233 protein-coding genes, 1 tRNA gene, 4 pseudogenes and 1 riboswitch (2 of these 239 cut by a window edge) are annotated in these 220,619 nt (G+C 67.5%); of the genes and pseudogenes, 97 read left to right on the forward strand and 141 right to left on the reverse strand.

Features of this window, described 5'->3' with window-relative positions:
• The 4 genes in view from HNP51_RS09440 to HNP51_RS09455 are tightly spaced (at most 2 nt apart) and all read right to left on the reverse strand, a layout consistent with a single transcriptional unit that may run on beyond the window.
• Positions 1-174, reverse strand: partial view of a glycoside hydrolase/phage tail family protein gene (locus HNP51_RS09440; protein WP_184270075.1) — the start only. The gene continues 3,546 nt to the left of window position 1, outside the view; 174 of the gene's 3,720 nt are visible here — the first part of the coding sequence; it begins with the start codon at positions 172-174; the stop codon falls past the left edge of the window.
• Positions 175-636: an NlpC/P60 family protein gene (locus tag HNP51_RS09445; protein ID WP_184270073.1), complete on the reverse strand. Its 462-nt coding sequence runs from the start codon at positions 634-636 to the stop codon at positions 175-177.
• The gene (locus HNP51_RS09450) at positions 633-1,286 is read right to left on the reverse strand and encodes a DUF2163 domain-containing protein (protein ID WP_184270070.1); all 654 of its coding nucleotides are present in this window, start codon (positions 1,284-1,286) and stop codon (positions 633-635) included. Before HNP51_RS09450 ends, HNP51_RS09445 begins: the two co-directional genes overlap by 4 nt.
• A 2-nt stretch (positions 1,287-1,288) precedes the next feature.
• The gene (locus tag HNP51_RS09455; RefSeq protein WP_184270067.1) at positions 1,289-1,900 is read right to left on the reverse strand and encodes a DUF2460 domain-containing protein; all 612 of its coding nucleotides are present in this window, start codon (positions 1,898-1,900) and stop codon (positions 1,289-1,291) included.
• 83 nt (positions 1,901-1,983) lie between these two features.
• On the opposite strand from HNP51_RS09455, the gene HNP51_RS09460 reads away from it, so the two are divergent.
• Positions 1,984-2,616: a DUF805 domain-containing protein gene (locus HNP51_RS09460; protein WP_184270064.1), complete on the forward strand. Its 633-nt coding sequence runs from the start codon at positions 1,984-1,986 to the stop codon at positions 2,614-2,616.
• Between the two features lie 122 nt (positions 2,617-2,738).
• Positions 2,739-3,440, forward strand: coding sequence for a DUF805 domain-containing protein (locus HNP51_RS09465; protein ID WP_184270061.1), 702 nt, complete (start codon positions 2,739-2,741; stop codon positions 3,438-3,440).
• A 105-nt stretch (positions 3,441-3,545) separates the two neighbouring features.
• On the opposite strand, the gene HNP51_RS09470 is transcribed toward HNP51_RS09465, so the two are convergent.
• The 8 genes from HNP51_RS09470 to HNP51_RS09505 form a co-directional block, all read right to left on the reverse strand.
• Entirely contained in the window at positions 3,546-4,076 is a 531-nt protein-coding gene (locus HNP51_RS09470; protein WP_184270058.1) for a phage tail tape measure protein, read from the reverse strand.
• A 149-nt stretch (positions 4,077-4,225) separates the two neighbouring features.
• Positions 4,226-4,408, reverse strand: a complete 183-nt coding sequence (locus HNP51_RS09475) for a phage tail assembly chaperone (RefSeq protein WP_184270055.1) — start codon at positions 4,406-4,408, stop codon at positions 4,226-4,228.
• Complete coding sequence (locus tag HNP51_RS09480) at positions 4,405-4,695, reverse strand: GTA-gp10 family protein (protein WP_184270052.1); 291 nt, start codon at positions 4,693-4,695, stop codon at positions 4,405-4,407. The genes HNP51_RS09475 and HNP51_RS09480 overlap by 4 nt, the downstream gene beginning before the upstream one ends.
• Positions 4,695-5,105, reverse strand: coding sequence for a phage major tail protein, TP901-1 family (locus tag HNP51_RS09485; protein WP_184270048.1), 411 nt, complete (start codon positions 5,103-5,105; stop codon positions 4,695-4,697). Before HNP51_RS09485 ends, HNP51_RS09480 begins: the two co-directional genes overlap by 1 nt.
• Before the next feature lie 162 nt (positions 5,106-5,267).
• On the reverse strand, positions 5,268-5,675 hold the full coding sequence (locus HNP51_RS09490) for a DUF3168 domain-containing protein (protein WP_184270046.1): 408 nt from the start codon (positions 5,673-5,675) through the stop codon (positions 5,268-5,270).
• Entirely contained in the window at positions 5,672-5,968 is a 297-nt protein-coding gene (locus tag HNP51_RS09495; protein WP_311769942.1) for a head-tail adaptor protein, read from the reverse strand. The genes HNP51_RS09490 and HNP51_RS09495 overlap by 4 nt, the downstream gene beginning before the upstream one ends.
• Positions 5,969-5,970: 2 nt before the next feature.
• On the reverse strand, positions 5,971-6,237 hold the full coding sequence (locus tag HNP51_RS09500; protein ID WP_184270042.1) for a head-tail connector protein: 267 nt from the start codon (positions 6,235-6,237) through the stop codon (positions 5,971-5,973).
• Positions 6,238-6,428: 191 nt separating this feature from the next.
• Complete coding sequence (locus HNP51_RS09505; RefSeq protein ID WP_184270040.1) at positions 6,429-7,676, reverse strand: phage major capsid protein; 1,248 nt, start codon at positions 7,674-7,676, stop codon at positions 6,429-6,431.
• Between the two features lie 108 nt (positions 7,677-7,784).
• On the opposite strand from HNP51_RS09505, the gene HNP51_RS09510 reads away from it, so the two are divergent.
• Positions 7,785-8,597: a hypothetical protein gene (locus HNP51_RS09510; RefSeq protein WP_184270038.1), complete on the forward strand. Its 813-nt coding sequence runs from the start codon at positions 7,785-7,787 to the stop codon at positions 8,595-8,597.
• On the opposite strand, the gene HNP51_RS09515 is transcribed toward HNP51_RS09510, so the two are convergent.
• From HNP51_RS09515 to HNP51_RS09560, 10 genes are all read right to left on the reverse strand, one after another.
• On the reverse strand, positions 8,594-9,016 hold the full coding sequence (locus tag HNP51_RS09515; RefSeq protein WP_184270620.1) for an HK97 family phage prohead protease: 423 nt from the start codon (positions 9,014-9,016) through the stop codon (positions 8,594-8,596). The genes HNP51_RS09510 and HNP51_RS09515 overlap by 4 nt on opposite strands.
• 149 nt (positions 9,017-9,165) lie before the next feature.
• Positions 9,166-9,396: a hypothetical protein gene (locus HNP51_RS09520; protein ID WP_260398470.1), complete on the reverse strand. Its 231-nt coding sequence runs from the start codon at positions 9,394-9,396 to the stop codon at positions 9,166-9,168.
• Between the two features lie 168 nt (positions 9,397-9,564).
• Positions 9,565-10,731, reverse strand: a complete 1,167-nt coding sequence (locus tag HNP51_RS09525) for a phage portal protein (protein ID WP_184270036.1) — start codon at positions 10,729-10,731, stop codon at positions 9,565-9,567.
• 79 nt (positions 10,732-10,810) lie between these two features.
• A complete protein-coding gene (locus HNP51_RS09530; RefSeq protein ID WP_184270034.1) occupies positions 10,811-11,461 on the reverse strand; it encodes an IPTL-CTERM sorting domain-containing protein in 651 nt (216 codons plus the stop codon).
• A gap of 144 nt (positions 11,462-11,605) precedes the next feature.
• Positions 11,606-12,859: a DNA-packaging protein gene (locus HNP51_RS09535; protein ID WP_260398436.1), complete on the reverse strand. Its 1,254-nt coding sequence runs from the start codon at positions 12,857-12,859 to the stop codon at positions 11,606-11,608.
• Positions 12,750-13,247: a hypothetical protein gene (locus tag HNP51_RS09540; RefSeq protein WP_184270032.1), complete on the reverse strand. Its 498-nt coding sequence runs from the start codon at positions 13,245-13,247 to the stop codon at positions 12,750-12,752. The genes HNP51_RS09535 and HNP51_RS09540 overlap by 110 nt, the downstream gene beginning before the upstream one ends.
• A gap of 121 nt (positions 13,248-13,368) precedes the next feature.
• Complete coding sequence (locus tag HNP51_RS09545; RefSeq protein ID WP_184270030.1) at positions 13,369-15,786, reverse strand: ATP-binding protein; 2,418 nt, start codon at positions 15,784-15,786, stop codon at positions 13,369-13,371.
• Between the two features lie 28 nt (positions 15,787-15,814).
• A complete protein-coding gene (locus tag HNP51_RS09550; RefSeq protein WP_184270028.1) occupies positions 15,815-16,282 on the reverse strand; it encodes a YcgN family cysteine cluster protein in 468 nt (155 codons plus the stop codon).
• Between the two features lie 190 nt (positions 16,283-16,472).
• A complete protein-coding gene (locus tag HNP51_RS09555) occupies positions 16,473-16,811 on the reverse strand; it encodes a multidrug efflux SMR transporter (protein WP_184270026.1) in 339 nt (112 codons plus the stop codon).
• Positions 16,808-17,386, reverse strand: coding sequence for a TetR/AcrR family transcriptional regulator (locus HNP51_RS09560; RefSeq protein ID WP_184270025.1), 579 nt, complete (start codon positions 17,384-17,386; stop codon positions 16,808-16,810). Before HNP51_RS09560 ends, HNP51_RS09555 begins: the two co-directional genes overlap by 4 nt.
• Positions 17,387-17,492: 106 nt before the next feature.
• On the opposite strand from HNP51_RS09560, the gene HNP51_RS09565 reads away from it, so the two are divergent.
• Positions 17,493-19,313, forward strand: a complete 1,821-nt coding sequence (locus HNP51_RS09565; RefSeq protein WP_184270023.1) for an ABC-F family ATP-binding cassette domain-containing protein — start codon at positions 17,493-17,495, stop codon at positions 19,311-19,313.
• Positions 19,314-19,408: 95 nt separating this feature from the next.
• Here HNP51_RS09565 and HNP51_RS09570 read toward each other — a convergent pair whose 3' ends face one another.
• From HNP51_RS09570 to HNP51_RS09600, 7 genes are all read right to left on the reverse strand, one after another.
• On the reverse strand, positions 19,409-19,918 hold the full coding sequence (locus HNP51_RS09570; protein ID WP_184270021.1) for an Ig-like domain-containing protein: 510 nt from the start codon (positions 19,916-19,918) through the stop codon (positions 19,409-19,411).
• 150 nt (positions 19,919-20,068) lie between these two features.
• The gene (locus HNP51_RS09575; protein ID WP_184270019.1) at positions 20,069-20,500 is read right to left on the reverse strand and encodes a hypothetical protein; all 432 of its coding nucleotides are present in this window, start codon (positions 20,498-20,500) and stop codon (positions 20,069-20,071) included.
• Between the two features lie 144 nt (positions 20,501-20,644).
• Positions 20,645-21,115 (reverse strand): IPTL-CTERM sorting domain-containing protein, encoded by a 471-nt coding sequence (locus HNP51_RS18350; RefSeq protein WP_221415854.1) that lies wholly within the window; start codon positions 21,113-21,115, stop codon positions 20,645-20,647.
• 159 nt (positions 21,116-21,274) lie between these two features.
• Positions 21,275-22,372: a DUF5694 domain-containing protein gene (locus tag HNP51_RS09585; protein WP_311769941.1), complete on the reverse strand. Its 1,098-nt coding sequence runs from the start codon at positions 22,370-22,372 to the stop codon at positions 21,275-21,277.
• 173 nt (positions 22,373-22,545) lie between these two features.
• Positions 22,546-23,037, reverse strand: coding sequence for an acetyltransferase (locus HNP51_RS09590; protein ID WP_184270015.1), 492 nt, complete (start codon positions 23,035-23,037; stop codon positions 22,546-22,548).
• On the reverse strand, positions 23,034-24,188 hold the full coding sequence (locus tag HNP51_RS09595; RefSeq protein ID WP_260398467.1) for a serine hydrolase: 1,155 nt from the start codon (positions 24,186-24,188) through the stop codon (positions 23,034-23,036). The genes HNP51_RS09590 and HNP51_RS09595 overlap by 4 nt, the downstream gene beginning before the upstream one ends.
• A gap of 74 nt (positions 24,189-24,262) precedes the next feature.
• A complete protein-coding gene (locus HNP51_RS09600) occupies positions 24,263-24,769 on the reverse strand; it encodes a MarR family winged helix-turn-helix transcriptional regulator (protein ID WP_221415853.1) in 507 nt (168 codons plus the stop codon).
• Positions 24,770-24,796: 27 nt separating this feature from the next.
• On the opposite strand from HNP51_RS09600, the gene HNP51_RS09605 reads away from it, so the two are divergent.
• A complete protein-coding gene (locus tag HNP51_RS09605; RefSeq protein WP_221434175.1) occupies positions 24,797-24,973 on the forward strand; it encodes a hypothetical protein in 177 nt (58 codons plus the stop codon).
• A gap of 92 nt (positions 24,974-25,065) precedes the next feature.
• Here HNP51_RS09605 and HNP51_RS09610 read toward each other — a convergent pair.
• Positions 25,066-25,142: transfer RNA gene (locus HNP51_RS09610), tRNA-Arg, on the reverse strand.
• Between the two features lie 283 nt (positions 25,143-25,425).
• On the opposite strand from HNP51_RS09610, the gene HNP51_RS09615 reads away from it, so the two are divergent.
• Both HNP51_RS09615 and HNP51_RS09620 read left to right on the forward strand, forming a co-directional pair.
• Positions 25,426-27,924: a helicase-related protein gene (locus HNP51_RS09615; protein WP_184270009.1), complete on the forward strand. Its 2,499-nt coding sequence runs from the start codon at positions 25,426-25,428 to the stop codon at positions 27,922-27,924.
• 10 nt (positions 27,925-27,934) lie between these two features.
• Complete coding sequence (locus HNP51_RS09620) at positions 27,935-28,237, forward strand: RNA-binding S4 domain-containing protein (protein ID WP_184270007.1); 303 nt, start codon at positions 27,935-27,937, stop codon at positions 28,235-28,237.
• A gap of 16 nt (positions 28,238-28,253) precedes the next feature.
• On the opposite strand, the gene HNP51_RS09625 is transcribed toward HNP51_RS09620, so the two are convergent.
• Positions 28,254-28,892 carry a YceI family protein gene (locus HNP51_RS09625; protein ID WP_184270005.1) on the reverse strand — a complete coding sequence of 213 codons (639 nt, stop codon included), beginning with the start codon at positions 28,890-28,892 and terminating at the stop codon, positions 28,254-28,256.
• A 171-nt stretch (positions 28,893-29,063) separates the two neighbouring features.
• Between HNP51_RS09625 and fdxA the strand changes: the two genes are divergently transcribed.
• On the forward strand, positions 29,064-29,405 hold the full coding sequence (fdxA, locus tag HNP51_RS09630; protein ID WP_184270003.1) for a ferredoxin FdxA: 342 nt from the start codon (positions 29,064-29,066) through the stop codon (positions 29,403-29,405).
• Positions 29,406-29,717: 312 nt separating this feature from the next.
• Positions 29,718-30,278: a CarD family transcriptional regulator gene (locus HNP51_RS09635; RefSeq protein WP_184270001.1), complete on the forward strand. Its 561-nt coding sequence runs from the start codon at positions 29,718-29,720 to the stop codon at positions 30,276-30,278.
• An 80-nt stretch (positions 30,279-30,358) separates the two neighbouring features.
• Here HNP51_RS09635 and HNP51_RS09640 read toward each other — a convergent pair whose 3' ends face one another.
• From HNP51_RS09640 to HNP51_RS09655, 4 genes are all read right to left on the reverse strand, one after another.
• Positions 30,359-30,934: an HNH endonuclease gene (locus HNP51_RS09640; RefSeq protein ID WP_184270611.1), complete on the reverse strand. Its 576-nt coding sequence runs from the start codon at positions 30,932-30,934 to the stop codon at positions 30,359-30,361.
• A gap of 136 nt (positions 30,935-31,070) precedes the next feature.
• A complete protein-coding gene (locus HNP51_RS09645) occupies positions 31,071-31,469 on the reverse strand; it encodes an ASCH domain-containing protein (RefSeq protein WP_184269999.1) in 399 nt (132 codons plus the stop codon).
• A 10-nt stretch (positions 31,470-31,479) separates the two neighbouring features.
• Positions 31,480-32,130 carry a trimeric intracellular cation channel family protein gene (locus HNP51_RS09650; RefSeq protein WP_260398435.1) on the reverse strand — a complete coding sequence of 217 codons (651 nt, stop codon included), beginning with the start codon at positions 32,128-32,130 and terminating at the stop codon, positions 31,480-31,482.
• Positions 32,127-32,783 carry a DNA-3-methyladenine glycosylase gene (locus HNP51_RS09655; protein WP_184269995.1) on the reverse strand — a complete coding sequence of 219 codons (657 nt, stop codon included), beginning with the start codon at positions 32,781-32,783 and terminating at the stop codon, positions 32,127-32,129. The genes HNP51_RS09650 and HNP51_RS09655 overlap by 4 nt, the downstream gene beginning before the upstream one ends.
• A gap of 57 nt (positions 32,784-32,840) precedes the next feature.
• Here HNP51_RS09655 and HNP51_RS09660 point away from each other — a divergent pair, with 57 nt between their 5' ends.
• Both HNP51_RS09660 and gluQRS read left to right on the forward strand, forming a co-directional pair.
• Positions 32,841-33,965 (forward strand): cupin domain-containing protein, encoded by a 1,125-nt coding sequence (locus tag HNP51_RS09660; RefSeq protein ID WP_184269993.1) that lies wholly within the window; start codon positions 32,841-32,843, stop codon positions 33,963-33,965.
• Between the two features lie 7 nt (positions 33,966-33,972).
• Complete coding sequence (gluQRS, locus tag HNP51_RS09665; RefSeq protein WP_184269991.1) at positions 33,973-34,821, forward strand: tRNA glutamyl-Q(34) synthetase GluQRS; 849 nt, start codon at positions 33,973-33,975, stop codon at positions 34,819-34,821.
• A gap of 283 nt (positions 34,822-35,104) precedes the next feature.
• Here the strand turns inward: gluQRS and HNP51_RS09670 are convergent, their stop codons facing one another.
• The 3 genes from HNP51_RS09670 to HNP51_RS09680 all read right to left on the reverse strand — a co-directional run bounded on the left by HNP51_RS09670 (position 35,105) and on the right by HNP51_RS09680 (position 37,408).
• Positions 35,105-35,308 (reverse strand): cold-shock protein, encoded by a 204-nt coding sequence (locus HNP51_RS09670; RefSeq protein WP_184269988.1) that lies wholly within the window; start codon positions 35,306-35,308, stop codon positions 35,105-35,107.
• Between the two features lie 198 nt (positions 35,309-35,506).
• Positions 35,507-36,244 carry an extensin family protein gene (locus HNP51_RS09675; protein WP_311769940.1) on the reverse strand — a complete coding sequence of 246 codons (738 nt, stop codon included), beginning with the start codon at positions 36,242-36,244 and terminating at the stop codon, positions 35,507-35,509.
• Between the two features lie 60 nt (positions 36,245-36,304).
• Positions 36,305-37,408, reverse strand: a complete 1,104-nt coding sequence (locus HNP51_RS09680) for a serine hydrolase (RefSeq protein ID WP_184269984.1) — start codon at positions 37,406-37,408, stop codon at positions 36,305-36,307.
• A gap of 97 nt (positions 37,409-37,505) precedes the next feature.
• Here HNP51_RS09680 and ppk2 point away from each other — a divergent pair, with 97 nt between their 5' ends.
• The gene (ppk2, locus tag HNP51_RS09685) at positions 37,506-38,249 is read left to right on the forward strand and encodes a polyphosphate kinase 2 (protein WP_184269982.1); all 744 of its coding nucleotides are present in this window, start codon (positions 37,506-37,508) and stop codon (positions 38,247-38,249) included.
• A gap of 6 nt (positions 38,250-38,255) precedes the next feature.
• Here ppk2 and HNP51_RS09690 read toward each other — a convergent pair whose 3' ends face one another.
• The 4 genes from HNP51_RS09690 to HNP51_RS09705 all read right to left on the reverse strand — a co-directional run bounded on the left by HNP51_RS09690 (position 38,256) and on the right by HNP51_RS09705 (position 41,260).
• The gene (locus HNP51_RS09690) at positions 38,256-38,900 is read right to left on the reverse strand and encodes a hypothetical protein (RefSeq protein WP_221415851.1); all 645 of its coding nucleotides are present in this window, start codon (positions 38,898-38,900) and stop codon (positions 38,256-38,258) included.
• 64 nt (positions 38,901-38,964) lie between these two features.
• The gene (locus tag HNP51_RS09695; protein ID WP_184269980.1) at positions 38,965-40,062 is read right to left on the reverse strand and encodes a serine hydrolase; all 1,098 of its coding nucleotides are present in this window, start codon (positions 40,060-40,062) and stop codon (positions 38,965-38,967) included.
• A gap of 68 nt (positions 40,063-40,130) precedes the next feature.
• Positions 40,131-40,937 carry an AraC family transcriptional regulator gene (locus tag HNP51_RS09700; protein ID WP_184269978.1) on the reverse strand — a complete coding sequence of 269 codons (807 nt, stop codon included), beginning with the start codon at positions 40,935-40,937 and terminating at the stop codon, positions 40,131-40,133.
• A 107-nt stretch (positions 40,938-41,044) separates the two neighbouring features.
• Positions 41,045-41,260: a DUF4287 domain-containing protein gene (locus tag HNP51_RS09705; protein ID WP_184269976.1), complete on the reverse strand. Its 216-nt coding sequence runs from the start codon at positions 41,258-41,260 to the stop codon at positions 41,045-41,047.
• 124 nt (positions 41,261-41,384) lie between these two features.
• Here HNP51_RS09705 and HNP51_RS09710 point away from each other — a divergent pair, with 124 nt between their 5' ends.
• On the forward strand, positions 41,385-42,404 hold the full coding sequence (locus HNP51_RS09710; RefSeq protein WP_184269973.1) for a UbiA family prenyltransferase: 1,020 nt from the start codon (positions 41,385-41,387) through the stop codon (positions 42,402-42,404).
• Positions 42,405-42,430: 26 nt separating this feature from the next.
• The gene (locus HNP51_RS09715; RefSeq protein WP_184269971.1) at positions 42,431-43,264 is read left to right on the forward strand and encodes an RsiV family protein; all 834 of its coding nucleotides are present in this window, start codon (positions 42,431-42,433) and stop codon (positions 43,262-43,264) included.
• 179 nt (positions 43,265-43,443) lie between these two features.
• Here HNP51_RS09715 and HNP51_RS09720 read toward each other — a convergent pair whose 3' ends face one another.
• The 3 genes from HNP51_RS09720 to HNP51_RS09730 all read right to left on the reverse strand — a co-directional run bounded on the left by HNP51_RS09720 (position 43,444) and on the right by HNP51_RS09730 (position 45,106).
• On the reverse strand, positions 43,444-44,367 hold the full coding sequence (locus HNP51_RS09720; RefSeq protein WP_184269969.1) for an alpha/beta fold hydrolase: 924 nt from the start codon (positions 44,365-44,367) through the stop codon (positions 43,444-43,446).
• A 137-nt stretch (positions 44,368-44,504) separates the two neighbouring features.
• Complete coding sequence (locus HNP51_RS09725) at positions 44,505-44,702, reverse strand: helix-turn-helix transcriptional regulator (RefSeq protein ID WP_184270605.1); 198 nt, start codon at positions 44,700-44,702, stop codon at positions 44,505-44,507.
• Complete coding sequence (locus tag HNP51_RS09730) at positions 44,702-45,106, reverse strand: hypothetical protein (protein WP_184269967.1); 405 nt, start codon at positions 45,104-45,106, stop codon at positions 44,702-44,704. Before HNP51_RS09730 ends, HNP51_RS09725 begins: the two co-directional genes overlap by 1 nt.
• 227 nt (positions 45,107-45,333) lie before the next feature.
• Here HNP51_RS09730 and HNP51_RS09735 point away from each other — a divergent pair, with 227 nt between their 5' ends.
• Positions 45,334-45,990, forward strand: coding sequence for a methyltransferase (locus HNP51_RS09735; RefSeq protein WP_184269965.1), 657 nt, complete (start codon positions 45,334-45,336; stop codon positions 45,988-45,990).
• Between the two features lie 6 nt (positions 45,991-45,996).
• Here HNP51_RS09735 and HNP51_RS09740 read toward each other — a convergent pair whose 3' ends face one another.
• The 3 genes from HNP51_RS09740 to HNP51_RS09750 all read right to left on the reverse strand — a co-directional run bounded on the left by HNP51_RS09740 (position 45,997) and on the right by HNP51_RS09750 (position 49,820).
• A complete protein-coding gene (locus HNP51_RS09740; RefSeq protein ID WP_184269963.1) occupies positions 45,997-46,569 on the reverse strand; it encodes an NADPH-dependent FMN reductase in 573 nt (190 codons plus the stop codon).
• A 77-nt stretch (positions 46,570-46,646) separates the two neighbouring features.
• Positions 46,647-47,957, reverse strand: a complete 1,311-nt coding sequence (gene pncB / locus HNP51_RS09745) for a nicotinate phosphoribosyltransferase (protein WP_184269961.1) — start codon at positions 47,955-47,957, stop codon at positions 46,647-46,649.
• A gap of 6 nt (positions 47,958-47,963) precedes the next feature.
• Positions 47,964-49,820: a monovalent cation:proton antiporter-2 (CPA2) family protein gene (locus HNP51_RS09750; RefSeq protein ID WP_184269959.1), complete on the reverse strand. Its 1,857-nt coding sequence runs from the start codon at positions 49,818-49,820 to the stop codon at positions 47,964-47,966.
• A gap of 131 nt (positions 49,821-49,951) precedes the next feature.
• On the opposite strand from HNP51_RS09750, the gene HNP51_RS09755 reads away from it, so the two are divergent.
• The 3 genes from HNP51_RS09755 (at position 49,952) to HNP51_RS09765 (ending at position 53,570) form a co-directional block, all read left to right on the forward strand.
• Complete coding sequence (locus HNP51_RS09755) at positions 49,952-50,365, forward strand: CBS domain-containing protein (RefSeq protein WP_184269957.1); 414 nt, start codon at positions 49,952-49,954, stop codon at positions 50,363-50,365.
• A gap of 90 nt (positions 50,366-50,455) precedes the next feature.
• Complete coding sequence (locus tag HNP51_RS09760; protein WP_184269955.1) at positions 50,456-51,046, forward strand: hypothetical protein; 591 nt, start codon at positions 50,456-50,458, stop codon at positions 51,044-51,046.
• Positions 51,047-51,176: 130 nt separating this feature from the next.
• On the forward strand, positions 51,177-53,570 hold the full coding sequence (locus tag HNP51_RS09765; RefSeq protein WP_184269953.1) for an ATP-binding protein: 2,394 nt from the start codon (positions 51,177-51,179) through the stop codon (positions 53,568-53,570).
• Positions 53,571-53,642: 72 nt separating this feature from the next.
• On the opposite strand, the gene HNP51_RS09770 is transcribed toward HNP51_RS09765, so the two are convergent.
• From HNP51_RS09770 to HNP51_RS09865, 20 genes are all read right to left on the reverse strand, one after another.
• Complete coding sequence (locus tag HNP51_RS09770; protein ID WP_184269952.1) at positions 53,643-54,494, reverse strand: hypothetical protein; 852 nt, start codon at positions 54,492-54,494, stop codon at positions 53,643-53,645.
• A 143-nt stretch (positions 54,495-54,637) separates the two neighbouring features.
• Positions 54,638-55,162 (reverse strand): periplasmic heavy metal sensor, encoded by a 525-nt coding sequence (locus tag HNP51_RS09775; protein ID WP_184269950.1) that lies wholly within the window; start codon positions 55,160-55,162, stop codon positions 54,638-54,640.
• Positions 55,159-55,599, reverse strand: coding sequence for a hypothetical protein (locus HNP51_RS09780; RefSeq protein ID WP_260398434.1), 441 nt, complete (start codon positions 55,597-55,599; stop codon positions 55,159-55,161). The genes HNP51_RS09775 and HNP51_RS09780 overlap by 4 nt, the downstream gene beginning before the upstream one ends.
• 16 nt (positions 55,600-55,615) lie before the next feature.
• A complete protein-coding gene (locus HNP51_RS09785; protein ID WP_184269948.1) occupies positions 55,616-56,188 on the reverse strand; it encodes an RNA polymerase sigma factor in 573 nt (190 codons plus the stop codon).
• A gap of 63 nt (positions 56,189-56,251) precedes the next feature.
• Positions 56,252-56,854 (reverse strand): EF-hand domain-containing protein, encoded by a 603-nt coding sequence (locus HNP51_RS09790; RefSeq protein ID WP_184269946.1) that lies wholly within the window; start codon positions 56,852-56,854, stop codon positions 56,252-56,254.
• 64 nt (positions 56,855-56,918) lie between these two features.
• A complete protein-coding gene (locus tag HNP51_RS09795) occupies positions 56,919-59,816 on the reverse strand; it encodes a bifunctional [glutamine synthetase] adenylyltransferase/[glutamine synthetase]-adenylyl-L-tyrosine phosphorylase (RefSeq protein ID WP_184269944.1) in 2,898 nt (965 codons plus the stop codon).
• Entirely contained in the window at positions 59,816-61,234 is a 1,419-nt protein-coding gene (locus HNP51_RS09800) for a HAMP domain-containing sensor histidine kinase (RefSeq protein ID WP_184269943.1), read from the reverse strand. The genes HNP51_RS09795 and HNP51_RS09800 overlap by 1 nt, the downstream gene beginning before the upstream one ends.
• Positions 61,231-61,638: an endonuclease domain-containing protein gene (locus HNP51_RS09805; protein WP_184269941.1), complete on the reverse strand. Its 408-nt coding sequence runs from the start codon at positions 61,636-61,638 to the stop codon at positions 61,231-61,233. Before HNP51_RS09805 ends, HNP51_RS09800 begins: the two co-directional genes overlap by 4 nt.
• 144 nt (positions 61,639-61,782) lie before the next feature.
• On the reverse strand, positions 61,783-62,454 hold the full coding sequence (locus HNP51_RS09810) for a response regulator transcription factor (RefSeq protein ID WP_114818597.1): 672 nt from the start codon (positions 62,452-62,454) through the stop codon (positions 61,783-61,785).
• A gap of 67 nt (positions 62,455-62,521) precedes the next feature.
• Positions 62,522-64,075: a Do family serine endopeptidase gene (locus HNP51_RS09815; protein WP_184269939.1), complete on the reverse strand. Its 1,554-nt coding sequence runs from the start codon at positions 64,073-64,075 to the stop codon at positions 62,522-62,524.
• A 268-nt stretch (positions 64,076-64,343) separates the two neighbouring features.
• Positions 64,344-64,823, reverse strand: coding sequence for a cytochrome c-type biogenesis protein (locus HNP51_RS09820; protein ID WP_311769939.1), 480 nt, complete (start codon positions 64,821-64,823; stop codon positions 64,344-64,346).
• Complete coding sequence (locus HNP51_RS09825; RefSeq protein ID WP_184269937.1) at positions 64,820-66,805, reverse strand: heme lyase CcmF/NrfE family subunit; 1,986 nt, start codon at positions 66,803-66,805, stop codon at positions 64,820-64,822. Before HNP51_RS09825 ends, HNP51_RS09820 begins: the two co-directional genes overlap by 4 nt.
• Positions 66,802-67,293: a cytochrome c maturation protein CcmE gene (gene ccmE / locus HNP51_RS09830; RefSeq protein ID WP_184269936.1), complete on the reverse strand. Its 492-nt coding sequence runs from the start codon at positions 67,291-67,293 to the stop codon at positions 66,802-66,804. The genes HNP51_RS09825 and ccmE overlap by 4 nt, the downstream gene beginning before the upstream one ends.
• Positions 67,294-67,326: 33 nt before the next feature.
• The gene (gene ccmI, locus HNP51_RS09835; protein ID WP_184269934.1) at positions 67,327-68,142 is read right to left on the reverse strand and encodes a c-type cytochrome biogenesis protein CcmI; all 816 of its coding nucleotides are present in this window, start codon (positions 68,140-68,142) and stop codon (positions 67,327-67,329) included.
• 18 nt (positions 68,143-68,160) lie between these two features.
• On the reverse strand, positions 68,161-69,525 hold the full coding sequence (locus HNP51_RS09840; RefSeq protein ID WP_184269932.1) for a hypothetical protein: 1,365 nt from the start codon (positions 69,523-69,525) through the stop codon (positions 68,161-68,163).
• An 88-nt stretch (positions 69,526-69,613) separates the two neighbouring features.
• Positions 69,614-71,341, reverse strand: coding sequence for an MAG1210 family protein (locus HNP51_RS09845; RefSeq protein WP_184269930.1), 1,728 nt, complete (start codon positions 71,339-71,341; stop codon positions 69,614-69,616).
• Positions 71,342-71,373: 32 nt separating this feature from the next.
• Complete coding sequence (locus HNP51_RS09850; RefSeq protein WP_184269928.1) at positions 71,374-72,117, reverse strand: LemA family protein; 744 nt, start codon at positions 72,115-72,117, stop codon at positions 71,374-71,376.
• Between the two features lie 84 nt (positions 72,118-72,201).
• Complete coding sequence (locus HNP51_RS09855; RefSeq protein ID WP_311769938.1) at positions 72,202-73,650, reverse strand: sensor histidine kinase; 1,449 nt, start codon at positions 73,648-73,650, stop codon at positions 72,202-72,204.
• A 3-nt stretch (positions 73,651-73,653) separates the two neighbouring features.
• The gene (locus HNP51_RS09860; protein ID WP_184269926.1) at positions 73,654-74,334 is read right to left on the reverse strand and encodes a response regulator transcription factor; all 681 of its coding nucleotides are present in this window, start codon (positions 74,332-74,334) and stop codon (positions 73,654-73,656) included.
• Positions 74,335-74,679 carry a hypothetical protein gene (locus HNP51_RS09865; protein ID WP_184269924.1) on the reverse strand — a complete coding sequence of 115 codons (345 nt, stop codon included), beginning with the start codon at positions 74,677-74,679 and terminating at the stop codon, positions 74,335-74,337. It abuts the gene before it with no gap.
• Positions 74,680-74,942: 263 nt separating this feature from the next.
• Between HNP51_RS09865 and HNP51_RS09870 the strand changes: the two genes are divergently transcribed.
• Complete coding sequence (locus tag HNP51_RS09870) at positions 74,943-75,320, forward strand: hypothetical protein (RefSeq protein WP_184269922.1); 378 nt, start codon at positions 74,943-74,945, stop codon at positions 75,318-75,320.
• 196 nt (positions 75,321-75,516) lie between these two features.
• Here the strand turns inward: HNP51_RS09870 and HNP51_RS09875 are convergent, their stop codons facing one another.
• The 3 genes from HNP51_RS09875 to HNP51_RS09885 form a co-directional block, all read right to left on the reverse strand.
• The gene (locus tag HNP51_RS09875) at positions 75,517-76,089 is read right to left on the reverse strand and encodes a nucleotidyltransferase family protein (RefSeq protein WP_184269920.1); all 573 of its coding nucleotides are present in this window, start codon (positions 76,087-76,089) and stop codon (positions 75,517-75,519) included.
• A 308-nt stretch (positions 76,090-76,397) separates the two neighbouring features.
• Positions 76,398-77,249, reverse strand: a complete 852-nt coding sequence (gene thiD, locus HNP51_RS09880; RefSeq protein ID WP_260398433.1) for a bifunctional hydroxymethylpyrimidine kinase/phosphomethylpyrimidine kinase — start codon at positions 77,247-77,249, stop codon at positions 76,398-76,400.
• Positions 77,249-77,590: a multidrug efflux SMR transporter gene (locus tag HNP51_RS09885; RefSeq protein ID WP_184270590.1), complete on the reverse strand. Its 342-nt coding sequence runs from the start codon at positions 77,588-77,590 to the stop codon at positions 77,249-77,251. Before HNP51_RS09885 ends, thiD begins: the two co-directional genes overlap by 1 nt.
• 254 nt (positions 77,591-77,844) lie before the next feature.
• Between HNP51_RS09885 and HNP51_RS09890 the strand changes: the two genes are divergently transcribed.
• Entirely contained in the window at positions 77,845-78,288 is a 444-nt protein-coding gene (locus tag HNP51_RS09890) for an SRPBCC domain-containing protein (protein WP_221434176.1), read from the forward strand.
• A gap of 53 nt (positions 78,289-78,341) precedes the next feature.
• Here the strand turns inward: HNP51_RS09890 and folP are convergent, their stop codons facing one another.
• The gene (gene folP, locus HNP51_RS09895; protein ID WP_184269916.1) at positions 78,342-79,202 is read right to left on the reverse strand and encodes a dihydropteroate synthase; all 861 of its coding nucleotides are present in this window, start codon (positions 79,200-79,202) and stop codon (positions 78,342-78,344) included.
• A gap of 244 nt (positions 79,203-79,446) precedes the next feature.
• Between folP and HNP51_RS09900 the strand changes: the two genes are divergently transcribed.
• Both HNP51_RS09900 and HNP51_RS09905 read left to right on the forward strand, forming a co-directional pair.
• On the forward strand, positions 79,447-79,617 hold the full coding sequence (locus HNP51_RS09900; protein ID WP_184269914.1) for a hypothetical protein: 171 nt from the start codon (positions 79,447-79,449) through the stop codon (positions 79,615-79,617).
• 34 nt (positions 79,618-79,651) lie between these two features.
• The gene (locus HNP51_RS09905; protein ID WP_184269912.1) at positions 79,652-80,083 is read left to right on the forward strand and encodes a GreA/GreB family elongation factor; all 432 of its coding nucleotides are present in this window, start codon (positions 79,652-79,654) and stop codon (positions 80,081-80,083) included.
• Positions 80,084-80,182: 99 nt separating this feature from the next.
• On the opposite strand, the gene HNP51_RS09910 is transcribed toward HNP51_RS09905, so the two are convergent.
• The 21 genes from HNP51_RS09910 to HNP51_RS10010 all read right to left on the reverse strand — a co-directional run bounded on the left by HNP51_RS09910 (position 80,183) and on the right by HNP51_RS10010 (position 99,152).
• On the reverse strand, positions 80,183-80,488 hold the full coding sequence (locus tag HNP51_RS09910; RefSeq protein WP_184269910.1) for a transcriptional regulator: 306 nt from the start codon (positions 80,486-80,488) through the stop codon (positions 80,183-80,185).
• 4 nt (positions 80,489-80,492) lie between these two features.
• The gene (locus HNP51_RS09915; protein WP_184269908.1) at positions 80,493-81,131 is read right to left on the reverse strand and encodes a hypothetical protein; all 639 of its coding nucleotides are present in this window, start codon (positions 81,129-81,131) and stop codon (positions 80,493-80,495) included.
• Positions 81,132-81,195: 64 nt separating this feature from the next.
• Positions 81,196-82,422: an acyltransferase family protein gene (locus tag HNP51_RS09920; protein WP_184269906.1), complete on the reverse strand. Its 1,227-nt coding sequence runs from the start codon at positions 82,420-82,422 to the stop codon at positions 81,196-81,198.
• Between the two features lie 318 nt (positions 82,423-82,740).
• Positions 82,741-84,708 carry an ATP-dependent zinc metalloprotease FtsH gene (ftsH, locus tag HNP51_RS09925; RefSeq protein WP_184269904.1) on the reverse strand — a complete coding sequence of 656 codons (1,968 nt, stop codon included), beginning with the start codon at positions 84,706-84,708 and terminating at the stop codon, positions 82,741-82,743.
• 42 nt (positions 84,709-84,750) lie between these two features.
• Entirely contained in the window at positions 84,751-86,274 is a 1,524-nt protein-coding gene (tilS, locus tag HNP51_RS18845) for a tRNA lysidine(34) synthetase TilS (protein WP_311770665.1), read from the reverse strand.
• Positions 86,172-86,981, reverse strand: coding sequence for a tol-pal system protein (locus HNP51_RS09935; protein ID WP_260398432.1), 810 nt, complete (start codon positions 86,979-86,981; stop codon positions 86,172-86,174). Before HNP51_RS09935 ends, tilS begins: the two co-directional genes overlap by 103 nt.
• Before the next feature lie 100 nt (positions 86,982-87,081).
• The gene (locus HNP51_RS09940) at positions 87,082-88,233 is read right to left on the reverse strand and encodes a DUF3667 domain-containing protein (RefSeq protein WP_311769937.1); all 1,152 of its coding nucleotides are present in this window, start codon (positions 88,231-88,233) and stop codon (positions 87,082-87,084) included.
• Positions 88,234-88,541: 308 nt separating this feature from the next.
• Entirely contained in the window at positions 88,542-89,096 is a 555-nt protein-coding gene (gene pal, locus HNP51_RS09945; protein WP_178828307.1) for a peptidoglycan-associated lipoprotein Pal, read from the reverse strand.
• 154 nt (positions 89,097-89,250) lie between these two features.
• Positions 89,251-90,639, reverse strand: a complete 1,389-nt coding sequence (tolB, locus tag HNP51_RS09950; protein ID WP_184269900.1) for a Tol-Pal system beta propeller repeat protein TolB — start codon at positions 90,637-90,639, stop codon at positions 89,251-89,253.
• A 316-nt stretch (positions 90,640-90,955) separates the two neighbouring features.
• Entirely contained in the window at positions 90,956-91,837 is an 882-nt protein-coding gene (locus HNP51_RS09955; protein WP_184269898.1) for a hypothetical protein, read from the reverse strand.
• Positions 91,838-91,842: 5 nt separating this feature from the next.
• Positions 91,843-92,304, reverse strand: a complete 462-nt coding sequence (gene tolR, locus HNP51_RS09960; RefSeq protein ID WP_184269896.1) for a protein TolR — start codon at positions 92,302-92,304, stop codon at positions 91,843-91,845.
• Between the two features lie 3 nt (positions 92,305-92,307).
• Complete coding sequence (gene tolQ, locus HNP51_RS09965; RefSeq protein ID WP_184269894.1) at positions 92,308-93,060, reverse strand: protein TolQ; 753 nt, start codon at positions 93,058-93,060, stop codon at positions 92,308-92,310.
• 317 nt (positions 93,061-93,377) lie between these two features.
• A complete protein-coding gene (gene ybgC, locus HNP51_RS09970; RefSeq protein ID WP_184269892.1) occupies positions 93,378-93,824 on the reverse strand; it encodes a tol-pal system-associated acyl-CoA thioesterase in 447 nt (148 codons plus the stop codon).
• Positions 93,825-93,826: 2 nt separating this feature from the next.
• The gene (locus HNP51_RS09975; protein ID WP_184269890.1) at positions 93,827-94,228 is read right to left on the reverse strand and encodes a hypothetical protein; all 402 of its coding nucleotides are present in this window, start codon (positions 94,226-94,228) and stop codon (positions 93,827-93,829) included.
• A 219-nt stretch (positions 94,229-94,447) separates the two neighbouring features.
• A complete protein-coding gene (gene ruvB, locus HNP51_RS09980) occupies positions 94,448-95,479 on the reverse strand; it encodes a Holliday junction branch migration DNA helicase RuvB (protein ID WP_184269888.1) in 1,032 nt (343 codons plus the stop codon).
• 181 nt (positions 95,480-95,660) lie between these two features.
• Positions 95,661-96,284 (reverse strand): Holliday junction branch migration protein RuvA, encoded by a 624-nt coding sequence (ruvA, locus tag HNP51_RS09985; protein ID WP_184269886.1) that lies wholly within the window; start codon positions 96,282-96,284, stop codon positions 95,661-95,663.
• On the reverse strand, positions 96,281-96,799 hold the full coding sequence (ruvC, locus tag HNP51_RS09990; protein ID WP_184269884.1) for a crossover junction endodeoxyribonuclease RuvC: 519 nt from the start codon (positions 96,797-96,799) through the stop codon (positions 96,281-96,283). Before ruvC ends, ruvA begins: the two co-directional genes overlap by 4 nt.
• Before the next feature lie 71 nt (positions 96,800-96,870).
• Positions 96,871-97,098 (reverse strand): hypothetical protein, encoded by a 228-nt coding sequence (locus HNP51_RS09995; RefSeq protein ID WP_184269882.1) that lies wholly within the window; start codon positions 97,096-97,098, stop codon positions 96,871-96,873.
• 3 nt (positions 97,099-97,101) lie between these two features.
• Positions 97,102-97,806: an MgtC/SapB family protein gene (locus HNP51_RS10000; RefSeq protein WP_184269879.1), complete on the reverse strand. Its 705-nt coding sequence runs from the start codon at positions 97,804-97,806 to the stop codon at positions 97,102-97,104.
• Positions 97,807-97,868: 62 nt separating this feature from the next.
• Entirely contained in the window at positions 97,869-98,567 is a 699-nt protein-coding gene (locus HNP51_RS10005) for an MgtC/SapB family protein (RefSeq protein ID WP_184269877.1), read from the reverse strand.
• Positions 98,568-98,603: 36 nt separating this feature from the next.
• Positions 98,604-99,152: an energy transducer TonB gene (locus HNP51_RS10010; protein WP_184269875.1), complete on the reverse strand. Its 549-nt coding sequence runs from the start codon at positions 99,150-99,152 to the stop codon at positions 98,604-98,606.
• A 139-nt stretch (positions 99,153-99,291) separates the two neighbouring features.
• Here HNP51_RS10010 and HNP51_RS10015 point away from each other — a divergent pair, with 139 nt between their 5' ends.
• The gene (locus tag HNP51_RS10015; protein ID WP_184269873.1) at positions 99,292-99,972 is read left to right on the forward strand and encodes a hypothetical protein; all 681 of its coding nucleotides are present in this window, start codon (positions 99,292-99,294) and stop codon (positions 99,970-99,972) included.
• A gap of 3 nt (positions 99,973-99,975) precedes the next feature.
• On the opposite strand, the gene HNP51_RS10020 is transcribed toward HNP51_RS10015, so the two are convergent.
• A complete protein-coding gene (locus HNP51_RS10020) occupies positions 99,976-100,749 on the reverse strand; it encodes a YebC/PmpR family DNA-binding transcriptional regulator (protein ID WP_184269871.1) in 774 nt (257 codons plus the stop codon).
• 126 nt (positions 100,750-100,875) lie between these two features.
• Between HNP51_RS10020 and HNP51_RS10025 the strand changes: the two genes are divergently transcribed.
• Positions 100,876-101,082: a hypothetical protein gene (locus HNP51_RS10025; protein WP_184269869.1), complete on the forward strand. Its 207-nt coding sequence runs from the start codon at positions 100,876-100,878 to the stop codon at positions 101,080-101,082.
• 157 nt (positions 101,083-101,239) lie between these two features.
• On the opposite strand, the gene HNP51_RS10030 is transcribed toward HNP51_RS10025, so the two are convergent.
• From HNP51_RS10030 to HNP51_RS10040, 3 genes are all read right to left on the reverse strand, one after another.
• The gene (locus tag HNP51_RS10030; protein ID WP_184269867.1) at positions 101,240-102,088 is read right to left on the reverse strand and encodes a ribokinase; all 849 of its coding nucleotides are present in this window, start codon (positions 102,086-102,088) and stop codon (positions 101,240-101,242) included.
• Positions 102,085-103,020, reverse strand: a complete 936-nt coding sequence (locus HNP51_RS10035) for a nucleoside hydrolase (RefSeq protein WP_184269865.1) — start codon at positions 103,018-103,020, stop codon at positions 102,085-102,087. The genes HNP51_RS10030 and HNP51_RS10035 overlap by 4 nt, the downstream gene beginning before the upstream one ends.
• A gap of 81 nt (positions 103,021-103,101) precedes the next feature.
• On the reverse strand, positions 103,102-103,761 hold the full coding sequence (locus tag HNP51_RS10040) for an amino acid racemase (protein WP_311769936.1): 660 nt from the start codon (positions 103,759-103,761) through the stop codon (positions 103,102-103,104).
• Between the two features lie 160 nt (positions 103,762-103,921).
• On the opposite strand from HNP51_RS10040, the gene HNP51_RS10045 reads away from it, so the two are divergent.
• On the forward strand, positions 103,922-105,181 hold the full coding sequence (locus tag HNP51_RS10045) for a DUF819 domain-containing protein (RefSeq protein WP_184269863.1): 1,260 nt from the start codon (positions 103,922-103,924) through the stop codon (positions 105,179-105,181).
• Positions 105,182-105,394: 213 nt separating this feature from the next.
• On the opposite strand, the gene HNP51_RS10050 is transcribed toward HNP51_RS10045, so the two are convergent.
• Positions 105,395-105,847, reverse strand: coding sequence for a GNAT family N-acetyltransferase (locus tag HNP51_RS10050; RefSeq protein ID WP_184269861.1), 453 nt, complete (start codon positions 105,845-105,847; stop codon positions 105,395-105,397).
• Positions 105,848-105,903: 56 nt separating this feature from the next.
• A riboswitch (TPP riboswitch) is annotated at positions 105,904-106,013 on the forward strand.
• A gap of 69 nt (positions 106,014-106,082) precedes the next feature.
• Here HNP51_RS10050 and thiC point away from each other — a divergent pair.
• From thiC to HNP51_RS10065, 3 genes are read left to right on the forward strand one after another with little or no spacing between them, the layout of a single operon-like run.
• On the forward strand, positions 106,083-108,002 hold the full coding sequence (gene thiC, locus HNP51_RS10055; protein WP_221415850.1) for a phosphomethylpyrimidine synthase ThiC: 1,920 nt from the start codon (positions 106,083-106,085) through the stop codon (positions 108,000-108,002).
• Between the two features lie 21 nt (positions 108,003-108,023).
• Complete coding sequence (locus HNP51_RS10060) at positions 108,024-108,566, forward strand: zeta toxin family protein (protein ID WP_184269859.1); 543 nt, start codon at positions 108,024-108,026, stop codon at positions 108,564-108,566.
• Positions 108,563-108,721: a hypothetical protein gene (locus HNP51_RS10065; RefSeq protein ID WP_184269857.1), complete on the forward strand. Its 159-nt coding sequence runs from the start codon at positions 108,563-108,565 to the stop codon at positions 108,719-108,721. The genes HNP51_RS10060 and HNP51_RS10065 overlap by 4 nt, the downstream gene beginning before the upstream one ends.
• Before the next feature lie 54 nt (positions 108,722-108,775).
• Here the strand turns inward: HNP51_RS10065 and HNP51_RS10070 are convergent, their stop codons facing one another.
• Positions 108,776-108,958, reverse strand: coding sequence for a hypothetical protein (locus HNP51_RS10070; RefSeq protein ID WP_184269855.1), 183 nt, complete (start codon positions 108,956-108,958; stop codon positions 108,776-108,778).
• A gap of 330 nt (positions 108,959-109,288) precedes the next feature.
• Between HNP51_RS10070 and HNP51_RS10075 the strand changes: the two genes are divergently transcribed.
• Positions 109,289-110,077 (forward strand): hypothetical protein, encoded by a 789-nt coding sequence (locus tag HNP51_RS10075; protein WP_184269853.1) that lies wholly within the window; start codon positions 109,289-109,291, stop codon positions 110,075-110,077.
• A 64-nt stretch (positions 110,078-110,141) separates the two neighbouring features.
• Positions 110,142-110,636, forward strand: coding sequence for a hypothetical protein (locus HNP51_RS10080; protein WP_184269850.1), 495 nt, complete (start codon positions 110,142-110,144; stop codon positions 110,634-110,636).
• Positions 110,637-111,059: 423 nt separating this feature from the next.
• On the opposite strand, the gene HNP51_RS10085 is transcribed toward HNP51_RS10080, so the two are convergent.
• Positions 111,060-111,734 carry a DsbA family oxidoreductase gene (locus HNP51_RS10085; protein WP_184269848.1) on the reverse strand — a complete coding sequence of 225 codons (675 nt, stop codon included), beginning with the start codon at positions 111,732-111,734 and terminating at the stop codon, positions 111,060-111,062.
• A 108-nt stretch (positions 111,735-111,842) separates the two neighbouring features.
• Complete coding sequence (locus tag HNP51_RS10090) at positions 111,843-112,124, reverse strand: hypothetical protein (protein WP_184269846.1); 282 nt, start codon at positions 112,122-112,124, stop codon at positions 111,843-111,845.
• A gap of 123 nt (positions 112,125-112,247) precedes the next feature.
• Between HNP51_RS10090 and HNP51_RS10095 the strand changes: the two genes are divergently transcribed.
• Positions 112,248-113,030, forward strand: coding sequence for a ribonuclease T2 family protein (locus HNP51_RS10095; protein ID WP_260398431.1), 783 nt, complete (start codon positions 112,248-112,250; stop codon positions 113,028-113,030).
• A gap of 59 nt (positions 113,031-113,089) precedes the next feature.
• On the forward strand, positions 113,090-113,467 hold the full coding sequence (locus HNP51_RS10100) for a hypothetical protein (protein ID WP_184269844.1): 378 nt from the start codon (positions 113,090-113,092) through the stop codon (positions 113,465-113,467).
• Between the two features lie 10 nt (positions 113,468-113,477).
• Here HNP51_RS10100 and HNP51_RS10105 read toward each other — a convergent pair whose 3' ends face one another.
• From HNP51_RS10105 to HNP51_RS10120, 4 genes are all read right to left on the reverse strand, one after another.
• Complete coding sequence (locus HNP51_RS10105; protein ID WP_184269842.1) at positions 113,478-114,815, reverse strand: diguanylate cyclase; 1,338 nt, start codon at positions 114,813-114,815, stop codon at positions 113,478-113,480.
• 126 nt (positions 114,816-114,941) lie between these two features.
• Positions 114,942-115,934 (reverse strand): hypothetical protein, encoded by a 993-nt coding sequence (locus HNP51_RS10110; RefSeq protein ID WP_184269840.1) that lies wholly within the window; start codon positions 115,932-115,934, stop codon positions 114,942-114,944.
• 96 nt (positions 115,935-116,030) lie between these two features.
• Positions 116,031-116,798 (reverse strand): ABC transporter permease, encoded by a 768-nt coding sequence (locus HNP51_RS10115; protein WP_184269838.1) that lies wholly within the window; start codon positions 116,796-116,798, stop codon positions 116,031-116,033.
• On the reverse strand, positions 116,798-117,733 hold the full coding sequence (locus HNP51_RS10120) for an ABC transporter ATP-binding protein (protein ID WP_184269836.1): 936 nt from the start codon (positions 117,731-117,733) through the stop codon (positions 116,798-116,800). The genes HNP51_RS10115 and HNP51_RS10120 overlap by 1 nt, the downstream gene beginning before the upstream one ends.
• A 136-nt stretch (positions 117,734-117,869) precedes the next feature.
• Between HNP51_RS10120 and HNP51_RS10125 the strand changes: the two genes are divergently transcribed.
• Positions 117,870-118,454 (forward strand): lipocalin family protein, encoded by a 585-nt coding sequence (locus HNP51_RS10125; RefSeq protein WP_260398430.1) that lies wholly within the window; start codon positions 117,870-117,872, stop codon positions 118,452-118,454.
• Positions 118,455-118,466: 12 nt separating this feature from the next.
• On the forward strand, positions 118,467-119,780 hold the full coding sequence (locus tag HNP51_RS10130; protein WP_184269834.1) for a sorbosone dehydrogenase family protein: 1,314 nt from the start codon (positions 118,467-118,469) through the stop codon (positions 119,778-119,780).
• A 54-nt stretch (positions 119,781-119,834) separates the two neighbouring features.
• Here HNP51_RS10130 and HNP51_RS10135 read toward each other — a convergent pair whose 3' ends face one another.
• Positions 119,835-120,443, reverse strand: a complete 609-nt coding sequence (locus tag HNP51_RS10135; RefSeq protein ID WP_184269832.1) for a hypothetical protein — start codon at positions 120,441-120,443, stop codon at positions 119,835-119,837.
• A gap of 336 nt (positions 120,444-120,779) precedes the next feature.
• On the opposite strand from HNP51_RS10135, the gene HNP51_RS10140 reads away from it, so the two are divergent.
• From HNP51_RS10140 to HNP51_RS10180, 9 genes are all read left to right on the forward strand, one after another.
• Positions 120,780-122,579 carry a long-chain-acyl-CoA synthetase gene (locus HNP51_RS10140; protein WP_184269830.1) on the forward strand — a complete coding sequence of 600 codons (1,800 nt, stop codon included), beginning with the start codon at positions 120,780-120,782 and terminating at the stop codon, positions 122,577-122,579.
• A 224-nt stretch (positions 122,580-122,803) separates the two neighbouring features.
• A complete protein-coding gene (gene motA / locus HNP51_RS10145; protein ID WP_184269828.1) occupies positions 122,804-123,673 on the forward strand; it encodes a flagellar motor stator protein MotA in 870 nt (289 codons plus the stop codon).
• A gap of 465 nt (positions 123,674-124,138) precedes the next feature.
• Positions 124,139-124,423, forward strand: coding sequence for a hypothetical protein (locus HNP51_RS10150; protein WP_184269826.1), 285 nt, complete (start codon positions 124,139-124,141; stop codon positions 124,421-124,423).
• A 185-nt stretch (positions 124,424-124,608) separates the two neighbouring features.
• The gene (locus HNP51_RS10155; RefSeq protein WP_184269823.1) at positions 124,609-124,887 is read left to right on the forward strand and encodes a hypothetical protein; all 279 of its coding nucleotides are present in this window, start codon (positions 124,609-124,611) and stop codon (positions 124,885-124,887) included.
• A gap of 115 nt (positions 124,888-125,002) precedes the next feature.
• Positions 125,003-126,820, forward strand: coding sequence for an FAD-dependent 5-carboxymethylaminomethyl-2-thiouridine(34) oxidoreductase MnmC (gene mnmC, locus HNP51_RS10160; RefSeq protein ID WP_184269822.1), 1,818 nt, complete (start codon positions 125,003-125,005; stop codon positions 126,818-126,820).
• 53 nt (positions 126,821-126,873) lie between these two features.
• Entirely contained in the window at positions 126,874-127,260 is a 387-nt protein-coding gene (locus HNP51_RS10165) for a DUF6491 family protein (protein WP_184269820.1), read from the forward strand.
• 97 nt (positions 127,261-127,357) lie between these two features.
• Positions 127,358-127,762, forward strand: coding sequence for a DUF6491 family protein (locus HNP51_RS10170; RefSeq protein WP_184269818.1), 405 nt, complete (start codon positions 127,358-127,360; stop codon positions 127,760-127,762).
• Between the two features lie 175 nt (positions 127,763-127,937).
• Entirely contained in the window at positions 127,938-129,071 is a 1,134-nt protein-coding gene (locus tag HNP51_RS10175; protein WP_184269816.1) for an efflux RND transporter periplasmic adaptor subunit, read from the forward strand.
• Between the two features lie 9 nt (positions 129,072-129,080).
• Positions 129,081-132,182, forward strand: coding sequence for an efflux RND transporter permease subunit (locus HNP51_RS10180; RefSeq protein WP_184269814.1), 3,102 nt, complete (start codon positions 129,081-129,083; stop codon positions 132,180-132,182).
• A gap of 178 nt (positions 132,183-132,360) precedes the next feature.
• On the opposite strand, the gene HNP51_RS10185 is transcribed toward HNP51_RS10180, so the two are convergent.
• Positions 132,361-134,991 (reverse strand): TonB-dependent receptor, encoded by a 2,631-nt coding sequence (locus HNP51_RS10185; protein WP_184269812.1) that lies wholly within the window; start codon positions 134,989-134,991, stop codon positions 132,361-132,363.
• 234 nt (positions 134,992-135,225) lie between these two features.
• Positions 135,226-136,437: a Na+/H+ antiporter NhaA gene (nhaA, locus tag HNP51_RS10190; protein WP_184269810.1), complete on the reverse strand. Its 1,212-nt coding sequence runs from the start codon at positions 136,435-136,437 to the stop codon at positions 135,226-135,228.
• 211 nt (positions 136,438-136,648) lie between these two features.
• On the opposite strand from nhaA, the gene HNP51_RS10195 reads away from it, so the two are divergent.
• From HNP51_RS10195 to HNP51_RS10240, 10 genes are all read left to right on the forward strand, one after another.
• Entirely contained in the window at positions 136,649-138,061 is a 1,413-nt protein-coding gene (locus HNP51_RS10195) for a protein adenylyltransferase SelO (RefSeq protein WP_184269808.1), read from the forward strand.
• A 380-nt stretch (positions 138,062-138,441) separates the two neighbouring features.
• Positions 138,442-138,852, forward strand: a complete 411-nt coding sequence (locus tag HNP51_RS10200) for a DoxX family protein (RefSeq protein ID WP_184269806.1) — start codon at positions 138,442-138,444, stop codon at positions 138,850-138,852.
• Positions 138,853-139,002: 150 nt separating this feature from the next.
• A complete protein-coding gene (locus HNP51_RS10205; protein ID WP_114815827.1) occupies positions 139,003-139,488 on the forward strand; it encodes a MerR family DNA-binding transcriptional regulator in 486 nt (161 codons plus the stop codon).
• Between the two features lie 2 nt (positions 139,489-139,490).
• The gene (locus tag HNP51_RS10210; RefSeq protein WP_184269804.1) at positions 139,491-141,272 is read left to right on the forward strand and encodes an acyl-CoA dehydrogenase C-terminal domain-containing protein; all 1,782 of its coding nucleotides are present in this window, start codon (positions 139,491-139,493) and stop codon (positions 141,270-141,272) included.
• Positions 141,273-141,406: 134 nt separating this feature from the next.
• Entirely contained in the window at positions 141,407-142,570 is a 1,164-nt protein-coding gene (locus tag HNP51_RS10215; protein ID WP_184269802.1) for an acyl-CoA dehydrogenase family protein, read from the forward strand.
• 30 nt (positions 142,571-142,600) lie between these two features.
• The gene (locus HNP51_RS10220; RefSeq protein ID WP_184269800.1) at positions 142,601-143,488 is read left to right on the forward strand and encodes a bestrophin family protein; all 888 of its coding nucleotides are present in this window, start codon (positions 142,601-142,603) and stop codon (positions 143,486-143,488) included.
• Between the two features lie 70 nt (positions 143,489-143,558).
• Positions 143,559-143,843: a GIY-YIG nuclease family protein gene (locus HNP51_RS10225; RefSeq protein WP_184269798.1), complete on the forward strand. Its 285-nt coding sequence runs from the start codon at positions 143,559-143,561 to the stop codon at positions 143,841-143,843.
• Positions 143,844-143,886: 43 nt separating this feature from the next.
• Positions 143,887-144,606, forward strand: coding sequence for a 16S rRNA (uracil(1498)-N(3))-methyltransferase (locus tag HNP51_RS10230; protein WP_184269796.1), 720 nt, complete (start codon positions 143,887-143,889; stop codon positions 144,604-144,606).
• 70 nt (positions 144,607-144,676) lie between these two features.
• Positions 144,677-146,038: a glutamate--cysteine ligase gene (locus HNP51_RS10235; protein ID WP_184269794.1), complete on the forward strand. Its 1,362-nt coding sequence runs from the start codon at positions 144,677-144,679 to the stop codon at positions 146,036-146,038.
• A gap of 92 nt (positions 146,039-146,130) precedes the next feature.
• Positions 146,131-147,723, forward strand: coding sequence for an ATP-binding protein (locus tag HNP51_RS10240; RefSeq protein WP_184269792.1), 1,593 nt, complete (start codon positions 146,131-146,133; stop codon positions 147,721-147,723).
• A gap of 6 nt (positions 147,724-147,729) precedes the next feature.
• Here the strand turns inward: HNP51_RS10240 and HNP51_RS10245 are convergent, their stop codons facing one another.
• Both HNP51_RS10245 and HNP51_RS10250 read right to left on the reverse strand, forming a co-directional pair.
• Positions 147,730-148,521: a TSUP family transporter gene (locus tag HNP51_RS10245; RefSeq protein ID WP_184269790.1), complete on the reverse strand. Its 792-nt coding sequence runs from the start codon at positions 148,519-148,521 to the stop codon at positions 147,730-147,732.
• A 168-nt stretch (positions 148,522-148,689) separates the two neighbouring features.
• The gene (locus tag HNP51_RS10250; protein ID WP_184269788.1) at positions 148,690-148,902 is read right to left on the reverse strand and encodes a hypothetical protein; all 213 of its coding nucleotides are present in this window, start codon (positions 148,900-148,902) and stop codon (positions 148,690-148,692) included.
• Positions 148,903-149,021: 119 nt separating this feature from the next.
• Here HNP51_RS10250 and HNP51_RS10255 point away from each other — a divergent pair, with 119 nt between their 5' ends.
• The 4 genes from HNP51_RS10255 (at position 149,022) to HNP51_RS10270 (ending at position 152,611) form a co-directional block, all read left to right on the forward strand.
• A complete protein-coding gene (locus HNP51_RS10255) occupies positions 149,022-149,771 on the forward strand; it encodes a DUF72 domain-containing protein (RefSeq protein WP_184269786.1) in 750 nt (249 codons plus the stop codon).
• A 74-nt stretch (positions 149,772-149,845) separates the two neighbouring features.
• Entirely contained in the window at positions 149,846-150,916 is a 1,071-nt protein-coding gene (locus HNP51_RS10260) for an NAD(P)-dependent alcohol dehydrogenase (protein ID WP_221415848.1), read from the forward strand.
• Positions 150,917-151,009: 93 nt separating this feature from the next.
• The gene (gene phbB, locus HNP51_RS10265) at positions 151,010-151,735 is read left to right on the forward strand and encodes an acetoacetyl-CoA reductase (protein ID WP_184269784.1); all 726 of its coding nucleotides are present in this window, start codon (positions 151,010-151,012) and stop codon (positions 151,733-151,735) included.
• A gap of 48 nt (positions 151,736-151,783) precedes the next feature.
• On the forward strand, positions 151,784-152,611 hold the full coding sequence (locus tag HNP51_RS10270; RefSeq protein WP_184269782.1) for a DUF4908 domain-containing protein: 828 nt from the start codon (positions 151,784-151,786) through the stop codon (positions 152,609-152,611).
• A gap of 58 nt (positions 152,612-152,669) precedes the next feature.
• Here the strand turns inward: HNP51_RS10270 and HNP51_RS10275 are convergent, their stop codons facing one another.
• A complete protein-coding gene (locus tag HNP51_RS10275) occupies positions 152,670-153,071 on the reverse strand; it encodes a helix-turn-helix domain-containing protein (protein ID WP_260398429.1) in 402 nt (133 codons plus the stop codon).
• Here HNP51_RS10275 and HNP51_RS10280 point away from each other — a divergent pair.
• The 6 genes and pseudogenes from HNP51_RS10280 to HNP51_RS18985 all read left to right on the forward strand — a co-directional run.
• Positions 153,052-153,237: a hypothetical protein gene (locus HNP51_RS10280; RefSeq protein ID WP_221415847.1), complete on the forward strand. Its 186-nt coding sequence runs from the start codon at positions 153,052-153,054 to the stop codon at positions 153,235-153,237. The two genes, HNP51_RS10275 and HNP51_RS10280, sit on opposite strands and share 20 nt — an antisense overlap.
• Positions 153,238-153,320: 83 nt before the next feature.
• On the forward strand, positions 153,321-153,638 hold the full coding sequence (locus HNP51_RS10285) for a helix-turn-helix domain-containing protein (protein WP_184269779.1): 318 nt from the start codon (positions 153,321-153,323) through the stop codon (positions 153,636-153,638).
• Between the two features lie 32 nt (positions 153,639-153,670).
• Positions 153,671-154,888, forward strand: coding sequence for a type II toxin-antitoxin system HipA family toxin (locus HNP51_RS10290; protein WP_260398428.1), 1,218 nt, complete (start codon positions 153,671-153,673; stop codon positions 154,886-154,888).
• A 383-nt stretch (positions 154,889-155,271) separates the two neighbouring features.
• The gene (locus HNP51_RS10295; RefSeq protein WP_260398464.1) at positions 155,272-155,427 is read left to right on the forward strand and encodes a DUF4908 domain-containing protein; all 156 of its coding nucleotides are present in this window, start codon (positions 155,272-155,274) and stop codon (positions 155,425-155,427) included.
• Positions 155,428-155,486: 59 nt separating this feature from the next.
• Positions 155,487-155,738: a hypothetical protein gene (locus HNP51_RS10300; protein ID WP_184269775.1), complete on the forward strand. Its 252-nt coding sequence runs from the start codon at positions 155,487-155,489 to the stop codon at positions 155,736-155,738.
• Between the two features lie 1,416 nt (positions 155,739-157,154).
• A pseudogene (locus tag HNP51_RS18985) lies at positions 157,155-157,301 on the forward strand (YdeI/OmpD-associated family protein); the annotation flags it as partial.
• 110 nt (positions 157,302-157,411) lie between these two features.
• Here HNP51_RS18985 and gloB read toward each other — a convergent pair.
• Positions 157,412-158,140, reverse strand: a complete 729-nt coding sequence (gene gloB / locus HNP51_RS10310) for a hydroxyacylglutathione hydrolase (protein ID WP_184269773.1) — start codon at positions 158,138-158,140, stop codon at positions 157,412-157,414.
• A gap of 224 nt (positions 158,141-158,364) precedes the next feature.
• Here gloB and HNP51_RS10315 point away from each other — a divergent pair, with 224 nt between their 5' ends.
• From HNP51_RS10315 to HNP51_RS10335, 5 genes are all read left to right on the forward strand, one after another.
• The gene (locus HNP51_RS10315) at positions 158,365-159,135 is read left to right on the forward strand and encodes a class I SAM-dependent methyltransferase (RefSeq protein WP_184269771.1); all 771 of its coding nucleotides are present in this window, start codon (positions 158,365-158,367) and stop codon (positions 159,133-159,135) included.
• Positions 159,136-159,144: 9 nt separating this feature from the next.
• A complete protein-coding gene (locus tag HNP51_RS10320; RefSeq protein WP_184269770.1) occupies positions 159,145-159,642 on the forward strand; it encodes a histidine phosphatase family protein in 498 nt (165 codons plus the stop codon).
• Positions 159,639-159,995, forward strand: coding sequence for a DUF952 domain-containing protein (locus HNP51_RS10325; protein ID WP_184269768.1), 357 nt, complete (start codon positions 159,639-159,641; stop codon positions 159,993-159,995). The genes HNP51_RS10320 and HNP51_RS10325 overlap by 4 nt, the downstream gene beginning before the upstream one ends.
• Positions 159,992-161,029 (forward strand): quinone-dependent dihydroorotate dehydrogenase, encoded by a 1,038-nt coding sequence (locus tag HNP51_RS10330; RefSeq protein WP_184269766.1) that lies wholly within the window; start codon positions 159,992-159,994, stop codon positions 161,027-161,029. Before HNP51_RS10325 ends, HNP51_RS10330 begins: the two co-directional genes overlap by 4 nt.
• A gap of 67 nt (positions 161,030-161,096) precedes the next feature.
• Positions 161,097-162,977, forward strand: coding sequence for an ATP-binding protein (locus tag HNP51_RS10335; RefSeq protein WP_260398426.1), 1,881 nt, complete (start codon positions 161,097-161,099; stop codon positions 162,975-162,977).
• Here the strand turns inward: HNP51_RS10335 and HNP51_RS10340 are convergent.
• Positions 162,920-163,384 carry a very short patch repair endonuclease gene (locus HNP51_RS10340; protein WP_184269764.1) on the reverse strand — a complete coding sequence of 155 codons (465 nt, stop codon included), beginning with the start codon at positions 163,382-163,384 and terminating at the stop codon, positions 162,920-162,922. The two genes, HNP51_RS10335 and HNP51_RS10340, sit on opposite strands and share 58 nt — an antisense overlap.
• Before the next feature lie 23 nt (positions 163,385-163,407).
• Positions 163,408-163,896, reverse strand: coding sequence for a peroxiredoxin (locus HNP51_RS10345; protein WP_184269762.1), 489 nt, complete (start codon positions 163,894-163,896; stop codon positions 163,408-163,410).
• A 137-nt stretch (positions 163,897-164,033) separates the two neighbouring features.
• On the opposite strand from HNP51_RS10345, the gene HNP51_RS10350 reads away from it, so the two are divergent.
• On the forward strand, positions 164,034-164,600 hold the full coding sequence (locus tag HNP51_RS10350; RefSeq protein WP_184269760.1) for a YqgE/AlgH family protein: 567 nt from the start codon (positions 164,034-164,036) through the stop codon (positions 164,598-164,600).
• A 536-nt stretch (positions 164,601-165,136) separates the two neighbouring features.
• Here HNP51_RS10350 and HNP51_RS10355 read toward each other — a convergent pair.
• The 13 genes from HNP51_RS10355 to coxB form a co-directional block, all read right to left on the reverse strand.
• Positions 165,137-166,456 (reverse strand): HipA domain-containing protein, encoded by a 1,320-nt coding sequence (locus HNP51_RS10355; RefSeq protein WP_184269757.1) that lies wholly within the window; start codon positions 166,454-166,456, stop codon positions 165,137-165,139.
• On the reverse strand, positions 166,446-167,099 hold the full coding sequence (locus HNP51_RS18355) for a helix-turn-helix transcriptional regulator (protein WP_221415846.1): 654 nt from the start codon (positions 167,097-167,099) through the stop codon (positions 166,446-166,448). The genes HNP51_RS10355 and HNP51_RS18355 overlap by 11 nt, the downstream gene beginning before the upstream one ends.
• A gap of 731 nt (positions 167,100-167,830) precedes the next feature.
• Positions 167,831-169,498 (reverse strand): bifunctional diguanylate cyclase/phosphodiesterase, encoded by a 1,668-nt coding sequence (locus HNP51_RS10365; protein WP_184269755.1) that lies wholly within the window; start codon positions 169,496-169,498, stop codon positions 167,831-167,833.
• A complete protein-coding gene (locus HNP51_RS10370) occupies positions 169,495-170,118 on the reverse strand; it encodes a GNAT family N-acetyltransferase (RefSeq protein WP_184269753.1) in 624 nt (207 codons plus the stop codon). Before HNP51_RS10370 ends, HNP51_RS10365 begins: the two co-directional genes overlap by 4 nt.
• Positions 170,119-170,160: 42 nt before the next feature.
• Entirely contained in the window at positions 170,161-171,387 is a 1,227-nt protein-coding gene (locus tag HNP51_RS10375; RefSeq protein WP_184269751.1) for a pitrilysin family protein, read from the reverse strand.
• A 50-nt stretch (positions 171,388-171,437) separates the two neighbouring features.
• Entirely contained in the window at positions 171,438-172,160 is a 723-nt protein-coding gene (locus HNP51_RS10380) for an SURF1 family protein (RefSeq protein ID WP_184269749.1), read from the reverse strand.
• A complete protein-coding gene (locus HNP51_RS10385; protein ID WP_184269747.1) occupies positions 172,157-172,504 on the reverse strand; it encodes a DUF983 domain-containing protein in 348 nt (115 codons plus the stop codon). The genes HNP51_RS10380 and HNP51_RS10385 overlap by 4 nt, the downstream gene beginning before the upstream one ends.
• Positions 172,505-172,563: 59 nt before the next feature.
• Positions 172,564-173,442, reverse strand: a complete 879-nt coding sequence (locus HNP51_RS10390) for a cytochrome c oxidase subunit 3 (protein WP_184269745.1) — start codon at positions 173,440-173,442, stop codon at positions 172,564-172,566.
• Positions 173,443-173,497: 55 nt separating this feature from the next.
• A complete protein-coding gene (locus HNP51_RS10395) occupies positions 173,498-174,016 on the reverse strand; it encodes a cytochrome c oxidase assembly protein (protein WP_184270556.1) in 519 nt (172 codons plus the stop codon).
• Between the two features lie 44 nt (positions 174,017-174,060).
• Positions 174,061-174,306, reverse strand: coding sequence for a hypothetical protein (locus HNP51_RS10400; RefSeq protein WP_311769935.1), 246 nt, complete (start codon positions 174,304-174,306; stop codon positions 174,061-174,063).
• Between the two features lie 4 nt (positions 174,307-174,310).
• Positions 174,311-175,288 carry a heme o synthase gene (locus HNP51_RS10405; RefSeq protein WP_184269743.1) on the reverse strand — a complete coding sequence of 326 codons (978 nt, stop codon included), beginning with the start codon at positions 175,286-175,288 and terminating at the stop codon, positions 174,311-174,313.
• Positions 175,289-175,352: 64 nt separating this feature from the next.
• On the reverse strand, positions 175,353-177,002 hold the full coding sequence (ctaD, locus tag HNP51_RS10410) for a cytochrome c oxidase subunit I (protein ID WP_184269741.1): 1,650 nt from the start codon (positions 177,000-177,002) through the stop codon (positions 175,353-175,355).
• A 24-nt stretch (positions 177,003-177,026) separates the two neighbouring features.
• Positions 177,027-177,980, reverse strand: coding sequence for a cytochrome c oxidase subunit II (gene coxB / locus HNP51_RS10415; protein ID WP_260398425.1), 954 nt, complete (start codon positions 177,978-177,980; stop codon positions 177,027-177,029).
• Positions 177,981-178,250: 270 nt separating this feature from the next.
• Here coxB and HNP51_RS10420 point away from each other — a divergent pair, with 270 nt between their 5' ends.
• From HNP51_RS10420 to HNP51_RS10470, 12 genes and pseudogenes are all read left to right on the forward strand, one after another.
• Positions 178,251-178,667, forward strand: coding sequence for a PadR family transcriptional regulator (locus HNP51_RS10420; protein ID WP_184269737.1), 417 nt, complete (start codon positions 178,251-178,253; stop codon positions 178,665-178,667).
• A complete protein-coding gene (locus tag HNP51_RS10425) occupies positions 178,664-179,236 on the forward strand; it encodes a DUF1700 domain-containing protein (RefSeq protein ID WP_184269735.1) in 573 nt (190 codons plus the stop codon). The genes HNP51_RS10420 and HNP51_RS10425 overlap by 4 nt, the downstream gene beginning before the upstream one ends.
• Positions 179,237-179,260: 24 nt before the next feature.
• Positions 179,261-180,040: a GIN domain-containing protein gene (locus HNP51_RS10430; protein WP_184269733.1), complete on the forward strand. Its 780-nt coding sequence runs from the start codon at positions 179,261-179,263 to the stop codon at positions 180,038-180,040.
• 105 nt (positions 180,041-180,145) lie between these two features.
• Positions 180,146-181,576 (forward strand): metalloprotease TldD, encoded by a 1,431-nt coding sequence (tldD, locus tag HNP51_RS10435; RefSeq protein WP_184269731.1) that lies wholly within the window; start codon positions 180,146-180,148, stop codon positions 181,574-181,576.
• A 393-nt stretch (positions 181,577-181,969) separates the two neighbouring features.
• Positions 181,970-182,170 (forward strand): annotated as a pseudogene (locus HNP51_RS10440) (metallopeptidase TldD-related protein); the annotation flags it as partial.
• A gap of 143 nt (positions 182,171-182,313) precedes the next feature.
• Complete coding sequence (locus HNP51_RS10445) at positions 182,314-182,481, forward strand: hypothetical protein (protein WP_184269729.1); 168 nt, start codon at positions 182,314-182,316, stop codon at positions 182,479-182,481.
• Between the two features lie 621 nt (positions 182,482-183,102).
• Positions 183,103-184,098: a sensor histidine kinase gene (locus HNP51_RS10450; protein ID WP_184269727.1), complete on the forward strand. Its 996-nt coding sequence runs from the start codon at positions 183,103-183,105 to the stop codon at positions 184,096-184,098.
• Between the two features lie 273 nt (positions 184,099-184,371).
• On the forward strand, positions 184,372-185,445 hold the full coding sequence (locus tag HNP51_RS10455) for a PHB depolymerase family esterase (protein ID WP_184269726.1): 1,074 nt from the start codon (positions 184,372-184,374) through the stop codon (positions 185,443-185,445).
• Positions 185,446-185,489: 44 nt separating this feature from the next.
• Positions 185,490-185,780 carry a hypothetical protein gene (locus HNP51_RS10460; RefSeq protein WP_184269724.1) on the forward strand — a complete coding sequence of 97 codons (291 nt, stop codon included), beginning with the start codon at positions 185,490-185,492 and terminating at the stop codon, positions 185,778-185,780.
• Between the two features lie 206 nt (positions 185,781-185,986).
• Positions 185,987-186,412 (forward strand): RepB family plasmid replication initiator protein, encoded by a 426-nt coding sequence (locus HNP51_RS18990; protein WP_409360117.1) that lies wholly within the window; start codon positions 185,987-185,989, stop codon positions 186,410-186,412.
• Positions 186,378-186,662 carry a CopG family ribbon-helix-helix protein gene (locus HNP51_RS10465; RefSeq protein WP_184269722.1) on the forward strand — a complete coding sequence of 95 codons (285 nt, stop codon included), beginning with the start codon at positions 186,378-186,380 and terminating at the stop codon, positions 186,660-186,662. Before HNP51_RS18990 ends, HNP51_RS10465 begins: the two co-directional genes overlap by 35 nt.
• Complete coding sequence (locus HNP51_RS10470; protein ID WP_184269720.1) at positions 186,623-186,937, forward strand: type II toxin-antitoxin system RelE/ParE family toxin; 315 nt, start codon at positions 186,623-186,625, stop codon at positions 186,935-186,937. Before HNP51_RS10465 ends, HNP51_RS10470 begins: the two co-directional genes overlap by 40 nt.
• A 118-nt stretch (positions 186,938-187,055) precedes the next feature.
• Here HNP51_RS10470 and HNP51_RS10475 read toward each other — a convergent pair whose 3' ends face one another.
• Positions 187,056-187,205 (reverse strand): hypothetical protein, encoded by a 150-nt coding sequence (locus HNP51_RS10475; protein WP_184269718.1) that lies wholly within the window; start codon positions 187,203-187,205, stop codon positions 187,056-187,058.
• 501 nt (positions 187,206-187,706) lie between these two features.
• Here HNP51_RS10475 and HNP51_RS10480 point away from each other — a divergent pair.
• Positions 187,707-188,330, forward strand: a complete 624-nt coding sequence (locus tag HNP51_RS10480; protein ID WP_184269717.1) for a hypothetical protein — start codon at positions 187,707-187,709, stop codon at positions 188,328-188,330.
• Positions 188,331-188,525: 195 nt separating this feature from the next.
• Here the strand turns inward: HNP51_RS10480 and HNP51_RS10485 are convergent, their stop codons facing one another.
• From HNP51_RS10485 to HNP51_RS10495, 3 genes are all read right to left on the reverse strand, one after another.
• Complete coding sequence (locus tag HNP51_RS10485; protein WP_184269715.1) at positions 188,526-188,915, reverse strand: hypothetical protein; 390 nt, start codon at positions 188,913-188,915, stop codon at positions 188,526-188,528.
• Positions 188,916-188,917: 2 nt separating this feature from the next.
• Positions 188,918-189,736 carry a TIGR02587 family membrane protein gene (locus tag HNP51_RS10490; RefSeq protein ID WP_184269713.1) on the reverse strand — a complete coding sequence of 273 codons (819 nt, stop codon included), beginning with the start codon at positions 189,734-189,736 and terminating at the stop codon, positions 188,918-188,920.
• A gap of 149 nt (positions 189,737-189,885) precedes the next feature.
• Positions 189,886-190,779 carry an SDR family oxidoreductase gene (locus HNP51_RS10495; protein WP_184269710.1) on the reverse strand — a complete coding sequence of 298 codons (894 nt, stop codon included), beginning with the start codon at positions 190,777-190,779 and terminating at the stop codon, positions 189,886-189,888.
• A gap of 361 nt (positions 190,780-191,140) precedes the next feature.
• Between HNP51_RS10495 and HNP51_RS10500 the strand changes: the two genes are divergently transcribed.
• The 3 genes from HNP51_RS10500 (at position 191,141) to HNP51_RS10510 (ending at position 194,552) form a co-directional block, all read left to right on the forward strand.
• A complete protein-coding gene (locus tag HNP51_RS10500) occupies positions 191,141-193,093 on the forward strand; it encodes an AsmA family protein (RefSeq protein WP_311769934.1) in 1,953 nt (650 codons plus the stop codon).
• A 120-nt stretch (positions 193,094-193,213) separates the two neighbouring features.
• Positions 193,214-194,155 carry an NAD(P)/FAD-dependent oxidoreductase gene (locus HNP51_RS10505; protein WP_184269708.1) on the forward strand — a complete coding sequence of 314 codons (942 nt, stop codon included), beginning with the start codon at positions 193,214-193,216 and terminating at the stop codon, positions 194,153-194,155.
• 109 nt (positions 194,156-194,264) lie between these two features.
• Positions 194,265-194,552 carry a SemiSWEET family sugar transporter gene (locus HNP51_RS10510; RefSeq protein WP_184269706.1) on the forward strand — a complete coding sequence of 96 codons (288 nt, stop codon included), beginning with the start codon at positions 194,265-194,267 and terminating at the stop codon, positions 194,550-194,552.
• Between the two features lie 518 nt (positions 194,553-195,070).
• Here HNP51_RS10510 and HNP51_RS10515 read toward each other — a convergent pair.
• The 6 genes from HNP51_RS10515 to HNP51_RS10540 form a co-directional block, all read right to left on the reverse strand.
• A complete protein-coding gene (locus tag HNP51_RS10515; RefSeq protein ID WP_184269704.1) occupies positions 195,071-196,243 on the reverse strand; it encodes a zinc-dependent alcohol dehydrogenase in 1,173 nt (390 codons plus the stop codon).
• 18 nt (positions 196,244-196,261) lie between these two features.
• The gene (locus HNP51_RS10520) at positions 196,262-196,810 is read right to left on the reverse strand and encodes an SRPBCC family protein (protein ID WP_184269702.1); all 549 of its coding nucleotides are present in this window, start codon (positions 196,808-196,810) and stop codon (positions 196,262-196,264) included.
• A gap of 47 nt (positions 196,811-196,857) precedes the next feature.
• The gene (locus HNP51_RS10525; RefSeq protein WP_184269700.1) at positions 196,858-197,316 is read right to left on the reverse strand and encodes a hypothetical protein; all 459 of its coding nucleotides are present in this window, start codon (positions 197,314-197,316) and stop codon (positions 196,858-196,860) included.
• Position 197,317: 1 nt separating this feature from the next.
• Positions 197,318-197,914, reverse strand: a complete 597-nt coding sequence (locus tag HNP51_RS10530) for a DUF4142 domain-containing protein (RefSeq protein ID WP_184269698.1) — start codon at positions 197,912-197,914, stop codon at positions 197,318-197,320.
• A 403-nt stretch (positions 197,915-198,317) separates the two neighbouring features.
• Positions 198,318-199,043 (reverse strand): DUF72 domain-containing protein, encoded by a 726-nt coding sequence (locus tag HNP51_RS10535; RefSeq protein ID WP_184269696.1) that lies wholly within the window; start codon positions 199,041-199,043, stop codon positions 198,318-198,320.
• 46 nt (positions 199,044-199,089) lie between these two features.
• Positions 199,090-199,338 (reverse strand): hypothetical protein, encoded by a 249-nt coding sequence (locus HNP51_RS10540; RefSeq protein ID WP_184269694.1) that lies wholly within the window; start codon positions 199,336-199,338, stop codon positions 199,090-199,092.
• Positions 199,339-199,528: 190 nt separating this feature from the next.
• Between HNP51_RS10540 and HNP51_RS10545 the strand changes: the two genes are divergently transcribed.
• The 3 genes and pseudogenes from HNP51_RS10545 (at position 199,529) to HNP51_RS10555 (ending at position 200,938) form a co-directional block, all read left to right on the forward strand.
• Entirely contained in the window at positions 199,529-199,723 is a 195-nt protein-coding gene (locus HNP51_RS10545) for a hypothetical protein (protein WP_184269693.1), read from the forward strand.
• A 78-nt stretch (positions 199,724-199,801) separates the two neighbouring features.
• On the forward strand, positions 199,802-200,020 hold the full coding sequence (locus HNP51_RS10550) for a hypothetical protein (RefSeq protein ID WP_184269691.1): 219 nt from the start codon (positions 199,802-199,804) through the stop codon (positions 200,018-200,020).
• A 148-nt stretch (positions 200,021-200,168) separates the two neighbouring features.
• Positions 200,169-200,938, forward strand: a pseudogene (locus HNP51_RS10555) (IS5 family transposase).
• A 263-nt stretch (positions 200,939-201,201) separates the two neighbouring features.
• Here HNP51_RS10555 and HNP51_RS10560 read toward each other — a convergent pair.
• Complete coding sequence (locus HNP51_RS10560; RefSeq protein ID WP_184269689.1) at positions 201,202-202,920, reverse strand: DEAD/DEAH box helicase; 1,719 nt, start codon at positions 202,918-202,920, stop codon at positions 201,202-201,204.
• Positions 202,921-203,043: 123 nt separating this feature from the next.
• A complete protein-coding gene (locus HNP51_RS10565) occupies positions 203,044-204,435 on the reverse strand; it encodes a CarD family transcriptional regulator (protein ID WP_184269687.1) in 1,392 nt (463 codons plus the stop codon).
• Positions 204,436-204,965: 530 nt separating this feature from the next.
• Here HNP51_RS10565 and HNP51_RS10570 point away from each other — a divergent pair.
• The 8 genes and pseudogenes from HNP51_RS10570 to HNP51_RS10605 all read left to right on the forward strand — a co-directional run bounded on the left by HNP51_RS10570 (position 204,966) and on the right by HNP51_RS10605 (position 216,730).
• Positions 204,966-205,466, forward strand: a complete 501-nt coding sequence (locus HNP51_RS10570; RefSeq protein ID WP_184269685.1) for a ferritin-like domain-containing protein — start codon at positions 204,966-204,968, stop codon at positions 205,464-205,466.
• Positions 205,467-205,808: 342 nt separating this feature from the next.
• Positions 205,809-206,566, forward strand: a protein-coding gene (locus HNP51_RS10575) for an IS5 family transposase (protein ID WP_088582593.1) whose coding sequence is annotated in 2 segments (ribosomal slippage) — positions 205,809-206,130 and positions 206,130-206,566 — 759 coding nt in all. Because the reading frame shifts where the segments join, the coding sequence is not laid out codon by codon here.
• A gap of 549 nt (positions 206,567-207,115) precedes the next feature.
• On the forward strand, positions 207,116-207,895 hold the full coding sequence (locus tag HNP51_RS10580) for a hypothetical protein (protein WP_184269683.1): 780 nt from the start codon (positions 207,116-207,118) through the stop codon (positions 207,893-207,895).
• Positions 207,879-208,649, forward strand: coding sequence for a metallophosphoesterase (locus HNP51_RS10585; RefSeq protein WP_260398423.1), 771 nt, complete (start codon positions 207,879-207,881; stop codon positions 208,647-208,649). The genes HNP51_RS10580 and HNP51_RS10585 overlap by 17 nt, the downstream gene beginning before the upstream one ends.
• A gap of 376 nt (positions 208,650-209,025) precedes the next feature.
• A complete protein-coding gene (locus HNP51_RS10590) occupies positions 209,026-209,505 on the forward strand; it encodes a biliverdin-producing heme oxygenase (RefSeq protein WP_184751192.1) in 480 nt (159 codons plus the stop codon).
• The gene (locus HNP51_RS10595) at positions 209,502-212,072 is read left to right on the forward strand and encodes an HWE histidine kinase domain-containing protein (protein ID WP_184269679.1); all 2,571 of its coding nucleotides are present in this window, start codon (positions 209,502-209,504) and stop codon (positions 212,070-212,072) included. Before HNP51_RS10590 ends, HNP51_RS10595 begins: the two co-directional genes overlap by 4 nt.
• Before the next feature lie 78 nt (positions 212,073-212,150).
• Complete coding sequence (locus HNP51_RS10600; RefSeq protein ID WP_184269677.1) at positions 212,151-215,078, forward strand: PAS domain-containing protein; 2,928 nt, start codon at positions 212,151-212,153, stop codon at positions 215,076-215,078.
• A 437-nt stretch (positions 215,079-215,515) separates the two neighbouring features.
• Positions 215,516-216,730: pseudogene (locus HNP51_RS10605) on the forward strand (IS3 family transposase).
• A gap of 163 nt (positions 216,731-216,893) precedes the next feature.
• On the opposite strand, the gene HNP51_RS10610 reads toward HNP51_RS10605, so the two are convergent.
• On the reverse strand, positions 216,894-217,805 hold the full coding sequence (locus HNP51_RS10610; RefSeq protein ID WP_260398422.1) for a TraB/GumN family protein: 912 nt from the start codon (positions 217,803-217,805) through the stop codon (positions 216,894-216,896).
• Positions 217,806-218,035: 230 nt separating this feature from the next.
• Between HNP51_RS10610 and HNP51_RS10615 the strand changes: the two genes are divergently transcribed.
• Complete coding sequence (locus tag HNP51_RS10615) at positions 218,036-220,072, forward strand: TonB-dependent siderophore receptor (protein ID WP_184269673.1); 2,037 nt, start codon at positions 218,036-218,038, stop codon at positions 220,070-220,072.
• Between the two features lie 137 nt (positions 220,073-220,209).
• On the opposite strand, the gene HNP51_RS10620 is transcribed toward HNP51_RS10615, so the two are convergent.
• Positions 220,210-220,619, reverse strand: partial view of a peptide MFS transporter gene (locus HNP51_RS10620; protein WP_184269670.1) — the 3' end only. 1,372 nt of this gene lie beyond the right edge of the window; 410 of the gene's 1,782 nt are visible here — the last part of the coding sequence; its start codon lies beyond the right edge, outside the window; the stop codon is at positions 220,210-220,212.

The raw sequence follows: 220,619 nt of genomic DNA on the forward strand, positions 1-220,619 counted from the left end.
CCCGTCCGCCGACGACTGCAACTCCAGGCCCGGCAGCCGCGGACCCTTCTGCCGCGCCGGCGACAGGCTGGCGATGACGTAGTTGTCGATGGCCCGCCCGACAGTCGCGCCGACAAAGGCGCCGATCGGCCCGCCGATCGAACCGCCGACCGCCGTCAGAACAACCTGCGCCATTCAGTCCTCCTTCGTCGCCGGCCAGCGGAAGGCCGCGACCAGTCTTCGCCGCCACCACGGCCCCATCCAGCTCTCGACCACCGACCGCCCCCAATAGGCGTGGATCATCCGCCGCTCCGGCCCGTCATCCGCGCTCAGGATGGCGCAGTGCTTGACCGGACAGCCCTCGCTCATGCGGAACAGCAGCACATCGCCGGGCCTCGCCCTCTCCACCGCCACCTCGACCAGCCGCCGCCTGGCCGCCTGCAACAGCGTCTCCTCGCCCCCGACCTCGGCCCAGTCGGCGCGATAGGGCGGCGGCGCCTCCGGCTCCTCGCCCACCACCTCGCGCCACACCCCGCGCACCAGACCCAGACAGTCCGCCCCCTCGCCCTTCACGCTGGCCTGATGCCGATAGGGCGTCCCCAGCCAGCCGCGCGCGGCGGCGAGAACCGCATCATTCAATCCTCCCCCGCCTCTCATCGCCGGCTCCCCCCGTCGTTCCGTCCCGTCCCGACCGGCCGCGCCGTCAGGAAGTCGTCGCCCGGGATGTCGGGAAAGCCCTGGAAGTTGACGCCGTTGCCGAAGCTCTCGACGCAGGTCGTCCACCGCTTGTCGCAGTCTCGCCCCGCCGTCCCCGCCGCGCTCAACCCGCAACGCCCGTCGCCCAGCACCGCGTCGCAGGTCCGGCCATAGGTTCGCCCGACTACCCGCTCCAGCGCCGCCATCGGCCCGTCCAGATCGGCGATGAAGGCCCCGGCCTCGCGCCGGATCCGCGCCAGCGTCCCCGCCCACACCCGCACCCTCAGCGCAGGCTCGGTCCAGTCCGCCCGCCACAGCTCGACCCGCGCCCCGTCGTAGAGGCCCGCCGCGATGTCGCCCTCGGTGATCGCCTCGTCGTCCAGGCCGCCCGACGCCGACAGCCCGCCCGCCGCCAGCCCGACCGCGCCCTCGCCCGCCCCCGCGGTCCAGCCGCTGCCCGCGCGACAGGTCACGCCCTCGATGTCCAGGTCGCGATCATGATCGGTGAAGCCCAGCACCGCGCCGTCGCCCCGCCTCAGCACCCAGGCGTGGCACAGCATCGCCGCCCCGCTTTCGATGCGGGCGGCCAGTTCCTCCGGTATGTCGCGCATGCCTAAACCCGCACCTCGATCAGCGGCATGGCGACCATCCGTCCCGCGCCGAAGCTCTCCAGCGTCACCTCGATCCGATCGGCGTCGAACCGCACCGGCACGTCAAAGACGAAGCCCGCCGTCACGACCGCGCCGCTGGCCGGCGCCGCCGCCAGCGTCACCTGCCCCGTCGCGGCATCGACGCTGAATGCCGTCGTCTCCACGCCGTTCACCGCCAGCCGCACCGACCCCTCGACCGGCTTCCTGATGCGCCGCTCGTGATCGCCATAGACCTTGCGCAACCCAAAGCTTCGCCGCGTCCCGTCGCCCGTGCCGATCCTCTGGTCCGTCGCCGCTGGCGCCTCGCCCGGCGCGCAGCTCTTGAAGTCGGCGAAGTCGCGGAACCGGAAGCCGTACAGCCGCCCCCGGCGCGCCTCGAAAAAGGCCGTCAGCGCCGCCATGTCGTCCAGCGACCGCAGCCCCGCCCCGATCAGATACCGTCTTCGCCCCTCGGCCCAGGGCGTCGAGCGCCGCTCGAACCCGGACCCCAGCGTCGTGATCTCGGTCCGCCGCTCGACCCCGCCGGTCGATCCGAAGGCCAGCCGCGCCGGCAGACGCACCTCGTGAAAGGCCATCAAAAACTCCTGTTATCTTGATTTTCCGCAACCGCCCGTCCAGTGAGCGAAGGCGATCCGCTCGATCGCGCCGGGGGACCTGCATGCGCGGTGAAATTCTCAGCTACGACGCCGTCGGCGGCGAGGGCCTGATCAGCGGCGATGACCTGCAGCGCTATCGCTTCTCCGGCGTCGATGTGGGCGGCGGTCAGGAACCCGTCCCCGGTCTGCGCGTCGACTTCGTGCCCCTGGACGACCGCGCCGCCCAGATCATCCCTCTGCTCGTTCAGGCGTCTGGCCTGTCGCCGGCGGCCTACTCGCCCGGAGAGCCGCAGCTTGGCGCCTGGGCCTACTTCGTGCGCTGCATCCGCGAGAAATTCGTCGACGGCGACGGTCGCGCCCGACGTCTGGAGTACTGGTCCTTCGTCCTGTTCACCTGGCTGACGACGATCGCGGCCTTCCTGCCCTTCTTTATCGTCATGAGCTTTGCGGGCGACGGTGAGACTCTGTTCCCTCTCGCCGCCTTGATGTTGCTGGCGCCGTCGCTGTGGATGCTGTTCCTCGTCATTCCGGGCATCAGCCTGGCCTCCCGCCGCCTGCATGATGTCGGCCTCTCGGGCTGGCTCTGTCTGGTGAGCTTCGTTCCCTACGTCGGCGGTCTCTTCATGCTGATCATCGCCTGCATCCCCTCCCAGCCCCAGCCCAACCACTACGGCCTCGCGCCCAAGCGCTTCTGACCCAAACTGAGACTCGTTCTTAAAAACGGATGACAAGGCCACGCTTTGGCTTGTCTGAAAACCGACGCTCGGTCATGCTCGCCTCAAAGCGGCAGGGGCCGTTCAGATCAGGAGACTTGCGAGTGCGCGGTGAAATTCTCAGCTATGACGACGTGTCGGGCACCGGCCTGATCAGCGGCGACGACAGCATCCGCTACGGCTTCGCCCGTTCGGCCATTCAGGCCGGCGCGACCATCCGCGCCGGCGCCCGCGTCGACTTCGTGGCCGAGGGTCTGGAAGCGACGCAGATCATGGTCCTGGCCGGCGATCCCGCCGCCGCCTTCGGCCAGGCCGCTCAGTCCACCTACGTCGCCCGCGACACCGGCGGCGGCTACGACTTCCAGAGCGCCATGCTCTCGTTCAACGGCCGTCTGCGCCGCCAGCACTTCTGGATCAGCTGGCTGATCCTGCTGGGCGCCGGGGTCGTTCTCGGCTGGATTCCGATCCTCGGCACGATCCTGTCGATCGCGATGATCTGGCCCAATCTCGCCATTGTGGTGAAGCGTCTGCACGACATGGGCAAGACCGGCTGGTTTGCCGTTGTTCCCTGGGTCGCCAACATCGTCGGCTTCATCATGATCATCAGCGCCGTCGGCATGTCGATCATCACCAACCCCCAGGCTTTCGAGAACGAAGATCCCGAGGCCATGTTGGCGATGTTCGGCTCCATGATGGGCGGCATCGCCGTAATGTTCCTGGTCAACATCGCCTTCCTGCTTTGGATCGGCATCGGCGACAGCCAGCGCGGCGACAACAAGTACGGCCCCAATCCCAAGGGCGAGTAAGACCAAGGGGCGCTCTTCGGAGCGCCCCATTCTTTTTGAGGCTATCGCTCGGCGCGCGGCGCCTCACTGCTTGAGCCCCGTTTTTGGTGGATATCGCCCGGGCCCCTACATCCTTCGCGCGCCCAGAGCCGTCGCCTGCGCCAGCATCCGCGCGATCTGCGCCTCGGACCGCAGCAAACCCTGCGCCCCGCCGTCCACGCTGACATTGACCGTCACGCCCGTACCGCCGCCCAGCGCTTCGATGCTGCCCGCGCCCGCCGGTCGGAACACCTCCGGCCCGCGCTCGCCGACCAGATAGGCCCCGCCGCCCAGCACCGGACCGCCCTCGGCCCGCGCTCCGCCAAAGCCGCTCATCACCGCTGCGATCGCGTCCGACAGGCCGCCCTTACCGCCTGAGCCCGCCGCCGCATTGACCGCTTTCAGCACCGCCCGCGCCAGCTCGGCCAGGGTCACCTCCCCGTCCGCCGCCGCCCGCGTCAGCGACCGCGTCAGGCTCTCGCCCGCCCTCCCGAACGCCGCCTCGATCGAGGCCGCCGCCCGCTCCGCCGGCTCCCGCAGCGCCTCCAGCGCCGCCGCCGCCTCCGCCGCCTTCACCGGCACGGCGTCGATCCCGTCCGGCCTGAAACTGTCCGTCATCTCAACTTTCCTCCCCATTTCATGGGGAGGGGGACCACGTAGTGGTGGAGGGGGCGACGCCGCCCTCTCCCGACGTCCCGCCACCCCCTCCGTCTCGTCGCCTTACGACGCCGATCCACCTCCCCATGAAATGGGGAGGAAAACACGCATCAATCCGGCCACAACTCCGCCATCCGCTCCAGCTCGCCGCGCCCCAGCGGCGCCGCCTGCACCGGCCCCGCCGTCAGCATCCGCCATTCCTTCAGCGACAGCCGCCAGAACCCCTCCGGCCCTACGCCCATTCGCGCCGCCGCCTGCATCATCTCGCTCCATTGTCGGTCCTGGGGCGTCATGCGGCCGCCGCAAAGGCCTTCGCCACGGCCTGCGCCGCCTCGCGCGGATCAACCGCCGCGCTCGCCAGCCCGTCCGCCAGCACCCCCTCGCCGCCGCCGCGCAGCAAGGCCGCCAGCACCACCATCAGATCCCGCGCCGACAAGGCCCGCATCCGCTCGGCCAGCCCCGCCACCCCGGCGACGCCCAGCCCCGTCTCGATCTCGGCCAGCGCTCCCAGCGTCAGGCACAGCCGCCGCTCCGCTCCCGCCAGCACCGCCGTCGCCTCGCCCCGCACGCCATTCCCCATCACAGCGCCTCGAAACTGATCTCGCCCGCACTCGCCAGGCTCAACGCAAAGCTCGCCTCGCCCTCATGCTCCCCGGCGTATTCCAGCGCCGCCACAATGAAGGCCCCCTCCAGCACGCCGAAGTCCGGCACGATCAGCCGCCACGTCTTCGCCGCCTGTTCAAAGAAGGCTTCGCGGATCAGGGCGTCCGACGCCGCATCGCGGAAAATCCCCTGCCCCGACACCGCCGCCGACTTCACCCCGGCCCCCGCCAGCAGCTCGCGCCAGCGCCCGGCGCTGTCGCCGTCGGTGGCGTCCACCGTCCGGGCGTTCAGCGAAATCGTCCGCGCCCTCAGGCCCGCCACGGTCGTAAAGACGCCCGCCGCGCCCTCAATCTTCAGCAAGATGTCCTTGCCGCGTTGCGCCGTCATATTTTCAATCCTCCCTTGTCGCGCAGCGACGGGGGAGGGGGACCGCGTAGCGGTGGAGGGGGCGAACCCCACGCACAGCCCGCAGCCGCCCCCTCCACCATGCTCCGCATGGTCCCCCTCCCCCGCTCCGCAGGGGAGGATCGAGTCAGCCCGCTTCGAGCCTCAAATCTCTTCCGTCACGGCCCGCAGCCGCATCACCGCCCAGGAGCGCTTCAAGTCCGCGCTGCGGAACACGTCGGTAAAGGTCACGCCCAGGCTGACCGCCTTCACCCCGTCGGCCTCGACCGCCGCATCCGCGACCCGCGCCCGCACCGCCGCCGCCACCGCCCGCGCCTCTTCCATGCCGTTGAACCGACTGGCGCAGGTCAGGGTCAGCCGATGCTCGATCCCGCCGCCGTCCGCGTTCAGCCCCCGGCTCTCGCTTTTGCCGATCAGCAGATGCGGAAACGCAGGCTCCTCCGGCGGCTGATCCCAGATCCGAACCGGATCGCCCAACAGCGCCTGCAGCGCCCCGTCGCCCTTCAGCCAGGTGATCAGCGCCTTGATCAGCGCCCCCTCGTGATCCCTCATCGCGCCCGCTCCAGGTTCAGCCGCACGCGCCCCGCCGCCTTGGGATCGGCCTCGACGCCCGCGACGCCCCAGTCCGCCCCGCCAAAGCGCACCACCAGCCCCTCAGCCAGGCGCGGATCAGCGCGCACGGTTGCGCTCAGCGTCTCCACCCCGCGCGTCACCCCGCCTTCCGTCCGCTCGCGCCGACGCCGCGCCCCAAGGCTCAGCCACAACGACCCGACCGGCTCATAGCTGACGACCCGCCCGCCATAGGGCGTCTCCGCCTCCACCGCCCGCACCAGGCTCGCGATCACCTTCAAAGCCGCACCACGCGATAAGGCGCGATCCACCCCTCAACCGCCGCCGTGCTCATCTCGCCCTCTCCCCGCTCATAGGCCCGCAGCACCAGCATCATCACCGCCAGCCGCAACGGCGCCGCCGAGGTCGAGGCCAGGCTCAGCCCCACCTCCCCCTCGACCCGCGCCCTCGCCGCCTCGATCAGGGTCTGGATCAGCCCGTCCTCCGCCTCATGCTCGACGCGCAGGAACAGCTTCGCCTCCGTGAGGGTCACGGGTGCGCTCATTTGAAATCTCCTATGTCCAGCTTCCTTCTCCCCTTGGGGGAGAAGGTGGGCGCCAGAGGCGCTCGGATGAGGGGTAGGGTTCAACAGGCAAGCGGCTAACGTCGCGCACGCACACCCGTCCCCCTCATCCGTCTCGCTCCGCGAGCCACCTTCTCCCCCGGAGGGGAGAAGGATGACCCACCGCCAGCCCTCTACGTCGCCGCGAACTTCATCAGCTTGATCGCATCAAAGTTCTGCACCCCGCCGCCCACGCGCTTGGTCGTGTAGAACAGCACATAGGGCTTGGCCGAATAGGGGTCCCTCAGCACCCGCACCCCCGCCCGATCCACGATCAGATAGCCGCGGGCGAAGTCGCCGAACGCGATCGACAGACTGTTGGCCGCCACGTCCGGCATGGTCTCGATCTCGGTGACCGGATAGCCCAGCAACGACGCCGTCTCGCCCGGCCGCGTCGCCGGCGACCAGACGTAGTTGCCGTCCGCGTCCTTGAACTTGCGCACCGCCGAGACCGTGCGTCGGTTCATGACAAAGCGCCCGTTCGGCCGATACTGGGCCTTGGGCGCATAGATCAGGTCGATCAGCTTATCGACCGGACTGGCGCTGGCGAAAGCGCCCGCCGCGCCGGACGCCACCGTGCCGATCTGGCCCCAGGTCTGCGTGCCTTCGCTCGCCGTGGCGTAGGCCAGGAAGCCCTTGGGCTTGTTGACCCCGTCGCCATTGACGAAGGCCGCCGTCTCCTGCGCCGCAAAGGCGTCCTCGACCTCGGCCGCCAGCCATTCGTCCAGATCGATCAGGGCGTCGTCGAGCAAGGACTGCGTCGCCGCCGGACAGGCGTAGAGGTCCGCCGACGAGAACTCCAGCAGGCTCAAGGTCGCCGGGTCCGTCTCCGGCCGCGCCGCCGTCTCGGCCACCCAGCCCGCCGTCACGCCCGCCGTCGACACCGGCTTGCGGAACACGCCCGAACCGACCGTGCGCACCGTGGCGATCTCGCGCATCGGCGACCCCGCCATCAGGCGCCGCTCAATCGCCCGCTCCGTCTCCGGCGGCACGACATAGCCCGCCGAGTTCGACGCCGACGACAGCCCCGCCTTCAGCTCCAGCCCATAGGACTGCCCCGACTTCATATAGCCGTCCCAGGCGCTCTTTTCCTCCCCATGGAATGGGGAGGGGGACCGCGAAGCGGTGGAGGGGGCGACGCCGCCCTCAACCATAGGCCTGCGCCCCTCGCTCAGCGCGCGGTCCAGACGCGCCTGCGCCCCCGCCACCGCCTGATCGATGCGCGCCACCTTCTCCTCCAGCAGCGTATCCGCCGACGCCTTCTTCTCGATCTCGTCCAGACGGGCGTCGTTCGCCCCTTTGAACGCCTCGAACGCCGCCATCATCTCATGCAGGGCGGCGCGCGCCTCGGGCGATGCCGAGGCGGTCTTGGTCTCTTTCATGCTCTCTCCGCTTGAAGAACCGCGTTTCGCGGTTACGCTTGGGCGCGACCGTCGTTCGGTCCCGCCCTTTCCCTGCCGCCGCGCAGAACGCTCCCTGAAGGATCGCCCATGCGGCAATTGCTGATGTTGTCCCTGTTCGCCGCCCTGTCGCTGGGCCTCAGCCACGCTGCGCAAGCCGCCGACGCGGCCCCGCCGCCCCAGGTCGAAACCTGGTCACTGCAGCAGACCGGCGCCGTCGGCTCCTCGATCTTCCTTCAGGACCGCGCCGCCGCCCGCGCCACCGACGCCCTGCTCGCCCGCTTCGGCGGCAAGCCTCCCGAGGGCCTGATCGGCTGGATCGTGGTTCCGAACGGCGAGGATCAGCTGGTCCGCTTCCTCGTCGGCGAGCCGACCGCCCCGCGCCCCGGCTACGACATTGTGGTCGACAAAAACGGCCGCGCCGGCGCCGTCATCGAAGCGACCGACACAGCTCTCACCGACGATCAGGCCGTGCGCTACTTCGCCCGCAACACCGCCGCCTCCGGCATCGGCGCCCTGCGCTGCGCCGCCCGCTACAACGCCGTGGTTCTGGACGATCCCGATAGCGACGGCTGGCTGGTCTGGCTGCTGGCCTCGACCACCGACGCCAACAAGGTGCCGATGGGCGGCCACTACCGCTTCCACGTCAGCGCCGACGGCCGCACCCTCGAAAAGCGCGAACAACTGTCCGGCGGCTGCCTCGACCTCGACCGTCGTCAGGCTCAGCAGGGCGGCCAGACGGTGGGCCTCATGACCAACGTCATCGTCGCCCCCCAACCGCTGGAGGTTCACGTCTTCCTGTCCCTGCTCAACCGCCTGCCGATCTACGTCATGGCCGGCGACAAGCTATGGGCGGTGCAAGGCGGCGTGATCCGCGAAGTCGATACGTCCAAACGGCGCTAAGCTGGCCTGAACCGCGCCCCCGGCAGCATGGGGAAGGTCACCAGCGACACCTCCCACAACTCCACCGCGCTCAGCACCCGCAAGCGCCCGTCGCGCCGCGCCTTCGCCGCGCGAAACCCGATGGACAGCCCGTCCAGCGCCCCGGCCCGCGTCAGCGCCTGGGCGTAGCGCGCCTCGGCCGACCAGTCATGGATGCGCCCGCGCACCCTCAGGCCGCGCTCGTCCTCGACCATCTGGTCCCAGACCCCGACCACCGCGCGGCTCTCGTGCTGATGCAGCATCCGCACTCCGCTCGCTCCCGTCCTGGCCAGGCTGTCGGCGAAGGCGCCCTTTGCCACGACGTCCCCGTTCAGGTCCGCCGCGCCCCACAAAGAGGCGTAGCCTTCGATGACGACCAGCCCCTTCTCCCTCCCCTTCATGGGGAGGGTGGCCGAGCCGTCAGGCGAGGCCGGGTGGGGGCGCTGTGGCGAGCCAGGCGCCGCCCCCTTCACTTCCAGCCCGCCCCACCCGATCGCCGCTTCGCGTCGACCACCCTCCCCATCAAGGGGAGGGAGAAAACTGCGCTGCATCACTTCCCCTCCAGCCGACGTTCGATCCGGTCCACCGTCGCGCGCACAGCCTCGCCCTGGGCCTCCACCCGCGCCAGCCGCTCGGCCACCAGCCTCTGCTCGCCTACCCTCTGCTCCAGCGTCGCAATCCGCGCCGCCGCCCCGCCTGCCCAGACCAGCCCGCCGATGGTCTGCACCAGCAAGGCCGCGATCAGGGCGACGGGCATCTTCTTCAACTCAGTCATCTTCATCACCTTTCTCCCTCCCCCTGCGGGGGAGGGTGGTCGCGCAGCGACCGGGTGGGGAGGGCGTGGCGATGCTGGGCGCAGCGCTTGATTTGCCCAAGCGCCCCACCCGTCTTCGCCTTTCATTTCAGGCTCAGCCACCCTCCCCTTCATGGGGAGGGTGAGGCGTCGCGCCTAATCCCCCACTCCCGCCATCCGCCGTCGCTCCTCATCCGTCAGGAACCCCGCCGCGTTCAGCCTTGCCCACAGCGCATCCCGCTCGACCTGCAAGGCCGGAACCGCATCCAGATCAGCCTCGATCCGGCAGTCGCTGAACCGCCCGCCTAGCCAGCCCGTCATCGCCCCCGCCGCCTTCCTCACCAGCGGGATCACCGTCCCGCGCCAGAAGGCGGCGTTGGCCTCGCGATAGTTGGCGTAGGTCGCGTCGCCCGGTATCCCCAGCAGCTGCGGCGGCACCCCGAACGCCAGGGCGATCTCCCGCGCCGCCGCGTGCTTGCCGGCGATGAAGTCCATGTCGTGCGGCGTCAGGCTCATCGGCTTCCAGTCCAGCCCGCCTTCCAGCAACAGAGGCCGCCCGGCGTTCCTCGCCCCCGCATGGGCCTCGCCCAACTCGGCTTTCAGCGCTTCGAACTGCTCGGCGGTCAGCCGCTCGCCGTCCTTCGCCCCATAGACCAGCGCCCCCGACGGCCGCGCCGCATTGTCCAGCAGCGCCTTGTTCCAGGCCCCGGACGCATTGTGCACGTCAATGGCGAAGGCCGCCGCCTCCAGCGGCGAAAACCCGTAGTGATCGTCCGTCGGATGAAACAGCTTCAGATGCATGACCGGCGACCAGCCGTCGCCGTGCCGCGCGATCCGCACCGCCTGCCCGCCGACCGCATACTCATAGGCCTCGGGCCAGCCCGCTCGGCCCGGCACCACCTTCACCCGGTCCGGCCGCAGCGCCCACAACTCGTCCGGCGCCCCATCGCCATCGGCGTCCCCCGACGCCTCGACATAGGCGTTGCCCGCCGTCTGCAGCGCGCCGTAAACCGCCTCCATCAGCTCCCCGCCCGACTGCTCGGGATTGGGCTTGGCCAGCAGCCGCGCCAGCGGATGCTCACTTGTCCGCACGCCCCCCGCCATGACCATCAAGGGCGTCGACGCCGCCGCCTCCGCGATCATCCGCACGCAGCGATAGGCCACGGCGTTCTTCGCAAACCCCTCCTCCGCCAGATGCGCATAGTCGCGCGGCGTCCACCGGGGGCGGCCCGCTCCGGTCAGGGCCACCAAGGCCCCCGTGCGCGACGCCTTCTCCTCACGCACAGCCTCACCCTGGCGTTTCTGCAATCGCCACCACCCCATGCTCACCCTCCAGACAGCAAAAGGCCCCGGTCTTCCTCAGACCGGGGCCGCGCTCGACCTCAATAGTTCTAGAAGCGGATTACCCCGCCATGGTCCCGCGCCTCTGCACCAAGACCGCCGCGCCCCCGGCCATCATCAGGGCCATCAGGATCATCGCCCACTCCGTCATCGTCGGAATGGCCGCAGGCGGCGCCGCATTGGCGAATTCAGCGGTAAAGCGGGCGTCCTTGTTCGGGAAGGTCAAAGGCGAGTTGAAATAGACCTGCAGCCAGAAGCCATCGGCATAGCCGCCCGGATCGACCATCTCGATCTCGCCCTCGCCGCTCATGACTTCCAGCGCCAGCATATACTGCTGGCCCGCCACGACCGGCGCATCGAATTCAAAGGTGACGGCCCTCGCCGTGGTCCCGGACAAGGTCTGTTGCAACCCCGTTTCGATGACCTGCTGGGCATAACGATCCGAGACAGGGTGATAGCCCCGGACCGCAGGCCGCACCGTCACGCCGCCGGTGCCCGGCTTGATCCAGTAGGTGAACCTCTTCACCTGATTATGGCCTGCGGGCGCGGTGATGACCTGCCCGATCCGATCTATGGGATCATTCTCAACCATGGCCGTGAGGGTTCCCGCCACGTCATGATTGATATGCTGCGCCATGGCGGTCCCCGCCACGCCCCAAACGCCCAGCGCCGCCGCCATGGCCGCGACACCCATCCAAATCCTTTGCAGCACCAAAGCCTCCTGGGTCCACTCAATAGCCCTACCCAGTAATCGACATTTCTTAAGAAGCTTGACCATTGGCTCCGCCCAAAAAGGCGCAGCAGCAGGGGGGGGGGGGGGAGGGCCGCCATTCAACGGCCTCTTCCGCCTCTGTCTTCACAGCGCCCGCAGCCTCGGCTGCGTCTTCCCGGCCAGCAGCAAATGGGTCAGCGCCCAGACCAGGGCGTCCGCGCGGTCGGGGCTCTTCGCCCCCGCCGCCTCGCTCCCCAGCGCCATCATCTCTTCCTCCAGCGCCGGAAAGGCGCCGCAGTGGACCACCCGCCCCTGCTCGTAGAGCGCCGCCACTGGCTCGGCCCGCGCCTTCTTGGACCGGCTGGCGTGCACCAGCTTGATCTGAACCTCGCAGTCCGCCTGCCCCAGCAGGGTCCGCACCATCTCCCCGCCCTGATTGGCCTCGGCCAGCACCAGGTCGGCGCCGAACTCCCGCGCCGTCTCCGCGACCCGCTGCGCCCATCCGGCGGGCGACAGCCCCCGCGCCGAACGGTCCGCCAGCACGTAGCCCGTCTTGTCCTTCCGCCCCGCGACCACGATGCCGCAGGCGTCGCCGTGGGCGCTGGCCGGCGGGTCCACCGCCACCACCACCCGCTCGAACTTCGCCGGGCGATGGCCCCGCGCCCGCGCCAGATCCTCGGCCCGGAACAGGGCGCCGTCCGCCTCGACGATCAGCCCCTCCATCTCCTGCGCCTCCAGCCGGGTCCCGGCGTAGAGGGCCTTCAGATGGCTCAAAAATCCCGGCGACAGGTTGCCCGCATTGGCCGCCGTCGCCAGCCGCGCCTTCACCACCCCCGGCTCGGCCAGCAACCGCCGCAGCGCCGCGATCGGCCTCGGCGTCGTGGTGATGGCCAGCTTGGGATCATCCCCCAGCCGCAGCCCGAACCTCAGGTTCGAAAGCGTCGTCTCCGGGTGCCGCCACGCACAGAACTCGTCGGCCCAGGCCCCATGAAACTGCGGCCCGCGCAGACTGTCCGGGTCCTCCGCCGAAAAGGCGTAGGCCGCCGAGCCGCTCGGCCAGATCAACCGTCGCCGCCCCGCCTCCCAACGCGGCCGGTTGTCCCTCGCCGCCTGCGCCTTCAGCCCCGACGGCCCCTCGACCATGACCTCGCGCACATCGTGCAGCGCCGGCCCGACCAGAGCAAAGGTCAGGTCCTTCTCCCGCGCCAGCTCGTTCATCCAGAACCCGCCTGCGAAGGTCTTGCCCGACCCCCGCCCGCCCAGCAGCACCCAGGTGCGCCAGTCGGGCTCACGCGGCGCGATCTGTTCGTCGTTCAGCCTCGGCGTCGCCCGGATCCAGGCCCGCAGCACCCGGACCTTCTCCTCGCGCGGCAGCCCCTCGATCAACTCCAGCAGCAAGGGACTTGCGCTCGAAAGCTGCGACGAGATGATCGACACGGGCGAAGAATTCGGCCTGGAGCCCGGCCAGTTCGGCGTCGCTGACATCACGATCGTCTTCGCTCATTTCATCCTCATCCAGGGTCTTTCGTGCGGGCCGCGACCGCAGGGCCGCCACCGCCTTGGCCGTCCGCGCCAGAACGCCCACGGCCCGCGCCCGCTTTTCGGCCTCGGCCACGTCGACCGGCGCCGGGGCGGCCGCCACTACGGCGATGGCCTGATCGGTCAGGATCTTGAGCCGGCCGAACACCGCGTCCAGCCAGTCCGCGCCCTGCCCCGCCTCGTCCCCATTTCCCGTCATGCCCAAACCATAGCGGACCAGCGTCCTCAGGCTGGCGAACAGCCGCAAGAAGGGATCAATCGCTGGAATTTACCGGGTTTGCGCCCCGCGACTGCGACAGCCGCGACGGGATCGCCGTCGATCCTCCCCTCCCCCGTCGCTGCGCGACAAGGGAGGATCAATGGAAGGCCTACCCCGCCAGCGCCGCCGGGTCGCCGCCCGCCAGCCAGTGGGCCAGCGCCCCCGCCAGCTCCGGGATCTGGATCGGCTTGGCCAGATGCCCGTCCATGCCGCAGTCCAGGCAGCGCGCCACCTGGTCCGCCTGGACGTTGGCCGTCAGCGCCAGGATCGGCGTCCGATGCCCGCTCCCGGCCTGCATCCGCCGGATCTCCCGCGTCGCCGTCAGCCCGTCCATGACCGGCATGTGCACGTCCATCAGCACCAGGTCATAGGCGCCCGTCTGCATGGCCTGCACCGCCTCGGCCCCGTCGCAGACCGTGTCGATCTCCAGCCCCAGCCCCCTCAGGATGGCGCTGACCAGCTCCCGGTTCCCCGGGGCGTCGTCGGCCATCAGGATGCGCCCGCCGGCCATGCCGCCCGGCGCCGCCAGGTCGCCAGCGTCGTTGGCCAGCCGCCCGAGCACCCCGCCCTGGGCCAGGGGCGTCTCGAACCAGAAGGTCGCCCCCTCGCCTGGCCGGCTGTCGACGCCGATCTCGCCGCCCATGATCTCGATCAGGCGGCGCGAAATCGCCAGCCCCAGCCCGGTGCCGCCGTAAACGCGCGTGGTCGAGGCGTCGGCCTGGGTGAAGCGCTCGAACAACTGCTCGATCTTTTCCGCCGGAATGCCGATGCCGGTGTCCGTCACCGCCACCCGCAGTCGCCAGCGGCCGTCGCCTTCGGGCCGTCCGCCGACCCGCAGCGTCACCCCGCCCTTGCCGGTGAACTTCACCGCATTGGACAGGAAGTTCAGCATCACCTGGCGCAGCCGCCCGGCGTCGCCGGTCAGCACCTCGGGCATGGCCGCGTCGGCGACGACCTTCAGGCTCAGCCCCTTGGCGACGCACTGACCCTCGACGATGGCCGCCGCCCCGTCGACCAGGGCCGCGACCTGGAAGGGCTCGGGGTCCATCTCGATCGCGTTCGCTTCCAGCTTGGAATAGTCCAGGATGTCGTTGATCACCCCAAGCAGGGCCTCCGACGCCGTGGCGATCCGCTCGACATAGACCCGCTCCTCGGCCGGCAGGGCCTCGGACGCCTGCAACAGGCCCGAGAAGCCGATCACGCTGGTCAGCGGGGTGCGCAGCTCGTGGCTCATATTGGCCAGGAACTCGCTCTTGGCCTGGGCGGCCTTCTCGGCCCGCTCCTTGGCCTCGATGACCTCGTCCTCCAGCAGCTTGCGCTGGGTCATGTCGCGGATCACCACCACCACGTCGTCGACCTGGCCGTGCTCGTCCGTCAGGGCCTTGAAGGCGGACTCGACCCAGACCGTATGGCCCTGACGGTGCACCGCCCGATGCTCCAGCCGGGTCGGCTGGCCGGTCTTCACCGCCGCGCTGATCGCCTGCAGCACCTGCAGCCGGTCCTCGGGGTGGACATAGTCGGTCGACTGGCCGCTCATGTCCTCATAGGTCCAGCCCAGCAGTTGCTGGATGGCCGGCGAGATATACTTGCTCGACCCGTCCATCTTGACGCGGGTGATGACGTCGCCGGTGTTCTCGGCCAGCAGGCGATAGCGCCGCTCATTGGTCTGGGCCGCCCGCAACAGCCGCTCGCGCTCGGTCACGTCCTGCAGGACGCCGAACAGGGCGATGACCCGGCCGGTGGCGTCCTTCTCGGCCGCGCCTTCGGCGGCCACCACCCGCTCCACGCCGTCCTTGCCCAGCAGCCGCAGCTTGAAGCTGTAGCCCTCGCCCGTCTCCAGCGCCCGCGTGACCAGGCCCTGGATCTCGACCCGGTCCTCGGCGTGATAGTGGCCGAACACGTCGTCGAGGCTCGGGGCAAAGGCGCCCGGCGCGACCCCGTGGACGCGATAGATCTCGTCCGACCAGGTCACGGCGCCGGACGCCACCTCATAGCGCCAGCGTCCGACCCCCACCATGTCCTCGGCCAGCCGCAACGTCTCCAGACGCGCCGCCTCCTGCCGCACGGCCTCGGCGTGTTCCAGCAGGTCGCCGGCCAGACCAGCCAGCTGACGCAGCAGCCTCAGCTGCGCCTCGGTCGGGGCGGGCCGCGGCTTGACGTCCATGACGCCGATGGCGCCCACCGCCGCCCCGCTTCGATCGCAGACCGTCGCCCCGGCGAAGAAGCGGATGCACGGCTCCCCCGTCACCAGAGGGTGGCGCCGATAGTCCGCGCTTGCATGGGTGTCCTCGATCACGAACACCGCCTCGGGGCCCAGCGTCGCCAGATGGTGGCTCACGCTCTCCAGCCGGGGCACGCTGACGTCGTCAAGGCCCACGCCGGCTCGGAAGACGGCGCGGTCCTCGTCCAGCACCGTGATCATGGCGTGGGGGGCGTCGAACGCGGCGCAGGCGATGGCGGTCAGCCGGTCGAACGCATCACGTTCAGCCGTGTCCTTCGCCCCTGCTCGCGTAACAACGATCCCCATGCTCCCCCCTTAATCCCCGCACGACGAATTATTCGTTAGCGTCGCCGCCCCGTTCCAGCATCCATTCCGGCGCCTCGAAATCCAGGGCGTCCTCCTCGGTCGCCAGCGCGGCCTCCGAGATGGTCTGGCGCCGGATCGACACCCCTGCGGTATGCACCGTCTCCGGGTCGCCCGAGATCAGCGGGTGCCACCAGGCCAGCCCCCGCCCCTCATGCACCCGACGATAACCGCACGACGGCGGCAGCCAGCGCAGATTGCCAATCTTGCCCGGCGTCAGCTTGATGCAGTCCGGGACATGCTCCTGGCGGTTGGCGTAGTCGGAACAGGTGCACTTGTCAGGATCGAACAGCTTGCAGTGCACCCGCGTCGGCACGATCTCGCCGGTGTTCTCGTCCTCGAAGCGAATGACGCAGCACAGACCGCACCCGTCGCACAGGCTCTCCCACTCGGCGGCCGACATCTCCGTCAGCGGTGTTGTTTCCCAGAAGGGTTTCATGCGCCGGGCCTATACGCGCCAAAGCCCGCTTTGTCGCCTTCTCCCTCCCCTTCATGGGGAGGGTGGTCGCGCAGCGACCGGGTGGGGAGGGCGAAGCGATACTGGACGCCGCGCCTGATGTGCCGAAGCGCCCCCACCCGTCTGCCGCTTCGCGTCAGCCACCCTCCCCATATAGGGGAGGGAGAATTGCTCAGTGCGTCACGCTCTTGGAGAAGACGTTGATCACCACCACCCCGCCCACGATCATCACCAGACCGACCACCGCCGGCACATCCAGCTTCTGCTTGAACAGGAACAGGCCGATCAACGAGATCAGCACCACCCCCAGCCCGCTCCAGATGGCGTAGGCCAGCCCGACCGGCATCTGCTTCAAGGCGATGGTCAGCAGATAGAAGGCCGCGCCGTAACACAGCGCCAGCCCCGCCGTCGGCCAGGGCTTGGTGAACTGCTGCGACTGCTGCAACAGGGTCGTGCCCAGGACCTCAAAGCCGATGGCCCCCAGCAAGGCCGCCCAGGTCACGGGATTCATGCGCCCGCCTCGGCCAGCAAGACGCCCGGCGTCAGCAACGACAACAGGGCCTTGCGCTGTTCCGGCGAAACCTCGTGCGTCCCGAACAGGTCGCTCATCCACAGACCGTCGGCGATCAGCCGCAGCATCAGGGCGTCGTCCTTGCCCGCCGGATCGACCGGATCGTCCTCGGCCAAGGCCCGCATCGCCGCCCGCCAGCGCACGATCAGACCGGGCTCGACGGCGCAGGCGACCAGCGCCGCTCGGCCGATGCTGACGTCGCGTTCCGTCACCGGGTCATTGACCGTGGCCCGCAAATAGGCCCGCGCATTGCGGCCATAGGGGTTGGGATCGCGCGCCGCCTCTTCCAGCACCTGGGCCGTCATCTGCCCGGCCAGATGGTCGATCACCCCTTCCAGCAGCGCCAGCTTGGAGGGGAAATGATGCAGCAGGGCGCCCTTGCTGAAGGGCAGGCGCGCCACCACCGCGTCCATGGTCAAGCCCATGGCCCCCTGATCGGCGGCGACCTCGATGGCCATGTCGATGATCTCGGCGCGGGTGGCTTCGGGTGCGCGGCGGCGGGTCTGAGCGTCCATTCCGCAGCATTACCGTCCGGTTGGTATGTTATCAAGCGATGGCCTGACCGCCCCCCTCGGTCTATAGGGACGCCCCTTCTCCCGTTTTATCGATCGCATCGTCTTCATGGCTGCTCGCCCCCCTCTCGTCGCTCTCAAGGACGTCCGCCTTCAGGACGGCCAGCGCCCGCTGTTTGACGGCGTCGATCTGGCGGTTGAACCGCGCAGCCGCGCCGCCCTGGTCGGGCGCAACGGCGCCGGCAAGTCGACCCTGATGAAGATCGTCATGGGCCTGATCGAGCAGGACTCGGGCGACCGCTCGGTCCAGGCCGGCACCCGCTTCGCCTATGTGCCTCAGGAACCCGACGTCCAGGGCGACACCCTGCTGGACTATGCCTCATCCGGCGGCGCCGAACGCTGGACCGCTGAAAGCTGGCTGGCCACCTTCGGCCTGGACCCGGAGAAATCCGCCGTCGGCCTGTCGGGCGGCGAGACGCGCCGCGCGGCTCTGGCCAAGGCGTTTGCCGAAGAACCCGACGTCCTGATGCTGGACGAGCCGACCAACCACCTCGACATCCTGGCCATCGAACTGCTGGAAAACGAGCTGGTTCAGGCCCGCTTCGCCGTCCTCGTGGTCAGCCACGACCGCGCCTTCCTGAACAAGGTCACCAACACCGTCCACTGGCTGGAAAACCGCCGCGTCCGCACCCTGAACAAGGGCTTCAACGCCTTTGACGAATGGTCCACCAAGGTCATGGAGGAGGAGGCCGAATCCTTGCGCCGCCTGTCCAAGACCATCGAGCGCGAGACCGCGACCTTCTACTCCTCCATCACCGCCCGCCGCAGCCGCAACGAAGGCCGCGCCCGCTCGCTGCAAGCCCTGCGCAGCGAACACGCCGAACGCGCCAAGGATCAGCCGCGCGAGCTCTATCTCGGCGTCGATTCCGGCGTCACCTCGGGCAAGCTGGTGGCCGACCTCAAGGGCGTGTCCAAGGTCTTTGGCGACCGCACCATCTTCAAGCCCTTCACCACCCGCATCATCCGCGGCGACCGGCTGGCCATCGTCGGTCCCAACGGCGCGGGCAAGACCACCCTGGTCAAGGTGCTGCTGGGCGAGCTGACCCCCGACGAGGGCACGGTCAAGCTCGGCTCCAACCTCGAACCCGTCTATCTGGATCAGTCGCGCGAGGGGCTGAAGTCGGACATGACCCTGTGGGACGCCCTGACGCCGGGCGGCGGCGACAGCATCATCGTGCGCGGCTTCTCCAAGCACGTCGCCGCCTACGCCAAGGACTTCCTCTTCTCCGAGGCCCAGCTGCGCCAGCCGATCTCGACCCTGTCGGGCGGCGAGCGCAACCGCCTGCTGCTGGCCCGCGCCCTGGCCAAGCCGGCCAACATGCTGGTCCTCGACGAACCGACCAACGACCTCGACATGGACACGCTCGACAAGCTGGAAGAGCTGCTCGAGACCTATGACGGCACCCTGATCCTGGTGTCCCACGACCGCGACTTCGTCGACCGTCTGGCCACCTCGACCATCGCCATGAACGGGCGCGGCGACATCGTCGAAACCCCCGGCGGCTGGACCGACTTCATCCGCCAGAACCCCGGCTTCCTCCAGCCCGGCGCCAACCCCCGCCCGCAGGACAAGGAGGCCGCCGCCCGCGCCGAGGCCAACCCCGCGCCCGCAGCCGTCGCCGCCAAGAAACCCGGCAAGCTGTCCTTCAAGGACGCCCACCGGCTGAAGGAGCTGGAAGCCCTGCTGGAAGCCCTGCCCGGCCAGATCGCCAGGCACGACGCGACCCTGGCCGACCAGTCCCTCTACACCCGCGACCCCAAGGCCTTCGACGCCGCCATGAAGGCCGCCGACAAGGCCCGCGCCGACCTCGAAGCCGCCGAACTGGAATGGCTGGAGCTGGAAGAGAAGCGGGCCGCGCTGGCGGGATAGGGCGCCGCTGCACGCTCCCCCGCCCTTTTCGGCGGACAAGCAAACGGCCCCGCCGCCAGGACGGGGCCGTTCAAATTCCGGCTTGGCCGGCCGACCTAGACCGCGATGCGCCGTCGCTGGATCGTGACCGCCGCGACGCCCGCCAGCATCAGGCCCAGCAGGATCATGGCCCATTCCGTCATGGTCGGGACCGCAACCGGCGCCGGGGCGACGACCGTCAGCACGCCTCCAGACGTGTAGCCTCCGACGATCGGATTCGAGGCCTCGTCCTGAATGCCCGTGCCGCTCGCCTTCAGATCCAGACGCAGAGTGCCGACGCCCGAAATGCCGCCGACAGAGACGGTATAGGTGGCGCCGAAGCCGGTCACGCTATCGACCGTCGCGCTGACGCCGCCCGACGTCGTCAGCGTGAAATCGCCCACGCTCACGCCGGTCACCGACTCGCTGAACGTGACAGTGAAGGTTTCTGTCGTAGCCAGCGACGGCCCGGTTGAGGCCGGCGTGATCGAAGTGACCGACGGCGGGATAACGTCCTGAGCCAGACTGGCAGACGCCCACCCGAAGACACTGAGAGCGCCCAGCAAGGCGCAAAGAAGTCGAACCATGATACCCCCGATGAAAGACCGTCTCGTGCCAGTGAAGCGTCACCGTGGCAAGCCGCGCCTCCCGCCGCATAGCGGTCGGCCTGATGGAGTTTGTCTTTCACCCAGGGGACAACGGGGGCAAGCAAAGCCCGCCCCCTCCTTGGCTCCTTCTCAGGGAAGCACAGACCGCATGGTCACGGCGCCGATCGACCCGCCGATGGGCAGGAGGCGCACCCTCATGCTGGCCGCGCCGCTGAACCCGCCGCGCGTCCGGTCGGTCAGGGTGAAGATCATCCTGAAGCCGTCCTGAGCCATGACGACGACCAGCTTGCCGTCCCGGATGCGGCAGTCAGCGGGCTCGCCGTCGAGGACGCAGGCCAGCTGTCCATTGGCCTGGGCCGCGACCGTCAGCGGAAAGTCGAGCCTCTGCCCTCCGTCCCTGGCCTTGAAGGTGATGCTGACGTCCTGACGCTCGGCGGGCGTGACCGCCAGCCGCCAGTCGCCTACCACCTCCCGGCTGGTCAGGGGCGCCTGAGCCCACGCTGGCCCGCCCAGGCACACCGCCGCCAGCAGAGCCGCCGCCCCCGCCTCAAACCTCGCCATGACGCCTCCGTGGGTTGCTCCCCCCGCTAGCATCAGGCGCCCCGGCCGAACTGACCCGTGAATTTTCAGCAAGGTTCGACGACTTCGCACACAGCTTCGCCATTGACTGACAGGGCTGTTCAGGGTTCGACGCCGCCGGACGGCCTATGCGGCCATGCGCCGACGCTGGATCATCACTGCGGCGCAGCCCGCCAGCATCAGGCCTAACAGGATCATGGCCCATTCCGTCATGGTGGGAACGGCAGCGGGAGCGGCGACGACCTGCATCTGATAGGTCTGTGTGGTCGAGGCGGGCAGGAGGCAAGGCGTCGCCACAGGCATGTACGGAGGGATGGGGCTGGGCATCATGCACGTGGATGCGGCCGAGCCTGTGACGTTGACGCTGAACACGTAGGTTCCCGCCGTTGTCGGGGTCCCGGTGAGCGTCGATCCCCCTACGGCTAGTCCCGGAGGCGCCACGGAAGTCGCATAGGCGGGGGTGATGTAGCCGGGGGGAGACGTTAGCGAGGTCGAATAGGGACTTCCAACCTGCGCCGACGGCAGCACGATTTGAGCTGACGCCGTTCCCGCGATCAGAACCGTTGCGGCCGCAGCCGCAGCGAATAGCTTTTTCATAGCGCCCCCTGGAGTTTGAACCCGCTGGCCTAACAGCGTAATTAAAGCTTCACAATAGAACCCGCTGCTAGTGAAGCTTTTCTGTCGCCAGCCGCCGTGGCTTCGCGGATCGAGATCAGGGCGGCTTCGCTGCGCGCCGCCCCGACCGTCACGCCTCTGTCAGCGCAGCACCGCGCCCACGTCCGCCAGCACCACGTCGTGCATCTGGTTCAGATAGGCCTCGTAGTAGCCCTTGTGCGAGGCGCCCACGAGGGCCAGCATCCTGACGCCCGGCTTCACCCCCATGACGTCGCGCATATTGGCGACCATGCGCAGGTTCCGCGTCTCATAGGCCGCCAGGTACATCCGGCCGTAGCCCTCGGGCGACGGGTCCTTCTGGGCCGCGCCGAAGTCGCTCTCATAGGCCCGGCGCATCGCCTCGGGGCTGTTGTAGTAGCGATAGAGGTTCATCAGGCCGTCGGGCTGCGACAGCCCGTCGTCCAACGGCGCCTCCGCCGCCTTGCGCTCTTCGCTCGCCGGGTTGTTCCAGACCTGGCGGATCGCCCGGGCATAGCTCCTGATGTCCGCCGGATAGCGGTCGGCCGAGTGGTCATCGACGCTCCAAACCCGCTCCAGCCCCAGACGGGCGGCCAGGACGGCGGCGACGGAATCGCTCTCGTTGATGCTGTCCAATTGCTTGTTCAACTGCGCGACCAGGGTCGCGTCCAACCCCTCGCCCTCGCGGCGCTCGCTCGGCGCCAGGCGCAGCCACTGGACGAAGGCCGAGGTCGGCTCGCCCGCCGCCAGGAAGACCGCCGCCAGACGGCGACGCTGCTCCGGCTTCGGAGTCGCGGGCCATGCCGCCAGCATCCGCTCGGCCTCGGCGTTGGCCGCCGGAACGTCCAGACCGATTTGCTGACCGGCGTGGCTGACGTCCTCGCAATAGTCGCTGATAGACATGGCGTAGCGCTGCGGATAGCGGCGCATGGCGTCGCATTGCAGACCCGAGACGTTCTCGATGGCGATCACCTCGGGCGCCCAGGCCGCCAGACGATCCAGCAGCGGCGTCAGCATCTGGGCCGTCACCGCGCCGCCCATCTGGGACAGGTGCGGCGAGCCCACCACCAGCACCTCGTTGACCCGGCCCGCCGGCGGTCCCTTCAGCTGATCCGGGTGGAAGGCGGGACGATAGGTCTGGGCGGCGGCGCCGGACGCCCCGGCTAGTGCGACAACAACGCCCAGCGCCAGAAGACGGGCGGAAGAACGAGCAGATTTCACTTAAAACAGCCTCGAGGAATCGACAGCGCCGTCGACGACGCAAGCGGGACCATTAGAAGGAAATCCGTTCGCCGCTTCGTTAATTTCCTCTCATCTTCACGCCGCCCCGGTCCTGCGGCGCACGCAGCGAAATCCTATTTCCGAGGTCATCGGGCCGCGCGCCTGAAGCCGATCTACCGATGATGGCTTGCGAGCTGCATGTGCAGCAGGGGATAGGAACGACCTTGCCCGTCGATGGAGGAGCGACCGGTGATCTCAAAGCCCAGCCGTTCATAGAAGCCGAGCGCGTGGACGTTCTGTTCATTCACATCGACCGTCAGCACCTCGTGCGCGCCCATGGCGCGTTGCATCAACAGCTTGCCAATGCCTTGGCCGCGTCGATCAGGGCTGATGAAAAGGGCTTCGAGATGGGCGTCGTTGAGCAGCATGAAGCCAAGTGGGACGTCCTGGCTGTCGACGGCCACTTGGAAGTTCGCGGTGGGGAAAAAGGCGCGGACTTCCGTCTCGATGGCCTGACGGTCCCCGGGATCGAGAAAATCATGAGTGGCGTCGACAGCCCCTCGCCAGATGTCCACAAGGCGATCAGTGTCTGAGGGGCTGCTGGGACGGACCGTGAAGCTCAGCGTCTTCAAGTCGCCGGCCTCATGCGACGGCGTCCAGATCATCGGAGCAAATCCTGACTGATGCGATCAAAGAGGCGGGCCATCGCGTTCTCGGTCTGAAGATCCGGCGTGCGATTCATCAGGACGATGACGGCGTTCCCCTTCGCCGGATCAAAATAGAGGCTGGTGTAAACGCCCTGGTCTGAACCAGCGTGGCCGATAAGCCCGTTGCGATCTCGCCAGAAGAAGCGCTGCCGGTCGTCGATGCTGGGCGGCAGTTGTAGTTTCAGCATCTCATCGAACGAGGCGGTGGACAGCAGGTGGCCGCTGCGCGTCTTTCCCCCCGCCAGCATGCTCTGGGCCAGCAGGGCCAGATCCCGTGCCGACGCGTTCACGCCGCCATCCGGGTAGTTGGGGTTTCCAAACTGCGGATAGGCTTCGAGACGGCGGTCGCTGCTGGCGGGACGGAAGATCTTGCGGATGAGGAAGTTGCGTTTCGGTTGTTCCGTGTCTGCGCAGAGGCCGGTGAGGGGAAGGCACTGAACCACGTCGTATCGGGTCGCCAACTCGCCCGGGCCATAGTCAGCCAGGAGCCAGGAAGAGTTGGTCATGCCGAGAGGCTCGAACACGTTCGTCCTGGCGAGCGCGGCCAGGGGCGCGCGCCCGACGGTCTCGGCAACGGCGCCGGCGACACCGGCGCCCAGATTGCTGTACTCGCGTTCGGCTCCAGGCGCTGTCTTGAGGTAGTGGGCGCCGCCTTCATAGCGTGCGCCTTCTGGCGTCAGGAGGCCGCGAAGGTGATCGACCAGAGGCGTCGGCGAGTCCGCCCCCTTCTGGTAGTCCGAGACAACGTAGAAGTCTGCGATGCCGGATGTATGGGTCGCCAGTTGACGAATGGATATCGGCTGGCCATCGGCATTGGGATTGTTCACCCGGAAGGGCAGCATGGCGTTGATGTCAGCGTCCAGATCCAGCAGGCCCTTGTCGTGAAGCTGCAGCAGGACGATCCCCAATATCGGCTTGCTGATGGACGCAATGTTCATGGGCGTGTCGGCGGTCATCGGCTTGCGCGCTTTCACGTCGGCGAAGCCGTAGCCCTGCATGTGGACGACCTGGTGATCTCTCACGACCGCGACGGCCATGCCTGGAATCGCCTCTTCCTCCATCAGCGCTGGAACGAAGTCTGCAAAGGTCTGCGCGCTTTCGGACCGCATCACCTGCTTTGGCGAAGCCAGCCAATAGACCAGCAGGGCTGTCAGAATGACGCCCAGGGCGATGAGTGATTTTCTCACGATTGATCTCCGGGCGATTGGGGAAGTTCGAAGCGATCATCCATCGGACGGGCATTCAGAGCCGCCATGGCGCGGTCCAGAAGATCGCCGAGGTCGGCGCCGATGTCGGTGTCCAGACCCTCGAAAACGGCGGCCGCTTCCACATTGTACTGATGCAGAAGGCTGGCCTGCGCCTCGCCGAACGCGGTCAGAAAATACTCGGTGCGTCGGCGGTCGGCGGCGTCGGTTCGCTTTTCGATGACCTGAAGTTTGCTGAGCGTGGCGAGATGTTGCGCCACCGTCTGGTGAGGGTGCTCCAGCGCGCGGGCGACCTCTGTCACGGAAGCCGGCCCGCTCTTGCTGAGATGCAGCAATGTGGACGAGCAGGAGACAGGGAAGACCATGCCGTTGCGGGCATAGACCTTCGTCACCTGGGCCTGAATCAGGAAGGCCAAGTCCAGCAGCTTCTTGGCTGTGTAGGCCTTCCGCACGACGGCGCTGTCGTAGAAATCTCGATAGGTCATGGCTGTTTGATAACAATGCGCAGGGCATTGCGCAATGCCCTGCGCATTCACCTCAACCGGGTTCTGGACTATGTCCACGCCCACCTGGAGGACGACCTGTCTTTTGACCGGATGACCGAGGTCGCCTGCCTGTCTCCCTACCCCTGGAGCCGGATCTATTCGGCCATGCGGGGAGAGACCATCGTGGCGACATCCCTCGGCTGAGGCTTCAGCGCGCGGTGGAAGGCCCCAAATTGGGGAATTTTTCCGAAATTTTGTCTAGCAATTTCAATAACTTGCCGCACAACCAAAGGTTGTGGCGACCCCGGCAGGACTCCAACCTGCGACCTCGGCTTTAGGAAAGCCTTGCTCTATGCAGCTGAGCTACGGGGCCGTCGTGCGTCGTCCCTAGCGGGTCGTGGGGGCGAGGGAAAGCCGAAGGAGCCGGGTTTTCGACCCGGCAAGAAAATCCTAGTGATTAATCCACGTTAATCTACAATATCTTGTAGGGAACAAACCCTGAATCGGAGCGAATCGCTGATTCGGTCCCGATTCGTTTCGCCCCTGTTCCGCCTCCCGCCCGAACCCGTTTACGAATAGCCAAGCTCAAAAGGCGTCCGGGGCGCCGCATCGCCGCGCTTGACCCCGGCGCGGAAGGCGCCACCTTCTTCCCAGACATGAGCGACCGTTCCTCGGGCATGGCCCCCTCGCGCGTCACGGCGATCCTGGGCCCCACCAACACCGGCAAGACCCACCTGGCGGTCGAGCGGATGCTGGGTCACGCCTCGGGCATGATCGGCCTGCCGCTGCGCCTGCTGGCGCGCGAGATCTATGAGCGGATCGTCAAGCAGCGCGGGGCTGCCGCCGTCGCCCTGATCACCGGCGAGGAGAAGATCGTCCCGCCGCGCCCGGCCTATTTCGTATGCACCGTCGAGGCCATGCCGCTGGAGCGTCAGGTCGAGTTCCTGGCCATTGATGAAATCCAGCTGGTCGCCGACCCGGAACGCGGCCACGTCTTCACCCAGCGCCTGCTGCATGCGCGCGGTCGGTTCGAGACCATGTTCCTGGGGGCCGGGACCATGGCCCCGCTGATCCGCGCCCTGGTCCCCGAGGCCGAGATCGTCACCCGCGAGCGCCTGTCCACCCTGTCCTACGCTGGATCCAAGAAGCTGACCCGCCTGCCCCGCCGCAGCGCCGTCGTCGCCTTCTCGACCGAGCGGGTTTACGCCATCGCCGAGCTGCTGCGTCGCCAACGCGGCGGGGCCGCCGTGGTCATGGGCAGCCTCAGCCCCCGCACCCGCAACGCCCAGGTCGAGTTGTTCCAGTCGGGCGAGGTGGACTTCCTGGTCGCCACCGACGCCATCGGCATGGGGCTGAACATGGATGTGGACCATGTCGCCTTCGCGGGCTTGAGGAAGTTCGACGGCACGCGCACCCGCTGGCTGCACGCGTCGGAGATCGGCCAGATCGCCGGACGCGCCGGACGTCACCTGCGCGACGGCACCTTCGGCGTGACGGGCGAGGCCGAGGAGCTGGACGAGGACATCCTCGAACAGGTGGTTACTCACCGCTTCGATCCGGTCGAGGCCGCCGAGTGGCGTCACGGGCGGCTGGACTTCGACACCCTACCCGACCTGCTGCGCTCGCTGACGGTGACGCCTCAACGCTTCGGCCTGCGGCTGACAGCCCAGGCCCTGGACGAGACCCTGCTGCGGCGCTTCGCGGCGGATGAGGACATCAAGAAGATCGCCCGCTCGCGCGGCGCCCTGATGCGGCTGTGGGAGACCTGCCAACTGCCGGATTTCCAGAAGACCACCCTGGACGAGCACGCCCGCCTGTCGAAGGAGATCTTCACCGCCCTGACCAGTCGCCGGGGCCGCCTGACCGAGGACTGGGTCGCCCCGCGCTTCAATGATCTGGACCGCGACGACGGCCAGATCGACCAGCTGTCGGCCCGCCTCGCCGGGGTGCGGACCCTGGCCTATATCGCCAACCGCCCAGACTGGATGGATCAGGCGCAAGGGTGGCGCGACCGGACCAAGGCGCTGGAGGAACGGCTCAGCGACGTCCTGCACGAACGGCTGACCGCCCGCTTCGTCGATCGGCGCACCACGGCCCTGATGCGGGCGCTGAACGTGCGTTCGGACACCCTGGCGGGCGTGGCCGACGACGGCGAGGTGACGGTCGAGGGCGAGGTGGTCGGTCATCTGGAGGGGGTTCATTTCACCCCCGACGCGGGCGGCTCGGCCCTGGCCGACCGGGCGCTGCGACAGGCCGCGACCCGCGCCGTGGGACCAGAGATCGCGCGGCGCCTCGGCAAGCTGGCCGCCGAGGCCGACGAAGCCTTCAGCCTTCTTCCTAACCCGCGTTCAGGCGGCGGCGACGTCCTGTGGAAGGGCGCCCTGACGGCCCGCATCCTCAACGATGATCCCTTCGCGCCGCGCGTGCGGCTGCTGGGCGACCTTGGCCCGGTCCCGGCGCGCGAGCGGGCCCAGCGGCGCATCGAGGCCTGGCTGGCCTCGGAGGCCGGGCGCGCCCTTCGCGACCTTCGTCGCCTGCGTCAGGCGCTCGACACCGGCAGCCTGACCGGCCTGCCGCGCGGCCTGGCCTTTCGCCTGATCGAGGCGGGCGGCGTCATCACCCGCGCCGAGGTCGAGCGCGATCTGGCGGCGCTGAGCCAGCACGAGCGGCGCACGGTCAAGACCTTTGCGATCAGAGTCGGCGCCCACTCCGTCTGGCTGCCCGGCGCGCTCAAGCCCCGCGCCCGGCTGCTGGCCCAGGCCTTTGTGACCGAGGCCTTCCGCCCCGGCGGCGAGGCCCTCCTCCCCCTGCCCTCGCCCGTCCCGTCACCGCGCGCGCTGTCGGCCTTCGGTCGGCGCGCCGTCGGATCGTGGACCGCGCCGGTGGAGGCGCTGGAACGCTTCGCCGACCTGTCGCGCGCCGCCGGCAAGTCTGCGCTGTCCGACGAAGCGCTCACCGAACTCGGCTGGACTGCCGAACAGGCCAAACAGGTGCAGGCCACCCTGCGCCCGCCCCGCGCCGACAAGGCCCCGCGCCCCGGCCAGCCGACCGCCCCGCCCAAGGATTCGCCCTTCGCCGCCCTGGCCCAACTGACCCAGCCCGCCGCGCCCCCGCGCCGCAAGCGCCGCCCGAGGCGCAAGGCCGCGACTTCGTGAGCCCTGTCCCGTGACCCCCGTCGCGGACAGCGTCCCGCACTGCCGCATCGACCTGTGGCTGTGGCGCGCCCGCTTCGCCAAGACCCGAGGCATGGCGGCCGACATGGTCGAGCGCGGCCTGATCCGCCTGACCCACCACGGGGTCCAGACCCGGCTCGACAAGCCCAGCCGCAGCGTCCACCCCGGCGACGACCTGCTGTTCGCGCAGGGCGGGCGGCTGGTCGCCGTGCGCGTGGTCCAATTGGGCGAAAGGCGCGGCCCTCCCGAGGAAGCCCGCGCCCTATATGCGGCGCTCGACGCGCCAGAAGCCTGACCTGGGGAGGATAGCCTCAGGCCGCCGGCTTCACGAACTCGCCTTCGATGTGCAGCTCGACCTCGTCGCCCAGGGCCGGCAGGGCGAAGGTGATGCCGAAGTCCGAGCGCTTGATCTTGGCCTCGCCGTCGAAGCCGGCCTTGTAGCCGCCGCGCGTCTGGCCCGCCTGGTTGAACTCGACCTCCATGGTCACCGGCTTGGTCACCCCGCGCAGGGTGAGTTCGCCATAGACCATGGCTTCGTTCGGCTCCGACGGATCAACGACGATGCGGGTCGAGCGGAAGGTGGCGACCGGATGATTGGCGGTGTCGAAGAAGTCGGCCGTCTGCAGGTGCTTGTTCAGCCCGTCCGAGTTGGAATCCACCTCGGTCAGCGGAATGGTCGCCGTCAGGCTGCTGGCGGAAGGGTTGGCCGGGTCCAGCTTCAACTCGGCCTGAACATTGACGAACTGGCCATAATATTTCGAGAAGCCCAGATGATCGACCGACCAGGTGATCTTGCCGTGGGCGGAATCCAGCCTGTAGTCGCCGGCCTGAACCTCGGACGGGACCTTGGTCAGGGCGGCCTGGGCGACGACGGCGCCCCCGGCCAGAAGGCTGAGAGCGACAGCCCCCGCGCCGACACGAACGACTGCGGAACGAGCGACGAAACGCATGGGCGAACCTCCTCTTTGAACGATGATCTTCAACCGTATGGGATGCAGACGCGCCTCGAGCCCGTCAAGCTTCTCGCATCGCTGAACAGCGCCCTCGGTTGACACTTGGTTCCGACGGGGCCATTTGCCCGCCCTCGACCCTGATTGCGCCAGAGAGCCCGCCCGACCGCCATGACCTACATCGTCACCGACGCCTGCGTGAAATGTAAGTTCATGGACTGTGTCGAGGTCTGTCCGGTGGACTGCTTCTACGAGGGCGAGAACTTCCTGGTCATCGCCCCCGACGAATGCATCGACTGCGGCGTCTGCGAGCCGGAATGCCCCGTCGACGCCATCGTCCCCGACACCGAGGACGAGCCCGACGGCAAGTGGCTGCAGGTCAACGCCGAATACGCCAAGGTCTGGCCCAACATAACCGTCAAGGGCACGCCTCCCGCCGACCGCGAACAGTATGAACGCGAGACCGGCAAGTTCGAGAAATACTTCAGCACGAAACCCGGCAAGGGCTCCTAAGGTCTCGACACAATCCGGTCACAAAGTGCCGGAACCTCTCAGTCGTCCTGTGGATGTTTTGAGATTCCCCGATTTTATGATAGGTTCCTCCCTATTCGAAACGGGCGGTTCCGCAGTCATGCGCGCCGCCCGCGTTTGCGACAGTCCCCCGTTGAACAGACGGGGTCGGCCAGAGGTTCGGTGATCCGCTTTCGCTTCTGATGTGTGACCTGACCGCCCAACCGACGGGACCAGTTTCCGGCGGCGGGGTTGTTTTCGCCCATCGGCTGCATACAGCGCCTCGCTTTATCCCTGTTCCGGGAAAGGAATGACATGACGAGCAAGACCGGTCTGGAATTCAAGGTTGGCGACGCGGTGGTCTATCCCGCGCACGGCGTCGGCAAGGTCGCCGCGATCGAGACTCAGGAAGTCGCCGGCATGTCCCTGGAAGTCTATGTCGTGACCTTCGACCACGAAAAGATGACCCTGCGCGTCCCGACCAAGAAGGCCAAGACGGCTGGCCTGCGCACCCTGGCCGCCGACGACACCGTCACCAAGGCTCTGACGACCCTCAAGGGCCGCGCCCGCGTCAAGCGCACCATGTGGTCGCGTCGCGCCCAGGAATATGAAGCCAAGATCAACTCGGGCGACCTGATCTCGATCGCCGAAGTGGTCCGCGACCTGCACCGCGCCGACACCCAGCCGGAACAGTCCTATTCGGAGCGTCAGCTGTACGAATCGGCCCTGGACCGCATGGCCCGTGAAGTCGCCGCCGCCAACAAGATCGACAAGGACGCCGCCGTCGCCCTGCTCGGCAAGTCGCTGAGCGCCAAGAAGCCGGTCCCGACCGCCGCCGAACTGGCCGCCGCCGAGGCCGAGGCCGAAGCCGCCTGATCCACGGCGACCGACTGATACGACAAAGGCCCGGCGGAAACGCCGGGCCTTTTTCTTTGGCCCCGCCCATGGCCGCCCCCTTAGGGCTCCAGCTCGATGTCCCAGTAGAGGTAGTCCAACCAGCTCTGATGCAGGAAGTGAGGCGGGAAGCGGCGGCCGGCTTCCTGCAGCTCCCACGAGTTCGGCTGATGGGCGGTGCGGCGCAGAAGGGGCATTCCCGCCTGTTGCGGCGTGCGCCCGCCCTTCCTCAGATTGCAGGGGCCGCAGGCGGCGACGATGTTCTGCCAGGTGGTGCGGCCGCCCCGCGAGCGGGGGATGACGTGGTCGAAGGTCAGGTCCTGGGCCAGGCTGCTCTCGCCGCAATACTGGCAGGCGAAGCCGTCGCGCAGGAAGACGTTGAAGCGGGTGAAGGCGGGTTTGCGGTCCTGATCGACATAGGACTTCAGCGCGATGACGCTGGGCAGCTGCATCTCGATCGACGGACTGCGCACCACCTTGTCATAGGTGGCGACCACGTCGACGCGCTCCTGCCAGACGGCCTTGACCACTTCTTCCCAGGGCCAGATCGACAGGGGGTAGTAGGACAGGGGCCGGAAGTCAGCGTTCAGCACCAGGGCGGGCCAGCCGGACGGAGGACGGGTCAGGACCTGCATCAGGCCCTCCCGCGCATACGGGGGGATCTTGAGGCGACAGGAGTGAGGACACGTCTCCTTCCCTAGTCTTACAGCCTCAGCCTACGCCCGATTCCCCCTCATCGCCATGACCGACATGCAGCGTTTTCGTGACGCGGCGTCAGAAGACCTCGACCAGTTCAAAGCGTTCGCAGACCACCTTCATGCCCGGCGCCCATGTCCCTTCGCGACGGTAATAGGCCTCGTGCGCGTCGCGCCACCATTCATAGGTCAGGTCGCCTTCCCCCTCGGCCCGAGCGAAGTCCTCGCTGACCGCCTCGAAGGGCATGATCTCGACCTCGGTGGTGCGGATGGCGCAGCGCGGAACGCCGGCGCCGTCCAGGATGACGCTGACCTCGCCCACGGTCGGCATGATGTCCGCCTCGCACGCCGCCAGCGACGAACAGGTCGCCCGCTTGCCGCCCGCAAGAATGAGGGCCAGCAGCTCATCGGCCAGTTCGGGGCTGTCGCCGAACGGCCAGCGCGGCGCGTCGCGATAGGCGGCGGGAACATCGCTCATGGATCAATCCTCAGTTTCGACCCGGCGCGCTGGGAAAGGCCGGCAGGCTCCATCCCCACAACAGGGCGCCCGCGCGCAGGCCAAAGCCCGCCGCCACCGCCACCCCCACCGCCGGCCAGGTGGGCACGGTCAGGGCCTTCAAGCTCACAAACAGGCCCGCCGACAACAGAGCCGCCGTAATGTTCAACTCGCGCCGCAGCAGGATCGACGGCTGCCCCGCCAGCACATCCCGCACCACCCCGCCGAAGCAGGCCGTCAGCACCCCCATGACGATGCAGATCAGGGGCGCCACGCCATAGGTGGCCGCCTTGGCCGCCCCCATGACGCCATAGGCCGCCAGGCCGACTGCATCCAGCCACAGCAGAGCCCGGAAACGCCAGGTCCGCGCCCCCAGCACCCAGAAGGCCGCAGCCGCCAGCACGCAGACGGCGATATAGCGCCAGTCCTGCACCCAGAAGACCGGCGCCCCGATCAGCAGATCGCGCAGCGTCCCGCCCCCGACCCCCGTGATGGCGCCAAAGAAGGCGAAGGTCACCAGATCATGCTTCTCGCGCGCCGCCGCCAGGGCGCCGGTCGCGGCGAAGACGGCCACGCCGGCGAAGTCCAGCAGCGGCAGGACGGTCTCGGGCCGGGTCAGATCGGCGTCAGTCAGCGGGTTCAAGTGGACGGGTCCTCCAGCGCGATATCGCCACGCTTGACCCCTCCATACCATCCCCAGAGCAGATGCGCCGCCACTCCGCGATGCGGCCGCCAGATTTCCGCCCGCGCATAGGCCTGTTTCTCATTGGGACGCACTTCGCCCGCGTCCGCCCAGCGCATCGCCTCCTGCAAGGCCACGTCGCCGCCGGGAAAGACGTCGAGGCGCCCCTCGCAGAACATCAGGAAGGTTTCCGCCGTCCACCGGCCCACGCCCTTGATGGCGACCAGGGCCGCGACGGCCTCGACGTCGTCCAGCCGTTCCAGATGATCGAAGTCGATGCGGCCCTCGGTCTGGGCGCGGGCGATCTCGTGGCCGTATTTCGCCTTCTGTCCCGACAGGCCGAAGGTCCGTAGCGTCTCGACATCCAGCGCCAGAACGGCGTCGGGCGTCACCGTCCCGCCCAGCCCCTCCACCGTCCGTTTCCAGATCGAGGCGGCGGCGGCCACCGAGACCTGCTGCTCCACGATCATGCGGAACAGGCCCTCGTAGCCGCCGGGGCGCAGCCGCCACTCGAACACCGGTGTCGAGGCGTGCGCCCGCGCCAGCGCCGGATCGGCGGCGGCCAGGGCCTCGCGGGCGGCGGCGATAGAGGAGGCGCAAGGGGCTGTGGCCATGATGGTCCGTATCGACAGGGAAACGGCGCCGCTCTAGCGTGGCGGCCGATGCGCACCTTGAACGAACTTCTTCACCCGATCACCCCCGATCGCTTTTTCGCTGAGTTTCACGGCCGGAAACCGCTGCACATTCCCGCCGCAGACGGCGCGACCAAGCGGAGCCTGCTGGATTGGGACGGCTTCAACGCCCTGTTGAACCAGTCGTCGATCTGGACCGCCCAGACGCTGAAGCTGGTGCGCGACACGGTGGCCATCGCGCCAGACCAGTATTGCCGACACGTCCAGACCCAGTCGGGCCCCGTGCTGCGCCCCGACCCGGCCAAGGTGGCCGTCTTCCTGGCCACCGGCGCCAGCCTCATCGCCGGGGACACGCAGGAGCTGACCCCGCGCCTGGCCGACGCCTCGGCCATGCTGGGCCGCGCCTTCGCCGCCGCTATCGGGGTCAACCTCTACTGCTCGTTCAAGGGCGTTCAGGCGTTCGGGACTCACTATGATCTGCACGATGTCTTCGCCCTGCAGGTCGAGGGCGAAAAGGTCTGGCGCCTCTACGAAAACCGGGCCGAAAGCCCTGTCGACTTCCCCTCTGACACGCCCGAGACTCGCCGCTGGCTGGAGCAGAGCCGGGGCCGCCTGATGGCCGAGGTGCGGATGCGCCCCGGCGACGTCCTCTATCTGCCGCGCGGCTGTTATCACGACGCCCTGGCCCAGGACGGCGCCTCGCTGCACGCCACCTTCTCGGTCACCCCGCTCTATGGGCGGATCATCTTCTCCCTGCTGGAGCAGGCCGCGATGCAGGATCCGGCGTTCCGCGCCTATATGCCGCCCGCGGCCCTGGACGGCGGGCGCCCGTTGCAGGCTCATCTCGCCGACCTCGGCCAGCGCCTGGCGCGTCTGACCGCCTTGCCCGCCTTCCGCGACGAAGTGGCCATGTCACAAGAGAAGCTGGCCCCCCGCCCGGCCCGCTTCGCCCTGCCGCAGGCGTTGACGCTCACCGCCTATCGACCGACCGGGCTGCTCGGCCCCGCCTTCACCGGCCCCGTCGCGCACGCCATGCGCTGGGCCCTGTCCCAGCCGGACTTCGCCCTTGAGGAGTTGATCGCCCAGTTCGACTTCGTGGCCGAGGCCGATATCCGCGTCGCCGTCGACCAGGCCGAAAAGGCCGGAGCGCTCAAGCGTTTCTGATCCGTCGATGTTCGCCACCCGCTTCGCCCCCTCGCCGACCGGACGCCTGCACCGGGGCCACGCCTTCTCGGCCCTGACGGCCTGGACCGCGGCGCGCGAGGCCGGCGGGCGCTTCGTCCTGCGCATCGAGGACATCGACCCGACCCGCTGCAAGCCCGAGTTCGAAGCCGCCATCTATGAGGACCTGGCCTGGCTGGGTCTCGACTGGGAGACGCCGGTGCGGCGCCAGTCCGAGCATCTGGCCGACTACGCCGCCGTCATCGAGGCGCTGAAGGCGCGCGGGCTGGTCTATCGCTGCTTCCGCACCCGCAAGGAGATCCTGGACGCCATCGGCGACGCCCCGCACGGCCCCGCCGAGGCCGTCCGCCCCGGCCCGCATCCGTCCGACGAGGAGGCCCGCCTGCTGGCGGAGGGCCGCCCCTACGCCTGGCGCCTGTCGCTGGAGCGCGCCCGCGAAACCCTGGGCGGCGCGGTCTGGAACGCGCTGTCCTTCGTCGAGGAAGGCGAAGGCCCCGACGGCGAAACCGGCCTGATCCGCGCCCGCCCGGAAACGGCGGGCGACGTGGTCCTGGCGCGCAAGGACGCCGGGACCGCCTATCATCTGGCGGTGACCCACGACGACGCCCTGCAAGGCATGACCCATGTCGTGCGCGGCCTGGATCTGTTCGAGGCCACCCACATCCAGCGCCTGATCCAGACCCTGATGGGCTGGCCCGCGCCCGTCTATCGCCACCACCGCCTGCTGACCGGCCCCGATGGCCGTCGCTACGCCAAGCGCGACCAGTCGGTGACCCTGGCCGAACTGCGCGCCGGCGGCCTGACGCCCGAGGCGTTAAGGGCCGAGTTGGGGTTCTAGGGCGCGAGGTCGCCCCGCCGCCCTCACTGAACTCCTGCCGCCGTCATCCTCGGGCTTGACCCGAGGATCGAGCGTAGGGGCACGCTCAACCTCGCTGGCGTCGCGCAGGCGGACAACCCGATCCTCGGGTCAAGCCCGAGGATGACGGCGGCTTTGGTGGTGACGGTGTTGTTGTCTTTTGCGCTCAAGCAGCGCGGCTCCGCGAGCCGCGCGTTAGCGCTCTTCTCTTCCAGGCAAAAAGAAAGGCGCGGAACCCGTAGGTTCCGCGCCTTGCTCGTCGGCCTTAGAGAACCTTGAGGTCCACGGCCGAGGTCTTGCCGCGCTGGTCTTCCAGCTCGTATTCGACCTTGGCGTTTTCATCGAGGCCTTGCAGGCCTGCCTTCTGAACCGCGGTGACATGGACGAAAACGTCCGAGCCGCCGTTGTCGGGCTGGATAAATCCATAGCCCTTGGTCGGGTTGAACCACTTAACCGTGCCGGTCGCCATCTTAGCGTCTCCGTAAACGCGCTTTGCCAGGCGGATTTCCATGCTGGAGAATCCGTCAGTCCATCTGGACAAGCTCGTTCAGGCGAAGGAGCGAGACGCGGGTTTGGACCCCGCGAAAAATCCGGACTGCCCGACTTTGTCACCCGACTATCCACAGGTCGTCAACTGTAAAGCGCATGTCGCCACACGCCGTTTGAGTTAACGGGGCGACCGCGTGCAGACGCCCCTGGCGGCGCCGTCGAGGTGGAAGTGATCACGATGGGCCGCGTTGTAATCGGGTGTCAAAACATTGCCGAACAGGCGACAACCGCCGTCGCGCAGGCGTCTCAGAAAGACCGCGCCGCCCGCCCCTGCTGCGCCCCGCCCATCCCAGTCTCGCAAGACCGACACCGTCCGCCCGTCAGCCAAGCGCACGCTCGCAACATCCATGGCGTTGGCGCGGGCGTGCTGGCTGGGCCGCGCGGTGGTCTCCTGCGATCCATAGATGCGGCGACAGGCATAGGTTCCCAGGCTGTCGATCCGCGCCGGCTCCACCCCCAGGACGTCACGGGCGGCGGGTTGCAGCACGTGGCGGTCCCACAAGACGTGACGCACCGCGAGCGGACAGCGCATGGCCAGGCCGCTCGGACTGACCGGGGTCATCTCGCCCCCGGTCAGGCGCACCGCGCCCCGCACCACGCAGAAGCCGCCGTCGTCGCGATCCTGCCCCCGCCGCACCTGAACCCCGGCCTGACGCAGCAGGGCCAGACAGGCGGTCGTGCGAGCCTCGACCTGTTGCGGCGAGGCCCGATCATCCACCTCCAGGCGTGCGACCTTGTCGGCGGTGGCCCAGCCTATGGGCTGGCGCAGGTCCAGCGGCTTCCACGGCAAGTCCTGCGGCGGCGCGAAGGCGTCCAGCAGAAAGAACAGCCCGCAGGCCAGCAGGCCCAGGGTCACGATCCCGCTCCAGACATCGGCCAAAGGTGCAGGCTTTGCTGTCATCCCCAAACCAATGCCCTAGAGCGCGCGCAGGATCCCCATTGCCAGGGCCTGACAGGCGGAACCGCCGCGCCCGCCGTCGTTCGACAACCCGAACAAGGCCCGCCCGCCCGCCGGATCTACGATGGCGATAGCGTGCCACATCGTGTTCGACCCCTCGTGCGCGATCACTGGCCCCCTGGCCCAGGGCTGGGGCGGCAGGACGATCCAGCCGCAGGCGTAGGACTGGCCGTCAGCCGGGGTGATCAGCCGTCGCACCGTCTCAGGCTGCAACCAGCCGCCGCCTTCGGTCAGGAATATCTGCAGGAAACGGGCATAGTCCGCCGCCGTCATTTGCGCCGTTCCCGCCGGACCGAGCGCCAGCGGATTGTCGGAGCCGTCGTCGCTCGGATCCATGGCGATCGCCGTCTCGCCGATACGACGATGGCCCCAGGCGTTCTCCCCTTTCGGCGCACCGAACCCGGCCGAGGTAAGGCCCAGCGGTGTGAACAGTTCGACCTGCATCGCCGCCTCCCACGACCCGCCGGTGATGGCCTCGATAGCGGCGCCGATCAGGACATAGTTGGCATTGCCGTATTCAAAGGTCCCGCGCTGGCCCGATGGCGGCGCGACCAAGGCCTTCTCGACGATGGCGCGGCGCTGTTCAGGCAGGGACTTTTGATCGGCCCGCGCCGTCATCAGCCAGGCCATGCCCATGACGGCCTCGTCCTTCAGCCCCGCGCTGTGGCTCATGAAATCGTCCAACGTCGCGCCGTCCCAGCCTGCGTCGATGCTCACGCCGGGAAAGGCCTCGGCCAACGGCATGGCCCAGCGCGCCCGCCCCTGCTCGACCAGCCGCGCGAACACCGCCGCCGTCATCGCCTTGGTGTTGGAGCCCAGGTGCCAGCGGTCGCTGGCCAGAGCCGAAGCGTCCTGCCCGCTGCGGCGAACACCCCGCACGCCCGACCATGCCAGCCCCTGCGCCGTGACCAGTCCGCCCGCCAGGGCGGCTGGCTTCACCCCGTCAAAGGCGGCGCCCAGCGCCGCGTCAAAAGCTGTGACCGGCTCAGCGACGGCGGCGGCGGCGGCGGGCAGGACGCCGGCGACGGCGCTGGCGGCGATGACATGACGACGATTGATCATTTCGGGCTCCGTTGCGTTCCATTCACAACAGCCAGGCTGGCGGCGCCAGTGAATTTGCCGCAAGCTTCGTTTATCGCAACAATGGGACGCTTCCTTCATGGCCAAGGACAACTACGCCGACACCCTGGAAGCGCTGCAGATCCAACTGGTCGAGACCCAGGCCTGGGCCATCGAACAGGAGATGAAGATCGTCATCGTCTTCGAGGGCCGGGACGCCGCCGGCAAGGACGGGGCGATCAAGCGCATGACCGAGTTCATGGCCCCTCGCCAGACCCGCGTCGTCGCCCTGCCCAAACCCAACGACCGCGAACTGACCCAGTGGTATTTCCAGCGCTACGCGGCCCACCTGCCCGCCGCGGGGGAAGTCGTCTTCTTCAACCGCTCCTGGTACAATCGCGCCGGGGTCGAGGCCGTCATGGGCTTCTGCACCCCCGCCCAGCACGAGCGCTTCCTGCATGACGCCCCGCATTTCGAGCGCATGCTGACCCAGTCCGGCGCCGTCCTGATCAAGCTGTGGCTCGACATCAGCCAGGAGGAGCAGTCGCGGCGGCTGGACGAACGCACCACCCACCCGCTGAAACGCTTCAAGGTCTCGCCGCTGGACGCCGAGGCCCAGAAACGCTGGAGCGACTATTCCGCCGCCCGCGACCAGATGCTGGAGCGCACCCATTTCGACTATGCCCCCTGGACCATCGTCGCCACCGACAACAAGAAGAAGGCGCGGCTGAACATCATCCGCCACGTCCTGCACCAGCTGAACTGCCCGGGTCTTGAGGCCAAGCAGCCGGACCCGGACATCGTCTTCAGCGCCGACAAGGCCGAGGGGCGGCTGGCGAAGTAGCCCTTCTCAGTCGTCGCCGAACAGGCGGCGGTTCTTGTCGATGAAGGCGTGGATGGCCCGGGTCAGCGGCCCGTTCTGACGCCCCTTCAGATAGGCCCAGCCCGCGCCCGCCCCGATCAGGGCGCCGCCCGTATCGACGATCAGGTCCCACATGGTGTCGACCAGACCGGACTTCTGCGTGTTCAGGCCGAACAACTGGTCCAGGGTGAACTCCCAGATCTCCCACACCGCGCCGATCATGACGGCGAAGCAGAAGGCGAAGAAGGCCACGGTGAAGGGCGCCGCCGTCAGCCGGTTTCCCTTGACCAGCATCAGCATCAGCAAGGACCCGACCAGGCCGAAGGCCACCGCCGAGCCGCCGTGCAGCACCACGTCCCACCACCAGTAGCGCTCATAGAAGTCCCCGACCTCGCCCAGCACCAGGGTCGCGCACAGGAAGGCGGCGATGGCGCTGACAAAGGCCGTCGGCAGGGTCACGCCGATCCTCTCCCCCACCCAGATCGGAACCAGCGACAGCAGCAAGGTCCCCGCCGCGACAAAGGTGATGCTGAACGCCCCGGTCAGGAAGCCGCCCACCGCCGCCCCGATCAGGATGATCCAGGTCAGGTACAGGATGTTGGGCGGCCGGTTCGATTGTCGAGGCAAGGTCATCGGCTGGCTCCTGCGGACCGCAACAACCTTAAGGACTAGACCTGTCCGGAGCTGTAGTCAGCCCCTACCGCGTGTTGATCGACGCCAAGGCGTGTTCCGCGATCAGCGTGTCGGCCAGGCCGTGGGGATTGCGCACGTTGTAGTTCTCAGTGGTCACAACCACGACGGCGTCCAGATCCGGCACGATCACCACCTTGTTGCCGCCGGTCCCCGCCATCGCCCAGGCCGCGTGCGGCTGGCCGTTGACGGTGTAGGTCGGCAGCCAGATCAAATAGCCATAGTCGCCGCGCTGCGGATCGACGCTGGCCTGGGGCGTCGTCATGGCCACGGCGTAGTCCTCGGGGATCACCTGACGCCCTTCCCACTGGCCCCGGTTCAGAAGCAGTTGGCCCAGCGTCAGCAGGTCGCGGCTGCGCAGCCCCAGACCCCCACCGCCCTGGGGCAGGCCCTTCGGCGAGATCTGCCATTCCTCGCCCTCTATCCCCATCGGCGCGAACAGGGCCCGGCGCGCAAAGGCGTCCAGAGGCTCGCCCGTCGCCGACTGGACGACCGCGCCCAGCGTGGTGGACCCGGCGGTGCAATAGCTGAAGGCGCGGCCATAGGGCTGATCAGCGGGTTTGGGAATCCAGGCAGGGAAGCCCCTGATCGGCAGGTCGAAGGCGAACTTCACCCAGTCTTCGATCAGGTACATCCGCTCTTCATTGCCGCGCGAAAACTGATTGTCGTCATCGCATTCCAGCAAGGAGCTCATGGTCAGCAGGTCCTCGACCGTGATCGCGGCCTTGCGCGGGTCGGGATTGTCGAAGGGGCCGTGGGACGCAATGAAGGGCATGACGGGCGCATCAATGCTGGCGATGTCGCCCTCGCCGATGGCCGCGCCCACCAGCATGGCGGTCACCGTCTTGGTCGCCGATCGCGTGTTGCGACGCGCCTCGGCGCCGCCCTCGTCGAAATAGGTCTCGTGAACCAGCCGTCCGTGGCGGGCGATCAGCACGCTGGTGATCTTCTGGAAGGTTCCGGCGCGCACGGCGGCGTCCATGGCGGCGAGCCGCTCGGCAGAGGCCCCCTGACTTTCCGGGGAGCCGGTGCGCCAGGGCGTCTGGGCTGAGACGGGGGTGGCGACGGCGAGCAGGGCGCAGGCGGTGATAACGAGGCGATACATGAGGGAGATCTCCTGAAGACGTGCTGCGTCGCACACCCCTTTGCGGCCGTCTTGAACAGGTGAAACCGCTAGCGAAAAATCGCCCGGTAACGCGCCGGGCTCAGACCGTAGATGCTTGTGAAATCACGGGTCATATGGCTCTGGTCGGCATAGCCCGTCGCGGCGGCCAGGGCGGCCAGATCGGCCCCGCCCGCCATCAGGCCTGCGGCGCGATCCGCGCGGGCCTGCCGGATGGCCGCCGCCGGCGATTGGCCGTAGTGACGGCGATAGCGCCGCGCCAGCGAGACCGGATGGACCCCGACCTCGGCGGCGATGCTGCGGACCTCTATCCCCGGATGGGCGCCCATGTCGGCGATGATCTCGCTCGCTCGCCACAGCCATTCCGGCGCCGGGTCCTCGTCCAGTTCATCCGGCGACAGGACCGCCCCCGCCAAATCAAGCGCCAGCCCTTCGATGATCATCTCATCGCCCGCAAGAAATCGCGCGGTCGCCCCGACCAGCCGCCTGACCACGCCTTCCGCCGCCCCCCGCAGACGCAAGGGATCGCCCAAGCGCGCGCCCGAAGGCGGCATGAAGCTGAGCGACAGAAACCGCCCGCCCGCCTCATCAAAACAATCGCGATGCTCAACCCCTGCCGGGTTCCAGACCAGGGCCCCGGGACCAAAGGCCTGATCACGCGGGGTCAGGGGATCATGCGCCAGACTGCGGTATCCGGCGTCCAGCGCCAGCACGAAATGGGCGTCTTCATGCGAATGAAGGTGAACCTGTTCCGGCGGCAGGGTGGCGATCCTCAGATCGACCTTGTAGCCATGCGCCCGCACGCCGCGCGCCTGCGCGCCGAGGAATTCGCCCGGAGAAAGCGACGGACTGGCCATGGCGAAGGGTCACTCTTTTACTGGGCCTTGCCCGCCAGAGGTCGGGGAAGCGGTTAAGCTTTGCAGTGTTCTCTGACGGCTACGCCCTGGACGCAAGCGCCTGTCCCCTACTTCAGCCCGTCTTCCGCCAGGGTGTGCGCCACGATGGCGTTGGCGTGGCCGTGGCCCATGTCGTGCTCGTCCTTGAGCAGGGTCACCAGCTCCATGTGCTTGGCCGGATAAAGGGCGCGGACCTCGGCCTTCCACTCGCTGATGGGCCGTCCGTACTTCTTCTCGATGGAGGGGAAATAGGACGCGGGGCCCTTGATCGGCGCTTCAGTCATCGGCGGCTCCCTCCAGTTGCGTCGACACTAAGCGCAGCCTGCCCCCATCCCGCAAGCGTCTCGCATCACGCCGATCGGACACTCCCCCTTCACCCGCGCCCGCCTGAGGGTCTAAGACCCTGTCATGAGCACAGCCCCGCTTCCCGACGCCGCCCGCCAGAACTGGGTGGACCGCTACGCCCCCGAGGGGCTGAAGCCGTGGCTGAAGCTGGGCCGCTTCGACCGCCCCATCGGCACCTGGCTGCTGCTGCTGCCCGGCTGGCAGGGGATCATGCTGGCCCTGAACCAGTACGACCGCCCCTTCGGCGGCTATGAGCTGTGGCTGATCGTGGGCTTCGCCATCGGGGCCTGCCTGATGCGCGGCGCCGGCTGCGCGGTGAACGACATCGTCGACCGCGACTTCGACGCCCAGGTGGCCCGCACCGCCCTGCGCCCCATTCCGGCGGGTCAGATCAGCGTCAAACAGGCCTGGGCCTTCGTCGCCGGTCTGTGCCTGATCAGCCTGGGCATCCTGCTGACCATGAACCTGACATCCGTCCTGCTCGGCGCCCTGTCGCTGGGACTGGTCGCGGCCTATCCCTTCATGAAGCGCATCACCTGGTGGCCCCAAGCCTGGCTGGGCCTGACCTTCAACTGGGGGGCCCTGCTGGGCTTTGCGGCGGCGACCGGCGGCCTGTTCTCGTTGGGTTGGCTCTATGTGCTGCAGGTCCGCGCCAGCGGCGACGCCTACTGGATGGCGGAGGGGCTGAACCAGATGGGCCATCTCGCCCTGTCGGCCCTGCTTCTGTACGCCGGCGGCGTCTTCTGGACCCTCGGCTACGACACCATCTACGCGCTTCAAGACATCGAGGACGACGTCATGGCCGGGGTCAAGTCCTCGGCCCGGCGTCTGGGCGCCCAGGTCAAGCCGGGCGTGGCGATCTTCTACGTCCTGGCCGTCCTGCTGGCGGGCGCCGCCGGTTTCGTCGCCGGTCTCGGCCCCGTCTTCTATGTCGGTCTGGCCGCCTACGCCCTGCATCTGGCCTGGCAGGTCAAGGCGCTGAAACCCGAGGACGGCGCCCTGGCCCTGCGCCTGTTCAAGTCAAATCGCGAGGCGGGATTGATCCTTCTGGCCGCCATCGCGTTCAACGGCCTAGCTTCCTGATCGCGCCCTCCCAAAAGGAACTCCGCATGACCTCGTACCGCGTCCCGCTTCGCGCCCTCCTCCTGACCGTCGCCGTCGCGGCCTCCCTCGCCGCCTGCCAGCGCAACGAGCAGAAGGCGCCCGAGGCGTCGAAGGCCGCCGCTGCGGTCGCCGCCGACGGCCCGCTGAAGTACGAAAGCGCCACCCCCTACGCCAAGGTCAGCCTGACCCTGCCGGACGCCATCAAGACCCAGCCCGAGCTCTACGCCGCCCTCTATCGCCAGGAAGTCGCCGACCTGGCCAAGTACGCCGAGGGCGCCCAGGCCGACCGCACCGAGGCCGGCGGCGAGAGCGCCATGGGCCCCTATGAGAAGACCATCGCCTATGGCGATCCGGTCCAGACCGGCCGCCTGTTCAGCGCCATGCGCACCGACTTCGACTATTCCGGCGGCGCCCATCCGAACACGGTCGCGACCGCCCTGCTGTGGGACAAGGCCGAGAAGCGCCGCATCAGCCCGGCCGACCTCTTCGCCAAGGGCGCCGACCTGTCGTCGCTGGAGCGCGCCCTGTGCGACGCCGTCAACACCGCCAAGAAGGCCCGCCCCGGCGCCACCCCGGTCAAGGTCGGCGGCGACACCTGGTCCTGCCCCAAGCTGAAGGACGTGGCCATCGTCCTCGCCCCCGGCGATGCGCCGGGCAAGGCCGGCGGCCTGACCTTCCTGCTCGACGCCTATGCGGTCGGTCCCTACGTCGAAGGCGCCTACTACCTGACCCTGCCCGCCTCGACCTTCCAGACCCTGCTGGCCCCGGCCTATGCGTCGGAGTTCGGCGGCAAGCCGCTGAAGACCGGCGACGTCACCAACGACCTGCGCCCGAAGTAAGGGGTTCAGGGCGCGCCTGATCCCATCGGGCGCGCCCCTCTCATCCGCTCATCCCCGCGGAGGCGGGGACCCAGTGCTTTGGCTACAAGAGTGACCGCTCAAGTCTGGCGTCGCCTATCCATCGGCGGCATGTGAGGCTCTCACTGGGTCCCCGCCTCCGCGGGGATGAGCGGGTATGGTCAATCCGCCAGAAACTCCTCCACCAGCACGCCCAACCGCTCCGGCTGATCGGTCATGATGAAGTGGCGGCTATCGTCGACCCGGACCAGCTTCACCCCCGGCAGGGCCGCGTACTCCCGCCCCCAGACCGCGTCGGCCATCGCCGTCGGCGCCCCGCCGTTAGCGTCCGCCGCATAGACCGCCCAGACCGGCGTGGTCATCGCCGCCAGACCCGGCCGCACGTCCGTCGTCATCACCTCGCGGATGGCCGAGGCCATAGCGTGACGGTCCGAGGCCATTGACCAGTCGACCATGGCCGCACGCGCGCCTTCCGTCTTCATCATGCCGACCGCCGTCTGTTCCTGCTGCTGGCGGAACTCCACCGCGTCAGTGTTCAGGATCGTCGCCGCCGCCTGATCGGCGAAGGGCTTGGCCCCTTCGACCGTCGCGGTCGGCCCGAGCATGGCGCTGAAGAAGGGCAGGCTGTCGACGCTCATCACCCGCCCCACCGCCTCAGGATGCTGCTGCGCCAGCATCAGCCCGCTCAATCCGCCCATGGAATGACCGATGACGGCAGGTCGGTTCAACGTCGCCGCATAGCGGGCCAGCGCATCGACCGCCGGCTGGACGAAGGCGCCGTCCCCATGGCTCCACGGCTCGCCCGCAAATCCGGCCAGTTGCACCAGATGCACCCGGTGCGTCGCCGACAGGCGCTGGGCCAGCGGCCGCCACACATCCCGCGACGAGGCGAAGCCGGGGATCAGGATGACGTCCGGCCCCTGCCCCATCACCTCGACCGACAGGCGGTCGGAGGTAAAGGCGGGCGCTTCAACCCGAACCGGCTCGGCTTGGGCGGGCGAGGAGACAGTCCCTGCGGTCCAGCCAATGGCGGCGGCCAGCATGAAGGCGCGAAGGGTCTTGGCGGGAGCGGAGATCTTGGACATGGGGTTTCCTTTCGATTTTGGGATGGACCCGCCGTCGTCGCCCTGGGTTCAGGACGCGCGCGGTCGCTCTCCGGGACGAGCCCGGAAATGGCGCGGAAAAGCGAGACAGAAAAAGTAAGGTTAGGCTGACAGAGGCGTCAGGCGTGGGGGTTCTCGAACACCTCTTCCACCGGCCGCGCGAACAGGGCGGCGATGCGGTAGGCGAGGTCCAGCGAGGGGTCGTGCTTCTCGGTCTCCAGGGCGTTGACGGCCTGACGCGAGACCCCCAGCGCCTGACCCAGCTGTTCCTGGGTCCAGTTGCGCTCGACGCGCAGCAGTTTCAGCTTGTTCTTCATCAGTTCGACGACCGGACCAGGGGTGCGACGCACCCGAAGATGGCCCAGAACAGCGGGTAGATCAGCCAGCCCTCGGCGTGCGGCGCCCCGGCGAAGCTCTCGCCAAAACCCCAGGCGCTGAACAGGGCCATGGCCACGCCAGCCGCGACGATGAACTGCTTGGCCGTCACCGCCCGCACATATTCGTCCGAGTCACGCATGAAGCTCAGCGTCGCCCAGATCTGGCCGGCGATGGGCGCTGAAACCGCCAAGGCCAGCACCCAGGCGACCGGCTTGCCCTGGATAGCGTCAAAGGCCCCGCCGATGGTCGCCAGCATGACGGCGACATAGCCGCCCATGAAGGCCATGGTGCGGATGAAATACCGCCGCCCGGCAGGGGTGTTCTGTTTGCTCATCGTCAACATGGAAGGCGCTCCTGACTGAATGTAAGGCCAACCTTACACGAGCCTTGTGTCACGTCAACCTGACTTTTTGTCAGGCCAGCATGATTTTGTCATCCCGGCCCAGCCTCGCCGCGCGAGGCGCAGAGCCGGGACCGCCCAAGACGCCGCCGCCTACGCTTCCTGCGGTCCCGGACAGCCCTCCGGGCTTCCGGGATGACAAACAATTGCCTGCCCCCTAGACACCCCCCATGCGCCTCACCCCCGCCAACGCCCCCGACTTCATCGCCGCCAACACCCGGCTGCAGGCCGTGCCGCACGCGCCGGAGATTTCGCTGTGGCTGGCGGACGAGATCACGCCCCTGTGGCGACTGACCGAGGAAGAACTGGGCGCCATGGGCCTGCCTCCGCCCTTCTGGGCCTTCGCCTGGGCCGGCGGTCAGGCCCTGGCGCGCTGGCTGCTGGACCACCCGGATCAGGTCGCGGGCAAGCGGGTCCTCGACCTAGCGACCGGATCCGGCCTCGGCGCCGTCGCGGCGATGAAGGCGGGCGCCGCCTCCGTCCTGGCCGCCGACATCGACCCCTTTTGCGCCGCCGCCGTGGCCGCCAACGCCCGATCCAACGAGGTCGAGATCGCCTTCACCGACGCCAACCTGCTGGACGCCCCGCCGCCGCCCGTCGACCTGATCTGCGCCGGCGACGTCTTCTATGAAAAGCCGATGGCCGAGGCGGTCCTGGCCTGGCTGAAACAGGCGCAAGCCAACGGAACCCGCGTCATCGTCGGCGACCCGGGCCGGACCTACTTCCCCAAGTCGGGCCTGACCCTGCTGGCCGAATACACCGTCCCCACCACGCGCGAACTGGAGGATCAGGAGGTCAAGCGCTCGCGCGTCTGGTCGCTGGACTGATCGCCCTCACGCGTCGCGCGGCAGGACCGTCAGCACCCGCGCCATGAACTGGTGGAAGGCCTCCATATAGTCGCGCAGGAACTGCTCGGTCTCGGGCACGCTGACATGGCCCTCGTCGTCGATCAGGTCCTTCTTGAACTGGATATAGGCTTCGACGGCGTTCATCTGGGGCGCCTGCAGGAAGCCCAGGATGGGCCGGAGCACCTGCTGGCCGACCGCCGTGCCAATGGCGCCGGGCGAGGCGCCGATCACCGCCGTCGGCTTGTTGGCGAAGCTGTTGGTTCCATAGGGGCGGCTGGCCCAGTCGATGGCGTTCTTCAACCCGCCGGGGATCGAGCGATTATACTCCGGCGTGACGATCAGGATGGCGTCCGAGCCCTTGATCGCCGCCTTGAAGTCATTGGCCACGGCCGGATAGTCGGCGTCGTAGTCGTAGGAATAGAGAGGCAGGTCTGCGAAAGAAATCTCGTGGAAATGCAGCTTCTCGGGCGCAAGCCTGATCAGAGCCTTGGCCAGCTTGCGGTTGATCGAGCCCTTGGCCAGAGACCCCACGATATAGCCGACGTTGTAGGTGGTCATGACGCGCATCCCGCTGGCTGAGACGACGCCGTCCGCCGCCTCAGGCGAAATGCCTCAACAAGCTTGGCGGTTCCGCCTCAGACCGTGACCGCCTGCCGCCCCCGTCCCGCCTCGCCGAAGACCCGCAGATAGCGCTCGATCTCGGCCGGGTCGCCGGTCGCCTTCTCGACATTGTCCGACAGCTTGACCGCCGAACGCCCGCCCGCCCGCGTCACCTTGCAGACCAGGGAGATGGGCGTCAGCTCCGGCATGGGCGCCGGCGCGCAGTCGCGGAAGTCGTTGGTCAGATTGGTGCCCCAGCCGAAGCTGGTCCGCACCCGGCCCTTGAAGTGGGCGTGGGTCGCCTCGATCGTATCCACGTCCATGCCGTCGGCGAAGACCAGCAGCCGCTCGCGCGGATCGCGCCCCTGTTGCTTCCACCAGGCCATGATCTCCTCCCCGCCCTCGATCGGCGGCGCGGAATCGGGCCGGAACCCCTTCCAGTCGGCCAGCCAGTCCGGCGCATCGGCCAGAAACGCCCGCGTCCCGAACGCGTCCGGCAGGGCCACCAGCAGGTTGCCGTCATAGGTCGCCCGCCAGTCCTCCAGCACCTGATAGGGCGCAGCGCGCAGCGCCGCGTCGTCATCCCCCGCCAGCGCCGCCAGCACCATGGGCAGCTCGTGCCCATTGGTGCCCACCGCCTCCAGGTCGTTGTTCATGGCCAGCAGGACGTTGGACGTGCCGATGAAGGCGTCGCCCAGCCCCTCCTTCAGCGCCTCGACGCACCAGCCCTGCCACAGGAAGCCGTGGCGGCGCCGCGTGCCGAAGTCCGAGATCGACAGCGGCTCCAGCCGCCTCAGCCGCTCGACCTTGCCCCACAGCCTGGTCTTGGCGCGCGCATACAACACGTCCAGCTCGAACCTTCCCAGACGCCGCAAGGCCCGGCGGCTGCGCAGCTCGTTGAGGATGGCCAGGGCCGGGATTTCCCACAGCGTGACCTCGGCCCAGGGGCCTGCGAACTCCAGCCGGAACTGCCCGTCCGCCCCGCGCGACAGGTCGTAGTCGGGCAGGCGATAGTCGGCCAGCCAGGCCAGGAAGTCCGGTTTGAAGATCGACCTCACCCCGTAGAAGGTGTTGCCGCCCAGCCAGATCAGCTCGCGGTTGGTGAACCGCAGTGTCCGCGCGTGGTCCAGCTGCGCCCGCAGCTCGGCCTCGTCCACCTCCTCGGCCAGACGGACGCTGGCGGTGCGGTTGATGACGCTGAAGGTCACCGGCACGTCGCGATGCTGGCGCCAGATCAGCTGCAGCATCAGCAGCTTGTAGAAGTCGGTGTCCAGCAGGCTGCGGACGATGGGGTCCAGCCGCCAGCCGTGGTCATAGGCCCGCTTGGCCAGATCGACGCTCGCCATGTCCGGTCAGTCCGCCTCTGGCTCGATCACCGCCTCGGGCGGGGCCTCGCTCTCGTTGACCAGCCGCCCTTCGCGCGCCGGCTTGATGTAGGGCTCGGGCTCCGGCGTCACGGCGTTGCCGCGCATCATCGAGCGCCCGGCGGTCAGCCCGCCCGTGACCTGCAGGTCCAGACGCGCCGCGTCGCGGCGGCGCACGTCGGCTATGGTCTCGGCCGCCTCGTCCTCGGACACGCCCAGATCGACCAGCACCGCCTCGCCGAACTTCAGCGCCGATTCGAAGGTTTCGCGGATGTGATAATCGACCCCCGCCGCGATCAGACGCAGCGAATGGCCCCGGTCGAAGGCGCGCACGAACAGCTTCACGCCCGGGAATTCCGACTTCACCAGCTGCACGATCTTGTCGGCGGCCTCAGGCTTGTCGACGCAGACCAGCACCGCCTCGGCCTTGCCCGCGCCCGAGGCCCGCAGCGTGTCCAGCCGGGTGCCGTCGCCGTAATAGACCTTGAAGCCGAAATTGCCGGCCGCCTGGATCATCTCCACGTCGTTCTCGATGATCGACACGTCCACGTCGCGCGCCAGCAGGGGCTGGGACACCACCTGGGCGAAGCGGCCGAAGCCGATGATCAGCACCTGGCCGCCCAGGCCCTCGGCGGCATCGACGCCTTCAGCCTCTTCGGGCGACAGGCCCGCCTCCTTGGGCAGGAACAACTTCAGCGCCAGGGTCGTCAGCGGCGTCAGCGCCATCGACAGGATGACGATGGCCGTCAGGGTCGCCTCGGCCTGGCCGCCGATCACGCCCGCCGTGGCGGCGGCGCTGTAAAGGACGAAGGCGAACTCGCCGCCTTGGGCGAACAGGGCCGCCCGCTCGATCGCCTCATGGTGACGCGCCTTGAACAGCCTCGCCACGACATAGATCACCAGGGCCTTGACCACCATGAAGGCCAGCAGACCCGCGACCACGATGCGCCAGTCGGTGATGACCACCCCGATGTCCAGCGCCATGCCGACCGACAGGAAGAACAGGCCCAGCAGGACCGCGCGGAACGGCTCCACATCGGCTTCCAGCTGGTGCCGGAAGGTCGAGTCCGACAGCAGGACGCCGGCCAGGAAGGCGCCCATGGCCATCGACAGGCCGACCTCGTCCATGATCCAGGCCGTGCCCGCCACCACCAGCAGGGCCGCCGCCGTCATCACCTCGCGCCCGCCGTTTTGGGCCAGGAAACGGAAGGCCGGATTGATCCCATAGCGCCCGATGACCAGCACCCCGGCCACCGCAGCCAGCGCCAGGCCGATGGTCTGCCACAAGGGCGTCGCGCTCTCGCTCGCGGTTCCGATCGAGGCGGCCAGTACGGCGACGATGGCCAGCAGCGGCACGATGGCCAGGTCCTCGAACAACAGGATGCTGACCGCCCTCTGCCCCTGCGGCGTCGGCAGGTCGCCCCGCTCCTCCAGCATCTGCACGATGACGGCGGTCGAGGACATGACGAAGCCCATGGCCCCCACGAAGGCCACCGGCGCCGACACCCCCGCCGCCATGGCGACCAGCGTCAGGGCCAGGCCCGCCAGCCCGACCTGGGCCGCGCCCAGGCCGAAGATCTCGTTCCGCATGCCCCACAGACGCTTGGGCCGCATCTCCAGACCGATGATGAACAGGAAGATGACCACGCCGAACTCGGCGACGTGCAGGATGGTTTCCGGCTCGCGGAACAGAGCCAGACCGAACGGCCCGATGGCCGCCCCCGCCGCCAGATAGCCCAGCACCGAGCCCAGCCCGAGCTTGCGGAAGACCGGCACCGCCACGACCCCCGCCGCCAGCAGAGCCGCCACATGGCCCAGATCCAGTCCCGTCGCTGCGTCGGCCATCGCTCACCCTTAAGTTTGAGCCGCCATTGTGGGGGCGAAGCATCGCGATAGCGAGCCTCGATCCGCGCCGCCGGAACCGCTCCCGTCCCAAGGGGTTCCCAAGGCCACGCCTGAACCGCTTGGAGAGACCCATGAAGATCCGCGACGTGATGAGCAAGGACGTGCAGGTGGCCCGTCCCAACGACACGATTCAGGAAGTCGCCGCCCGCATGGCGGCGGGCGATTTCGGCTTCATCCCCGTGGCCGACGGCGAAAACCTGGTCGGCGCCGTCACCGACCGCGACATCACCGTACGCGCCGTGGCGACCGGCGCCGCGCCGACCGCGCGGGTGGTCGAATTCCTCAGCCGCGACGCCCTGGTCGTGCGCGCCGACGACGATCTGAAGGTCGCGCTGGACCTGATGAGCTCGCGCCAGGTGCGCCGCCTGCCGGTGGTCGACAAGGACGGCCGCCTGGTCGGGGTCGTCTCGCTGGGCGACCTGTCGACGCGGGTGAAGGAGAAGTACGCCGGCGAGGCCCTGGAAGAGATCTCCCGCCCGTCCTGAGGCCAACCTTTACCGCGCGCTAACCACGTCGCGGAACCCGGCGATAACCGCTGCCGCGCCATGCTGGCCCCTCGCAGGGGAGACTTCAGCATGGCGCGCGCGCAGTTCCAGAAGGGCCAGAAGGTCTGGGTCGAAAGCGTCGGCGCCTGGGCCCAGGTCGAAAAGGTCCTGCCGGTCTGGGCCAAGGGCTTCGACGAACCCGTCCGCATCACCTACGAAGTCGGTCTGGGCCGCGAGTTCCAGGCCGCCGAGCTTCAGCTGCCGGCTGAGGACAATGCCGGAGACGCTGCTCTGGGCGACTGGCGCATCCTGCGCGCCCGCAACAAGTGGCAGGAACCCGCCGACTGCGCCCACCACCCCTTCCCCGGCTCCTATCCGGTGGTCGTCACCGACAAGGCCGACTGGGGCGGCTGGCGCGTGCCGGGCGCCGAGTATGATCGCGACCCCGAACGCATCGAGTTCCAGTCCCGCCTGATCGCCGCCGCGCCCGACCTGATGGAGTTGGCCCGCGAACTGGTCGAGACGGTGTCGGAATCCCCCGACGACGCCCCGCCCGAAAGCCTCCGCCTGGCCCGCCGGGCCCGCGATGTGCTGCGTCAGATCACTGACGTCACGGCCTCGCCCGCCCTCTCCGCCGAAGGCCAACGCGGCCCCATGCCGACCTCCGGCGAGGCCGCCTGAGTCTTTCCTGAACGGTGAGTCTTTCCTGCACCGGTTCGCCTCTAAGGTGAAAAGCCTGCCACGCCGGGCCTCGACAGGAATCCGCGACGCAGCCTAGATTCCCCCTGTTCTTCAGGATGTGAGGGTGGGCTTGCAGGGCACGGAGCGCCGCAGCTATCAGCCGGGCCGTCGGGCTTCGGATCGGACCACGCGCGGCGACATGCCGTGGGTGCGCGTCCTGCTGCTCGCCTTCGCTCTGGCGATCACCGCCTACGCCCTGCTGGTGATCCGCGACAATGACCGACCGCGACGCGAGGGCGAGGCGCTCAAGGTCGAGGCCCTGGCGATGGAATCCCGCCTCGCGGCCAGCCAGATCGCCGCCCGCCTCGCCCTGACCGACAGCGCCCTGGCCCTGATCGTCCGCGACCTGGCCGAACATCCCGCCCAGATCGTCGAAGCCCTGGACCGCGCCCGCGCCGTGGCCCCCGAAGCCGCCTTCGTCGTCACCGACGCCGGCGGACAGGTCCTGGCCGCCGTCGGCGGCAAGGCGGCCCCTGACGCCGCGGCCCCGGCGGCCGCCTACGCCCTGCGCGACGGCGCCCTGCTGACGCGCCGCCTGCTCGAAGACGGTCGCGCCGTCACCGCCCGCACCCCCCTGCCGGCGCTGCAAGCCCAGTTGGGCGGCGCCGCCCTCAGCGTCGTTCCCGCTGCGCAAGTTCCCGCCGCGCCGGGTCGCCCGGTAAAGGGCGCGGACGGCCAGACCCGCCTGTCCGCCGCCGCCCCCATCGGCCAGGCCGACCACGCCGTCGTCGCCTCCATGCCCGCGACCGGCGGTCTGGCCGCCTGGATGGACGACGCCTGGATGCTGGCCGCGCCGCTGGTCCTGGTCGTGCTGTTGCTGCTCGTCCTGGCGGTCCAGAACTGGCGCCAGAGCCGCGCCGGCCGCCAGTGGGCCGACACCGAGCGCCGCTTCCGCGTCGCCGTCGAGGCCGCCCGCTGCGGTGTCTGGGAATGGGATCTGGCGCGCGGCGAGGTCATCCTGTCCGACTACATGGCCGCCATGCTGGAGGTCGAACCCGGCGTCGTCCTGACGACCAAGGCCCTGATCGAGCGCGTCCACCCGCGCTATCGCGAGGCCCTGGTCGACGCCCTGGATCAGGCGGCGGCCAATGGCGCCTTCGACGTCACCTTCCCCGTGCCGCTGAAGTCCGGCGGCGTCCGCTGGATCGATGCGCGCGGCCAGTCGCGCCAGCCCCGCCGCGACGCGGGCTTCACCAGCCTGCTCGGTGTGGCCCTCGACATCACCGAGGCCCGCCGTTCGAAAGCCCAGGCCCAGGCCGCCGAGAACCGCCTGCGCGACGGCATCGAAAGCGTGTCCGACGCCTTCGTCCTGTTCGACCGCCAGGGCCGTCTGATCCTGTGGAACCAGGCCTTCCAGGACGCTTTCGCCTTCCCCGCCGGCGTGGTCGTGCGCGGCGCCCAGAAGGACGCCCTGAACCAGATCGCCGCCGAGGCCATCAAGGCCGAGCACCCCTCCGCCAGCGGCCGCGCGGGCGTGCGCGAGGTCGAGCTGAAGGACGGCCGCTGGCTGCAGATGGCCGAACGCTTCACCGGCGACGGCGGCACGGTGGTCATCTGCGCCGACATCACCGTCATCCGCCGTCAGGAGGCCGAGCGCCGCCGCGCCGCCGACGAACTGCGCGCCATGGTCGTCGAACTGGAAGACCGCGAGGCCAAGCTGTCGCTGCTGGCCCGCAAGTACGAGGTCGCCATGACCCGGGCCGAGGCCGCCAACCAGGCCAAGTCCGAGTTCCTGGCCAATATGAGCCATGAGCTGCGCACCCCGCTGAACGCCATCAACGGCTTCTCCGAGATCATGGCGGGCGAGATGTTCGGCCCCCTGGGCGACCGCCGCTACAAGGGTTACGCCGCCGACATCCACCAGTCCGGCCAGCACCTGCTCAGCCTGATCAACGACATCCTCGACATGGCCAAGATCGAGGCCGGCAAGCTGACCCTGCACTACGAACCGGTGTCGCTGAACGGCCTGTGCAACGACGCCATCCGCCTGATGCGCGGCAAGGCGATGGAGTCCGGCCTGACCCTGGGTCTGGTCGCCCCCGACGCCGTTCAGATCGAGGCCGACCATCGCGGCCTGAAACAGGTCATGCTGAACCTCATCTCCAACGCGGTGAAGTTCACGCCCGAAGGCGGCGCCGTCACGGTGACCGTCGCCGCTCAGGGCCCCGATCATGTCCGCGTCTCGGTCACCGACACCGGCATCGGCATCAACGCCGCCGACCTGGACCGCCTGGCCCAGCCCTTTGAACAGGTCGAGGGCCAGCACTCCAAGACCACCCAGGGCACCGGCCTGGGCCTGGCCCTGACCAAGTCGCTGATCGAACTGCATCGCGGGCGCATGACCATCGAAAGCGAACCCGGTCGCGGCACCACCGTCTGGTTCGACCTGCCCCTGCGCGCCCCCGAAGGCGCCATGGCCCCGGTCGGGGCGCCGGCCCAACGGGTTCAGTCGCAGGCTGCGTGAGCCGTTAAGCACGACTTGCGCGTCATCCCGGGCAGCGACGCTCGCCTGATTGCGGACATATCGAACCCCAAATCATTCCATCCGCCAATCGGCGACAATCAAAGGCAATGGGGCGAACGATCTAGCAAGGTCTTCAAGGGCTGCGCGGCAGCCCTGATCAAGCGATCCGCCGCCGTAGAATCCGTACGTCACTCCGGACGGCGTCGGCGCTGAGCCTCCAAAACACGTCATATTATGCCGACCGTTAGGTGCATTTAGCGAGGCACGGCAGCTCAATTGGAGCGGCGTTTCGGCGATTGTCCAAACAGCTCGAACCCGAACATCAAATCGATCAGGCGCGGACGGTGGAGGACGATCATCGATGCATTGCTCGGTATCCAGCCAAAGTTCAGCCTGCGGAAAATCCGGTATCCCAACCTCGGAACGCACCCACCCCTCGCCTGGAACGGGTACGATAGGTATTCCAGGTTCGAGAAAACCAACGGATACGGAAATCTTGTCCCGCACCGGGTATGTCTGATCCGGATATTGCTTCGGCGGAATTACGGCCTTGAGGTCCAGCCAAGCTTGATAATAGGCCGTCGGGGTGCCTCGCCCCACCTCTCCCAGGCGGACATACGGGGCGCGAGGGATGGCGTAGCGAGCGCCCACGCCTTCGACGACTTGAGCGACTTCCATCGGGGTCGAGGTTTGCAACTCATGAATTTCGAGGGCTGTGAGATGAACCTTAGCGGCGCTGTCCGAAGACGGCTGCGCGCCGCAACTCACCGCGAAAAGCGAGGCGATCACAGCGCTGGAAGCAGGCGCCGCAGTCTGTAAGAATCGAACAAGCCCAGCCCCCTTACTAGCCAACCCTGTCATCATTCCAATTCCAAAATGGAGCCAAGCGCCGCAATAGCCTAAGGGCACAGCGGTTGCGATCAACGTTCGCTCACGACCTTGGCTGTCGGCCCCAGCGTTGGATGGACAGGCTTGAGCGCGGCTTGATGTCGCGTCCAATGAGCCGCACATAGAGCCCCCGCCTGAGTCCCAGATCGGCCTCACGGCTATCCGGGAGACGGAAGCGGTTACGGGCGGACCGGCGCCGACGCCGCAGCCGCGACCGCCTTCGCGGCCTTCTCAGGCTTGCGCGCCTCTCGTTTCGCCTTGTGGCGCGACAGGATGGGGGCCAGGGCCTTGCGGTCCGCCGGGCTCAGCTGGTTCAGGGTCTCGACCGCCCCCGTCTCCAGCCGCGAGCGACCGCGCGCCTCGGACGCCCGCGAGCGTTCCAGCAAAGCCGCCACCGCCACCGGATCAAAGGTTTCGGCCCCGGTCAGGGCGATGGCCTCGCGCCGCGCCGCCCGCGCTTCTTCAAAGTCAGGCCGCGCCTGCATGGCCGCCGCCCGCAGCTGCGTCTTGACCTGATCGCGCACCGCCGGGTCCATCCGCTCGATGACGTCCCAGACCGGCTCGCGCCGGCCCTGCTTGTGCGCCTCGGCCACGCGGTCCTCGATCTTGTCGCGCGCCACCCATACGGCGCCGACAGCCGCCGCCGCAAAGACGTTCAGGGCGACCGAAACGGCCAGGGCGATTTTCAAGCTGCGCGACGTCATCCGCCCAGAACCTCCGTGTCGTCCGCACCGGCCAGACTGGCCTGATAGAGCACCGCGTCCGCCTGGACGTCGGCGGTCAGATGGCTGGTCAGATTGACCCCGAACACCACCCCGGCGCAGGCCGCCGCCGCCCAACCGGCGCCCGACAGCCAGGCCAGAGGCCCGATGGCCCCGCGACGTCGCGCCTTCGAACCAGCGCCTAGGCCCGCCCCCGCCGCGCTGGCGATGACCGCCTCGCGCAGGGCGTGCGACGGCGCCGGTCGCGACGCGGCGTCCAGCAGGGCGTCCAGCCCGTCGGCCTCGCGCAGCAGGACCGCCGCGCGCGGGTCCGCATCCCTGAGCGCGCGCGCCGCCTCACGCTCGGCCTCGGGCCAGCGCCGCAGGTCGCCGCCATAGGCGTCGGTCAGATACTCGAAACGCTCGTACGTCATCGTCATGGTTCCAGCCCCCGCCTTACCCATTCGCCGCTCTCACCGCTTCCGGCGCCATATCGGCCAGCGCCGTCCGCAACGCCCGCCGTCCACGCGACAGCAGGCTCTCCAGGGCCTCGACGCTGACGTTCATCAGCCCCGCCGCCTCGATATTTCCCAGTTCCTGATAGTGACACAGGACGATGGCCTCGCGCTGCCGCTCGGGCAGTTTCGCCAGCGCCGCCTCGACCCGCGCCCCCGTCTCCATGGCCAGCAGGCCCCGATCCGGCGCCGGGCCTTCATCCGGCCGATCCGGCGGCGCCTCCGTCGCGATCTCGCGCCGTCGCCGCAACCGGTCGTAGCAGAGGTTCAGCCCGACCCGGTGCAGCCAGGTGTCGAACTTCGCCTGCCCCGGCGCCCAGCGCGGCGCCTGTCGCCAGGCTCTCAGCATCGCCTCCTGGGCCACGTCCTCAGCCTCCGTCGCATCGCCCAGCATCCGCTGCGCCAGCATCAGCATGCGCGGCAGCTTCCTGGCGACCATGGCCTGGATCGCCGCGGGGTCGCCCTGACCCACGCGCCGCACCAGTTCCTCGTCGGGGTCGGCGGTCTTCGCCAATCCAGCCTCTTTCGCCGTTCACGAAACGGGCCGACGGTCGGACCGCCTTCCCCGACATCTTCCTTACTCCGAAGCGGGCGTCGAAGGCGACGCCGCCGGCGCCGCCTGGCGCCGCTCCTGATGCTTCTGACGCATCTCGGCGCGCCGCGCCTGCATCCCTGCGCGACGCTCTTCGCCGGTCAGCGAACCGTCGCGGTTGGCGTCCAGCCGGGCGAAGGCCTCGGTCGCCTTGCGCTCAGCCTCGGCGATGACGACGGGGAAGCGGCCCTCGCCGTTGCGACCCATGCGCTGGGCGCCGCGATGCATCCCGCCGCGATGGCCACGCTCGCCACGTCCCGCCCGCTGGCCATCGGCGCGCGGCGCGTCGAACTCGGCCCGGCTGATCGAACCGTCCTTGTTGGCGTCCAGACGGTCGAACAGGGCGGTCCGACGCTCGGCGCGCTTGGCTTGACCGGCGGCGCGCATTTCCTCAGCCGTGACCGTGCCGTCGCGGTCGGCGTCGGCGGCGCGCAGACGCTCCACCCGGCGCTGGACGAAGTCAGCCTGCGACACCGGCTGAGCCATGGCGCGCGCAGGCCGCTGCGGGGCTGCGGTTTGCGCCACGGCGACGCCGCCGAAAACAGTCAGAATGGCGATGGCGGCGATCCCGCCAAGGGTCTTGTTCATCTCGATGGCCTCCACGGGCCGCAGCCCGATAACATCCCTGTCGAGAGATCAAACGCCGCCCGGATCAGTTTCCGTCGCGACCGGAATCCACCACCGCCGGCAGCGCCGCTTCGAACGCCCGCCGCGCCCGCAGGCGCAGGTCGATCAACCGCGCCTTCAGCGTGTCGAAGTCCGCCACCCCCACCGTCGCCGCCAGCCGCTGCTGGAAGCCCGCGGGCTCCGCGTCCGGGTCGCCCTTGTCTTCGAAGGCGCAGGCCATCAGCTGACCCAGTTGCTGATGCGTGCGCCAGCTGTCGGCCAGGACGGGATCGTCCTTCAGCGCCTCCAGCGTCGACACGGTCAGCGCCTCGCCCGCCGCCGCCGCGCACAGCTGGCGGTACTGGGCCACGAATTCGGCGTCCACCTGCGCCCCCGCCGACAACTTCAGGTCCCAGAAGCCCTTGGGCCGCCGCTCGCGGTCCATCAGGTCGCGCATCGCCCGCACGTCCCGCGCCACGTCCACGCCGGGCCGCGGCCGCCGCAGCGCCGCCTCCAGCGTCGCCTCGACCCGCGCGCCGAAGGCTTCGTCGCTGGCCCAGACCAGCCGCGCGCGCGTCAGGGCCATGAACTCCCAGGTCTCGGCCTCGGTGGCGTAGTAGTCGTCCAGCGCCTCCAGCCGCACCGACACAGGCCCCTTGGACCCGGTGGGCCGCAGCCGCATGTCCACCTCGTACAACCCGCCCTCGGCGGTGTGGGCCGACAGGGCGGCGATCAGCCTCTGGGTGAAGCGGCCGTAGAACAGGTCCGCGCTCCAGCCCTTGCCCGCCGAGACCGCCTCGGGCGCCGCCGCATAGACGGTCATCAGGTCCAGGTCCGACCCCGCCGTCATCTCGCGCGACCCGGCCTTGCCCAGGGCCACCACGGCGACCGCGCCCTCGAACGCCCCGCCCATCCGCTCGGCCTCGGCCAGGGCCGCCGGGGCCAGCCCCCGCATGCAGGCGTCGGCCAGGGAGGTGTTGGTCAGACCGGCCTGCTCCGCCGTCGTCCGGCCGGTGATGACATGCATGCCGATGCGGAAGGTCTGCTCGCGGTGCAGGCGGCGCACGGCGTTCATGGCGCCCTCGAAATCGCCGGCCTCGTGCGCCTCGCGCACCACCTGATCGGCCAGGCCGGTGTCCGTGCCCAGCGCCGTCAGGAACCGGGCGTCCAGAATGCCGTCCAGGGCCTGAGGCTGCCGCCCTAGAGCGCGCGCCAGACGCGGCGCGAAGGCCATGACCCCGACCACCAGATCGAACAGCTTGGGCTGGTTCAGGAACAGAGCCTGGACCTGCACCCCGGCGCTCAGTCCGGAAAAGAAGACCGCGAACCGCCGAAACGCGGCGTCGGGCGCCCCGGTCTTGGCCACCGCCGTCAGCAGCTGCGGGGCCAGCCGCGTGAACAGCTCGCGCCCCCGCGCCGTCCGCGTCGCCGGAATGCGTCCGTGGTGCCAGCTGCGGATGGTGTCCGACACGGTCGCGGGCTCGGAAAAGCCCATGCGCTTCAGCGTCTCCAGCGTGCCCGGATCATTCTCGACCCCGGTGAAGACCAGGCTGCCATAGGGCGACGACAGCTCCTCGCCGCCCTCGAACAGCTCGCCGTAGCGTTGATTGACGCCCATCAGCAGGCTTTCCACCCCGGCGTCGAACAGGCCCAGATCGCCCTCGCCGGCCAGCGCCGCCACATCGGCCCGGCGCTCGGGATCGACCGGCAGCACATGGCTCTGCTCGTCGGCCAGCATCTGCACCCGGTGTTCCAGCCCGCGCAGCTCGACATAGGCGGCGGCCAGTTCGTCGCGCGCTTCGACCGCCACATGACCCCGCTCCGTCAGGGCCTCCAGCGCCTCCAGCGTCCGCGACGACCGCAATCCCTTGTCGCGTCCGCCCAGGATCAGTTGCTGGGTCTGGACGTAGAATTCGATCTCGCGGATGCCGCCGCGCCCCAGCTTCAGATTGGCGCCCGCCGCGTCCAGCCCCTCGCCGGTCTTGTGGACATGGATCTGTTTCTTGATCGACTGGATGTCGAGCACCGCCTGATAGTCCAGGCTGCGGCGCCAGACGAAGGGGACCAGCGCCTTCAGGAAGTCCGCCCCCTCGCCCATGTCCCCGGCGCAGACCCGCGCCTTGATGAAGGCCGCCCGTTCCCAGTTCTGTCCGACGGATTCGTAGTAGGCCAGGGCCATGGGCGCCGCGACCACCGGCGGGGTCGAGGACGGGTCGGGCCGGAGCCTCAGGTCCACCCGGAAGACGTAACCGTCCGCCGTTCGCTCGCTCAGCAGGGTCGCCAGCCCCTGGGCCAGGCGGTTGACGAAGCCCTGCGCCTCCACGCCCTCGCCCAGCGCGCCTTCCAGCACCTCCGGCTCGAAGAAGAGCGACAGGTCGATGTCCGAGGAATAGTTCAGCTCGAACGCCCCGCCCTTGCCCATGGCCAGGACGAACAGGCCGGGCACAGGCCCGCGCGGATCATCCGCCGCCGAGATCAGCTTGCCGCGCCGTCTCTGATCATGCGCCAGACAGCGCAGCGCCGCCTGGGCCGTGGCGTCGGCGAACCGCGACAGGGCGCCCGTCACCGCATCCAGATCCCAGACCCCGCCCAGATCGGCCAGGGCCGTCAACAGATGCAGTTCCGCCTTCAGCCAGCGCAGCGGCGCCTTGGCCTCGTCGGCCGGGCCGTCGATCGCCTCGGTCGCGGCCAGGATTTCAGCCAGCCGCGTCTCGGGCGCCGTCTCCAGAATCTGTCGCAGCCGCTCGGGCCAGCGCCGCGCCAGCCCGCCCAGGTAGGGCGAGGCCGCGAACACCGGCTCCAGCGCCCCCCAGGCCCCGTCCAGCGTCGCGCGCCAGCCGTTCGCCCCCGCCGCCTCGACCAGCCGCTCATGGATGCGGCCCGCCGCCTCGGCGTCGCGCACCGGTCCGCACGGCTTCAGCCTTGCCCCCAGCCTGTCGCCCATCAGGTCGCGGTCCCACTGGCTGGGGGCAGCACCAGAGCCACCCGCAGACCCGGCCCCTGCCCGCCATAGGCCCCCGGTCCCTCATCCAGTTGCACCCGCCCGCCGTGGGCCTCGGCCACCGCCGTCACCAGCGACAGACCCAGACCCGAGCCCGGCTCGGTGCGGCTGTTGTCCAGCCGGACGAAGCGTTGCAGCACGCGTTCGCGGTCCTCGTCCGGCACGCCCGGCCCGGTGTCGGTGACCGAAAACTCGATCTCGCCCGACGAGCGCCGCCGCGCCCGGAACTTCACCGCCCCGCCCGACGGCGTATATTTGATGGCGTTGTCGATGATGTTGGCCAGGGCCTGGGCCAGGAAGGGCTGGTTGCCCTCGATCATCAGCCCCTGCTCGATCTCCGACGAGAACTCCAGTCCCTTGTCCTCGCCCGAGGGCTCGTACAGCTCGGCCATGTCGGTGGCCAGTTCGGCGGCGTCGAACACCTTGGGATCGGGCGCCCCGCCGGCCTGCAACCGGGCGATGGCCAGAACCGTGTTGAAGGTCTTCAGCAGCAGGTCCGCCTCGTCCAGCGCGACGCCCAGGGCGTCCACGCCCGACACCTTGCCGGCGTCGGCGTCCATCAGCGCCACCTCCAGCTTGGCCCGCATCCGGGTCAGCGGCGAACGCAGGTCGTGGGCGATGGCGTCCCCCGCGTGACGGATCGAGGCCATCGAGCCCTCCAGCCGGTCCAGCATGGTGTTCAGACCCTGCGCCAATTCGTCCAGTTCGTCGCCGGAATGGGTGACGGGGGCGCGCACCTTCAGGTCGCCCTCCTGCACCGCCATGACCACCCGGTTCAGCCCGCTCATCGACTTCTCGACGCGGCGGCTGATCACCAGACCGCCGCCGATGCCGAGGATCAGGACCATGATCATGGCCCCCCACAGAGCCTGGGTCAGCCGCGACAGATAGGCCTCGATGTCGCCGATGTCCTCGCCGACAAACAACTGCTCGCCGCCCGACAGGGGCATCTCGACGCCGATGGCCTGACGCTTGCGGACGCGCCCTTCCTCGTCGGTGTCGGTCAGGCGGAAGTCGTCCCAGCGTCCGCCCTGCACCGCCGCGCCGGGGTCCAGCGGCGAGGTCGAGATATTGCCGGTGATCGTCTTCCGGTCCTTGTCCATCAGCAGGTAGAGATAGGACCCGCCCCGCAGCGTCCGGTCCACCAGGGCCTGGTTCAGGGCGTCGACGCCGCGCGTCCGGTAAACCGCCGTCAGGGCCTCCACCTCGGCCCGCACCCCCGCCTCGGCCCGCGCCCGCGCCTCCGACGCCGAGGCGACATAGACATAGGCCAGGACCGCACTGGCCGTCGCCACGAACAGCGCCAGAAACAGCAGCGTCAGCCGAAACGGCGTCCGCCGAAAGAGGGAGGGGAGTTTCATGAGCGCGGCGCTTCTCCCTCCCCGTCCCGGGGAGGGTGGTCGGCGCGTAGCGCCGAGCGGGTGGGGCGGGCAAGGCAATGCATCCGCACGTCCTCAACTAAAGCTTCCAGTTCATCTCGAACGGCGAGGTTCGTGTAACGCAAGGTTCGCCATCCCTCTCTCGCCAATACGGCGTCCCGAACGCGATCCTTGCGCGCCCGGTCCTCGTCATCGTGTGACGCGCCATCGACCTCAACGATCAGGAAACGATCGGCGCAGGCGAAGTCGAGAAAATAGCTTCTCAGTGGCGCCTGTCTTCGAAAGTGGAGACCTTCGGCACGCAAGGCTCGCAAGGCCACCCACAGCCGCGCCTCCGCCGGCGTCAGCGCCTTTCGCATTGCTCGCGCTCTGGCGACGATGGCCATTTCGCCTAGCCCTCCCCTCAGCAGCAGCTTATCCAGGTCAGGTCCGGTCGATGGCGATGCTGTATCGCCTTGCCCTCCCCACCCGGCCGGCGCTGCGCGCCGCCCACCCTCCCCGAACGGGGAGGGAGAATGTTGCAAGTCGCCCTAAGCCTCCAGCCGATACCCCGCGCCGCGCACGGTCTGCAGCATGGCCCGATCAAAGCCCTTGTCGATCTTGGAGCGCAGGCGGCTGATGTGGACGTCGATGACATTGGTCTGAGGGTCGAAGTGGTATTCCCAGACCTTCTCCAGCAGCATGGTGCGCGTCACCGACTGGCCGGCGTGGCGCATCAGGAACTCCAGCAGCTGGAACTCGCGCGGCTGCAGGTCGATCTCGGTCGCGCCGCGATGCACGGTGCGGGCGATCAGGTTCATCTCCAGGTCGCCGACCTTGAGCACGGTCTGCACCCCGCCCGTCTCGCGACGGCGCGCCAGGGCTTCAACCCGCGCAATCAGTTCGGCGAAGGCGTAGGGCTTCACAAGGTAATCATCGGCCCCGGCCTTCAGCCCCGTCACCCGGTCCTCGACCTCGCCGAGCGCCGACAGGAACAGGACCGGCGTCTGATCGCCGCCCTTGCGCACCGTTTCGACCATGCCGACGCCGTCCAGACGCGGCATCATGCGGTCCACGACATAGACGTCGTAGCCGCCCTTTTGCGATTCCAGCAGGCCGAAGGCGCCGTCCACGGCGTGCGTGACCTCGTGCCCGGCCTCGCTCAGGCCGCGCACCATCGCCGTCGCCGCTTCAGCGTCGTCCTCAACCACCAGAATACGCATGGACCCCTCCTGAATACAGATTCGGCGGCGATGTTAGCGCATCGCCGCCGATCCCGTGAGTTACGCCTTATTCAGACTTGGCGAAGGGCAGCGGCACGACACTGGTCCCTTGCGGCGTGCGGACAAACAGCAGGACGCTGGGGCGTCCCGCGCGCTTGGCGGCTTCCACCACCGCCCGCAGGTCCGCCGCAGAACTCACTGTCTGGGTATTGGCGCGCGTAATGACGAATCCGGGCTGGAAGCCGAGACGCGCCGCCGAGGAGCCTTGCGCCACATTCGTCACCACCAGACCCGACACGCTTTCGGGAATGTTGTAGCGCGACCGCACCGCTGCGGTCAGCGGCGTCAATCCCAGGCCTTCCACCGTTTCGCTCTCGCTCGGCTTCACGGCGCCGGGGGCGCTACCGCCTTCGTCAGCAGCGGCCAGTTCATCCTCAGGCGGACGAACGCCCGCACGGACGTTCAACGTCTGACGACGGCCGTCGCGGATCACCTCAAGTCGAATGGTCTCGCCCGGCTTGGCCGCAGCCACACGTCGCGTCGCCTCGACGCTATTGGCCACCGCTTCGCCATTGACGCCGACCAGCAGGTCACCGACCTGAGCGCCGGCGCGCGACGCGGGCGCGCCCTCAGTCACGCTCTCCACCAAGGCTCCCTTGAAATCCTTAGGCTGGCCCAGGGCCTCCCAGCCGTCCGCAGTCAAGGTGCGAAGGCCCAAACCGACATAGCCGCGCTCGACCCGTTCACCGCGCATCAGGCGATCGGTCACGCTCTTGGCCGTCGCAGCCGGAATGGCGAAGCCGATGCCGACCGAGCCGCCCGTCGGCGAGAAGATCGCCGTGTTGACACCGATCACCCGGCCGTAAATGTCGAAGGTCGGTCCGCCCGAGTTGCCCCGATTGATGGCCGCGTCGATCTGCAGATACTCATTGTAGCCGGCCGGATCGATGTCGCGCGACATGGCCGAGACAATCCCCGCCGTGGCCGAACCGCCCAGGCCGAAGGGGTTGCCCACGGCAATGACCCAGTCGCCAACGCGCGGAGCCGCTGTTTCCTCAAAGCTGACGAACGGGAAGGCGTCGCCCTCGACCTTGATGACGGCCAGATCCGTGCCTTCATCACGGCCGATCAGCTTGGCCTTCAGCTCACGCCCGTCGCTGAGCTTGACGTTGATCTCCTCGGCGTTCTCGACGACGTGATTGTTGGTGACGATGAAGCCGTCGGCCGAGATCAGGAAGCCGGAACCGGTGCCCAGTCCCGTGGTCGAGTTGTCGTCCTCGCCCTCTTCGCCCGAACCGCCGCCGCGCGGCCCGCCGGGAATGGGCACGGCGCCGAAGCCGGGGATCTGGATCGCGGTCGGGCGCTGCACCCGCGTCTTGACGTCGATCTGCACCACGGCGGGCGCGACCTGCTGGAAGATGTCGGCGAAGCTGAGCGGCGCGCCTTGCGGCGGCGCAAAGGCCAGGCCCGCAGCCCCGGCCGAGGGGACCAGCCGTCCCGCCTGAGCGGCGGCGGGCGCGGCGTGCGCGCCCGGCCAGGTAATGACCCCGCCCGCCGTCGCGACAGCGGCGAAGGACAGGCCGACGGCCGCCCCCAGAATGAACTCCTTGCGTTTCAGCATCGTCGTCCTTGCAGTCCTGAAATCTGGAGCTCCAAAAGCTCCGTTCGCCCATGGATATAGGGGGTTGCAGCCTAAGCCAATGCACGCCCTCGCGATGGTTGTCCCTCCTCCGCGTTCGCCGTGAGGCGCGCGTGCGTCAGGATCGCGGCGAAACGCTTTCGCTTTGGACAGAAACAAAGGCCCTCCCCCTCGAGGGGGGAGGGTTGGGAGGGGGTGCAGGCATGCCCTTTCAGAGCTAGGCGCGGGTGGCGCGACAGCTGCGGGCCGACTATCCGCGCTCGGCCTCGTCAGACCCGGCGGTGAGTTCCGCCAGCGCCCGCTCTTCTTCGTCCGTCAGGGGGATGATTTCCGCCCGCCGCCGCCGCGCCCGCCACACGAACACCGCCCCCGCCCCCAGCACCAGGGCGAACGGCCCGAACCACAGCAGCCAGGTCCCGGCCCGCACCGGCGGCTGGAACAGGACATAGTCGCCATAGCGCCGCACCAGGTCCTGGCGCACCGCCTGATCGCTCTTGCCCGCCGCGATCTCCTCGCGCACCAGACGGCGCATGTCGGCGGCGATGCCGGCCGGGCTATCTGCGATGGATTCGTGCTGGCAGACCACGCAACGGATATCGCCGAACAGGGCCCGCGCCCGCGCCTCCTGCGCTGCATCGGGCAAGGGGCGATCCGGCGCCGGGGGCGGCTCCGCCATCGCAGCGCCCGCCGCGAGAGCCAGCGCCCCCGCCAACGCCGCCAGCCGCCTCACGCCTTGACCTCCGTCTTGCGACGCGAACCCGCCCCGACGCGCAGCCGCCGGTCCAACAGGGACAGCACCCCGCCCAGGGCCATGATCGCCGGACCGAGGAAGATCAGCCGCGCCCACGGATTGTAATAGACCCGCACCGTCCAGGCCTGCTCGCCGTCCTCGGACCGCGCCCGCTCGCCCATGACCACATAGACGTCGTCCAGTCCGCGGAAGTCGAGGCCGACCTCGGTCGTCGTCTGCCCGCCCGCCGGGAAGAAGCGGCGCTCGGCGGTGACGACGCGCTCCACCGCATCACCCGACACCGGCATGACCGTCAAGCGCCCCTGCTCGGCGAGATAGTTCGGCCCCTCGATCACCTCGACCGCGTCCAGACGCACCCGCCACGGCCCCGACGACACCACGCCGCCCAGAGGCACAGCCGCCGCGGCCTCGGCCTTGAAGCTGGTCTCGACCACGGCCCCCAGGATGAAGACGCCCAGACCCGCGTGGGCCAGGGTCATGCCCCAGGCGCCCAGCGGCAGACCCTTGGCGCGGCGCAGGGTCTCGACCAACGGCGCCCGGAACGCCTTGGTGCGCACGCCGACCTCGGCCAGCGCCCCCAGGATCAGCCAGGCCCCGACGCCCAGTCCCGCCGCCGCCAGCGCCTTCTTCGGCTCGAACAGCAGGAAGGCCGCGAACGCCGCCACGACCGCCAGACCCGCCGCCAGCCACAGCCGCTGCAAGGCCCCCTTCAGGTCGCCGCGCTTCCACGCCAGCAGAGGCCCGGCCGGCAGGATCAGACAGGCCACCACCAGAAGCGGCACGAAGGTGGCGTTGAAATAGGGCGGCCCCACCGAAATGGTCGCCCCCGAAATCCCCTCGAGGATCAGCGGGTACAGGGTCCCCAGCAGCACCGTCGCCGCCGCCGCCGTCAGGAACAGGTTGTTCAGCACCAGCGCGCCTTCGCGGCTGATCGGGGCAAAGGCCGCGCCCGACCGGATCGCCGGGGCGCGGAAGGCGAACAGGATGAAGGCCGCGCCCGCCGCCACGCCGAGGATGGCCAACAGCATCATGCCCCGCTCGGGATCGACAGCGAAGGCATGGACGCTGGTCAGCACGCCCGAGCGCACCAGAAACGCCCCCAGCATGGAGAAGGTGAAGGCCAGGATGGCGAGGAAGACCGTCCACCCCGCCAGCGCCCCGCGCCGCTCCGTCACGATGGCCGAGTGCAGCAGGGCCGCCCCCGCCAGCCACGGCATGAAGCTGGCGTTCTCCACCGGGTCCCAGAACCACCAGCCGCCCCAGCCCAGCTCGTAATAGGCCCAGAAGGACCCGAGCAGGATGCCGACCGTCAGGAAGGCCCAGGACGCCAGCGCCCACGGCCGCACCCAGCGGCCCCAGGCCGGATCAACCCGCTTCTCGATCAGGGCGGCGACCGCCAGCGAGAAACAGACCGAAAACCCGACATAGCCCGCGTAGAGCAGCGGCGGATGGAAGGCGAGCGCCGGGTCCTGCAACAGGGGGTTCAGCGACGCGCCTTGCACTGGGGCGGGGTCCAGGCGGGCAAACGGGTTCGACGTGAAGACGGCGAAGGCCAGGAACATGGTCGACAGCGCGCCCTGCACCGCCACGCTTGAGGTCTTCAGCCCGAACGGCAGGCCGCGCGCCAGGGCCAGCGCCCCGCCGAAACCGGTCATGACCAGGCACCACAGCACCAGCGAGCCCTCATGGCTGCCCCAGGCGGCGGCCACCTTGTAGAGCATGGGCTTGTCGGTGTGGCTGTTCAGGGCCACGTTCGACACCGAGAAGTCCGACACGGCGAAGGCGTAGATCAGGGCGGCGAACGCCAAGGCCGTCGCCGCCGCCGAGGCGATCAGCGCCCCGCCCCCGGCGCCCGCCAGCACCGGGCTCAGCCTCAGCCGTCCCGCCGTGGCCAACACCGTCGTCAGCCCCGCCAACACCAGGGCGAGGATCAGCGCGAACGCGCCCAGTTCGACGATCACAGGCTGCGGCTCGCTTGGCTCGGGGGCGCTTCGCCCGTTTCAGGCCGCCACTCGCCCTTTTCCTTCAGCCGGTCGGCGACTTCGCGCGGCATATAGGTCTCGTCATGCTTGGCCAGCACCTGACTGGCTTCAAAGACGCGGTCGGGGCGGAACGACCCTTGCGCCACGATGCCCTGCCCTTCGCGGAACAGATCGGGCAGATCGCCGTGATAGCTGACGGTCGAGGTTCCCACATTGTCGGTGACGACGAAGACCACCGTCCCGTCCGCGCCCTTGACCACGCTGCCGGCCTCGACCAGCCCGCCCAGACGGATCACCCGCCCGACCGGCGCGGCCTCCTCGGTCACTTCGGACGGCGAGAAGAAGTAGGTGACGTTGTCCTTCATGGCCCACAGCGACAGGCCGACCGCCAGCGCCAGCACGGGCGCCGCCGCCGCCACGATCCACAGACGCCGCCGCGCCTTGGGCGATTTGGGAAGCCAGCTCATGTCAGGACATCACAGAAGGGTTGCAGCGCAGGCTCATCCGGCCCCGCCCAGTCGATTTTGCAGTTCCGCCCGGCGCGGATCGTTCGGCTCCAGCGCCGCGATCAGCGGCCCCCAGACCGCATCCGCCCCAGCCTTGTCGCCGCGCTTCAGCGCCGCCTCGCCCAGGAAGTAGCGCGCGCCCAGTTGATCGGGGTCGTGCTTCAGCGCCTCGACAAAGGCCGCCTCGGCGTCGCCGCCGACCGCGCCCTCGTTGGCCCGCACCAGGCTCTCGCCCAGCCGCGCCCAGCTCTGGGCGTCGTCCGGCTTGATCGCCAGCGCCCGACGAAAGGCCGAGGCCGCGCCGATGGGGTCGCCCGCCTCGAACCGCGCCGCGCCCAGCATGACCAGGGCCTGATGATCGTCCGGCCGATCCTTGACGATGCGTCCGATGACCGCCGCCGCCTGGGCCGGTTCCAGCGTCTCGGGCGAGGCCGCCCAGTCGCGCACCCGCGTCTCATAGGCCTGATCCGCCATGCCCGGCGCGCCGAGGCCCAGATAGAGGGCCAGCGAAACCGCCGCCGTCAGCCCGATGCCGCCCAGAACCCAGAGCCGATCCTTGGCCCCGACCGTCGGCGCCCGCGCATCGCGACGCGCGGCCAGCAGCCGCCGTCCCGCCTCGGCCCGGGCGGCGGTCCAGCCCGCCTCGTCCAGCAGGCCGCGGGTTTTGAGCCGGTCCAGCTCGGCCAGCTCGCGCCCGGCGGCGTCGCGATCGACCAAGCCTTCCGCATCCGCCCCGCGTCGCGCGCCGGCCAGCACCAGAAGCCCGGCCAGCGCCGCAGCCAGTCCCGTCATGATCCAGAAGATCGTCATGCCCCGCCGTCTAGCGGATCAGGCGCGCTGACGCGAGGCTCCCGAGGTCGCAGCCTCGACCGCGATGCTGGGCGGCGCCCCGGCCACCGTCAGTCGCCGCCGCACTGTGCGCTGCGCCTCCCTGGCCCCGATCAGGCCCAGAAGCTCGGCGGTCAGGGCGATGCGCTTGCGCGCCGTGGCATCATCGGGCGCCGCGCCGTCGTTCAACCGCTCGATCGCCTCGTCGGCCCAGGTCGCCAGCTTGCCGGTCAGGCCCTCGGCGGTCTGACGCCGATCCGCCTCGCAGCCGAACACCGCCGCCGGACCGCGCACCAGGCCGATCACCGTCAACAAGGCCTTGGCTTTGGCCGCCGCCGCCGCATCCACCGGCTGATCCAGACGCGGCGCGGGCCGGGTCATCCGCCCGACCATGGCCGTGCGCTCGACCGGCAGGACCGCGCCCGCCGCCCGTTCGGCGGCGCTGAACAGCTCCGACAGCCGCAGGGCGATCTTCAGCCGCGCCTGACGCGTCGCCTTGCCCCAGGCGCTGTCGGTCCGCAGCGACAGGCTGACGTCGATTTCCGATAGGGTCTCCGCGCACCAGTCCAGATCGGCCTTCAGCGTCGCTGCATCCGCGCCCTCCGCAGTCGGCTCGAACGCCGCCGCCTGCGCCGCGCGGTGGGCCAGCGCCGTCACCACCCGGTCGACAAAGACCGCCAGCTCGCTCTCCCCCAGAAAGGTCTCGCGCCCTGCAACCGGCGTGGCGTGGGCCACGACGCGCAGCATCATCCGCGCGTCGGTCAGGTGGGCGAACAAGATCTCCATCAGCCGCGCCGCCCCGTCCGGCGCGATGCTGGCCGCCTGACGCAGGGCCAGTTTCAGTTCCGCCGTCGCCGCCGACCCCGGCCGGCCCATCCAGGCCTCCAGATGGTCCAGACAGCGCCGCGCCAAGCCGGCCAGATCGAAACAGGCGGCCAGTTCCGCCACCTGATCCGCCGTCGCCTGGGGCCACAGGCCCTCGCCCTGATCCCGCACCGCCGAGGCCGCGCTCAGGCACAACCGATCCGCCACCATCCGCGACAGTTCGTCGTCGCGATCCAGCTGCGGCAAAAGCTCAGGTTCATTACGCGTGGCCAGCCGCCACAGCCGCGCCGGAACGCCCGCCGGAAAGCTCAGGCCCTCCAGCCCGTCCTCGCGCGGGTGAAACAGCGGCGCCAAAGGCCCGAACGCCGTGTCGCGGCGTCGCCGGTCCAGAACCTCGGCCTCGACCATGTCGCGCAGCGCCCACGCCCGATCCCCCGTCATCGCCGCCGCCAGCGTTTCCAGCTGGGCCAACAGACGATCCGGGCAAGCGGCGATCAGCTGGGCCAGGGCGGCCCTCTGCGCGACCGACAGGTCCGCCATCCACACTCCTCCGGCCAAACCGAATCCCGGCCACGGGGCCAAGGGTGCGCCCTTCGGGTTAACAGGGGATTGGAGCCCCGCTGGAACCCTATTGCATCAAGGCGGCGAAGATCGACCGGCGGGCGACGGCGCTTTCGGGCGTAAGACCGTGCCGGGTGAAATGGTCGCGCCAAGGCGGGGCGGCGTCAGTCCCCGCCGCCGCGGTCGGCGCCGCGTCGCACACCAGGATTTCCGACGTGCGGTCCACTGGAATATACTCGATCCAATGCACCGGCACCTGGTGGGTGAAACCATCGCCGCCGCGTACGGGGATGTGATCGACGCGGTCCACGCCCCGGAAGCCATGGGCCGTGACCTGGACCTTCTGGGCGCCCTCTTCGCCGCCATGGCTGACGGTCTTCAGGACATTGCGGGTGACGCTGTCGGGATGGCTGAAGCGCCCTGCGCCCATGTAGTTGGCGAGGGCTTCATGCTCCCAGAAGCACGAGGCCTGGGCCACGCCCGCATAGATGTCCTCGGCCGGGCGATGCTGCTGGTACAGAGGGATGGCCAGGATGGGCGCGAAGCTGAAGTAGAAGGCCTTGAACAGCGCATTGTGGTAGTCGTTGAAATGCGCGCGGGCCGCCGCCAGGTCGTAGAAGCGGAACGTCCCGGGCGAGGCGCTGATGTCCATGCCGACCAGATGTCTGGGCTCGACCGCGTTGATCTTCTGCATCTTGCTGAAGACGAAGTTGTCGCCAAAGCCGACGGTCTTGTCCTTGAGGATCTTCACCATCTCCTGCTGGGCCAGGGGGGTGAACAACATGCGGAACTGGACTTCGTGATCGCGGTCGCTGGCGGCGAACAGGGCGTCGAACTCGCGGTTGGCCATGGGCGTGAAGCCAGAGCCGGACGACAGTTTGCGCGCCTTGGTCTCCAGCTTCTTGATCGCCTGGTTCTTGCGCCACTTGTTGATGACGCCATCGTCCAGCCCCGACAGGGACGAGGGCTGGCGCGAGAAGGTCAGGTCCGGCGCCGCGTGGTTGCCGTAGATCAGAATCGACTCGGTCTCATAACTGGGGAAGGGCTTGGTGACCGACGCCCTCAGCGTCTGGGACCGCGACACGGTGGTCCGGCGCCCGTTGGAATCGCGCCCAGATTCGGTCCAGTGGATCGTCAGGCTGCCGCTGTAGGTCTTTGACCCGATCCAGTGGTTCAGGGTCTGGGCCAGGATGAAGGGGTTGCCGCTGACCACGCCCGTATGGGCGAACATCACCGACCGGCTGCTGTTGAAGGCGTCGTTCCAGCCATAGGACTGACGCAGGTTGGTCAGGCGGGCATGGCTGAAATAGGGATCCAGTTCGATCTGAGGGAAGGTCTTGCCCACCAGTTTGGCGAAGATGTCCCAGTCGAACAGGCGGTTCAGCGCCGCCATCTGGCCCCAGGCCAGGGCCTCCATTTCGGCGAGCGCCGCGGCCAGGGCCTGGGTGCGGCTGTTCCCGGCCTTGATGATCGGATTCAGCTTGGCGAAGACGGCGACCAGCAGGCCAGCCGCCCCCGCCAGCCAGGCCAGGTGCTGACGATAGGCCATGAACAGGGTCGCCGCGACGGCGACGAAGACCAGGATGCGCAGCAGCTTCCACCAACGGGTGCTGGCGCCCGAGGCCTTGCCGCGCTGTTCCAGATCGCGGATGTCCTGAACCGTCCTGGCGTTGGCCGCCTCGTCGACGCCGGAGGTGCGGACCAGGTCCTCGAAGAAGTCGGCCGTATGCGTCCGGTGGGCCTCCTTCAGGTTGGTCTGATAGTGGTCGAGCGGTTCGTGGACATCCTCAGTCATGGCCCCCGTCATGGCGGCGGTCAGAAGCCCAGTCAGAAGAAGGTCTCCCGCGCCGCCGCCTTGGTCTCAGCCGTCGCCGTGAAGGGGATGCGGGTGGTGTAGCGGTTGCGCGCGGCCACGATCTGCTTGGCCGGCCAGGCGAAGATGTCCTGGTTCCAGATCGCCACCGTGTCGTTGTAGAGGGTGCGCGCGGCGGTGATTTCCTTTTGCAGATAGCTGTTCTGCTGCATGGCGTCGGCGACAGCCGCGTGGGCCTTCAGGTCCGGATAGGCCTCGAACGCCACATTGATGCGCGACAGCACGCTCTCCATCTCGGCCGAGGCGGCGTTGCGCTGGGCGTCCGTGCCTGTCGAGGCGCCGCTGCGCAGGGCGGTGACGCTCTTCATCACGTCCTTGTCCAGATCGACGGCCTTGTTCAGCAGACCGACGACATTGTTCAGGATGATGACCCGCTGCTCCAGATAGTTGTCGATCTGGGACGCGTCGGCCTGAATCTTCTGCTGCAGCTTGCGCAGGTAGGCCAGGGCGTTGATCTTCATGAACAGGAAGATCAGTCCGGGCAGGACGCCCAGCGCCGCCACGATGAGGCCGTCCTGCAACGGAACCAGGCCCAAAGCGACGCCGCCCAGGGCGACCGCGGGAACGGCGACCCACAGGGCGATCTCGAAGATCAGGGAGCCCACCCCGATCGTCACCGGAATCTGCTTCTCGATGACATTGATGTCACGCCCCGCCCGATTGACCGGACCCGTGACTTCGTCGAGTTCATTGCCCATGGAAACCCCCTTGAAAAGACAACGTTTCCTCTGGCCTGGGAACCGGTTTGTCAACGCATAGGCGGGGGTTTCTTCGGCCTCCCCTCACGCCTCCGCCGCGGGCAGCTCCAGCAAAACCTTCAGCCCGCCCATGTCGCTGTCGGCCAGGGTCACGCGTCCGCCGTAGGCCCGCGTCAGGTCCTCGACGATGGACAGACCCAGGCCGGTGCCCGGCGTGTCCTCGTCCATCCGCGTGCCGCGCTTCAGGGCGGCGTCGCGCTGGTCGGCGGGCAGGCCGGGGCCGTCGTCCTCGACCACCACCACCATCTGGCCGGGCACCGAGGGCCCCGCCGAAATCCGCACCCGGCGCCTGCACCATTTGGCGGCGTTCTCGATCAGGTTGCCCAGGATCTCCTGCAGGTCCTGACGCTCGCCCAGGAAGGCCAGCTCGTCCGGCGCGCGCCAGTCGATCTCGACGCCCTTGGTCTCGAACACCCGCTCCAGCATGACGGCCAGTTCGTCCAGCACCTCGCCCACCGGGGTCCGCTCGCCCAGACCGTGGGCGGCGCGGGCGGCGGCGCGGGCGCGGCGCAGGTGGTGATCGACCTGATCCTGCATGACACGCGTCTGCTTGCGCACCATGTCGGGCAGGACGCCCTCAGACGTCCCCGCCTCGGCCAGCATGACCGCCAGCGGCGTCTTCAGCGCATGGGCCAGGTTGCCGACGTGGGTGCGCTGACGCTCCACCGTCTCCTGATTGTGGGTCAGCAGTCGGTTGACCTGCTCGGCCAGTGGCTGGATTTCCAGCGGATAGACGCCCTCGACCCGGTGCGATCTTCCTTTACGCACGTCCGAAATCTCATCACGCAGGTCGAACAGGGGGCGCAGGCCGACGCGCACCTGGATGAAGACCGCCGAGACCAGACCGGCCCCCAGCAGCAGCATGGCCACCCAGGTCACGGTGGCGAACTGACGCGTGTCGGCGTCGATGTCGGATCGGCCGATCCCGGCGAAGAAGACCACCGGCTCGGCCCGTCCCGGCAACTGCTTCATGCTGGCGGCGATGCGCAGAGGCTCGCCCTTGGGGCCGTCCTCGGCGTTATAGCTGATGGTCTGGCCGAATGCGGCCTGCAACCGCGCGCCCAGATCCGGCGCATATTCCAGATCGGCCTGCCCCAGCGAGGCCGAGCGCGCCAGAATTTGCAGGCGCCCGTCCGTCGTCGGTTCGGCCACCATCCAGTATTTGCCCGACAGCAGACGCTCGGTCCGCGCGTCGCGGATTTCACCGACGAAGACCTCGCCCTCGGGCGTGATGCTGGCGGCGACCACCGCCTCGTCGATGGTGTCGGACAGGGCATTGCCGAGGCGCCGCAGCGCCGATTCCTGAAACACCGAGGTCAGCACCACGCCGGTGACCAGCAGGGCCACCAGAATCCACGCCGAGGCCAGCCAGATCAGGCGCCGCGTCAGCGAGCGACCCGGCCGCCCGAACCAGCGACCCCATTCACGTTTTTCAGGCTTGGCGGGCGGCTCAATCGCCCCGGCGTCGGTCACGGATCAGGCCGCGTCGCTCTCGCCGGCCAGCGGCGACAGGCGATAGCCCAGGCCGCGCACCGTCTCGATCCGGTCCGAACCGATCTTCTTCCTCAGCCGCCCGACGAAGACCTCGATGGTGTTGGAGTCACGGTCGAAGTCCTGATCATACAGGTGCTCGACCAGCTCGGTGCGGCTGATGACCCGGCCCTGATGCATCATCATGTAATGCAGCAGTCGATATTCCAGCGAGGTCAGGCGCAGCGGTTCGCCGTTCACCGTCGCCCGCGCCGCACGCGGGTCCAGCCGCAGGCCGCCGCAGGTCAGGGTCGCCGCCGCATGGCCGGCCGAACGGCGCAGCAGGGCGCGCAGACGGGCCAGCAGCTCCTCGGTGTGGAAGGGCTTGGTCAGATAGTCGTCGGCCCCGGCGTCAAAGCCGGCCACCTTGTCCGACCAGGCGCTGCGCGCGGTCAGGATCAGCACCGGCGTCGTCTTGCCCTCGCGGCGCCAGCGTTCCAGCACCGATACGCCGTCGATCTTGGGCAGGCCCAGATCCAGTACCACGACGTCATAGGGCTCGGTGTCGCCCAGGAACCAGGCCTCCTCGCCGTCGGGGGCGTGGTCGACGGCGTATCCGGCGTCGCCCAGAGCGGTCTTCAGCTGGCGCGACAGATCGACGTCGTCCTCGACAAGCAGCACCCGCATTCAGTCGTCTCCGCGAACCCGGCCGGACCGGCCGTCAACCTGTATGTCCGACACGCGTCCGCCCGGATATTCCCAGCGCACCACATAGTCGCCGCCGCGCTCCTGCACGCCCAGCATCCGGCCGGGACGGCCCGACTGGACGCGGCGGGCGATGTCCCCCGGATCGGCCCTCGGCGAGGGCGCCGAGCGGGGCGCGTCACGCAGCCCCTGGCCCGGATAGGTCCGGGATTGCTCGCGACGGTCCTCGTCGCGATCCCGGTCGCGGCCGCGCGACTGGGCCGCCGCGTCCGTCAGGGGAACGAGGGCGATCAGGCCTGCCAGCAGAAGGGCTCGAATACGCATCATGGTTTGTCTTCTAGACAGAGGCCTCTGAACAGCGGCTGAACAGACAGTCTATCGCTGTTCATCCGGACAAGGAACGCGCGCACGTGGATTCTCCGTCGCTGTCGCTCTTATGAGACTTGGGCGCGCATGGGGATGAAGATGAAGAACTTCTCATGCTGATGAACGCTGCCTGAAACGCGCCGTTCAGATGCGGCTCAGCCGCCGCGTGGTCTTTTGGGATCAACGCAGCCGATCCGGTTGCGACGACCTCAAGGAGCAAGACCATGAAAAAGCTGCTGATCCCCGCTCTGGCCCTCGCCGTCGCCTCGGCCGCCCTGCCCGCCGCAGCGCAATCCTATGGCCACAACAACGGCCCCTCGCGCGGCCACGGCTACGAACAGAGCTACAACGGCTGGAACGCCATCTCCCAGCGCAAGCACAACCTGGACCGCCGCATCGACCAGGGCGTCCGCACCCGCCAGCTGAGCCACCGCGAGGCCTCGCGCCTCAAGGACGAACTGAACAGCCTGGTGCGTCTGGAGCGCAGCTACATGCGTGACGGCCTGAACCGCCGCGAGCGTAACGAGCTGGACCGTCGCTACGACAACCTGTCGGCCAAGGTCCGCTACGAGCGCAACGACCACAACGGCCGTCGCTACTAACCACGGCCTGAGAACCCGGGCCTCATCCCTCCCTGTCAGAGGCCCGGCCGAGGGGCGCGATCCGCAAGGGTCGCGCCCTTTTCGTACCCTCAGCCGTCATCCCGGAAGCCCGCAGGGCTATCCGGGACCGCAGGAAGCGCAGCGTCTTGGGCGGTCCCGGCTCTCCGCTACGCTTCGGCCGGGATGACGACCGAGATCAGCCCGGCTCCACCACCCTGACCTCCGGCCAGCGTCCGCGCGCATTGGCGATGACCCTGTCCCACCCCTTGGCCAGCCCCCGCTCGGGATTGGGGCGGATCGTCAGGTCGAACACGTCCTCCAGCCCGAACGGCGCGACCACGCTGATCGTATCGTCCTTCTCAAGCCGCACCCCCACGGCGAAGGCCGGGGCCACGAACCGCGCCGGGGCGTCGTCGGTGCAGGTCAGGGCCTCATAGGGTTCGCCGAACTTCCCTTCGAACCAGATGTGGACCCGCGCCTGGTTCCTGACCTCGACCTGCTCGCGCACCGGCTCGTCAAAGGCCGCGGCGACGCGCTTGATCACCACATCCTCGGCGTCCCACGAGGTGTCGGGATCGAAATAGCCGATGTCGTAGTCCTTGACCCCATAGCCGGTCGCCCGCCCCGTCTGGGCGTTCCAAACCGCCTGATAGACCGCCCCCGAAAACAGCCGCCAGTCCGGCAGGTCCAGGTCCCGCATCACCCTCAGCACATGCATCAGGCCTGGGTCGGCGCGGACGATTTCGATCAGTCGGGTCTCTAGGGTCATGGCGCCGTCTGAAGGCGATTCCGAAAGCCCGAAAACCGAAATCTCCGTCATGCCACCCATGGGCGCCGAAAAGAGCCGGGACGGAAGCAAACACGATGCCGCCTGCCTTGCATTCTCCCCGCAGGCCCACATCTCGGATGGGGATCGAAGAACAATGATTGGCAAGGCAGGACTGATGTTCGGACTGGTATTTCACCCACGCAAGGTGACGAGCAATCGGCCGGCCGCCGAAGCGACGATGAAGGCCGCTCACCTCGTGCGGATGGAACCCGCCGAGGACAGCCAGCCTCCCGCACTTGTCATTACGACTAGCCCCGCAGCGGCCAGCCGTGATCCAGCGGCCCATGCCCCTGCCCCAGACCCGGCGCCCGGCGGATAGCCTCGGCGACATAGGCCCAGGCCTCGGCCACCGCGACCTGCAGCGGCAGGCCCTTGGCGATCCCCGCGGCGCACGCGCTCGCCAGGGTGCAGCCGGTCCCATGCGTATGGCGCGTGTCGATGCGTTCGCTCTCCAGCACCGTCTCGCCGTCGCGGGTCAGCAGCAGGTCGATCACCGTCTCGCCCGGCACGTGGCCGCCCTTCATCAGCACCGCCCGCGCGCCCATCTCCAGCAGGGCCTCGCCCGCCCGACGCTGGCCGTCCAGATCGGCCACGGCGATCCCGGTCAGGGCCTCGGCCTCGGGCGCATTAGGCGTCAGCAGGGCCGCGCGCGGCACCATCAACCGCCGCACCGCCTCGACCGCGCGATCCTCCAGCAGGGGCGAGCCGCCCTTGGCGATCATCACCGGGTCCACCACCGTCGGCACATTGCCGGCATAGTCGATCAGGCCGGCGACCGCCTCGACCACCTCGACCGAGCCCAGCATACCCGTTTTCAGGGCGTCGGCGCCGATGTCGTCCAGCACGGCCCTGGCCTGGGCCTCGATCACGTCGATGGGCAAAGGATAGACGCCATGCACCCCCAGGGTGTTCTGGATGGTGACGGCCGTGATCGCCGTGGCGGCGAACCCGCCCAGCATGGTCACCGCCTTGATGTCGGCCTGAACCCCCGCCCCGCCGCCGGAATCCGAGCCGGCCAGAATGAGAACCCGGCCTCTCTTTTGGTCCCTATCGTCTCCGACGCGGTCGGAGACCGCTTGAGGGAGATCATGCTCGCCCATCAGTGCGCTCCCGAAAACAGCTTCAGCCCGACAATGCCCGCCACGATCAGCAGGATGCAGACCGCCCGCACCGCCGTCGCCGGCTCGCCATAGACCATGATCCCCACCGTCGCCGCGCCCACGGCGCCGATGCCGGTCCACACCGCATAGGCCGTGCCCACCGGCAGCTTCTGCGTGGCGATCCACAGACCCACCATGCTGGCGATCAGGGCCGCGGCCACGCCCAGCGACAGCAGCGGCCGCTGCACCCCCACATACTTGATGCCCGAGGCCCACATGACCTCGAACAGGCCCGCCACGACGAGCACCACCCACGGATTGAAAGACAGAAGCCAGGACATGAGGGCTGCATGACCGATCAGGCCGCCCCAGACAAGACGGGGCGACAAGCCCCTCGCCGGTCCGCCGCCAAACACAAGTCACCTACACAATGATCAGCGAGCGCTACTATTAGTCGTCGCGACTTGAAAACATGGATTTATATGTAATTTACAAATTTGTTTGCGCAAATTGGCGACAACAATTGTAACCTTTGCGTTGCGGGGGAGATTTAAAGTCAGGGCTGACGATGACAACGCCATCCGTAACTACCGGCATGCTCATACGACGACCTGTCAGTGAGGTTTTCCAAGCCTTTACGGAACCGGGAGTCACATCATGGTTCTGGTTCACCCATGCCGACCGTCGCTTGACCGTGGGTTCAGAGGCGACCTGGACCTGGGGCATGTACGGCGTCTCAACGCGTGTCGCGGTCAAGGCGATGACTTCTGATCGCCGGATACTCATCGACTGGCATCTCGAAGACCACCCGTCCGAGATCGAAATACTGTTCGAGGAACGGGGCCGTTCAACCTGGGTCGAGATCATCAATCGCGGCTTTGAAGACACGGAGGACGGCATGGCGGCCGCGCTTGACGCCAAGGAAGGCTTCGCCCTGGTCCTGGCCGGGGCCAAGCTTTGGCTGGAGCAGGCGATTGAACCCCGCTTCGTCCTCGATCGCTTCCCCGACCAGGTCCGCGAGGATTGGAAACTCCGCTAGAGCCCCCGTCGCCTCCCCGGCGGCTTAGGCGACCGGCCCGGGCCATCAGGCCTTCATGAAGTCGATCGGCCCGACACCCCGGCGGCCTCGGCCACTGCCGCCTGCAGCTTCAGCGCCTGCACTGTCTCGCGCACGTCGTGGACGCGCACCATCCGCGCCCCGCGCCGCGCCCCTTCCAGCGCCAGGGCCAGCGAGCCGCCCAGCCGATCAGTCGCGGCGACAGCCGTCGCATCCACGCCCTGAATGACCCGCTTGCGGCTGGCGGCGTACAGCACCGGGAAGCCCAGATCGACCAGGGCCTCCAGCCGCGCCGTCAGGGTCAGGTTGTGCGCCGTCGTCTTGGCGAAGCCGATGCCGGGGTCCAGCCAGATCCTGTCGCGCGCCACCCCCGCCGCCATCGCCGCCTCGGCCCGCGCCGCCAGGTGGGCGACCACCTCGGCGACCACGTCGTCATAGCGCGGGTCGTCTTGCATGGTCTTGGGCGCCCCCTTCATGTGCATCAGCACCACGGCGCACCCCAGCTCGGCGGCGGTCGTCAGGCTGTCGTGATGATGGCTCAAGGCCGTCACGTCGTTCCACATCCTCGCCCCGGCCGCGACCGCCGCCCGGGCCACCCCCGGCTTCATGGTGTCGATGCTGATCATCCCGTCCCAGCGCGCCCGCAAGGCCGTGATCAGCGGCAGGGTCCGCGCGATCTCCTGATCCTCGCTGACCGGGTCCGAGCCGGGCCGCGTGCTCTCGCCGCCGATGTCCAGCACCTCCGCCCCCTGTTCGATCAGCCGCATCGCATGGGCCAGCGCCGCCTCCTGGGTCTCCAACTGGCCGCCGTCGGAAAAACTGTCGGGCGTCACATTGACGATGCCCATCACAAGAGGGGGGGCCAGCGGCGGCTTCACGAGGGATTGAAGGTTCATGCGACAAGAACTCCCGGGGCGCCGGTTTGACTTTCCGCGCGCTGAGGCCCAGCCTCTACCCACTATGGAACGTTTCGTCAGCCAGGCTCGACGCCTCACCCACGCGGGTCGCCGCGTCGAAGGCCTTTAACCCGTAGCGGCCAGCTTGCTGTCGTCCGCTACGGGGCGCGTCGCTTCGCTTTTTTCCTAGTCTTCCATCAATCAGGATCGCGTTCGCCCATCGGCGCCCGCGAACATGCATGTCATGACCCATCGTCAAGACGATCCCCAGGGCGACGCTGCGCCCGCGCGCAGCGCCGACATCCTGCCCTTCAGGCGTCCCGCGACGCCGCCGCCCGTCCCCTCGCCCGAGCCCGCGCCCCCCTATGACGACATAGGCGACGACGGCGACGACGACGGCCCCTCGGCCGCCTGATTCCTCTTCTTCCTTCTTCACATCGAGAACCGACATGACCACCGCCAAGACCCGCGGCCGCCCTCCGGCCCTGCCCGCCATCGTCCTCAGCCAGGAGGATTTCGACGCCCTGGATCGCCTGGTCGGCGATCTGCCCGGCGCCGGCCCCGCCGGCCTGCTGCAACAGGAGCTGGACCGCGCCAAGGTCTGCAAGGCCGCCGACCTGCCCAAGACCGCCGTCGGCCTGAACCGCTGGCTGCACTACGCTGATGAGCGCCACCCCGAGGTCCGCCGCGTCCAGCTGGTCCTGCCGCACCAGGCCGATATCGACGCGGGCCGCGTCTCGATCCTGTCGCACGTCGGCGCGGGCCTGATCGGCCTGACCGAAGGCCAGTCGATCAACTGGCCCGACCCGACCGGCGCCGTGCGCAAACTGACCCCCGTCCTGGTGGAAGACGCCGACCCGATCGAGTCCGTCGCCCACTGAAAGACGCTGCGCTGGTAAAGCCCTTCTCCCCTTGAGGGAGAAGGTGGCAGGCGCAGCCTGACGGATGAGGGATGTCAGCGCGCCCCTCTCCGGCGGCCCTCAGCCCTTCCGCCCGATCAACCCGCCCAGCGCCTCCAGATAGGCGGCGAACGCCGTCCGCCCCTGCGGCGTGATGGCGATCCGGGTCAGGGGCTTGTTGTTCACGAAGCTCTTGCTGATGGCGACATAGCCCGCCTCTTCCAGCTTCTTCAGGTGGACCGACAGATTGCCCTGGGTCGCCTCCAGCACCGTCTTCAGCTCGGTGAAGTCCGCCGCCTCGACATCGGCCAGATAGACCATGATCCCCAGCCGCATGCGGCCGTGGATGACCTCGTCGATCCGTCCAAAGTCGTCCGCCAGACCCATGACGTCAGGCGGCCCTGGCGCCCGCGCGGGCGTCGCGGAACATGACCCAGCCCGGCAGGGCGAACAGCAGGAAGAGGGCGACGGTGCAGACCCCCAGATAGGCCATCGGCTGACGCACCAGCACGCCGAGGGCCACCGCCGTCACCCATCCGCCCAGCGACACCGCCAGCATCCAGCCCTTCTTCTTCAGCACCCAGGCCACGTACCAGGCCGCCGCCTGCAGGGCGAAGACGATGGCGGCGTAATAGAGCCAGACAGCGAAGTCCTGATCCCGCACCGCGCCGACAGCAAAGACGATGACCACGGCGGCGTTGGCCATGCCGGTGGCGCTGAAGGCGGCGTTCGTCACCCGTGTCGCCAGCGGCCCCCGATTGGACGGCCCGGCCTTGCGGTCCTTCAGGATGGCCCAGGTCAGGACCGCCAGAAAGGCCGTGGTGATGCCGACCACAAAGATCAGATTGGCCAGATCGGGCCAGCGGATCAGGCCGATCACCTGCCCCACGTGGAACAGGCACTGGAGGCCGTACAGCAGGCCGCCCGCCAGATAGCAGATGGCCAGGGTCATGGGCGGCCGCCCGCTGCCCTCGACGATGGAGCGCATGAAGGCGAGGTCGGCTTCGGGCGTGCGGGACTTGTCGGTCATCGGGTGATTCCTGGCGCGACGCGGCGGCCCCCTTCGGATGGACGCAGCCGCCAAGGTTGGCAAGCTATTCGGCGGCGGCTTGGTGGGCGACCGGCGCAACCGGACGCGCCCTGCGCCACGGCACGCGCCGCCCGTTCAGCCAGCGCCCCATCATCCCGTGGCGCACCATCAGCTCATAGCTGGCCAGGGACACGGCCATGACGCCGACTACGACGACGGCCAGCTTGATCGGCCAGACCATGGCCCAGTCCTGCACCACCACCTGCGCCGCCATCACCAGCGGCAGATGGACAATGTAGATCCAGTAGGAGGCGTCGGCCAGATAGCGCCGCACCGCGCTATGCCCCGACCAGAACCTCAGCGCCAGTCCGACCACGGCGAACATGGAGGCGTAGGTCGCCACCCCGAACGCCGCCGCCGCCAGGGCCTTGGCCGCCGGATCGGTCATCGGCGTCAGCACCGGCGTCGGCCCGCCCGACAGCATCAGCGCCGTCGTCCCGGCCCCCAGCGCCAGCCCCAGATAGACGGGCGTCCAGCCTTCGATCTTCGCCAACAGGTCGCGACGGCGATCCAGCAGGACGCCCATGCCGAAGGCCAGACCAAAGCCCACCAGGGCCGAGGCTTCGGGCACCAGACCCGCATCCGGCGTGGGAATGCCGAAGAAGGCGATCCAGTTCGGCTCCAGCCACAGGGCCAGGGCCAGCGGCGCGCCCAGCACGAGGGGTCCCCACGGGCCGATCAGCCCGCCCGCCATCCGGTCCAGACCACGCCCCACAGCACCGGCCCTATCCAACCGGATCACAAGGGCGCGCCCGATCACGAGGGCCGCATAGAACCACAGCAGCACCCACAGGAACCACAGATGGGTCAGGGGTATATTGGTCCAGTCATAGGTCGGCGGCGGCGGCGCATCCGCCGCCGTCAGACCGTGCAGCGAGGCGTTCCACACCAGCACCGCCACGATCCCCGCCATCACCGGCCCCCAGAAGGCCGCCAGGGGCGCCGCGATGCGGATCAGCCGGTTCCTGATGAAGCCCGCCGTCCCGCGCCGCTTCAGCATCATGTGGCCGAACAGACCCGCGATCAGGAAGAAGCTGGCCATGCGGAACAGATGGATGACGAAGAAGAGGCCGCTGGCCCAGACCGAGGTCTGGTCGTCGCCCACGATCCAGATCTGGCTCGGAAAGAAGGACAGGGTCCCATGCAGCACCACCCCCAGCAGCAGGGCCGCGCCCCGCAGCCCGTCCAGTCCGTGAAGCCGCTCGCCTTGGTCGAATGCGGATGCCGTCATGGCGCCCTCCTGTTTCGGATAACGCCATATCTCACAGACTAGTCTAAATTACAAACTAGTCTGTGAGAAGTGCAAAGCCCTCCCCCTCAAGGGGGGGGGGAGGGTTGGGTGGGGGTGGAGGCAGCCCCTGTCCCATAGGCCGCGGGGGACGGGGCCCTCGCCTCATGCGCTCCATCGGCCATGCTGCGCTCCATCCCCGCCCCTTTGCCCTCAGCCACCGGGAAGGAAGAGCAACGGGCGCGCGCCAGCATTTGGCGCACAAAAAAGGGGCGAGCCCTGCGGCCCGCCCCTCCTTCATTTTCAGCTGATCCGAAAGGATCAGGCGGTCGGCACGCTGGTCGTCGGCGCCGCCGCCGGCTCGGTCTTCGGCGTCTCGATCTCGACGCCGTCCGACACCGGCGTCACCGGCACCGAGACCGAGGGTCCCGGCACGGGCGAGTTGGCCTCGTCCCGGTTCGGCAGGATGCCGCGCTCCAGCAGGTCGTTGATCTCCTGACCCGACAGGGTTTCGTACTCCAGCAGGGCCTGGGCCAGCTTCTCCAGATCCGCCGCCTTGTCGGTCAGGATCTGGCGCGCCTCGTCCCAGCCGGACGTGACCAGCTTCTTGACCTCGCTGTCGATCAGACGCGCGGTTTCCTCCGAGATGTTCTGGCTGCGCGCGACCGAGTGGCCCAGGAAGACCTCCTGCTCGTTCTCGCCATAGGCCACCGTGCCCAGCACGTCCGAGAAGCCCCACTGCGTCACCATGCGGCGGGCCAGCTTGGTCGCCTGCTGGATGTCGGAGCTGGCGCCCGAGGTGATGTTCTCCTTGCCGAAGATGATCTCCTCGGCCACCCGGCCGCCGGCCATGATGGCGATGCGGTCGATCATCTGCTGGTACTTCATGGAATAGCGGTCGCCTTCCGGCAGCTGCATCACCATGCCCAGGGCCTGTCCGCGCGGGACGATGGTCGCCTTGTGGACGGGATCGGCCATCTTGACGTTGATCGCGACGATGGCGTGGCCGCCCTCGTGATAGGCGGTCAGGCGCTTTTCTTCCTCGTTCATGGCCATGGATTTGCGCTCGGCGCCCATCATGACCTTGTCCTTGGCGTCCTCGAAGTCGCGGTGCGTGACCATGCGCCGGTCCTTGCGGGCGGCCATCAGGGCGGCTTCGTTGACCAGGTTGGCCAGGTCGGCGCCCGAGAAGCCCGGCGTGCCGCGCGCGATGGTCTTGGTGTTGACGTCGGCGGCCAGGGGCACGTCCTTCATGTGGACGCGCAGGATGCGTTCGCGGCCCGAGACGTCGGGGTTGGGCACCACGACCTGACGGTCGAAGCGGCCGGGACGCAGCAGGGCCGGGTCCAGAACGTCGGGGCGGTTGGTCGCGGCGATCAGGATGATGCCTTCGTTGGACTCAAAGCCGTCCATCTCGACCAGCAGCTGGTTCAGCGTCTGCTCGCGCTCGTCGTTGCCGCCGCCCAGACCGGCGCCGCGGTGACGACCGACGGCGTCGATCTCATCGATGAAGATGATGCAGGGCGCATTTTTCTTGGCCTGCTCGAACATGTCGCGCACGCGGCTGGCGCCGACGCCGACGAACATCTCGACAAAGTCCGAACCCGAGATCGAGAAGAAGGGCACGCCCGCCTCGCCCGCGACCGCGCGCGCCAGCAGGGTCTTGCCGGTGCCGGGAGGGCCGACCAGCAGCGCGCCCTTGGGGATCTTGCCGCCCAGACGCTGGAACTTGCCCGGGTCCTTCAGGAAGTCGACGACCTCCTGCAGTTCTTCCTTGGCCTCGTCCACGCCGGCGACGTCGTCAAAGGTCTTGCGGCCCTTGTGCTCGGTCAGCAGCTTGGCCTTGGACTTGCCGAAGCCCATGGCGCCTTTGGCCCCGCCCTGCATCCGGTTCATGATGAAGAACCAGAAGGCGATGATCAGCGCCACCGGCAGCAGCAGACCCAACAGGCCCGACCACCAGGGCTGGCGCGTGCTCTTGACGTCCACGGCGGCGCCGGCGGCCTGCATCTTGTCGACCAGGTCGATGTTGGGCAGGGGCGTGACGGTCGTGAACCGGCTGTCGTTCTTGTAGACGCCGGTCACCGTGTCGCCGCGCACCGTCGCCGACTTGATCTCCTGACCGTTGATGGCCGTGATCAGCTGCGAATAGGTGATGGGATCGGGACGGCTGGCCGCCGCGCCCTTGGCGCCCGGCATGGCCGCGCCGCCGTTCTGGCCGATCGCGGCGTAGACCGCGACCAGACCCAGCAGGATCACGCCCCAGATGGCGAAGTTACGCAGATTCATTCGGTCCTCGGTTCCTCGACGCGCGCCTGAACGCTCCGTCGATCAGCAGTCTTTCCAGGAAAATAGGTCAGTCGGCGGCGTTTCGCCATGCATGGGATGAAAGAGGCCGGCTTCCTGCGTCGTTTCGCCCAAGGCCAGGCTCAGACGCCGCGCCCCCAGCGCCCGCACATCCGCCCCCCGCCAGGCCAGAACCGGCGCATCCTCGCCGTCCCGGATCAGCACCGGCAGCCCGCCGCGCGCCGCCGGGGGAAGCCCCGCAATGGCCCGCCGATCCGCCTCGCCCAGCGTCGCCAGCCGCCCGGCCGCCGCCTCGACCCGCCAGCCCGGCTCGGTCGCCGTGATCTCGAACCGCCCGTCCCAGACGGCTGGAACGCCGGGCGCCAGCATGACAGGCTCCGGCGCCCGCCGCCGCATCTCCCCCGGCTCGCGCATGATCCGCACGCTTCCGCCAGTCGCCTCGACCCGCGCCCCCGACAGGCCCGCCGTGAAATCCTCGCCCCCCGCCAACCGCGCCTTCAACCCCGCCAGCCTCTCCCCACGCGGCGGAACCGCCCCGCCGCCTGCGCACAACAGCGCCGCCGCCAGGGTGGAGGCCGAGCCGTCGCGCGAAACCTCCAGCACCCCGGCCCAAGTCAGGTCGAAACGAGCAGCCGGACTTTCTAACTCCCTTCCCCCTCGAGGGGGGAAGGGTCGGGGATGGGGGTGTACGCACTGCGGCTCCTGGTTTTGCGCGGGAGGCGACGCCCTCCGCGTCTCCGCCGCCTGATCGGAAAGCCCGGCGACCACACCCCCGCCCAACCCTCCCCCCTCGAGGGGGAGGGCTTCGTCGCCCGCCAACGCCGCCCGCGCCCGGCTCCTCCCAAACCGCTCATCGCCATTGGCCGGGTCCTCGACCCAACCACGGCCCCGCGCCCGCAGATAGTCCCTCAGCCCCTCGCGCCGCTCGTCCAGCAGGGGCCGCAGCAGCATCAGCCCCCGCCCCTGCGGCCAGACCGGCGACGGCGACCACTCGCGCACCCGCCCCAGGGTCGAGCCCCGCGCCCGCATCCAATCCGCCTCAGCCACGTCATCCAGCGTCTGGGCCAGCAGCACGACCCGCGCCCCCGCCGCCCGCGCCGCCTCGGCGATCAAGGCATGCCGCGCCGCCCGCGCCCGCGCCGTCAGCCCCGGCCCGGCCCGCGCCGCATCCCAGCTCAGCCCCCGCCAGTCGGCGCCGACCGCCCGCGCGGTCGCGCCCGCGAACCGGGTCCAGTCCGCGCTCATCGGATTGAGATTATGATCCACCGTCAGGGCCAGCAGCCGCCGTCCCCGCGCCTTCGCCCAGTCGGCGGCCAGATGCAGCAGGGCTATGGAGTCCCCCCCGCCCGACAGGGCGACAGCGACCGGTTCCGCCCTGCCCGCCTCCAGCCGCGCGTCCAGCCGCGCGAAGATGCGGCTGGTCAGCCCCTGGGGGTCGTCTGGGCTCAGCTGCAGTTCGCCCGCGTGCGCAGCTGCGTGGCGCGGGTCTTCTGCGCCGCCGTCGCCGTCTCGGCGTAGCGACGCGTGAACTCGGTCAGGGCGCCGCAGGCCTGGGTGTTGCGATCGGTGGCGCGCAGGGCCTCGGCCAGCTTCAGCGTCGTCTCCGGCGCCCAGGCCGTGCGCGGCCAACCATTCAGGGCGGCGGCGTAGGCCGGAACGGCGGCGGCGTTGTCGCGCGCGGCGACATGCAGGTCGCCCAGACGCGAATTGGCCTCACGCGACTGCGGCGTATTGGGCCAGGTGACGATCACCGTCTCCAGCGCCCGCTCGCCGCGCACCGCATCGGTCCCCAGCAGGCGCACCGCCGCCGCCAGGTCCTGGCCTGCGTCGCCGGTCGGCGAGTGGGCCACGATCGGCCCGTTCAGTTCTGCCTCTTCCTCGGCGGCCTTTTCGATCTTCTCGATGCGGGCCTCGGCGTCGCGCAGACGGCGGGCCAGCACGGCGTTGTCGCGCGTCGCCTCGTCCAGCTGGAAGGTCAGGCGCTCGCCGTCGGCGTTCACCCGCTGGAAGGTCTGCTCCAGGTCCGACAGGCGGCGGTCCATGATCTGCATCTGGCCCTGCAGGGCCACGACCTCGGGGTCCGGCTCGACCAGGACGGGCTGACCGGCGGCGTTCCTCTGGGTCAGGGCGCGTTCCAGACGGCGGACGTTGCGGTCCAGCTGGTCCAGACGGCGCTTGTCCCACTGGACAGCCTCCATCGGCGCGACCTGGGCGACGACCGCCCCCCCGATCAGGGTCAGGCCGATGGCGGTCATGGCGGCGGTTCTTGTCAGTCGGAATGGCAGCTTCAGCATGTCTCAAGTCGTCCCATCGATTTGCGGCGTCCGCAAGGCCGAGTTCGGGTCCAGTTTCGGGTCAGTGGCCGAGGCCCAGATAGATGATCGACACAATGAACAGGGTCGCCGCGATCTCGCAGAAGATCAGCAGGGCGATCGTCCGCCACAGGGTCGAGAAGATCTTCAGGCTGTAGGCCCCCTTCAGCTGGGCGAACATGTGCACCGGCACGATCAGGCTGGCCACAAGCCCCGCCGCAGGTCCCGCCCCCTTCACCGTCGTCGCCAGCACCACCACCGCCATCAGCAGCAGGGACATGAAGGTCAGCGAATAGAGGACGAAGACCCCGTGGTCGTACAGGGTGAAGCCCCGCTTCCACAGAAACATCAGGGCGACGAACGGGATCGACAGCGGCACCAGCAGGAAGGCGAACTTGTAGATGGTCTGCTGCAGCTTGTAGAACGCCAGGTCCGGGTTCTTCAGCTTCTTGGCCACGGTCTTGGTCAGGCCGTTGGCCTCGCCGTTCTTGCCCACATCCGCCGCGATGTCCGCCACGCTGGCCTGCCAGGACCCCGGCGTCAGACCGTCCTTGCGGCCCTCGACGGCGTCATGCTCCAGCCGCTCCAGCTTGGCCTTCTCGCTGATCACCCCGGCCTGAGCGGCGGCCAGGACGCCGGCGGCGACGCCGGCCCGGGCGCCGCTGTTCACCTCTGGCGGCGCGTCGCCGGACGGCTCCATCGCCGCCGTGGCCGCATCGACTTCCTTCTGGGCGGCGGCGACCACCTGCTCGGCCTCGACGATCGCCTCGCGCTGGGCGGCGATCTGCTCCGGCAGGCCCTGCAACTTCACCTCCTGATGCGGCATGAAGCTCAGCGCGAAGAACATGACGAACAGGGTGAACAGGAACATGGCCAGCGGCGAGACGTAGCGCGTGCGCTTGCCCTGGACCCATTCGCGCGTCAGCCGACCGGGGTTGAGGATCAGCAGCGGCAGGGTGCGCCAGAGGCGGCCGTCGAAATGCATGACCCCGTGCAGCAGCTCTTCGCCGAGATGCAGCAGGGTGCGGTGAACATGGGCCGCCTGACCGCAGTTGGAGCAGAACCGCCCCGTCACCTCGGCCCCGCAGTCGGCGCAGGTCGTATGATGCTCGCCCGCCTGCCCCATCGGCTTCTCGATGGCCCCTGCGATGATGCCGCCCGTCATGGCGCCGCCCGCTGCTTCCAGATCAATCACTCAGCTTCCCCCCGGATTCGGCGCGGACTTTGGTCCCAGCGGCGCGCAAAGAAAAGAGGCTCTGTTCACCCTGGGTGCTGGATTTCCTTCCCGCTCATCCCCGCGGAGGCGGGGACCCAGTGCTTTGGCTTTCAGACGCTTCGAGCAACACAATGGGCTCGGGGCAGCGCTCTCACTGGGTCCCCGCCTCCGCGGGGATGAGCGGATATTGAAAGGCCGCCGCCAACGCTCAACATGACCCCCGAAAAAGAAAAGAGGCGCCGGCTGCAAAGCCGACGCCTCCATTCATTCAGCCGTTAAGGCGTGGCTTAGCGCGGAGCGCCCGACACGATGGCGGTGTGGGCGTTGCGGTTCTGGGCCCAGGCGGCCTCGTTCGAACCTTCAACGATCGGACGCTCCTTGCCGAAGCTGATGGTGTCGATGCGGCCGGCCGGGACGCCGCGCTGGATCAGATAGGTGCGCACGGCCTCGGCGCGACGGGCGCCCAGGGCCAGGTTGTATTCGCGCGTGCCGCGCTCGTCGGCATTGCCTTCGATGCGAACCGTGACCTGCGGGTAACGTTGCAGCCAGGCGGCCTGGGCGTCCAGACGCGGCTGGGCTTCCGGGCGCACCGAATAGGAGTCCAGGTCGAAATAGATGCGGTCGCCGACGTTGACGACGAAGTCCTGCTCCGAGCCCGGCATGGCGGCGCCGACATTGCCGCCGGTCACGGGGCCGGTCGGGGCGGTCGGATACTGCGGCGCGGTCGGCTGGCTCGGCTCCATCGGAACAGCGGGCTCGACCTTGGGCTTGGGCGCACAGGCGGCCAGGGCGGCCACGGCGGCGCTGACGGTCGCCAGCTTGATCAGGGTCGAAGTGTTCATCGGGTCGGCTCCTTGGTGTTCATTCTGAGGACGGCGGCCTCAAGCTTGGCTATATCGTTGGTCAGCTAGACTGCGGCGCCGCGTCGCGCCAGACGCGATAACGCACAGTTTATGGGAATGGCTCCGCTCGTGATCTCACGAAGCCGTAAACCCGTCAGGCCGGGCAGGAATCCGCGCCCTGACCAATGCCCAGGCTGGCCGGCGGCGCGTCCAGCAGGCCCGACCAGGCCGGGTCCGACCCGCGCCCGTCATAACCCGCCTGCGCCACCACCCGGCCCGACAGGTCGACGGTCCATAGCCGCGTGTCGCCGCCCGGGGTCTGGCGCGCAAAGGCGATATAGCGGCCGTTCGGGGCCCAGGACGGACCTTCCTCGAAATAGCTGGACGACAGGATGCGCTCGCCCGTCCCGTCCGACTTCATCACGCCGATGTGGAAGCGCCCGCCCGACTGCTTGGTGAAGGCGATCAGGTCGCCGCGCGGGCTCCAGGCCGGGGCGGTATAGCTGCCGCCGCCGCGACTGATGGCGCGCTGGCCCGAGCCGTCCGCCCGCATCGTATAGAGCCTGGCCGAACCCGAGCGGTCCGAGGTGAAGACGATCTGGCCGCCGTCCGGGCTGAACGACGGCGAGGTGTCGATGCCGGGATCGGACGTCAGGCGCGACAGCTGGCGCGTGCGCAGGTTCATCACATAGACGTCGGTGTTGCCGCCGCGGATGATCGAGAAGGCGATCTTGGTCCCGTCGTTCGAGAAGCGCGGGGCCAGCACCTGCCCGTCGAATTCGCCCAGGCTTTCACGGCGCCCGGTCGACAGGTTGTACAGGTAGATGCGGCTGTAATCCTTGCCCAGGGCCACATAGGTGACCTCGTCCGGGTTGGACGCCGAGAAGCGCGGCGACATGATGATCTCGTCGCCCTGGGTCAGGAAGACGGGGTTGTAGCCGTCCTGATCGACGATGGTCAGACGCGACAGCTTGTTCAGCTGGGTGCCGCTCTCCGACACGAACAGGACGCGCGAATCAAAGAAGCCCGCCTCGCCCGTCATGCGCTGATAGATGACGTCGGAAATCTTGTGCGCGATCCGGCGCCACTGCTCCGACGTGGCCGTGAACTGATAGCTGACCAGCTGGCACTGACGGTAGGGATCATACAGGCGGAAGCCCACGTCCACACGACCGTCCGCGCGCGGCGTCACCCCGCCGTACAGCACCGCCTGGGCCCCGATCGAGGTCCACTGCGGGAAGTTGGGCGCATTGGCCAGGGTCAGGCCGGTTTCGATGAAGCTGGCCGGGTTCAGCGGATCAAAGAAGCCGGACCGCTTCAGGTTGCCGCTGATGACATTGGAAATCTGCGGCCCGTTCTGCCCGGTGAAGGGCACGACGGCGATCTGCAACGGACGCAGCACGCCCTCGTCCACCACCACGTCCTGCATCGGCGCGGTCGCCGCCGTCGCCTGAGGCTGGGTCTGGGCTGATGCAGGCTGGACCATCGCCGGGGCCGCCATGACGACCGCCGCGGCCGAAGCAAGGAGAAGGTGCAGACGCATGAGAAGAGCTCCCGGAGTTGGACGGATCGTCGGTCCTTATCGTCAGACCGTAGGACAAAAACCAGCTTGTGAAAGACAAGCTTGCCCCGGAATGGGGCGACTTTCAGACTTTGGCGACGCCGCCCCGCTATCCTCCCCCGTTTACGGGGGAGGGGGACCGCCGCAGGCGGTGGAGGGGGCGGCTGCATCCACAGGGTTTGGAAGGATCGGCGTCACCCGGCGGCCAAACCTCGGCGCCCGACCTCGCCCCCTCCACCATGCTGCGCATAGTCCCCCTCCCCCGCTTCGCAGGGGAGGATCGCAAGGCCAGCCAGCCCTATCGCCCCCCGCACTGACGCGCGGTTTCAAACCGGAACGGCACGTCCTGCGCCTGGAACCCCGCAGGCACCGTGAACGGCGAGGTCGCGCGCAGCGCCCGCAGCATGGCCTCCGACGCAGCGCGCCAGGTCGGGTCGCTGCGCGTATCCTGCAGGCGCGGCGTCCCGATGATGTCGCCATCAGCGCTCAACCGCACCGTGACGCGGATCACCAGTTCGTCCATCCCCGGCATGTCGCAGTTCAGATTCCAGTTCGGCGTCACCTGTCCGCCCAGGGCCGCCAACTGCGGGCCGGTGGCGCGCGAGGCCGTCCCCGCCCCCTGCTGACCCGTCGCGGGCCTGCCCCGGTTCGGCGTCGGGCGCGGCGGGCCGGCCAGGGCGTCCAGGTCCAGACCGGGCGCGGGCTTGGCGGGCGCCGGGCGCGCCGGGGCGGGCGGCGTCGGACGCGCGGGCGCGGGCGCGGGCGGGGTCGGACGCGGCGGGGTCGGCGTCGGGCGCGGCGCCGGGGGCGTCGGCTTGGGCGGCGTGGGTCGCGGCGTCGGCGCAGGCGTCGGACGGGGCGCCGGGGGCGTCGGAACCGGCTTGGGCGCAGGCGGCGTCGGACGCGGCGCAGGCGGCGGCGGCGTCGGCTTGGGCTCCGGCGGAACCGGCTCGGGCGGCGTCTCGACCGGGGCGGTGGCGCCGTCCTCGGGCGAGGGCTCGGGCTGCGGATTGTCGGCGGGGGCGGCGGCGATCTCGATGTCCGAGACGATCGACACCGGCACCGAGTTCACCAGCGGCTTGGGCTCATCCACCTTGGACGACCACGACACGAGCGCGAGCGCCACCACCCCGGCGTGCAGCGCGAGCGATCCGACAATGGCGGGACTGGGTCGACGCAAAGCCGTCAGCCCTCCGCCGTCTCGTCAGCCGCCGTGTCGGTGATCAGGTTCAGCTTGGTGAAGCCCGAAGCCGACAGGCGCGCCATCACGCGGGCCACGGCCTGATAGGGCGCCCGGCCGTCGGCGCGAATGAAGACGGCCTTGTCGCGCGCCTTCTCGCCGCCCTCTTCGGCCACGCGGATCGCCAGCTGCTCCCAGCGGACTTCACTCTCGCCGATGAAGATGGCGCCGTTCTGGTCGATCGAGACCGTGATCGGCTTGTCCGTCGTCTCGACCGCGCTAGCCTCGGTCTTGGGCAGCTCCACCGGCACGCCGACGGTCAGCAGCGGCGCCGAGATCATGAAGATGATCAGCAGCACCAGCATGACGTCGACCAGCGGCGTGACGTTGATCTCGCTCAGCGGCCGCTTGCGCGCCCGACGCCGACCGCGCCCGCCGCCAGAGCCGCCTCCTCCACCCATCGCCATGGATCAGGCGCCCCGACGCAGGTTCAGGTCAGCCGACGGCGGCGGCGGCGGGGGCGGAGCCGAGGGCGCGCCCAGACGCCGCGCGATGGCCGACTGCAGGTCATCGGCGAAGGCCTCCAGACGGCCCGTGAACTTGCCCGCCGACACCGAGAAGGCGTTGAAGGCGATATAGGCCGGGATGGCCGCCGCCAGACCGATGGCCGTGGCGAACAGGGCCTCGGCGATGGCCGGGGCCACCGTCGTCAGATTGGTGTTGCCCGCCGCCGCGATGCGGTCGAAGGCGTTCATGATGCCCCAGACCGTGCCGAACAGGCCGATGAAGGGCGAGGCGGTGGCCACCACCGACAGCACGCCCAGACCGTTCTCGATCTTCTGGCTCTCGCGGGCGATGACCGAGTCCAGCGCCCGGTCGATGCGCGCGATCAGCATGGAGCCTTGCGTGTCCGTCATGGCCCCGCGCGCGCGCGCCTCGCGCCAGTCCTGCAGCGTCAGCACCAGCATGCGCGGCAGGGGGTCGGCAGGCTGCGCCCCGGCCTGAGCCGCCACGTCTTCCAGCGACCGCCCGCTCTCGACTTGCTTCTCGAACTCGCTGGCGCGGGCGTTCATGCGCGAAAAACGCACCGCCTTGTCGATGATGATGGTCCAGGACCAGACCGAAGCTGCGGCCAGGCCGACCATCACCGTCTTCACCACCCAGTCGGCGGTCATGAACAGCTCGATGGGATTCAGCAGCGAAGCGTCGGCGGGCGGGGTCATGCGGCGTCCTTGGGTCAGTCCGATGTCGTCCTGCCCTTATCGAGCGGGCGGACATGGCGGTTTCATGGCGGCGGGTCTAGCGGTCGTCGGCTCCTGCGTCACGGGGGGCCGATCTGACAAGCGCGTTATTGCGTAGCTGCGCCGCAAAAGGCGCCGCGTCTCTCCCTCCCCGTTCGGGGAGGGTGGTCGCGCAGCGACCGGGTGGGGAGGGCTCGGCGATACGGGCGCGGCGCCTGATTTGCCGAAGCGCCCCCACCCGGCTTCAGCTACGCCTCAGCCACCCTCCCCATGAAGGGGAGGGAGAAGTCCCCGCCTCATCACTCCCCCGTCAGCCACGGCCCCACCAGCTCCACCAACCGCTTCGTCGGCCGGCGCGGCCGCCCGTCCAGATGGATGCAGACCGCGACCACGTCCGCCCGACACAGCACCTCGCCGTCGCGCTCCACCGTCTGCCGGATGATCAGCCTCGGCCCCTTGATCGCCTCATAGCGGGTGCGCACCACCAGGGCGTCGTCGATCCGCGCGGGCTTGGCGTACCTGATGTTCAGCTCGGCCACGACAAAGGCCAGCGGCTCGTCCTGATCCAGCAGCTCGGCGTGACCGACTCCCGCCAGCCGCAGGAAATCCGACCGCCCCCGCTCGAAATAGCGCACATAGTTGGCGTGATAGACCAGGCCGGTGAAGTCGGTGTCCTCGTAATAGACCCGCACCGGCAGCAGATGATCCAGCCCGTCAAAGCGGCCGGCGGTCGGTTGGTCGGTCATGATCAGCCCTGAGCGGAAGTCGTCGCCGAGGCCTTAGCCGTCGAGGCCGCTGCGTTGAAGCCCGGACAGAACTCCGCCTTCATATCCGCGAACTCGGCGCCCAGGGGATCGTCGCCCATCAGGATGCGATTGGGCCGCGAGACGAAGGCTACGGCCTGTTTCTGTCCGGCGATCCCGGCGTAGCCGCAGACGGCGCGGCGCTTGCCGGCTTCCAGATACCGCACCTCGGCGGTCGGCCCCATCTGCGCCCTGACCTGGGTCAGGGCGCGTTCCGCCGGCGTCGCCTGCTTCGGCCCGAACCGCGCGCCCTGGTTCAGCGCCACCAGGCTCAGCGCCCCGAGCAGCAGCACCGCCGCGCCCAGCACGGCGATCTTCTGGTCCGTCCCGATCCCGCCTCGCGCCATCGCCCGTCTCCCTTCAAGCGCCAGCATGGCCGGGTTTGAGAGATCGGTGAAGTCCTTTTGCGAGCCGTTCCGAACAGCGCCTCTTTCCTCCCCATTTCATGGGGAGGGGGACCGCGTAGCGGTGGAGGGGGCGGCGCAGACATCTGACGTGGAGTCGCCCCCTCCGTCACGTCGCTGCGCGCCGCGCCACCTCCCCATGAAATGGGGAGGAAAGAAAGCCTACTTCCCGAACAGATCCGGCGGCGGCGCCGCCTGAACCTTGGGCGCCTCCAGCCCCAGATGCTCATAGGCCCGCGCACAGGCCACCCGCCCGCGCGGCGTGCGCATGATGAAGCCCTGTTGCAGCAGATAGGGCTCGATCACGTCCTCGACCGCATCGCGCGCCTCGGCGATCGCGGCCGCCAGCGTATCCATGCCCACTGGCCCGCCGCCGTAGTTCTCGATCAGGGCCTTGAGAAAGCGCCGGTCCAGACTGTCCAGCCCCTGCTCATCCACCTCCAGCCGCGCCAGGGCCCGCGCCGCCGACAGTGCGTCGATGGTCTTGCCCTCGGCGTCGGCGAAGTCCCGCACCCGGCGCAACAGCCGCCCGGCGATGCGCGGCGTGCCCCGCGCCCGACGCGCGATCTCCATCGCCCCGTCCTCGGTGATGGCCGCGCCCATCTTGCGCGCCGCCCCCCGGATCACCGCCGTCAGCTCCTCCGGCGTATAGAACTCCAGCCGCAGCGGAATGCCGAAGCGGTCCCTCAGCGGCGTGGCCAGCAAGCCCGCCCGCGTCGTCGCCCCGACCAGGGTGAAGGGCGCCAGATCGATGCGCACGCTGCGCGCCGACGGCCCCTCGCCGATGATCAGGTCCAGCACATGGTCCTCCATCGCCGGATAGAGGATCTCCTCCACCAGCGGCGACATGCGGTGAATCTCATCGATGAACAGGACGTCGCGCGGCTCCAGATTGGTCAGGATCGCCGCCAGATCGCCCGCCTTGGCAAGGATCGGCCCCGACGTGGCCCGGAACCCCACGCCCAGCTCGCGCGCCACGATCTGCGCCAGCGTCGTCTTGCCCAGACCGGGAGGCCCGAACAGCAGGACGTGATCCAGCGCCTCAGCCCGCCCGCGCGCCGCGTCGATAAAGACCTTCAGATTGCCCTTGGCCGCCGACTGACCGACGAACTCGGACAGGGTCTGGGGCCGCAGCGCGCGGTCGTGCTTTTCGCCCGGCTCGGCGTCGGCGGAAATGATGCGCTCGTCGGTCATGCGCCTGCCCCTCCCTTCTCCCTTGAGGGGAGAAGGTGGCTCGCGAAGCGAGACGGATGAGGGTGAGGCCCGACACGAGTCCACCCTTCTCCGAATGAGTGCGCGGACACGACACCCTCATCCGAGCGCCTCCGGCGCCCACCTTCTCCCCTCAAGGGAGAAGGCATGATTTCGGTGCACCTCACCGCCCCAACTCCTGCAGGGCCGCGCGGATCACCGCCGGCAGCTCTGCCTCGTCGCCCAGCCGGATCAGCGCCTGATCCACGGCCCGGCGCGCATTAACCTCGGCGATACCCAGCCCCAGCAGGGCCGCGACCGCCTCGCCCGTCACGCTCGGCGGCGGCGGAGCCGCGGCGACCTCGGCGTGGACGCCCGGCGCGCTCGGCGCGAAATGCCCGTCGCCCAGAGGCTTGCCCTTCAGTTCGGTGACGATGCGCAAGGCCAGCTTCGGCCCCACGCCGTTGGCGCGGCCCACCGCCGCCTTGTCCTCGCGCGCCACGGCGCTGGCCAGCTCCCCCGGCGGCAGCACGTCCAGCACGCTCAGCGCCGCCTTCGGCCCCACGCCCTGAATGGCCAGCAGCACGGTGAAGGCCCGGCGCTCGTCCCGCGACAGGAAGCCGTACAGACGCGGCCCCGCGTCCTCGCTCCACTGGCTGTGAATATAGAGGGTCGTCTCGTCGCCCGGCGCCGGCAACCGCCCCAGGGTCCGCGCCCCGCAGGCGGCGACATAGCCCACCCCGCCGCAGTCGATCAGGCATTCCGCCTCTCCGACCTCAGCCAGAACCCCGCGCAACCGCCCGATCATGCCGCGCCCCTCAAACTCGCCGTCAAACTCAAACTCCGCCGATGGTGCGCATGGGTGATCGCCACCGCCAGCGCATCCGCCGCATCCGCCTTCACGTCGCCCGCCGCCGGCAACAGCCGCTTGATCATGAAGGCCACCTGGCTCTTGTCCGCCTGCCCCGCCCCGACGACCGCCTTCTTGACCAGGCTGGGGGCGTACTCGGCCACGCTCAGCCCCGCCCTTGCCGGCGCCAGCATGACCGCCGCCCGCGCATGGCCCAGCTTCAACGTCGAGGCCCCGTTCACGTTGACGAAGACCTCCTCGATCGCCGCCTCGTCACAGGCATAGGCCGCGCAGATCGACCCCACCTCCTCCAGCAGATGCAGCAGCCGCTCTGGAAAAGGCGCCTTCTCGGCGGGCGCCACCACGCCGTGCGCGATCCAGCGCAGGCGGCTGCCCTCGCTTTCGATCACGCCCCAGCCGGTGCGGCGCAAACCGGGGTCCAGCCCCAGGATTCGAGTCGATACGTTCGTCATTCGTTCCAGTCATGCCCCAAAGAGGGTTAGCGAACAATGACCGGATAATTCAGGCGACGCCGCGTCTCGCGTCACGACGACGGACAGCCGCGCATCGAGCGACGCACAAGCCATATTAGGCCGCTGATCCCCAACGCTCCCATGGAAAACAACGATGTGGCCCAGAACTCTTCTGGAATCGAACGATTCAAAATCGCTTCACCAACAGTCATGATCCCGCTCACCAAACCAATGAAGGCGGCCATTAACATCGGGAAGATGAGACCATACCTGAAACGTTGCCTGAACTTGTCCATCATCTCTCAGTCGTCCCTCGGCATGACCGAGAACCCCGCCAGCCCCGTCTGCTCGCCCAGCCGCATCGACAGATCATGAACCCGCAGCGGCATCGGCCCGCGCGCCTTGATGTGGTGTTCGTGGATCAGGCCGTCATGGCTGACCACATGGCCGATGCGCACCGGCTTCAGCCCGCTGTCGCTCAGCAGATCGCGCAGCACCGCCTCGCCGGGCGCCGCCCCCCGCGTCCAGCGCAGCGTCACGTCCATCACCCCCACGTGCGGCAGACGCGCATCGAGGAACCTCAGGATGGCCAGCACCAGCAGGGTCGCGCCGCCGGCGATCAGGCCCAGGTCCCACATGCCGATGCCGAACATCACCCCGACCGCCGAAGTGGTCCACAGCGACGCCGCCGTGGTCAGGCCGTGGACCGAGAAGCCCTCGCGGAAGATGACCCCGGCGCACAGGAAGCCGATGCCCGTCAGGATGCCGTGCGACATCCGGGTCGGGTCGATCACCAGTCTCTGATCCGGCAGGGCGACGAAGGCCCAGGTCGCCTGATGCATGGCCGCCAGCATCAGGACGCAGGAGGTCATGCAGACCAGGATATGGGTGCGGAACCCCGCCGGATGCCCGTGATAGGTCCGCTCGATCCCGATCAGACCGCCCGCCGTCATCGCCGCCGCCACCGGGGCGATCAAGGCCCAGTCCACTGTTCCGGCCATCGTCATGTCCCAACCTCAAGCTGCACAGGACCGCCCACCGTGGACCGCGCCGCTGACGGCGGCAAGCCTCAGTCGTCGCGCGGGTCCAGCAGGTAGTCCGTCACCCCCGGCAGGGCGCACAGCCGCGCCGCCAGCGTCTTCAGCTCGGCCTCGCTCCCGGCCTTGATGCGCCAGCTGCGCCGCACCGTCGCCCCGCCGTCGATCAGCTCGAACCGGTCATGATGGGGCGCCGGATCAATGGCCTTCAGCGCCGCCTCGACCTCGGCCTCGGGCGACGGCCCGTCGCGCCGCCAGCGCACCTCGACATCGGTCAGAACCCGCGCCGGCAACCGCACGCTGACCAGCCGCAACGCCACCAGGATCAATCCCGTGACCACCGTCCCCACGACGCCGAGGGTGAACAGCCCCGCCCCGAACAACAGGCCGATGGCCGAGGTGATCCACAGGCTCGCCGCCGTCGTCAGCCCGTGGATGGAAAACCCGGTGCGGAAGATCACCCCTGCGCACAGAAAGCCGATGCCGGTCAGGACCCCGTGCGCCATCCGCGTCGGGTCGGTGACGATGTTCTCGTCCGGCAGGGCGCGAAACGCCCAGTCCGCCTGCCCCATGGCCGCCAGCATCAGCAGGGCCGAGGCCAGACTGACCAGGATATGGGTGCGGAATCCCGCCGCCCGGCCGCGCCATTCGCGCTCGAAGCCGATCAGCCCCCCGGCCACGACGGCGCCGAGGATGGGCAGGGCGAAACTCTCGATCTCTGACAGGTTCATCTTGCGGCAACGGTCTGCCGCGACGCGTCGTTCCGCCTATTCGAGCCGATAGCGAATGGTGAAGGCGATCTGGCTCTCGACGGGCTGGCCATCCTCCAGACGCGGTCGAACCCGCGCCTTCAACGTCGCCTTCACCGCCTGCTCGCCAAAGCCGACGCCCGCCGGCGCCTCCTCGGCGATCCGGCAAGCTTGCACGCCGCCGTCGGCTCGGGTCCGGCACTCCAGCCTGACCACGCCGCTCTCTTCACCCGCTCGCAGCGCCGCCCGCGGAAACTCAGGCTGCGGCGCCTGCAGCCAGACCGGATTGAGGACCGCCTCTCCCACATCGTTCATATAGGGCGCCGGCGCCGGGCTCGGCTCCTCGGGCGGCACGGTATAGGAGGACAGGGTTTCAGACGGCGTCCTCTCGGCTGCGGGCGGCAGGTCGATCCGCACCCGCACCGTGGACAGAACCCAGGCCGCGCCCGCCATCACCAGCAGGCTCGCGACCCAGACGCCCAGCTTGACCCACAGCCAGACCGGCCCCTCTACCGGCGGCGCGCTCGCCCCCGGCATATCCCGGCGCGGATCCTGATCTTCAGTCATTTCAGCCCCCCGCCTCTCCGTCCCGAACAAGCTTAGCAAGACGTCCACGCAGACGGAAACACCCCTCCCGGCTCCGCTTGCTCGCAACCGACATCGGGCGCATCATTCGCCAATCCGCGATCGCCGAAAGGAAGCCGCCATGCGCGCCGCCCTCTTCGTTGCCTTTCTCGCCTGCCAGACTCTGGGCCTGTCCGCCGCCGTGACCACGCCCGCCGCCGCCGCCCTTCAGGAGGAGACGCGCGAGCAGTTCATGCAGCGCTGCACCCTCGCCGGGGCTGAAACCGCCAATATGGAAAGCTACGCCGAGGGCGCCTGCGCCGAGAAATGGATCGCCCTCAACCGCGCCAATCCCATGCTCGACGCCATCCTGTCGGTCTTCGTCGCCGGGACCCCGTCCGCGCTCGACCCGGCCGACGTCCAGCGCCGGGCGTCCATCGTCCGCTGGACCTCGCCGTCAGAAGGTCAGCTGTCGGGGCTCAAGGTCGAGGTCACGCGCACGCCGACCACGCGGATCATCTTCAACTGGTCGGCGACGGGCCAGCCCATCCCCTATGACCCGGTCGAGGCCCTGCGGGTGCGCGGCGCCCAGGTCTATCCCATCGGCTGCTACGCCCTGGGCGCGGGCGAGACCAACGGCGTCTGGCGCGTCGATGCGCCCGGCCACGCCCCCTTCGCCCTGACGGTCTATCGCCGCGAGGCGCCGACGGCCTCGGCCCTGTCCTACATCACCGTCAGCGCCGACGCGGAACGCAACCTGCCGACGCTCGGCGACCTCATGGCCGCCGAGCCCGATCAGGACTGGCAGGACTGTCCCTCGTAAGGATCAGCCGGCGAACTTGGCCGCGTCTTCGTCCGAGATGTCTTCGTTGGAATAGACCGCCGACACGTCGTCTTCGGCGTCCAGCGCGTCCAGCAGCTTGAACAGGGTGCCGACGGCCTCGCCCGTGACCTGAACTTCGGTCTGCGGCTTCCACACGATGGCGGTCGACTTGGGGTCGCCCAGCACCTTGGACATGGCCTCGGCCACCTCGTTCAGGTCTTCATAGGCGGTCCAGATCGTATGGCCCGGCGCGTCCTCATAGATGTCCGGCTTGACCAGATCGCTCTCGACGTCCTGGGCGCCGGCCTCGATGGCGGCCTCCATGACCTCGTCCTCGGTGCCGGCCTCGGCCTTGTAGGTGATCTTGCCGACCTTATCCCACATGAAGGCGACCGAGTTCATCTCGCTCAGCGCGCCGCCGTTCTTCTTGAAGGCCGCGCCGATGTTCGAGGCCGCACGGTTGCGGTTGTCGGTCAGGGCCTCGACGATGATGCCGACGCCGCCGGGGCCGCGGCCCTCGTAGCGGACCTCTTCCATCGTATCGACGTCGCCGCCCGAGGCCTTGTTGATCGCCCGCTGAATGACGTCCTTGGGCAGGCTCTCGGCCTTGGCGTTGTTGACCGCCAGACGCAGGCGGGGGTTCAGCGCCGGGTCGGGCATTCCGCCCTTGGCCGCGACCGTGATGTCGCGCGACAGCTTGGAGAACAGCTTGGAGCGCTGGGCGTCGGCGCGCCCCTTGCGGTGCATGATGTTCTTGAATTTCGAGTGGCCGGCCATGAATCTCGCTGCCAGATTTCTGAAACGTGAGGCGAGGCCTTTACTGGATGTGCGATCCTCTGTCACGACTGGGAACCGCCCGACTGCGCCGGGGATTTAGCGCAGGCCTGTAACGAGGAGACGCAGATGGCCGCCGACGACACCTATCTGGACGACGCCTATGACGAGGGCATCGACCACGCCCATGCCGGCGAGATCGTGGAATGGTACGCCAAACGCCCGGTCACCGTCTCCACCGCCGCCGCCACCGGCTCCATCGTCGCCGCCTTCGCCCTCGGCGCCCTGACGGCGGTCGGAACCCTGTTCCTGCTGCGCCAGTACGACGAGCGCTAGACGCTAGGCTCTCCCTCCCCGTCCCGGGGAGGGTGGCTGACGCGAAGCGGCAGACGGGTGGGGGCGCTTCGGCTAATCAAGCGCCGCGCCCCATATCGCCTTGCCCTCCCCGCCCGGTCGCTGCGCGACCACCCTCCCCGAACGGGGAGGGAGAATCTCAGGCGCCCGCCAGCAACCCCTCGACCTCTTCGCGCGTGCCCAGCGAGGGCTGCGCCCCCGGCCGCGTCGCCGCCAGCGCCCCCGCCGCACAGGCGAAGTGCAGGGCCGCGTCTTCTGTCATCCCGTCCAGCAGAGCCACCACGATGGCCCCGACGAAGGCGTCGCCCGCCCCCGTGGCGTCGATGGCGTGAACGCGCGGCGGCGTGGCCCAGGCCATCTCCACCCCGCGCCGATACATGACCGCCCCGCGCGCCCCCTTGGTCACCGCCACCAGCCCGCCGCCGACGTGCAGGGCCTCGCCGTAGAAGGCGGCCTCCGTCTCGTTGACCACGATCAGATCGGCCCGCCGCAGCATGGCCTCCGACACTGGCGCAGCGGGCGCCAGGTTGACGCAGACAAAGTCCGTCGCCCGCCCCACAGCCGCCTCGACCGTCTCGATCGGCAGCTCCAGCTGGGCGATCAGCGGCGTCTCGATCCGCGCCGGCAACTGTTCCGGCGTGACGAAGTGGTTGGCCCCGGCGGCGACCACGATCTGGTTTTCGCCGCTCGGATCGACCGCGATCAGGGCCACCCCCGTCGGCGCCGCAATGTCCGTCTCGACCCCCGACAGGTCCACCCCGTGCGCCAGCATCAGGGTCACCGCCGCGCCCGACATCTCGTCCTCGCCGACCCGCCCGATCAGGCTGACCTCCGCCCCCAGACGCCGCGCCGCCAGGGCCTGATTGGCGCCCTTGCCGCCGGCGTGACGCGCCAGGGTCGCCCCCGTCACCGTCTCGCCCGGCGCCGGCAGGCTGGGGGCGGACGCCACCATGTCCAGATTGATCGACCCGACGACGGTGATCCTCATTGCCCTGCTCCCAGTCTCTCGGCGATCAGGGCGAAGACCCCGTCCGCATCCGCCTTTGTCGCCCAGAAATGTTTGGCCGTCGCGGCCTCGACGCGGAACTCCACCGCCGTATGGCCGCGCGTCAGATCGCTCTCGGTCTCCACATCGATCCGGCACGGCGCCAGCTCGAACAGCTCGGGTTTCAGCAGCCAGGCCACGGTGCAGGGATCATGCAGCGGCCCGGCGTCCCAGCCGACGATCTCCCGCTCGGTCCGCTGCGAGAAGCGCAGCATGGCCGCCGACGCCCGCGCCGAGGCGGTATCCACCGCCTCGATGGTCCTGATGCGGTCCTCGGTCGCGCGCACCTGATGGGTGGCGTCCAGCCCCAGTACGATCATCCGGCAACCGGAGGCGAAGACCTCGGCCGCCGCGTCGGGGTCGGCCCAGATGTTGAACTCGGCCGAGGCAGTGATGTTGCCGCCCTCTGACCGCGCCCCGCCCATCACCACCACGGGCCCCAGATGGCCCGCCAGCCTCGGCTCGGCCCGCATGGCCAGGGCCAGATTGGTCATCGGCCCCATGACGATCAGCGCCACGCTTCCCGCAGGCCGTTCCATCACCAGCCGCACGATGGCCTCAGCCGCCGTCCCCTCGCCCACCGGCGCCTCCGGCTCGAACGGCGCCAGATCCCCCAGCCCCTCGGCCCCGTGGAACTCGCCCGCCCCCGCCGGCTCGCGCCGCAAAGGCCGCTCGGCCCCGACAAAGACCGGCACGTCCTCGCGCCCGGCGATCTGGCGCAGGATGCGCGCATTCCTCGCCGTCTTTTCGGCGCTGACATTGCCCCCGACCGTGGTCACGGCCAGCAGGTCGAGGTCGGAAGAGGCGAAGGCGGTCAGCAACCCCGTGGCGTCGTCGACGCCGGGATCGCAATCAATGATGAGAGACTGTTTCACCGGATCGGTGTGCCGCGTGACGCCGCGCGAGGCAACCGTCGCTCTCCATCCTCCCCTGCGTAGCGGGGGAGGATCGCAAAACTACAGACATATCCCGACACACACCCGCGCCAGCACCTCCGCCGAATCCGTCAGCGGAACCGCCACGTCGCCCGCGTCCAGCAACAGCGGCACCTCGGTGCAGCCGCCGATCACCCCCTCGGCCCCCGCCGAGACCAGGGCCGCCGCCAGGTCGCGCATGGCCCCCCTCTGTTCAGGTCCCACGTCGCCCGCCTTGACCCCGGCCACCACCGCCATGAACCGCGCCCGGTCGGCGTCCGACAGCCGCACCATCTCCACGCCCTCGGCCTCCAGCGCGCGCGCATACAGCGCCTCGCCCCCCGGCGTCGCCAGCACCCCGATCCGGGTCGCGCCATTCGCCTTGGCCGCCTTGGCCGTCTCCGCCACCATGTCGACGAAGGGCACGCCCGCCGCCCGGATCGCGTCCGCATGGGCGTGGGCGGTGTTGCACGGCATGGCCAGGATCTCGGCCCCCGCCGCCTTCAGCCGCAGCGCCATCTCGCCCAGGGTCCGCCCCGCCGCCTCGGGCTGAGTATGCCGGTTCGGCACCTGGGGGTTGATGTCCGCGATGACCCGCACATGGTCCTCGTCGCCTTGGGCCGGGGTCAGGGCCTGCACCCGCGCCAGAAAGGCCACGGTCGCCGCCGGTCCCATGCCGCCCAGAACCCCCAGAGTCTTCACGCCCGACCTCATCCGCTCACTCGACCCCGACGCCGGGACCTGTGTGTTCGCTTCGCCCATCCCGGCCCCCCGCGCAATATCGCCGCGCGACATCGTCGCATTGCGCTTCTGCCGGTTCGCCAGGCTTATGCGCGCAACGATTCGGGGAAGACGCTCTCTAATGCCATCTGAAAAAGCCGCCGCGCTGATCACCAACGACGCCGTCGTTCTGGGCCTTCTGGCCGTCATTCTGGCGGGGGTCTTCTGGGCGTCCAGCCTGCCCAACAAGGGGGTCCAGCGGTTCTTCGCCTTCGTGCCGGCCCTGCTGCTCTGCTATTTCCTGCCCTCGCTGCTGACCACCTTCGGCGTCGTCGATCCCGAAACCTCGCGCCTCTACTTCATCGCCTCGCGCTTCCTGCTGCCGGCGGCCCTGGTGCTGCTGACGGTGTCGGCGGACCTGCCGGCGGTCTTCCGCCTGGGGCCGAAAGCCCTGATCATGTTCTTCACCGGCACGCTGGGCGTCATGCTGGGCGGCCCTATCGCCCTCTTGCTGACCAGCTGGGTCGCGCCCGACCTGATGGGGGCAGGGCCCGAGGCCATCTGGCGCGGCATGGCCACCGTCGCCGGCAGCTGGATCGGCGGCTCGGCCAACCAGACCGCTCTGTATGAAATCTACGGCGCCGGCCCCGACGTCTTCTCCATCTGGATCGCCGTCGACGTCATCGTCGCCAATATCTGGATGGCGGGCGTGCTGTGGATCGCGGCCAACCAGGTGCGCGTCAATCGCCTGCTGCGCGCCGACGCCTCCGCCGTCGATCGCGTGCGCGAAAAGGCCGAGGCCTATGAGACCGAAAACGCCCGCATCCCCTCGCTGAAGGACCTGATCTTCATCGTCGGCGTCGGCTTCGGCGCGGTCGGCCTGTCGCACGCCCTGGCCGATCCCCTGTCGGCCTGGTTCGGCGCCAACGCCCCCTGGGCCCAGCGCCTGTCGCTGGACTCCAGCTTCTTCTGGCTGGTGCTGATCGCCACCGTCATCGGCGTGGTCCTATCCTTCACCCCGGCGCGCAAACTGCAAGGCCCCGGCGCGGCCAAGGTCGGCTCGGTCTTCGTCTATGTCCTGGTCGCCACCGTCGGCCTGAACATGAACATCGGCGCCATCCTGGACTCGCCCGCCTACTTCCTGATCGGCCTGGTCTGGATGGCGGTTCACGTCCTGCTGCTGTTCGCCGTCGCCTGGCTGATCAAGGCCCCGGCCTTCTTCCTCGGCGTCGGCTCCATGGCCAATATCGGCGGCGCGGCCAGCGCCCCGGTGGCGGCGGCGGCCTTCCACCCGTCGCTGGCCTCGGTCGGCGTCCTGCTGGCGGTCGTGGGCTATATCGTCGGCACCGGCGCGGCCTGGTTCACCGGCCTGGTGATGATGCAGATCGCCGGCGCGGGCTGACCTAAAAGGGGGCGTTTCGAGCCAGAAATCGAGAGTTCAAAAACCGCGTTCAACAAAGATGGCTAACGCGCGAATTCTTGCGGAACCAAGTTTCAAGTCCGATGTTTATTGCATCGGACACATCGGACGCCCCCCAACCCCGATGTCGTCTGTGGCGGTCCGGCCTTAACGCCCCCCCGACTGAGAAGTCGGACCGCCCCCCCCCTCTCCCTCTCAATCCAGCTTCAGCACCATGTCCCAGCGGTCGATGCCGGGCGCGAAGCCGTCGGGCGTGACCTTTTCCGCCTCGAAGCCGAACCGCGCATAGAAGCCCTGGGTGTGCTGGCTGGTGTTCAGGATCACGCGCCTGATCCCCGGCGTCGCCCGCGCCGCCGCGATCCGCGCCTCGGTCAGCACCTGCCCCAGGCCCCGCCCGTGCAGGCTGTTGTCCACCATGCCCCAGCACAGGGCGACGCTGACCCCGTCCGCCTCCACCGCATGGCCGCCGCAGCCGACGATGCGCCCGTCCAGCTCGATCACCTGATAGGGCCAGCGCAGGGCCTGATCCCCTAGAAACCCAACAAAGCTCTCCCGCTCGCTCGCGTCAAAGAAGCGCGGCGTATTGCTGTCGAACAGGGCCAGGCAGCCGGCCATGTCTTCGGGGCGGTAGGGGCGGGAAAGGATCATTCCCCTTCCTGCCACGCCGCCCTCGCTTGACCTACCCCCGAAACGGGCTAGGGTCGCGGCGTTCTCCGGGGGGTCGCAAGCGAGCGGCTGAGATAGAGGTTTCTCCTCTGACCCGTCGAACCTGATCCGGGTCATGCCGGCGAAGGGACGAGTTCACCGCCTCCACGCCGGGAAACCGGCTTCCGGGGCGCTCATACCGCGCCGGCGGTCCCTCTTTGTCGAAGAGGCCGCCACAATGAATATCCAAGTCACGCCGCAAGCCGAGACTCCCGCCGAGCCCAACGTCGAGCTTCCCCTCGCCGAAGCCCGCAAGGCCGTGGAGGCCGAGACCGGCCGCATCCCCACCGGCCCCCGCGCCGGCGGCGTGAAGGTCTATGTGGCGGGCGAACTCTACCCCGACATCCGCGTCCCCTTCCGCGAGGTCGCCGTCCACCCGTCCGCCAACGAGCCGCCGGTGACGATGTATGACTCCTCCGGCCCCTACACCGACCCCGCCGTGACCATCGACATCAAGCGCGGCCTGCCCAAGGTCAAATCCAGCTGGCAGCTGGACCGCGGCGACATCGCCCCCGTCCTGAACCCGCGTGAGGTCAAACCCGAAGACAACGGCCACGCCTCCGGCAAGAACCTGGCCCCCCGCTTCGACACCTCGCACCATCAGGTGTTCAAGGGCGTCGAAGGCCGCCCGGTGACGCAGTACGAATACGCCAAGGCCGGCGTCATCACGCCCGAGATGGAATACGTCGCCATCCGCGAGAACCTGCGCCGCGAGCAGAACGCGCCTTGCATCCGCGACGGCGAAGACTTCGGCGCCGCCATCCCCGACTTCGTGACGCCTGAGTTCGTGCGTCAGGAGATCGCCCGCGGCCGCGCCATCATCCCGCACAACATCAACCACCCCGAAGTCGAGCCGATGATCATCGGCCGCAACTTCCTGGTGAAGATCAACGCCAACATCGGCAACTCGGCCGTCCTGTCCAGCGTCGACGACGAGGTGGACAAGCTGGTCTGGGCCACCCGCTGGGGCGCCGACAACGTCATGGACCTGTCGACGGGCCGCAACATCCACAACATCCGCGACTGGATCATCCGCAACTCGTCCGTCCCCATCGGCACCGTGCCCATCTATCAGGCGCTGGAGAAGGTGAACGGCATCGCCGAGGACCTGACCTGGGAGGTGTTCCGCGACACCCTGATCGAACAGGCGGAACAGGGCGTGGACTACTTCACCATCCACGCGGGCGTGCGCCTGCCCTTCGTGCCGATGACGGCCAAGCGCGTGACGGGCATCGTCAGCCGCGGCGGCTCCATCATGGCCAAGTGGTGCCTGGCCCACCACAAGGAGAGCTTCCTCTACGAGCACTTCGAGGACATCTGCGACATCATGCGCGCCTATGATGTCTCCTTCAGCCTCGGCGACGGCCTGCGCCCCGGCTCCATCGCCGACGCCAATGACGAGGCCCAGTTCGCCGAGCTGCGCACCCTGGGCGAACTGACCAAGATCGCCTGGGCCAAGGGCTGTCAGGTCATGATCGAAGGCCCCGGCCACGTGCCGATGCACAAGATCAAGGCCAACATGGATGAGCAGCTCAAGCACTGCCACGAGGCGCCCTTCTATACGCTTGGCCCGCTGACCACCGACATCGCCCCCGGCTATGACCACATCACCAGCGCCATCGGGGCGGCCATGATCGGCTGGTTCGGCACGGCCATGCTCTGCTACGTCACGCCCAAGGAACACCTGGGCCTGCCAGACCGTCAGGACGTCAAGGACGGCGTCATCACCTACAAGATCGCCGCCCACGCCGCCGACCTGGCCAAGGGCCACCCCGCCGCCCGCATGCACGACGACGCCCTGTCGCGCGCCCGGTTCGAGTTCCGCTGGGAGGACCAGTTCAACCTCGGCCTCGACCCCGAAACCGCCCGCAAATACCACGACGCCACCCTGCCCAAGGAGGCGCACAAGACCGCCCACTTCTGCTCCATGTGCGGCCCCAAGTTCTGCAGCATGAAGATCAGCCAGGACATCCGCCGCGACGCCCTGGCCCAGAACGACGCGGGCGCCAGCCTCGCCGCTCAGGAAGCCGAAGCCGGCATGGCGGAGATGAGCGCCAAGTTCCGGGCGGGTGGCGCGGCGATTGAGGTGAAGGTCTAACCTTCCACCGCGACAGCGAGTATGGTGGCCTCTTCCTCGGGGGAGGCCGCCATACCTGTCATCCTGATCGTCGCCGGACCCAATGGGGCGGGCAAGACTACCTTCGCCACCCGCTGGATCAACGACAGCGCGCCCGACTTCGCCTTCGTCAACGCCGACGAGGTGGCTCGCGAACTGCCGCCCGGCCTGTCTCCGGCGGAGCGAGACATGCGCGCCGGTCGTCTGATGCTGACCCGGCTGGACGCCCTGATCGCGGCCCGCGCCGATCTGGTGCTGGAGACCACCCTGTCCAGCCGCCTCTACGCCAAACGCATCCCCGAATGGCGCGCGGCGGGTTATGACGTGGAACTGGTCTATGTCCGTCTGCCTGACGTGGAGACCTCCATCGCCCGCGTCGCCCACCGCGTCCGTCTCGGCGGCCACGGCGTCCCGGAACCGGACCTGCGCCGCCGTTTCGGCCGCAGCCTCGCCAACCTGGAACTCTACAAGCCGCTGGTGGATCGCTGGCAGGTCTGGGACAGCCGCCCGAATGAGGCTATATTGGCCGACAGGAGCCAGCCATGAACGCCCGCATCGACCCCAAGACCATCGCCAAGGCCATGAAGGCCGCCGCTGTCGTCGCCAAGACCGGCACCCGCGAGGAGCGTTCGGGCAAGTTCATTGCGCCGACGGCGAAGAGCATTGCTCGCTCCCCCGTCAAGCGCGCTGCTCAAGGCTGAAGCCTGTCATGGCACAAGGAAAAGGCCGAGGGCGCAATGCCCCCGGCCCTTCCATTAGAAGAGTGCTGTTTGCGCCGAAGGCGGCGAGCCCCCTCGCCGCTTGCCGGTATTGATCTCCGAGATACGGCCCTGATTCAGGCTATAGTCAGCGGCGATATGGTGCTGATACTCGCCCTGCTTGAGTCGGGCTTGAATGTCGGCGATGTCCTGCGCCGTCAGGTGTTTTGCGGTAGCCATTGATTGGCATCTCCACGAAAGTCCTAGCCGAATTAGCGACTTCATGAGATGTCTCCCTCGAAGTCGCCGTCGAGGTGGCTCACCATGGGTCGTCGCTATTTCTCTTTGCCGGGGATCAGCGACGGCCCTTTTCGTTACGGCTGTCTCAGCGGGTAAGCGGGCGCCGGACAGCTATCTCTCTTCTCTTCAGCATTAACCGTTCTCCGAAAGTTAGCAGCTTTAGAACACACGATTCGCGAGCCGGCAAGATCGTGAGTTAGCTAACTCAAATTATGCCCGTTGCGCTAACTCCAAGACCCTGCCATAACGTCGAGAGATTAGGAGAGGTTCATGGCCGTCGCCCGCAGTCCAAACTACCCCCAGATCGACCTTGAAGCCGCTCTGGAGCTTATGCGCGCTGCGTATAAGGCCGAAGGTCGCAATAAGATGTCACGCGCCGTGCTGGCATCTCACTTCGGATACAGCAGCCTAAACGGGCGCGCCTTGGCTAAAATCGGTGCTGTTCGGGCTTACGGATTGATCGACGGGCGGGAAGATGATCTGCGTATCACCTCGGATGCGATCCATTGCTTGGAGGCCCCCGAAGGGTCAGCCGAACGAGCCGAAGCATTGGCGCGATGCGCCCTTCGCCCCACTGTTTTCAAAGAGATAGCGTCGGAATACCCCTCACTTCCGAGTGAGCAGAATCTACGTTTCCACCTAATCAAGAAGACCTACACCGCCGAGGCAGCCGGCAAGGCAGCTCAAAACTACCTCAACACCATGCGTTTAGTCGTGGAGTCAGGTGGAGGCTTTGACTCCTTGCAATCCGTCCCGCCTCAAGACGAGGCATCGCCAATGCCTCAATCTGCGATACCGCGCCCGACGCTGGCTCAAGCCGCTTCCGCTACGGGGGCAGTTGGGCCAATTTCGGTCTCTCAGATGCAGAACCTACCGGGACCAGGGACACAGCAAGCTGTTTTCCCTCTTGCGGAAGGGAACGTCTATCTGACGTTTCCTTCGGAGTTAACCTCGGACGGCTACGCTGAACTCGCCGAGTATTTGGGAATTTTCCTACGGCGCGCCGGACGGGCTAAGCGACTGGAAGAGGCACAGGACGAGTTTAGCGATCTGGCATAACCTCTCCGTCCGATCCTGACGCACCCGTCCGCCAACCTCCTTCCCGCAGGCAGGAGGAGGCGAGATGGACGACGCGCGGGAGGCATACTGGCACGAGGGCGAGCCCCGGATCGTCGCCTCGGGGCGGTGGCAGCAGGATGAGTTCGGGGACACCACCTACATCCCCGACCATGTTCGGCCCTCGACAGCCGCCGGGGCGGACGACCCGCCGGTCGGCGGCGACCTTATGGACGCCCCCGCAGGCGACCCCACCGGCGACGGCTACCGCGTCCGCTCGGCGCGGACCTGGGCGGCGGCGCGGCGCGACTATCTGGACGGGGACGCGGCCGAGGCCGTCTGCGCCCGCTATGACCTGAAGCTGGGGACCCTGCGCTCCCGCGCCGCCCGCGAGGGCTGGCGCCGCAGCGACATCGAGGACGTCTGGCCCGATCCGCAGGACGAGGCCCCCGAAGCCGCCCCGCCCGACCTGGCCCAGATGGCGGCCCAGGCCCTGATGCGGCTGAACCGCGCCCTGCAACGCGGCCGCGCCGCCGAGGCCGCCTCCTGGCTGCGCACCTGACGCGCGCTCAGCGACCCCGCCCTTCTGGCCGCCCCCACGCCAGACTCTGCGCCGGAGCCTGAACCCGATCCCGCCGCCACGCTGGAAGCCGACCTGAAGGCCGTCGCCGAGGTCGCCCGCGACGCCGCCCTCCTGTCCCCCGACGACCACGCCGGCCGCATCGCCATCGAAGCCCGCCTGACCGCCCTCAAGGCGCGGCTGGACCCCGAGGGGCTGATTTCAGACGATTCAGACGAATTGGACTCTGTTTTTCCCGATCTCCCTTCCCCCTCGAGGGGGGAAGGGTCAGGGATGGGGGTGAGGCCGCCGCCAGCGCCCGATTAAGCGCAAGAGACGCCGCCTCTATCGCCAAGACAGGCAACCACGAGAACACACCCCCACCCAACCCTCCCCCCTCGAGGGGGAGGGCTTTCAAGATGCGCCCTAAACCTCCGCCGCGATCTTGCGCAGCGCCTCTTCGAACGCCGCCGCCGGCTGTCCGCCGCTGATCAGGTACTTGCCCTCGACCACCACGGCAGGGACCGAGGTGATCCCGCGCGCCCGCCACAGGTCCTCGGCGCCGCGCACCTCCTGCGCGTACCGCCCCGAGGCCAGGACCTCGCCCGCCTCGGCCCGGTCCAGCCCCGCCGCCTCGGCGGCCTGGGTCAGGACCCCGGCGTCGGTCAGGTTGCGGTTGTCGGTGAAGTGGGCGGTGAACAGGGCGCGCTTCAGCGCCTCCTGCTTGTCGGGCGCCGTCTCGTGCGCCCAGTGCAGCAGGCGGTGGGCGTCGAAGGTGTTCCAGATGCGGCTGTCAGGCCCCATGCGCATGTCGAAGCCGACCTCGGCGGCGCGGGCGCGGATCATCTCGCGGTTCTGGGCCGACTGTTCGGGGGTGGAGCCGTATTTGGCGCCGATGTGCTCGACGATGTTCTCGCCCTCGGGCGCCATCTGCGGGTTCAGCTCGAACGGCTGGAAGGTGATGTCCGCCGCCAGGCCCTCGTCCTTGAGCTTGTCCAGGGCCGTCGTCAGTCCGCCCAGCCCCACCACGCACCAGGGGCAGACCACGTCCGAGACGAAGTCGATCTTCAGGGTTTTCAGGGCGGGGGCGGCGTCGGTCATGGCGGTTCCTCGGACGTGTTATCCGCACCATATAGTGTTGCTGATTACCGGCGCCAGCCCCTGCTCCTTTTGTGCGCTATGCCCTTCGGGCGGCTTGAGCGCGCGGCCTTACGCCCCCTTGCGGCCCATCAGCGGCGTCAGCAGGGTGTTGACCTCGTCCATCTGGCCGTGGCCCACGGCGGCGCGGCGTTCCAGTTCGTCGGCGCGGGCCTGCAAGGCGCGCGCCCGCGCTGCGCGGGGGTCGTCCTCGGGCACGGCCTCCAGTTCGGGGCGCCGGGCCTCCAGCTCGGCCAGCAGTTCGTCAAAACGGGCCTGGTTCATCGCCTCGCCCTGTTCGAACAGGGCGATCGCCTCTTCCAGAGCGGTCTCAAAGGCGGTTTGTTCGGGCATGACAGGCTCCCCATTTATGCTCACGCTTATCAATGGGCGAGACGGGCGCCGGGTTCCGTCTCGACCGCGTGGCGGGAAGCGTTTAGGCGTCGATTTTTCCTGCCGACCCGACCGGAGCCCCTGATGCGGCCGACCCTGCTGATCCAGTCCCGCGTCCTGGGCGCCATTGTGGGCGCCGCCCTGCTGCTGGGTGCCTGCGAGCCGCGCCTGTCGTCCCCGGTCATGACCGCTGCGACCGAGGGCGCGACCTGCGCCGTCCCCGCCGACCTGCAACCCGCCCGCCCCTATCCCATCCCGGCGGACGAGGCCGCGCCCGACGTGCCGGTGGCCTTCAACATGCTGGCCGTCAGCTGGTCGCCCCAGGCCTGCCGCTCGGGCAAGGACTACCCGGATGAACGTTACCAGTGCGCCCAGAACCAGTTCGGCCTGACCCTGCACGGCCTGTGGCCCAACGGCGCCGACAATAAACACCCACGCTACTGCGCCGCCCCCGGCCCGGCCATCCCGGTCGCGACGGTGAAGAAGCACTTCTGCATGACCCCCTCGCCGTCCTTGCAGCAGCACGAATGGGCCGCCCACGGGACCTGCGGCTGGGACAGCCCCGAGGCCTATTTCGAACAGGCCGCGCGCATGTGGAACGGCTTGAACAAGCCCGACCTGGAGGCCATTCCCGCCGAGCGCCTGACCGCCGGCGCCATCCGCGACGCCTTCGTCGCCGCCAACCCCGGCCTGCCGCGCGACGGCGTCTTCATCGCCACCACCGACGGCTGGTTCCGCGAAGCGCGCCTCTGCTACTCCAAGACCTATCAGCCCACGGCCTGCCCGCGCGGCCTCGGCGCTCCCGACCGCGAGCGGCTGAAGCTGGCCCCGACCGGCGTCTCGGGCGGCGCGCAAACCGCTCCTTAACCAAAGCGGCCCAGCCTCAGGCTCGCAGCCTTTGTGGGCCGCCTTGTGGAGCGCCGCCGATGTCGACCGTGCTGACCCAGAGCTACCGCCGCCAGCGGGATCATTTCGAGCCCCAGGATCTGGACCCGCAGGAGCAGCGCCGTCTGCGCGGCCTGCTGGAGCAGATCGACTACGCCGCCTTCATCTCCAACCGCGAGGTCATCGGCCAGACCCTGTCGCGGGTGGATGCAGGGACCTTCCAGAAACTGGCCGTCCTGACCGCCAACGCCCGCGCCCGCTGGGCCGCCGAGGCGGTGCGCCTGTCCGAATCCGGCTCCGCCGTCACCCCCGACCAGACCGCCCGCCTCACCGCCGCCCGCACCGCCTATGAGGAACTGGCCGAGGCCTATGAGGCCCTGCGCCGCATGGTGGAACGCGGCTACCTGACCTTGCGCTAGGCGCGGGCCCCTAGCCCCGCTCGACCCGGTTCCGGCCCGTCTGCTTGGCGCGGTACAGGGCCTCGTCGGCGGCCTTGATCAGATAGTTTTCGTCCGGGTGGCCGCCGTGTTCGGCCACGCCGATCGAGGCGGTCACGCTGAAGGTCTCAACGCCCCCCGCCTTGATCGCCCGCCCCTGCAAGGCGGCGCGGACGCGCTCGGCGATGGCCATCGCCTGATCCTGACGGGTCTCGACCAGCACCACCAGGAACTCCTCGCCGCCGTAGCGGAAGACGAAGTCGCTGGGCCGGACGTTCTCGGTGATGGCCTCGGCCACCTGACGCAGCACCTCGTCGCCGGCCTGATGCCCGCGCGTGTCGTTGACGCTCTTGAAGTGGTCCACGTCGATCAGCATCACCGACAGGGGGCTCTTGTTGGCGTTGGCGAAGCCGATCTCGCGGCTGAGGATCGAAGGCAGGAAGCGGCGGTTCAGGGCCCGCGTCAGCGGATCGCGCCCGGCCTCCATGTCGCCCAGGACCTGGAACATCTCGTTGAGCAGATAGGCGACCTCCTCGACCGCCGCCTGCAAGGCCTTCAAGGCCTCGGTGCGGTCGCCGCCGCTGTCAGGCTCCAGTCGGGGCAGCAGTTCGCCGTCGATGCGCGCCATGGCCTGGTTCAGCGCCGCCAGATGCGGCGAGGTCTCGAACAGGAAGCCCGCCCGGTGGCGGATCCACAGGCCGAAGGGTGAGTTCGCCATGGCCTCGCGGCCGTCGACGGCCCCGTTGCCAAGGATGCGGAAAAGGGTCTTCTGGCCCCATTCCATCAGGCTGGCGCGCTGGCTCTCGCGCTCCAGATTGACGTCCTGATCCAGCGAGAACAGCCGATAGGCCTCGTCCAGACGCGCCCGGTTCATCGTTCCCTTCACATAGGACTGGCTCATCAGGCGGATGGCGACGTCGATCCGCTCGTTGATCAGCCGAAACTGGCCAAAACCCTCTTCTTCAGTCTCCAGCAGATCGGCGATCCGAGCCTTCAGAACCGAGGCCCCGGTCATGACCAGATGCACCGGAATCTTGATGCGGGCGTGCACCTCTCCGATCTTGATCTGACGCGCGACGAAGGCCGCGTCCATGTCCTCGCGGGTGTCCAGCAGGCCCAGCAGCCAGTCATGCAGCGACCGGCTCAGTCGCTCCTGCACGATGGAATGATGAAGGAAAGCCTTGGCCTCGGGGTCCTGCAGCAGGGTGTCGTAGAAGGCCGTGACCAGGCTGTCGGCATGATCGCTGATCAGCGCGCGGACCCGAGCCACCGCGTCCCCGTTCTCGCCGACACGGACGGCGAGCGCAGTTGGATTCGGGGTTTGCATCATCAGGCCTCACGCAACGGTTTACTCGGGCGCCGGCCCAGCGCTCAAAAAGCGTGACCATACCCCAAGGGGGGCCATAGCCGGGCTGGCCGAGCCGGACAAGCATCCGCCCCCAGCCCCGAGCCTCCCTTAGTCGAGCGGCTGCGGCTTGGTGACGACCGGGGCGTTCGGGTCGCTCTGCGCCGGGCGGGCGGCGGTGGGCGGCGGACCGGCGGGCTGGACCGGCTCGGGCTCGGCCTCGACCGGGGGCGCGATCACCACGACAGGCGCGGGCGCGACGGTCGCTGGCGACGCCACGACAGGCGCCGGCGTGGGGTTGGCGGCCAGGGTTTCAGGCGAGGCCGCTTCGGCTCGACGCGGCGCCGGCGAGCGTGTCGCGGCTGTGGGGGCGGCTGAGGTCAGGGGGGCGGCGGGCGGCGCATCGACCGGCGCGGGTGCAGCCTCGACCGCGGCAGCGGCGGGGGTCGGGGCGGCCAGCACAGCTGAGGTCGCGGGCGCGGCCGGCGCCGTGTCGCTGTTCGAGCGCGTGATCAGCCAGGTGGCGACGGGCGCGCCGATCACCACCACCGCAGCGGCGGCGATGTAGAGGGGCGTGCGGTTGCCGCCGTTTCGTGCGGAGGCGCGCGACGCCACGGGCGCGTCTGCCCTGGAAGGCTCGACCTCAGGAGCGGCCACGGCGGGGCCAGGCGCGGGCTTGGGCGCAGACGCGACGGCCGGCCTGGACGCAGGTTCCGGCGCGCGGGCCGGGGCCGCCGTCGGGAGAGGCCTGGGCGTCGCATCAACAGGCGCGGCGGGGGCGACCGGGGCGGCGGGGTGCGCGGGCTGCGGCGCGGTCGGCATCGGCGCCGTGAGCAGGGTTGGTCCGGTCCCAGGTTGAGCGGGGCGACGCTGCGGCACTAACGATCCCCCTAACACCCCGCCGGACGCGGGGCGCGGCGCGGCCGGCGCCGTCACGGCCGGGCGGATCGCCGGCTTGGGCGCTTGTGCGGGGGTGGGGGCGGCGGGCGGCATCAGACCCGTGCCCCGCGGCAAGGGCCCGGCTCTGAACGTGGTCTGGGGCGGACGGCCCCACTGCACCGGACGGCGGGCGAAGGGAACGGACTTGTCGTCGGCGTCGGACATTCGGGCTCCGGCGCCGGGCGGCGCGCATCACGAAAGGATCGGCAGGCCCTCAGATTGAGGAGCGAGTTCGGCGGTTTCGTGACGCAACCGCGTGGATCAGTTCTTGAGACGGTAGCCCGTCTTGAAGATCCAGCCCACCGCCGCCAGACAGGCGAAGAAGAAGCCCAGCGTGGCCGTCAGGCTAAGCCCCACGCTGACGTCGCCTATGCCGTAGAAGGCCCAGCGGAAGCCCGAGATCAGATAGACCACCGGGTTGAACAGGGTCACCGTGCGCCAGCCGTCCGGCAGCATGTCGATCGAATAGAAGGCCCCGCCCAGGAAGGTCAGGGGCGTGACGATCAGCATAGGAATCATCTGCAGCTGTTCGAAATTCTGCGCCCAGACGCCGATGATGAAGCCGAACAGGCTGAAGGTCGTCGAGATCAGGATCAGGAAGGCCAGCATCCAGAAGGGGTGCAGGATCTGCAACGGCACGAACAGGGCCGCCGTCGCCAGGATGATCAGCCCCAGCACCGCCGACTTGGTCGCCGCCGCCCCGACATAGGCGATGACGATCTCCAGCGGACTGACGGGCGCCGACAGGATCTCATAGATGGTGCCGGTGAATTTCGGAAAGTAGATGCCGAATGACGCATTGAAGATCGACTGGGTGAACAGGCTCAGCATGATCAGGCCCGGCACGATGAAGGCGCCATAGGGCACGCCCCCGACCTCTTCCATCCGGCTGCCGATGGCCCCGCCGAAGACGACGAAATACAGCGCCGTGGTGATCACCGGCGTGACTATCGACTGCCACAGGGTGCGCAGGGCCCGCGCCATCTCGAAACGATAGATGGCCCAGACGCCATGTCCGTTGAAGCTCATCACGCGCTCTCCCCATCACGGTGGACCAGGCTGACGAAGATGTCTTCCAGCGAGCTCTGGCGGGTGTTCAGGTCCTTGAAGGCGATGCCCAGATCGGACAGACGGCGCAGCAGCGACGGCACCCCGGTCTTCTCGGCGTGGGCGTCGAAGGCGTATTCCAGCTCCCCGCCCTCGTTCTGCAGGCTCAGGTCCCATTCGGCCAGTTCCGGCGGAATGACCGTCATCGGCTCCTGCAGGTTCAGGGTCAGGGTCTTCTTGCCCAGCTTGCGCATCAGGGTCGCGGTCTTCTCGACCAGGATCAGTTCGCCCTTCAAGATGACCCCCACCCGGTCGGCCATCTCCTCGGCCTCCTCGATATAGTGGGTGGTCAGGATGATGGTGACGCCCTGGTCGCGCAGCTGGCGCACCAGGCCCCACATGTCGCGGCGCAGCTCCACGTCCACGCCCGCCGTGGGCTCGTCCAGGAACAGGATGTCGGGTTCGTGGCTCAGGGCCTTGGCGATCATGACGCGGCGCTTCATCCCGCCGGACAGGGTCATGATCTTGGCGTCCTTCTTGTCCCACAGGCTGAGGTCGCGAAGGATGCGCTCGATCAGGGCCGGGTTCGGCGCCTTGCCGAACAGACCGCGGCTGAAGGTGACGGTGGCCCAGACGGTCTCGAAGGCGTCGGTCGTCAGCTCCTGCGGCACCAGGCCGATGCGGGTGCGGGCGGCGCGATAGTCCTTCTGAATGTCATGGCCGTCGGCGATCACCGTCCCCGTCGAAGGCGTGACGATGCCGCAGATGATGGAGATCATCGTCGTCTTGCCCGCGCCGTTCGGCCCCAGCAGGGCGAAGATCTCGCCCTTCTCGATCTCCAGATCGATGGGCTTCAGCGCCTGATGGCCGGACTTGTAGGTCTTGGTCAGACCCTGAATGGTGATGACTGACGGCATGGCCCCTCCCGGCGAGGCTTGGCAGATAGGAAGGCGTGGCGGCGCGCTCAAGGCCCGCCGCCGTCGGGTTTTCCAACGGAAGTCATCCGACAGGGAACGGCGGACGTAAACCTGTGTTCGTCACACGGAGGCTCCCATGCCCGTCGCCGCCCTGCCCCTGCGTCGCCTCGCTGTTGCGGCGCCTGCCGCCGCCCTGGTTCTGATGCTGGTCCTGACCCTGACCGCCTGCGCCACGGCCCCGTCCATGAGCGAAACTCGCGCGCCCCAGCCGCTGAAACCCATCGACGCTGAACGCCTGTGGTCGGGCCGCTGGCACGAGGTGGCGCGCCTGCCCATGAAGATCACCGACGGCTGCGTGGCCGGGGCCAGCATCTATGCCTGGACCGCGCCGACCCGCGTCGACGTGCGCGACACCTGCCAGGTCGGGACGCCCCAGGGCCGCGAGAAGGCCATCGAGGGCCGCGGCGAAATCCTCGACCCCGGCATGAACGCCAAGCTGCGGGTCAAATACCTGTGGGGCTTCATCACCTGGGACTACTGGGTGCTGGACCGGGCCGAGGACTACAGCTGGTTCATCTCGTCGGACCCGACCTTCGACAAGCTGTTCATCTATACCCGCGAGGTCCCGACGCCCGACCAGCTGGCGCGCCTGACGCGACGGGCGGGCGAACTGGGGTATGATGTCAGCCGACTGGAGTTCCCGGCCCTGCCCGAACGCTGAGGAGACAAGCCCATGAGCCCTCGCCGCCTCGTCGCCGCCCTGCCCCTGCTGACGGCGCTCGCCGCCTGCGGCACGGAAAGCGCGCTACCCGAAAGCGTCGGCTACGGCGCCGCCCCGCAACTGCCCGAGGCCCGGCCTCAACGCATCCCAACCGTCAAGATCGCCCCCGCCGTCGGCTGGCCCGCAGGCCGCGCCCCGGTCGCGGCCCAGGGGCTGGCGGTCAACGCCTTCGCCACGGGCCTGGACCATCCGCGCTGGCTCTATGAACTGCCCAACGGCGACGTCCTGGTCGCCGAAAGCAACGCCCCGCCCAAGCCGGACGACAAGACGGGCGGGCTGCGCGGCTGGGTTCAGGGCCTGGTCATGGGCAAGGCGGGCGCGGGCGTGCCCAGCGCGAACCGCATCAGCCTGCTGCGCGACGCCGACGGCGACGGCGTGGCGGAAATGAAGACCGTCTTCCTGTCCGGCCTGACCTCGCCCTTCGGCATGGCCCTGGTCGGCAACCGCCTGTTCATCGCCAACGCCGACGCCGTGGTCGCCGTCCCCTATCAAACCGGCCAGGCCCAGATCACGGCGACGCCGGTCAAGATCGCGGACCTGCCCGCTGGCCGCAATCACCACTGGACCAAGAGCCTGGTCGCCTCGGCGGACGGCTCCAAACTCTACGTCGGGGTCGGCTCCAACTCCAACGTCGGCGAGAACGGGCTGGACGAGGAGGTCGACCGCGCCGCCGTGCTGGAGATCGACCCGGCCACCGGCGCCCGCCGCGTCTTCGCCTCGGGGCTGCGCAACCCCGTCGGCATGGCCTGGAACCCCGAGGACGGGCGGCTATGGGTGGCGGTCAACGAGCGCGACGAGATCGGCGACGACCTGGTGCCCGACTACATGACCTCGGTCACGCCCGGCGGCTTCTACGGCTGGCCGTGGAGCTACTACGGCCAGACGGTCGATGCGCGGGTCCAGCCGCCCCGCCCCGACATGGTGGCCAAGGCTATCAAGCCGGACTACGCCCTGGGCTCGCACACCGCCTCCCTGGGCCTGACCTTCTATACGGGCGCCCTGATGCCGCAGTGGCGCAACGGGGCTGTGATCGGTCAGCACGGCTCGTGGAACCGCAACCCGCCCGCCGGCTACAAGGTCATCTTCGTGCCCTTCCGCGGCGGCAAGCCGGCGGGGCCGCCGCAGGACGTCCTGACCGGCTTCCGCAACGACAGGGGCGAGGCCATGGGCCGTCCCGTGGGAGTGCTGGGCGTCCGCACCGGCGCCCTGCTGGTGGCCGACGACGTGGGGAACGTCATCTGGCGCGTGACCCCTGCCCGGCCCTGAACATGAAAAAGGCCCGGCGCGAACCGGGCCTTTCCTTCTTCAGGCTCGCCGCGATCAGGTCGTCGGCGTGATCACGATGGACGCGGGGGCGGCGGACGATGTGACTGGCGCCGCCGGAGCTTGGGTCATCGGCGCGACCGCCTGGGGCGCAATCGTCTGGGGCGCAACCGACAGATAGGGCTGCGGCCCCGTGGGCGCGACCGGCGCCTCGACCACAGGAGCCGGAGCGGCTGCGCGCGGCGCGACGCGGGCGGCCCTTGCCTGGGCCGGCGCCGGATCGGCGGAGGTCGGCGTTGCGCGGCGTTCGACCGGCGCCGCAGCGGCCGGCGGGATCGGCGTCGCAGTCGTCAGGTCAGCGGGAGTTTCCATCGGGATCGACGCCGCGTTGAGCGGCGCGGTCTCGGATGCGGCGAGTTGCGCCGCCAGAGGTGCGAACGGCGCCGCCTCCTCGACCTCAGGCTCTGCCGGCTGCATCAGCATGGCCGCCGCGGCGCCGCCGACCAACAGCACGCCCAGGGGCGCCAGGATCATCCAGGTCTTGACGGGCTTGTTCGACTTGCGCGCGCCGCTGCGGGCATAGACCGGCACATAGGCCTCGCCGTCGATACGGGCGGCAGGGCGGGCGGCGGCGGGGCGAACCTGATCGGTATAGGTCACGGACATGATGTCTTCTCCTTATCCAGGGCCAAACAACACTGGTCAAAAGAGCAAGGTTCCGCGAATAACGCCCTCGCCCCGAAGAAACACCACCCTCGCCACAGTTCAGGCGAAAGCATGATCAAGTCATTGGGCTGTCATATCTCGTCGCCTTGCTTGCCCGGCCTCCGGCCCAGGTTGACGTAACGTAGCGAAAGAACCTTACCCTGCGTCACGGAAAGCGAGAGCCAAGCATCGCATTTGCGAAACATTGTGGCGATGGCCGCCGCCGACCTGTTGACCCGCCGCCACGGCCCGTTCATCAACCTTTATAGGCAGAATTCGGGAAGAGGCGGCGCAACCATGGGTCTGGCAGCGAACATCCGGCGCGATATCAGGTTCGCGAGCGGGCTGTACCGCCTCCTGAAGCGCATCAAGCCGATCACCCTCGACAGCGACGTCCTAGTCTGTGACGACATCGAGGAAGCGGTCGACAAGTTTCCCGACAACGTCGCGCTCGAGGACGAACACCGCCGCCTGACCTATCGCGAGCTAGACGCCCTGGCCAACCGCTACGCCCACTGGGCCAAGGCGCGGAACCTGAAACGTTCGGACGTCATCGCCCTGGTGATGCACAACCGGGTCGAATACCTGGCCGCCTGGATCGGCTTCTCCAAGGTCGGCGTGGCCACGGCCCTGATCAACACCAATCTGACCGGTCAGGCCCTGGCCCACTGCCTGACCATCTCCAACGCCTTCAACGTGGTGACGGACCAGGACTGCTGGCGCGCGGTCGAGGAGGCCCGCCCCTTCGTCGATCGCAACCTGATGAGCTGGGTTCACGGCCTGGCCGACGAGGACGAGACCAACGACCGCCGCGACATCGACAATGCGGTGCGCAGCGCCTCCTCCGTGCGCCCGGACAAGAGCCTGCGCAGCGGCCTGACCAACCGCGACACGGCCCTGTTTATCTTCACCTCGGGCACCACCGGTCTGCCCAAGGCCGCGCGCATCCCGCACTCGCGCGCCCGCACCTATATGCGCGCCTTCGCCGGGGCCACCGCCTCGACGCCCAAGGACGCCCTCTACAACTGCCTGCCGCTCTATCACTCGACCGGCGGCCTGGTCGGGGTCGGCTCGATCCTGCTGAACGGCGGGCGGATGATCATTCGCCGCCGCTTCTCCTCGACGAACTTCTGGCCGGACGTGAAGGCCTCGGGCGCCACTATGTTCGTCTATATCGGCGAGCTGTGCCGCTATCTGGTCAACTGCCCGCCCAATGAGGACGAGCGCGCCCACAGGCTGCGGCTGGCCTTTGGCAACGGCCTGCGCCCCGACGTCTGGTCCGAGTTCCAGAAGCGCTTCGGCATCAAGGATATCATGGAGTTCTACGGCTCCACCGAGGGCAACGTCTCCCTGTTCAACTTCGACGGCAAGGCGGGCGCCATCGGCCGCGTGCCCAGCTATCTGAAGTCGCAGATCAACATCCGCCTGATCGCGCTGGACCCGGAAACGGGCGAGCCCCTGCGTCGCGCCGACGGCATGTGCCAGCTGGTCTCGGTCGGTGAAACGGGCGAGGCCATCGGCCAGATCGCCGCCGACATCCGCCATGACTTCTCGGGCTACGCCGACAAGAAGGCCTCCGAGAAGAAGATCCTTACCGACGTCTTCAAGAAGGGCGACCGCTGGTTCCGCACCGGCGACCTGATGCGTCAGGATCGCGACGGCTATTTCTACTTCATGGACCGCCTGGGCGACACCTACCGCTGGAAGGGCGAGAACGTCTCGACCGCCGAGGTCGAGCAGCGCCTGCATGACGCGCCGGGCGTTCAGGAAGTCATCGCCTATGGCGTCGTCGTTCCCGGCCAGGAGGGCAAGGCGGGCATGGCCGGTCTGGTCATGGAGGGGAAGTTCGACCCCGCCGCCTTCGCCGCCTACGCCGACGAGCAGCTGCCGGCCTACGCCCGCCCGGTCTTCCTGCGCCTGATGAAGTCGGCCGAGACCACCGGCACCTTCAAATACCGCAAGGTCGACCTGGTCGCCGACGGCTTCGATCTGGAAAAGGTCGAGGGCGCCGTCTACGTGCGCGGCGGCAAGACCGGCTATCAGAAGCTGACCGCCAAGGCCTATCAGGCGATCCTGAGCGGCGAGACGCGCCTCTAACGAGTTCTCCCTCCCACTTGGGGGAGGGAGGCTGAGCCGCGGGCGAAGACGGGTGGGGGCGCTTCGGCTGACCAAGCGCCGCGCTTCGTGTCGCCGCGCCCTCCCCGCCCGGTCGCTGCGCGACCACCCTCCCCATGAAGGGGAGGGAGAGCGAAACGCCGCCTTAAGCATTAACGCTGATAACGGGCGTCCTGAGCTTCTCCTCAAGGACGTCCGGCGGCCCCATGTTCCAGATTATCGGCATCATCATGCTGTTCGCCATGGTGTTCGGCAGCTTCCTGCTGCACGGCGGCAAGATGGCGACGATCCTGTATTCGCTGCCCTATGAGCTGATGGCCATTCTCGGGGCCGGCATCGCCGCCTTCCTGATTTCCAACAGCCTGCCGGTCATCAAGGGCGCCCTGGGCGGCTTCGGCAAGGCCTTCGCCGGGCCCAAATGGAAGAAGCAGGACTACAAGGACCTGCTGTCCCTGCTGTTCCAACTGACCAAGACGATGAAGTCCAAGGGCGTCATCGCCCTGGAAAGCCACATCGAAAAGCCGGCCGAGAGCACCATCTTCCAGAAGTATCCCAAGGTGCTGAAGGACCACTTCGCCACCGACTTCATCTGCGACACCCTGCGGATGATGACCATGAACCTCGAAGATCCGCATCAGATCGAGGACGCCATGGAAAAGCAGCTGGAGAAACATCACCACGAGGCCCTGGCCCCGGCTCACGCCCTGCAGAACCTGGCCGACGGCCTGCCCGCCCTGGGCATCGTCGCCGCCGTGCTGGGCATCATCAAGACCATGGGCTCGATCACCGAACCGCCGGAAGTCCTGGGCGGCATGATCGGCGGCGCCCTGGTCGGCACCTTCCTCGGCGTCTTCCTGGCCTATGGCCTGGTCGGCCCCTTCGCCGCGCGACTGAGCGCGATCGTCGATGAGGAAGCCGCCTACTACAAGATCATCCGCTCGGTGCTGGTCGCCCACCTGCACGGCAACGCCGCCCAGATTTCGGTCGAGATCGGCCGTGGCGACATCCCCTCCACGGCCCAGCCCTCCTTCACCGAGATGGAAGAAGCCCTGGCCGCCGCGCCGACGGACGCCTGATCCCGCGCCCGGGAACACAGTTCGCTCACGCCGGTTCTCCACAGGTCACATTCGCGTGCGTCGTCCGTGGAGCCCCCCATGAAAGCCCTGCCCTCGCACCTGCTGCTCGCCGCCGCCGTCCTGATGCTGACAGCCTGCGACGACATATCATCCCCGCCGACGTCGGCCCCAGCCGCGCCCGCAGCCGAGCCCGCTGTCGCTCCCAGCGATGCCACGCCGTCCGCGCGCGGCGACTCCGCACCGCCGCCCGGTGAAGCGATTACACTACCAGCTTCGCCCCCGGCGCAGACGCCCCCGACCATGCCAGAGGACAAGCCGCCGACTGATCCGATGAATCCGACCGCGCCGCCTGTTCCCCCAGCCTGAGGTTCGACATCGGACTTGTAGAACCTGGTGATCTCGCGTTACGCCTTGCATCGGCGGGATTCTTCCGCCGGATTTTGAAATCGAAGGGGCTATAGTCTCATGACCATCCGTCGCCTGATGATCGTCGCCGCGGGCCTCAGCGCCCTTTCGCTGGCCGCCTGCCAGCAACCGGCGCCCAAGACCGAAGAAACTGCCGCTGTCGCTGACGCGGCCGCCGAGACCGCTACGGACGCCGCAGCGACCGCCGCCGACGCCGCCACCGCTGCTGCGGGGGCCGCCACCGACGCCGCCGCCTCGGCCACCGCCGCGACGGAAAAGGCCGCTGACGCCACTGGCGCCGCCATGACCCCGCCGCCGCCGCCCGCCGAGAAGGCCGCCAACTAAAAAATTCGGCTCTCAATAAGCCGGCCAGGAGCCGCTCCGACCAGCGTCGGGGCGGCTCTTTCATTATGCGGATAACAGGACTTCACGAACCCGTGAGAATTTCGCTTGCGGATTCGCTCACGATCCCGTTATCTCCCCTCAGCGAGGGTTCATGATCTCGCCTTACCTTCTGAAGGACTACAACTATGCGCATCACCGCTCTGATCGCCGCTTCGGCCGCCGCTCTGGCCCTGGCTGCTTGCCAACCCGCCGCCACCGACAAGGTTGAAGACGCCGCTGCCGACGCAACCGACGCCGCTGCAACCGCTACGGACGCTGCTGCGACCGCCGACGCCGCCGCCACCGACGCTGCCGCCGCTGCTGGCGCCGCTGTCGACGCTGCTGCCGCTGCTCCGGCTGCTGCCGACGCTGCTGCTGCTCCGGCCGCCGCTGCTCCGGCTGCTGCTCCGGCTGCCGCTCACTAAGACTTACGTCTTGGATCGCGGCCTCCGGGTCGCGATGCGGAAAGGGGTCGTCTTCGGACGGCCCCTTTTTTCATGGCCGCTATCCAGCCGGGCGACTGGCGGTTAAAGCCCGGCCATGATTGACGACCCGCGCGAACAGTCCCCCGACGACGCCTCCCCCCAGCTGGTCTGGGCCGAGGACGGCTCGCCCCGCTCCGGCCGGTTCGGCGACGTCTACTTCTCCAAGGACGACGGCCTGGCCGAGACCCGCGCCGTCTTCCTCGACGGCTGCGGTCTTCCGGACGCATGGGCCGAGCGCACCGACTTCACCGTCGCCGAACTGGGCTTCGGCACCGGCCTGAACATCGTGGCCCTGCTGGACCTGTGGCGCCGCGCCCGCCCCCAGAACAGCCGACTGCACGTCTTCTCCATCGAAGGCTTCCCCCTGACCCGCGACGAGGCGGCCCGCGCCCTGTCCGCCTGGCCCGAACTGGCCGAGACCGCCGCCGCCCTCCTCGCCGTCTGGCCCGAGGGAACCCCCGGCTTCCACCGCCTCGACCTGCCGCAATGGAACGCCCGCATCGACCTGGCCGTCGGCGACGTTCAGTGGGCGCTGGAACAATGGTCCGGCGCCGCCGACGCCTGGTTCCTCGACGGTTTCTCGCCCGCCCTCAACCCCGGCATGTGGTCGCCCGAGATCATGGCCCTGATCGCCGCCCGTTCGGCTCCCGGCGCGCGCGTCGCCACCTTCACCGTCGCCGGCGCAGTGCGGCGCGGCCTGGCCGAGCACGGCTTCATCGTCGAGAAGAAACCCGGCCACGGACGCAAGCGCGAACGGCTGGAGGCGCATCTGCCCTCGCCGCCGCCTGTCGCCCGCCCGCAACGCCATGTCGCCGTCGTCGGCGCCGGGATCGCCGGGGCCTCGGTCGCCCGCGCCCTGATCGTCGGCGGCGCCCGTGTCACCGTCATCGAGGCCGAGCGTCCCGGCGCGGGCGGCTCAGGCTTCCCCGCCGCCCTGGTCACGCCGCGCCTCGACGCGGGTGACGCCCTGATCGCCGGCTTCCACGCCCAGGCCCTGGAACGCGCCCGCCATCTGTACCGCGCTCTGCCCGACGCCGTCATCGCCGAGGGCGTGCTGCAACTGGAGCAGGCTCCGCGCGACGCGACCCGCTTCGACAAGATCGCGGCCCAGGACCTGTGGCCCGCCGCCGCCATGACCCGCCTGGACGCCGCGGCCTGCGCCGATCGTCTGGGCGAGGCGGTCCAGAGCGGCGGCCTGATGATGGGCGGGGCGATGGCCCTGCGCCCGTCGGCGGTGCTGGAGCCCTGGCTGAGCGGCGCCGAACGCCTGACCGCCACTGTCGCAACCCTCCGCCCCGAGGGCGAGGGCTGGGCCTTGCTCAACGCCGAGGGCGCAGCGCTCGTCACGGCCGACGCCGTGGTTCTGACCGCCGGCTGGGGCGCCGCCGCGCTCGCGCCCGAGCTCCCCCTCGCCCCCGTCGCCGGCCAGGCCGACTGGGTCGAAGGCCCGACCGCCACGCCCGTCGCCTGGGGCGGCTACGCCGTGCCGACCGGAACCGGCCTGCTGTTCGGCGCCACCCACGACCGGGGCCAGACCGACGCCACGCCCACGGCGGAGGCCTCGGCGCGCAATCGCGCGACCCTGAGCGCCGCCCTGCCCGATCTGGCCGCCCGCGCCGAGGCCGCTGGCGCGGGGCGGACCCGCAAGGCCGTCCGCGCCACGACGCCCGACCGTCTGCCCGTCGCCGGCCCCCTTTCTCAACCGAACCTCTACGCCCTGACCGGGTTGGGCTCGCGCGGCTTCTGCGTCGCGCCCCTGCTGGGCGAGCACCTGGCGGCGCGGTGCCTGAACCAGCCGTCGCCCCTGCCCGAGGCCGCCGAACGCCGCCTGTCGCCGAGACGGTTCACGGACGACGCGAGCCAGGCCGGCTAGCGCCGTCGATTGTCCTGACCTACACCGGGGTCTCATTGTCAAAGGAGCATCAGATGTTTCGCGCGCCCCTCGTGCTCTCGATCGGCTTGCTCGCCCTTGCCGGATGCGCTCCTGCCCCGTCGCATCCGCTCGCCGCCGCGACGCCGGCCCGTCAATGCATGTTCCCGGACGACGTGCAGAGCTTCCGCGTCGTGGCCGACACGAAGGCGGTCCTCGTGCGCACGACCGGCAACGCCGTCTTCGAGCTTCAGCCGGCAGGCGACTGCCGCGATCTGGCCAGCGCGATGCGGCTGGCCGTAGCCGACAATACGACGCGCCTCTGTGCGGGCGACTGGACCATGCTCTCCGTCTCGTCCGCGCCCGCGCCCTGCCGCGCACAGGTCGTCAAGCGCCTGAGCCCGGCCGAGGTCGCCGCCCTGGCCGCCCGCGACCGCCCCTGAGGCGGACCGGGCGCAACCAAAGCCTGTCTCCGGCGCTTAGCGCCGAGGTTCATCTTGTCGCTCTAGAAGCGCGGTTCAGGCTCAATGGAGTTTCCCCATGTCGCGTATGTTCCCGCTACTCGTCGCCGCCGCTGGCGCGACCGCGCTTTCCGCCTGCGCCCCCATGACCGGCGCCGAGTCCACCCGGACATCATCCATGGGCCAGCAGTGCTTCTACGCCAACCAGGTGGATAATTTCCGCGGCGACAATCAGACCCTCTATGTTCGCGCGCGGAACAAGGACGTGTTCGAGTTGCAGACCTTCGGGGGTTGCTCCGACATCGACTTCGCCTTCGGCATCGCCTTCCTGCCCAACAGCGGCATCAATCGCCTGTGCACGGGCGACCTGTCCCGGATCATTGTCGCTGGCGGGATGGAACCCCGTGCTCAATGCCGCGTCCAGGTGGTCAAGAAGCTGACGGAGGCCGAGGTGGCCGCCCTGCCCGCGCGCAACCGACCCTGACCCGGCGCCATTTTTATCGCTTCGCGGCGGCGAGGGTTACTTCGCGGTAATGGTGGCATGCGAGGTTTGAGAACGTTTCGCGCAAACGGTATGGAACGTAGCTGTCAAACTCGCGTCCGGCGCCGGACAGACTGGTTCGCGCCTCCCTGCACCGACCCTTCAAGGATCCTCGCACGTGGCGACCACTCTTCGTACCTCGGCCCTGCTCCTCGCAGCCGCCGCCGCCCTGACCCTGTCCGCCTGCGGCGGCGGAGACGACAAGTCCAAGACCGGGGACCAGCCGGCGGGCGCCTCGCGTCAGACCGTCACGGCGGCCACGGCGACCTCGGTCGCCCTGCCGCGCGTCATCGTCGCCTCGGGCAGCGTCTCGGCCTGGGAAGAGGTGCCGGTCGGGGCCGAGACGGGCGGGCTGACGGCGGTCGGCGTCTATGTCGATGAAGGATCCTACGTCCGTCAGGGCCAGGTTCTGGTCAAGCTGAACGACGCCCTGCTCCAGGCCCAACTGCGCCAGCAACAGGCGGCCGTCCAGAGCGCAGAGGCCAACGCCGCCCGCGACGACGCGGCGCTGGCCCGCGCCCAGGAGCTGAAGCAACGCGGCTTCCTCAGCCAGGCCTCGCTGGACACGGCCCTGGCCAACCAGCGCGCCTCCCAGGCCAATCTGGCCTCGGCCCGCGCCGCGCTTTCGGAAATACGCACCCGCCTGTCCCAGGCCGAGATCAAGGCCCCCGTCTCGGGCCTGATCATCAGCCGCAACGTCACCAAGGGTCAGATCGTCGAGGCCGGAACCCAGCTGTTCCGCATGGTCCGCGACGGCCGGCTGGAACTGGACGCCCAGGTGCCCGAGACCGATCTGCCCGCCCTGCGCGCCGGCCAGACCGCCACCATCACCTCGAACGAAGGCGTCAAGACCAGCGGCACCATCCGCATCGTCACGCCCGAGGTCGACGCCCAGACCCGCCTCGGCCTGGCCCGCATCACCCTGTCGCCGGGCAGCGGCCTGAAGCCGGGCATGTTCGCCCGCGCCGCCATCGACGCCGGGGCCCAGCCGACGACCGTGGTGCCGACCGGCGCCGTCCTCTATCGCGAGAACAAGGCCGGGGTTTACGTGCTCAACGCCGACAACTCGGCCCACTTCCGCCCGGTGACGGTGCTCTCGCGCCGCGACGATCAGACCTCGGTCAGCGGCGTCGAGCCCGGCGTCCGCGTCGTGGTCCAGGGCGCCGGCTTCCTCAGCGAGGGCGACAAGGTCACCGTCTCGACCGGCCAGGCCGCAGCCGCGCCTGCCGCTGCCGCTCCGGCCAAGAAATAAGACCCGGCCATGAACAACATCTCGTCCTGGGCCATCAAGAACCCCATCCCGATCATTCTGCTGTTCGTCCTGCTGACGATCAGCGGCGTGATCGGCTTCTCGGGGATGCGGATCAACAACAACCCCGACATCGACTTCCCCCTGGTCGCCGTCACCGCCGCCCGTCCGGGCGCGGCGCCGAGCGAGATGGAGGTCCAGGTCACCCGTCCGATCGAGGACTCGATCGCCGGCCTGTCGGGCGTGCGCCACATCTATTCCAATATCTCGGACGGGGTCTCCTCGACCACCATCGAGTTCGAGCTGGGCACCGACACCGAACGCGCCACCAATGACGTGCGCAACGCCATGAGCGGCGTGCGCGCCACCCTGCCCCAGGACATGCAGGAACCGACGGTCCAGCGCATCGACATCACCGGCGACGCCCTGATCACCTATGTGGTCCGCTCGCCTACGATGACGCCGGAGCAGATCAGCTGGTTCATCGACAACGAGATGAGCCGCGCCCTGCTGTCCCTGGGCGGCGTGGGCGAGGTCAACCGCTCGGGCGGCGTCGACCGCGAGATCCGCGTCGAGCTGGACCCTGACCGCCTGGCCGCCTACGGCGTCACCGCTGCCCAGGTCAGCCAGGCCCTGACCAGCGTCAACACGGACCTGCCCGGCGGCCGCGTCACCGTGGCCGGTTCGGAACGCGCCATCCGCACCCTGGGCTCGGCCGGCTCGGTCGAGCAGCTGCGCCAGACCCTGATTCCCCTGGGCGACGGCCGCAGCGTGCGTCTGGGCGACCTGGGCCGCGTCGAGGACAAGTGGACCGAGCCGCGCCGTCTGGCCCGCTACAACGGCCAGGAGGCCGTCACCTTCAACTTCCTGCGTTCGCGCGAGGCCAGCGAAGTCACCGTCTCGCAGAAGGTTCGCGAAGAGGTCGCCAAGATCGACGAGGCCCACCCCGAGCTGACCATCGAACAGGTCACCTCCAGCGTCCAGTATATCGAGGAAAGCTACATCGCCTCGATCGAGGCCCTGATCCTCGGCGCCGTTCTGGCCGTCATCGTGGTCTTCATCTTCCTGCGCGACTGGCGGGCCACCCTGATCGCGGCCACGGCCATGCCGATGTCGCTGATCCCGGCCTTCGCCATCCTCGGGCCGATGGACCAGTCGCTGAACGTGGTGACCCTGCTGGCCCTGTCGCTGACCATCGGCATTCTGGTCGACGACGCCATCGTCGAGATCGAGAACATCGTGCGGCACATGCGCGACGGCAAACCGCCCTACGCCGCCTCGATGGAGGCCGCCGACGAGATCGGTCTGGCCGTCGTGGCCACCACCTCGACCATCATCGCCGTCTTCGCCCCCGTCGGCTTCATGCCGGGCATCATCGGCCAGTTCTTCAAGGCCTTCGCCCTGGCGGCCTGCGTCTCCGTGGCCTTCTCGCTGATCGTGGCGCGGACCCTGACCCCGCTGATGGCCGCCTATCTGCTCAAGCACACCAAGCATGAGGACAAGGACCCCCTGTGGATGCCTGGCTATCTGCGCGCCCTGCGCTGGTGCCTCGGCAACCGCTGGAAGGTCTTCGCCATGGGGATCGCCATCTTCGTCGGCTCGGGCTTCCTGGCCACCAAGCTGCCGTTCGAGTTCAGCCCCTCGGGCGATCAGTCGCGCGCCGCCTTCCAGATCGAACTGCCCCCCGGCGCCACCCTGCGTGAAACCGACGCCGTGGTTCAGCGCGTCACCCGCGCGCTTCAGGAGCGGCCCGAGGTCACCTCGGTCTACGCCGCCATCGGGGGCCAGGACGTCAATCAGGCCAACATCTATGCCGACCTGGTCAAGAAGGGCGAGCGCAAGCTCAGTCAGCAGGCCTTCGCCCGTGAAATGGTCGACCAGCTGAAGACCATCCCCGGCGCCCGCATCAGCGCCGGCATCGCCCAGCAGGGCGGCGGTCCCAGCGACGGCACCCGCTACACCTTCGCCATCCTGGGCGACAACCCCGTCGCCCTGAACGCCGCGGCGCGCAAGGTCGAAGAGGAGATGCGCGGCGTTCCCGGCCTGGCCAATGTGGTCAACACCGCCGCCATCGCCCGCCCGGAAATCCTGGTCACGCCGCGTCCTGACGAAGCGGCCCTGGCCGGCGTCTCGACCGGCTCCATCTCTCAGGCCGTCCGCGTCGCCACCCTCGGCGACGTCGATCAGAACCTGCCCAAGTACAACCTGGGCGACCGTCAGGTGCCGATCCGCCTGCAACTGACCGACACGGCCCGTCAGGACCTGAACGTGCTGGAGACCCTGCGCGTGCCCACCGCCTCGGGCGCCGCCGTGCCGCTCAGCGCCGTCGCCGACATCGAGTTCGGCGCCGGTCCCGCGACCGTCAGCCGTCAGGACCGCTCGCGCATCGCCTCGATCACCGCCGAACTGGACGGCATCCGCACCGGCGACGCCGCCCAGCGGGTGCAGAAGCTGCCCTCGGTCCAGAAACTGCCCGAAGGCGTGCGTCAGGTTCCGGCCGGGGACGCCGAGTTCATCCAGGAGATGATCACGGGCTTCGCCATCGCCTTCGGCACCGGCATCCTGCTGATGTACGCGGTCCTGGTCCTGCTGTTCAAAAGCTTCGCCTATCCGATCACCATCATGGCCGCTCTGCCCCTGGCCATCGGCGGCGCTTTCGTGGCCCTGTTGATCGGCGGCTCCAGCTTCTCGATCTCTTCGCTGATCGGGGTGCTGATGCTGATGGGCATCGCGGCCAAGAACTCCATCCTTCTGGTCGACTACGTCATCATGGCCGAGAAGGACGGCATGCCCCGCTACGAGGCCATCATGGACGCCGCCCACAAGCGGGCGCGCCCCATCCTGATGACCACCTTCGCCATGGGGGCCGGCATGGTGCCCGTCGCCATGGGTATCGGCGCCGACGTCGAGTTCCGCTCGCCCATGGCCATCGCGGTCCTGGGCGGCCTGATCTCCTCGACCTTCCTGTCGCTGCTCTACATCCCGGCCATCTTCACGATCGTCGACGACATCGCTGCATGGGGCCGCCGCCGCATCGGCAAGGCCTTCGCCGGCCAACACCGGATGGCGGATGAACCGACGCCGCAAGCCTCCTCCGCCGCCCTGCACGACTAGGCGACCGCGCCACCCCAGACCCCCGCCCCCGGAGAGCCATCTCCGGGGGCTTTTTCTTGGGCTGCCCGAACGCCGCCCTCTCGCGGACCCAGACGAAGCCCCGGACGCCGGCCAAAGAAAAAGGCGGCCCGGATGACTCCGGACCGCCTCGCCGCTTCGCCGCTGGGGCGAAGGTGGATCAGTATTTGACGCGCAGGGTCGCCCCGTAGGTGCGCGGCTGGCCGAGGAAGGCGTCGTAGGTCTGAGTGTCCAGCGCCGGGTTGTAGTAGGTCCCGTTCGGCTGAACCGTCGTCTGGAAGGCGGAGCCTTGCAGCGGGGCGTTGATCGCAACCTGGACGTATTCCTCGTCGGTCAGGTTTTGCGCCCAGATGTCCAGCGCCCAGCGGTCGTCTTCCGTCCCCAGAGTGATGCGACCGTTCACCAGCGTCATGGCGTCCTGCATCTTGTAGGGCAGCAGGTCGGAACCGGTGTTGAACTCGGTCGAGTACTTGGCCGTCAGGTTGAAGCCGACCTTCAGGCCCGCGCCGATCGAGCGGTCGAAGGCCACAGATCCCGTCGCCGACCATTCCGGCGCGAAGGACGCCCGCGCGCCCGGCAGCAGAGACAGCTGAGGGAAGTTGCCCGGATTGGTCAGGTCGCCCGCGACAAAGTCGCCGTACTTGGTGTCGGTGTAGGTCAGGCCGCTGGTGAAGGACAGCCCCTCGATCGGCGTGAACCAGACGAAGTCGGCGTCAAAGCCTTGCGACTTCAGCTCAGGAATGGATTCGACCACGAAGGCCGTGCCCAGGAAGGTGTTGAGCTGGAAGTCCTGGAACGTCTGATGGAAGTAGGTCAGATTCAGCAGGACCGAGCGATTGAACAGGGTGTTCTTCAAACCCAGCTCGTAGCTGTCGACGGTTTCCGACGGGAAGAGCAGCGAATTGACCGGCGTGATGCCGTTCTGCACCCGGTCCAGATTATAGCCGAAGGACTTGTAGCCGCGCGCGAAGGAGCCGTAGCCCATGACCGAGTCATTGAAGCGATAGCTGGCCTTGATCGTCCCGCTCAGCTCACCGTCGTCAGTTTCTTCCGAGATGCGACGGTTGTCATACAGGGCGTTGGCCCAGGGCAGGCAGATGTTGCCAGCAATGCGCTGCGCCGTCGGCAAGCCCGCCGCCGCGCCGCCGGCGCCGCCGAGCACCGTGGCCAGGGCCGTCAGGTTGGCCAGGGTGCCGCCGCAGGCTGCGCCATTGGTCCCGACATTATCCTGAACCGCCAGCAGACGCTTCTTATCCTGCGTGTAGCGCAGACCCAGGGTCACATCGAACTTGTCGGTGACGTGCCAGGTGTTGTTGGTGAACAGGGCGATCGAGTCCGAACGCTGGCTGTAGTGATCGCTCACGCCCAGACCGAGGCCGAAGCCGGGACCCGTCGCTTGGGTCGGGCCTGCGGGCGAGGCGCCGCCGGTGACCAGGCAACCGCCGAGACCGGCCGCCGTCGTTCCAGGACGCGTCAGGCAGCCGATGATGCCGGGGCTGATCGGGATCGCCGGGTTGGCGGCGTTCAGCTGCGACGTCAGCAGGAAGGACAGGAAGGGCGTGTAGTCGGCGCCGTAGGAATAGCTGTCGGCGCGCGAGATGTTCTCACGCGTCATGAAGACGCCGACCAGCCAGTCCAGCTTGTCTGTCGCGCCCGCCAGACGGAATTCCTGGGTCAGAGTGTCCAGCTCAAAGCCGTAGCTTCCATCGTTGGCGCGATAGAGGATGTCCGCGCCGGTATAGTCCAGATCCATGCCGTTGACGGTCGACCAGTCACGCCACGAGGTGACCGAGGTCAGGGTCGCGTTCCACTTGGCGATGTCGATATTGGCCTCGGCGGACAGGCCCATGTCCTCCATTTCCTGACCCGTGCCGCGGTTGGCGTAGGCCGTCCGCGAGAAGGGCAGCTTGCCAAAGCCCGCAGCGGGCGGCGCCTGGCCTGTACCGGTGGAAAGGGCGTCGATGAAGGCGTAGGTCGGCCCGGTGCGAATCTGCGTGGCGACGCAGCAGTATTCATCGCGTTTGGAATAGTCGGCGATCAGACGGATCGACACTTCGTCCGACGGCAGGATCAGCAACTGGCCGCGCGCGGTCCAGAAATCCTGATTCTGATCGTCGGTTTCCGTGCGCGGGCCGTCGCCCAGATTGACGTCGTAGAAGCCGTCACGCTCGCGCTTGGCCACATAAAGACGGCCGGCGATCTGATCCGTGATCGGCCCGGTGACCGAGCCGGCGATGCCCCAGGCGTTGAAGTTGCCATAGGTGGCCTCGGCGTTGAAACCGGGGGTGAAGGATGGGGCCTCGGTGATGATGTTGATGACGCCGGCCGAGGTGTTCTTGCCGAACAGGGTGCCTTGCGGCCCCTTCAGCACCTCGATGCGGCTCAGTTCGCCCAGGTCGCCGAAGCCGACGCCGTTGCGCGAGCGATAGACGCCGTCGATGACCACGCCGACCGAGCTTTCCAGGCCGGGGTTGTCGCCGACCGTGCCGACGCCGCGGATACGCGCGGTGGTCGAGGCTTCAGACTGGGTCGAGGTGACGGTCATGCCCGGGGTCAGGATCTGCAGATCCTTGATGTCGCGCACCCCGGCGCCGTTCAGCGCCTCCTGAGACAGGGTCGTGACCACGATCGGCACGTCCTGCAGGTTCTGCTCGCGCTTCTGGGCGGTGACGATGATGTCGTCGACCGTGGTCGGCCCTTCCTGGGCCGCGGCGCCTCCGGCGAAACCGAAGGCGACGACGCCGACGACGGCGGCGGACGCGGTGCAGCGAAGGATATTATTGAAACGCATATGAAGCGGCTCCCCGGCTCTGTGGCCCGGTCGCCCGCGGCGACCGTGGCGATTCCTGTCCCTGTCGATCCACGCTCATTGAACGGCGTGAATTCTCCATGACTAGGCGTAAGCCAGCGTCAGGACAGCGACAAGCAGCCGTGAGACGCAGGAACGGCGATTTCGTCCAACACCACTCTTTATGTGGCGTGAAAGCGACAAAAACTGATGACGCTAGGTCAATATTACCAGCGTTTACTTCAATTTCCTGGCCGCCGCCGCGTCTTCGCGTTGCTGCTGGCGGCGTCCCGCCAGGTTGAGAATCACCGCCGCAGCGAGCGCGGAAAGCACCGAGCCGCCGATCACGCCCAGCTTGACCTCGATCTGCTCGGGCGAATCCACCGCGCCCGGGAAGGCCAGGACGCCGATGAACAGGCTCATGGTGAAGCCGATGCCGCACAACAGGCTGACGCCGTAGAGCTGAAGCCAGCTGGCGCCCGAGGGCTTGTCGCCGATCTTCAGCTTGGCGGCCAGCCAGGCCGCGCCGAAGACGCCCACCTGCTTGCCGACGAACAGACCCAGGGCGATGGCGATGACTAGGGGCGCAAAGGCCTGCTCCAGCGACAGGCCGGCGAAAGAGACCCCAGCCTTGGCGAAGGCGAACAGCGGCAGGACCAGGAAGGCGACATAGGGGTGCAGGTCGTGCATCGCCTCTTTCAGCGGGCTTTGCGAGGTCTCGCGACGCGGCTCGACCGGCACGATCATGGCGAAGGCCACCGCCGTCAGCGAGGTCGACAGGCCCGACAGGACGGTCAGATACCAGACCGCGCCGAAACCCAGCACCCAGAAGGGACCGGCCAGGCGACGGCGGCCCAGCAAGGCGAAGGCGGCCAGAAGACCGGCCACGCCCAGCAGCGGCAGCCACTGGACCCCCTGGCTGAAGAGGACGGCGATCAGGGCGATGGCCCCCAGGTCATCGACGATGGCCAGGGTCAGCAGGAAGACCCGCAGCGACGACGGCAGCTTCTTGCCCACCACTGCAAAGACGGCCAGGGCGAAGGCGATGTCGGTGGCCAGGGGAATAGGCCAGCCCTGCCCCGGCCCGCCCAACATCTGGGCGAAGGCCAGATAGACCAGCCCCGGAACCGCCATCCCGCCCACGGCGGCGATGATCGGCAGGGCCAGCTTCTTGGGATTGCTCAGTTCGCCCTTGAGAATCTCGTATTTGATCTCCAGCCCGACCACGAGGAAGAAGACCGCCATCAGGCCTTCCTTGATCCAGTTGGAGATCGTCTCTTCCAGCCGCAGCGGGCCGATCTGAAGCACGTGGACGCTCTTCAGCCAGGCGAAGTAGTCGCCGGCCCAGGGCGAGTTGGCCACGATCAGAGCGGCGACGGCGGCAAGCCCCAGGGCGGCGCCCGAGCCGGCTTCGGTCTTGAGGAAGGCGAGGGTGGATTTTCTGGCCACGGCGGTCTCCGAAATCAAAAGGACTGTCGTGGCGTCAGGTTATCGACGGACGCCTGACCGGATTCGCTCCCGATGGAGCGCCAGCCTGGCCCCGATGCGCCAAAAACGAAACGGGACCTGATCTCTGCGGGGGAAAATACCCGAGCCGGGCTGAGGTTCAACCCCGGCTTCGCGGTTGCGAAAGACGACGCGAACGCGCATCTGCCGCTTCATGTCCGTCTCCTCCGCCTATCGCCCCGATCCCTGCTTCTTCGACCTCGGCCCCGAGTTCGGCGATCGGGTGCAGGCGGCGGACTTCCCCCAGACCATCTTGCGCGTGCGCAACGACCGGGCGGCGGCGACTGTCGGCCTTGAGACGCTGAGCGACGACGAATGGCGCGCCCATTTCGGCCGCTTCGCCCCCCTGCCCGGCCAGCCAGGCCCGATCGCCATGCGCTATCACGGCCATCAGTTCCGCACCTACAACCCCGATATCGGCGACGGTCGCGGGTTTCTGGCGGCGCAACTTCGAGACGACCAGAACAGGTTGCTGGACCTTGGCACCAAAGGCTCCGGCCAGACCCCATGGTCGCGGCGCGGCGACGGACGCCTGACGCTGAAGGGCGGCATGCGCGAGGTGCTGGCCGCCGCCATGCTGGAAAGCCTGGGCGTGCCGACCTGCCGCATCCTGTCGCTGATCGAGACCGGAGAGGCGCTGGAGCGCGGCGACGAGCCCTCGCCCACCCGTTCCGCCGTCATGGTGCGGCTGTCGCACAGCCATATTCGGTTCGGGACCTTCCAGCGCGCCGCCTACTATGGCCGCAAGGACCAGATCGAGGTCCTGCTGGAGCACGCCCGCAGCCTCTATCATCCGTCCGTCGCGCCGGGCGATGCGCCCGGCTTCCTCGCCGCCGTGGTCGAGGCCTCGGCGCGGCTGACGGCCAAGTGGATTTCCGCCGGCTTCGTCCACGGCGTGTTGAACACCGACAATCTGAACGTGGCGGGCGAGAGCTTCGACTACGGCCCGTGGCGCTTCCTGCCCCACTATGACCCGGCCTTCACCGCCGCCTATTTCGACAGTCAGGGCCTGTACGCCTTCGCCCGGCAGCCCGAGGCCGTGTTCTGGAACCTGACCCAGTTGGCCGGATGCCTGAAGCTGATCGCCGAACCTCAGGTCGCGGCCCTGACCGAGGCGCTGAACGGTTTCGGCCCCGCCTATATCCGCCACCTGCGCGCCGCCTTCCTGAACCGTCTCGGCGTCAAGAGCCTGGGCGAAGCCGCCGACCAGAGACTGCTGGACGCGACCCTGGCCCTGCTGCGCGACAAGGGCGAGGCCCTGCGCTGGGAGCCGCTCTTCTTCGACTGGTTCGGCGGCTTCAGCTCCTCGGCCCGCGCCCTGGGCGGCGTGCGCGGCAAGACCTATCAGGGCGAGGCCTTCGACGCCTTCCGCTTCGCCCTGCTGGAGCATGAGCCGGACCGCCCCGAGCGGCTGGAGCATCCGATGTTCGCCGCACCCGAGCCCGAAGAGATGCTGATCGACGAGGTCGAGACCCTCTGGTCGGCCATCGAACAGGGCGACGACTGGTCGCCCCTGCACGCCAAGCTGGCGCGGCTGGACGCGGCGGGGAAGGCCTGGGCCTTATAGCCCGCCACGTCCCGCTCATCCCCGCGGAGGCGGGGACCCAGTGAGCGCTTCACGCGCAGCCCGCAGCCCGCAGCCCGCAGCCGTAATCGGTGGCGATGCCCTTGGCCAAGACCTGGGTCCCCGCTTCCGCGGGGATGAGCGGATTTCGTGACATCTGCGCCCAATGTCATCAGCTGATGTCATCATCCGTTGACAGGCCACTTCGAGCGGCCTAATGCCGTTTGACGATCAGCGTCGGGTTACGAGGAATTGTGGTTTCAGCCACGCCGTCGCCGCAGGTCGCGCCTACCCCGGTTCACAGATTGTTACACTTCCTTGACGATCACGCCCCGCAATCTGATCTAGCGACTGTTACCAATCAAACCCCAACGGTTTCGGCCATGACCTCGACGACCTTGACGCCTCACTCCCGCGCAAAATCCGACTACCTGAACCTGACGCTCTGGACCTTCCAGGGCTGGATCGCGATGTTCTTTGTCGCCGCCGGCTACGCCAAGCTGACGGAGTCGATGGAGAACCTGACCGTGCTGATGCATTGGCCCGCCATGGCCAGCGTCAGCTTCGTGCGCGGTCTGGGCGTGGTCGAGATCGTGCTGGCGGTCATGATGCTGGCGCCCTTGATCTCCTGGCGCTTCGGCCGCCCCCTACTGCTGACGGCGAGCGTCGGCCTGCTGGCCCTGCAAAGCATCATGCTGATCCTGCACGCGACGGAACTGGATATCGGCCTGGCCCTGACCAACCTCTTCCTGATCGCCATCACGGCGCCGGTCTTCTGGTTCCGCCGCCACTGATCGCCTGACACAGGTTTCCTCCCCGGATCGGCCGCGGCGGGCGCAAGCTCTCCGCGGCCGATTTGCGTTTGAGCCTCCCGCTGTTCACAACTTGTCGAGGGATGCGCCGAGAAGCTTCCCTTTACGTCCGCGTCAAGTTATGGATGGCGCATGGCGACCGCTGACGATCACCGCACCTATTCCATCCGGCACCTGTGCCGCGAGTTCGGGGCGACCGCGCGCGCCCTGCGCTTCTATGAGGACAAGGGTCTGCTGACCCCGGCCCGCAAGGGCCAGACGCGGGTCTATGACAGCCGCGACCGCGCCCGATTGAAGCTGATCCTGCGAGGTCGCCGCATCGGCTTCACCCTGCAGGAGATCCAGGAGATGCTGGATCTGTATGACCGCAAGGATCACAACGTCCATCAGATGGCCGTGGCCCTGCGCCGTCACCGCGCCCAGGTCGAGGCGCTGAAACAACAACTCGAAGACATCGAGGGCGCCATCCAGACGGCTGAGGAAGCCTGCGCCTGGATGGAGTCCAAACTGGGCGAACACCGCCCCGACCTTCTGCCGGGGGCGGACGAATACGCCAACCTGCTGAGCGAACGGCTCAACCCCGACACCCACTTCCAGCCCTTCAAAGCGAGAGCCTGATCATGGCCTACAAGGCGCCTGTCCGCGACCTGTCCTTCGTCCTGCACGACGTGCTGGAGGTCGAACGCCACGCCCACCACTTCGCCGACGCCGACCTGTCGCGCGACCTGATCGACCAGATCGTCGAGGAAGGCGGCAAGTTCGCCGAAGAGGTCATCGCGCCGATCAACCGGGCGGGCGATCAGGAAGGCTGCACCATCGACGGCGACGTCGTCACCACGCCCAAGGGCTGGAAGGAAGCCTATCAGCAAATGGTCGAGGCCGGCTGGACCAGCCTGGCCTTCGGCACGGAATACGGCGGCCAGGGCCTGCCCTCGATCATGTCGATGGCGGTGGGCCAGTTCACGGCGGCGGCCTCGGCGGCGTTTTCGATGTATCCGGGCCTGACGGCGGGCGCCTACCACGGCATCGAGGCCTCGGCCTCGGACGAGCTGAAGCAGAAGTATCTGCCCAAGATGGCGACCGGCGAGTGGACCGGCACCATGAACCTGACCGAGCCGCAGTGCGGCACCGACCTGGGCATGGTCCGCACCAAGGCTGTGCCCAACGGCGACGGCTCCTATTCCATCACCGGCCAGAAGATCTGGATCTCGGCCGGCGAGCACGACTTCGCCGACAACATCATCCACACGGTGCTGGCCCGCGTCGAAGGCGCGGTTCCGGGCATCAAGGGCCTGTCGCTCTTCGTGGTGCCGAAGTTCCTGGTGAACGAGGACGGCTCCATCGGCGAACGCAACGGCGTCCAGTGCGCCGGCCTGGAACACAAGATGGGCATCCACGGCAACGCCACCTGCGTCATGGCCTATGAGAACGCCAAGGGCTGGCTGATCGGCGAAGAAGGCCGGGGCATGAACAACATGTTCGTGGTCATGAACGAGGCCCGCCTCGGCACCGGCCTGCAGGGCCTGGCCATCGGCGACGCCGCCTATCAGGCCGCCGTCGAGTTCGCCAACGACCGCCTGCAAGGCCGCGCCCTGACCGGCGCCAAGAACCCGGACGGCCCGGCCGACCCGATCATGGTCCACCCCGACGTGCGCCGGATGCTGATGGAGTCCAAGGCCTTCGTCGAAGGCGGTCGCGCCTTCATCCTGTGGACTGCCCTGCAGGCCGACCTGCAGAAGTCCTCGGACGAGGCCACCGCGACCAAGGCCAAGGACTACATGGGCCTGATCACGCCCGTGCTGAAAGCCTATCTGACCGACAAGGGCTTCCACGTCGCCAGCTTGGCCATGCAGGTCCACGGCGGTTCGGGCTACACCGAGCACTTCCCCGCCTCGCAGTATCTGCGCGATGCGCGCATCACCATGATCTATGAAGGCACCAACGGCATCCAGGCCCTGGACCTGGTGGGCCGCAAGCTGCCGTCCAACGGCGGCCGCGCTATCATGAGCTGGTTCGCCGACATCGACGCTTTCGTGTCCGAGAACGGCGAAGACGAGGCCATCAAGCCCTTCGTCGACGGCCTGGCCGACACCAAGAAGAAGCTGCAGGACGGCACCATGTGGCTGATGCAGAACGGCATGGCCAACCCGGACAACGCCGGCGCCGCCTCGACCGACTATCTGCACATCTTCGGCCTGACGGCGCTCGCCTATATGTGGGCGCAGATGGCCAAGGCGGCTCAAGCCAAGATCGCCGCCGGCGACGCCGATCCCTACTATGCTGCCAAGCTGCAGACCGGCCGCTACTTCGTCGAGCGCATCCTGCCCGACGCCCAAGCTCATCTGACCAAGATGAAGACCGGCGCCGAGGTGCTGATGCAAATGCCGGCAGAGGCCTTCTAAGCCTCGCATAGACACGTCACCCCGGACACGGCGGAAGCCGTGATCCGGGGCCGCTCAAAACAACAACGGTCGAGTTCTGCGGCGGTCCCGGCTCTCCGCTGCGCTACGGCCGGGATGACAGGGAAGAACCGCTCATGAACGTGCTCAACACGCCCGAACCCGACTTCATGCAGGACGAGGAGATCGTCCTCTTCTCCGACAGCGTGGGCAAGTGGATCGACGAGCACGCCCCGCCTGAAAAGTTCCAGCAGTGGATCGCCGCCTCCTCCGTGCCGCGCCAGCTGTGGAACGACGCCGGCGACGCCGGCCTGCTGGGTCTGTCGCTGCCGGAAGAAGACGGCGGCTTCGGCGGCGACTATCGCCATGAGGTGGTGCTGATGCGCCAGCTGGGCTGGAAGGGCGCGGACCACTTCGGCATCTCGCTGCACAACGCCATCGTCATGCCCTACATCTGGCACTACGGGACGCCTGAGCAGAAGGCGCGCTGGCTGCCGCGCCTGGCCTCGGGCGAACTGGTCGGCGCCATCGCCATGACCGAGCCGGGCGCCGGCTCCGACCTGCAAGGCGTCAAGACCACCGCCGTCAAATCCGGCGACCACTACGTTCTGAACGGCTCCAAGACCTTCATCACCAACGGCCAGCTGGCCAACTTCATCATCGTCGTCGCCAAGACCGACCCGGCCGAGGGCGCCAAGGGTACGTCGCTGATCGTGCTCGAGACCGATGGCGCAGAAGGTTTCGAGCGCGGCCGCAACCTGCACAAGATCGGCATGGAGGCCAACGACACCTCCGAGCTCTTCTTCAACGATGTGAAGATCCCGCTGGAGAACATCATCGGCGGCGGCGAGGGCCAGGGCTTCGTCCAGTTGATGCAGCAACTGCCGCAGGAACGCCTGAACATCGCCGTTCAGGGCGTGGCCGCCGCCGAGCGCGGCCTTGAGGCGACGCTGGATTACGTCAAGCAGCGCAAGGCCTTCGGCAAGCGGGTGATCGACTTCCAGAACACCCAGTTCAAGCTGGCCGAGGTCAAGACCAAGCTGACGGTGGCCAAGGTCTTCGTCGACCACTGCATCGGCCTGCACCTCAAGGGCCAGCTGGACGCCGCCACGGCCTCCATGGCCAAATACTGGGTCACCGACATCCAGGGCGAAACCATCGACGAAATGCTGCAGCTGTTCGGCGGCTACGGCTACATGAACGAGTACCCGATCGCCCAGCTCTACAAGGACGCCCGCGTCCAGCGCATCTACGGCGGCACCAACGAGATCATGAAGCTGCTGATCGCGCGCACCCTGTAAAGCGAGCCGCCGGGGCGGTAAGGGAGGGCCATGATCGTCCGCTCCCGCCCCGGCCCGCTGCAAATCCTGTTCGCCGTCAACGGATCCATCCTCCCTCGCGTAGTGGGGCGTCTGGCCCTGACGGTCGTGATCACCGTGGCGGCGGTGTTGCTGCATCGGACGCGCCCTGACCTGCCGGTGCATCTGGCGGCGGCGCCCTTCGCCCTGATCGGGCTGGCGCTGTCGATCTTCATGAGCTTCCGCAACAACGCCTGCTATGACCGCTGGTGGGAGGCGCGAAAGCTGTGGGGCGAGCTGATCATCGCCGTCCGCTCTTTCATGCGCCAGACGGCCCTGCTGCCCGAGGACCGTCGCTCGCCCATGCTGGACGGGGTCGGCGGCTTCGTCTTCGGCCTGGCCGCCCGGCTGCGCGGTCGCGACGAGGCGGGGGAGATCGCGCGCTGGACGCCGGTCGAGCCCGCGCCCCACGCTGTCGACGCCGCTCTGACCGGCGTGGGCCGCCAGTGCGCCGAACTGCTGCGCGACGGACTGATCGACCCGATCCGCTATTCGGTGCTGGAACTGCGGTTGACCGAGATGAGCCATGTCCTGGCCGGCTGCGAGCGGATCAAGACCACGCCCCTGCCCTTCGCCTACGCCCTGCTGCTGCACCGGACAGCCCACGCCTTCTGCCTGATGCTGCCCTTCGCCCTGGCGCCGGCCCTGGGGTGGTGGACGATGGCGGTGTCGCTGCTGGTCGCCTACACCTTCTTCGGTCTGGACGCGCTCGGCGACGAACTGGAAGACCCCTTCGGCGACGATCCCAACGACCTGCCGCTGGACGCCATGAGCCGGATGCTGGAACGCGAACTGCGCCACGCCCAGGGCTGGACCGACCTGCCCCCCGTCTGGCCGGCCCAGCGCGACCGGCTGACATAGAAAATAGCTGCGTTATATTTCCCGCTCATCCCCGCGGAAGCGGGGACCCAGTCCTTTTGCGGGGCAAACCGTGGCCTTCTTCACCTACATTGTCGCCAGCGGGCGGAACGGCGCCCTCTACACCGGCTCGACCGACGACATCGTCGAACGCACCTCTCAGCACCGCGAAAAGGTGTTCAGAGGGTTTTCGGCCAAGTATGGGTGCGCTGTTCTGGTCTGGTACGAGCTTCACCCGACCCGGCACGACGCCTTCATTCGCGAACGCCAGATCAAGAAATGGAATCGCGTCTGGAAACTGGAACTGATCGAGCGAGCCAATCCGGGCTGGCGCGATCTGTTCAACGACCTGTTCTGAGGCTCTCACTGGGTCCCCGCTTCCGCGGGGATGAGCGGAAAAAATGATACGCCTTCACGTCACCTCCGACCTCGCGCCCGACCTCGCTGTCGCTCCGACCCTCGACCAGTCGCGCTACCTGACTCAGGTGATGCGGCTGAAGGCGGGTGACGACCTGCTGGTCTTCAACGGCCGTCATGGCGAATGGCGCGCCAGCGTCGCCGAGGTGCTGAAGAAGGGCGTCATCCTGCGCGCCGAGGAGCAGGTCCGCGCACAGACCCACGGCCCCGATCTGGAGCTGATAGTCGCCGTGGTGAAGAAGGCCCGGATCGAGACCATCGTCGAAAAGGCGACGGAGCTTGGAGCCAGCCGCGTGCGTCTGGCCCTGACCCACCGCACCAACGCCGACCGGCTGCGGCTGGACCGGCTGGACGCCATCGCCGAGGAGGCGGCCGAGCAGACCGGGCGCCTGGACGTGCCCCTGGTCGATGATCCCGTGAAGCTGGACGCCCTGCTGGACGGCTGGGACGCCTCGCGCCGCCTGATGTTCTGCGACGAGACCGGCGGCGCGCCCGCCGTGTCGGCCCTGACCGCTGCGGGCGAAGGCAAGTGGGCCATCCTGATCGGCCCCGAGGGCGGCTTCTCGCCCGAGGAAGGCGAGCGGCTGCGGGCCCTCCCCTTCACCACCGCCGTCTCTCTGGGCCCGCGCATCCTGCGCGCCGACACCGCCGCCATCGCCGCCCTGACCCTGTGGCAGGCGGCGATCGGCGACTGGGAGCGATAGAAGTTTATCGCCTCCCCTCTTGAGCGGGGCCGTATCCTCGCCCATCTAGCCGCGACAGCAGGGGTTACAGATGACCGACACGGCGCCGCTTTCCAGAGACGACCTGATCCACGCCATGTCGAAGGGCGAGAAGCCCAAGGACCAGTGGCGCATCGGGGCCGAGCACGAGAAGTTCGGCTTCGACAAGTCCACCCTGCGCCGCCCCGCCTATGAGGGCGACAACGGCATCCTGGCCATGCTGACGGGCCTTCAGCGCTTCGGCTGGTCGCCAGTGGAAGAAGCCGGCTATGTCATCGCCCTGGAGCGTAAGAACGCCGAGGGCTTCACCGCCTCGATCAGCCTGGAGCCGGGCGGCCAGTTCGAACTGTCGGGCGCGCCGCTGAAGGACATCCACGACATCTGCAACGAGACCGGCCAACACCTGATGGAGGTCAAGCAGGTCGCGGATCAGTTGAACCTCGGCTTCCTCGGCGCTGGCTTCGACCCCCTGTGGCGGCGCGAGGACGTGCCGGTCATGCCCAAGGGCCGTTACGGCATCATGCGCGCCTACATGCCCAAGAAGGGGTCGCTGGGCCTCGACATGATGCTGCGCACCTGCACCATCCAGGCCAACCTCGACTTCGATTCCGAAGCCGACATGATCATGAAGTTCCGCACCTCGCTGGCGCTTCAGCCCATCGCCACGGCCCTGTTCGCCTGTTCGCCCTTCACCGAGGGCAAGCCCAACGGCTTCCTGTCGGCGCGCGCCAATGTCTGGACCGACACCGATCCCGACCGCACCGGCATGCTGGACTTCGTCTTCGCCGACGGCTTCGGCTACGAGCGCTACGCCGACTACGCCCTGGACACCCCCATGTATTTCGCCAAGCGCGGCGAGACCTATGTCGACCTGTCGGGCCAGTCGTTCCGCAAGTTCATGACCGAGGGTCTGGACGCCCTGCCCGGCGAGCGCGCCACCGCCAAGGACTGGGCCGACCACCTGACCACCCTCTTCCCTGAAGTGCGCCTGAAACAGTATCTGGAGATGCGCGGCGCCGACGGCGGGCCGTGGAGCCGCATCTGCGCCCTGCCCGCCCTGTGGGCCGGCGTTTTGTACGACGCGCCGTCGCTGGCGGCGGCCTGGGACCTGTGCAAGGACTGGGACATCGCCGACCACGAGCGCCTGCGCCGCGACGTGACCCGCCTGGGCCTCAAGGCCGAGGTGGCGGGCCGCAGCGTCCGCGATATCGCCGTCGACCTGGTGAGCATCGCCAAGCAGGGCCTGAAGAACCGCGCCCGGTTCAGCGGGGGCATGGTCGACGAGCGCGGCTATCTGTCGGAGCTGGAAGACATCGCCGACAGCGGCGTGACCCCCGCCGACCGCCTGCTGGAGCTGTATCACGGCGACTGGCAGGGCGACGTCAGCCGAATCTATCGCGACTTCGCCTACTAGGGTTTTCACGGCTCGCCTCGGCAAGAGGCGGACGCAAAGGCGGCCTTAACCGTCTGGGGTTAAGCATGGCGTCCCGTTCTCAAGGATTCCCCATGACCACCGTCGCGTTCGCCGCCGCATCCTCGACAGGACAGCCGCAGCCGCAGCGCGACCCGGCGGCCGATCTGGCGACCTTCTTCGACGTCTCGCTGGACCTGCTGGTCATCCGCGATCTGGAAGGCGTCATCGTGCGGGTCAGCGCCTCCTGGGCCTCGACCCTGGGCTACAAGCCGGATGAGCTGGTCGGGCGGGCCATCCTCAGTCTGGTCCATCCCGACGACCTGCCCGCCACCCTGGACAGCGCGGCCGAGGTCGAAAACCGCCGTCCCGACGCCCCGGTCCGGGGTCACGTCAACCGCTACCGTCACCGCGACGGCCACTATGTCACCCTGGAATGGCGGGCTCAGAAGTTCGGCGACCGCATCTACGCCGTGGCCCGCGACGTCACCGCCAAGATCGCCGCCGAACAGGCCCTGATCGAGGCCAAGGCCGCCGCCGAAACCGCCAACCGCGCCAAGTCCGACTTCCTCGCCAACATGAGCCACGAAATCCGCACCCCGCTGAATGGCGTCATCGGCATCATCGACGCCCTGGCCCGCACGCCTCTGGCCCCCGAGCAGGCGGAGATGGTGGGGCTGATCGCCACCTCGGGCGTCACGCTGGAACGGCTGGTCTCGGACATGCTGGACGTGTCGCGCATCGAGGCGGGCAAGCTGGAGCTGGAGCTGCGGCCCTTTGATCTGGACGAGGCCCTGACCGCCCCGCTGGACACCCAGCGCCTGCGGGCCGAGGACAAGGGGTTGGGCTTCCATGTCGAGCGGGCGCCCAATGCGCGCGGCGTCTTCATCGGCGACAGCGTCCGCATCAGCCAGATCCTGGGCAACCTGCTGTCGAACGCCGTCAAGTTCACCGCCGAGGGATCGGTCATCGTCCGCTTCGCCCTGACCGAGGACGACGGGGCCCCGACCCTGCTGAGCTTCGAAGTCGAGGACACCGGCGTCGGTTTCGACGCCGAGCATGACGCCCAGCTGTTCCAGCGCTTCAGCCAGGCCGACGCCTCGATCACCCGGCGCTTCGGCGGCACGGGTCTGGGCCTGTCGATCTGCCGCTCGCTGACCGAGATGATGGGCGGACGCATCACCGGAGCCTCGACGCCGGGCGTGGGCAGCCGTTTCCGCGTCGAACTGCCCCTGCCCCGCGCCCAGAGCCTGCGGGACTATGACGCCCGCGACGTGGCCGCCCTCGCCGCCGGGCCGCAGCCGTCGCGCCTGCTGCGCGTGCTGCTGGCCGAGGACCACCCGGTCAACCAGCGCGTCGTCCAGTTGATCCTGGCCGGCCATGTCGAGGAGATCGTCACCGTCGATGACGGCGCCCAGGCCGTCGCCGCCTTTGAGGCCGGAACCTTCGACGTGGTGCTGATGGATATGCAGATGCCCTGCATGGACGGGCTGACCGCCACACGGGCCATTCGTGCACTGGAGGCCGCCCGACCGGGCGTGGCGCGCACACCGATCCTGATGCTGAGCGCCAACGCCATGGCCGAGCATCGCGACGCCGCCAGCGACGCCGGCGCCGACCTGCACCTGGCCAAGCCCGTCACCGCCCGCGACCTGCTGACCACCCTGGCCATGCTCACGCCGACCTGAGCCGCTCTAGCTGAGCCAGCCCGTCACCATGACCCGCAGCGGATTGGCCGGGTCGGACAAGAGGCGCGCTGTGATAGCCAGGGAGATGATCACCAGAAGCGGACGGATCAGGCGCGGCCCGAACCGCATGGCGGCGTGCGAGCCCATCCGCCCGCCGACGAACTGACCCACGGCCATGATCCCGGCCAGGGTCCAGACCACGTGTCCCCCGACCGCCAGCACCACGATGCCGACGACGTTGCTCATCAGGTTCAGCGCCTTGGTGTGGGCCGTCGCCCGCGTCAGTCCCATGCCCAGCAGCATGACCAGGCTGAGCGCGAAGAACGACCCCGTCCCCGGCCCGAAGAAGCCGTCGTAGAAGCCGATCCCTCCCGCCACAAAGGCATAGGCCAGGGGCGTCAGCCGGGCATGGGCGTCCTCGTCCGAGGCCTTGGGTCCGAACAGGAAATACAGGGCGATGCCGATCAGCAGCACCGGCAGCAGGATCATCAGCCAGCGCGAGTCCACCAAGGTCACGGCGAAGGCCCCCAGCCCCGCCCCGACGCCGACCAGAATCAGAGGCCAGCGGATCAGACGGAAATCCACGCGGCCCTTGCGCCAGAAGTTCCACAGGGCGCTGGCCGTGCCCACGCTGCCCTGCACCTTGTTGGTGGCGATGGCCGCGACCGGGTTCAGCCCCACCGACAGCAGGGCCGGCAGCGAGATCAGCCCCCCGCCCCCCGCGATGGCGTCGATAAACCCGGCGATCACCGACGCCAGACCCAAGAGGGCGATGATTTCAGGCGTCAGTTCCTGCACGCGCGCAATACTCCTGCAACGGCGACGCTATAGCCGCCGCCGCCGCAAACCGCCACCGCGAGGGGTCCCTTACCTCGAGCGAACAGGAGGTACCGCCGCTCTCTGGCCGATGTCGGGCTTTAGCATTGGAGCCAATATCTGCTTCCGACCCGTTGCGGACCTTCGATCTCATTTCGGGCTTTGTTGCCATGAGCCCGGCGGCACGCCCCAAAGTTCGAAGCACATGGCCTTCGCAGCGTTCACATCCTGCCCCCAATAATCCCATTCCGGATAGGGAGAGTCTGCTCGCTCAAACGCGAAGCAGTCCACGCCATCATCACCGACCTCAAGCACGGTTTTGGCAAAGCTCTTGGTGTTGGTGGTGGATGCGAGCTTGATCATCCGAGCAGGCTAAATCGAAAAATGTCCGCTTCCCACCCGTAGCCGACGTTAGCAAGTTCCGCTTCCCGTAGCGAAGCCATGAGTTTCCTGCGATCAAGGCCGTGCAGCAGGAGGACATCATGACAGGTGCAATCAGGGTCGGCGTCGGCGGCTGGACCTTCGAGCCGTGGCGCGGGGTCTTCTATCCCGAGGGCCTGACGCAGAAGCGCGAGCTGGAGTTCGCCAGCCGGGCGCTGACCTCCATCGAAATCAACGGCACCTATTATTCCACCTTCAAGCCCGACAGCTGGATGAAGTGGCGCGACGAGACGCCCGACGACTTCGTCTTTGCGGTCAAGGCCAGCCGTTACTGCACCAATCGCAAGGTGCTGTCGGAAGGCGGCGAGAGCTTCGATCGCTTCCTGTCACAGGGCCTGACCCTGCTGGGCGACAAGCTGGGCCCGATCAACTGGCAGTTCATGGGGACCAAGAAGTTCGACGCCGAGGACTTCGAGGGCTTCCTCAAGCTGCTGCCCCAGGAAAAGGACGGGGTGCGGCTGCGGCACGCGCTGGAGGTCCGCAATCCGACCTTCGCCTGCGAGCAGTTCTATGACCTGGCGCGCCAGTACGGCGCGGCCATTGTCTATGCCGTCGACGACGAGGAGCCGACCTGGCCGCAGATCGACCAGGCCACCGCCGACTTCACCTACGCCCGCCTGATGTCCAGCCGCGAGGACGAGCCGACGGGCATGACCTCGGACGAACTGGACGCCGTCGCCGCCCAGACCCGCCAGTGGGCCCAGCGCGGCGACGTCTTCGCCTACTTCATTTCCGGAGCCAAGATGCGGAACCCGGCGGCCGCCCAGGCGCTGATCGCAAAGCTGAAATAGCCGCCGGGTCTTCTTGCGGCGATGCGGAGCGCGTCCCATCTGCGGCGCTTCCCGCCCAGCTTGAGGATGCCCCCATGCCGATCGCCACGCGCGCCTTCGCCGCCACCGCCGCCGACCAGCCCCTGAGCCCCTACAGCTTCGAACGTCGCGATCCGGGGCCGGACGACGTGGCCATCGCGATCAAATACTGCGGCGTCTGCCATTCGGACCTGCACGTCGTGCACAACGACCTGGGCGGCACGCGCTACCCGATCGTGCCGGGCCACGAGATCGCCGGCGTCGTCACCGCCGTGGGCGCCAACGTCACGCGCTTCAAGGAAGGCGACCGGGTCGGCGTCGGCTGCATGGTCGACAGCTGCCGCACCTGCGCCTCCTGCCAGGCGGGCGAGGAGCAGTATTGCGTCCCCGGCATGACCCAGACCTACGGCTCGCCCGACCCCAAGGGCGCCGAGGTCGGCCAGACCATCACCCAGGGCGGCTATTCCGACCGGATCACGGTGGATCAGGCCTATGTCCTGTCCATCCCCGACAGCCTGCCGCTGGACGCCGCCGCCCCCCTGCTGTGCGCGGGCATCACCACCTACAGTCCCTTGCGTCACTGGAAGGTGGGGCCGGGCTCCAAGGTGGCGGTCGTGGGCCTGGGCGGACTGGGTCACATGGCCGTGAAGCTGGCGGTGGCCATGGGGGCGGAGGTCAGCGTCCTGTCCACCTCGGACCGCAAGAAGGCCGACGCCGAGCGGATGGGCGCCAAGCACTTCCTGATCAACTCCGACAAGGACGCGATGAAGGCGGCGGCCGAGAAGTTCGACCTGATCATCAATACGGTGTCGGCCACGCACGAGATCGCCAGCCACCTGAACCTGCTGGCGCGCGACGGGACCATGGTCATGCTGGGCCTGACGACCGAGGGCCTGCCGGTCTTCGCCCTGCCCCTGCTAATGCGTCGCCGCAGCGTGGCGGGCAGCCTGATCGGCGGCATCCGCGAAACCCAGGAGATGCTGGACTTCTGCGCCGAGCACGGCATCGTCTGCGACATCGAGACCATCGCCCCGCATCAGATCAACGAGGCCTATGCGCGGATGGAAAAGTCCGATGTCCGTTATCGCTTCGTCATCGACATGGCCCAGATCGACCAAGCCGCGTAACGGCGTCTTCTCCTGCGACGCTTGCCAAGCTAAGGCTTGTTCCAGAGGGTAGGACGACGTTGATGGGGCGTCGTCCAATATGGGGAGCGGATCATGGCGCGAGTGGCTCTGGTGACCGGGGGAACCCGGGGTATCGGCAAGGCGATCGTTCAGCGGCTGAGGGAAGACGGCATGTCCGTCGCCGCGGGTTATTCCGGCAATGACGAAGCGGCCGCCGCCACCGCGCGCGAGCTGGGCGTCATGGTGGTCAAGGGCAATGTCGGCGCGTTCGAGGACTGCGAGCGGGCGGTGCGGGAGGTCGAGGCCGAGCTGGGCCCCATCGACGTCCTGGTGAACAACGCCGGCATCACCCGCGACGGCTTCTTCCACAAGATGAGCGCCGATCAGTGGTCCGACGTGATCCGCGTCAACATGGACAGCGTCTTCAACATGACGCGCCAGGTGATCAACGGGATGCGCGACCGGGGCTTCGGCCGCATCGTCAACATCTCCTCGATCAACGGCCAGAAGGGCCAGATCGGCCAGACCAACTATTCCGCCGCCAAGGCCGGAATGATCGGCTTCACCAAGGCCCTGGCCCTGGAAAACGCGCGCAAGGGCGTGACCGTCAACTGCATCGCCCCCGGCTATATCGACACCGAGATGGTCGGGGCCATGGACCAGAAGGTGCTGGACAGCATCATCGCCCAGATCCCGGTCGGCCGACTGGGCAAGGGCGAGGAGATCGCCGACATGGTGTCCTGGCTTTCGGGCGAACGTGCCGGATATGTCACAGGCTGCACCCTGTCGCTGAACGGCGGGCAGTACCTGGTTGGGTAAATCCGCTTTGCCTAAAATCCGCCGTTCCGGCGTTCCACGACTAGCCCCATGATGGCAACGGTCGAGGTCGAGGCGGAGAATCCGCCGTGCTTCGCCGTCCAGGCGCCCCGCGTCCGGACGGTCGGAGGTCTGCGCCTGGACCTGGCTGCCCTGATGCTGCTGACGACCTGTCTGGCGGCCACGCCCGCGTCGGCGCAACTGCGCTCCAACGCCCAGGCGGAACAGAGCCGGGTGATCCGCGACCAGTCGGTGACCCGCACCATGCCGCCGCCCGGACGCTACGCCTCGGAGGCCGGCCAGACCTTCATGCTGGATCGGGACGGCTCCCTGACCCTGCTGCGGTTCGAGCGCTCGACCGAGACCTGGGCCCTGCGCCCCACCTCGGCACCGCGCGGCGACACCATCTATCGCAACGACGCCGGCGAACAGGTGCTGCGTGTTACGCCGTCGGGCGGCATCACCGTCTATACGACGCGCAATCCCGGCGGCTCGCCCGTCTCCCTGACCGGCCCCGCCGTCAGCCTGGAGCCGACCAGCCTCGGCCCGGTGCAGATGTTCAACCTTATGACCCGGCGCAGCGGCCTGGTCAGCGAGGCCATGGGCCGCCTGGTCCGCATCAATGTCGTGGGCGAACAATCCGAAGCCCTGTGCATCGAGGCCCTGATCGTCACCACCGACGCCGTGGTCCGCATCGCGCGCTCGCCCAGCGCCCGCCCCTTCCTGGACCGGCTGCGCAGCATCACCGTGGTCGAAGGCGCGCGCGCCTCGGTCAGCTATTCCGGCGGCGATCTGCGCGTCGTGGTCGACCCCAAGCGCGGCATCGCCGGCCGCCCCTCCTCGGCCCGCGTCATCCGCGCGGTGATCCCGCAGGACTAAGGACTTCCCCAGGATGCGGCCTACCTCCGGGTCCTCGTGATAGATGGTCAGCATCGCTTCAGCGCTCCATCACGCTGCCGCGTCGGTCCGCCGCTTCGTCCTGTTCGAGGAGACCGATAGGATCAAGCCCGAGCGAAGCCGCCACGGCCAGGGACTTTCCTAGCTGGGAGCTGGGCTTGCCCCTTTCCAGGTCGTGGATGAAGCGAACGCCGACACCGACGGCCCCCGGCAGATCCTCCAGCCGCAAGCCCGCCGCCTCACGATGCGCACGCGCAAGAACGCCGAGACGACGCGCAAAATCCTCAGCCTGCCCTTCGATCATGAGACCGCCTCTTTCCCGATCGGGAAAATTTAAGAAAAATGCGGGTCCTCCGTCCTCGACCATTTCGGCGCCCGCCCGGGCGAATTCGGCATCACCCGAGGCTGCTATTTCCGGGTTGATGATGCCTTCCGTTGGCATCGTGCCGATCAGTGCGACTGCGGCAGAAGCCCATCACCTGGTCGTCGCGGAGCATTTCGAACATGCGCTGAAAGAGCGTGAGTTCGCCCACATCCGTGAACGGGTGTTCAAGGCCTCGGACGTGAATGCGACATCGGACCGATTGGCTCTGGAATGGATGGTGTGAGACGCCCGTCCGCCTCACTCTATAATTGTCCAAATGTGGACAATTAACTTGCATTTTAGCGTTTAATTGGCCATATATTGCCTATGTTAAAAACGCCGCTGGAAATTCAGCATGCCCTTGCCGAGCGATTGAAGGCCCGTCGCGTCGCCTTGGGCTGGACCCAGCAGGTCGCGGCGCAGCGCGCCGGTATCGCTTACCGGACCTGGCGGCGCCTGGAGAACGAAGGCAAGGCCTCGTTTGAGGATGTGATCAAGTCCGCCGTGGCCTTACGATGCGAAGGCGGTCTCGAAGCGCTCTTTCCACAACCCGCCGCCACAAGCCTTGATGACCTCCTGAAACAGCAGGCGGTGAGCGCGGCGCCGCCTGCTCGGGTGCGGGCGCGCAAGTCGCATCAATCATGAAGCTGGCGCCGGGAGCCCCCCTGGCAGCGAGCTTGACCTTCGACGACACGGCGGCTCCCATGCCCATCGGCCGGTTGGCCATGGCCGCCGGTCTGGCCCAACTGGAATGGTCCAACGAGGCGATCGCCACGGCGTTTCCCATCTCTGGCTTGCTCTACCCGCCCGAGCCCGGTCTTCATCCAGCGCGTGGGCGGGAATTCGACGGCCTGCACGGTTTTCTGTCCGACAGCCTGCCTGAGGGGTGGGGCTATCTCGTCATGCGCCGGCGCCTTGCCAAACTCGGCCTGCAAATCGACGCCTTGAGTCCGCTGGATCGTCTCGCGCTGGTGGGCGACCAGGGACGTGGAGCCTTGACCTACTTGCCGGCGACAGCGCCGCCGCCGGAAGTCGAGAGCCTCGACCTGGATGCTTTGGCCGCTGAATCCGTGGCCATCCTTGCCGGTCACGAAGGCGAGCTTGCGGCCACCCTGGCCACCCTGGCCGGCGGGTCTGGCGGCGCTCGGCCGAAGGTTCACGTTGGGTTTGATGGGGCGGGCCGCATCTCCGTTTCGGAGGGTGAGACGGCTCCCGATCAGGAGTCCTGGATCGTCAAGTTCGCGGCCACGAATGACCCGCCCGACATTGGGCCGATCGAGGCGGCCTATGCGGCTATGGCCATCGCGGCCGGGTTGGAGATGGCTCCCTGTCGCCTTTTGCCCTCCAAGACGGGACCCGGCTATTTTGCGACGAGACGGTTCGACCGACCAAATCCGGGACGGCGCTTACATATGGTCTCGTTGAGCGGTGCGATCGAAGCGCCGTGGCGCTTACCGTCGAGCTACGATCTGTTCCTTCGGGCGACGCTGACCATCACGCGCCACGCGGACGACCTGCTCGCGGCTTTCCGTCGAATGGTCTTCAACGTGCTGGCCAGCAATCGCGATGATCATACACGGCAGCACAGCTATCTAATGGATGACGGCGGGGAGTGGCGGCTCGCGCCGGCCTACGATCTCACCTACTCGGCGGGACCTGGGGGAGAGCACTATCTGGACATTGAGGGCGAGGGTCGCAATCCGACCCGTTCGCAGGTCCAGACGCTCGGGCGACGGCATGGTCTGTCTGACGCCGTGATAGTGTCGGTGATCGAGGAGGTCCGGGCCGCGGTGGAGGACTGGTCGCGGTTCGCTGAGGAGGCCGGGGTAACGAGGGCTTCCAAAGCCGAGATCGGCGCGGCCCTTGGCGCGGTGGCGGCGCGCTTCTTCGTCTAGGTCGATCTGGATCGGTCGTGGAGGCCGCGAGCTCGGGGTCCGCGCTGAGCTTCAGCGGGCCTGTTTGACGGAACGCATAATGCTCAGGCCCATGTCCAGGCAAAGCTTGAAGAATTCTTCTGAAGCGTGGCGTGGTTTCAAGCCGTACTGACGGACGAGCTTTCGGGCGCGCTTGCCCAGCGGTCGCCATGCTCCGGCTAGACGATGAAGCGAAATGGTGGCGATGCCCGACCCACTCCTTCTTCCGCTCAGCCCCGTCCACGGCGTCGTTGCGTCGATCCAAGAAGGCCCCCGCCTCCCCGTCCTGTCCGACGCTGTCTCGGCCGAGATAGCGGACATGGCCGCCAGCGCCTTGACGAGGACCCGCTGGCGCCCGTCCCTTCCTGGACCGGCTGCGCAGCATCACCGTGGTCGAAGGCGCGCGCGCCTCGGCGGTTCATTCCAACGGCGACCTGCGCGTCGTGATCGACCCCAAGCGCGGCATCGCCGGTCGCCCCTCCTCGGCCAGCGTCATCCGCGCGGTGATCCGGCAGGACTAAGGACCATAGCGCCAAGGTCTTTAGTTGACCTGCGCCCCGAACAGGCCCCTTGAACGGGGATGGCAAGCGAAACCGTTTACATCCTTCAGGCCTATGTTCAGGGCAAGGGCTCATCCCTGCGGGCTGAACCCCAGGTCGGCTGCAAGGACGCAGAGGAAGCGCGCCGCAAAGCCGAGCGACTGGCCCCGCTGCGGCTGGGCGTCGTGGCCTTCTCGGTCTCGGCCGACACAGAACTGGGCGACTACGACGAAGAGCCGACAATCATCTTCAAGTCCGGCCAACTGCCGCCGCCCTTCAGCGACGAGGGCTGAAGCCTGCCTGAAAGCAGACCACGACAAGGACTGCGTTCGACCCATAGCCGACGTTCAAGCGGGGTGTATGATAAGCGCAGACTTCGGGGGGCACAGATGATTAGGCGGCTGACCCTCTTCGTTCTTATTCCTCTCGCGGTCAGCTACTGTTTGGCCCACTTAGCTATCTCGTTGGGCGTCCGAACGGCGGCGCTGCATTGGCTCAACACTGTCGCCTATTTTCTGGTCTTCGGCTTGCCGGGACTCGCAGTCGTTACGACGCTCGGACGCGGCCGGCGGCGAGATTTCGTAGAAATGGCGGGGCTGCTTTGCGCCATGGGCGTCGGAGCCACGCTCTGGGCAGCTCTTAGCTATGGGCAATGGTTCTATGTTGTCCAAAGCGACGGCCCTCGCCGCTACAGCTTTGTGGAGGCGGTGGCGTTGGGCCTAAGAGACGCTGCATTGGACACAGGCCTTGCGGCAGTGGTTCTGGGGCTGGTGCTGGTAAGCGCAAGGCTCCTGCAAGCCCGCCCTTGGAAGAGCAGAGGTAAGGTCTGCTAACCACCCATTGCGGCGGTTCAGGTGGACAGCTTTTCGGCGTCCTCAATTAACTGAAAGAGCAACGTATCGTCGTCCGTTCCGTGTCGCTCTATAGAAACGCCATCTGGTCCGACGCCCCTCACTCGATACATGCCATTGCTGACTTCGGTTATCGTGAAGGACCAACCCTGAGGCGGTTTGCGGATGACCGATTTCTGATGATTGGACATGCCGCACGTTAACTTCGGCAATGTCCGCTATCCACCCGTTGCGGACCTCGCCGCCAATCCACTAGGAGCAAGTATGGCAGGGGATCGACCATGATTATTGCGGCGATGATATTTACGGTTCTGCAGGCTGGTGCCGCGGCTCCGGGGTCGGATCTGCCGGAACCAGAAACCTGCCAACGGTCTGACAGGGATACGACGACGGGAAAGCGGTTGTGGTGTCCTGGGGAGCTGGGAAAACGACTGCCGAGGAATATCTATGCAAGCTTCCCTGCCGATGAAGTCGGCAAAGGCTGGGCTCTTCTTCGTTGCGATGTTGGCGAAGGCAAGGTGACGACCGCGTGCGAGCTGATCGATGAATCTGCCCCCGGATCGCGGTTCGGCGCATGGGCGATCAGAGCTCACTTGACCGCAACGCTTGTAACCAAAGTAGAGGACCCGATGCCGGGCGACCAGTATTATGCCATTGCGCGGTGGGAGGTTCGGTAGGACCCTTGTTCGGGATGTCGGGTGTCCGCTTCCCACCCTAAGGCGACCCGCCCTCTACGACCGGCAGTGGACATTCCGTCAGCCCGCGAACAAGCTCTGAGGACGGCGACTGGCTGCAATCTCGGAGGCGTCAATGACGAGCGAATTTCCCCAGGGCGTCGTCCATGAGGCGGGCGCAGACATGCAGGCGGCCTTGCGGGCGGATCCTGAGGTCTTCGACCTGTGGAAGGCCCTGACGCCGCTGGGACGCAACGAGTTCATCTGCTAGGTCGAGGACGCCAAGCAGCCCAAGACCCGCCAGCGCCGCATTGAACGCACGGTCGAGGAGTTGCTGGAGGGCAAGAAGCGCCCCTGCTGCTGGGTCGGCTGCATCCACCGCACCGACAAGGCGCCCAGCCGCTGGCAGCAGGCCGTCCTGATCGACGGCAAGGCCAAGGCCTAACCCCTGAAGCCGTCCTTGGCCGCGCGGCGGGCGGCGAAGTCGGCGGCGTCGGCGGCGCTCAGGAAGGGGTTGAAGCGGCGCTCCGCCCCCACCGTGGTCGGCACAGTCGGCTGACCCCGCTCGCGGGCGGCGAAGATGGCCTCGGCGTGGGCTCGCATCTCGGGCCGAGCATCGAGGCTGAGGGCGAAGCGGGCGTTCGACTCCGTGTATTCGTGGGCGCAATAAAGCGTCGTCGTCTCCGGCCAGGCGGCGATGCGGCAGAGACTGTCCCACATCTGTTTGGGCGAGCCTTCGAACAGGCGGCCGCAGCCCAGGGCGAAGATGACGTCGCCGACGAAGGCCAGGTCGTCCTCGACCGCGCGATAGACCACATGGCCCAGGGTGTGGCCGGGCGCCAGCTCCACCTCAAACGCCGTCTCGCCCAGCCGCACCAGGTCGCCATCGACCGCCACGCGATCCAGCGGCGCGGCGCGACGCACCTCCTCGGGGCCGACGATCTCGCAGCCGGTCTCGGCCTTCAGCCGTTCGTTACCGCCGGTATGGTCCGGGTGCCAGTGGGTGTTGAGGATCAGGTCCAGCCGCCCCCAGCCGGAGGCCTCGATCTCGGCCAGGACGGCGTCGGCGTCCGGCGTGTCCACGGTCGCGACCATCCCGGTCGCCTCGTCGCGGATCAGGAAGCCGTAGTTGTCGGACAGGCAGGGAAACTGGCGCACGGTCAGGGTCATGGACGCATTGTAGCAGGCAAGTGAGCGGTGCGCGCCCATCAAGACCCGCTCATCCCCGCCGAGGCGGGGACCCAGTGCTTTGGCTGACAACGCCGTGCGGAAATCTGAGGGCGCCGTTGCGAACGCAGCGCGTGAGGTTCTTACTGGGTCCCCGCCTCGGCGGGGATGAGCGGATGGGGGCGTGAAAGGCCGACATCCATCGCGTTTTCAGCCATAATGGCTCCATGCGGCGCGGCATCGACGATCTTCGCACCTTCTACGGCGAGCCGACCGGGGCGCTGGTGCGGCGCGTGCTGGCGCGGCGGCTGGAGGACGCCTGGCGCGAGGCCGAGGGCTGCGACGTCCTGGGCCTCGGCTACGCCACGCCCTGGCTGGACGGCTTCGTCGGGGCGCGGCGCGTCATCGCCGCCATGCCGGGGGGACAGGGCGCCGAGCAGTGGGCGGCGGCGGGCCGCAACCGCACCCTGCTCGTGGATGAAAAGCGCCTGCCCTTCGCCGCCGGGACGTTTGACCGCATCCTGCTGGTTCATGCGTTGGAAGAGGCCGACGATCCGCTGGCTCTGCTGACCGAGGCGGTGCGCGCCCTGGCCCCCGCCGGGCGCATCATCCTGGCCACGGCGGCGCGCGGCGGGATGTGGGCGCGGGCCGAGACTACCCCTTTCGGCCACGGGCGCCCCTTCACGCGCGGTCAGCTGGAGCGGCTGGTGCGCGAGGTGGGCCTTGAGCCCGCCGCCTGGTCCCAGGCCCTCTATGTGCCGCCGTGGCGCCCCCTGCTGCCGATGGCGGACGGGATCGAGCAGGCGGGCCGCTGGATGCTGCCGGGCATCGCCGGGCTGATCATGCTGGAGGCCACGCGTCAGTCCTACGCCCGCATCCGGCCCCAGGGTCTGGCCCAGGCGGTGCTGGCGGGACGGCCCGCTCTGACCCCCTCGCCCGCCTCGCGCGACCACGGGCCGCCCGCCCATGCTCTGGTCGGCGAAGGAAAACGGCCTTAAGGCGAGCCCATGCAGCGACTGATCATCATGCGTCACGCCCAGGCCGAGAAGAGCGCGCCCGGCGGCGACATCGACCGCCCCCTGTCCAAGCACGGCCGCCACGACGCCCGCGCCATGGGCCGGGCCCTGGCCGAGCGCGGCCTGCGCCCCGACACGGCCCTGGTCTCCAGCGCCCGACGCACGCATCAGACCTGGGACGAGGTCAGCGAAGCCATGGGCGACGTCGAGGTGCATCTGTCGCCCGCCCTCTACAATGCGTCCTCCGACGTGCTGCGCCGTGCGGTCGAGGCCGCCGAGGACACGGCGGGCTGCCTGTTGCTGGTGGCGCATAATCCAGGCGTGCATCAGTTGGCGGTCGAATATCTGATCGAGAGCGCCGCCTCGCCCGGCGTCATGGACAAGATGAGCGGCGGCTTCCCCACCGGGGCGGCGGCGATCTTTACCGTCGATGTCGCGGGGCGCCCCACCTACGAAGGCTGGCTGACGCCGCAAGATCTGGAAAAATGACCGACGCCCTGCCGACCACCGCCTTCAAGATCCTGAGCCGCGCCGACTGGCGCGCGACCCTGGCCGAGGGCGCCTATGACGGCTCGCCCGTCGATCATGCCGACGGCTATATCCACCTGTCCGCCGCCGACCAGTTGGCCGTGACCGCCGCCAAGTATTACGCGGGGCAGGACGACCTGATGCTGGTCGAGGTCGATCTGGCGGCGCTGGGCGAGACCCTGATCTGGGAGCCGTCGCGCGGCGGCGCCCTCTTCCCCCATATCTACGGCCCCCTGCCCCTCGCGGCGACGCGGGGCGCGCGCGCCCTGTCGGTCAGCGCCGACGGCGACATGATCCTGAGCGAAAATCCATGAGCCTGACCGACCTCGGCGCCGTCATCCTGCGCCAGATGGATCCCGAGACGGCGCACCGCCTGGCCATTCGCGCCCTGCAGGTCACGCCCCTGCCCGCGCCCGGCGCCGATGACCCGATCCTGACGACCCGCATCGCCGGGTTGACCATGTCCAATCCCGTCGGTCTGGCCGCTGGTCTGGACAAGAACGGCGAGGCGCTGGAGGGGCTGTCGCGGCTCGGCTTCGGCGCGGTGGAATGCGGCTCGGTCACGCCGCGCGCGCAAGCCGGCAACCCCAAGCCGCGCCTGTTCCGACTGTCGGAAGACCGGGCCATCATCAACCGCATGGGCTTCAACAACGAGGGGCTGGAGCCCTTCGCCGCGCGGCTGGCCCGTCGCCCCAAGTGCACGCCCATCGGCGCCAATCTGGGGGCCAACAAAGACACCGAGGACAAGGCGGCGGACTATGTCGCCGGCCTGCGTCGCCTGGCGGGCCTGGCCGACTATTTCACCATCAACATCTCCTCGCCCAACACGCCGGGCCTGCGCGCCCTGCAGGGGCGCGAGGCGCTGGACGACCTGCTGGGCCGCATCAATGAAGCGCGTCCCGCCGACGGCGCCCCGGTCTTCCTCAAGATCGCGCCCGACCTGATCGGCGAAGAAATCGGCATGATCGTGGAGGCCTCTCTGGCGCACCAGATCGACGCTCTGATCGTGTCCAACACCACGCTGGAGCGTCCCGCCACGCTGAAATCCGCTTTTGCGGGCGAAGCGGGGGGCCTGTCGGGCGCGCCGCTGAAGCCCTTTGCCCAGAAGGCGCTGGAAGCCGCCGCCGAGGCCGCCGCCGGCCGTCTGCCCCTGATCGCGGTGGGCGGCATAGCGAGCGGCGAGGACGCCTTCGCGCGCATCCGTGCCGGCGCCTCGGCGGTGCAGGTCTATTCGGCTCTTATCTACGACGGACCCGGCCTGATCGGCCGGATCAAGCGCGACCTGGCCGCCCGCCTGTGCGCCGAAGGCTTCACCGATATTTCCGAAGCGGTCGGCGTCGGCCGTTGACGGAGCATTAGGGCAAGCAAGTCTATCCTTGTTCCCTTAGGCGAACCCCGCCTGCTGGGAAGGACGCATGACGCAAATCGCCGACGACGCCCCGACCGTCTGGGCGCCCGCCATTCGCCAGCGTCGCAAGGCCATGATGCAGCGCCTCGTCATGGGCGCGGCCACCGCCTTGGTGTTCAGCCCCATGCTGGGCTGGCGCTTCAGCGCAACCTGGATGGTGCTCTACACCCTGATCCAGTTCCTGGAGGCTAAGGTGTTCGCCCCGGTCGTCGCGGGCAAGATCTCGTCTCCGATGGGTTGGCGCGGCGCCTATGGCGACCTGGTGCTGATCCTCAACGCCGGCTTCTTCGGCGGCATGACGATACCGCTCTGGATCGTCGGCGGGCCCATGGGCGGGATCGCCGGCGCGGTTCTGCTGTCCGCAGGAATGATCAATTCCGTGATCATGTCGGCCGGATCGATGCGGATCTTCGCCTGCACCGTCCTGCCCCAGCTGGCGATCTTCGCCCTGACGCCGCTGTTCATGGCTCAGATGGGCGCCCCGCCCCATGTCGTCACCGCCGTGACGGTCGGCATCCTGTCCTACACCGTCTTCTGCCTGAACACGCGCCGCACCCTGTTCCGCGCCAACCGCGCCGAGACCGAGGCTCGCCGCGAGGCCGACCGCAAGCGTGAAGAGGCCGAGACCGCCATGGCCAGCCGCGGCGCCTTCCTGGCCGCTGTCGCCCATGACCTGCGCACCCCGATCAGCGCCATTCTGACCGGCGCCGACGAACTGGAACGGGGCGCCAAGCCGGGCTCCTCGCGTCAACAGGTCGCCCTGATCACCGACGCCGGCCTGATGATGAAGGCCCTGCTCGACGATCTGCTGGATCATGCCCGTCTCGACGCGGGACGGATGAGCGTGGACAGCCGCGATTTCGACCTGCGCCTGCTGGTGTCCCAGACCGCCCGCCTGTGGGCCGGCCCCGCCCGCGCCAAGGGTCTGCGCCTGCGGATGGAGGGCGCCCGGACCCTGCCCCGGATGGTGCGCGGCGACGCCATGCGCCTGCGCCAGGTGCTGAACAACCTGATCTCCAACGCCATGAAGTTCACTGACGACGGGGCGATCACCCTGCGCCTGAAAGCCTGGCCGGACGAACACGGCGCCCACGTCCTGCTGATCGACATCGAGGATACAGGGCCCGGCATGACAGAGGCGCAATTGGCGCGCCTCTTCACCGCCTTTGACCAGACGACCGAGGGCGTGGCCGCGCGCTTCGGGGGGTCGGGTCTCGGGCTGAGCATCAGCCGCGATCTGATCGAGCTGATGGGCGGACGCCTGACGGTGCGCAGCGCGCCCGGTCAGGGATCGGTCTTCACCCTGTCCGTCGTCCTGCCGCGCGGCGCGGCGCTGGAAGCCCCGCCCCCCGCCCTGGCGCCCGAGGCTCGCGCCACGATCACGCGCGCCCTGAGCCCCCCCCCCGTTCAAGCCCCTGCACCGGAGCCGAAACCCAGGAGCGCCGAGCCTTCGCCCCCCGAAGATGACCAGCCCGAGGCGCCCTTGCGGGTCCTGGTTGTAGATGACCATGCCATCAACCGCCGCGCCGTCCAGTTGATCCTTCAGTCGGTGGATTGCGAAATCGCCATGGCCGAGGATGGTCTGGCGGCGCTGGAGGCCTGTGATCGAGCCCAGTTCGACGTGGTCTTCATGGACGTTCGGATGCCCGAGCTGGACGGGCGCGAGACCACGCGCCGCCTGCGTGCTGGGGGCGGGCTGAACGCCGCCGTTCCGGTCATCGCCGTCACAGCCGACACCGCACCCGATGACATCGCCGCCTGCACAGCCGCGGGAATGAACTATTTCGTGTCCAAGCCCCTGACGCCAGGATCGCTGCTCGGCGCCCTGTCTCAGGTGCTGACGGAGGCGGCGGAGGCCGCTGACGCGGCAGAGAGCGCGGCGGCCTGACCGCCCCTGATTTCAGCGACCAGCTCCTCTGCGAAGCCCGGCGCCCGCAGACAGCATTCCCACGCCGTCACCACCCGCCAGCCCTCGGCGGTCAGTTCCGCCGCGACCCGCGCGTCGCGAACACGGTTTCGGTCGATCTTGTTGCGCCAGTAGTCGGCGTTGGCCTGGGGCTTGCGCGCGCCGCGCGGGCAGTCGTGGCCATGCCAGAAACAGCCGTGGACGAAGACGGCGACCTTGCGCCCCTTCATCACCACGTCGGGCCGTCCGGGCAGGTCGCAGCCGCCCAGACGGTAGCCGATCCCGGCGGCGCGCAGCATCCGCCGGACCTTCCGTTCGGGCGCGGTGTCGCGCCCCTTCACCCGGCGCATGACCGCGCTGCGTTTTTCCGGTGTGAAGACGTCCGTCATGGCTCAGACCATGACTGACGGGATCAGAGCTGCGCCAGCAGGTGCTCGGCCGAGGACACTTTGAACTCGCCGCCCTGTTCGATATTCAGCTGATCGACCACACCGTCCTTGACCAGCATGGAGTAGCGCTGCGAGCGCTCGCCCATGCCGAAGCCCTTGGCGTCCAGCGCCAGGCCGACCGCGCGGGTGAAGTCGCCGTTGCCGTCGGCCAGCATGACCACGTCGTCCGTGCCGTTCAGGTCATTGGCCTGGGCCCAGGCGCCCATGACGAAGGCGTCGTTGACGGACAGGCAGGCCACCGTGTCCACGCCCTTGGCGGCCAAGTCGGCGCGGTTGTCGACATAGCCCGGCAGGTGGCGCGCCGAGCAGGTCGGGGTGAAAGCGCCGGGGACGGCGAACAGGGCGACCGTCTTGCCACCGAACAGTTCAGCCGTCGTGACCGGCTTGGGGCCGTCGGCGGTCATGGTGGTCAGGGTCGCGTCGGGGATGCGGTCGCCGATCTGAATGGTCATGCAGGGTCTCCGGGGGCTGAAGCCCGGGAAATCCGGGCGACGTTCAATTGTCAGATAGAGACGGGAGGAAGGATAGCCAAGCGCCCTTCGTTCCACGACGTCTTGCGCCCGGGTCGTCGGACACCGATGATAGAAGGATGACCGCCTTATCCTCCCTGACCGGGCGTCTCCTGGTGGCCATGCCGGGCATAGACGACGACCGTTTTCGCCACGCCGTCATCCTGATCTGCGCCCATGACGATGAGCACGCCATGGGCCTCCGGCTGGACCAGCCGGCGCCCGGCGTCACACTGTCCGAGGTGCTGAAAAAGCTGGACACCCCCGTCTCCGACGCCTTGGCGCAACAGGCGGTGCTGATCGGCGGCCCCGTCGAGCGCGAGCGCGGGTTCGTTCTGCACTCCGACGACTGGAGCAACGAGGACGTCACCCTGAGCTTTGGCGACGGTCTAGCCGTGACCGGCACCCGCGACGCCCTGACCGCGATGAGCGAAGACGACGGCCCGCGCCGCTCGGTCCTGCTGCTGGGCTACGCCGGCTGGGGCGAGGGCCAGTTGGAAGAGGAGCTGGGCGAGAACGTCTGGCTGACCGCCGACGCCGATCCGGACCTGATCTTCGACAGCGACTACGCCACCAAGTGGAGCCGCGCCCTGGCCGGTCTCGGCGTCGACGCCGCCCGCCTGTCGGCGCAGAGCGGGCGGGCGTAACGCGCGATTCTCTCCGTCCGCCATACACTCTGTTTTTTAAGTGTTTTTTGCTCCTCGCCACTCGTAACCCGCCATGTGACCCACCAGAGAGTTAGCGCCTAAATTTCGCAATGCAGGCCTGTTCAGCGCGTTCCAGGCTGTTCCTGCCACTGGCCCAAGGGACCCAAGCGCTTCGGACGGTGAGTTCTATAGGGTGGGTCAGCAGCCTTGCACCAGGAGCGGACCATAGGAAGTGCGCGTATAGCCGCCATTGTTGGGTTGGCCCGTACCCGCTTGTGTCGAGGTGGTTGTGGGGTTCCGGCTGCCGGACTGATATCCGACATCGGTGCGCGTCTGCGAACGCTGACAAATTGGATTGCAAGCGTTCGCAGACATGGTGCCTCCTGGTCATAGAATTGGGAGCCACTCTTCGGAGCGTCTCCCAAGGCGCAATCAGACGCGGCGCCTAGCCTTCCTTCGCGCCGCACTCTACCCAGTCGTTCATCCTGGCGAGACGCTTTTCAAACAGGTCGCCACGCCGATACGGACAGCACCGATCAGATTCCATCGGACGGGAAATAGTCCCGGGGCTCGACAGCGACGTCGAGCTGCAGCTTTTCAGCCAGTTCGTCGATCTCTCGGCCGAGCAAGTCGTTGAATGGCTTCAGGCCAGTGGAACGCAGACGCGGCGAGGCGGCCTCGAGCGCCTCGATCATCGGGCGGATCTCTCCGTCGATCACTAGGTCGAGATCGTCGTCCGACACGCCCATGAGACTGAAGAAAGCGATCAGGTCCTCGCCGGACATGTCGTCGAAAAAGCGGGCGGATCCGATCTGGTAGGCCAACTCGTGGGTGAAATCCTGGCTCAGCCGGATCGGCAGCAGGTCATACAGCGGCGCAAGGCGAGGCGCGGCAGGCCCATCATAGAGGATGGCGTGGTTCTTGGCGTGATTGTCGGTATTGCCGATGCACAGATTGAAGACCGTGGTGCGAAGGAATGCCAGACGCGCCGCTTGCGGGTCCCGCGTCTGGTCCAACACGGTAAGAGCTGCCTCGACGTCGAACCACCGCCCCGGTTTGCCCCGGCGCTGGTATTTGAGCTGTGAAGGCAACCCGAGAGCCTGGGCGAAGTCTTCTTGGTGAATGCGGGTCACGACGCCGTCGCGGACAACCCGGTCGAACCGGGTGATCAGCAGGGCGTCGACGTCGTCGATGCGGATGGCGATGGGCACAGAGACGTCGAGCCCCGCCGATACTGCGAGGATGGCCGCGGCCTCCTCGTTGCGAGCGTCCCGAAAGTCGCGGCGTGCGGGGACCTTGAGAATATGGGTGGTCGGAACCCGAAGACCTTCGCGAGGAAGGGCGAACTGGCCGTTTGGTAGCTGGGTAATCGCCACCTTGCTTTGGACCCCGGCCACGGGCGATGGGTCCCCCACCTCGACGGGTAGGCGACGTTCCTCCCGCAGTGATTTGACAATACGTAGAAGAGCTCGATCATCGAGCGGTTCATAGTCAGTCGCCAGGACACCGGGGCATTTCAGGGGCGGCGCGCCAAGTGGCAGGCAGGAAATACTGCCAGCGCAGTCCGCTCCGAAATGCCCGAGAAGCCCAACCACGTCATCGCGCGCTAGGCCTTCGCGTTCCATCACTCGCTGGAGCTGGGCGTTCTCAGGCAGGAGGTTAGCGAAGAAGGCGCGCGTTTCAACGTCGCCGAACGCTTCTTCCTCGATCGGCAGGGACAGGGATAGGACGGGGCCGCCCGCGGCGACGTAATTACTATCGTAGACAAATGCGGTGTCGCCTTGCGCTGTTCGCGCCAGACGGCCGGCCGGGGTGGCGAAGCCGTCCATCCAGACGGCAAGGACTTCATCCGCCATCGATCACCTCAGCGGTCAGTCCGATACCGAGAACTTGGCAGACCGCCAGGGCCTTTCCAAGCTCGAGCGTCGCCTTACCGGATTCTAGCTCACTTACGAAGCGACGACCGACTCCAGCCCGATCCGCAAGTTCCTGTTGGTTGAGAGTGAGCACAGTTCGGCGGACCCGTACAAGCGCGCCGAGGGTTTGCGCGTCTGCGATGGGAACAGGCTCCATGCGTAACTGAGCGGCGGAAGCGGCCGTTTTCGAGGTCGAAGGGCGCTTCCGGCGGTGAAAGCGTACGTCCTTAGAGAATTCGGGGGCAGCATCCTGGATGAGCTTGAGCGCGTGCGGCGAGGGCTTGGAGCGCTCGGACGGAGAGGGCTTTGACTTGAGGTTGAGATCGCCTAGGCGAAGAGCGCTGCCATCGCGATGCTTAAAAGTAACGGTGACCGACTTGTGGAGCGTTGGGTCGGCTTGATCGAGCAGGGCGCGAAGAGCGTTCGACGGGTTTGGATACCGGACCAGGCGCGACTTGCCTGCGCTCGTATCCAACGTCCCGCCAGTGATCTTGGACGTCCCGCCCCCCCGGGAGCGCGCGCCCTCGAGGCCACGACCGTCGGTCGGGACGTACTGGCCGCTGAATGTCCGCTTCTCGACCATGACAATGCTCCTGTCGAACCAAATAGGCACATCATGAGCTTTATGCAAACCAAACTGATACCGAGCGGTATCAGTTTGGTGACATTGTGCGATCGCAACATGACCGCGATCGATGAGAGGAACGCCGTCAAGTTCGGCTGAGCTAGGATCCGTGTGAGCGCCTCTTGATCCTCAAGAAGCCCCCGAAGGCGGGGACGCCTACGAGGTAGCGCCCTTCCGCATTGGCGGCACCCCAGCCGCCCCTGGATGCGGTGAATATCCATCCTAGTCACCGCACTTAATGCAGCGATTAGAACAACCGCGTGACGTGCGCCAAAGCCGTTGAGTTCGAATCCCACTTCAAAAACGAAATTAAGCCAATTCGGAGAATGGCCCTCAAAGACTAGAGTTAGGCGGACGGTTTCAGCCAACCACCGTGCATCGCTTCACACCCACCAAAACACCCATCATCATTTTCGCGCTTGGATGAAACATCCTGAACAACGCCGACAGGTCAAAATTACTATCCTTTTGAAAAATATGAAAATGAAACACGGTGAAATGCCGTGAACTGACGAAAGTCAGACTCTCTGCCATCCTCCGACGAAGCGAAGCGGAGATCGGGGGACCCAGCGGCGCCGAAGGCGATCTTCACGGCCAAGTCAGCGCAGGGATTTTTCGCCCTGCGGGCGCCGCTGGGTCCCCCGGTCAGCGCCGCTACGCGCCTTGCCGGAGGATGACGAAAGAAAAACCTACGCCGAGCGTGCCTTGATCGGGGCGGTGCCGTCGGCGAGCGACTCGTTCAGATAGACCTCGGCCTCTTGGGCCGGCAGGGCCGGCGCATAGCCAAAGCCCTGGCCGTAGTGGCAGCTGGCGTCCAGCAGCAAACCCGCCAGTTCGGCGTTCTCGACGCCCTCGGCCACGACTTCTAGCGACAGGTCGCGGCCCAGGTTGACGACCGACTTGACGATCTTGGCCGAGCCCTCGTCCTTGTTCATCGTTAGAACGAAGTAGCGGTCGATCTTCAGCGTGTCGAAGGGCAGGCGCGCCAGATAGGACAGGGACGAGAAGCCGGTGCCGAAGTCGTCCAGCGCGAGGCTGGCCCCGGCCTCGCGCAGTTTCGCCAGCACCTCGGCGGCGTGCGCGGTGTCGCGCATGATGTCGCCCTCGGTGACCTCCAGCTTCAGGGCGCCGCGCGGTAGGCCGGTTTCCTGAATAATTCGGGCCACGTCCTCGACCAGATGGTCACGCTCGATCTCGCCGACCGACAGGTTGACGCTGCAGAACAGCTTGCCCGCGCTGGGGTGGCGATGGAGCCACTCGGCCAGCTGACGCGCCGCCTGGGTCATCATCAGCAGACCCAGCTCGTTCATCAGGCCCATTTCATCGGCCAGGGTCAGGAAGTCGTCCGGCGGCACCAGGCCGCGCTGCGGATGACGCCAGCGCACCAGGGCCTCAAACCCGGCCACCGCCCCGGTCTTCAGGTTGACGATGGGCTGATAGAAGGGCTCGATCTCGCCGCGGACAAAGGCGTTTCGCAGGTCGGCTTCCAGCGCCAGTCGCGACAGGCTGTCGGATTCCAGCGCCCGGCCATAGGCCGCGTCCCCGCCCCGCCCGGCGGTCTTGGCCTGTTCCACCGCCAATTCCACCCGGCGCAACAGTTCGGCGGGATCCGGCGCATCCGGCCCGCCCTCGGCGGCGACCGCGCCAATGGATACAGTCGGATAGATGTCGAAGCCAGCGACGCGCAACGGCTGTTCCAGCGCCTCGCGCATGCGCTGGCTGCCGCCGGTCGCCCCGCGCCGGGTCAGGACGGCGAACTCGTCCTCGCCGATACGGGCGGGCGAGCAATCCTGCGAAAAGGCGCCCGCCAGCCGCGAGCCCAAGGCCGACAGCACCAGATCGGCGCGTTCGTGGCCCAGCGCCTCGTTCAGACGGCGCAGGCGATCCACGTCGGCAACGACCAGTTCATAGTCGCCCGGCTGAGCCAGGGTCTCGGCCACGCGGACCAGGAAGGTGCGGCGGTCCAGCAGGCCGGTCAGGGTGTCGCGGTCGGCCCCGGCGAACTTGGTCTCCAGGGCGACGACGCCCGCGGCGCGCAGGCCGTCCTCCAGCCAGACGCCGCGCCACAGGCAGGTCTCGCAGCCGCGCATGCGCAAGCGCACGGCGATCTCGGTCCCCTCGGCCTGTGGCTTGAGCAAACGGTCGGCCAGGGCGCGGTCCTGAGGCATGGCCAAGGCGGCGAAGGCCGCGCCCGAACATTCAGGAGCCAGCGGGCCGAGCCCCAGCGAACGAGTCGCGCCCGTAAAACGAATCTGGTCGTCGGCGGGGGTCCAGATCCACAAGGCGGCGTCGGCGGCGGCCAGCGCCTCGATCGCCGTCGTGGGGTCCCAGGCCAGCGCTCTGGATCGTGTGTTCAAAGCGATTCCCGGATGTAAAAACTGGACGCGGCCGGGTCCGGGACGAACTCGTCCCTGATGACGCCGAACAGCAGATGATCTGCCCATGCGCCGTTAATTTTCAAATAAGCTTTCGCCAGTCCCTCGTGCCTGAAACCGGCCTTTTCGAGCACGCGACGAGAGGCCTGATTGGTCGGCACGCAGGCCGCCTCGACCCTGTGCAGCTTCAGCGCGTCAAAGGCAAAGCCGAGCATAGCCCTCGCCGCCGCCGTGGCCGCCCCCTGCCCCGCATAGGGCTGGCCGATCCAGTAACCCAGCGTCCCCGTCTCGGCCACGCCGCGACGGATGTTCGACAGGGTGATGGCCCCCATCAAGGCCTCCTCGTCGGGATCAAAGATGAACAGCGGCCAAGCCGTGCCCAGTTCCATCTCCCGGGCATAGACGCCGAGGCGCCGTCGAAAGGCGGCCCGGGTCAGGTCGTCCTCGGCCCAGGCCGGCTCCCACGGCTGCAGATAGTCGCGCGACCCGCCGCGCAGTTCGGCCCACTCGACGTGATCCGCCGGACGCGGCGGGCGCAGCAAGACCCCCTGTCCGCGCAGGACGGGTCCGGTCGCCTCGGCCATCCAGTCGAACAGGGCCATGGCGGCAGATTAGCGAGAAGCGTCGCCGACGCCAGCCACGACTTAGCGACTCGCCGCCGAGGCTGTCAGCCGCGTCGTAAAGGCCTGGCCCGCCGGCGCCGCCGCCTTGGGCCCCAGCACCGCCGTCGCCGAGCGCCCGGCTTCGATCATGGAGCGCCCGACGGCGCGCAGATCGTCGGCGGACTGGGCCAGGATCCGGGCGGCGCTGTCCTCGGACGAGACCGGCGCGCCGAAGATCAGGGCCTGGGCGGCGTTACGCCCTGCGCGGCTGGCGGGGCTTTCGTCGGCCATCCAAAGGCTGGCGTTCAGGACGGCCTTGGCGCGCGACAGTTCGGCGTCGGTCGGGCCCTTCTCGGCCAGATCCAGCAGTTCGGCGGCGCTGACCTCCGCCAGCTCCACCGCGCGATCCGCGGCGGCCCCGGCGTAGACGCCCAGAAGCCCGGCGTCCTCATAGGCTTCCTGATAGGCGTCGATGGCGTAGGCCAGGCCCCGGTCCTCGCGCGCGCTCTGGAACAGGCGAGAAGCCATGCCGCCGCCGAGGATTTCGGTGAACAGGCGCAAGGCCGGCAGACGCGGATCGAGGGCGCTCATCGACGGAAGCTGGAAGACCAGGTTGGCCTGTTCGATCTTGCGCGTCAGCCTGGCTTCCCCGCCGACGAAGACGGCGGGGGCGAGCGGGTCCAGCGGCGTCGCCGCCTCCGGCCCGAACCAGCGCTCGGCCAGGGCCAGCAGTTCGTTTTCTTCGACCGCGCCGGACACGGCGACGACCATGCGGTCGGGCGAATAAAGCCGGGCGCGCCAGTCGGCCACGGCGGACCGGTCTGCGGCCTTCAGGCTGTCGATCGTGCCGAGGATGGGCCGACCCAGGGCCTGACCGGCATAGGCGCGCGTCTGGGCCATTTCGAAGACGTGGTCGTCGGGCGTGTCGAAGGCCTCGGCGATCTCCTGGGCGACGACGTCCTTTTCGCGGACGATCTCGGCGGGGTCGAGCGTGGGGCGGAAGACCAGATCCGAGACGATCTGCATGGCCAGGGGCAGCGAGCCGTGCAGGGCGCGGATCTCGAAGCTGGTGCGCTCATAGCCGGTGGCGGCGTTGATCGAGCCGCCTTCAGCCTCGATGCGCTCGACAATCTCGCGGGCGCCCATGTCGCCGGCGCCCTTGAACACCAGATGTTCCAGCAGATGCGACCAGCCAGAGCGGGTCTCGTCCTCCATCCGCGCGCCGCCGCGCACGGCGACGGTCAGGGCGAAGGTCCGCAGACCGGGCATGGGGTCACAGACGACGCGGACGCCGTTGGACAGGGTGTGAAGGCGAGCAGTCAGGATTCTATGTCCTTGCGGGTCATGCGGCGGCGCAACAGCACCACGTAGAAGGCGATCAGGGCGGCGGCGAGACCGAACCAGGTCAGGGCGTACCCCAGGTGATTGTTGGTGAAGGCGGCGGGCGGCGCCGAGGGCCTCAGCGCGGCCCAGTCAGGGTTGGTCGAGGTGGTGGCGAAGACTGTGAAGGGCGAGATCGGCCCCTCGACCTTCAAGGCGCGGGCCATGGCCTCGGCGTCGCGGCCATAGAAGCGGCCCTGGGCAGGCGGCGGGGTCAGGGCGCTAGGCGCCGGGGCGCGGCGCAGAACGCCGGTGATGACGACGGGCATGGTGTCGTCGGCGTTCACCGTGGGCCGGGCCGAGATGTCAGCGGGCACGAAGCCGCGATCGACCAGCAGGGTCTCCTCCATCCCTTCAGGGCGGCAGGCCGAGACCAGACGCACGCCCGCGTCGCTGTTTTCGATGGACTGCAGTTCGACATAGGGCGCCGCCCCCAGACCGCGGCAGGTCAGGATGACCCGGCGGAACTCTGGGTTATCGACCTTGAGGGCTTCGGCCAGCGGCAACGGCGGCAGCCCAGCGGCGGCCTCGGCCCCGTCCATCAGGCCTTCCTTCCACTGCATCCGCTGCACCTGCCAGACGCCCAGCGCCAGCAGGACGCCCAGCAGGGCGACGGCGAGGATAGTCAGAACGATGGGGAAACGCGGGCGAACAGCAGTCATTTCGGATCTCGGGTTCGCAGCATCTGCAGGGCTGTCATCAGCCCCTTGCCGGGGCGCATCAGGCCTAGGGCCAGGGCGGCGACCAGCGGCAGCCAAACGATCAGATGCAGCCAGATAGGGGGATGCCAGGCGATCTCGACCGCCAGGGCCGAGAAGCCGACGATAAAGCCGGCGATCTGCATGATGAAGGTGGCGGCGCCGTCGCCGGTCTCGACCGAGGCCAGGTCATGGCCGCAGGTCTCGCAGACAGGGCGGACCTTCAGAAAGCCCTGGAACAGAGGCCCCTGACCGCAGGCGGGGCAGCGGCCAAGCAGCCCGGCGCGGATCGCCTGTCCGCCAAGCAAATCGGCGCGGGACTGTTCGTCCCGCGCCGTTTGAAGTGCAGAGCCTGGATCGCTCAACGTCAGCCGAAGGTGACGTAGACGAAGGCGAACAGGAACAGCCAGACCACGTCCACGAAGTGCCAGTACCAGGCGGCGGCTTCGAAGCCGAAATGCTTCTGCGGCGTCATCTGACCAGCTTGCAGACGCAGCAGGCAGACGGCCAGGAAGATGGTGCCGACCAGGACGTGGAAGCCGTGGAAGCCGGTCGTCATGAAGAAGATCGACCCGTACAGCTTCGAGTGGGTCGCGGCTTCGTTGAAGAAGTAACCCTCGTGCAGGATGTGGTGATATTCGTAGGCCTGAACGCCGGTGAACAGCACGCCCAGCAGGACGGTGATCAGCAGACCCAGCTTGGCGGCCTTGCGGTCGCCGACTTGCAGCGCGTGGTGCGCCCAGGTGACGGTCGTGCCCGACAGCAGCAGGATGACCGTGTTCAGCAGCGGCAGGCCCCAGGGGTCCAGCAGCTCGACGCCCTTGGGCGGCCAGGTCTTCCAGGCGGCGGCGGTGTCGGCCCAGTTGCCGACTTCCGGGGTCAGGGCGCGCGACTCGGTGAAGAGCGCCATGTCGAAGAACATCCAGAAGAAGGCGACGAAGAACATCACTTCCGAAGCGATGAACAGGATCATGCCGTAGCGCAGGCCGATCGAGACGACCGGGGTGTGGTCGCCCTTCTGGCTTTCCTTGATCACGTCCGACCACCAGCCGTACATGGCGAACAGCACGCCCGCCAGACCGGCGAAGAACAGCCACTTGGTGCCTTCCGGCAGGCCGAACAGGCCCTTCATCCACATCACCGCGCCCACGAACATGACCACGCAGGCCAGGGACGAGATCAGCGGCCAGGGGCTCGGGTCCACAAGGTGGTAGTCGTGATGCGGTTTTGCGTGCGCGTCGGCCATTCCGGGGTCTCTGAATTAAGGCGAGAGATCGTTATATCAGGGGCTATAGCGCCCGCTATCCGGCTTTGCCAGTAGCGGATTGGCCAGAAGCGGCCTGCTGGAAGCCTTTGGTCGGGAAGAAGGTGTAGCTGAGGGTAATTTCACGCACCCCCTTGGACTCGGCGTCCGTCGCCATCTCGGGCGCGACGAAGTACTGGACGGGGAATTCCTTGGTCTCGCCGGGGCCGATTTCCTGCCCCTCGAAGCAGAAGCACTGCAACTTCTGGAAGTAGGGGCCGGCGCGTTCCGGCACGACATTATAGGCCGCCGTGGCGTGGATCGGCTGATCCGAGGTGTTGGTCACCTTGAAATAGGCCATGCCGGTTTCACCGATTCGCACGCGCTGGCTGACCTGCTCGGCCTTGAAGTCCATCGGCAGGTTGCGGACGTTGGTGTCGAAACGGATCAGGACGCTCTGGTCCAGGATCTCGGTCGGCGCCGCCTCGGCCTTCTTCACCGTGCCGTCAAAGCCGGTGACCTGACAGAAGAGGCGATAAAGCGGCACGGCGGCGAAGGCCGCGCCCGTCATGCCCATGACCACGGCCGCGCAGATCAGCGCGACGAGGTTCTTGCGGTCCTTCACGGCGTCGGCTCCGACATCGGGGCGGCAGCGGGAGCGGGCAGCGCCGGATCGGCCTGAAGCACCGTGCCGACCGCCGCCGCCTCGGCCGCCTTGCGGGCCTCGGTGTTGCGCTGAAGGTTCGTCACGGTGACGACGAAGACTAGGACGATGAAGCCGACCAGGCCCATGGCGATGGCCACGTTGCGGCGCTTGCGCGCGCGCACTTGCTCGTCGGTCAGTGTGATGAAGTTAGGACGGGTCACGCGGTCAGGCTCCCAGGCCCGGCAGCTGCTCGACCAGGAGGGCCGAGAACAGCGCCATCAGATACAGGATGGAGAAGGCGAACAGGTTGCGTGCCGGTTTGGCCTCGGCCCGGACGTCATACAATGCGGCCTCTCGCCCCACCGCCTCGGCCTTGTCCGGCTGGTCGCCCGCGCGCGAGCGCCACAGGCGGAACGCCAGGGCCAGGAAGAAGAGGCCGCCGGCCACAGAGACCGCCAAATAGACGACGCCGCCCAGCCCCAGGAAGGCCGGCGCAATGGCCACGGGCACGAAGATCAGGGTGTAGATCAGGATCTGCAGCCGGGTCGACTTTGCGCCGCGCGCCACCGGCATCATCGGAATGCCCGCCTTGGCGTAGTCGCCGGCCGAATAGAGGGCCAGGGCCCAGCTATGCGGCGGGGTCCACAGGAAGATGATCAGGAACAGCAGCCAGGCCTGCCACGGCGCGTCGCCCGTCACCGCCGCCCAGCCGATGACCGGAGGCAGAGCGCCCGCGGCCCCGCCGATGACGATGTTCTGGGGCGTCCGGCGCTTGAGCAACAGGGTGTAGAAGCCGGCGTAATAGACGATGGTCAGGGCCAGAAGGCCGCCGGCCAGCCAGTTGGTCGTCATGCCCAGCAGCATGACCGAGAAGATCGACAGGATGACGCCAAAGGCCATGGCGTCATTCTTGCGCACGCGGCCCGCGGCGACCGGACGGCCGCGCGTGCGGCGCATCAGGGCGTCGGTCTCCCCTTCCAGCGCCATGTTCAGGGCGCCGGCGGCCCCCGCCCCCACGGCGATGCACAGCACCGCGATGGCGGCCAGCAGCGGATTGGGGTGGCCCGGCGCCACGATCAGTCCGGTCACGGCGGTGAAAACCACCAGCGACATGACGCGCGGCTTCAGCAGCTGGAAGAAGTCTTCCGGCTGGGCGGTGGTCACGAGAGGGGTCTCACGAGTGGGGCGGTCGGTCATGGTCATAAAAAGCCAAAGGCCGCCCTTCCGGTTGCGAAAGGGCGGCCTCTCTAGGGTTATCCGGGTCGGATCAGTGGTTGTCCGCCTTGACCACCGGCAGTTCGTTGAACTGGTGGTGCGGCGGGGGCGACGACAGGGTCCACTCCAGGGTGGTGGCGCCTTCGCCCCACGGATTGGCCTCGCCCTTGCGGCGACGGATCGCAGCTTCAGCCAGCATCACCAGGAAGACGGCGACGCCGACGATGGTGATCAGGTAGCCGAACGACGAAACCTGGTTCCAGTAGGTGTAGGCTTCCGGGTAGTCGATGTAACGACGCGGCATGCCCTGCAGACCCAGGAAGTGCTGCGGGAAGAAGACGAGGTTCACGCCGACGAACATGATCCAGAAGTGGGTCGCGCCGAGGAACTCGTTGTACTTCACGCCGAACATCTTCTCGAACCAGTAGTAGAAACCGGCGAAGATCGAGAAGACGGCGCCCAGCGACAGCACGTAGTGGAAGTGGGCCACGACGTAGTAGGTGTCGTGCAGGCTGTAGTCGATGCCGGCGTTCGACAGGACCACGCCGGTCACGCCGCCGAGGGTGAACAGGAAGATGAAGCCCATCGCCCACAGCATGGGCGTCTTGAAGGTGATGGAGCCGCCCCACATGGTGGCGATCCAGCTGAAGATCTTCACCCCGGTCGGCACGGCGATGATCATCGTCGCGGCCACGAAGTAGGCGCGCAGGTTGATGCTCATGCCCACGGTGTACATGTGGTGCGCCCACACGATGAAGCCGATGAAGCCGATGGCGACCATGGCGTAGGCCATGGCGAGGTAGCCGAAGATCGGCTTCTTCGAGAAGGTCGAGACGATGTGCGAGATGATGCCGAAGCCCGGCAGGATCATGATGTAGACTTCGGGGTGGCCGAAGAACCAGAACAGGTGCTGGTACATCACCGGGTCGCCGCCGCCGGCCGGATCGAAGAAGCTGGTGCCGAAGTTGCGGTCCGTCAGCAGCATGGTGATGGCGCCCGCCAGAACCGGCAGCGACAGCAGCAGCAGGAAGGCCGTGATCAGCACGCCCCAGGCGAACAGCGGCATGCGGTGCAGGGTCATGCCCGGCGCGCGCATGTTGAAGATGGTGGTGATGAAGTTGATCGCACCCAGGATCGACGAAGCGCCGGCGACGTGCAGCGAGAAGATCGCCAGGTCGAACGACGGCCCCGTGTGGCCCATGGTGGAGAGCGGCGGATAGGCCGTCCAACCACCGCCGAAGCCCATGCCAGGTCCGCCGTCGACGAACATCGAGATGACCAGCAGCACGAAGGCGGCGAACAGCAGCCAGAACGAGATATTGTTCAGGCGCGGGAAGGCCATGTCCGGCGCGCCGATCATGATCGGCGTGAAGTAGTTGGCGAAACCGCCCATGGTCGCCGGCATGACGACGAAGAAGACCATGATCAGGGCGTGGGCCGTGACCGTGACGTTGTAGCCGTGCTTGGAAGCTTCAACGATCCCCAGTTGCTGGATGATCGTGCCTTCCTTGAACAGCTGGATGCCCGGCTCAGCCAGTTCCCAGCGGATCAGGCCCGACAGGGCGCCGCCGATGAGGCCGGTGAAGATGGCGAACATCAGGTACAGAAGACCGATGTCCTTATGGTTCGTCGACAGGAACCAGCGGGTGAAGAAACCCGGCTTGTGATCGTGATGATCGTCGTGCGTGGCAGCGGTGGCCATGATCGTTGGGCTCTCGCGTCTCTATTACTGGGCGGCCGGCGCGGCGGGCGCGGCTGCGGGGACCGCGGGAGCGGCGGCGGCGGTCGGGGCGGCGGCGTCAGCTGCCAGGGCAGCGACGGCGGCGGCAGTCGGGGCGGCGACCGGAGCAGCAGCGGCGGCGGCCGCAGCGGCTTCGTCAGCCTTCTTCGTCATGGAACCGCCCTTGGAGGCGACCCAGGCGGCGAATTCAGCCTCGGACACGACGTTGATCTGCATCGGCATGAAGGCGTGATCGACGCCGCACAGCTCGGAGCACTGGCCGTAATAGATGCCGGTCTTTTCGGCGTTGAACCAGGTCTCGTTGACGCGGCCCGGGACGGCGTCGGTCTTCAGACCAAAGGCGGGCAGACCAACCGAGTGGATCACGTCAGACGCCGTAACCAGCAGGCGCACGGTCTTGCCGACCGGCACGACCATGGGCTCGTCGGCGGCCAGGCGATAGAGGTGCGGCGGCGCCTTATCCTCGGGCGTCATGTTCGAGATGTACTCGGCCACGCCCTGATCCGGGTATTCATAGGCCCAGTTCCACTGGTTGCCGGTGACCTTAACCGTCAGGTCGGGGTCGGGCATGTCGTGATAGGCGAACAGCAGGCGGAACGAGAAGAGCGAGATGCCGACCAGGATCAGCACCGGCACCACGGTCCAGATGACCTCGATGACCGTGTTGTGGCTCCACTTGGCCGGAACCGGGTTAGAACGCTTGTTGTAACGGACAGCGATCCAGATCAGCAGGGCCAGCACCAGCAGGGTGATGATCGTGATCACCGGCATCAACACCACGTCGTGGAAGAAGATCGCCTCGTGCTTCAGCGGCGCTGCAGCGGGTTGCAGGCCGATACCGCCCGGGGTCGGTTGACCCAGCAGATCCTGCGCCCAAGCCGGCGCAGCGACGAAGGCGGCAAGAGCGGTCGCGGCGACACCGCCTCCGATCCGCGCCATGGCTCGCGTGCCCATCCCCATTCGAGTCCTCATAAACCGTTTCGCAGCCGACGTTTGCGAGCAATTCGCAAACACCCCCGGGCCCTTGCGGACCTCGGCGTTTCAGGGCCGGTCCTTATCGGCTCGGGTTGCGCTTGCCAAGCGATCAAGCGCCGCAAGAGGGGGGATGGGGCGAAAGTTCGGCGGATTAATTCGCTGTCATGTACTGACAGCTACCTTGCGGTGCACGATACCTTGCGATACCCATTGGCCATCACCGAAGGGAACGCCATGCCCGAAACCATCGACATCCAACTGAAGAAAGGCGTGCTGGGATTGTGCGTGCTGGCCCTGCTGGCCCGCTCCGACAGCTACGCCTATGAAATCGCCAGCCGCCTGTCCGACGCCATCGGCATGGGGGAAGGCACCATCTATCCGCTGATGCGCCGCATGCAGACGGACGGCCTGGTCGAGACCTATCTGGTCGAGTCCACCAGCGGCCCGTCGCGCAAATACTATCGGTTGACCGCCGCCGGTCGCGCCGCCCTGGAAGGTCAGACCGCCGAGTGGCGGGCCTTCGCCCAGGCCGTCGACGCCCTGGTGGCGAACACCGCGCCGCACAGCGACACCATAGCGGCAGGCGCGCCGATAGAGCCGGCCGCCCTGACTGACCAATCCGCAGACGCTCAACGGGGAGCTGAACAATGAACCGCGCCGAATTTCTGGCCCGCCTGCAACGCGGCCTGGTCGGACTGCCGACCACGACGGCGAACGACATCGTCGCCGACTATGAAAGCCACTTCGCCGACGGACTCGCCGCCGGTCGCACCGAGGCGCAGGTCGCCGAGGCCCTGGGCGATCCCGATCGTCTGGCCCGCGAGCTGAAGGCCGAGGCCAGCGCCAAGCGCTGGGGACAGGAACAGACCGCCTCCTCCGCCGCCGGGGCCATCTTCGGCATTCTGGGTCTGGGCGCGATCGACATCCTGATCCTGCTGCCCATCGCCCTGCCGGTGTTCGGCACGGTGCTGTCGCTCCTGATCGCCGGGGTCGCGGTCTTCGTGGCCGGCGGCGCCGTCCTGGTGGTCGGCCCCTTCCTCGGCGGGCCGGGCGGCGCCCTGGCGGCGGCCCTGCTGGGCGTCGGCCTGATGGGTCTGGGGATCTTCATGACCGGGACCATGGCCCTGCTGACCAAGTGGCTGATCGACGCCACCGTCTGGTACGCCCGCCTGCACTATCGCGTGGTCAAGCCCGCGCTCGAACCCCAATCGCAAGTCTGAGCCGGTTCTGAGGGAGGAACTGACATGATCCGCAATCTACTCATCATCTCGGGCGCCGGCCTGATCCTGGCCATCGTCGGCATCGGCGGCGCCTTCGCTGTGGGAGGCCGCGACCTGGCCCGCCACGACTGGACCTGGGTGGTCACCGACGACGACGCCGGCGACGACAGCTTCAAGATCGAACGCGGCGCCGTCTCGCCCGACGTGACCCGCACGCTGGCCTGGACCGGCGACCAACGGCTGGCCATCGATCTGCCCGCCGACGTCACCTATGATCAGGACGCCGCCTCGCCCGGCATCACGATCACCGGCCCCAAGAGCGCCGTTGACCGGGTCCGCTTCGTCAATGGTCGCTTGACCATGGATGACGCCCCCAGAGGCGACCGCAGCTACATCCGCTGGAGCGGCGCCGGCATTCACGGCTGGAGCGAGACCGAAGCGCTGAAGATCACCATCAGGGCGCCCTCGGTGAAGGCCTTCGACCTGTCCGGGCCGGCGGACCTGACAATCCGCGCCTATGATCAACCGACCCTGGACCTGACCATGACCGGCAGCTCGGACGTCCAGATCCAGGGCAAGACCGAAGCGGTCACCCTGGACATCTCCGGCTCTGGCAGCGCCGAGCTGGAAGAGCTGTTCGTCACCGACGCCAAACTGCGGGTCAGCGGCAGCGGCGACGCCGAAGTCGGCCCGACCGGCAAGGCCGAAATCGATGTCTCGGGCAGCGGCTCGGTGCGCCTGACCCGCCGCCCGGCCCAGCTGCGCCAGGACATCAGCGGTTCGGGAGACGTCACCCAGGACTGATCCTGTCCGCCCAGGACGGCCGACGGCCCCTTTCGCAGCGCGAGAGGGGCCGTTCCGTATGCGGAACCCGTGACGCAGGGCGGTCGAGCGCCTATCTAGCCTTGCATGAGCACAGTCGCCTCCCCCTCCCCCATCCTCGACGCCGCGGGCGTGGCCCCTGACGAGGCCCTGTCCATTCTGCAGACGGCGCTGGCCGGCGCCGACGACGGCGAGCTGTTTCTGGAAAAGACCGAGAGCGAATCGCTCGTCTTTGACGACGGACGGCTGAAGGGCGCCTCCTACGACGCGGTCGAGGGCTTCGGCCTGCGCGTCGTGGCGGGCGAGACCGCCGGATACGCCCACGCCAATGAGATTTCCGCCGCCGCCATCCGCCGCGCCGCCGACAGCGCGTCCCTGGCCAAGCGCGGCTACGCCGGTCACGCCGCCGAGGCCCCGCGCGCCACCAATCAGAAACTCTATGACGAGGTCGATCCCCTCGCCTCGCCCGGCTTCTCGGACAAGATCGAACTGCTGTCGGAAATCGACGCCTGGGCGCGCGCCCGCGACCCGCGCGTGGTGCAGGTCTCGGCCTCGATCACCGGAGAGCGCCGCGCGATCGAGATCCTGCGCGCCGACGGCCGGTTGCTCAGCGACGTGCGCCCTCTGGTCCGGCTGAACGTCTCGGTCACGGTCGAGCGCGACGGCAAGCGCGAGAGCGCCTCGTCCGGCGCCGGCGGCCGTGCGGGCTTTGAAGCCTGGATCGCGCCGGACCGCTGGCAGGGCCAGATCGACGAGGCCCTGAGGCAGGCCCTGGTCAACCTCGACGCCATCGACTGCCCGGCGGGCGAGATGGACGTGGTTCTGGGCGCCGGCTGGCCCGGGGTCCTGCTGCACGAGGCCATCGGCCACGGCTTCGAGGGCGACTTCCACCGCAAGGGCTCCTCGGTCTTCAGCGGCAAGATGGGCCAGCGCGTCGCCGCCCCCGGCGTGACCATCGTTGACGACGGCTCAATCGCCGGGCGGCGCGGTTCGCTGTCTTTCGATGACGAAGGCACCCCGACCTCGCGCACCGTCCTGATTGAGGACGGCATCATGGTCGGCCTGATGCACGACCGCCTGTCAGCGCGTCAGTTGGGGGCCCAGGCCACCGGCAACGGTCGCCGCCAGTCCTTCGCCCACATGCCCATGCCGCGCATGACCAACACCTTCATGGAGGCCGGCAACGACAAGTTCGAGGACATGATCGCCTCGACGAAGCGCGGCCTCTACGCCGCCAACTTCGGCGGCGGCCAGGTGGACATCACCAACGGCAAGTTCGTCTTCCAGTGCACCGAGGCCTATCTGATCGAGGACGGCAGGATCACCGCACCCGTCCGCGGCGCCACCCTGATCGGCGACGGGGCCACCGCCCTGACGCATATCCAGATGGTCGGCGACGACTTCGCCTTCGACCCCGGCGTCGGCGTCTGCGGCAAATCAGGACAGGGCGTCCCCGTCGGCATCGGCCAGCCCAGCCTAAAGATGGGCGGCCTGACCGTAGGCGGCACGGCGGTCTAGGTTCAGGCCTTCACTGGCCCCGTCAGCCGCCCTTGCGCTGAGGTCATGCTGCATGCCCATGTCTGCATGAGACGCCTGATAGATCCCGCGTCCGAGGCGAAGCGTTTCGCCATCCGCTGCCATTGCGCGAGGTCGGCGCCGTAACCCCAACAGCCTTGAGTTCAGACAGACGCATCATGCGTCCCCAACCGAGGAGCTGACGGGCAAGTTCGCGATTTGAGAGCGCCATGAGCTAAGTAAAAATCCTCGGAGGTTAGACCCTATCTTCCTAGGTTTTGTATCCCCATCGCCTAGCAACCTTAAATCGCTTCTTTGGCGTAAGCCTGAGCGGCCTTGGCCTCCCCAGCGCAAAACCGACCGCAGCCTATCATCATTGCCAGACGCTTCTTGATGATGATCGCCTCGACCAAGCGCGGCCTCTACGCGGCTAACTTCGGCGGCGGTCAGGTGCTCAGCACAAACGGCAAGTTCGTCTTCCAGCGCACCGAGGCCTATCTGATCAAGGACGGCAGGATCTCCGCCCCCGTCCTCGGCGACCCCAGCCTCACCGTCTTCGGCAAGTCCGGCCAGGGCGTTCCCGGCGGCATCGGCTAAGCACGAATCATCCCAATGTAACGCTGTTTTCAGAATTGTTTGTGAACCAATCTTGGCCAGTCTCGTATATTGGCCATGCTTAGCTTGTCGTCCGCTGCCCTTATCGCCCTTCGCCTTCGCTCGAGTGATCCGGCGAAGGGCCAATGAGCTACTATCGTCTGCGCGCCTTGCGCGCCAAGGAGTCGGCGCATTCGAGGGATTGCGAGAAGGAGCGTCTGCATCTTCTTCGCCTCGCCTGTCTTTACGAGCAAAACGCCAGGCTGGAAGAACGCGCACGCCGTCAACAGTTGCGCCGCCCTTCCGAACGATGATCGCTTGATCAGGAGCGCTCGCCGCGGGTGACGATTTTAGAGGAACGGAGAACGATCTGCAGCCATGAGGTCACGATCACGCCGCCGCCATTCCCAAACTGTCCCGCGGAAGATGCGGATCGGCCGCTGACGAGCCCAGGACTTCGCCGCCTGTCAGCAGAGGTGACATCAGGGCAGGCCGCTTTTTTCTCCAATAGCTCAGGGGTCGCTCCAGCCCATGACCCGAAAGCGGGCCTGGCGGCTTGCTAAAGAGCTGGACGCCGGCATGCAGACGCCCATTACGAACGATGGCGTTGTAGCCGGTTCCTCTGCTGCTCGTGGATCCGCTGATCGTCGCTCGGTGAGAGCTGACGTCGTGGCGGCGGACGTCAGGTGGGTCCTCCTCTGCGATCTCGAGTCCGCGAATCCGGACCGGGCGCGAACGCTCGCTGCCTGGGAGGACGGCGCGGCGGTTTCATTGCCGCCGCCATCGCAAGACTGAATTTCCAATGGCGGAGACATCTCGCCTGCCGCAGGGACTGACCTGATGGCCCCTGGGTCGCATCGCTTGGCGCTTGCTCTGACGCCTCGATCGGGTCCAGTAAGCTCGACCGTCCCGAAAGGGACAACGGACGCCAAGCCATGAACCAGCCGACCGCTCCCGTCTGGGCCCCGCAGCATCTACGGCTGGGCATACGGGCCGCAGGCGTGGCCCTCTGGTCCTGGAACGTCGAGAGCGACCGCCTTACCATGGATGCCGTCGGCTATGCCCTGTGGAATGTTCCAAAAGACTTGGAGGTCGCTTTTGAAGACCTCTCCAGACACATCCATCCCGCCGACAGGGATCGCGTCCGCGCGGCGTTCAATGCGACGCGGGGTATCCTGGGACCCTATGAGATCGATTTCAGGATTCTCGTCGAGGATGAGGTCCGCTGGATTTCCGCCCGTGGACGAGGCGATGATGAAGGCATAATCGGCAACGTCATGTATGGCGTCTTCCTTGACGTGACAGGCCGCAAGCAGGCTGAAGAAGCCCATGAGCTTCTGGCTGGCGAGATGAGCCACCGGGTCAAGAACCTGATCGCAATCGCCGGCGCCCTCACCTCCATGTCATCCAGGGCTCCGGGAACAAAGGAGGAAATGGCGAGCGAACTGACCAGCCGCCTCGCCGCCCTTGGACGTGCGCATGACCTCGTCCGCCCCGTACCGGGTCAAACCGAAAACGCCGCCCTTCTCGCTGATCTTATGTCCATCCTGCTGAACCCCTACGACGACCTCGGCGCGTTCAGCGGCCGCATTCGGGTGGCGGCTCCGCGAATAGGCATCGGTGAAGGCGCCGCCACCGATCTGGCGCTGGTTATCCATGAACTGGCGACGAACTCGCTCAAATACGGTGCGCTCTCGTGCGCCAGCGGGCTGCTCGACCTGACGTGCACCGTCGTCGAGGACGAGGTGATCATGGTCTGGACGGAGCACGGCGGTCCGGCTGTCACGCCCCCCAACGACGCCCTTGGCTTTGGCAGCCGTCTTCTCGACCTGATCGTCACCCGGAAGCTGCGGGGGTCCATCGACTACCAGTGGAACCCTGAGGGTCTGATCGCCACTGTGCGCTTGAGGACAGAGAGACTGCTGGCCTAGGGCCGCGCAGTCAGGAGCTGACGCGCACCTCGCCGCCCGCCATCACCGTCCCCGGCAGATCAGCCCCCCCCCTACACAGCCGCGGCGTCGATCCAGGCGTGCTCTTTCGTGATCATGGTCGCGCGCCGTTTGACGGGCGGATGGACCTTGTTCTCCTGCGGCCTCCCTGACGCCACAGCGAAGCCTGGCCGGAAAAACGCCGCAGCGGCGAGCGATGCTGCGCTGCAACAACCATATAGACTGGAGCCGGGTCGCCCGGCGACGGATAGCGCCATGGCTAAGAATCACACCTCGCCCTCCCGCCTTCGGGCCGTTCAGGATTTCGGCGCCAATCCCGGAAACCTCAGGATGAAAACCTACACCCCGAGCGGAGGGGCGCCGGAGCGCTGCGGCCTGGTGGTCGTCCTGCACGGCTGCACCCAGACAGCGGCGGGCTATGCGGAAACCGCCGGATGGCTGGATCTCGCTGACCGATTTGGCTTCGCCCTGATCTGTCCGGAACAGAACCGAGAGAACAACGCCAATCTGTGTTTCAACTGGTTCGAACCCGGAGATATCGCTCGTGGTCAGGGCGAGGCGGCGTCGATTGCAGCCATGGTGGACTTCGCCGTGGTGGAGTTCGCCGCCGCCCCCGAACGGGTCTATGTCACAGGCCTGTCAGCCGGCGGCGCCATGACATCGGTCATGCTGGCGACCTACCCGGAGCTGTTCGCCGGCGGGGCTGTGATTGCGGGCCTCCCCTACGGCGTCGCCTCCAACCTCCAACAGGCGTTTAACGCCATGGGGGGCGCAGCCCCCCTGACAGATGAGGCTCTGGGGGACCGGGTGCGCGCCGCCAGCGCCTACACCGGGCCTCGACCGCCCGTCTCCGTCTGGCATGGCGACGGCGACGCCACGGTCCGCCCCGCCGCTGGCGACGCCGTCCTGCGTCAGTGGCGGAATGTGCATGGGGCCCTGCCGACCGCCCGCCAAGCCAGGACGCCGGACGGACGGATATTTCAGGCCTGGTTTTCGCCAGAAGGGGCGCTGGCCGTGGAGCGTCACTTCATTCCCCGCATGGCGCACGGCACGCCGGTCAAGACGGCAGGGCCCGACAGCTATGGCAGGGTCGCACCCTATATTCTGGACGTGGGCGTCTCTTCCAGCTTCGAGATCGCCATGGGCTGGGGGCTGGCCACGCTTGACGCCAGGCGCAGCCTCGGAGACGATCCGGGCTCGCTCCGCCCCTCGTCTCATGAGCCGACAGGTCGTCGTCGCCCCGATGTTTTGGTCAGGGCTCGACAAAGGGACAACCCCGCCCTTCGGGTCATTGAGGAGGCCTTGCGCAAGGCCGGATTGATGAAATGAAGTTGGGCCTCGGCCTGGCCTCATCCCTGTGCGACACCTGATTTATGACGGATGAACGGAAGCAGAAGCTGGCCGGCGAGCGCGCCGAGCTCTACGCCCCGGCGCCCACGGGCGGATCGACCATGGCCGGGCTCTGCGCCGGTACGGTGAGCCTGCTCGGCGTCTTCGTGGTTTCAGGCTTCTATGGACATGACGTCGAAGACCATCTTGTGCTGGCCGCCGTCGCTACAGCGGTCGGCTTCCTTGCCGGTGTGATCGGATACACAAAAGTGGCTCGCGCAAACCGTCGCGCGGTCAGGACGGAGCGGCAGGCCATCGACGACGGCAAACCGTGAAGTCGTAGGCCGCCCGAGGATCTCAGGTCATCGCTGACCGCGCCAACCGTCAGGATCAGCTCATCGCGCCGGGCGACGTGTGGGACCTTCAGTTCAGGGACCAGTTAAAGACCCTAACTCTGCTGGCGTCCAAGCTACTGCAGCTGTTGATGGACGCCGCCGGGGCCGACCTGCGCCGAAAAGGTGCATAGCGCCCCGATCAGGCATTGAACGACGCTTTCCACGTCTCACGGGAGGAGTTCGTGGAGACGTGCCGTGAACTGTTTGGCACGACGGTCCGCATGGCGATCATCACAGGACGAGGCAGGGCCGAGAAGATCGGGCCGCTACTGTCAGACGTGGAGCGCGACCTGGACGACGGCCGCGGCTCAGAGGTCCACTTCCAAATCTCGCCGGTCTTGCGCCTGGTCCTCGCCCAGTCGAACCACTGGGCGGCCCTGTCGCGCCGCGCGGTCATGGCGTTCGCGAGCCGCTACGCCTTACGGCTCTACGAGGTCATCGCCATCCGTTTTCATCTCCGAAAGCCTCCTGTTTTTCGCTCAAGCAAACGGCCATTGTGTTACAATGCACTTCTCTGGCAACACACGAGGCGTTCCCATGAACGAAGCCACCTTCACCTTCCGGGTCGATGAGGTCCTAAAAAGCGAGTTCACGACGGCGGCTAAGTCCAGTGACCGGAACGCCGCCCAGGTACTGCGCGGCTTCATGCGGGACTACGTACGCCAGCATCAGGAAGCCGCCGAGCATGACGCCTGGTTCCGTCGCCAGGTGCAGATCGGAATCGACGCCGCCAACGCCGGAGATCTAATCTCGACCGAAGAGGTCGAAGCCGAGGCGGCGGCATGGCGCGAGGCGACGCGGCAACGCTTGGCGCACTCGTGAAGCTGGTCTGGACCCGGCCTGCGAGCATCGACCGCAAAGACATTCGAGAATACATCGCGGCAGACAACCCAACCGCCGCCCTGGCATTGGACGAACTGATTTCCGAGAAGGCCGCTCGCCTTGCCGATGATCCTGCCCTAGGCCGGATAGGGCGCGTCCCTGGAACACGCGAGCTGATCGCCCACCGAAACTACGTCCTGGTCTATGACATGGCCGACGATCAGGTTCGCATTCTCCGCGTACTGCACGCCGCTCGTCAGTGGCCTGCGCCTTAGGGGTTCGGGGGCCGCGCCCCTGACGTCCCCAAATGGCCATCCTTCCCCGTAGGGGCTCACCTTTGCGGCACCCAAAGTATTGCGAAAGTCGGCCAAACCAGTCTCGTGTTTTTCCGTTTCAGGTGTCGCGATCCGAGCGTCCGTTCACGTCGTCGATCTTTCCGTTCTCGATTGCCGAAGGCTTGCCGGCCGGGCGGCGGCTATGCCTGATGGCCGCCACGGCGACGGCCGTGAACAGCAGGCAGAGCGCGATCAAAACATAGTTCATGATCTGTCTCCCATACCCCAACCTCGTCCAAGATGTTTGAAGACGTTGCCGGCGAGGACCAGCCCAACAGCCACCGGAACCGCGAAGACGAAGACAAGGAGAAACGCGGCTAGGGTGTTCATAAGGATGGAGCGTCGCCCGGCGCTGCGAAGTTCCCACCCGCGTCTCAGAGCCCCCGGAGCAACCGACAGCCCGCGGAGCCGTTCATCGCGAAACCTTCACCTTGACGAGCAAACCATGACCTCAATCCGCTGCCTGCCCGCCGCCGCTCTCGCTGTCGCTCTCGCCGCCTCCCCGGCTGCAGCTCAGAACTCCGGCGACGCGCCTTCCCAGCAGCAGGAACGAATCGGAGCGATTCTTGGCGCGCTTTTCGGCGATCGGTTAGGCGTTACGACATCGATCGAAGCCCAGTGGGCCGCAGGACGCACCCCCCTTCTGACCCAGCGAAACCAGTTCACCGCTCGCATTGATTCCGATGTCCGGTCCGGCGCGATCAATCAAATGACCGCAACCCGACTCAAGAGCGACTATGCGGCGCTCGTGGATCTTGAAACCCGCTACGGATCCGATCGCCGCTTTACAGCGGAAGAACGTGCGGACCTGGCCAGCCGCTACGAAGCCCTGACCCGTGTGCTTGCGGACGGCCGCTATGCCGACCCCTCGTCGGAAGTCGCCTCTGTCGTCGCTGGTAAGGCGGAATTTGACCGCCGGGTCGATACAGCCGTGTCGGCGCGTCGCCTGAGCCGCACGGAAGGGTCGCGGCTGAAGGCCGACTACGCCGCCCTGATCCAGGTTGAAGCGGGGTATCTGCGCGACGGCCAGATCACGGCTCGCGAACGCGAGGATCTCGATTCCCGGCTGGACGCCCTCGACGCCCGCGTCGGCGACGTGGGATACGGGAGCGGGACACCGGTCCAGACACCGCGCAGTCGTCTGGACGCCGTCCTTCGGAGCCTGCCCTATTCGGGCCTTTCCGCCGCCGCCCAGACGCAGCTGCGCATCGAGCACGGCGACCTTGACCGACTCGCTGCGGCTTATGAACGCCTTGCTCCGTCGGCGGATGACCGGACCTATCTGGAACGGCGGGTCGGCGAACTCGAGACGCGGGCCAAGGTGCGGCGGTGAAGCGTCGGGCGTTCGGCACGCGCGGGGTAGAGGCGAAGCCGATCGCCGACCTGCCTCGTAACGTCCGGCCGCGGCCATTCCGGGAGCAGTCCGGCCCATTCAGGCAAGACATGCGGCTTGGCCGCTGAAAAGCTGAGGGCTTCGGAACCTGCCAGCTGAGGTCAATCAAGGCAGGCCGCTGGCTTGTCCCATGGCTCAAGGATCGCTCCATCCCATCACCCGAACGCGGGCCTGGGGTTTCGCACTGGAGGAAAACACCAGGGTCGCCCGCTTTTCACCGCGCCCCGGCACGTAGTCGAGGCTGGCCTGGGCTCGCTCCCCTTCGGATTCGCCTTCTATCTCGACAGCGGCCGCCGTCATGTCGCCCTTGTTGAGCACCCTGACCTCCACAGCCCAACCGGATGCGACGGGCCGGGGGGCCTCCGTTCTGACGGAGAGGTCCGGCGGCGACTGATGAGCGAAAGCGGAGCGCGCGAGCACCACGATTGCGGCCAGGGTGACGATGAGACCCAGGAAGGCGCACAAGGCCTGCAACCGGGACGACGTCCCCCCGTCGGATGTTCTGCGGTTCTTCATCCCGGTCATACTCACACCAGAAGCCGGGCGGCTGCGGCCCCCAGAGCGGCGGGGAAAGCCAATACGACCACATTGGCCGTTACAGCCCCCGCCCCATGTCCATCGACAGCGGCGAAGGTCCACAGCATGGCGAGGCTCGCCGCCAGACAAAGGGCGTAACCAGGCAGGGTGAAGTGCAGGAAGGCGCGAAGCGGCGTTTCCTTCTCTTCCTGGCCTGCAAAGCCTGCTTCGAAGACGATGACATGCAGAAGAAATATCGACACGACCAGAAGCGCCAGAGCGCCCAACGGCGTGGTCAGATAGGCGATCAGTCGCATTTCTTCGGTCGGCGCGAGATTCATGGCGAAATAGAGCGCACCCGCCAGCATGAGAAAGAGCTCGCCGGGATAGGAGGCCTCGTCCTCGTCCCCCTGTTTTCCGTCGCCCGAAAGCTGGCGGCGCGCCACCAGGGCGCCAAGAGCCGCCGGCGCCGCCTGGAGAGATATCTGTCCGGTCGCCGACGTCAGGGAAGCGTAATCAAGGACATTGAACAGAGCCAGGAGCGCGGCCGAGGTCACGTAGCCGACGGCGAGCGCGACCAGGGTGTCCAGAGTGTTGTTCATCAGACCCCTGCGCGCCGAGAAGCCCGCGTAATGCGCCAGACCGTAAAGCACCGGCAGCGCCCCGAGCACAAAGGCGAGGCGTCGCAACGGGGGCGCGGATACGCCCAGAGCCCACATCTCCATCGTCATCAGAAGAGGCAGGCTGAACAGCAGGGCCCCGCCGAAGGCGCGGCCGAGATCCCCGAGATAGCTCAGTTCCGATTTGGCCCCATGAACTGCGGCTTGCATCCTTCCCCCTCACCTCACTGGCCGTCGTGGTTCGACGCGTTCCGTCGTCTGCGCGAGGCCGCCGGGCCGCGCAGTCCGAAGCGTGCCTGGAGCCAACGTCGACCCAGCCTTGCTGTTCCTCTCTGTCGACGACCCTGCTTTGGGACGTCTCAGCCGACCCCCGCCCCACCGGTGACGCCCCATACCTCTCCCGTGACAAAACTGGCTTCCTGTGAGGCCAGCAGCACATAGACAGGGGCGATCTCCACAGGCTGTCCCGGACGGCCGAAAGCGCTATGGGCGCCGAACTGCTCGACCTTCTCCTGCGGCTGGCCGCCGCTGGGCTGCAGCACCGTCCAGAATGGCCCAGGCGCTACGGCGTTCACACGCACGCCCTTGTCGATCATCTGTTTGGCCAGGGCCTTGGTGTAGGCGACAATACCGGCCTTGGTCGTGGCGTAGTCCAGCAGGATGTCAGACGGCTCATAGGCCTGAATCGAGGCGGTGGTGATGATGGACGCGCCCGCAGGCAGGTGCGGCTCCGCCGCCTGACACAGCCAGTGCAACGCGTAGAGGTTGGTTTTCATCGTCGCGTCGAAATCCTCTGTCGAGACCTTCGACACGTTCTCTCGGTATTGTTGATGTCCGGCGTTGACGACGAGAATGTCCAGTCCGCCGAACCCCTCAACGACGCGCTCGACCATGGTCGCGTTCCAGGCCTCGTCGCGGATGTCGCCCGGCAGGGCCAACGCCCTGACCCCGGCTTTCTCGATCAGGGCGATCACCTCCCTGGCGTCCGCATCCTCGGACGAAAGATAGCCGATCGCCACGTCTGCGCCCTCGCGGGCGAAGGCGATGGCGATCGCCCGCCCTATGCCGGAATCTCCGCCCGTGATCAGGGCCTTGCGCCCCTTTAGCCGACCATGGCCGACATAGCTGTCTTCGCCGTGATCCGGCCTGGGGCTCATGCGACCCGCCAGCCCCGGCTCGGGCTGGGGCTGGCGGGGAAAAGGCGGTCGGGGGTACTGTCGGCGGGGATCCTGCATGGCGAGGCGATCGGACATCGGGTCATCCTTGTGAGGAGGCGCGCGACGTCAGACGGCGCGCTGGAACATGCCGGTCTAATGTCCTCGCCGCGCCGCTCGTTCCGCTGCGCAGACCGGCTGCATGACCGCGGCGGAGCTCAGGCTTGCTTGCCGTCCCGACCTCCGCCCTCTTGGGTTCTTTGGCGATCAGATCACGATCGCGTCTCCGCCGGGATTTCGCCATGGCGCCCTTTGCCGTCTCGGGCGTTGATCAGCTTCACCGGAGGCGATCTTGATCAACCGACCTGGCCCGAAATCAGTCCCTCAATCTCTGCGTGCAGCCGTGATTTCCGGCTGGAGTCTGGTGAAGGACAGGGCGGACCGGCTCAAGACGTATGTGGTGGCCGAAGACCCTGTCTGGCTGGCGTTTCGACATCCAGGAAGGCCGGAGGCCGTGGCGGTGGGGATAACCCTGGCCCTGGCGTTGGGTTGTCTGTTGTTCCTGGTTCTGTTCGACTGGAACTGGCTGCGCGGACCGATCAGCCGCGCAGCGTCCGCCTCGACCGGCCGCGAGGTCCTGCTGAACGGCGATCTGGATGTCAGGCTGTTCAGCTGGACCCCGTCGGCCACGGTGCGCAGGCTCAGTATCGGCGGCCCCGCATGGGCGCGCGGTCGGAATACGGCCGAGGTCGAACAGCTGGACGTCTCGGTTCGGCTGCGTCGGCTGTTCCTGGGCCAGGTGGAGGTGTCATCCCTGACCATGACGCGCCCGACGGTTCATCTGATCGTGGACGCGCAAGGCCGGCGCAGCTGGGACCTGAAACCGGATCGACCCGACGACGGTCGCGGGGCGAAGCTGCCGGTCATCCAGCGTCTGGTCATCAAGGACGGCCGCCTGACGCTGGACGAGCAGCGACGGGGCATGAAGCTCGACGCCATGCTCGCCGCGCGCGAAGCGCGGTCTCCCGAGGACGGCGAAAGCGGTTTCCAGCTTGACGGCAAGGGGACGATGAACGGCGCGCCGCTAAGCCTTAGGGTCACGGGCGGCCCCTTCGTCAATATCCGCCGAGACCGGCCCTACGCCTTCACCGCCGATCTGGCAGGGGCCGGGTCGAGACTGAAGGCAGAGGGCGCCGTCACCCGGCCCTTCGACCTTGGGCGTTTCAACGCCGTGCTGGAGCTGGAAGGACGGGACCTGGCCGACCTCTATCTGCTGACGGGCATCACCACGCCGAACACGCCGCCCTACAGATTGAGCGGCCGCCTCAGCCGCGACGGCGCCCTGTTCCGCTTCGCCGATTTCAGCGGACGGGTCGGATCGTCAGACCTGTCGGGAACGCTGGAGGTGAACAAGATGGGCGCACGCCGCCGGGTTGATGCGGAACTGGTCTCTCGCTCGCTCGACATTGATGATCTCGCGGCCGTCCTCGGCGCCCGGCCAAGGGTCACGAGCGGCGGGACGGTCGCCAGCTCTGGCGCCCCCGGCAAACTCCTGCCCGATGCGCCGCTGCGCACCGAAAGGCTTCGCGCCATGGACGGGTCCCTGTCCTATCGCGCCGCTTCGGTGAAGGCCAACACCCTCGACATCCGGCAAGTCCGGCTCGGCGCCGACCTGAAGGACGGGATACTCAAGCTCAACCCGGTGTCCTTCACCTTCAATCGCGGCGAGCTCAACGGGACAGCGCGGATCGACGCCCGCAGGAGCACGCCTTACAGCGCCGTCGATTTCCGCTTGAGCGGGTATACGCTGGAATCGATCATCCCCGCACGAGGGGGCGCCCCGACGGTGACGGGCCGCGCCCTGGGTCGGGCGAAGCTTGAAGGTCCAGGGGCCTCCATCCATGATCTGGCGGCCAACTCCAGGGGAACCATAAGCTTGGTCGTGCCCCAGGGGCGGATGCGATCAGCCTTCGCCGAACTGCTGGGCATCAATGTCGGCGTCGGCTTGCGCAAGCTGCTGTCCGGCGATCAGTCCACATCCGGCATCCGCTGCGCCGTGGCGGATTTCACAGTCGCCGGCGGCGTGGCGACCTCGCGCACCCTTGTGATTGATACAGACGTGGTCCTCGCCCAGGGATCGGGCACCATCGACCTGGGGGCCGAGACGATGAACCTCAGGATCGACGGCGAGACCAAGAAGCCTCGCCTGCTGCGGGTCTGGGCCCCGATCACGGTCAAGGGCCCGCTCGTCTCCCCGAGCCTTGGCGTGGACGTTTCGGCCGTGGCGACCCAGGGCGGGATCGTCGGCGCCCTGGCGACCCTGGTCAATCCGGTCGCCGCGCTGCTGGGCTTCATCGACCCGGGACTGGCGGAAGACGCCGACTGCGGCGCCCTGATCGCCGGCGCCCGCTAGGCCGACTTGCCTTGCCCGTCGCCTGCACCCGGTTGGGACGGCCAGGCTCTGGTCGCCGGGAACGCAACCTCGCCCAGCGTGCTTTGCTCGCCAGGGCAGCAACTCCGGAAGAGCACAAACGTGGCCGCAGAACTGAATGCTCGACGTGATGTCGTCATCATCGGCGCCGGCCCGGCTGGCCTTGCCGCAGCCCTTTATCTGGCGCGATATTGTCGGGACATTCTGGTGCTGCACGACGGCAAGAGCCGTGCGCTAAGGATTCCCCTAACCCACAACGCGCCGGGGTTTCCGGACGGCATTCGCGGACCAGAGCTGATCGCGCGGATGACACGCCATGCCGTCCAGTACGGCGCCGCCGTAGAGGAGGCGGAGGTGATCATGATCGACGCTGTCGCCGACGGATTTCGCCTCCGTCTCAAAGACGGCTCTACGCGAACGAGCCGCGCGGTCATCCTCGCCACAGGCATAGAGCTCAATCAGGTCGATCTGCCGCACGCCGTCCATGAGGAAGCGATCCGAGCGGGCGTGCTGCGTTATTGCCCTGTGTGCGACGGTTATGAGCATCTGGGCATGCGGATCGGCGTGGTCGGTTGCGACAGCAACGGCGCCGCCGAAGCCCTCTTCCTGCGGCAATACTCCGACGACGTCACCCTGATGCCGCTCAGCCATCCCGAACTCTCCCCCGCCCAGGTGCAGGAGTTGGCTGCATCTGGCGTCAGCGTGGAAAAGGGCGCCCTGCTCGCTCTGGAACCGGGTGCGGACCGCATCGGCGTGCGGCTTGAAGGGCGCGCGTCTCTGGAGTTCGACGTCATCTATCCGGCCCTGGGGTGTCGGCCGCGGTCAGTTCTGGCGGAGCAGCTCGGCATCGGTCTGACCGGAGCCGGTTGCGTGTCGGCTGCCTGCGTCGCCGATAGCGGCGTTCCCGGCGTCTTCGCCGCCGGAGATGTGGTGGAAGGTCTGGATCAGATCAGCGTCGCCATGGGTCACGGCGCCATAGCGGCGACAAAGGCTCACAACTGGCTGCGTGAGCAAGATCAAGACACGCTGCAGGCTAAAGCCTAGAGCCCCAAGACTCCCGTCCAATGCCGAGCGATGCGCGCGACGCCGTCAGAGTGATGCGCAACCTTCTGAACTCAGAGGAACAGCGGCTCAACGGGCACGTTGCGGCGTCATGAGCGAACTCGTTGCGAATATCGTGGGCTCGGCGGCGGCCGTCTGCTCCATCACCAGTTTTGCGCCTCAAGGCATAAAGATCTGGAAGGAGAAAGACGCCTCGGCTGTCAGCTTGAAGACCTACGCCCTGACGGTCATCTGCTTCATCCTGTGGGTGGTCTACGGCGTCATGACTGAGGCGTGGCCCGTCACGATCGCGAACGCCTGCGCCCTGGCGATGGCGTCCGGCGTTCTGTTCATGAAGTGGCGCTTCCGGGACGACGCTGCGAAGGCCGCCCATTCCTGAGCCACCCGTGCAGGTGAACACGCCCGACCGCGACGAAGACCTCAACCCGCTCCTGCCGGCATGGATGGCTAACCCCAGCCCGTCCTTGGGCCTCGAAAGGCCGCCAGATTCAGCACGGCGTTATGATCGGATACGCAGGCGGCCAGATGCCTCGCCATGACTTCACGTGTGACCAGATAGGCCAAGATTCCCTCGTACGGCTCCCCGCCTCTACGAGCAAAACTCCAGAAAGGCCTGCCGTCTTGCGAATGCCTGTATTTGGGCCCGTGGCTGCGCGCCGACGGTTCTTGTGGAACACTGGGGCGCGGGCTCCTGACACGCGGACTAGCAGGCGTCGCGCGCTTTGGCGACGACGCCTGCCCGCCGAAGGATGGAGCGCATCACTGCCCCTTTCCCTCAAATGGTTCATCCGCCAAGGGGTTCCATGCGTCAGGCAGAGGCAGCCGACCGGGCCTCGCCGAACCGCTGCCTTAAAAATGGGCCATCTTTCAAAGGGCGCCGCCTGAACCTTCATGCCTTCAAGGCTTGAGGACCACCTTGGTCCACTCATTGGGGTTGTCGTGGAAATTCTTGTAGGCCGTTGCGGCCTCCTCGAGCGGCAGGCGATGACTAATCAGGTCCGTGGTGTCGATCTGGCCGTCCATCACAAGCTCCAACAGTGTGGGCAGGTATTTCTGCACGTGGGTCTGGCCGGTTTTCAGGGTGAGCCCCTTCTGCATGAAGGCGCCGATCGGCAGCTTGTCGCCGATCCCGCCATAAACACCGGGCATGGAAATACGCCCCCCCTTGCGACAGGCCATGATGGCCTCGCGCAGGACATGCTGGCGGTCCGTCCCCAGTTTCGTCTCCTGCTTGACGGCGTCGATGATGTTATCCGGAGCGAAACCGTGCGCCTCCATGCCCACCGCGTCGATACAGGCGTCGGGGCCGATGCCTGCCGTCATCTCCTTGAGAGCTTCAAGCACCTTGACCTCATGATAGTTGAGCACCTCGGCGCCGTTCTGTTTCGCCAGGGCGAGACGGCGCGGATGGTGGTCGATGGCGATCACCCGCCCCGCCCCCATGTGGATGGCGCTCTTGATCGTGAAAAGGCCGACCGGGCCGCAGCCCCAGACCACCACGGTGTCGCCGGGCTGGATCCCGGCGTTTTCCGCCGCCATCCAGCCGGTGGGGAAGATGTCGGAAAGGAAGAGCACCCGCTCGTCTTCGATGCCGTCGGGCACGACGATGGGACCGAAGTCCGAATAGGGAATGCGGGCATACTCGGCCTGCCCGCCTGCGTAACCGCCGGTCAGGTGCGAATAGCCGAACAGGCCCGCTGCCGGGTAGCCGTAGGCGACCTCGGAGGCGTCGGACTTGTCGGCAGGATTGGAGTTGTCGCAGGCTGAATACTGCTCCTTGCCGCAGAAGAAGCACTGGCCGCAGGCGATGACGAAGGGCACCACCACCTTCTGCCCCACCCGCAGGCTGGTGTTTCCGCGCCCCACTTCCACCACCTCGCCCATGAACTCATGGCCGAGAATGTCGCCCCGGTGCATGCCGGGGATGACGCTGTCATAGAGGTGGAGGTCCGAGCCGCAGATGGCGGTGGCGGTGATTTTGATTATGGCGTCTCGGGGATTGACGATCTCGGGGTCGGGGACCGTGTCCACCCGAACATCGTGTTTGCCGTGCCAGGTCAGTGCGCGCATGGAATTCGTCCTTGATGATCAGCCGCGGGGCGCGGCGACGGGAGCCTGGGAGGTGGAAACCTCTCCTGTCTCCATCAGCTGTTTGAAGCGGCGAAGTTCACGTCTGGCCTGAATGCGCGGCTCGCGCTGCATCACCTTGGCCACGAGCTTGCCCACGGCGCCGGCAGGCGGGTCATAGCTGATCATGACGCGCACCTCGGTTCCGCGGCCGAAAGCGTTGTCACGGAACTCGACCCAGCCTTCGTGATCGATGTCCGCTGATTCAGTGGAGCGCCAGGCGATCTTCTCGCCCGGGCGATCCTCGATAATCTCGGTCTCCAGCTGAACCTCGAAGCCGCCGGGCCCGGCTATGATCCAAACGCGTCCGTCGCCGCTGACCGATCGTACATTGGCCATGAAGAGGGGGAGATTCCGGAACTCGCGCCAGAAGCCGTAGAGCTCGGACCGGGGCCGGTTGATCATGACGGCCTGGATGGATGAGGATGAATGGTCCCCGTTGTGAACGTCGTTGTCCAGGAATCCCGTCGACGCCATCTCGGCGTCAGTGCTTGTCTGCTGCGTCCGCATTGGCTCTCTCCGATTGGCTGGGGGGGGGGCGCGGGCGCCTCAGCCGATTACAGTTTCTCGCTCGCCCGCTTCAGGTCCCCGGCGAGCTTGGCGCGGGTCTTGTCGAACCGCGCCTTCTCTTGCGATGCCTGCGCCTCGAGCCGCCCGGTCTCGGCGCGAAGGGCCTCCGTGCTGGCGGCGTAGGCTTGCTCCAGCGCCTCCAGTTCGTCAGCGAGGCGCTGGGCCCGACGTTTCTCGGCGGCGGTCGGCCCCTTACGCGCCTTCACTCGCGCCGTTCGGGGTCCGGTCTTGCCGATGTCGATCGCCAGCCCCCTCTCGACGACCTCCCCTGATCGCGCCCGGGCCGCCTCCGCGTCCTCGGATTCAGGGGCTTCCTTGGCGAGGCCTGAAGCGAAGATGTCCTGCTGGATGCCCCAGGCGGCAAGGGCCTTTGGCCTAGAGGAGGCCGCCACCGTGAAACGATGAAAGCCGTCCGACCATTCAAAGACCTTCAGCCTGGGGGCCATGCTACTCGCCGGAAATCGCCTTCTGGATTTCCTCGGCCTTCTGCAGATGGGCCTCGATCTTGGGCAGGACCGTGCGCGCATGCGTCGCCAGGGCGGGCGCCTCCGCGTTGTCCGAGAAGCCCCGGTGCAGGGTTACGGCCTCCTGGTGAGCCGCGACCTGCTGATCGATGTAGACTTTGTCGAAATCGGCGGCGCCGGCGTCCCTCAGGTTGTCCAGCAGTCCCTTGCGGCGCTGATCGAGTTCCGCAGGCGCCGTCACGTTCGGGGCCGCTGTGGAGGCGGCAGTCTTGAACGCGGCGCTCGCGGCGGTGTGATCCGTCTTGATCATCTGAGCCAAAGCCTTGACGTCAGCGCGGCTGGCCCGCTCCAGAGCAATATCCGCGGCCTGGATTTCATACATGTCCCCCATGGCTGCGGCCGGCACATAGGCGCTGACCAGGTTTCCTCCCATTGTGGCGGCCGAGGTCTGGCCCACCGGCGCTGACACCGCATCCTGAGCCTTGTTCACAGCTTCATTCCCGTCCCGGGGGCTGCAGGCGGACAATAGGGCGGCGGCCGCAGCGGCGGCGACAAAGGTCGAGGCGTGGCGCATGGTCATCAGCTCCTGATTGATGTGAAGAACAAAGCGCCTCCGACGCCATCGGGTTTCCTTCAAAAGGGGGCGGGCGCGGCATTGAGGCCATCGGGCCCCCCCACGACGGGCGGGCGGGCTCACTGTCCGCAAGCCGACACAAGATTCGCGTCTCCGGCGCCGTTTGGGTCGCTCCGGCCAAACACGGGCAATCTCGGCTCGCCGAGAGCGTAATGAGACACCATCGCTCGCTCCGCGTTCCGCTCGCGCGGAGACCAGGCTCTTGCTCTCTCAGAGCTCGCAACCAGGACGAAGCTCGGCGAGGAAGCCCCTTGGTCACGTCCATCATCATGCGCGCTGCCGCCTTGGCCCCCACCGGAGCATTAGGCGATCCTCCTCCTTGGTATGGAAGGCGCTTGCAGGCTGACGACTAGGCGACGTCCGTCATCTGCGCGAGCGCAAGCGCGTCAGCGGCCGCCTCTCCCATGGCGGTGTTATCGAAGATGACCCAGCGGTCGCTATCGCTCGAATCCCATGCCAGCACCTTGTCGCGGATGGTCTCGAGCCGGTCGCGACCATAGGCTGACCGATACATGGCCGGACTGCCGTGAAGACGGAAATAGACGCACCCGTCGCCGCCAGGCAGGGCCGCGCCTGGCGCGGGCTCCGGGTCCGCCGCGACGCGCGCGGCCCCGTGGTGAGCGAGCAGACTATCTGCTTCTTCCGTAAACCAGGATGCGTGCCGGGGCTCGAGGACGATCTGCGCTTCGAGGCGAGCCCGAAAAGCGTCCAGAAAGGCCGCCGTCCTGGCGTTGTTGAAGAGAAGGCTGGGCGGCGTCTGCGCGAGGATCGGACCCAGTCGGTCGCCCAGACTCGCCAGATCGCAGGCTAGTTCCGCGAGCAGGTCGTCGCAGTTCTCCAGCTTCCGAAGGTGAGTGATATCGCGCGGAGCCTTAACCGAGAAGCGAAAATCCGGCGGCGTCGCGGCGGCCCAGCGCGCGAACGTGGATGGGCGATGGCGGCGGTAGAAGGTTGAGTTTATTTCGACGGCGCCGAGGCGCGCGGCGTAGCGCTCCAGCCCACTGCCCGTGACAGGAAACCGGTCTCTCACCTCAGCCGGAATGGCCCAGCCTGCTGTGCCGATCCGGATCTTCATTCTCCCCGGCCCAAGAGGTTCGGGGCCGGACGACAGACCTCCTGGATCACGAGGCGTCGCGACGTGCCGCCATGCCCGGCGTCGTCGGCGCGAGTTCCTCAGCCTGGGTCTTAGGCGGGGGACCGTCAGTCTTCTGGAGACCATCGTCGGGCGTCTGGCGGATCGAGAGTATGGATTCTCCGCTTTTCAACAGGGGCGCGGCGGCGTCCACGGCCTGGGCATCTGTCGGGGACGGCACCCTCAATCTCCGTTCGGCGCCAAGGGCGTCGGCGACGACGATCTCGTAGAATTTCATATCAGCCCTCATCTGGTTCGGACATGATCCCTCGTCGGATCCAGCGCCCTGACTGTCTGGGTTAGCGCGCCGCTCGCCTACCCGTTCCGCCCGCATTTCGGCAGGAGCGGATCTCAGTCATCGGGAACAGACGACGCCTTCCGAGACTTGAAACCCATGCCGCCGTCTCTGCTCGAAGGACCGACCTGGCATGAAACCTGCCGACAAGCCCCCTGTAATGCGCGACCCTCAACGTCTGCTGCGCTTCGCGGGACTGCTCCTCCTCCTGCTTGGTGTCGTCTACCTCGGCACGGCTCTGACGGGCTTTTTAAGAAATCAGGAGAAACGACCCGATCCGAGAATGACGGGCGCGGAGGCTCCGCTTGAGCGCGCCGGAGGCGCTTGACCGTCAACTGACGCACGCCTTGGGTCGTGTATCAGTCTAAAGGAACGTGGTGCGCGCAATCTAGTTACCGGCTCCCTGTTGAACATCAAGGAGACGGATAATTCGATGTGCGCGGATGGGGTTTATGATCGCGACTTTTTCGCCGCCATGGCCGATCGCGGCTTCTACATCTTCACTTCCCGGCCGATCGTCAACGCAAAGCCGCAAGCCTGCGATGCGCTTTCATCGGGCCCGGCTCTTTCGACAGCCGCCCCCTGCGCCGAGGCGAGCGCAGACGCTCAAGCCGAGGCGGCGTGACCGGGTCCCGGCGAAGCTCGATTTACGCCTCTGCTTTAAACCCGCAGATTCTGCCGGACTAGGTAGCGTGGACAAAGTGGATTCCCAAATCACCAGATGACTGATTCAAGGCTGCTCTTTGCGGAGGGTGGCGTTGGTTCGTGGTTTGATGTCGGACGAGGAATGGGCGTTCTTCGAGCCGTTCGTTGTCGAGAAGGGGCCGAGACGGGGGCGGCGTCCTCGTGATCACCGACGGGTGCTGGACGGAGTGTTCTGGATCGCTCGGACAGGCACGGCCTGGCGTGACCTGCACAGCCATTTCGGCGAGTGGAACTCGGTCTATCGGCAGTTCCGGCGCTGGACGCTGGCGGGGACCTGGGAGGTGATGCTGGAGGCGCTGAACGAGGCCGGCGCAGGGCATGGCAGCGTCCAGATGATCGATTCCACCATCATCCGCGCCCATCAGCACGCCGCCGGCGCGCTAAAAAAGGGGATGAGGACCAGGGTCTTGGCCGCTCTCGCGGTGGCTTCTCGACCAAGATCCATCTCCGCAGCAACGCTTTGGGCCTCCCTGTCGCGGTCACGCTGAGCGGCGGTCAGGTCTCCGATGTGAAGGGCTATGCGCCGGTCATGGACGAACCCGGCCCACAGCCTCGCGTGCTGCTCGCCGACAAGGGATACGACGCCGACTTCATCCTGGCCGACCTTGACGCCAGGGATGTCGTCGCCGTCATTCCCGCAAGGCGGAACCGCAAGGTTCAGCCCGTCATCGACGGTCATATCTACGCCCTGAGGAACCTCGTTGAGCGCTGCTTCTCAAGGCTCAAACACAGCCGCCGACTGGCGACCCGATACGACAAGACCGCCGACAGCTTCCTCGGTTTCGTCCTCGTCGCTTCAATCCGCCTGTGGGTCAGGCACTTTGTCCACACCACCTAGAGCAACCCGCGCCTATGTCGGATACAGTCTCGTTCTCCATGACCGCGTTCGCGCCCTGCAGCTCAGCTTGAGCGACACAGTGGCTCTGAACAAGCGTAGTCGCGCGACGGCGCTAGGGCACACGCTTCCAAGGTGTCGGCCTCCGCGGCTTGGAGGCGGCGGCAGGTAAACGAAGCTGACCATTACAACCAGGCGACGCGGAACGCGCGTAGGGCGCGCAGGAGCGCACGACACTCCCTCGACGAGATTAAGCAGAACCCCGTCTATCTGGCTTCTGCGTCGGGCGCTCCCTCCGCAAGCTCAGCCAGAATCGCCTCCAGGAACGCCGGCTCATGCGGCTGGCCGTCGGCGGTATCAATAATGAGGCGTTGAGCCGACCAACGGCGCCCCTCGGCCGCCGGGAGAAGCTTGGCGGCTCCTGCCGACCGCTCCGCTGCAAAACCGAATGCAGTGGCCTTTGGTCCCGACACCACCTCCGTCACGCCGGCGGCGAGGGCGAGGATCGTCAGACGATTGGCATTCATCAGCGCCGTTGCGGCCTCTGGAAGAGGCCCGAACCGGTCTTCGATCTCCTCGTGGAGTTGATCAATCTCCTCCGCGCTTACGAGTCGGGAAAGCCGGGCGTACAAGGAGATGCGCACTGCGGCATCCGGGATATAGTCCTCCGGCAGACGCCCCACGCCGCTCAAGGTCATCCTAGGCCGAACGGGCTCGATCCCAGTCTCGCCACGCGCCGCGCCCAAGGCCTGCGTCAATATTCTCTGATAGAGGCTGGCGCCGATCAGCCTGATATGACCGGCCTGTTCCTCGCCGACCAGATCCCCTCCGCCGCGAAGGTCCAGATCCCGTGCGCTGATGGCGAACCCGGCCCCCAGCCGATCCAGGGCCTCAAGCGTTTGAAGGCGCGCCCGAGTGTGATCGGCGATTTCAGTCTCTGGCTCGATCAACAGATAGGTAAAGCCCTGGCGGCGTCCTCGCCCCACCCGTCCCCTCAATTGATGAAGTTGGGCGAGGCCAAAGCACTCAGGACGCCAGACCAGCATGGTATTGGCACGCGGCACGTCGAGCCCGTTTTCTACAATATTCGTGGCAAGCAGAATATCGCCTTTTCCGCTGGCGAAGTCCGACATGACCCCCTCCATCTCGTCAGGAGGCCGCTTGCCGTGAGCGATAAGGACGTGGAGCTCGGGCGCCAGCTCCGCTAGTCGGATCGCCAGCGGTTCAATATCCTCAATACGAGGCGCGACGACAAAACTCTGTCCGCCGCGGCGCTTTTCGCGCAGGAGCGCCGTCCTTACCGAGGCGGCGTCGTAGTCGGCCAAAAAGGTGCGTACGGGGCGCCGCCGCGCAGGGGGGCTGGCGATTATGCTGACATCCTGAACGCCTACGAGGGCTCTCTGAAGGGTTCGGGGAATCGGGGTCGCAGACATGGAGAGCAGGTGTGACGCCCGGGACGACAACTGGGCCTTGATCCCGGCGCCGAACCGATGCTCCTCGTCTATGATGACCAGGACGGGATCCGCGAAGGCCAGGGTCTCGTCGGCCAGGGCATGCGTGCCGATCACGACCCGGATCGAACCGTCGGCGAGACCGTCTCGCACTTCCCGAGCTTGCGGGGCTTCGATCATGCCCGACAGCAGGCCGACCTGGAATTCGGCGCCCTCGAAGCGTCGGCGGAAGGTCTCGTAGTGCTGGCGGGCGAGGATGGTGGTCGGGGCCGCCAACATGACCTGTCCTCCAGAGAGAGCGACGGCGGCCGCTGCCCTCAGGGCCACCTCCGTCTTGCCGAAACCGACATCTCCACAGACGAGACGGTTCATGGGTCGCCCTGAGGCCAGATCATTCAGGACAGCCTCTATAGCGGCGAGCTGATCCACGGATTCCGGGAACGGAAAGCGGTCCACGAACCGGAGGTAGGCCTGGCGCGGCGGAACGATCTTGGCCGCTTCCGCAGCTTCACGCGCCTTGGCCGTCTCGACCATTTGAGCGGCGGTCGCGTCGATTTGCGCACTGACTTCCGCCCGTCTCTTGGGCCAGCCAAGCGTGTTCAGGCGATGAAGTTTAACTTTCGAAGGTTCAGCGCTGTAACGCCAGATACGATCGAGTTAGTCTACCGGGGCCAGCACGGTCGCTCCCCCGTGATACTCCAGCCGCAAGACGTCGCGCAGAGCGCCGTCGGCCTCAATCTGCTCGAGCGCCCGCAGCACGCCCAATCCGTACTCCTCGTGGATGACGACATCCCCGAGGCGGGTTTCTGTATCGCCGAACGGGTCAGTCGCGGGACGGGCTTCTCGAGCGAGACGACCGCCCATGATGTCTGTCGCCGTCACGACGACCCGGTCCCTCTTCTCATCCTCGTAACCCCTGTCGAGGTCGGCGATGACGAAGACAAGCGCGCCGCGCTCCGCCTCCTCAAGGGCGGTCCAGTTCGAAAGCGGGAGGGCCGTCTCGATACGGTTGCGCTTCAGGAGCCGTGCAATGACCCGCTGCTCGTGAGCCAGCCCCGCGACGATGACCTTACGTCCCTGCGCGCGCTGACCCAGAAGATAGCGTTTCAGCGCGGTCCCTGGGGCGCCCGCCCGGGCGAAATCGGGCGTCGCCTGCACATTTTCCACATCGATCGTCTTCGCCTTTGCAAGGGCCTTGGAGACCTCTCTCAAGGAGAGATAAAGATGATCAGGCGGGGGTGGCTGGCGATCATCGGGGTCGCCGAAAGTCCGACGGGCCTCAAAGGCTTCCAGGACGTGCTCGGCTGTTCGTTCAGCGCGCTCGGCTACGTCGTCCTCCATCAGGAGGACCGCCTTGGGCAGCGCCTCGAACAGGCTGCCGAGAGGCGCGTCGTACCATTCCGCCATCCTATGCTCGTCCCCGGGCGCATCCTGGGCGCCCTCAGCGGCATCATTCAGAACCAGCTCTGATGCTACCGTCAGGGACAGAACGGGCGCGCTGTCGCGAGACCTCTGACTCACAGGATCAAAACGTCGGATTTCCGCCACGCTTCCGTCGTGCGATATTACAATGCGGCAGGGCCAATCCGCCGCCGGCGGATAGACATCCACCACCTCCCCGAGAAGACCGACCTCGCCCGGTTCGTCCACGCGTTCATCGGCGAGGTAGCCGGTCCGGGCGGTGAACCGGCTGAGTGCATCGCGATCAAGCGGCGCTCCCACGGCGACGTCAAACCGGGCGGAGACAACCTCGAACGGAGCCGTCCGCTGCATCGCCGCCTCTGGCGAGGTCACGACCAGCCGTCCGTGACCCGACGGCTCCGACAGCCTCGCGAGGACGGCCATTCGTCTGCCCATGCTCTCCCGCGACGGCGAGGCGCGATCATACGGGAGGCAATCCCATGGCGGAAACACCAGAACGGCGGCCTCCTCAGGAGCGACCATCGCGCTGAGAGCGCGGCCGATTTCATCGGCCCGCCGCTCGCTCGCCGCCAGCACCAGGAGATCGCCGCCCTTGGCCACCCAGGTTTCCATGACGCGCGCCGCCACGGCGGCGGGCGGCGTTCTTACTCCTGGGGATCCGCCATCTCCCTTGGGCGCAGGACCGTCCACCAATGGCTGAACGGCTACGGGGGGCTCAAGCGTGTCAATCATGAAGAGTTCGTGCTCCGGAGGCCTAGCAACACCGTGGCGATGATCCGGTTCTGTCGGCTATCGGACACAATCTTATTGAGCGGGATGATCCTCCGCGGACGACAGGGCCGGCGAGCCCCTCTCTCGCTAGTTTGCCCTCTCGGGTCCTCGCGCACCCCGAGGCTCAAGCGCTTTCAGCCTCCGCACGCAGGCTCAGCCTTCGGGTGCGGACGCGACCCACCATTGAGGACCCTAGAGATCTGGAGTGAGGACGATCCGGGCCGCGGCTTCAACCGTCGTGTCGCCGTCGTGCGAAGGTTGTTCGCACCTCAAAGGCGTCGCCATGGCGGCAGGTCGCATACAGGACAGAACAGCGGCGCCTGGAGCCGATCTGGCGGGAAGCCGTTGGCGTCCGGCGCAACGGGCGCACAATCAAGGATTCACTCATGGCTGAGAAAACGCTCGACAATCTGTTCCACGACACGCTTCGCGACATCTACTACGCCGAGCGAAAGATACTGAAGTCCCTGCCCAAGATGGCGCGCGCCGCGCAGTCGCCCGAACTCAAGGCTGCATTCGAGAAACACAAGGACCAGACTGAAGGCCAGATCGAGCGCCTTCAGCAGGTGTTCGAGATCATCGGCAAGGCGCCCCGCGGCAAGACCTGTGACGCCATCGACGGGATTCTGGCAGAGGGGGACGAAATCGCTGAGGAATACAAGGACACCGCTGCGCTGGACGCCGGCCTCCTGGCCGCCGCTCAGGCCGTCGAACACTACGAGATCACCCGCTATGGCACGCTTAAACGCTGGGCTCTGGTGCTCGGACTTGATGACGCCGCCGCCCTGCTTGACGAGACGTTGCAGGAAGAATCCCAGACTGATGAGGATCTGACCACCATAGCGGACGCTAAGATCAACGCAGAGGCGATGGGTCTCGCCCGTTAGTCGCAAGGCGGTCGGACTTGGCTATCCTTCTGACGGCCCGCGCCTAGCCGCTGCAATGCGGAATGGGCGCGGGCCGTCAGCAGGGGGCTAGGCCCGAGATCTAATGGCGAAGCAACTGCGTCGGCCCGACCTGATAGAGGCCCCAACGCATGGAAACTTCTACACAGTTTTGGCTCCTACTATCTGAGTGTTTCGCGGCCAGGAACAGCTTAAAAAGACTTAAAATTTCAAGAGATCTCAATATCTTTATTTTAAGTCTGAAACTGGACTTGTGGAGCCTAGGCTCAGGACCCATTGATGTGATGTGCTCGATCTGATTCAGGCTCTGCAAGGAGACTGGATATGAGCGACCTCTATTGGCTGACGGACGAGCAGATGGCGCGGCTGCAGCCGCACTTCCCCAAGAGCCACGGCAAGCCCAGGGTGGATGATCGTCGGGTGTTGAGCGGGATCATCTTCGTCAACCGCAACGGGCTTCGCTGGCGTGATGCGCCGCCGGTCTATGGCCCACACAAGACGCTGTACAATCGCTGGAAGCGTTGGAGCGAGGCCGGGGTCTTCATCCGGATGATGGAGGGACTGTCCGGCGCTCAGGCCGAACGGCGCACCCTCATGATCGACGCGACCTATCTCAAGGCGCACCGTACGGCTTCGAGCCTCGCGGTAAAAAAGGGGGTCTTGGGCGGCTCATCGGACGCACCAAAGGCGGCATGAACACCAAGCTTCACGCCGTAACCGATGCGAACGGACGCCCCATCAGCCTGTTCATGACGGCAGGCCAAGTCAGCGACTACACCGGTGCTGCGGCCCTGCTGGACAGCCTTCCCAAGGCCCAATGGCTGTTGGGCGACCGGGGCTATGACGCGGACTGGTTCAGGGATGCCCTGGAGGCCAAGGGCATCACGCCCTGCATCCCCGGTCGGAAATCCCGGACTGTGCCTGTCCGTTACGACAAGCGCCGGTACAAAAGCCGAAACCGCATCGAAATCATGTTCGGCCGACTGAAAGACTGGCGGCGCGTCGCCACCCGCTACGATCGATGCCCGACCGTCTTCCTCTCCGCCATCGCCCTCGCAGCTACCGTGCTCTTCTGGCTATGAGTCCTGAGCCTAGGGCCCTCGTTTCGTATTAGGCGGTCACGGACTCTTTGGGGGAGGAGATCCGTAGACGGTCGGCTTGGCGATCACCTCTCGAACGCCACCGGCCGTCTTTCCCCCTCTTCAAAAGATCCTCACACGCCCCCCGGGAGAGAGCACGCGGTCACGCGACAAACTTCTCCCCCTCCGCTTTGAACAATGACTTGAAGCGAAAATGGTCCACCCTCCTGAACATTTATCTCACGCAGCATTTCAGAGAGAAACAGTATGGCTTCTCGCCAAGCGTCTGCATCCGAGCACGCCGCCCCCCGGAAAGCCGCTTCGGGTTCCACGCCGGTTACAATGTAGTCATAGGTCGCCATGGCTCTTCTACGCCCGTGAGAGCAATCAGACTTCATGTGGCCAGTTTCCGACTCAGCGCGCGGTAGAGGACGAGGTTGGCATGCCCTCCACTTCTACGGTCTGAACTGCAGGTCGTTCTCGTCCATGCGGGGAAGGAACCCTCGCCTTTGCAGCTCCGTTTCCCTGACCTTCTTCAGGAGCCCCCACTGCATGTCTGACACCGTCGCCGAGCCCGCATTTGAACCACCGCCCGAGGCCATGGCCTTCTACGAGGAGAGCCTGCGGCTTTTGAAGGAATCCGGCGTACCCTTCTTGCTCTCCGGCACCTATGCGGTGACGGCCTATACCGGCATCCGCCGTCCGACCAAGGATCTGGACGTCTTCTGCAAACCAGGCGACTACCCCCGCATCCTCGCCTTCTTCCAGGCTCGCGGGTACCGCACGGATGTCGAAGACGAGCGCTGGATCGCCAAGGTGTGGAAGGACGACAAGCACTTTTTCGATGTTATCTTCGCCATGTCGAACGGCACCATCGCCGTGTCGGACAGCTGGTTCGGCGAGGACCGGATCACGATCTACGGCCATGAGGTCACGATCACGCCGCCGACCGCTCTGATCCTTTCCAAGGTCTTCATCCAGGATCGGTATCGATACGACGGAGCCGACGTGAACCACGTTATCCTAAAGCAGTCCGACGCCATCGACTGGAAGTCGATGCTGGATCAGATGGACCTCTATTGGGAGGTCCTGATGGCCCACCTCCTGAACTTCCGCTTCGCCTATCCCACAGAGCGCGGCCGTGTGCCGGCATGGCTGATGACTGAGCTGTTGGAACGACTCCAGGCCCAGGTCGATCTGCCGGCGCCGCGCGTCAGGGTCTGTCGCGGCCGGCTGTTCAGCCCTCGCGACTATATCGCTGACATCACCGAATGGGGCTTCGGCGACGTTGTCGGCAAGGGCCTGGAGGAACGCCATGACCCCGTCGTCTGACATCCAGACGCCTCAGCCGGGCATGGAGGCCGGACCGGAAAGGAAGCTGCGTATCGCCGCCGTTGGGGACCTGCACGTCGGCGAGACTTCCCACCGCGTCTATCGCGACCTTTTCGACCGGGTGCACGAAGACGCCGACGTCCTTTGTCTTTGCGGCGATCTGGTCAACTTCGGCAAAACGGTCGAGGTCGAGAATCTGCTCGAAGACCTGCGCGCCTGCCGCATCCCCATGGTTGGGGTTCTCGGCAATCATGAGCATGAATGCGGACAGCCCGAGGAAGTCGCCAGATTGATGTCTGAGGCTGGCGTCAGGATGCTGACCGGAGAATCTTATGAGATCGGTGGTGTCGGTTTCGCCGGCGGCAAGGGCTTCGTCGGCGGCTTCGGTCGTTACATGCTGAGTTCGTTTGGAGAGGCTTCGGTCAAGCAATTCGTCCAGGAGGCTGTCGAAGACGCCAATCTGATCGAGAATTCCATCCGCACCCTTCGTACCGAACGCAGCGTGGTTCTGCTCCACTACTCGCCGGTCGTCGACACTGTGGTGGGCGAGCCGCCGGAGATCCACGCCTTCCTCGGCTCCTCTCGTCTAGGTGAAGTCGTAGACCGCTACGAGAACGTCAAACTTGTGGTTCACGGGCATGCTCACCGTGGCGCGCCTGAAGGCCGTACCGCCCGGGGCGTCCCCGTGTACAACGTCGCCCTGCCCGTTCTGCAAACCCTGGGTGACCTCCCATATCGCGTGTTCGAGGTCTGATAGGTCAGGCGGAAAGAACGCCTTGCGCCAGCTATGGCAGTTGCCCAGGTGCGCGTGTCAAACGCATGGCCAGAAACGCGGCCCTTTCCGCGGTCCTCGATACACGGCGCCGCCGTGTTCCGTTCATCGGAGTATCTCAGTCTATCGACCACGAACATCCCCGCAATGCAGTGCCCCCAAGGTCCGGCCTTGTTCCTGTCATGCATTTGATAAATCGTGAGACGCTTAAGCAAAGGTCTTCCCGGTGGCGGGCAGCCCCTGGAGAAACGGAAAGGAAGCCATCCTGCCCAATTCCTTTGGACCGGCCCCCGCGATCAGCGCCCGCTTCAGGCTAAAGGCGGCCACCGCCGCCGCCCATGAGCGCCTGGACGCATGGTTGTCTCGCTATGATCTGGCCTGTCGCGCCGACTATGGCGCCTTTCTCCAGGCGCAGGCCGGCGCCTTCATGGGCGTTGAGGCCGCTCTGGATGGAGCCGATGCCGAAACCCATCTGCCGGACTGGCATGAACGGCGCCGGACAATGGCGCTGCGATCCGACCTGGGCCTGATGGGCCTGGCCCTGCCCCAACCCGCCGCGGTCGCGCCTTTTCGCGGAGAGGCGGAGGTCCTGGGCGCGATCTATGTCCTTGAAGGCTCCCGTCTCGGCGGCGCCGTTCTCATCCGCTCGGTTCCCGATGATCTGCCGAAATCCTTCCTCTCGTCCGGGAACCCGGCCGCCTGGCGCGCATTAGCCTCTGTTCTTGATGAACGGCTTAGTTCGCCGGACCGCTTCGACAGGGCCGCAAGTGCGGCCTGTTCGGTGTTCGCCGTGTTCGAGAACGCCGCACGCGCCTATCCCGGAGCCGACCGAAAGTGACGACACCCGCCGCCTCGGTCGACCTGACCAATTGCGATCGCGAACCCATCCACATCCCTGGAGCCATCCAACCGATCGGCTTCCTGGTCGCTTTGACGGCCGACTGGCAGGTGGCGCGCGTCTCCGCGAACATCGAAGATTTTCTCCATCAGTCGCCAGAGGCCGTGGTTGGAGCTCTGATCCAGGACCTGTTCACGCCCAAGGCGGTTCACGACCTGCGCAACCGCGTCGCCATGCTGGGAGGCCGCGACGCTGTCGAACGCCTCTTCAGTTGCGTGCTCGTGGACGGCGGCCCGGCGTTCGACGTCGCGGTTCATGTCTCCGCCGGGGAGGTCGTGATTGAAGCCGAGCCGGCGTCTGGCGAGCACGGCGACGCAAGCGGCGCCGTCCGATCCATGATGTCGCGGCTGGATCAGGCAGCGGATTTTCCCGCTTTCTATAGAGAAGGCGCCCGCCAGGTTCGCGCCCTGCTCGGCTATGATCGCGTGATGGTCTACCGGTTCGCCGAGGACGGGTCCGGCGAAGTCGTCGCTGAAGCGGTGCGCTCCGGCATCGGTCGGTTCATGGGGCTTCGCTATCCGGCGACCGACATCCCCACTCAGGCGCGGGAACTGTACCGACGCAATCTCCTGAGATTGATCACAGACGTGAACGCCGTGCCGGTGCCCATCATTCCCGCGCGCAACCAGGACGGCCGCCCGCTCGATCTGTCCCTTTCGACGCTGCGCTCTGTTTCACCGATCCACATCGAGTATCTCAAGAACATGGGCGTCGGCGCGTCGCTGTCGATTTCCATCATCGTGGACGGCAAGCTCTGGGGTCTGTTCGCCTGCCATCACTACGCGCCGCGACGCCCCACCTTTGAGCGCCGATCGGTCAGCGAGCTGTTCGCCCAGATGTTCTCCATGCGCCTGGAAAGCCGTGAGCGTAAGGAAACCGTCGAGTACGAACGTCGCGCGCGAGATATTTCTGATCAATTATTGGGGGCCGTGGCGTCGGACGAAACCCTGCTCAAGGATCCTGACTGGCTCGCAGACATCCTCACCCACGCCATACCGGCCGACGGCGTCGGCGTATGGCTTGGCGGCAACCACGCGTTTTCCGGTGAGACGCCCCCTCTGGAGGATTTCCGTCGCATCGTGCGCGCGCTGAACGGCACGGCCGCCGGCCGCGTGTTCGCGACGGATCACATCGGGGCGCTGGTCCCGGACGCGAGCGCCTTCGCGTCGGGTGCGGCCGGCCTGCTGGCCATCCCCATCTCTCGCTCGCCGCGTGATTACGTCATCCTGTTCCGTCGGGAGCTGGTCCATTCCGTGCGTTGGGGCGGCGACCCGCACAAGCCGGTGAGCTTTGGTCCAAACGGCCCTCGACTGACGCCGCGCGAGAGCTTCGCGGAGTGGAAGGAGTTGGTCGAGGGACGATCCCAGCCGTTCACGGCCTCAGAAATACGGGTAGCGGAAACCCTGCGTGCGACACTCATCGAGGTCGTCTTGCGTCTCGCCGACGAAGCCTCCGCCGAGCGCCAGCAATCCAGCGCTCGTCAGGAGCTGCTGATTGCGGAGCTCAATCATCGGGTGCGCAATATTCTGGGACTGATACGGGGATTGATCCGCCAGTCGGAACCGACCAGCGCCAGCATCGCGGATTTCGTCAAGGTCGTGGACGGACGCATCCACGCCCTGGCGCGCGCTCATAACCAGATAACCGATGATCACTGGGGACCCGCGCCCCTCCAGGCGCTGATCGACGCGGAAGCGGCCGCCTTTGTCGATGAGCGGGGACGCATCACCCTTCAGGGAGAACCGGTTCTCCTGAACCCGAACGCCTACTCGACCATGGCTCTGGTGCTGCATGAGCTCGTCACAAACTCCAACAAGTACGGCAGCCTTTCGACGCAGGACGGGCGGGTGGTGATCGGCTGGAGCCGCAATGCGGCCGAAGACCTGGTCATGGAGTGGCGGGAAATCGGCGGACCGCCGGTGACCCCGCCGACGCGCCAGGGCTTCGGCACCACCATCATAAGCCGGTCGGTTCCCTATGATCTCGGCGGATCGGCCGACGTCGCCTATGAGCCAGGGGGCGTGCACGCCGTGTTCCGGATCCCGGCGCGCCATCTGTCGGAACCCCGCTCCACGGACGGCGCCAAGACGATCAAATACCCGCGTCCCGCCATCGGCCACCCCCAGCTCCTTCCGGACGCGGTCCTGGCCAATCACGACATTCTGCTCGTCGAGGACAGTCTGATCATCGCGTTGGACGCCGAGGATATCGCCAATCGCCTGGGTGCAGCCTCCGTCACCACGGCCGCCACGGTGGAGGGCGCGCTCGAGTTCATCGATGCGGCTCGTCCCACGGTTGCCATGCTGGACATCAACCTCGGCGATCGTCACAGCTATCCGATCGCCGACAGGCTGGCCGAAGTCGGCGTTCCCTTCATCTTCGCGACCGGTTACGGCGAACAGGCAAACCCGCCGATCGAACACAGGGGACGTCCGATCGTGCAAAAGCCTTACACGCTGGAGAATGTGGCAAGAGCTTTCGACAGTCTGATCGGCGAAACCTCGTAGACAGACGATCGCGCGCGATCAGGGGGATTTGTGATTCAGACGGCTGCAGACAGGAGCTTCCTGAATGGTCCGGGCGAAATGGCCCGGCTCATCCGGGATCATGACTGGTCGGCGACGCCGCTCGGCCCCAGGTCCGCGTGGCCGCAGAGCCTGACCACCATGGTCGGCATGATGATCGCTGCCCCGAACCCCATGGTTCTGCTCTGGGGTTCGTCAGGCGTCCTCATCTACAATGACGGTTATGCGCGTTTCGCCGGCAAGAGGCATCCTGAGCTCCTGGGCATGGGCGCCCGCGAAGGCTGGCCTGAAATCGCGGATTTCAACGACGCCAATATTCGACGCGGACTCGCAGGAGAATCCTGGTCCCTTGAGCAGCAGGAGCTGGTGCTGGATCGGGGAACCGGTCCGGAATCTGCCTGGCTTGACCTCCACTACGCCCCGGTCCCCGATGAAAGCGGCCAGCCCGCCGGCGTCATGGTTTTCGTTTCGGAAATCACCGAGAGGATCCGTCTCGCCGCTCACGAGGCCGAGGCGGTCGAACGGCTCGAGCTCGCGCTGTCGGCCGGCCGCGGCGTCGGGGCGTGGGATTGGGACATCGCCGCTGATGTCGTTCGCGCAGATGAACGCTTCGCCCGGCTCTACGGCGTAGATCCCGTTGTCGCTCGAGAGGGCGCGCCGCTCGAAGTCTTCTTCAGCGCCATCCACCCCCAGGATCTTCCGGGGATCCAGGCGGCGATTGCGCGGGCCATTGAGGCTCGTTCGGCCTTCAGCAAAGAATATCGCCTGGTCCAGCCCGATGGCGAAGTGGTGTGGGTCGTCGCCGAAGGGCGATGCGTCCTGGACGCCGCGGGGCGTCTCATCCGCCTTCCGGGCGTCAGCTTTGACATCAGCGAGCGCAAGCAGGTCGAGGTCAGGCAAGCCGCCCTGCTCCGCCTGCACGACGAGCTCACGGCCCTGGACGACCCCGGGCAGATCCCGGCCGCCGCCGCTCGCGTCGTCGGCGAAACCCTGAACCTGGCGGCGGCCTATGTCTCGCTCGACAAGGGGGCGAAGCCTTCCGGGGCGGAGCGGGATGGGGACGTGACCCTCGATGCGAAGCGGCCGAGGCAGGCTTGGTCGCCGCGAGAGCATCCCGAGGTCTTCACGACCTTGGCCCAGGGGCGCCCCGTCGCTGTCGCCGATGTCGTTCAGGACGCCCTCACGCGCGACAAGGCCGCCCCTCTTACTGCAGCGGACATCCACGCCTTTGCAGCCGTGCCCCTGCTGGAGCGTGACCAGCTGGTCGCCATGCTGTTCGTCACAGACGCCCGCCCTCGCGCCTGGAGCCAGATCGATCTGGACTTCCTGCAGGATGTGGCGGCCCGAACCCGGAACGTCCTGGAACGTCTTCGCGCCGAAGCCGGGCGCTCCGAAAGCCAGCAACGCTACCAGACCCTGTTCGACACCATGGACGAGGGGTTCTGCGTTATCGAGTTCATCGACGGGCCTGACGGGCCGCTCAGCGACTATGTGCATGTCGAAGCCAACGCCGCCTACGCCGAACACGCCGGAATTGGCGACGTGGTCGGCCGTCGGGTCCGCGACATGGTGCCTACGGAGGCCGACAGCTGGGTTTCGCTCTATCGCGACGTGCTCGAAACAGGTCGGCCGATCCGTTTTGAAAAGGAACTGGAAGCCACCGGCCGATGGCTGGAGCTGGCCGCCTTCAAGGTCGGACCGGCCGGAGGTCGACAGGTCGCCGTTCTCTTCAAGGACCTGACGGCGAGAAAACGGGCTGAAAGAGCGCTGGCGGATCTCAACGCCTCGCTCGAAGCCCGGGTCGAGGCGCGGACCGAAGAATTGCAGTCCGCTCATGCCGCCTTGCGTCAGAGCCAGAAGATGGAGGCTGTCGGTCAGTTGACGGGCGGCATAGCCCACGACTTCAACAATCTTCTGGCCGGAATTTCCGGCAGCCTGGAATTGATCGCCAAACGGATGGCGCAAGGCCGCGGAGCCGAAATCGGGCCCTATGTCGAAGCAGCGCAGGGCGCCGCGCAGCGCGCGGCCACCCTCACCCAACGCCTTCTGGCCTTTTCCCGCCGCCAGACCCTGGCCCCTCGAGCGACGGATGCGAACCGCCTGATCGGCGGGATGGAGGATCTGATCCGTCGTACAGTCGGGCCTGCCATCGACCTCGAGGTCGTCGGCGCAGGGGGTCTCTGGCTGACCGAGGTTGATCAATCCCAGCTTGAGAACGCCTTGCTCAACCTCTGCATCAACGCCCGGGACGCCGTGGCCCCCGGCGGAGGACGGTTGACGATCGAAACGGCAAACAAGTGGCTCGACGATCGTCATGCCCGCGAGCGCGATCTCGCTGCCGGGCAGTACATTTCCATCTGCGTCACTGATACGGGCTCGGGGATGTCCCCCGAAATCATCGAGAGGATTTTCGAACCCTTCTTCACCACCAAGCCGATCGGACAAGGCACTGGCCTGGGTCTGTCCATGATCCACGGCTTCGTGAGGCAGTCCGGCGGACAGATCCGCGTCTATTCCGAACCGGGTCTGGGCACCACCATGTGCCTCTACCTGCCGCGCCATCACGGAAGCCTTGCCGAACCAGACCCGCTCCTGGCGAGTCCGGAGCCAGGGTCCGGTCATGGTGAAACCGTGCTGGTCATCGACGACGAGCGCTCTGTTCGAAGCCTCGTCGCAGAGGTTCTGCGTGAGCATGGCTACGCCACGCTGGAATCGGGCGACGGGCCTTCGGGCTTGCGCATCCTGGACAGCGAGCACCGGATCGATCTTCTGGTCACCGATGTCGGTCTTCCTGGCGGCCTGAACGGGCGTCAGGTGGCCGACGCCGCCCGCATGAGGCGGCCGGACCTCAAGGTCCTGTTCATCACGGGCTATGCCGAGAACGCCGCCGTAGGCAACGGACTGCTGGAGCCTGGCATGGAGGTCATGACCAAGCCGTTCGCGATGACGGATCTGGCGGCCAAGGTCGCGAGCATGATCGAGGCCTGAACCGCCGTCGAGCCATCCGCCCTGTCAGAGCCGAAGACAGAATTAGTGGGCGCTGGCGGCGAGGATCACGCCCATGCAGCCTGGCCTGTAACTGCGTCGAGGCCGTCGGATCGACGTAATCGATCACCGCAAGCCTGTCCGATGCCCGGACCGCCGCTCAACCCCCTTCTTTTCGACGAGATGCCGCAGACCCGCCTTCCCCCTCCAAAACATCGGCCTCTTGTCTGTACCGCTCGGCGATCCGTCCGAACCTCTCACGGTCAGCCTTGAAAGGCGACAGCCTCGCCATGTTTTCGGCATTGAGTTGGAGCCGGCGAAGCTCGGGAAGGCGGGACGTAAGGGTCATCAATGAACTCGGGAACTGCAATCGTGCTGACGTGACCCCCTGAAACTCCTCCAGGAATAGCTAGAGTCCGCGCTAACGAAGGACGGACAGAATGAAGCGATCAAGGTTCACGGAAGAGCAGATCATCGGGATCCTGCGGGAGCAGGAGGCCGGAGTGACGACGGCGGAGGTGTGTCGGCGTCACGGGGTCAGCTCGGCGACCTTTTACAAATGGAAGGCGAAGTTCGGCGGGCTCGACGTGTCGGAGGCTCGGCGGCTGAAGACGCTTGAAGACGAGAACGCCCGGCTCAAGCGGATGCTGGCGGACGCGATGCTGGACAACGTGGCTCTGAAGGACCTGCTGGGAAAAAAGTGGTGACGCCCGCCGGCTGGCGCGAGGCGGCAGGTCATCTGCAGGCCGCCTACGAGATGAGCGAAAGGCGGGCGTGCCGTGCTCTGGGCGTCGATCGGACGAGCGTGCGCTATCAGGCGACGCGTGCGGACGACGGCGCCCTGCGCGACCGGCTGAAAGCCCTCGCCCAGGAGCGTCGCCGGTTCGGCTATCGCCGCCTGCACGTCCTGCTGCGGCGCGAGGGCCATGCGGTCAACAAGAAGCGGGTCCAGCGGATCTATCGCGAGGAACGGCTGACGGTGCGCCGGCGCGGCGGGCGGAAGCGAGCGATGGGCACGCGGCGACCGCTGGACCTGCCGCTGGTGGCCAACCAGCGCTGGTCGCTGGACTTGGCTGCTACGCGCCGCCCTCCGGGTCGTCGCCGACCAGATGACGGACGGGCGGCGCTTCCGCATCCTGACGGTGATCGACAACTGCACCCGCGAATGCCTGGCGCTGGTGGCCGATACCTCGCTGTCGGGCGCGCGAGTGGTGCGGGAGTTGGACGCCGTCATCCGGCAGCGGGGCCGACCGGACACCATCGTCAGCGACAACGGCACGGAATACACCTCGAACGCCGTCCTGGCCTGGGCCGACGACACCGGCGTCGGCTGGCACTACATCGCACCAGGCAAGCCCCAGCAGAACGGCTTCAACGAGAGCTTCAACGGGCGCCTGCGTGACGAGCTGCTGAACGAGACGCTGTTCCGCTCCCTGCCGCACGCCCGCGCGGTGCTGGAGGCCTGGCGGCGTGACTACAACGAGCGGCGACCGCACTCGAAGCTCGGCTGGCTGACGCCGCAGGCCTACGCGCAAGCCCTTACTGGAAACGTCGGGCGGCCTGCTGCGCTGGTTGAGGGCTGCGCAGGCCGCCCTATTGCCAACCCAACCAATCTCTACTCAGATCAACCTCGGACTCTCGTTATGGCTGGATGAGAAACGGGGGTCACGTCACGACGAGGAGCGCCTGCATCGTCTTCGCCTCGCCTGTCTTTACGAGCAAAACGCCAGGCTGGAAGATCGCGCACGCCGTCAACATTTGCGCCGTCCTTCCGCAAGATGATCGCCTGATCAGGACGTCCCGCCGCGGGTGACGATATTATCGCCAAGAGGACGGTCCTGACGATCCCGCAGCCACACGGTCCGCCTTCCACGCCGGTCCTTCGATCTCGTAGCCCTGGGCCTCTAGCCCATCCAGCACGCCGTCCGGCTCGGCCAGGACGCGCAGCTGGGCCACCGCCATGGTGACGCCCGGCTCGCCCAGCGCCGTCTGCACAGCCTCGGCCCACTGGCGGCGCAGCAGGGGCGCAATCTCGGGATCGCCCCAGGGCCAGCACAGGCCGAGCGCCTGCTCCAGCGGCTGTGCCATGACCTCGGGCACGCGCCGGGCGCGCCAGTCGCTGATGCGGATGGCGGCGCCTTCCAGCCCGGCTTCGGCGGCGGCCAGGGCGCGCTCCAGGCAGGTCGCATAGGCAGCGGGCGGCGCCGTGATCAGGCTGTCGACGATCTCGTCGCCACGCACCGTGCCGACCGGGCGCACCGGAATGCGGGCGTCGCGCGCCGCCTTCTTGATAACGTCAGTGGCGTTGCGGGTCCGCCCCCGCTCATAGCCGGCATGGTCGCTCATAAGGTCCATACTGAGGATCATCAGACTGTTGGTGCGCCAGCTGGCGTTCTTCTGATCCGCCATCACCGTCTCCAGCCGCGCCTGGACCTCGGGCGACAGATAGTCGGCGGTCGTCGTCCCGCGCGGCAAGGTGGCCACCGTGCGGATGCGCCAGATCAGGCGCAGCACGTCGGCAACCGAGGCCCGGCCCTCCTGCGGAAAGAGGATACGCTGCGAACGCCGTGTCGCCGCCTCCAGCGCCTCGGGCCGCCATTCGACATCGCGCGGCACGCCGCTGATGGCGCCGACCAGGATCAGGGTGCTGTCGCCGCGCGTGATTTCCCAGATCGGCGCCTCGGTGCGGCGGGCCGTGACGAAGATCTCGTCCACCGTGGTTACGGGCATAGCCGACGTATCCTGAGCCTGCGCGGGCGCACCTAACAGGCCAAGAACAAGAGCTGAAATGACAAGGATACGAATGGTCATGTCTGCTGGCGTAACAGTATCTAACCAGACTGTAATCTGACTAATCGGTAATGCTGTCCGCGATTTAATCCACCTGTCAGGCTTGTAACTGGAGACTTGAGCCTCCCCCCGCCAAACCTCTCCTCACGACCGAGGGAGAGGACAACGCCATGACCAAGACCATTCTGCTGGCCACCACCGCCGCGCTGGCGTTCGCCACAGCTGCACCGGCTTTCGCCGACACTGCGCCTGCGCCCCAGACCGCCGAGGCCAGCGATCAGGGCGTGCTGGTCTTCACTCCCGACTTCTTCAAGGACGCCCGTCCCAATACGGCGCTTGACATGGTCAATCGCGTGCCGGGCTTCTCGGTCAACGACGGCGACGGCGCTCGCGGCTTTGAAGGCGCGGTCGGAAACATCCTGATCAACGGCGCGCGCCCGGCGTCCAAGAACGACACCGGCTCCAATGTCCTGGGCCGCACAGTGGCGACGCAGGTCGAGCGCATCGAACTGGTCCGCGGCGGCGCCCCCGGCATCGAGATGCAGGGCTATTCGGTCGTCGCCAACGTCATCCTGAAGACCACCTCCAGCCGCGAACACGTGCTGACCGCCAACGCCAGCCTGTTCGAGGGCGGTCAGGATCTGTTCGGCGGCACCTATCAGTTCACCGCCCGCGAGGGCGAGCGCACCTGGGGCGTGACCCTGAGCGACGGCATCTCGTCCAGCGACTCCAACGGGGCCGGCTATGTCGTGCGCACCGACGCCAACGGCAACGTGCTGCGTAACGAACAGTATTACAACGACAACTACGGCGGCGGTAACTCGATCCGGGGCAACTTCTCCAGCCCCTTCATGGGCGGTAAGGTCGACCTGACCGCCCGTTACGGCGTCAACGACTGGCACAGCCTCAGCCGCCAGACAGCGCCCGATATCCTGCGTGAGAACCTCTATGACGAGGACGGCCACAGCGGCGAGTTCGGCGTCGTCTTCACCCGCCCGCTCGCCGAAAAGCTCAAGCTGGAAACCCGATTCATCCACGAGTTCGGCGACTTCGATTCGGTTTCGACCTCGCGCACCCGACTGAAGGGAATCGACGAACCGGAACAGTTGTTCAACGCCGACGGCGAGTCGTCAGAGACCATCCTGCGCGGCCTGGTCCGCTATGAGCGGTCTCCCGCGATGGACTTTGAGGCCGGCGGCGAGATCGCCTACAATATGCGGGAGGTCGAACAGGCCTATTCGGTCGGCGGCGTGGCCGTGGCGCTGCCCTCAGCCTCGGTCAAGGTCGAGGAGACCCGCGGCGAGCTGTTCGGCAAGGGTACCTGGCGGATCAATCCCAAGTGGACGCTGGAGAGCGGCCTGAGGCTGGAATCCTCGACCATCAGCCAGTCGGGCGACGCCTCGCAGGAAAAGAGTTTCTTCTTCGCCAAGCCCCGCCTGCTGGCCACCTGGACGCCCATGGCCAACACCCAGATCCGCGCCCGCTTCGAACGCACCGTGGGTCAACTGGACTTCGGCGACTTCGCCGCCTCGGCCGAGTTCGCCGACGAGAACGTCTTCGGCGGCAATGTGAACCTGTCGCCGGAATCGCGCTGGGTCAGCGAACTGACCTTCGAAAAACGCTTCTGGGGCGAGGGCATCGTCAGCCTGGGGCTACGCCACGACGAGATCACCGACGCCATCGACCTGATCCCTCTGGACGGGGGCCTGGCGGCGGTCGGCAACATCGGCGACGGGACGCTGGACCAGTTGGCGCTAAACGTAACCATCCCGACGACCAAGCTGGGCCTGTCGGGCGGCAAGTTCGGCTTCCGCAACACCTGGAACAGGACTGAGGTCACCGACCCGACCACCGGCGAACAGCGCCCAATCTCGAACGTCCGGGCCTCGCAAGCGGTGATCAGCTTCCAGCAGGACCTCACCGCATTGAAGCTGCAGTGGGGCGCCGCCTGGATCCCGCTGTTGGGCCAGAAGGGGTACCAGCCAGATCAGATCTCGGGCTGGCGCGGTCGCGACTATTACGAACTGTGGGCCGAGTATAAGCCCGCCCCGACCCTGTCGATCCGCGCCCAGGTCAACATCTGGAACAATTTCGACCAGGAGAGGATCGTCTTCGCCGACCGCGAAACGCGCCCCGTGGCCTTCGTTGAGGAACGCTTCGTCGACCCGCGCACCTTCTGGCAGGTTCGCGTGCGCAAGACCTTCTAGGGAAAAAAAGCAAGAACCCGCGCCCTCCCGGTCCCAATGCCGGGCGGGGTAGCGCGGGCCTCCCCCGGACCAACTGAAAAGGGCGGCGCCTCCTGCGAGACGCCGCCCTTCATTTTGGCTCAGAGATTATCAGGCGATCAGTGGACGCCCGCCATGCCCTTCTTCAGCAGCGGCGACAGCACCAGCAGCACCACGCCGACGACGACGCCGGTCCAGCCGATGGTCCCGAAGATCGAGCCGTAGGTCTGCAGCGCCAGCTCGGGGCTGGTGACCACGCCCGCGACCGTGGCGGTCGAGGTCGCCTGGGCGATGAAGCCGGCGGCGATGTGGGCCACCGAGCTGGACAGGAACCAGACGCCCATCATCAGACCCACCACGCGGTCGACCGACAGCTTGGTGATCATCGACAGCCCCACCGGCGACAGGCAGAGCTCGCCCATCGTGTGCAGGAAGTAGGTCAGGAAGAGGAAGATCAGCGGCACGCGGAAGTCCACGTTGGCCTGCGTCGCCGACGCCCAGGTCAGCAGCAGGAAGCCGGCGCCGACCA

Origin of the sequence: Brevundimonas bullata, from assembly GCF_014207965.1 — a bacterium.
GTDB classification, from domain to species: Bacteria; Pseudomonadota; Alphaproteobacteria; order Caulobacterales; family Caulobacteraceae; genus Brevundimonas; species Brevundimonas bullata_A.

Bases quoted from the DNA above. Each gene is read 5' to 3' on its own strand.
- HNP51_RS10125 (WP_260398430.1), top strand. From the start codon at position 117,870: ATGCCCGTCGCCGCCCTGCCCCTGCGTCGCCTCGCTGTTGCGGCGCCT.
- HNP51_RS09570 (WP_184270021.1), bottom strand. From the start codon at position 19,918: ATGGTTCGACTTCTTTGCGCCTTGCTGGGCGCTCTCAGTGTCTTCGGG.
- HNP51_RS10135 (WP_184269832.1), bottom strand. From the start codon at position 120,443: ATGTCCGTGACCTATACCGATCAGGTTCGCCCCGCCGCCGCCCGCCCT.
- HNP51_RS09505 (WP_184270040.1), bottom strand. From the start codon at position 7,676: ATGAAAGAGACCAAGACCGCCTCGGCATCGCCCGAGGCGCGCGCCGCC.
- tolR (WP_184269896.1), bottom strand. From the start codon at position 92,304: ATGGCGATGGGTGGAGGAGGCGGCTCTGGCGGCGGGCGCGGTCGGCGT.
- HNP51_RS09720 (WP_184269969.1), bottom strand. From the start codon at position 44,367: ATGTCCAAGATCTCCGCTCCCGCCAAGACCCTTCGCGCCTTCATGCTG.
- HNP51_RS09470 (WP_184270058.1), bottom strand. From the start codon at position 4,076: ATGACGGACAGTTTCAGGCCGGACGGGATCGACGCCGTGCCGGTGAAG.
- tolB (WP_184269900.1), bottom strand. From the start codon at position 90,639: ATGCGTCTGCACCTTCTCCTTGCTTCGGCCGCGGCGGTCGTCATGGCG.
- HNP51_RS09550 (WP_184270028.1), bottom strand. From the start codon at position 16,282: ATGAAACCCTTCTGGGAAACAACACCGCTGACGGAGATGTCGGCCGCC.
- HNP51_RS09840 (WP_184269932.1), bottom strand. From the start codon at position 69,525: ATGGCGGACCTGTCGGTCGCGCAGAGGGCCGCCCTGGCCCAGCTGATC.
- HNP51_RS10450 (WP_184269727.1), top strand. From the start codon at position 183,103: ATGAACCAGCCGACCGCTCCCGTCTGGGCCCCGCAGCATCTACGGCTG.
- HNP51_RS10475 (WP_184269718.1), bottom strand. From the start codon at position 187,205: ATGAACTATGTTTTGATCGCGCTCTGCCTGCTGTTCACGGCCGTCGCC.
- HNP51_RS09670 (WP_184269988.1), bottom strand. From the start codon at position 35,308: ATGGCGACCGGCACGGTTAAGTGGTTCAACCCGACCAAGGGCTATGGA.
- HNP51_RS10105 (WP_184269842.1), bottom strand. From the start codon at position 114,815: ATGATGCAAACCCCGAATCCAACTGCGCTCGCCGTCCGTGTCGGCGAG.
- HNP51_RS09845 (WP_184269930.1), bottom strand. From the start codon at position 71,341: ATGACTGAGGATGTCCACGAACCGCTCGACCACTATCAGACCAACCTG.
- tldD (WP_184269731.1), top strand. From the start codon at position 180,146: ATGAGCACAGTCGCCTCCCCCTCCCCCATCCTCGACGCCGCGGGCGTG.
- ybgC (WP_184269892.1), bottom strand. From the start codon at position 93,824: ATGACCGACCAACCGACCGCCGGCCGCTTTGACGGGCTGGATCATCTG.
- HNP51_RS09625 (WP_184270005.1), bottom strand. From the start codon at position 28,892: ATGCGTTTCGTCGCTCGTTCCGCAGTCGTTCGTGTCGGCGCGGGGGCT.
- gluQRS (WP_184269991.1), top strand. From the start codon at position 33,973: ATGTTCGCCACCCGCTTCGCCCCCTCGCCGACCGGACGCCTGCACCGG.
- HNP51_RS09850 (WP_184269928.1), bottom strand. From the start codon at position 72,117: ATGGGCAATGAACTCGACGAAGTCACGGGTCCGGTCAATCGGGCGGGG.
- HNP51_RS10260 (WP_221415848.1), top strand. From the start codon at position 149,846: ATGCCGATCGCCACGCGCGCCTTCGCCGCCACCGCCGCCGACCAGCCC.
- HNP51_RS09655 (WP_184269995.1), bottom strand. From the start codon at position 32,783: ATGGCCACAGCCCCTTGCGCCTCCTCTATCGCCGCCGCCCGCGAGGCC.
- HNP51_RS10100 (WP_184269844.1), top strand. From the start codon at position 113,090: ATGTCGACCGTGCTGACCCAGAGCTACCGCCGCCAGCGGGATCATTTC.
- HNP51_RS10205 (WP_114815827.1), top strand. From the start codon at position 139,003: ATGGCGACCGCTGACGATCACCGCACCTATTCCATCCGGCACCTGTGC.
- HNP51_RS10350 (WP_184269760.1), top strand. From the start codon at position 164,034: ATGACCGCCTTATCCTCCCTGACCGGGCGTCTCCTGGTGGCCATGCCG.
- HNP51_RS10535 (WP_184269696.1), bottom strand. From the start codon at position 199,043: ATGAAGATCCGGATCGGCACAGCAGGCTGGGCCATTCCGGCTGAGGTG.
- ppk2 (WP_184269982.1), top strand. From the start codon at position 37,506: ATGGCCAAGGACAACTACGCCGACACCCTGGAAGCGCTGCAGATCCAA.
- HNP51_RS09790 (WP_184269946.1), bottom strand. From the start codon at position 56,854: ATGAACAAGACCCTTGGCGGGATCGCCGCCATCGCCATTCTGACTGTT.
- HNP51_RS10330 (WP_184269766.1), top strand. From the start codon at position 159,992: ATGAGCCTGACCGACCTCGGCGCCGTCATCCTGCGCCAGATGGATCCC.
- HNP51_RS09700 (WP_184269978.1), bottom strand. From the start codon at position 40,937: ATGGCCAGTCCGTCGCTTTCTCCGGGCGAATTCCTCGGCGCGCAGGCG.
- HNP51_RS10510 (WP_184269706.1), top strand. From the start codon at position 194,265: ATGAGCGAACTCGTTGCGAATATCGTGGGCTCGGCGGCGGCCGTCTGC.
- HNP51_RS09680 (WP_184269984.1), bottom strand. From the start codon at position 37,408: ATGATCAATCGTCGTCATGTCATCGCCGCCAGCGCCGTCGCCGGCGTC.
- HNP51_RS10155 (WP_184269823.1), top strand. From the start codon at position 124,609: ATGCGCATCACCGCTCTGATCGCCGCTTCGGCCGCCGCTCTGGCCCTG.
- HNP51_RS09520 (WP_260398470.1), bottom strand. From the start codon at position 9,396: ATGAAGATGACTGAGTTGAAGAAGATGCCCGTCGCCCTGATCGCGGCC.
- pncB (WP_184269961.1), bottom strand. From the start codon at position 47,957: ATGGCGAGCGTCGATCTGGCCAAGCGGGCCTATGACCACGGCTGGCGG.
- fdxA (WP_184270003.1), top strand. From the start codon at position 29,064: ATGACCTACATCGTCACCGACGCCTGCGTGAAATGTAAGTTCATGGAC.
- HNP51_RS09590 (WP_184270015.1), bottom strand. From the start codon at position 23,037: ATGATCTGGACGCCGTCGCATGAGGCCGGCGACTTGAAGACGCTGAGC.
- HNP51_RS09695 (WP_184269980.1), bottom strand. From the start codon at position 40,062: ATGTATCGCCTCGTTATCACCGCCTGCGCCCTGCTCGCCGTCGCCACC.
- HNP51_RS09485 (WP_184270048.1), bottom strand. From the start codon at position 5,105: ATGACGGCGCAACGCGGCAAGGACATCTTGCTGAAGATTGAGGGCGCG.
- HNP51_RS09725 (WP_184270605.1), bottom strand. From the start codon at position 44,702: ATGAAGAACAAGCTGAAACTGCTGCGCGTCGAGCGCAACTGGACCCAG.
- HNP51_RS10480 (WP_184269717.1), top strand. From the start codon at position 187,707: ATGACCGCAACCCGACTCAAGAGCGACTATGCGGCGCTCGTGGATCTT.
- HNP51_RS09860 (WP_184269926.1), bottom strand. From the start codon at position 74,334: ATGCGGGTGCTGCTTGTCGAGGACGACGTCGATCTGTCGCGCCAGCTG.
- HNP51_RS10470 (WP_184269720.1), top strand. From the start codon at position 186,623: ATGGCGCGAGGCGACGCGGCAACGCTTGGCGCACTCGTGAAGCTGGTC.
- HNP51_RS10200 (WP_184269806.1), top strand. From the start codon at position 138,442: ATGACCTCGACGACCTTGACGCCTCACTCCCGCGCAAAATCCGACTAC.
- HNP51_RS10610 (WP_260398422.1), bottom strand. From the start codon at position 217,805: ATGCCCGTAACCACGGTGGACGAGATCTTCGTCACGGCCCGCCGCACC.
- HNP51_RS09810 (WP_114818597.1), bottom strand. From the start codon at position 62,454: ATGCGTATTCTGGTGGTTGAGGACGACGCTGAAGCGGCGACGGCGATG.
- HNP51_RS09870 (WP_184269922.1), top strand. From the start codon at position 74,943: ATGAAAAAGCTGCTGATCCCCGCTCTGGCCCTCGCCGTCGCCTCGGCC.
- HNP51_RS09740 (WP_184269963.1), bottom strand. From the start codon at position 46,569: ATGACCACCTACAACGTCGGCTATATCGTGGGGTCTCTGGCCAAGGGC.
- HNP51_RS09600 (WP_221415853.1), bottom strand. From the start codon at position 24,769: ATGACCTATCGAGATTTCTACGACAGCGCCGTCGTGCGGAAGGCCTAC.
- HNP51_RS10490 (WP_184269713.1), bottom strand. From the start codon at position 189,736: ATGCAAGCCGCAGTTCATGGGGCCAAATCGGAACTGAGCTATCTCGGG.
- HNP51_RS09735 (WP_184269965.1), top strand. From the start codon at position 45,334: ATGCGCCTCACCCCCGCCAACGCCCCCGACTTCATCGCCGCCAACACC.
- HNP51_RS10520 (WP_184269702.1), bottom strand. From the start codon at position 196,810: ATGCGGACGCAGCAGACAAGCACTGACGCCGAGATGGCGTCGACGGGA.
- ctaD (WP_184269741.1), bottom strand. From the start codon at position 177,002: ATGGCCACCGCTGCCACGCACGACGATCATCACGATCACAAGCCGGGT.
- HNP51_RS09575 (WP_184270019.1), bottom strand. From the start codon at position 20,500: ATGGCGAGGTTTGAGGCGGGGGCGGCGGCTCTGCTGGCGGCGGTGTGC.
- HNP51_RS09935 (WP_260398432.1), bottom strand. From the start codon at position 86,981: ATGACCGCCATCGGCCTGACCCTGATCGGGGGGGCGGTCGTCGCCCAG.
- HNP51_RS10180 (WP_184269814.1), top strand. From the start codon at position 129,081: ATGAACAACATCTCGTCCTGGGCCATCAAGAACCCCATCCCGATCATT.
- HNP51_RS10540 (WP_184269694.1), bottom strand. From the start codon at position 199,338: ATGAAATTCTACGAGATCGTCGTCGCCGACGCCCTTGGCGCCGAACGG.
- HNP51_RS10030 (WP_184269867.1), bottom strand. From the start codon at position 102,088: ATGAGGATCACCGTCGTCGGGTCGATCAATCTGGACATGGTGGCGTCC.
- HNP51_RS09525 (WP_184270036.1), bottom strand. From the start codon at position 10,731: ATGGGGTGGTGGCGATTGCAGAAACGCCAGGGTGAGGCTGTGCGTGAG.
- ruvC (WP_184269884.1), bottom strand. From the start codon at position 96,799: ATGACGAACGTATCGACTCGAATCCTGGGGCTGGACCCCGGTTTGCGC.
- HNP51_RS10150 (WP_184269826.1), top strand. From the start codon at position 124,139: ATGACCATCCGTCGCCTGATGATCGTCGCCGCGGGCCTCAGCGCCCTT.
- HNP51_RS10370 (WP_184269753.1), bottom strand. From the start codon at position 170,118: ATGGCCCTGTTCGACTGGATGGCCGAGGCGACCGGACCCGTCCTGCGC.
- HNP51_RS10130 (WP_184269834.1), top strand. From the start codon at position 118,467: ATGAGCCCTCGCCGCCTCGTCGCCGCCCTGCCCCTGCTGACGGCGCTC.
- HNP51_RS09920 (WP_184269906.1), bottom strand. From the start codon at position 82,422: ATGACGGCATCCGCATTCGACCAAGGCGAGCGGCTTCACGGACTGGAC.
- HNP51_RS10285 (WP_184269779.1), top strand. From the start codon at position 153,321: ATGTTAAAAACGCCGCTGGAAATTCAGCATGCCCTTGCCGAGCGATTG.
- HNP51_RS10010 (WP_184269875.1), bottom strand. From the start codon at position 99,152: ATGACTGAAGATCAGGATCCGCGCCGGGATATGCCGGGGGCGAGCGCG.
- HNP51_RS10580 (WP_184269683.1), top strand. From the start codon at position 207,116: ATGTCTGACACCGTCGCCGAGCCCGCATTTGAACCACCGCCCGAGGCC.
- HNP51_RS10025 (WP_184269869.1), top strand. From the start codon at position 100,876: ATGGCCGCCGACGACACCTATCTGGACGACGCCTATGACGAGGGCATC.
- HNP51_RS18355 (WP_221415846.1), bottom strand. From the start codon at position 167,099: ATGGTCGAGAAGCGGACATTCAGCGGCCAGTACGTCCCGACCGACGGT.
- HNP51_RS09545 (WP_184270030.1), bottom strand. From the start codon at position 15,786: ATGGGGATCGTTGTTACGCGAGCAGGGGCGAAGGACACGGCTGAACGT.
- HNP51_RS10170 (WP_184269818.1), top strand. From the start codon at position 127,358: ATGTCGCGTATGTTCCCGCTACTCGTCGCCGCCGCTGGCGCGACCGCG.
- HNP51_RS10115 (WP_184269838.1), bottom strand. From the start codon at position 116,798: ATGAGCTTCAACGGACATGGCGTCTGGGCCATCTATCGTTTCGAGATG.
- HNP51_RS10455 (WP_184269726.1), top strand. From the start codon at position 184,372: ATGGCTAAGAATCACACCTCGCCCTCCCGCCTTCGGGCCGTTCAGGAT.
- HNP51_RS10275 (WP_260398429.1), bottom strand. From the start codon at position 153,071: ATGCCAACGGAAGGCATCATCAACCCGGAAATAGCAGCCTCGGGTGAT.
- HNP51_RS10000 (WP_184269879.1), bottom strand. From the start codon at position 97,806: ATGACGATGGCCGGAACAGTGGACTGGGCCTTGATCGCCCCGGTGGCG.
- HNP51_RS09995 (WP_184269882.1), bottom strand. From the start codon at position 97,098: ATGATGGACAAGTTCAGGCAACGTTTCAGGTATGGTCTCATCTTCCCG.
- HNP51_RS09815 (WP_184269939.1), bottom strand. From the start codon at position 64,075: ATGCTGAAACGCAAGGAGTTCATTCTGGGGGCGGCCGTCGGCCTGTCC.
- HNP51_RS10425 (WP_184269735.1), top strand. From the start codon at position 178,664: ATGAACCGCGCCGAATTTCTGGCCCGCCTGCAACGCGGCCTGGTCGGA.
- HNP51_RS09885 (WP_184270590.1), bottom strand. From the start codon at position 77,590: ATGTCCTGGCTTCTGTCTTTCAATCCGTGGGTGGTGCTCGTCGTGGCG.
- HNP51_RS09750 (WP_184269959.1), bottom strand. From the start codon at position 49,820: ATGGCCGACGCAGCGACGGGACTGGATCTGGGCCATGTGGCGGCTCTG.
- HNP51_RS10080 (WP_184269850.1), top strand. From the start codon at position 110,142: ATGGACGACGCGCGGGAGGCATACTGGCACGAGGGCGAGCCCCGGATC.
- HNP51_RS10560 (WP_184269689.1), bottom strand. From the start codon at position 202,920: ATGGTCGAGACGGCCAAGGCGCGTGAAGCTGCGGAAGCGGCCAAGATC.
- HNP51_RS10045 (WP_184269863.1), top strand. From the start codon at position 103,922: ATGCCATCTGAAAAAGCCGCCGCGCTGATCACCAACGACGCCGTCGTT.
- tolQ (WP_184269894.1), bottom strand. From the start codon at position 93,060: ATGACCCCGCCCGCCGACGCTTCGCTGCTGAATCCCATCGAGCTGTTC.
- HNP51_RS10320 (WP_184269770.1), top strand. From the start codon at position 159,145: ATGCAGCGACTGATCATCATGCGTCACGCCCAGGCCGAGAAGAGCGCG.
- HNP51_RS10515 (WP_184269704.1), bottom strand. From the start codon at position 196,243: ATGCGCGCACTGACCTGGCACGGCAAACACGATGTTCGGGTGGACACG.
- HNP51_RS10390 (WP_184269745.1), bottom strand. From the start codon at position 173,442: ATGGCCGACGCGCACGCAAAACCGCATCACGACTACCACCTTGTGGAC.
- HNP51_RS10005 (WP_184269877.1), bottom strand. From the start codon at position 98,567: ATGAACCTGTCAGAGATCGAGAGTTTCGCCCTGCCCATCCTCGGCGCC.
- HNP51_RS10615 (WP_184269673.1), top strand. From the start codon at position 218,036: ATGACCAAGACCATTCTGCTGGCCACCACCGCCGCGCTGGCGTTCGCC.
- HNP51_RS10420 (WP_184269737.1), top strand. From the start codon at position 178,251: ATGCCCGAAACCATCGACATCCAACTGAAGAAAGGCGTGCTGGGATTG.
- HNP51_RS09445 (WP_184270073.1), bottom strand. From the start codon at position 636: ATGAGAGGCGGGGGAGGATTGAATGATGCGGTTCTCGCCGCCGCGCGC.
- HNP51_RS09475 (WP_184270055.1), bottom strand. From the start codon at position 4,408: ATGACGCCCCAGGACCGACAATGGAGCGAGATGATGCAGGCGGCGGCG.
- HNP51_RS09635 (WP_184270001.1), top strand. From the start codon at position 29,718: ATGACGAGCAAGACCGGTCTGGAATTCAAGGTTGGCGACGCGGTGGTC.
- HNP51_RS09710 (WP_184269973.1), top strand. From the start codon at position 41,385: ATGAGCACAGCCCCGCTTCCCGACGCCGCCCGCCAGAACTGGGTGGAC.
- HNP51_RS09760 (WP_184269955.1), top strand. From the start codon at position 50,456: ATGGCGCGCGCGCAGTTCCAGAAGGGCCAGAAGGTCTGGGTCGAAAGC.
- HNP51_RS10085 (WP_184269848.1), bottom strand. From the start codon at position 111,734: ATGACCGACGCCGCCCCCGCCCTGAAAACCCTGAAGATCGACTTCGTC.
- HNP51_RS10325 (WP_184269768.1), top strand. From the start codon at position 159,639: ATGACCGACGCCCTGCCGACCACCGCCTTCAAGATCCTGAGCCGCGCC.
- HNP51_RS10395 (WP_184270556.1), bottom strand. From the start codon at position 174,016: ATGGGCATGACGGGCGCGGCCTTCGCCGCCGTGCCGCTTTATCGCCTC.
- HNP51_RS10355 (WP_184269757.1), bottom strand. From the start codon at position 166,456: ATGGCGGATGAAGTCCTTGCCGTCTGGATGGACGGCTTCGCCACCCCG.
- phbB (WP_184269784.1), top strand. From the start codon at position 151,010: ATGGCGCGAGTGGCTCTGGTGACCGGGGGAACCCGGGGTATCGGCAAG.
- HNP51_RS09915 (WP_184269908.1), bottom strand. From the start codon at position 81,131: ATGACCGACAAGTCCCGCACGCCCGAAGCCGACCTCGCCTTCATGCGC.
- HNP51_RS10545 (WP_184269693.1), top strand. From the start codon at position 199,529: ATGAAACCTGCCGACAAGCCCCCTGTAATGCGCGACCCTCAACGTCTG.
- HNP51_RS10210 (WP_184269804.1), top strand. From the start codon at position 139,491: ATGGCCTACAAGGCGCCTGTCCGCGACCTGTCCTTCGTCCTGCACGAC.
- HNP51_RS18350 (WP_221415854.1), bottom strand. From the start codon at position 21,115: ATGAAAAAGCTATTCGCTGCGGCTGCGGCCGCAACGGTTCTGATCGCG.
- HNP51_RS10020 (WP_184269871.1), bottom strand. From the start codon at position 100,749: ATGGCCGGCCACTCGAAATTCAAGAACATCATGCACCGCAAGGGGCGC.
- ruvB (WP_184269888.1), bottom strand. From the start codon at position 95,479: ATGACCGACGAGCGCATCATTTCCGCCGACGCCGAGCCGGGCGAAAAG.
- HNP51_RS10110 (WP_184269840.1), bottom strand. From the start codon at position 115,934: ATGTCCGACGCCGACGACAAGTCCGTTCCCTTCGCCCGCCGTCCGGTG.
- mnmC (WP_184269822.1), top strand. From the start codon at position 125,003: ATGATTGACGACCCGCGCGAACAGTCCCCCGACGACGCCTCCCCCCAG.
- HNP51_RS09975 (WP_184269890.1), bottom strand. From the start codon at position 94,228: ATGGCGCGAGGCGGGATCGGGACGGACCAGAAGATCGCCGTGCTGGGC.
- HNP51_RS09560 (WP_184270025.1), bottom strand. From the start codon at position 17,386: ATGGACGCTCAGACCCGCCGCCGCGCACCCGAAGCCACCCGCGCCGAG.
- HNP51_RS10070 (WP_184269855.1), bottom strand. From the start codon at position 108,958: ATGGCTACCGCAAAACACCTGACGGCGCAGGACATCGCCGACATTCAA.
- HNP51_RS10300 (WP_184269775.1), top strand. From the start codon at position 155,487: ATGGCAAGCGAAACCGTTTACATCCTTCAGGCCTATGTTCAGGGCAAG.
- HNP51_RS09730 (WP_184269967.1), bottom strand. From the start codon at position 45,106: ATGTTGACGATGAGCAAACAGAACACCCCTGCCGGGCGGCGGTATTTC.
- HNP51_RS10240 (WP_184269792.1), top strand. From the start codon at position 146,131: ATGACCACCGTCGCGTTCGCCGCCGCATCCTCGACAGGACAGCCGCAG.
- HNP51_RS10600 (WP_184269677.1), top strand. From the start codon at position 212,151: ATGGCCCGGCTCATCCGGGATCATGACTGGTCGGCGACGCCGCTCGGC.
- coxB (WP_260398425.1), bottom strand. From the start codon at position 177,980: ATGGCGCGGATCGGAGGCGGTGTCGCCGCGACCGCTCTTGCCGCCTTC.
- HNP51_RS10230 (WP_184269796.1), top strand. From the start codon at position 143,887: ATGATACGCCTTCACGTCACCTCCGACCTCGCGCCCGACCTCGCTGTC.
- HNP51_RS10120 (WP_184269836.1), bottom strand. From the start codon at position 117,733: ATGCCGTCAGTCATCACCATTCAGGGTCTGACCAAGACCTACAAGTCC.
- HNP51_RS10270 (WP_184269782.1), top strand. From the start codon at position 151,784: ATGATGGCAACGGTCGAGGTCGAGGCGGAGAATCCGCCGTGCTTCGCC.
- HNP51_RS10380 (WP_184269749.1), bottom strand. From the start codon at position 172,160: ATGACTGCTGTTCGCCCGCGTTTCCCCATCGTTCTGACTATCCTCGCC.
- HNP51_RS10585 (WP_260398423.1), top strand. From the start codon at position 207,879: ATGACCCCGTCGTCTGACATCCAGACGCCTCAGCCGGGCATGGAGGCC.
- HNP51_RS09455 (WP_184270067.1), bottom strand. From the start codon at position 1,900: ATGGCCTTTCACGAGGTGCGTCTGCCGGCGCGGCTGGCCTTCGGATCG.
- HNP51_RS10050 (WP_184269861.1), bottom strand. From the start codon at position 105,847: ATGATCCTTTCCCGCCCCTACCGCCCCGAAGACATGGCCGGCTGCCTG.
- HNP51_RS10430 (WP_184269733.1), top strand. From the start codon at position 179,261: ATGATCCGCAATCTACTCATCATCTCGGGCGCCGGCCTGATCCTGGCC.
- HNP51_RS10060 (WP_184269859.1), top strand. From the start codon at position 108,024: ATGGTGGCCTCTTCCTCGGGGGAGGCCGCCATACCTGTCATCCTGATC.
- HNP51_RS10495 (WP_184269710.1), bottom strand. From the start codon at position 190,779: ATGTCCGATCGCCTCGCCATGCAGGATCCCCGCCGACAGTACCCCCGA.
- HNP51_RS09645 (WP_184269999.1), bottom strand. From the start codon at position 31,469: ATGAGCGATGTTCCCGCCGCCTATCGCGACGCGCCGCGCTGGCCGTTC.
- ftsH (WP_184269904.1), bottom strand. From the start codon at position 84,708: ATGAATCTGCGTAACTTCGCCATCTGGGGCGTGATCCTGCTGGGTCTG.
- HNP51_RS10185 (WP_184269812.1), bottom strand. From the start codon at position 134,991: ATGCGTTTCAATAATATCCTTCGCTGCACCGCGTCCGCCGCCGTCGTC.
- HNP51_RS10335 (WP_260398426.1), top strand. From the start codon at position 161,097: ATGACGCAAATCGCCGACGACGCCCCGACCGTCTGGGCGCCCGCCATT.
- folP (WP_184269916.1), bottom strand. From the start codon at position 79,202: ATGAACCTTCAATCCCTCGTGAAGCCGCCGCTGGCCCCCCCTCTTGTG.
- ruvA (WP_184269886.1), bottom strand. From the start codon at position 96,284: ATGATCGGGCGGTTGCGCGGGGTTCTGGCTGAGGTCGGAGAGGCGGAA.
- HNP51_RS09510 (WP_184270038.1), top strand. From the start codon at position 7,785: ATGCGGCAATTGCTGATGTTGTCCCTGTTCGCCGCCCTGTCGCTGGGC.
- HNP51_RS09500 (WP_184270042.1), bottom strand. From the start codon at position 6,237: ATGAGCGCACCCGTGACCCTCACGGAGGCGAAGCTGTTCCTGCGCGTC.
- HNP51_RS10090 (WP_184269846.1), bottom strand. From the start codon at position 112,124: ATGCCCGAACAAACCGCCTTTGAGACCGCTCTGGAAGAGGCGATCGCC.
- HNP51_RS09690 (WP_221415851.1), bottom strand. From the start codon at position 38,900: ATGACCTTGCCTCGACAATCGAACCGGCCGCCCAACATCCTGTACCTG.
- HNP51_RS09490 (WP_184270046.1), bottom strand. From the start codon at position 5,675: ATGAGGGATCACGAGGGGGCGCTGATCAAGGCGCTGATCACCTGGCTG.
- HNP51_RS09910 (WP_184269910.1), bottom strand. From the start codon at position 80,488: ATGGGTCTGGCGGACGACTTTGGACGGATCGACGAGGTCATCCACGGC.
- HNP51_RS09900 (WP_184269914.1), top strand. From the start codon at position 79,447: ATGACCCATCGTCAAGACGATCCCCAGGGCGACGCTGCGCCCGCGCGC.
- HNP51_RS10460 (WP_184269724.1), top strand. From the start codon at position 185,490: ATGACGGATGAACGGAAGCAGAAGCTGGCCGGCGAGCGCGCCGAGCTC.
- HNP51_RS10485 (WP_184269715.1), bottom strand. From the start codon at position 188,915: ATGACCGGGATGAAGAACCGCAGAACATCCGACGGGGGGACGTCGTCC.
- HNP51_RS10015 (WP_184269873.1), top strand. From the start codon at position 99,292: ATGCGCGCCGCCCTCTTCGTTGCCTTTCTCGCCTGCCAGACTCTGGGC.
- HNP51_RS10345 (WP_184269762.1), bottom strand. From the start codon at position 163,896: ATGACCATTCAGATCGGCGACCGCATCCCCGACGCGACCCTGACCACC.
- HNP51_RS09565 (WP_184270023.1), top strand. From the start codon at position 17,493: ATGGCTGCTCGCCCCCCTCTCGTCGCTCTCAAGGACGTCCGCCTTCAG.
- HNP51_RS09795 (WP_184269944.1), bottom strand. From the start codon at position 59,816: ATGGGCGACAGGCTGGGGGCAAGGCTGAAGCCGTGCGGACCGGTGCGC.
- HNP51_RS09450 (WP_184270070.1), bottom strand. From the start codon at position 1,286: ATGCGCGACATACCGGAGGAACTGGCCGCCCGCATCGAAAGCGGGGCG.
- ccmI (WP_184269934.1), bottom strand. From the start codon at position 68,142: ATGACGATCTTCTGGATCATGACGGGACTGGCTGCGGCGCTGGCCGGG.
- HNP51_RS10255 (WP_184269786.1), top strand. From the start codon at position 149,022: ATGACAGGTGCAATCAGGGTCGGCGTCGGCGGCTGGACCTTCGAGCCG.
- HNP51_RS09595 (WP_260398467.1), bottom strand. From the start codon at position 24,188: ATGCGGTCCGAAAGCGCGCAGACCTTTGCAGACTTCGTTCCAGCGCTG.
- HNP51_RS10215 (WP_184269802.1), top strand. From the start codon at position 141,407: ATGAACGTGCTCAACACGCCCGAACCCGACTTCATGCAGGACGAGGAG.
- HNP51_RS10065 (WP_184269857.1), top strand. From the start codon at position 108,563: ATGAACGCCCGCATCGACCCCAAGACCATCGCCAAGGCCATGAAGGCC.
- HNP51_RS10375 (WP_184269751.1), bottom strand. From the start codon at position 171,387: ATGCCCGGTCTGCGGACCTTCGCCCTGACCGTCGCCGTGCGCGGCGGC.
- HNP51_RS10075 (WP_184269853.1), top strand. From the start codon at position 109,289: ATGGCCGTCGCCCGCAGTCCAAACTACCCCCAGATCGACCTTGAAGCC.
- HNP51_RS10220 (WP_184269800.1), top strand. From the start codon at position 142,601: ATGATCGTCCGCTCCCGCCCCGGCCCGCTGCAAATCCTGTTCGCCGTC.
- HNP51_RS09875 (WP_184269920.1), bottom strand. From the start codon at position 76,089: ATGACCCTAGAGACCCGACTGATCGAAATCGTCCGCGCCGACCCAGGC.
- HNP51_RS09460 (WP_184270064.1), top strand. From the start codon at position 1,984: ATGCGCGGTGAAATTCTCAGCTACGACGCCGTCGGCGGCGAGGGCCTG.
- HNP51_RS10095 (WP_260398431.1), top strand. From the start codon at position 112,248: ATGCGGCCGACCCTGCTGATCCAGTCCCGCGTCCTGGGCGCCATTGTG.
- HNP51_RS10340 (WP_184269764.1), bottom strand. From the start codon at position 163,384: ATGACGGACGTCTTCACACCGGAAAAACGCAGCGCGGTCATGCGCCGG.
- HNP51_RS09775 (WP_184269950.1), bottom strand. From the start codon at position 55,162: ATGACGTCGCGCAGCTTGAAAATCGCCCTGGCCGTTTCGGTCGCCCTG.
- HNP51_RS09715 (WP_184269971.1), top strand. From the start codon at position 42,431: ATGACCTCGTACCGCGTCCCGCTTCGCGCCCTCCTCCTGACCGTCGCC.
- HNP51_RS09615 (WP_184270009.1), top strand. From the start codon at position 25,426: ATGAGCGACCGTTCCTCGGGCATGGCCCCCTCGCGCGTCACGGCGATC.
- HNP51_RS09805 (WP_184269941.1), bottom strand. From the start codon at position 61,638: ATGGCCATCGTCGCCAGAGCGCGAGCAATGCGAAAGGCGCTGACGCCG.
- HNP51_RS09890 (WP_221434176.1), top strand. From the start codon at position 77,845: ATGCTCATACGACGACCTGTCAGTGAGGTTTTCCAAGCCTTTACGGAA.
- HNP51_RS10195 (WP_184269808.1), top strand. From the start codon at position 136,649: ATGTCCGTCTCCTCCGCCTATCGCCCCGATCCCTGCTTCTTCGACCTC.
- pal (WP_178828307.1), bottom strand. From the start codon at position 89,096: ATGAACACTTCGACCCTGATCAAGCTGGCGACCGTCAGCGCCGCCGTG.
- gloB (WP_184269773.1), bottom strand. From the start codon at position 158,140: ATGACCCTGACCGTGCGCCAGTTTCCCTGCCTGTCCGACAACTACGGC.
- HNP51_RS10235 (WP_184269794.1), top strand. From the start codon at position 144,677: ATGACCGACACGGCGCCGCTTTCCAGAGACGACCTGATCCACGCCATG.
- motA (WP_184269828.1), top strand. From the start codon at position 122,804: ATGTTCCAGATTATCGGCATCATCATGCTGTTCGCCATGGTGTTCGGC.
- HNP51_RS10445 (WP_184269729.1), top strand. From the start codon at position 182,314: ATGAGCTACTATCGTCTGCGCGCCTTGCGCGCCAAGGAGTCGGCGCAT.
- HNP51_RS10525 (WP_184269700.1), bottom strand. From the start codon at position 197,316: ATGGCCCCCAGGCTGAAGGTCTTTGAATGGTCGGACGGCTTTCATCGT.
- HNP51_RS09755 (WP_184269957.1), top strand. From the start codon at position 49,952: ATGAAGATCCGCGACGTGATGAGCAAGGACGTGCAGGTGGCCCGTCCC.
- ccmE (WP_184269936.1), bottom strand. From the start codon at position 67,293: ATGAGCTGGCTTCCCAAATCGCCCAAGGCGCGGCGGCGTCTGTGGATC.
- HNP51_RS10140 (WP_184269830.1), top strand. From the start codon at position 120,780: ATGGGTCTGGCAGCGAACATCCGGCGCGATATCAGGTTCGCGAGCGGG.
- HNP51_RS09515 (WP_184270620.1), bottom strand. From the start codon at position 9,016: ATGAAGGGGAGGGAGAAGGGGCTGGTCGTCATCGAAGGCTACGCCTCT.
- HNP51_RS10165 (WP_184269820.1), top strand. From the start codon at position 126,874: ATGTTTCGCGCGCCCCTCGTGCTCTCGATCGGCTTGCTCGCCCTTGCC.
- HNP51_RS09780 (WP_260398434.1), bottom strand. From the start codon at position 55,599: ATGACGATGACGTACGAGCGTTTCGAGTATCTGACCGACGCCTATGGC.
- HNP51_RS09480 (WP_184270052.1), bottom strand. From the start codon at position 4,695: ATGGGGAATGGCGTGCGGGGCGAGGCGACGGCGGTGCTGGCGGGAGCG.
- HNP51_RS10570 (WP_184269685.1), top strand. From the start codon at position 204,966: ATGGCTGAGAAAACGCTCGACAATCTGTTCCACGACACGCTTCGCGAC.
- HNP51_RS10530 (WP_184269698.1), bottom strand. From the start codon at position 197,914: ATGACCATGCGCCACGCCTCGACCTTTGTCGCCGCCGCTGCGGCCGCC.
- HNP51_RS09555 (WP_184270026.1), bottom strand. From the start codon at position 16,811: ATGAATCCCGTGACCTGGGCGGCCTTGCTGGGGGCCATCGGCTTTGAG.
- HNP51_RS09800 (WP_184269943.1), bottom strand. From the start codon at position 61,234: ATGAAACTCCCCTCCCTCTTTCGGCGGACGCCGTTTCGGCTGACGCTG.
- HNP51_RS10250 (WP_184269788.1), bottom strand. From the start codon at position 148,902: ATGATCAAGCTCGCATCCACCACCAACACCAAGAGCTTTGCCAAAACC.
- HNP51_RS10315 (WP_184269771.1), top strand. From the start codon at position 158,365: ATGCGGCGCGGCATCGACGATCTTCGCACCTTCTACGGCGAGCCGACC.
- HNP51_RS10280 (WP_221415847.1), top strand. From the start codon at position 153,052: ATGATGCCTTCCGTTGGCATCGTGCCGATCAGTGCGACTGCGGCAGAA.
- HNP51_RS09705 (WP_184269976.1), bottom strand. From the start codon at position 41,260: ATGACTGAAGCGCCGATCAAGGGCCCCGCGTCCTATTTCCCCTCCATC.
- HNP51_RS09865 (WP_184269924.1), bottom strand. From the start codon at position 74,679: ATGATGCGTATTCGAGCCCTTCTGCTGGCAGGCCTGATCGCCCTCGTT.
- thiC (WP_221415850.1), top strand. From the start codon at position 106,083: ATGAATATCCAAGTCACGCCGCAAGCCGAGACTCCCGCCGAGCCCAAC.
- thiD (WP_260398433.1), bottom strand. From the start codon at position 77,249: ATGGGCGAGCATGATCTCCCTCAAGCGGTCTCCGACCGCGTCGGAGAC.
- HNP51_RS10405 (WP_184269743.1), bottom strand. From the start codon at position 175,288: ATGACCATGACCGACCGCCCCACTCGTGAGACCCCTCTCGTGACCACC.
- HNP51_RS10465 (WP_184269722.1), top strand. From the start codon at position 186,378: ATGAACGAAGCCACCTTCACCTTCCGGGTCGATGAGGTCCTAAAAAGC.
- HNP51_RS09905 (WP_184269912.1), top strand. From the start codon at position 79,652: ATGACCACCGCCAAGACCCGCGGCCGCCCTCCGGCCCTGCCCGCCATC.